General features: G+C 67.0%; 204 protein-coding genes and 7 pseudogenes (1 of these 211 cut by a window edge). 100 read left to right on the top strand and 111 right to left on the bottom strand.

Features of this window, described 5'->3' with window-relative positions:
- Positions 1–467, bottom strand: the 5' portion of a protein-coding gene (locus C7H84_RS27710) for a glycosyltransferase family 2 protein (RefSeq protein ID WP_121861763.1). Its footprint begins 457 nt before the window's first position; 467 of the gene's 924 nt are visible here — the first part of the coding sequence; it begins with the start codon at positions 465–467; its stop codon lies off the left edge, out of view.
- The gene (locus C7H84_RS27705) at positions 446–1171 is read right to left on the bottom strand and encodes a PIG-L family deacetylase (RefSeq protein WP_121861762.1); all 726 of its coding nucleotides are present in this window, start codon (positions 1169–1171) and stop codon (positions 446–448) included. The genes C7H84_RS27710 and C7H84_RS27705 overlap by 22 nt, the downstream gene beginning before the upstream one ends.
- Before the next feature lie 188 nt (positions 1172–1359).
- Here C7H84_RS27705 and C7H84_RS27700 point away from each other — a divergent pair.
- A pseudogene (locus C7H84_RS27700) lies at positions 1360–3076 on the top strand (PAS domain-containing protein).
- Positions 3077–3103: 27 nt separating this feature from the next.
- Here C7H84_RS27700 and C7H84_RS27695 read toward each other — a convergent pair.
- Together C7H84_RS27695 and C7H84_RS27690 are read right to left on the bottom strand one after the other, a co-directional pair.
- The gene (locus C7H84_RS27695) at positions 3104–4150 is read right to left on the bottom strand and encodes a UDP-glucuronic acid decarboxylase family protein (RefSeq protein ID WP_121861853.1); all 1047 of its coding nucleotides are present in this window, start codon (positions 4148–4150) and stop codon (positions 3104–3106) included.
- A complete protein-coding gene (locus tag C7H84_RS27690) occupies positions 4150–5466 on the bottom strand; it encodes a glycosyltransferase family 1 protein (RefSeq protein WP_121861761.1) in 1317 nt (438 codons plus the stop codon). Before C7H84_RS27690 ends, C7H84_RS27695 begins: the two co-directional genes overlap by 1 nt.
- 241 nt (positions 5467–5707) lie before the next feature.
- Between C7H84_RS27690 and C7H84_RS27685 the strand changes: the two genes are divergently transcribed.
- The 7 genes from C7H84_RS27685 (at position 5708) to C7H84_RS27655 (ending at position 10469) form a co-directional block, all read left to right on the top strand.
- On the top strand, positions 5708–6121 hold the full coding sequence (locus C7H84_RS27685; protein WP_121861760.1) for a BON domain-containing protein: 414 nt from the start codon (positions 5708–5710) through the stop codon (positions 6119–6121).
- A gap of 27 nt (positions 6122–6148) precedes the next feature.
- The gene (locus C7H84_RS27680; RefSeq protein WP_121861759.1) at positions 6149–7177 is read left to right on the top strand and encodes an SDR family oxidoreductase; all 1029 of its coding nucleotides are present in this window, start codon (positions 6149–6151) and stop codon (positions 7175–7177) included.
- Between the two features lie 38 nt (positions 7178–7215).
- Positions 7216–7515: a DUF2795 domain-containing protein gene (locus tag C7H84_RS27675; RefSeq protein WP_121861758.1), complete on the top strand. Its 300-nt coding sequence runs from the start codon at positions 7216–7218 to the stop codon at positions 7513–7515.
- 72 nt (positions 7516–7587) lie between these two features.
- Positions 7588–8154 (top strand): hypothetical protein, encoded by a 567-nt coding sequence (locus C7H84_RS27670; RefSeq protein ID WP_121861757.1) that lies wholly within the window; start codon positions 7588–7590, stop codon positions 8152–8154.
- Between the two features lie 149 nt (positions 8155–8303).
- Positions 8304–9161 (top strand): SDR family oxidoreductase, encoded by an 858-nt coding sequence (locus C7H84_RS27665; protein WP_121861756.1) that lies wholly within the window; start codon positions 8304–8306, stop codon positions 9159–9161.
- 25 nt (positions 9162–9186) lie between these two features.
- The gene (locus tag C7H84_RS27660) at positions 9187–9798 is read left to right on the top strand and encodes a DUF4142 domain-containing protein (protein WP_121861755.1); all 612 of its coding nucleotides are present in this window, start codon (positions 9187–9189) and stop codon (positions 9796–9798) included.
- A 59-nt stretch (positions 9799–9857) separates the two neighbouring features.
- Entirely contained in the window at positions 9858–10469 is a 612-nt protein-coding gene (locus C7H84_RS27655; RefSeq protein WP_121861754.1) for a DUF892 family protein, read from the top strand.
- A gap of 180 nt (positions 10470–10649) precedes the next feature.
- On the opposite strand, the gene C7H84_RS27650 is transcribed toward C7H84_RS27655, so the two are convergent.
- A complete protein-coding gene (locus C7H84_RS27650; protein ID WP_121861753.1) occupies positions 10650–11957 on the bottom strand; it encodes a divalent metal cation transporter in 1308 nt (435 codons plus the stop codon).
- Positions 11954–12667 carry a UdgX family uracil-DNA binding protein gene (locus tag C7H84_RS27645; RefSeq protein WP_121861752.1) on the bottom strand — a complete coding sequence of 238 codons (714 nt, stop codon included), beginning with the start codon at positions 12665–12667 and terminating at the stop codon, positions 11954–11956. Before C7H84_RS27645 ends, C7H84_RS27650 begins: the two co-directional genes overlap by 4 nt.
- A gap of 236 nt (positions 12668–12903) precedes the next feature.
- On the opposite strand from C7H84_RS27645, the gene C7H84_RS27640 reads away from it, so the two are divergent.
- The 3 genes from C7H84_RS27640 to dctA all read left to right on the top strand — a co-directional run bounded on the left by C7H84_RS27640 (position 12904) and on the right by dctA (position 16081).
- On the top strand, positions 12904–13353 hold the full coding sequence (locus C7H84_RS27640) for a response regulator (protein WP_121861852.1): 450 nt from the start codon (positions 12904–12906) through the stop codon (positions 13351–13353).
- Between the two features lie 405 nt (positions 13354–13758).
- Positions 13759–14682, top strand: coding sequence for a LysR family transcriptional regulator (locus tag C7H84_RS27635; RefSeq protein WP_121861751.1), 924 nt, complete (start codon positions 13759–13761; stop codon positions 14680–14682).
- A gap of 61 nt (positions 14683–14743) precedes the next feature.
- Positions 14744–16081, top strand: coding sequence for a C4-dicarboxylate transporter DctA (dctA, locus tag C7H84_RS27630; RefSeq protein WP_121861851.1), 1338 nt, complete (start codon positions 14744–14746; stop codon positions 16079–16081).
- 24 nt (positions 16082–16105) lie between these two features.
- Here dctA and C7H84_RS27625 read toward each other — a convergent pair whose 3' ends face one another.
- The 5 genes from C7H84_RS27625 to C7H84_RS27605 form a co-directional block, all read right to left on the bottom strand.
- Entirely contained in the window at positions 16106–16888 is a 783-nt protein-coding gene (locus C7H84_RS27625; RefSeq protein WP_121861850.1) for a substrate-binding domain-containing protein, read from the bottom strand.
- A 57-nt stretch (positions 16889–16945) separates the two neighbouring features.
- Complete coding sequence (locus tag C7H84_RS27620) at positions 16946–18241, bottom strand: MFS transporter (RefSeq protein WP_121861750.1); 1296 nt, start codon at positions 18239–18241, stop codon at positions 16946–16948.
- Positions 18242–18574: 333 nt separating this feature from the next.
- Entirely contained in the window at positions 18575–19057 is a 483-nt protein-coding gene (locus tag C7H84_RS27615) for a PRC-barrel domain-containing protein (protein WP_121861749.1), read from the bottom strand.
- 90 nt (positions 19058–19147) lie between these two features.
- Complete coding sequence (locus C7H84_RS27610; protein WP_121861748.1) at positions 19148–19579, bottom strand: CBS domain-containing protein; 432 nt, start codon at positions 19577–19579, stop codon at positions 19148–19150.
- Between the two features lie 106 nt (positions 19580–19685).
- A complete protein-coding gene (locus tag C7H84_RS27605; protein ID WP_121861747.1) occupies positions 19686–19940 on the bottom strand; it encodes a hypothetical protein in 255 nt (84 codons plus the stop codon).
- A gap of 162 nt (positions 19941–20102) precedes the next feature.
- On the opposite strand from C7H84_RS27605, the gene C7H84_RS27600 reads away from it, so the two are divergent.
- The 11 genes from C7H84_RS27600 to ligD all read left to right on the top strand — a co-directional run bounded on the left by C7H84_RS27600 (position 20103) and on the right by ligD (position 30292).
- Entirely contained in the window at positions 20103–20408 is a 306-nt protein-coding gene (locus C7H84_RS27600; RefSeq protein ID WP_121861746.1) for a hypothetical protein, read from the top strand.
- A gap of 213 nt (positions 20409–20621) precedes the next feature.
- Positions 20622–20873 (top strand): hypothetical protein, encoded by a 252-nt coding sequence (locus C7H84_RS27595; RefSeq protein ID WP_240462112.1) that lies wholly within the window; start codon positions 20622–20624, stop codon positions 20871–20873.
- A complete protein-coding gene (locus tag C7H84_RS27590) occupies positions 20870–21181 on the top strand; it encodes a hypothetical protein (protein ID WP_121861744.1) in 312 nt (103 codons plus the stop codon). The genes C7H84_RS27595 and C7H84_RS27590 overlap by 4 nt, the downstream gene beginning before the upstream one ends.
- 50 nt (positions 21182–21231) lie before the next feature.
- Entirely contained in the window at positions 21232–21543 is a 312-nt protein-coding gene (locus C7H84_RS27585) for a hypothetical protein (protein ID WP_121861743.1), read from the top strand.
- Between the two features lie 247 nt (positions 21544–21790).
- A complete protein-coding gene (locus tag C7H84_RS27580; protein WP_121861742.1) occupies positions 21791–23227 on the top strand; it encodes an RNA polymerase factor sigma-54 in 1437 nt (478 codons plus the stop codon).
- Positions 23228–23297: 70 nt separating this feature from the next.
- On the top strand, positions 23298–23486 hold the full coding sequence (locus tag C7H84_RS27575) for a DUF3008 family protein (RefSeq protein ID WP_121861741.1): 189 nt from the start codon (positions 23298–23300) through the stop codon (positions 23484–23486).
- Between the two features lie 46 nt (positions 23487–23532).
- Positions 23533–23694: a DUF1328 domain-containing protein gene (locus tag C7H84_RS27570; protein ID WP_006398937.1), complete on the top strand. Its 162-nt coding sequence runs from the start codon at positions 23533–23535 to the stop codon at positions 23692–23694.
- A complete protein-coding gene (locus C7H84_RS27565; protein WP_121861740.1) occupies positions 23691–24077 on the top strand; it encodes a DUF3022 domain-containing protein in 387 nt (128 codons plus the stop codon). The genes C7H84_RS27570 and C7H84_RS27565 overlap by 4 nt, the downstream gene beginning before the upstream one ends.
- Before the next feature lie 149 nt (positions 24078–24226).
- Positions 24227–26335 carry a catalase HPII gene (gene katE / locus C7H84_RS27560; RefSeq protein ID WP_121861739.1) on the top strand — a complete coding sequence of 703 codons (2109 nt, stop codon included), beginning with the start codon at positions 24227–24229 and terminating at the stop codon, positions 26333–26335.
- 58 nt (positions 26336–26393) lie between these two features.
- On the top strand, positions 26394–27428 hold the full coding sequence (locus C7H84_RS27555) for a Ku protein (protein ID WP_121861738.1): 1035 nt from the start codon (positions 26394–26396) through the stop codon (positions 27426–27428).
- 29 nt (positions 27429–27457) lie between these two features.
- Positions 27458–30292, top strand: coding sequence for a DNA ligase D (ligD, locus tag C7H84_RS27550; protein ID WP_121861737.1), 2835 nt, complete (start codon positions 27458–27460; stop codon positions 30290–30292).
- 95 nt (positions 30293–30387) lie between these two features.
- Here ligD and C7H84_RS27545 read toward each other — a convergent pair whose 3' ends face one another.
- Positions 30388–31707 carry a cation:proton antiporter gene (locus tag C7H84_RS27545; RefSeq protein ID WP_121861736.1) on the bottom strand — a complete coding sequence of 440 codons (1320 nt, stop codon included), beginning with the start codon at positions 31705–31707 and terminating at the stop codon, positions 30388–30390.
- A 42-nt stretch (positions 31708–31749) separates the two neighbouring features.
- Entirely contained in the window at positions 31750–32106 is a 357-nt protein-coding gene (locus C7H84_RS27540) for a DUF3175 domain-containing protein (RefSeq protein ID WP_121861735.1), read from the bottom strand.
- A gap of 142 nt (positions 32107–32248) precedes the next feature.
- On the opposite strand from C7H84_RS27540, the gene C7H84_RS27535 reads away from it, so the two are divergent.
- The 5 genes from C7H84_RS27535 (at position 32249) to C7H84_RS27515 (ending at position 34963) form a co-directional block, all read left to right on the top strand.
- Positions 32249–32782 (top strand): hypothetical protein, encoded by a 534-nt coding sequence (locus tag C7H84_RS27535; protein ID WP_121861734.1) that lies wholly within the window; start codon positions 32249–32251, stop codon positions 32780–32782.
- Positions 32783–32872: 90 nt separating this feature from the next.
- The gene (locus tag C7H84_RS27530; RefSeq protein WP_121861733.1) at positions 32873–33238 is read left to right on the top strand and encodes a hypothetical protein; all 366 of its coding nucleotides are present in this window, start codon (positions 32873–32875) and stop codon (positions 33236–33238) included.
- A 319-nt stretch (positions 33239–33557) separates the two neighbouring features.
- Positions 33558–34106 (top strand): type 1 glutamine amidotransferase domain-containing protein, encoded by a 549-nt coding sequence (locus C7H84_RS27525; protein ID WP_121861732.1) that lies wholly within the window; start codon positions 33558–33560, stop codon positions 34104–34106.
- Between the two features lie 3 nt (positions 34107–34109).
- The gene (locus C7H84_RS27520) at positions 34110–34451 is read left to right on the top strand and encodes a DUF1488 domain-containing protein (RefSeq protein ID WP_121861731.1); all 342 of its coding nucleotides are present in this window, start codon (positions 34110–34112) and stop codon (positions 34449–34451) included.
- A gap of 287 nt (positions 34452–34738) precedes the next feature.
- Entirely contained in the window at positions 34739–34963 is a 225-nt protein-coding gene (locus C7H84_RS27515; RefSeq protein WP_121861730.1) for a hypothetical protein, read from the top strand.
- A gap of 16 nt (positions 34964–34979) precedes the next feature.
- Here C7H84_RS27515 and C7H84_RS27510 read toward each other — a convergent pair whose 3' ends face one another.
- Positions 34980–36230, bottom strand: coding sequence for a phosphatidylserine decarboxylase family protein (locus C7H84_RS27510; protein WP_121861729.1), 1251 nt, complete (start codon positions 36228–36230; stop codon positions 34980–34982).
- A gap of 124 nt (positions 36231–36354) precedes the next feature.
- On the opposite strand from C7H84_RS27510, the gene C7H84_RS27505 reads away from it, so the two are divergent.
- Positions 36355–36606 (top strand): hypothetical protein, encoded by a 252-nt coding sequence (locus C7H84_RS27505; RefSeq protein WP_121861728.1) that lies wholly within the window; start codon positions 36355–36357, stop codon positions 36604–36606.
- A gap of 218 nt (positions 36607–36824) precedes the next feature.
- Here C7H84_RS27505 and C7H84_RS27500 read toward each other — a convergent pair whose 3' ends face one another.
- Positions 36825–37946 (bottom strand): sensor histidine kinase, encoded by a 1122-nt coding sequence (locus C7H84_RS27500; protein WP_121861727.1) that lies wholly within the window; start codon positions 37944–37946, stop codon positions 36825–36827.
- 292 nt (positions 37947–38238) lie between these two features.
- On the opposite strand from C7H84_RS27500, the gene C7H84_RS27495 reads away from it, so the two are divergent.
- The gene (locus C7H84_RS27495) at positions 38239–39237 is read left to right on the top strand and encodes a LacI family DNA-binding transcriptional regulator (RefSeq protein ID WP_121861726.1); all 999 of its coding nucleotides are present in this window, start codon (positions 38239–38241) and stop codon (positions 39235–39237) included.
- A gap of 607 nt (positions 39238–39844) precedes the next feature.
- On the top strand, positions 39845–42271 hold the full coding sequence (locus C7H84_RS27490) for a glycoside hydrolase family 3 C-terminal domain-containing protein (RefSeq protein ID WP_121861725.1): 2427 nt from the start codon (positions 39845–39847) through the stop codon (positions 42269–42271).
- Positions 42272–42560: 289 nt separating this feature from the next.
- On the opposite strand, the gene C7H84_RS27485 is transcribed toward C7H84_RS27490, so the two are convergent.
- The 13 genes from C7H84_RS27485 to C7H84_RS27425 form a co-directional block, all read right to left on the bottom strand.
- A complete protein-coding gene (locus C7H84_RS27485) occupies positions 42561–42863 on the bottom strand; it encodes an H-NS histone family protein (protein WP_121861724.1) in 303 nt (100 codons plus the stop codon).
- A gap of 375 nt (positions 42864–43238) precedes the next feature.
- The gene (gene treY / locus C7H84_RS27480; RefSeq protein WP_121861723.1) at positions 43239–46019 is read right to left on the bottom strand and encodes a malto-oligosyltrehalose synthase; all 2781 of its coding nucleotides are present in this window, start codon (positions 46017–46019) and stop codon (positions 43239–43241) included.
- Positions 46016–48298: a 4-alpha-glucanotransferase gene (gene malQ, locus C7H84_RS27475; RefSeq protein WP_121861722.1), complete on the bottom strand. Its 2283-nt coding sequence runs from the start codon at positions 48296–48298 to the stop codon at positions 46016–46018. Before malQ ends, treY begins: the two co-directional genes overlap by 4 nt.
- The gene (gene treZ, locus C7H84_RS27470; protein WP_121861721.1) at positions 48295–50172 is read right to left on the bottom strand and encodes a malto-oligosyltrehalose trehalohydrolase; all 1878 of its coding nucleotides are present in this window, start codon (positions 50170–50172) and stop codon (positions 48295–48297) included. The genes malQ and treZ overlap by 4 nt, the downstream gene beginning before the upstream one ends.
- Positions 50173–50181: 9 nt before the next feature.
- Positions 50182–52296, bottom strand: coding sequence for a glycogen debranching protein GlgX (gene glgX, locus C7H84_RS27465; protein ID WP_121861720.1), 2115 nt, complete (start codon positions 52294–52296; stop codon positions 50182–50184).
- A 32-nt stretch (positions 52297–52328) separates the two neighbouring features.
- Positions 52329–54530, bottom strand: coding sequence for a 1,4-alpha-glucan branching protein GlgB (gene glgB, locus C7H84_RS27460; RefSeq protein WP_121861719.1), 2202 nt, complete (start codon positions 54528–54530; stop codon positions 52329–52331).
- Positions 54527–57937: a maltose alpha-D-glucosyltransferase gene (gene treS, locus C7H84_RS27455; RefSeq protein WP_121861849.1), complete on the bottom strand. Its 3411-nt coding sequence runs from the start codon at positions 57935–57937 to the stop codon at positions 54527–54529. Before treS ends, glgB begins: the two co-directional genes overlap by 4 nt.
- A complete protein-coding gene (locus C7H84_RS27450; RefSeq protein WP_121861718.1) occupies positions 57937–61332 on the bottom strand; it encodes a maltotransferase domain-containing protein in 3396 nt (1131 codons plus the stop codon). The genes treS and C7H84_RS27450 overlap by 1 nt, the downstream gene beginning before the upstream one ends.
- A 181-nt stretch (positions 61333–61513) precedes the next feature.
- The gene (locus C7H84_RS27445; RefSeq protein WP_121861717.1) at positions 61514–62002 is read right to left on the bottom strand and encodes a phage protein NinX family protein; all 489 of its coding nucleotides are present in this window, start codon (positions 62000–62002) and stop codon (positions 61514–61516) included.
- Between the two features lie 27 nt (positions 62003–62029).
- Positions 62030–62821 (bottom strand): endonuclease/exonuclease/phosphatase family protein, encoded by a 792-nt coding sequence (locus C7H84_RS27440; RefSeq protein WP_121861716.1) that lies wholly within the window; start codon positions 62819–62821, stop codon positions 62030–62032.
- On the bottom strand, positions 62812–65031 hold the full coding sequence (locus C7H84_RS27435; protein WP_121861715.1) for a VTT domain-containing protein: 2220 nt from the start codon (positions 65029–65031) through the stop codon (positions 62812–62814). The genes C7H84_RS27440 and C7H84_RS27435 overlap by 10 nt, the downstream gene beginning before the upstream one ends.
- Entirely contained in the window at positions 65028–65366 is a 339-nt protein-coding gene (locus tag C7H84_RS27430) for a hypothetical protein (RefSeq protein ID WP_121861714.1), read from the bottom strand. The genes C7H84_RS27435 and C7H84_RS27430 overlap by 4 nt, the downstream gene beginning before the upstream one ends.
- Entirely contained in the window at positions 65363–66058 is a 696-nt protein-coding gene (locus tag C7H84_RS27425) for an MgtC/SapB family protein (protein WP_121861713.1), read from the bottom strand. The genes C7H84_RS27430 and C7H84_RS27425 overlap by 4 nt, the downstream gene beginning before the upstream one ends.
- A gap of 178 nt (positions 66059–66236) precedes the next feature.
- Between C7H84_RS27425 and C7H84_RS27420 the strand changes: the two genes are divergently transcribed.
- Both C7H84_RS27420 and sdhB read left to right on the top strand, forming a co-directional pair.
- Positions 66237–66479, top strand: a complete 243-nt coding sequence (locus C7H84_RS27420) for a DUF6566 family protein (protein WP_121861712.1) — start codon at positions 66237–66239, stop codon at positions 66477–66479.
- A 12-nt stretch (positions 66480–66491) separates the two neighbouring features.
- A pseudogene (gene sdhB, locus C7H84_RS27415) lies at positions 66492–66572 on the top strand (succinate dehydrogenase iron-sulfur subunit); the annotation flags it as partial.
- 64 nt (positions 66573–66636) lie between these two features.
- Here sdhB and C7H84_RS27410 read toward each other — a convergent pair.
- Entirely contained in the window at positions 66637–67311 is a 675-nt protein-coding gene (locus tag C7H84_RS27410) for an HAD family hydrolase (protein ID WP_121861711.1), read from the bottom strand.
- Between the two features lie 206 nt (positions 67312–67517).
- Here C7H84_RS27410 and C7H84_RS27405 point away from each other — a divergent pair, with 206 nt between their 5' ends.
- Positions 67518–68720, top strand: coding sequence for a sugar transporter (locus C7H84_RS27405; protein WP_121861710.1), 1203 nt, complete (start codon positions 67518–67520; stop codon positions 68718–68720).
- Between the two features lie 28 nt (positions 68721–68748).
- Here C7H84_RS27405 and C7H84_RS27400 read toward each other — a convergent pair whose 3' ends face one another.
- Positions 68749–69525, bottom strand: coding sequence for a glucose 1-dehydrogenase (locus C7H84_RS27400; RefSeq protein ID WP_121861709.1), 777 nt, complete (start codon positions 69523–69525; stop codon positions 68749–68751).
- 158 nt (positions 69526–69683) lie between these two features.
- On the opposite strand from C7H84_RS27400, the gene C7H84_RS27395 reads away from it, so the two are divergent.
- The gene (locus tag C7H84_RS27395; protein WP_121861708.1) at positions 69684–70586 is read left to right on the top strand and encodes a LysR family transcriptional regulator; all 903 of its coding nucleotides are present in this window, start codon (positions 69684–69686) and stop codon (positions 70584–70586) included.
- Positions 70587–70719: 133 nt separating this feature from the next.
- Here C7H84_RS27395 and C7H84_RS27390 read toward each other — a convergent pair whose 3' ends face one another.
- Together C7H84_RS27390 and C7H84_RS27385 are read right to left on the bottom strand one after the other, a co-directional pair.
- The gene (locus tag C7H84_RS27390) at positions 70720–71922 is read right to left on the bottom strand and encodes a M20 aminoacylase family protein (protein WP_121861707.1); all 1203 of its coding nucleotides are present in this window, start codon (positions 71920–71922) and stop codon (positions 70720–70722) included.
- Between the two features lie 21 nt (positions 71923–71943).
- A complete protein-coding gene (locus tag C7H84_RS27385) occupies positions 71944–73386 on the bottom strand; it encodes a YfcC family protein (protein ID WP_121861706.1) in 1443 nt (480 codons plus the stop codon).
- Positions 73387–73554: 168 nt separating this feature from the next.
- On the opposite strand from C7H84_RS27385, the gene C7H84_RS27380 reads away from it, so the two are divergent.
- Positions 73555–74472, top strand: coding sequence for a LysR family transcriptional regulator (locus C7H84_RS27380; protein ID WP_121861705.1), 918 nt, complete (start codon positions 73555–73557; stop codon positions 74470–74472).
- A 37-nt stretch (positions 74473–74509) separates the two neighbouring features.
- Here the strand turns inward: C7H84_RS27380 and C7H84_RS27375 are convergent, their stop codons facing one another.
- Positions 74510–75292, bottom strand: coding sequence for a sulfite exporter TauE/SafE family protein (locus tag C7H84_RS27375; protein WP_121861704.1), 783 nt, complete (start codon positions 75290–75292; stop codon positions 74510–74512).
- Between the two features lie 230 nt (positions 75293–75522).
- On the opposite strand from C7H84_RS27375, the gene C7H84_RS27370 reads away from it, so the two are divergent.
- Positions 75523–76866 carry a PLP-dependent aminotransferase family protein gene (locus C7H84_RS27370; RefSeq protein ID WP_121861703.1) on the top strand — a complete coding sequence of 448 codons (1344 nt, stop codon included), beginning with the start codon at positions 75523–75525 and terminating at the stop codon, positions 76864–76866.
- A gap of 210 nt (positions 76867–77076) precedes the next feature.
- Here C7H84_RS27370 and C7H84_RS27365 read toward each other — a convergent pair whose 3' ends face one another.
- The 4 genes from C7H84_RS27365 to C7H84_RS27350 all read right to left on the bottom strand — a co-directional run bounded on the left by C7H84_RS27365 (position 77077) and on the right by C7H84_RS27350 (position 81904).
- On the bottom strand, positions 77077–77901 hold the full coding sequence (locus C7H84_RS27365; protein ID WP_121861848.1) for an alpha/beta hydrolase: 825 nt from the start codon (positions 77899–77901) through the stop codon (positions 77077–77079).
- 307 nt (positions 77902–78208) lie between these two features.
- Complete coding sequence (locus C7H84_RS27360; protein WP_240462110.1) at positions 78209–78919, bottom strand: dienelactone hydrolase family protein; 711 nt, start codon at positions 78917–78919, stop codon at positions 78209–78211.
- Between the two features lie 195 nt (positions 78920–79114).
- A complete protein-coding gene (locus C7H84_RS27355; protein ID WP_162999377.1) occupies positions 79115–81088 on the bottom strand; it encodes a hypothetical protein in 1974 nt (657 codons plus the stop codon).
- A gap of 42 nt (positions 81089–81130) precedes the next feature.
- Positions 81131–81904 (bottom strand): winged helix-turn-helix domain-containing protein, encoded by a 774-nt coding sequence (locus C7H84_RS27350; protein ID WP_162999376.1) that lies wholly within the window; start codon positions 81902–81904, stop codon positions 81131–81133.
- Positions 81905–82407: 503 nt separating this feature from the next.
- On the opposite strand from C7H84_RS27350, the gene C7H84_RS27345 reads away from it, so the two are divergent.
- From C7H84_RS27345 to C7H84_RS27310, 8 genes are all read left to right on the top strand, one after another.
- Entirely contained in the window at positions 82408–83553 is a 1146-nt protein-coding gene (locus tag C7H84_RS27345) for a muconate/chloromuconate family cycloisomerase (protein ID WP_121861700.1), read from the top strand.
- A 25-nt stretch (positions 83554–83578) separates the two neighbouring features.
- Positions 83579–83869, top strand: coding sequence for a muconolactone Delta-isomerase (gene catC / locus C7H84_RS27340; protein ID WP_121861699.1), 291 nt, complete (start codon positions 83579–83581; stop codon positions 83867–83869).
- 74 nt (positions 83870–83943) lie between these two features.
- Entirely contained in the window at positions 83944–84888 is a 945-nt protein-coding gene (gene catA, locus C7H84_RS27335) for a catechol 1,2-dioxygenase (RefSeq protein ID WP_121861698.1), read from the top strand.
- A 117-nt stretch (positions 84889–85005) separates the two neighbouring features.
- Complete coding sequence (locus C7H84_RS27330) at positions 85006–86364, top strand: Rieske 2Fe-2S domain-containing protein (RefSeq protein ID WP_121861697.1); 1359 nt, start codon at positions 85006–85008, stop codon at positions 86362–86364.
- The gene (gene benB / locus C7H84_RS27325) at positions 86361–86849 is read left to right on the top strand and encodes a benzoate 1,2-dioxygenase small subunit (RefSeq protein ID WP_121861696.1); all 489 of its coding nucleotides are present in this window, start codon (positions 86361–86363) and stop codon (positions 86847–86849) included. The genes C7H84_RS27330 and benB overlap by 4 nt, the downstream gene beginning before the upstream one ends.
- A 39-nt stretch (positions 86850–86888) precedes the next feature.
- Complete coding sequence (benC, locus tag C7H84_RS27320) at positions 86889–87911, top strand: benzoate 1,2-dioxygenase electron transfer component BenC (protein WP_121861695.1); 1023 nt, start codon at positions 86889–86891, stop codon at positions 87909–87911.
- A complete protein-coding gene (gene benD, locus C7H84_RS27315; protein WP_121861694.1) occupies positions 87908–88684 on the top strand; it encodes a benzoate diol dehydrogenase BenD in 777 nt (258 codons plus the stop codon). The genes benC and benD overlap by 4 nt, the downstream gene beginning before the upstream one ends.
- 120 nt (positions 88685–88804) lie before the next feature.
- Entirely contained in the window at positions 88805–89197 is a 393-nt protein-coding gene (locus tag C7H84_RS27310) for a RidA family protein (RefSeq protein ID WP_121861693.1), read from the top strand.
- Positions 89198–89316: 119 nt separating this feature from the next.
- Here C7H84_RS27310 and C7H84_RS27305 read toward each other — a convergent pair whose 3' ends face one another.
- Complete coding sequence (locus C7H84_RS27305) at positions 89317–89931, bottom strand: Crp/Fnr family transcriptional regulator (RefSeq protein WP_121861846.1); 615 nt, start codon at positions 89929–89931, stop codon at positions 89317–89319.
- A gap of 545 nt (positions 89932–90476) precedes the next feature.
- Between C7H84_RS27305 and C7H84_RS27300 the strand changes: the two genes are divergently transcribed.
- The gene (locus C7H84_RS27300; protein WP_121861692.1) at positions 90477–91118 is read left to right on the top strand and encodes a TetR/AcrR family transcriptional regulator; all 642 of its coding nucleotides are present in this window, start codon (positions 90477–90479) and stop codon (positions 91116–91118) included.
- Positions 91119–91304: 186 nt separating this feature from the next.
- Here C7H84_RS27300 and C7H84_RS27295 read toward each other — a convergent pair whose 3' ends face one another.
- Together C7H84_RS27295 and C7H84_RS27290 are read right to left on the bottom strand one after the other, a co-directional pair.
- Positions 91305–92672: an MFS transporter gene (locus C7H84_RS27295; RefSeq protein ID WP_121861691.1), complete on the bottom strand. Its 1368-nt coding sequence runs from the start codon at positions 92670–92672 to the stop codon at positions 91305–91307.
- A gap of 64 nt (positions 92673–92736) precedes the next feature.
- Positions 92737–93459, bottom strand: a complete 723-nt coding sequence (locus C7H84_RS27290) for a nitroreductase (protein ID WP_121861690.1) — start codon at positions 93457–93459, stop codon at positions 92737–92739.
- 240 nt (positions 93460–93699) lie between these two features.
- On the opposite strand from C7H84_RS27290, the gene C7H84_RS27285 reads away from it, so the two are divergent.
- Positions 93700–95355: an acyl-CoA synthetase gene (locus C7H84_RS27285; protein WP_121861689.1), complete on the top strand. Its 1656-nt coding sequence runs from the start codon at positions 93700–93702 to the stop codon at positions 95353–95355.
- A gap of 50 nt (positions 95356–95405) precedes the next feature.
- On the opposite strand, the gene C7H84_RS27280 is transcribed toward C7H84_RS27285, so the two are convergent.
- Complete coding sequence (locus C7H84_RS27280; RefSeq protein ID WP_162999375.1) at positions 95406–96263, bottom strand: alpha/beta hydrolase; 858 nt, start codon at positions 96261–96263, stop codon at positions 95406–95408.
- A 14-nt stretch (positions 96264–96277) separates the two neighbouring features.
- Entirely contained in the window at positions 96278–96820 is a 543-nt protein-coding gene (locus C7H84_RS27275; RefSeq protein ID WP_205611466.1) for a nuclear transport factor 2 family protein, read from the bottom strand.
- A gap of 20 nt (positions 96821–96840) precedes the next feature.
- On the opposite strand from C7H84_RS27275, the gene C7H84_RS27270 reads away from it, so the two are divergent.
- Entirely contained in the window at positions 96841–97221 is a 381-nt protein-coding gene (locus C7H84_RS27270; RefSeq protein WP_121861687.1) for a helix-turn-helix domain-containing protein, read from the top strand.
- A 54-nt stretch (positions 97222–97275) separates the two neighbouring features.
- On the opposite strand, the gene C7H84_RS27265 is transcribed toward C7H84_RS27270, so the two are convergent.
- Positions 97276–97881: a TetR/AcrR family transcriptional regulator gene (locus tag C7H84_RS27265; RefSeq protein WP_121861686.1), complete on the bottom strand. Its 606-nt coding sequence runs from the start codon at positions 97879–97881 to the stop codon at positions 97276–97278.
- An 87-nt stretch (positions 97882–97968) separates the two neighbouring features.
- On the opposite strand from C7H84_RS27265, the gene C7H84_RS27260 reads away from it, so the two are divergent.
- From C7H84_RS27260 to C7H84_RS37600, 3 genes and pseudogenes are all read left to right on the top strand, one after another.
- Positions 97969–98853 carry an NAD(P)H-binding protein gene (locus C7H84_RS27260; RefSeq protein WP_121861685.1) on the top strand — a complete coding sequence of 295 codons (885 nt, stop codon included), beginning with the start codon at positions 97969–97971 and terminating at the stop codon, positions 98851–98853.
- Between the two features lie 159 nt (positions 98854–99012).
- Positions 99013–99987, top strand: a complete 975-nt coding sequence (locus tag C7H84_RS27255) for a LysR family transcriptional regulator (protein WP_121861684.1) — start codon at positions 99013–99015, stop codon at positions 99985–99987.
- 30 nt (positions 99988–100017) lie between these two features.
- A pseudogene (locus C7H84_RS37600) lies at positions 100018–100269 on the top strand (tannase/feruloyl esterase family alpha/beta hydrolase); the annotation flags it as partial.
- Positions 100270–100361: 92 nt separating this feature from the next.
- Here C7H84_RS37600 and C7H84_RS27245 read toward each other — a convergent pair.
- The 4 genes from C7H84_RS27245 to C7H84_RS27230 form a co-directional block, all read right to left on the bottom strand.
- Positions 100362–101165 carry an oxidoreductase gene (locus tag C7H84_RS27245; protein ID WP_121861683.1) on the bottom strand — a complete coding sequence of 268 codons (804 nt, stop codon included), beginning with the start codon at positions 101163–101165 and terminating at the stop codon, positions 100362–100364.
- A 35-nt stretch (positions 101166–101200) separates the two neighbouring features.
- Positions 101201–104341 (bottom strand): efflux RND transporter permease subunit, encoded by a 3141-nt coding sequence (locus tag C7H84_RS27240; protein WP_121861682.1) that lies wholly within the window; start codon positions 104339–104341, stop codon positions 101201–101203.
- Positions 104338–105456, bottom strand: coding sequence for an efflux RND transporter periplasmic adaptor subunit (locus C7H84_RS27235; protein WP_121861681.1), 1119 nt, complete (start codon positions 105454–105456; stop codon positions 104338–104340). Before C7H84_RS27235 ends, C7H84_RS27240 begins: the two co-directional genes overlap by 4 nt.
- An 80-nt stretch (positions 105457–105536) precedes the next feature.
- A complete protein-coding gene (locus C7H84_RS27230) occupies positions 105537–106154 on the bottom strand; it encodes a TetR/AcrR family transcriptional regulator (protein ID WP_121861680.1) in 618 nt (205 codons plus the stop codon).
- Between the two features lie 77 nt (positions 106155–106231).
- Here C7H84_RS27230 and C7H84_RS27225 point away from each other — a divergent pair, with 77 nt between their 5' ends.
- The 3 genes and pseudogenes from C7H84_RS27225 to C7H84_RS27215 all read left to right on the top strand — a co-directional run bounded on the left by C7H84_RS27225 (position 106232) and on the right by C7H84_RS27215 (position 108512).
- Positions 106232–107692: a TolC family protein gene (locus C7H84_RS27225; protein ID WP_121861679.1), complete on the top strand. Its 1461-nt coding sequence runs from the start codon at positions 106232–106234 to the stop codon at positions 107690–107692.
- 153 nt (positions 107693–107845) lie between these two features.
- A pseudogene (locus tag C7H84_RS27220) lies at positions 107846–108144 on the top strand (type II toxin-antitoxin system RelE/ParE family toxin).
- A 2-nt stretch (positions 108145–108146) separates the two neighbouring features.
- Entirely contained in the window at positions 108147–108512 is a 366-nt protein-coding gene (locus tag C7H84_RS27215) for an addiction module antidote protein (RefSeq protein WP_121861678.1), read from the top strand.
- Between the two features lie 102 nt (positions 108513–108614).
- Here the strand turns inward: C7H84_RS27215 and C7H84_RS27210 are convergent, their stop codons facing one another.
- Genes C7H84_RS27210 through coxB form a run of 4 tightly spaced genes read right to left on the bottom strand, consistent with a single transcriptional unit; the run spans position 108615 to position 114361 of the window.
- Positions 108615–110255 (bottom strand): cytochrome c, encoded by a 1641-nt coding sequence (locus tag C7H84_RS27210; protein WP_121861677.1) that lies wholly within the window; start codon positions 110253–110255, stop codon positions 108615–108617.
- Entirely contained in the window at positions 110246–110647 is a 402-nt protein-coding gene (locus C7H84_RS27205; RefSeq protein ID WP_121861676.1) for a cytochrome C oxidase subunit I, read from the bottom strand. Before C7H84_RS27205 ends, C7H84_RS27210 begins: the two co-directional genes overlap by 10 nt.
- Positions 110644–113292, bottom strand: a complete 2649-nt coding sequence (gene ctaD, locus C7H84_RS27200; protein ID WP_121861844.1) for a cytochrome c oxidase subunit I — start codon at positions 113290–113292, stop codon at positions 110644–110646. Before ctaD ends, C7H84_RS27205 begins: the two co-directional genes overlap by 4 nt.
- 13 nt (positions 113293–113305) lie before the next feature.
- The gene (gene coxB, locus C7H84_RS27195) at positions 113306–114361 is read right to left on the bottom strand and encodes a cytochrome c oxidase subunit II (protein ID WP_121861675.1); all 1056 of its coding nucleotides are present in this window, start codon (positions 114359–114361) and stop codon (positions 113306–113308) included.
- Positions 114362–114659: 298 nt separating this feature from the next.
- Between coxB and C7H84_RS27190 the strand changes: the two genes are divergently transcribed.
- Both C7H84_RS27190 and C7H84_RS27185 read left to right on the top strand, forming a co-directional pair.
- A complete protein-coding gene (locus C7H84_RS27190; RefSeq protein ID WP_121861674.1) occupies positions 114660–115643 on the top strand; it encodes an SDR family oxidoreductase in 984 nt (327 codons plus the stop codon).
- 5 nt (positions 115644–115648) lie between these two features.
- Complete coding sequence (locus tag C7H84_RS27185; RefSeq protein ID WP_121861843.1) at positions 115649–117427, top strand: glycoside hydrolase family 15 protein; 1779 nt, start codon at positions 115649–115651, stop codon at positions 117425–117427.
- Positions 117428–117522: 95 nt separating this feature from the next.
- Here the strand turns inward: C7H84_RS27185 and C7H84_RS27180 are convergent, their stop codons facing one another.
- Positions 117523–119331 (bottom strand): thiamine pyrophosphate-requiring protein, encoded by a 1809-nt coding sequence (locus C7H84_RS27180; protein ID WP_121861673.1) that lies wholly within the window; start codon positions 119329–119331, stop codon positions 117523–117525.
- Positions 119332–119506: 175 nt separating this feature from the next.
- Between C7H84_RS27180 and C7H84_RS27175 the strand changes: the two genes are divergently transcribed.
- The 8 genes from C7H84_RS27175 (at position 119507) to C7H84_RS27140 (ending at position 126689) form a co-directional block, all read left to right on the top strand.
- The gene (locus tag C7H84_RS27175) at positions 119507–120607 is read left to right on the top strand and encodes an enolase C-terminal domain-like protein (RefSeq protein ID WP_121861672.1); all 1101 of its coding nucleotides are present in this window, start codon (positions 119507–119509) and stop codon (positions 120605–120607) included.
- Positions 120608–120661: 54 nt separating this feature from the next.
- Positions 120662–121513, top strand: coding sequence for a hypothetical protein (locus C7H84_RS27170; RefSeq protein ID WP_121861671.1), 852 nt, complete (start codon positions 120662–120664; stop codon positions 121511–121513).
- Positions 121510–122169 carry a gluconate 2-dehydrogenase subunit 3 family protein gene (locus tag C7H84_RS27165; protein ID WP_121861670.1) on the top strand — a complete coding sequence of 220 codons (660 nt, stop codon included), beginning with the start codon at positions 121510–121512 and terminating at the stop codon, positions 122167–122169. The genes C7H84_RS27170 and C7H84_RS27165 overlap by 4 nt, the downstream gene beginning before the upstream one ends.
- Entirely contained in the window at positions 122159–123826 is a 1668-nt protein-coding gene (locus C7H84_RS27160) for a GMC family oxidoreductase (RefSeq protein ID WP_121861669.1), read from the top strand. The genes C7H84_RS27165 and C7H84_RS27160 overlap by 11 nt, the downstream gene beginning before the upstream one ends.
- A gap of 60 nt (positions 123827–123886) precedes the next feature.
- Positions 123887–124279, top strand: a complete 393-nt coding sequence (locus C7H84_RS27155) for a DUF305 domain-containing protein (RefSeq protein ID WP_121861668.1) — start codon at positions 123887–123889, stop codon at positions 124277–124279.
- A gap of 148 nt (positions 124280–124427) precedes the next feature.
- On the top strand, positions 124428–125168 hold the full coding sequence (locus C7H84_RS27150) for an FRG domain-containing protein (RefSeq protein WP_121861667.1): 741 nt from the start codon (positions 124428–124430) through the stop codon (positions 125166–125168).
- 425 nt (positions 125169–125593) lie between these two features.
- Positions 125594–126076, top strand: coding sequence for a BON domain-containing protein (locus C7H84_RS27145; RefSeq protein ID WP_121861666.1), 483 nt, complete (start codon positions 125594–125596; stop codon positions 126074–126076).
- Between the two features lie 130 nt (positions 126077–126206).
- Positions 126207–126689 (top strand): DUF1641 domain-containing protein, encoded by a 483-nt coding sequence (locus C7H84_RS27140; RefSeq protein ID WP_121861665.1) that lies wholly within the window; start codon positions 126207–126209, stop codon positions 126687–126689.
- Here C7H84_RS27140 and C7H84_RS27135 read toward each other — a convergent pair.
- Positions 126664–127140, bottom strand: coding sequence for an NUDIX hydrolase (locus C7H84_RS27135; RefSeq protein WP_121861664.1), 477 nt, complete (start codon positions 127138–127140; stop codon positions 126664–126666). The two genes, C7H84_RS27140 and C7H84_RS27135, sit on opposite strands and share 26 nt — an antisense overlap.
- Positions 127141–127367: 227 nt before the next feature.
- On the bottom strand, positions 127368–128279 hold the full coding sequence (locus C7H84_RS27130) for a manganese catalase family protein (protein WP_121861663.1): 912 nt from the start codon (positions 128277–128279) through the stop codon (positions 127368–127370).
- A 450-nt stretch (positions 128280–128729) separates the two neighbouring features.
- On the opposite strand from C7H84_RS27130, the gene C7H84_RS27125 reads away from it, so the two are divergent.
- The 4 genes and pseudogenes from C7H84_RS27125 to C7H84_RS27115 all read left to right on the top strand — a co-directional run bounded on the left by C7H84_RS27125 (position 128730) and on the right by C7H84_RS27115 (position 133644).
- Complete coding sequence (locus C7H84_RS27125; protein WP_121861662.1) at positions 128730–130133, top strand: HlyD family secretion protein; 1404 nt, start codon at positions 128730–128732, stop codon at positions 130131–130133.
- A 90-nt stretch (positions 130134–130223) separates the two neighbouring features.
- Positions 130224–131816, top strand: coding sequence for a DHA2 family efflux MFS transporter permease subunit (locus tag C7H84_RS27120; protein ID WP_121861661.1), 1593 nt, complete (start codon positions 130224–130226; stop codon positions 131814–131816).
- 2 nt (positions 131817–131818) lie between these two features.
- A pseudogene (locus C7H84_RS37595) lies at positions 131819–132319 on the top strand (RND transporter); the annotation flags it as partial.
- Positions 132202–133644, top strand: coding sequence for an efflux transporter outer membrane subunit (locus tag C7H84_RS27115; RefSeq protein ID WP_240462109.1), 1443 nt, complete (start codon positions 132202–132204; stop codon positions 133642–133644). The pseudogene C7H84_RS37595 and the gene C7H84_RS27115, both read left to right, overlap by 118 nt.
- 21 nt (positions 133645–133665) lie before the next feature.
- Here the strand turns inward: C7H84_RS27115 and C7H84_RS27110 are convergent, their stop codons facing one another.
- From C7H84_RS27110 to C7H84_RS27100, 3 genes are all read right to left on the bottom strand, one after another.
- Positions 133666–134220, bottom strand: a complete 555-nt coding sequence (locus tag C7H84_RS27110; RefSeq protein ID WP_240462108.1) for a GNAT family N-acetyltransferase — start codon at positions 134218–134220, stop codon at positions 133666–133668.
- Between the two features lie 386 nt (positions 134221–134606).
- Positions 134607–134828: a hypothetical protein gene (locus tag C7H84_RS27105; RefSeq protein ID WP_121861659.1), complete on the bottom strand. Its 222-nt coding sequence runs from the start codon at positions 134826–134828 to the stop codon at positions 134607–134609.
- Positions 134829–134893: 65 nt separating this feature from the next.
- Positions 134894–135157: an HPr family phosphocarrier protein gene (locus tag C7H84_RS27100; protein WP_121861658.1), complete on the bottom strand. Its 264-nt coding sequence runs from the start codon at positions 135155–135157 to the stop codon at positions 134894–134896.
- 14 nt (positions 135158–135171) lie between these two features.
- Here C7H84_RS27100 and C7H84_RS36565 point away from each other — a divergent pair, with 14 nt between their 5' ends.
- The 3 genes from C7H84_RS36565 (at position 135172) to C7H84_RS27090 (ending at position 136740) form a co-directional block, all read left to right on the top strand.
- Complete coding sequence (locus tag C7H84_RS36565; RefSeq protein WP_162999374.1) at positions 135172–135330, top strand: hypothetical protein; 159 nt, start codon at positions 135172–135174, stop codon at positions 135328–135330.
- A 179-nt stretch (positions 135331–135509) separates the two neighbouring features.
- Complete coding sequence (locus tag C7H84_RS27095; RefSeq protein WP_121861657.1) at positions 135510–135854, top strand: zinc ribbon domain-containing protein YjdM; 345 nt, start codon at positions 135510–135512, stop codon at positions 135852–135854.
- Positions 135855–135903: 49 nt separating this feature from the next.
- The gene (locus C7H84_RS27090) at positions 135904–136740 is read left to right on the top strand and encodes a spermidine synthase (protein ID WP_121861656.1); all 837 of its coding nucleotides are present in this window, start codon (positions 135904–135906) and stop codon (positions 136738–136740) included.
- 36 nt (positions 136741–136776) lie between these two features.
- Here the strand turns inward: C7H84_RS27090 and C7H84_RS27085 are convergent, their stop codons facing one another.
- Together C7H84_RS27085 and C7H84_RS27080 are read right to left on the bottom strand one after the other, a co-directional pair.
- A complete protein-coding gene (locus C7H84_RS27085; protein WP_121861655.1) occupies positions 136777–136962 on the bottom strand; it encodes a ribbon-helix-helix protein, CopG family in 186 nt (61 codons plus the stop codon).
- Positions 136963–137059: 97 nt separating this feature from the next.
- Complete coding sequence (locus C7H84_RS27080) at positions 137060–137818, bottom strand: YoaK family protein (protein ID WP_121861654.1); 759 nt, start codon at positions 137816–137818, stop codon at positions 137060–137062.
- A 351-nt stretch (positions 137819–138169) separates the two neighbouring features.
- On the opposite strand from C7H84_RS27080, the gene C7H84_RS27075 reads away from it, so the two are divergent.
- On the top strand, positions 138170–138520 hold the full coding sequence (locus C7H84_RS27075; RefSeq protein WP_121861653.1) for a hypothetical protein: 351 nt from the start codon (positions 138170–138172) through the stop codon (positions 138518–138520).
- Positions 138517–138729, top strand: coding sequence for a twin transmembrane helix small protein (locus C7H84_RS27070; RefSeq protein ID WP_121861652.1), 213 nt, complete (start codon positions 138517–138519; stop codon positions 138727–138729). Before C7H84_RS27075 ends, C7H84_RS27070 begins: the two co-directional genes overlap by 4 nt.
- A 111-nt stretch (positions 138730–138840) precedes the next feature.
- Here C7H84_RS27070 and C7H84_RS27065 read toward each other — a convergent pair whose 3' ends face one another.
- The 7 genes from C7H84_RS27065 to C7H84_RS27035 all read right to left on the bottom strand — a co-directional run bounded on the left by C7H84_RS27065 (position 138841) and on the right by C7H84_RS27035 (position 147316).
- Positions 138841–140175: an LLM class flavin-dependent oxidoreductase gene (locus C7H84_RS27065; protein ID WP_121861651.1), complete on the bottom strand. Its 1335-nt coding sequence runs from the start codon at positions 140173–140175 to the stop codon at positions 138841–138843.
- Positions 140176–140200: 25 nt separating this feature from the next.
- Complete coding sequence (locus C7H84_RS27060) at positions 140201–141886, bottom strand: ABC transporter ATP-binding protein (protein WP_121861650.1); 1686 nt, start codon at positions 141884–141886, stop codon at positions 140201–140203.
- Positions 141883–142752 carry an ABC transporter permease gene (locus C7H84_RS27055; RefSeq protein ID WP_121861649.1) on the bottom strand — a complete coding sequence of 290 codons (870 nt, stop codon included), beginning with the start codon at positions 142750–142752 and terminating at the stop codon, positions 141883–141885. Before C7H84_RS27055 ends, C7H84_RS27060 begins: the two co-directional genes overlap by 4 nt.
- A gap of 13 nt (positions 142753–142765) precedes the next feature.
- A complete protein-coding gene (locus tag C7H84_RS27050) occupies positions 142766–143776 on the bottom strand; it encodes an ABC transporter permease (RefSeq protein WP_121861648.1) in 1011 nt (336 codons plus the stop codon).
- 63 nt (positions 143777–143839) lie between these two features.
- Positions 143840–145480 (bottom strand): ABC transporter substrate-binding protein, encoded by a 1641-nt coding sequence (locus tag C7H84_RS27045; protein WP_121861647.1) that lies wholly within the window; start codon positions 145478–145480, stop codon positions 143840–143842.
- Between the two features lie 64 nt (positions 145481–145544).
- The gene (locus tag C7H84_RS27040; protein ID WP_121861646.1) at positions 145545–146120 is read right to left on the bottom strand and encodes a GNAT family N-acetyltransferase; all 576 of its coding nucleotides are present in this window, start codon (positions 146118–146120) and stop codon (positions 145545–145547) included.
- Positions 146117–147316, bottom strand: a complete 1200-nt coding sequence (locus tag C7H84_RS27035) for an MsnO8 family LLM class oxidoreductase (RefSeq protein ID WP_121861645.1) — start codon at positions 147314–147316, stop codon at positions 146117–146119. The genes C7H84_RS27040 and C7H84_RS27035 overlap by 4 nt, the downstream gene beginning before the upstream one ends.
- A 351-nt stretch (positions 147317–147667) precedes the next feature.
- Between C7H84_RS27035 and C7H84_RS27025 the strand changes: the two genes are divergently transcribed.
- From C7H84_RS27025 to C7H84_RS26980, 9 genes are all read left to right on the top strand, one after another.
- Positions 147668–148975, top strand: coding sequence for an NtaA/DmoA family FMN-dependent monooxygenase (locus C7H84_RS27025; protein ID WP_121861644.1), 1308 nt, complete (start codon positions 147668–147670; stop codon positions 148973–148975).
- A gap of 214 nt (positions 148976–149189) precedes the next feature.
- Positions 149190–149993: a transporter substrate-binding domain-containing protein gene (locus C7H84_RS27015; RefSeq protein ID WP_121861643.1), complete on the top strand. Its 804-nt coding sequence runs from the start codon at positions 149190–149192 to the stop codon at positions 149991–149993.
- Positions 149994–149997: 4 nt separating this feature from the next.
- Entirely contained in the window at positions 149998–150732 is a 735-nt protein-coding gene (locus C7H84_RS27010) for an ABC transporter permease subunit (protein WP_121861642.1), read from the top strand.
- Positions 150729–151496, top strand: a complete 768-nt coding sequence (locus tag C7H84_RS27005) for an ABC transporter permease subunit (protein ID WP_121861641.1) — start codon at positions 150729–150731, stop codon at positions 151494–151496. Before C7H84_RS27010 ends, C7H84_RS27005 begins: the two co-directional genes overlap by 4 nt.
- Before the next feature lie 26 nt (positions 151497–151522).
- Positions 151523–152914, top strand: coding sequence for an LLM class flavin-dependent oxidoreductase (locus C7H84_RS27000; protein ID WP_121861640.1), 1392 nt, complete (start codon positions 151523–151525; stop codon positions 152912–152914).
- 146 nt (positions 152915–153060) lie between these two features.
- Positions 153061–154593, top strand: a complete 1533-nt coding sequence (locus C7H84_RS26995; RefSeq protein ID WP_240462106.1) for a sugar ABC transporter ATP-binding protein — start codon at positions 153061–153063, stop codon at positions 154591–154593.
- Positions 154590–155645 carry an ABC transporter permease gene (locus C7H84_RS26990; RefSeq protein WP_121861638.1) on the top strand — a complete coding sequence of 352 codons (1056 nt, stop codon included), beginning with the start codon at positions 154590–154592 and terminating at the stop codon, positions 155643–155645. The genes C7H84_RS26995 and C7H84_RS26990 overlap by 4 nt, the downstream gene beginning before the upstream one ends.
- Before the next feature lie 171 nt (positions 155646–155816).
- A complete protein-coding gene (locus C7H84_RS26985; RefSeq protein WP_121861637.1) occupies positions 155817–156887 on the top strand; it encodes a substrate-binding domain-containing protein in 1071 nt (356 codons plus the stop codon).
- A gap of 60 nt (positions 156888–156947) precedes the next feature.
- Complete coding sequence (locus C7H84_RS26980; protein WP_121861636.1) at positions 156948–157478, top strand: OsmC family protein; 531 nt, start codon at positions 156948–156950, stop codon at positions 157476–157478.
- A gap of 323 nt (positions 157479–157801) precedes the next feature.
- On the opposite strand, the gene C7H84_RS26975 is transcribed toward C7H84_RS26980, so the two are convergent.
- A complete protein-coding gene (locus C7H84_RS26975; RefSeq protein WP_121861635.1) occupies positions 157802–159106 on the bottom strand; it encodes a HipA domain-containing protein in 1305 nt (434 codons plus the stop codon).
- A complete protein-coding gene (locus C7H84_RS26970) occupies positions 159096–159380 on the bottom strand; it encodes a helix-turn-helix domain-containing protein (RefSeq protein WP_121861634.1) in 285 nt (94 codons plus the stop codon). Before C7H84_RS26970 ends, C7H84_RS26975 begins: the two co-directional genes overlap by 11 nt.
- A gap of 384 nt (positions 159381–159764) precedes the next feature.
- On the opposite strand from C7H84_RS26970, the gene C7H84_RS26965 reads away from it, so the two are divergent.
- The 3 genes from C7H84_RS26965 (at position 159765) to C7H84_RS26955 (ending at position 161317) form a co-directional block, all read left to right on the top strand.
- Positions 159765–160475 carry an MgtC/SapB family protein gene (locus tag C7H84_RS26965; protein ID WP_121861633.1) on the top strand — a complete coding sequence of 237 codons (711 nt, stop codon included), beginning with the start codon at positions 159765–159767 and terminating at the stop codon, positions 160473–160475.
- A 72-nt stretch (positions 160476–160547) separates the two neighbouring features.
- On the top strand, positions 160548–160973 hold the full coding sequence (locus C7H84_RS26960) for a CBS domain-containing protein (RefSeq protein ID WP_121861632.1): 426 nt from the start codon (positions 160548–160550) through the stop codon (positions 160971–160973).
- A 26-nt stretch (positions 160974–160999) separates the two neighbouring features.
- On the top strand, positions 161000–161317 hold the full coding sequence (locus C7H84_RS26955) for a DUF2934 domain-containing protein (RefSeq protein WP_121861631.1): 318 nt from the start codon (positions 161000–161002) through the stop codon (positions 161315–161317).
- Positions 161318–161540: 223 nt separating this feature from the next.
- Here the strand turns inward: C7H84_RS26955 and C7H84_RS36560 are convergent, their stop codons facing one another.
- Both C7H84_RS36560 and C7H84_RS26950 read right to left on the bottom strand, forming a co-directional pair.
- The gene (locus tag C7H84_RS36560) at positions 161541–161687 is read right to left on the bottom strand and encodes a hypothetical protein (protein WP_162999373.1); all 147 of its coding nucleotides are present in this window, start codon (positions 161685–161687) and stop codon (positions 161541–161543) included.
- Positions 161688–161762: 75 nt separating this feature from the next.
- Complete coding sequence (locus C7H84_RS26950; protein ID WP_121861630.1) at positions 161763–163982, bottom strand: ATP-binding protein; 2220 nt, start codon at positions 163980–163982, stop codon at positions 161763–161765.
- Between the two features lie 324 nt (positions 163983–164306).
- Here C7H84_RS26950 and C7H84_RS26945 point away from each other — a divergent pair, with 324 nt between their 5' ends.
- The 8 genes from C7H84_RS26945 to C7H84_RS26910 all read left to right on the top strand — a co-directional run bounded on the left by C7H84_RS26945 (position 164307) and on the right by C7H84_RS26910 (position 172752).
- Positions 164307–164585, top strand: a complete 279-nt coding sequence (locus C7H84_RS26945) for a hypothetical protein (protein WP_121861629.1) — start codon at positions 164307–164309, stop codon at positions 164583–164585.
- A gap of 75 nt (positions 164586–164660) precedes the next feature.
- Positions 164661–165665: an SDR family oxidoreductase gene (locus C7H84_RS26940; RefSeq protein ID WP_121861628.1), complete on the top strand. Its 1005-nt coding sequence runs from the start codon at positions 164661–164663 to the stop codon at positions 165663–165665.
- A 185-nt stretch (positions 165666–165850) separates the two neighbouring features.
- Complete coding sequence (locus C7H84_RS26935) at positions 165851–166780, top strand: TauD/TfdA family dioxygenase (protein ID WP_121861627.1); 930 nt, start codon at positions 165851–165853, stop codon at positions 166778–166780.
- Between the two features lie 42 nt (positions 166781–166822).
- A complete protein-coding gene (locus tag C7H84_RS26930) occupies positions 166823–167890 on the top strand; it encodes an ABC transporter substrate-binding protein (protein WP_121861626.1) in 1068 nt (355 codons plus the stop codon).
- Between the two features lie 144 nt (positions 167891–168034).
- Positions 168035–168970, top strand: coding sequence for an ABC transporter ATP-binding protein (locus tag C7H84_RS26925; protein WP_240462105.1), 936 nt, complete (start codon positions 168035–168037; stop codon positions 168968–168970).
- A complete protein-coding gene (locus tag C7H84_RS26920) occupies positions 168967–169854 on the top strand; it encodes an ABC transporter permease (protein WP_121861625.1) in 888 nt (295 codons plus the stop codon). The genes C7H84_RS26925 and C7H84_RS26920 overlap by 4 nt, the downstream gene beginning before the upstream one ends.
- A gap of 202 nt (positions 169855–170056) precedes the next feature.
- Entirely contained in the window at positions 170057–171424 is a 1368-nt protein-coding gene (locus C7H84_RS26915) for an MmgE/PrpD family protein (protein WP_121861624.1), read from the top strand.
- The gene (locus C7H84_RS26910; protein WP_121861623.1) at positions 171421–172752 is read left to right on the top strand and encodes an LLM class flavin-dependent oxidoreductase; all 1332 of its coding nucleotides are present in this window, start codon (positions 171421–171423) and stop codon (positions 172750–172752) included. The genes C7H84_RS26915 and C7H84_RS26910 overlap by 4 nt, the downstream gene beginning before the upstream one ends.
- Position 172753: 1 nt before the next feature.
- Here the strand turns inward: C7H84_RS26910 and C7H84_RS26905 are convergent, their stop codons facing one another.
- From C7H84_RS26905 to C7H84_RS26885, 5 genes are all read right to left on the bottom strand, one after another.
- The gene (locus tag C7H84_RS26905; RefSeq protein ID WP_121861622.1) at positions 172754–173593 is read right to left on the bottom strand and encodes an amino acid ABC transporter ATP-binding protein; all 840 of its coding nucleotides are present in this window, start codon (positions 173591–173593) and stop codon (positions 172754–172756) included.
- A complete protein-coding gene (locus C7H84_RS26900) occupies positions 173580–174365 on the bottom strand; it encodes an amino acid ABC transporter permease (RefSeq protein WP_121861621.1) in 786 nt (261 codons plus the stop codon). The genes C7H84_RS26905 and C7H84_RS26900 overlap by 14 nt, the downstream gene beginning before the upstream one ends.
- Entirely contained in the window at positions 174355–175089 is a 735-nt protein-coding gene (locus C7H84_RS26895) for an amino acid ABC transporter permease (RefSeq protein ID WP_121861620.1), read from the bottom strand. The genes C7H84_RS26900 and C7H84_RS26895 overlap by 11 nt, the downstream gene beginning before the upstream one ends.
- Positions 175086–176039, bottom strand: coding sequence for a transporter substrate-binding domain-containing protein (locus C7H84_RS26890; RefSeq protein ID WP_205611465.1), 954 nt, complete (start codon positions 176037–176039; stop codon positions 175086–175088). Before C7H84_RS26890 ends, C7H84_RS26895 begins: the two co-directional genes overlap by 4 nt.
- Positions 176040–176121: 82 nt before the next feature.
- Positions 176122–176388, bottom strand: coding sequence for a hypothetical protein (locus C7H84_RS26885; RefSeq protein ID WP_162999368.1), 267 nt, complete (start codon positions 176386–176388; stop codon positions 176122–176124).
- 106 nt (positions 176389–176494) lie between these two features.
- On the opposite strand from C7H84_RS26885, the gene C7H84_RS26880 reads away from it, so the two are divergent.
- Together C7H84_RS26880 and C7H84_RS26875 are read left to right on the top strand one after the other, a co-directional pair.
- The gene (locus tag C7H84_RS26880) at positions 176495–177712 is read left to right on the top strand and encodes an acyl-CoA dehydrogenase family protein (protein ID WP_121861617.1); all 1218 of its coding nucleotides are present in this window, start codon (positions 176495–176497) and stop codon (positions 177710–177712) included.
- A gap of 40 nt (positions 177713–177752) precedes the next feature.
- Entirely contained in the window at positions 177753–179132 is a 1380-nt protein-coding gene (locus tag C7H84_RS26875; RefSeq protein ID WP_121861616.1) for an LLM class flavin-dependent oxidoreductase, read from the top strand.
- Positions 179133–179134: 2 nt separating this feature from the next.
- Here the strand turns inward: C7H84_RS26875 and C7H84_RS26870 are convergent, their stop codons facing one another.
- The 4 genes from C7H84_RS26870 to C7H84_RS26855 form a co-directional block, all read right to left on the bottom strand.
- Positions 179135–180334, bottom strand: coding sequence for an LLM class flavin-dependent oxidoreductase (locus C7H84_RS26870; RefSeq protein ID WP_121861615.1), 1200 nt, complete (start codon positions 180332–180334; stop codon positions 179135–179137).
- Between the two features lie 112 nt (positions 180335–180446).
- Positions 180447–180986 (bottom strand): cytochrome c, encoded by a 540-nt coding sequence (locus tag C7H84_RS26865; protein ID WP_240462104.1) that lies wholly within the window; start codon positions 180984–180986, stop codon positions 180447–180449.
- Positions 180979–182247: a sulfite dehydrogenase gene (soxC, locus tag C7H84_RS26860; RefSeq protein WP_121861841.1), complete on the bottom strand. Its 1269-nt coding sequence runs from the start codon at positions 182245–182247 to the stop codon at positions 180979–180981. Before soxC ends, C7H84_RS26865 begins: the two co-directional genes overlap by 8 nt.
- Positions 182248–182375: 128 nt before the next feature.
- The gene (locus tag C7H84_RS26855; protein ID WP_121861614.1) at positions 182376–183560 is read right to left on the bottom strand and encodes a porin; all 1185 of its coding nucleotides are present in this window, start codon (positions 183558–183560) and stop codon (positions 182376–182378) included.
- A 482-nt stretch (positions 183561–184042) separates the two neighbouring features.
- Here C7H84_RS26855 and C7H84_RS26850 point away from each other — a divergent pair, with 482 nt between their 5' ends.
- Positions 184043–184387, top strand: coding sequence for a DUF3088 domain-containing protein (locus C7H84_RS26850; protein ID WP_121861613.1), 345 nt, complete (start codon positions 184043–184045; stop codon positions 184385–184387).
- Positions 184388–184480: 93 nt separating this feature from the next.
- Positions 184481–185479, top strand: coding sequence for an ABC transporter substrate-binding protein (locus C7H84_RS26845; RefSeq protein WP_121861612.1), 999 nt, complete (start codon positions 184481–184483; stop codon positions 185477–185479).
- Between the two features lie 136 nt (positions 185480–185615).
- Here the strand turns inward: C7H84_RS26845 and C7H84_RS26840 are convergent, their stop codons facing one another.
- A complete protein-coding gene (locus C7H84_RS26840; protein WP_240462103.1) occupies positions 185616–186875 on the bottom strand; it encodes an ATP-grasp domain-containing protein in 1260 nt (419 codons plus the stop codon).
- A 31-nt stretch (positions 186876–186906) separates the two neighbouring features.
- Positions 186907–187851, bottom strand: coding sequence for a hypothetical protein (locus C7H84_RS26835; RefSeq protein ID WP_121861611.1), 945 nt, complete (start codon positions 187849–187851; stop codon positions 186907–186909).
- Positions 187852–188016: 165 nt separating this feature from the next.
- Between C7H84_RS26835 and C7H84_RS26830 the strand changes: the two genes are divergently transcribed.
- On the top strand, positions 188017–188892 hold the full coding sequence (locus C7H84_RS26830) for a LysR substrate-binding domain-containing protein (protein ID WP_121861610.1): 876 nt from the start codon (positions 188017–188019) through the stop codon (positions 188890–188892).
- Between the two features lie 31 nt (positions 188893–188923).
- Here C7H84_RS26830 and C7H84_RS26825 read toward each other — a convergent pair whose 3' ends face one another.
- A complete protein-coding gene (locus C7H84_RS26825) occupies positions 188924–190192 on the bottom strand; it encodes an ATP-grasp domain-containing protein (RefSeq protein ID WP_121861609.1) in 1269 nt (422 codons plus the stop codon).
- 64 nt (positions 190193–190256) lie between these two features.
- On the bottom strand, positions 190257–191690 hold the full coding sequence (locus C7H84_RS26820) for an MFS transporter (RefSeq protein ID WP_121861608.1): 1434 nt from the start codon (positions 191688–191690) through the stop codon (positions 190257–190259).
- Positions 191691–192089: 399 nt separating this feature from the next.
- Here C7H84_RS26820 and C7H84_RS26810 point away from each other — a divergent pair, with 399 nt between their 5' ends.
- Both C7H84_RS26810 and C7H84_RS26805 read left to right on the top strand, forming a co-directional pair.
- The gene (locus tag C7H84_RS26810; protein WP_121861607.1) at positions 192090–193208 is read left to right on the top strand and encodes a TauD/TfdA family dioxygenase; all 1119 of its coding nucleotides are present in this window, start codon (positions 192090–192092) and stop codon (positions 193206–193208) included.
- A gap of 110 nt (positions 193209–193318) precedes the next feature.
- On the top strand, positions 193319–194257 hold the full coding sequence (locus tag C7H84_RS26805; protein WP_121861606.1) for an ABC transporter substrate-binding protein: 939 nt from the start codon (positions 193319–193321) through the stop codon (positions 194255–194257).
- A 260-nt stretch (positions 194258–194517) separates the two neighbouring features.
- On the opposite strand, the gene C7H84_RS26800 is transcribed toward C7H84_RS26805, so the two are convergent.
- The 13 genes and pseudogenes from C7H84_RS26800 to C7H84_RS26740 form a co-directional block, all read right to left on the bottom strand.
- Positions 194518–196215 carry a M4 family metallopeptidase gene (locus C7H84_RS26800; protein WP_121861605.1) on the bottom strand — a complete coding sequence of 566 codons (1698 nt, stop codon included), beginning with the start codon at positions 196213–196215 and terminating at the stop codon, positions 194518–194520.
- A 548-nt stretch (positions 196216–196763) separates the two neighbouring features.
- Entirely contained in the window at positions 196764–198062 is a 1299-nt protein-coding gene (locus C7H84_RS26795; RefSeq protein WP_205611464.1) for a Xaa-Pro peptidase family protein, read from the bottom strand.
- Between the two features lie 245 nt (positions 198063–198307).
- Entirely contained in the window at positions 198308–199219 is a 912-nt protein-coding gene (locus C7H84_RS26790; RefSeq protein ID WP_121861603.1) for a LysR substrate-binding domain-containing protein, read from the bottom strand.
- A gap of 27 nt (positions 199220–199246) precedes the next feature.
- Positions 199247–200209 carry a helix-turn-helix domain-containing protein gene (locus tag C7H84_RS26785; protein ID WP_162999372.1) on the bottom strand — a complete coding sequence of 321 codons (963 nt, stop codon included), beginning with the start codon at positions 200207–200209 and terminating at the stop codon, positions 199247–199249.
- 146 nt (positions 200210–200355) lie between these two features.
- Entirely contained in the window at positions 200356–201774 is a 1419-nt protein-coding gene (locus C7H84_RS26780; RefSeq protein ID WP_121861601.1) for an aldehyde dehydrogenase family protein, read from the bottom strand.
- 47 nt (positions 201775–201821) lie between these two features.
- Positions 201822–202844 carry an ATP-binding cassette domain-containing protein gene (locus tag C7H84_RS26775; protein WP_205611469.1) on the bottom strand — a complete coding sequence of 341 codons (1023 nt, stop codon included), beginning with the start codon at positions 202842–202844 and terminating at the stop codon, positions 201822–201824.
- 62 nt (positions 202845–202906) lie between these two features.
- Positions 202907–203950 (bottom strand): ABC transporter permease subunit, encoded by a 1044-nt coding sequence (locus C7H84_RS26770; RefSeq protein WP_121861599.1) that lies wholly within the window; start codon positions 203948–203950, stop codon positions 202907–202909.
- Between the two features lie 120 nt (positions 203951–204070).
- Positions 204071–205042, bottom strand: a complete 972-nt coding sequence (locus tag C7H84_RS26765) for a glycine betaine ABC transporter substrate-binding protein (RefSeq protein ID WP_162999371.1) — start codon at positions 205040–205042, stop codon at positions 204071–204073.
- A 70-nt stretch (positions 205043–205112) separates the two neighbouring features.
- Positions 205113–206735 carry a GMC family oxidoreductase N-terminal domain-containing protein gene (locus C7H84_RS26760; protein WP_121861598.1) on the bottom strand — a complete coding sequence of 541 codons (1623 nt, stop codon included), beginning with the start codon at positions 206733–206735 and terminating at the stop codon, positions 205113–205115.
- A gap of 117 nt (positions 206736–206852) precedes the next feature.
- Positions 206853–207794, bottom strand: a complete 942-nt coding sequence (locus tag C7H84_RS26755) for a flavin reductase (protein WP_121861838.1) — start codon at positions 207792–207794, stop codon at positions 206853–206855.
- A gap of 128 nt (positions 207795–207922) precedes the next feature.
- Positions 207923–209251: an LLM class flavin-dependent oxidoreductase gene (locus C7H84_RS26750; RefSeq protein ID WP_121861597.1), complete on the bottom strand. Its 1329-nt coding sequence runs from the start codon at positions 209249–209251 to the stop codon at positions 207923–207925.
- Between the two features lie 550 nt (positions 209252–209801).
- A pseudogene (locus C7H84_RS26745) lies at positions 209802–211246 on the bottom strand (Tn3 family transposase).
- Between the two features lie 404 nt (positions 211247–211650).
- On the bottom strand, positions 211651–212391 hold the full coding sequence (locus tag C7H84_RS26740) for a TIM barrel protein (protein WP_205611463.1): 741 nt from the start codon (positions 212389–212391) through the stop codon (positions 211651–211653).
- Between the two features lie 296 nt (positions 212392–212687).
- Here C7H84_RS26740 and C7H84_RS26735 point away from each other — a divergent pair, with 296 nt between their 5' ends.
- Entirely contained in the window at positions 212688–213194 is a 507-nt protein-coding gene (locus C7H84_RS26735; RefSeq protein ID WP_121861595.1) for a hypothetical protein, read from the top strand.
- A 323-nt stretch (positions 213195–213517) separates the two neighbouring features.
- On the opposite strand, the pseudogene C7H84_RS36555 reads toward C7H84_RS26735, so the two are convergent.
- The 15 genes and pseudogenes from C7H84_RS36555 to C7H84_RS26665 all read right to left on the bottom strand — a co-directional run.
- Positions 213518–213832, bottom strand: a pseudogene (locus tag C7H84_RS36555) (helix-turn-helix domain-containing protein); the annotation flags it as partial.
- Positions 213826–214263 (bottom strand): hypothetical protein, encoded by a 438-nt coding sequence (locus tag C7H84_RS26730; RefSeq protein ID WP_121861594.1) that lies wholly within the window; start codon positions 214261–214263, stop codon positions 213826–213828. The gene C7H84_RS26730 and the pseudogene C7H84_RS36555, both read right to left, overlap by 7 nt.
- Before the next feature lie 98 nt (positions 214264–214361).
- Positions 214362–215252: an SMP-30/gluconolactonase/LRE family protein gene (locus C7H84_RS26725; protein ID WP_121861593.1), complete on the bottom strand. Its 891-nt coding sequence runs from the start codon at positions 215250–215252 to the stop codon at positions 214362–214364.
- 4 nt (positions 215253–215256) lie between these two features.
- The gene (locus C7H84_RS26720; protein ID WP_121861592.1) at positions 215257–216099 is read right to left on the bottom strand and encodes an NAD(P)-dependent oxidoreductase; all 843 of its coding nucleotides are present in this window, start codon (positions 216097–216099) and stop codon (positions 215257–215259) included.
- Positions 216100–216123: 24 nt separating this feature from the next.
- Complete coding sequence (locus C7H84_RS26715) at positions 216124–217131, bottom strand: LacI family DNA-binding transcriptional regulator (protein ID WP_121861591.1); 1008 nt, start codon at positions 217129–217131, stop codon at positions 216124–216126.
- A 96-nt stretch (positions 217132–217227) separates the two neighbouring features.
- A complete protein-coding gene (locus tag C7H84_RS26710; RefSeq protein WP_121861837.1) occupies positions 217228–217860 on the bottom strand; it encodes a 2-dehydro-3-deoxy-6-phosphogalactonate aldolase in 633 nt (210 codons plus the stop codon).
- 5 nt (positions 217861–217865) lie between these two features.
- Positions 217866–218852 carry a 2-dehydro-3-deoxygalactonokinase gene (locus C7H84_RS26705; protein ID WP_121861590.1) on the bottom strand — a complete coding sequence of 329 codons (987 nt, stop codon included), beginning with the start codon at positions 218850–218852 and terminating at the stop codon, positions 217866–217868.
- Positions 218819–219703 carry an SMP-30/gluconolactonase/LRE family protein gene (locus C7H84_RS26700; RefSeq protein WP_121861589.1) on the bottom strand — a complete coding sequence of 295 codons (885 nt, stop codon included), beginning with the start codon at positions 219701–219703 and terminating at the stop codon, positions 218819–218821. Before C7H84_RS26700 ends, C7H84_RS26705 begins: the two co-directional genes overlap by 34 nt.
- 57 nt (positions 219704–219760) lie before the next feature.
- Positions 219761–220861 (bottom strand): sn-glycerol-3-phosphate ABC transporter ATP-binding protein UgpC, encoded by a 1101-nt coding sequence (gene ugpC, locus C7H84_RS26695; protein ID WP_121861588.1) that lies wholly within the window; start codon positions 220859–220861, stop codon positions 219761–219763.
- Between the two features lie 30 nt (positions 220862–220891).
- Positions 220892–222040: a galactonate dehydratase gene (gene dgoD, locus C7H84_RS26690; RefSeq protein ID WP_121861587.1), complete on the bottom strand. Its 1149-nt coding sequence runs from the start codon at positions 222038–222040 to the stop codon at positions 220892–220894.
- A 2-nt stretch (positions 222041–222042) separates the two neighbouring features.
- Complete coding sequence (locus C7H84_RS26685) at positions 222043–222831, bottom strand: SDR family oxidoreductase (RefSeq protein ID WP_121861586.1); 789 nt, start codon at positions 222829–222831, stop codon at positions 222043–222045.
- Positions 222832–222833: 2 nt separating this feature from the next.
- Positions 222834–223715, bottom strand: a complete 882-nt coding sequence (locus C7H84_RS26680; RefSeq protein ID WP_121861585.1) for a carbohydrate ABC transporter permease — start codon at positions 223713–223715, stop codon at positions 222834–222836.
- On the bottom strand, positions 223712–224581 hold the full coding sequence (locus tag C7H84_RS26675; protein WP_121861584.1) for a sugar ABC transporter permease: 870 nt from the start codon (positions 224579–224581) through the stop codon (positions 223712–223714). Before C7H84_RS26675 ends, C7H84_RS26680 begins: the two co-directional genes overlap by 4 nt.
- Before the next feature lie 63 nt (positions 224582–224644).
- On the bottom strand, positions 224645–225886 hold the full coding sequence (locus tag C7H84_RS26670) for an extracellular solute-binding protein (RefSeq protein WP_121861583.1): 1242 nt from the start codon (positions 225884–225886) through the stop codon (positions 224645–224647).
- Positions 225887–226177: 291 nt separating this feature from the next.
- Positions 226178–227302: a porin gene (locus C7H84_RS26665; RefSeq protein ID WP_121861582.1), complete on the bottom strand. Its 1125-nt coding sequence runs from the start codon at positions 227300–227302 to the stop codon at positions 226178–226180.
- Positions 227303–227737 lie beyond the last annotated feature (435 nt).

Below are 227737 nucleotides of genomic sequence, written 5' to 3'. Positions count from 1 at the left end.
ACGGGCGCATCGAGCGGGCTTTCCGCCATCAGCCGGCAGGTCGGGTCTTCGCGCTCGTCCGGGCCAACCAGCACGCGCGCGGTGACGGCCGCGACATGCGGGTACGCATCGAGCAGGTTCGCGGCTTCGGCAATCGAACCGGGTGCCCACCACGTATCGTCGTCGCAGAACGCGACGTAGGGCGTGCGCGCGACGGCCACGCCGAGATTGCGGCCGGCCGCGCCGGGATTGCCGGGCGCATGCACGAGCACCGCATGCGGAAAACCTTTGCGCATGAGTTCGGCCGTTGCCTCGTCGGCGCCGTTGTCGACCACGACGATCGCCGGCCGGTCGGGCAGGTCGGTGAGCCGTGCAAGCGTGCGCGCGAGCTCGTCCGCACGCCGGTAGGTGAGCACCACGGCAGTCACGCGCGCCTCGCGCGGCGGCAGTGCAATCCGCGCGGGCGTTACGCGAACGTGCGATCGCATTCGAGCCGCCAGTACGTTTCGGGTTCACGGAGATCGGCGCGCATATGAGGGTCGAACAGCGAAATCTGGCTCGCATAGGCGTCCACGGCCGCGGCCTTCGCTGCCGCGCTGTCCGTGCGGTGGGCGCGGTCGCTGCCGTCGGCAGTCGGCGCGCCGACCGGGTGGCCGATCCAGCCGTGCTCGCGCCAGCCGATCACGCGCTTGGCCATCAGCCCGTCGATCCGCCGGTACGGCACATCCTCGTAGAAGCGCCACGTGCGCGCCGTGGCACCGGCGCGAGCGTCGTCGCGCAGCACCATGAGCGCCGCCCGCTGCACCTGCACGTGATCGCGATGGAACAGGCCGGCCGGCGCGAGCACGCCGAAGCCCGGATGCGCGTCGATCGTGTCGGCAAGGCGCGCGGCGATCGCCGTCGATGCGGCCGGCGTGCCGTACTGGTCGTCGAGGAAGTCGAGCCACACGGGCCGCGCATCGAGCAGCGCGAGCGCACGGCGATCTTCGGCGCGACGGGCGCGCACCGCTTCGTCGGCGGTGTGAAAGCCCGCGCGGCGATCCCATGGCGGCGCGGCCGTATCGCGCGCCGGGATGCCGGCGAAGACCGTGACGACGACCGAGCCGGGCGCCTGCGCGAGCAGTTGCCCGCAACTGAAGACGGCGTCGTCGAGATGCGGCGAGATGACGAGCCAGCGGGTCGAGGCGGTCATGGCGTGAAAGTCTCCGTGATTCAGGCAAGCGGTGCAGATGGTGTAAGCGGTGTAAGCGGTGCAAGCGGTGCCCGGGCGGACAGTGCCGGCCGGCGAAGTTGCGCACGAGCATGCGGCGTGCCCGCGCGCATCCGCCGTGCGTATCCCTTTGGCCGGCCATTGCCGGCCGTGCGGCAGGAGCGTCTCCGATGATTGAAACTGCACGGCCGCAGGCCGGAAATTACGCAACCGCCGTGATGCTGGTCGCGACCGCCACCGTGCTGCAGACGCTCGCGATCCGCTTCGGCGGCGTGAACCTGCCGCTCCTCCTGTATTACCCGATGCTCGCCGGTGCCGCATGGGCGACATCGTTCCTGTTCGGCATGGTGTCGACGGTGGCCAGCGGGCTGCTGGTCTGGACGCTGTTCCTGTCCGATCCGATCGCCTATACCGAGCCGCTGTCCGACCGGCTCGTGCGGCTCGGCGCCTTCATGCTGGTCGGCGCGCTGGTGTGTGCGCTCGCGGCCACGCTGCGTCACGCCCGGCTCACGAACGATGCCGCACGCAGGCGCGAGGTCGCCGCACGGCGGCAGATCGAAGCCGTGCTGCAGGCGCTGCCGCACGGCGTGGTCGCGACCGATGCGAATGGCCGGGTGACCTATGTGAATGCGGCGGCCGCGGAACTGGCAGGCTGCGGCGTGGAAGCCGCGACGGGCCTGCCGGTGCGTGACGTGCTGCACGTCTTCGATCACGACGACCGGCGCGTGCCGACCACTCCGCTCGACCGGGCGCTCGGCGGCGCCCATGCGCGATCCGACCGGCACTGGCTGCACCGTGCGCACGGCAGTGCGCCCGTGCCGATCGTCGAGGCGGCATCGCCGATCGCCGATGCGCACGGCAACATCGACGGCGCCGTGCCCCTGCTGCGGGATGCGAGTGCGGAGCGCGCGCTAGCCGAGGCGTCGCGCCTGCGGCACGCGGTGGTCGATGCATCGCCGGACGCGATCATCGGGATCGACAGCAACGGCGGTATCGTCAGCTGGAATGCGGCCGCGCAGCGGATCTTCGGGTATGACGAAACCGAGGCGCCCGGGTGCGCGCTCGAAACGCTCGTGGCCATGCGCTGGCTGCGGCGCAATCTGCTCGTCGACACATTAGACGCAATGCACGAGGCGGTCGGCCCGTTCGAATTGCCGTGCGTGCGGCGCGGTGTCCGTCACGCTGTCGCGCGACGACGCGCACGCGGTGCTCACCGTGTCCGATACCGGGCAGGGCATCGCACCCGAATTCATTCCATACGTATTCGACATGTTCCGCCGCGCGGACGATTCGCCGGCGTCGTCGCGGCGCGGGCTGGGCCTCGGCCTGTCGATCGTGCGGCACATCGCCGAGCTGCATGGCGTCAACGTGCGCGTCGAGAGTGCGGGGCGCAATCGCGGCGCCACGTTCCGCGTGACGCTGCCGGCAGGCTGGCAACCGGTCGGCGCGATGGCATGGAACCCCACGCAAGCGGATAGTCCCCGCGATCGGGTGTCGCTCGACACGCAGCGCATCCTGGTCGTCGACGACGACCCCACCACGCGCGCGAGCCTGACCGCCGCGCTGACGACCTTCGGCGCAGCCGTCGCGATCGCATCGTCGGGTCGCGAAGCCCTCGCGGTGGTGGCCGACGTGCAGCCGACCGTCGTTTTGTCCGACCTCGCGATGCCCGACGGCGACGGCTTCTGGCTGCTCGATGCATTGCGCAACGGCGACGTGCGCGCCGCGATTTCCCCCGATCTGCGCGTGCTGGCCGTGACGGCGCATGCAGGTATCGCCGACGAGCGCCGCGCGCTCGATGCGGGCTTCGACGGCTATCTGTGCAAGCCGGTCGACGTGCGCGAGCTGGTGCACAAGATCGCGCGGGTGACGCAGCGCGACACCTGATGCGTCGCGCGTGCGGTCACATGAAGCTCACGTCGCCGTCGTCGGCCGGTTCTGCGTGCTGATCTGCGCGAGCATGTGCGACGCGATCTGCGTGCTGCGCACCAGATCGCCCGGCGTGTGGTGCACCGCCTGCCGATGGATGAAATACCGCGCGGTATGCGCGAGCCCGCTCGCGAGCGGCGTCGTCGCGCGCCAGCCGAGGCGCCGTTGCGCGGCCTCGAGATCGGGCCGCCGCTGGCGCGGGTCGTCGGACGGCAGCGGACAGAACTCGATCGCGACCGTCGTGCCGACGATCCGCACGACCTCGCGCGCGATGTCGATCATCGCGATCTCGTCGTCGCTGCCGAGGTTCACCGGCTCGCATGCATCGCCGGGTTCGGCCATCAGCCGCGTCAGCGCTTCGACCATGTCGTCGACGTAGCAGAACGAGCGCGTCTGCTTGCCGTCGCCATATACCGTCAGCGGCTTGCCGTCGAGTGCCTGCGTGATGAAGTTCGAGACCACGCGGCCATCCGCCGGGTGCATGCGCGGCCCGTACGTATTGAAGATCCGCGCGATCCGCACGTCGACGCCGTATTGCCGGTGATAGTCCATGAACAGCGTTTCCGCGCAGCGCTTGCCTTCGTCGTAGCACGCGCGGATGCCGATCGGGTTCACGCGCCCGCAGTAGCGCTCGTCCTGCGGATGCACGTCGGGGTCGCCGTACACCTCGCTTGTCGACGCCTGCAGGATGCGTGCCTTCACGCGCTTCGCCAGGCCGAGCAGGTTGATCGCGCCGTGCACGCTGGTCTTGGTCGTCTGCACCGGGTCGCGCTGGTAGTGCACCGGCGACGCGGGGCACGCGAGGTTGTAGATCTCGTCGACCTCGACGTAGAGCGGAAACGTCACGTCGTGCCGCATCAGTTCGAAGTTCGGCGCATCGAGCAGGTGCGCGATGTTGTCCTTCGTCCCCGTATAGAAGTTGTCGACGCACAGCACGTCGTGACCGGCCGTCACGAGTCGTTCGCACAGATGCGAACCGAGAAAGCCGGCGCCGCCGGTGACGAGCACCCGTTTGCGATCGTAGCCCTTCATCATGCATTCTCCTTGCGGTTCGCGAGTACGCCCGGCGTGGTCGCGACGGGCGTGCGGCGGTTGCTGGCCGCGGTGCCGGCGCGCAGCGGATGCGCGACGTCGCGGTAGATGTCGACGAGGCGGTCGGTCACGCCTTGCCATGTATAGAAGCGGTGCGCGCGCAGGTAGCCGGCGCGGCCGAGCTCGGCGCAGAGATCCGGTTGCGCGCGCAACTGAATGAGCCGCTCGGCCAGTGCGGCGGGGTCGCGCGGCGGCACCAGGTAGCCGGTCGCGCCGTCTTCCACCGTCGTGCGGATGCCGCCGACGTCGCTGCCGATCACCGGCGCCGCGCATGCCATGGCCTCGACCGGCGTGATGCCGAACGGCTCGTACCACGGGGTCGTCACGAACACATCGGCCGCGCTGTAGTAGAGGTGCAGCGCATCGCGATCGCGCCGGCCGACGAAGACCACCCGCTCCGCGATGCCGGTGTCATGCGCGAGCGCGGCAAGCCGCGCGAGTTCCGGGTCGCGTGCCGGGTCGGGCGTCGCCTGGCTGCCGCCGACGATGTAGAGCCGGGTCGAGCGTTGCGGGTCGCGCGGCATCCGGGCCAGTGCGTCGATCACGTTGTCGATTCCTTTGCGCGGCACGAGACGCCCGAGCTGCAGCACGATGAACGCATCCTCGGGCCAGCCGAGCCGCGCACGCGCAGCGGCGCGCGGCACCGGCCGGAATTCGCGTGCGTCGAAGCCGCACGGCACGATCTCGATGCGCGCGGCATCGGCGCGATAGTGCGTGGTCAGGTCGAGCGCGTCCTGCGGACATTCAGCGATCAGGCGGTCCGAGCGCCGTGCGAGCGTGTCCTCGATCGTGAAGCGCGCGTCCGGGAAGCCGTCGGCCGCGCCCTGATGGAGCCGGCGTACGCGGCCGAGCGCATGGAACGTCGTGACGAGCGGAATGCCGAGACGCTTCTTTACGCGCAGGCCGGCCTCGCCCGACATGAAGAAGTTCGCATGCATCACGTCGACCGGGTCGGGTTCGCGCCGCATCCGCGCGACCATGTAGTCCGCGAACGCGCCCATGTACGGCAGCAGCCGTTCCTTCGGCACGTCGACCGGCGGGCCGGCCGGCACGTGAATCACGCGCATGTGCGGGCCGATCTGCACGACTTCGGGCAGGTGCGCGTTGTCGCAGCGCGTGTAGACGTCGACGTCGAGGCCGCGCTCGGCCAGTTGCTTCGCGACGTTCGCGACGTAGATGTTCTGGCCGCCCGCATCCACGCCGCCGATCACCCCCAGCGGCGACGCATGTTCACTGATCAACGCGATTCTTTGCATGGTGTTGCTCCCAAGGTCGGGGCCGCGCCGATGGGCCCCGTTGCGTCCCTGTTCGGCAATCGCCATGCCCGGCGCTTTGCGGGGCAAGCGCCCCCCTGATGCGCCGAAAAAATTACAACGCGTTGGATGAAAGGGCGTCTGATCGCGCTGCCGCGCGGGGGCGCGGCATCCTGCGCGCGGCACGCGGCTTGCGCCACCGCGATACCCGCCGGCGCTGCCGGCTTCATGAAAGGAGGTCACGATGAAGGTATTCCCGCTGCAAGCCCGCGCACCGCGATTCCGCCGTCACCCGGCCAAGCGTCTGGGGATGGCGATCGCCATCGCCGCGGCCGCCGGCTGCCTGGTCGTCGCGCCGAACGTGTTCGCTGCCGGCGACGACGGCGCGGCATCGTCATCGTCGTCCATGTCGTCGTCGACGCATTCGAGTACCGGCGCGAAGATCCGCGACGCCACCATCACGACCAAGGCCAAGGCCGAACTGGTCGGCACGAGCGGCCTGTCGGCCGGCGACATCCACGTGAAGACGCGCCACGGCGTCGTGATGCTGACGGGCAGCGTGCCGGACGACCAGCAGCGCGCGCAGGCGGTCGGCGTCGTCCGGAAGATCGACGGCGTGCAGGACGTGCGCGACCAGCTGACCATTCGTCCGAAATAACCGCTGCCCCGTAGAAGGAGTGCACGAATGAATTGCATGCTCAAACCGGTCGGCGAGCAGACGATCGTAATTACGGGCGCGACGAGCGGCATCGGCCTCGTTACCGCACGCAAGGCGGCACGGCGCGGTGCGAAGCTGGTGCTGTTCGCGCGCAACGAAGAGGCGCTGAACACGCTGTGCGAGGAGATTCGCCAGCACGGCGGCCTGGCGGTGGCGGTTGCAGGCGATGTCGGCAATCTCGAGGATCTGCAGCGTGCGGCCGCGAAGGCGGCCGACACCTACGGCGGCTTCGACACGTGGATCAACAACGCGGGCGTGTCGATTTTCGGCACGGCGGCCGCGGTCCCGCTCGAGGATCAGCGCCGGTTATTCGACACCAACTACTGGGGTGTCGTGCACGGCTCGCTCGTCGCGTCGGACCATTTCCGGCGCAAGAGCGATTTCCACGGCGGCGCGATCATCAACATGGGCAGCGAGGCGTCCGACGCGCCCGTGCCGCTGCAAAGCGCGTACGTGGCGTCGAAGCACGCGGTGAAGGGCTTCACCGATTCGCTGCGGCTCGAGCTCGAATCGGATCACCTGCCGGTCTCGGTCACGCTGATCAAGCCGGCCGCGATCGACACGATGTTCGTGATGCACGCGAAGAACTACATGAACGTCGAAGCGAAGCTGGCGCCCCCGATCTACGACCCGGAGCTTGTCGCCGACGCGATCCTGTACGCGGCCGCGCATCCGCGCCGCACGCTGTTCGTCGGCGGTGCCGCGAAGCTGACGTCGGCCGGCGCCTACCACGCGCCGCGCCTGTTCGATCGCATCGCGGCCACGCTGTTCTCGCGCGGCCAGCGCACGGTGCGTCCCGCACGGCCGCGCGACGACAACGCGCTGTACGAGTCGCGCCACGCGCTGCACGAGCGGGAGGGGATGGAGGGGCTCGTGCTGCGCGGCTGCGCGTACAACGCGGTGGTGCAGCGGCCGAAGGTCGCACGCGCGGTAGCGCTGGGGGCGGCGGCACTGGTGGTGGCCGCACTCGCGCGCTCGCGCCGCGCGCCGACGTAAGCGTGTTCCTTTCCGTTTTTCAATCGAAGGAGGTTTCCATGTCATCCCGACAACATACGGGCCACGAATACAGCCACTCGCGCGCGCACGAAGGCGAGCGCACCCAGCAGGACCACGACAAGGGCGGTCACCAGACGGGGCACGGCAAGGCGCCGAGCCCGGTCGACGTGCAGAAGGCGCTGAAGGGGATGGACTATCCGGCGAGCAAGGCCGACGTCGTCCAGTGCGCCGAACGCTCGCATGCGGACCAGAGCGTGCTCGACATGCTCCGGCAGATTCCCGATCGCGAATACACGACGCCGGCCTCGGTGTCGAAGGAACTCGGGCGGCTGATGTGAGTACCGCCGCGTCGCGTCGCGCCGCGCGCGCGTTCGCGTGCGCGGCATTTTCCCGTCACAAGGAGCACCAGCATGGCGATGATCGTCGCAGGCCGCTTCACGACGTTCGATGAAGCGGAAGGTGGGGCGCGCCACCTTTACGAGCGCGCGTTCGGCCCGGACGACGTGTCGATCTTTTTCCTGAACCCCGGCGGCCAGCACGCGCGCTTTCCGATCGGCGGCGACGTATATGCCGACACGGCGGCGAAGCCGGGCGGCCGCGGCGCGATGGTCGGCGCGATGCGCGGGCTGCTGATCGGGGTGGTCGTCGGGCTGATCATCTATGCAGTCGGCCTGCGCTACTGGTTCGTGCCGGCTGCCGGCGCGCTGGCAGGCGCGTATCTCGGCGCGTTCGGCGGTGCGCTCGGCAGGATGCGCGGCCAGCAGGCCGAAGGCAAGGGCACGCTCGCGCAGAGCGAATCGGGCGTGATTCTCGCCGCGCGCGTGACGCCCACCACGGCCGCCGCGGCCGAAGACGTGCTGCGCGCGACCGGTGCGCAGTCGATCGAGCGCGTCGAAGGCGACTGGCAGGACGGCGAGTGGCGCGACTTCGATCCGGTCCGTCGGCCGGACGGCACCACGCAAGGCAGCCCGCGCTGAGCGCGTCGATTCTGCATGCGCGTGCGACGAGGCGCCCCGCGTACGCACGGCGGCAGCGCATGCCGGTGCGCGTCGGCGTGCCGGCCCGGGCGCAGCAGCCGGCACGCGGCTTGCGACGCGTTCCCGACACCCGTTCAAGGAGGAACCCCATGACCACCGCAAAGACGCCGCCGCCCCAGAAGCAGACGCAGCAGCCGGGCAGCGAGCGGGAGATGAATCCGAAGCCGCGCGACGAGGCGGCCGATTACGTCGGCAGCGGGAAGCTCGCCGGCAAGGTCGCCCTCGTGACGGGCGGCGACAGCGGGATCGGCCGCGCGGTCGCGATCGGTTTCGCGAAGGAGGGCGCGGACGTCGCGATCGTGTACCTGAACGAATCCGACGATGCCGCGCACACGAAGAAGTTGATCGAGCAGGCGGGCCGACGTTGCGAGGCGATCGCATGCGACATCGGCGATCGCACCCAGGCGCGCAACGCCGTTGCGCGCACGGTCGAACGACTCGGCCGACTCGACGTACTGGTGAACAACGCGGGCGAACAGCATCCGCAGCCCGGTATCGAGGACGTGACCGAGGAGCAGCTCGAGCGCACGTTCCGCACGAACGTGTACGGGATGTTCTTCTGCACGCAGGCCGCGCTGCAGCACATGAAGGAGGGTGGACGCATCGTCAACACCGCATCGGTGACCGCGTATCACGGCAGCCCCAAACTGCCCGACTACTCGGCGACCAAGGGGGCGATCGTCGCATTCACGCGCTCGCTGTCGATCGAGCTGGCCGAGCGCGACATCCGCGTGAACGCGGTCGCGCCGGGGCCGATCTGGACGCCGCTGATTCCGTCGACCTTCACGCCCGAGCAGGTGTCGAAGTTCGGCTCGAACGTGCCGCTCAAGCGGCCGGGACAACCGGACGAACTGATCGGCTGCTACGTGCTGCTCGCATCCGAAGGCGCGAGCTACATGACGGGACAGACGTTGCATCCGAACGGCGGCTCGATCGTCGGCGGCTGAGCGCCCCCACATCAGGAGAAAGCGCATGAAACAACCCAACTGGACGATCGCGGCGCTGGCCGCGGGCGTACTCGCCGTGTCGGGGCTCGCGCATGCACAGATGCCGAGCGAGCCGCCCGCATCGAATTCGCACGTGCCGGGCGGCGTGATCAACCCGTCGTCGGGCGCAGGCACCGGCGACCCAGGGATCGCGAAGGCGCCGCAAGGCACCGACGCGGAGTTCGTCGACAAGGCCGCGCTGTCGGGCAAGGCCGAGGTGCAGGCGAGCCAGCTCGCGCTGAAGCAGGCGCAGTCGGCGGACGTGCGTGCGTTCGCGAAACGGATGGTCGCCGACCACGGCAAGGCGGGCGCGAAGCTCAACGAGATCGCGGCGCGCAAGGGCATGAAGCCGCAGGTCGAACAGATCTCCGACCCGGACGTCGCGGCGCTGCGCGGCAAGCAGGGGCACGACTTCGACGTCGCGTATGTCGCGGCGGCCGGGCCCGATGCGCATAAAAAGGCGGTCGCGTTGTTCGAGGACGAGGCGCGCGACGGCAAGGACGCGCAATTGCGCGCGTTCGCGCAATCCACGCTGCCGACGCTCAAGCATCACCTGGGCATGGCAGAGACGCTGCAACGCAAGGTGGGCGCGCAGTAACGCGCGCCCGGTTCAACCCCAGGGCCGCGCGTGCGGCCCGCTTTTTCGGAGAAGCAGTCATGGCCCAACGGCAATCGAAGCACGAAGGCATCCTCGAACTGCTCTGCCAGGCGTACGAGACCGAGCTTGGCGGCGCGAAGATCTACGAGGCCGCGATCCAGTGCGCGACCGACGAGGACCTCCACAAGGAATGGGAGAAATACCACCGCGAAACGATGCATCACCAGGAAGTGCTGCGCAAGGTATTCGAAACGCTCGGCCTCGATCCGAACGCGCAGTCGCCGGGGCGTGCCGCGGTGGCGGCGACCGGCAAGTCGCTCGTGCAGGTGATCGAGCAGGCGAAGAAGCAGGCCGACCCGGCGGTCGCACAGGTCGTCGCGGCCGAGTGCGTGGTGCTCGCCGAGACCAAGGATCACCTGAACTGGGAACTGATCGGCTATGCGGCGGATCAACTGCCGGACGGCGATGCGGCGAAGGCGCTGAAGGCCGCGCACGATGAAGTCGAGGCCGACGAGGACCACCACCTGTACCACACCCGCGGCTGGGCGCGCGAGATGTGGATCCAGTCGATGGGCTTCAAGGCCGTGCTGCCGCCGCCGGAGGAAGTGAAGAAGGTCGAGTCGGCCGCCGATGCAGCGCGGGCCGAAAAGTCGCGCGGCAAGATGATGTAACCGCGACGGGCCGGCAGCCGGGCCGTGCCGCTCGGGCGGCGCGCCCGGCTGTTTTATGTGCGGTAGTACCGGCGCGTGCTCGTACCGGGCATGCGTGTCTGCCTGTCGCGCGCGCGCCGCTTTCTTTCTACACGGTTGCGCACGCAACCAGCCGATCTATCTGCGACGCATCTCCAACGCTCACGTCAACAGATCCACGACCATCACGACCACCGACGCCGCCATCAGAACGACCGCCAGCCATCCGAAACACTTCGACACGAAACCGGTGCCCGGCTGCCCTTCGGCATCGCGGCGCTGCGACAGCAGCATCACGAGCACGAGCATCGGCACCGCGGCGATGCCGTTGAGCACCGCGCTCCAGTACAGCGCCTTGATCGGATTGATCGGGCTGAAGCAGATCGCGATGCCGACGATCACGCACAGCGCGAGGACCGCATAGAACGCCGGCGCGCGCCGTACCGGCTCGTTCAGGCCTTCGCGGAACCGCCACGCTTCGGCACAGCCATACGCGGCGCTGCCCGCGAACGCAGGAATGGCGAGCAGCCCGCAGCCGACGATGCCGAACGCGAACACGAGAAATGCCGCTTCGCCGGCGATCGGCCGCAGCGCTTCCGCGGCCTGCGCGGTCGAACCGATGTCGTGCTTGCCGTGCGTGAAGAACACCGCCGCGCCGATCACCATGATGCAGAACGACACCGCATTGGTCACGATCATCCCGGTCCACGTGTCGATCGTGATGCGCCGTTCGGTCTCGCGCCGCGCGCCCGGCGCGCACGCGGTGTCGCCGTTGCGGCGCTCGGCCTGGGTCTCCTCGACCTCGAGCGCGGCCTGCCACACGAACAGGTACGGGCTCAGCGTCGTGCCGAGCACCGCGACCGCCGTCGTCGCATAGTCGTGCGTGAACGCGATGTGCGGCAGCACGAGCGCATGCAGCAGGCTGCCCCAGTCGACGTGCACGAACGCGAGCTCGATCACGTACGCGAGCAGGCCGAGCGTCAGCCATTTGAGCCAGCGCGCGTAGCGTTCGTAGGACATCAGCACCTGCAGCGCGAGCGATGCGATCCCGTAGACCGGCGCATACCAGTAGCTGCGGCCGCCGGCGACGAGGGCGGTCGCGTCGCCCATCGCGGCGAGATCGGCGCCGACGTTCACCACGTTGACGATCACGACCATGACGACCAGCGTTTTCGCGAGCCGGACGGAGAAGTGCTCGCGGATGCCCGCGACGAGGCCTTTGCGATTGGCGCGCGCGACGAATGCCGACGCGAGCTGCACGACCACCATCATCGGCAGCGTGACGACGATCATCCACAGCATGTGGAAGCCGAACTGGCTGCCGGCCTGCGCATAGACGGCGACGTTGCTTGGATCGGCGTCGGACGCGCCGGCGAGCAGGCCGGGGCCGAGCCGCCGGTACCACGGTTTGGCCGCGGTGGACGAGGCGGCAGCGGTGTCGCGCGCGTCGTCGCTGCGCAGGTCGCTCATTCGTCGTCTCCGTGCTCGCCGCCGGTGCCGCGCGCGAGGCGCGACGCGGTGCGCAGCGCGTCGACGAGGGTCCGGTACGCGTGTTCGCGCGAATCGGCGCCGCGCGTGCGCAGCACGTACGACGGGTGATAGGTCGCCACGACGACGCTGCCGTCCGGCGTGCGCACCGGCTTGCGCGTGCGCTCCAGCGTCGCGTCGTTGTCCTGCAGCACCGCGCGCAGCGCCGTCGCGCCGAGCGCGACGATCACGCGCGGCGTCACCGTATCGAGTTCACGTTCGAGCCAGTAGCGGCACGCGGCCACCTCGCGCTGCGCGGGCGTCTTGTGCAGCCGGCGCTTGCCGCGCGGCTCCCATTTGAAGTGCTTGACCGCATTGGTCAGATAGACCGACCCGCGCTCGATGCCGGCCTCGTCGAGCGCGCGATCGAGCATGCGGCCCGCCGCGCCGACGAACGGGACGCCCGTGCGATCTTCCTGGTCGCCTGGCTGCTCGCCGACCAGCATGATCCGCGCATCGGCCGGCCCCGCGCCGGGCACCGGCTGCGTCGCGTGCTCCCACAGCGAGCAGCGGCGGCACGCGTCGAGCGTGGCCGGCGTGTCGTCGCCGGCGTGTTCGGGTGCGGCCGTCGCGGGTTTCGTGCGTCCGGAAGACGTCGAGGACGTCGACGGCCTGGGCGACGGTGAACGCGGGGAGTGCGTCGCGCGCGTCATGCGGCGCCTCCCGCGCATGCCGGTGGCCCGTACGCGGCGCAGCGCGCGGCCCGGTACGTCCGCGTGCCGGCGGCAGGCGGATCGAAGGCCCCGGCGGACCGGAACATCGGCAGTGCGCGCATCAACGGCTCCCGTATCGACGATATCGATGGCATGCAGCAACCGGCATGCCGGACGCAGTCGATATGGGCGCGCAGTTTGCGTCGGGGCCGCATCCGACCATCTGGAGAAACGTGATGCTCACCCACCCCGCCGACGATCCAGGCGCCGACGACGTGCTGTTGTGGCGCGCACCCGATAGCGTGCCGCTACGGCCGCGCCGCGTGCTGGTCGTCGACGACTATCGCGATGCCGCGGACGCACTGCAGCTGCTGCTCCAGGCGCGCGGCTTCGAATGCCGCGTCGCGGACGACCCGTTCGTCGTCTGCGATCTCGCGCGCGACTGGCAGCCGTTCGCGATCGTGCTCGACATCGCGATGCCGGGCCTCGATGGCCTGCAGCTCGCGACGCGGCTGCGTGGCGATCCGCGCACCGGCGACATGCTGCTGATCGCGTGCAGCGCGTTCGCGTCGCAGCGCGACCGTGAGCGTGCGCGGGAAGCGGGCTTCGACGCGCATTGCGCGAAGCCGCTGACACCGCACCGGCTGCTGCGTTACCTGGAATCGGCTTGCGGCGGCGGGCGATGATGCAGACGCAGGCCGCAGGCGCATTACACGACGCTTGTAAAACGGTGGCGGGCCGGCTGGCGGCGGACTCGGCCGCGCGGTGCGCGCGGCGTGCGCGCGAGCCACGTCCACCCGCCGACCCCCGCGGCCGTGCCGGTCAGGCCCCCCAGCGCGAGCAGCACCGCGGTCGCCTCAGTCGATACGCCGCACCCACGAGCGCGATGGCCTTTCCCGGTTATCACGCGTATTACCCGAGCCGCCGGCAGGCGTCGCGCGCGTTCTTGGTCGTGATCGACGCGTTGCGGCATCGCGCGTAGCGCGGGCATCGTGCGTACGCGGAGGATCGGGGCCGGTATCTTCCCGGCTGGGTCTGCCGCGGCGAATCGGGCAAAATACCGGGCATCTGAACAGGCGGAGACGCGGCCCGTGGGCATCAATTTCGATTTGACCGACTTGCAGGCGTTTCGCGCGGTGGTGGAACTGGGCAGTTTCCGCAAGGCCGCCGATGCGATCAGCATTTCGCAGCCCGCGTTGAGCCGCCGGATCGACAAGCTGGAAGACGCGCTCGGCGTGCGCCTGTTCGAGCGCACCACGCGCAGCGTCGCGCTGACCACCGTCGGCCGCGTGTTCGCGCAGAGCGCCGAGCAACTGCTGCACGATCTCGACGTCGCGCTGCTCGGGATCCGCGACGTTTCATCGAGCCGCCTCGGTCATGTGACGATCGCGTGCGTGCCGTCGGTGGCCTACTATTTTCTGCCGACCGTGATCGCGAATTATCATCGCCGCTTTCCGCGCATCCGCGTCAAGCTGCTCGATGCGAGCGCGAACGAGGTGCTGAGCGCGGTGATCAGCGGCGAAGCCGATTTCGGCGTGAGCTTCATGGGCAGCCAGGAGCCCGAGATCGAATTCAAGCTGCTGCTGCAGGAGCGCTTCGTCGCCGCGTGCCGGCGCGACCATCCGCTCGCGCGCAAGAAGCGCGTGACCTGGGACGAACTTTACGGATACGAGTACGTGTCGGTCGACAAGACGTCCGGCAACCGGCTGCTGCTCGACCAGGCGCTGACGGCGGTCGCGCCGCGCGCGCCGAGCGTGTGCGAGACACGCCATGTGACGACCATGCTCGGGCTGGTCGAAGCGGGCCTCGGTGTGGCCGCGGTGCCGTCGATGGCGATGCCCGGCCACGATCATCCGCTGCTGACGAGCGTGCCGCTCGTCGAACCGGTGGTCAAGCGCCGGGTCGGCATCGTGAAGCGGCGCGGACGCGCGCTCACGCCGGCCGCCGAGGAGTTTCACCGCGCGATCGTCGACGCGAAACGCAACGGTGCCGCACGCGGCGATGAATCGACATGACGACGCCAGCCAATACAACGACCGCAACGACTATGACCGCAACAGCGAGGAACACCGCACCGTGAGGCTCGCAATACCGCTGCGTTCGCTGTACGTGCAGGTCCTGCTGGCGATGGTGCTCGGCGTGAGCGTCGGCCACTTCTGGCCGTCCGTGGGCGCGATGCTCAAACCGCTCAGCGACGCATTCGTCGGCCTCGTGCGGATGATGATCGCGCCGATCGTGTTCTGCACGATCGTCTCCGGCATCACGTCGCTCGCGAACGGACAAGCCATCGGGCGCACGATCGTCCGGGCGCTGGTGCTGTTCTATCTGCTGACCGCCGCCGCGCTCGCGTTCGGGCTCGTCACCGCGTTCGTGCTGCGGCCGGGTGCCGGCATGCACATCGACGTGCGTCATCTCGATGCGAGCGTCCTTGCCCAGTATGCGTTGCACGCGCAACCGCACGGACTCGTCGAATTCGCGCTGAGCGTGATTCCGGACACGATGCTCGGCGCCTTCCAGAAGGGCGAAGTGCTGCCCGTGCTGCTGCTGTCGCTGCTGTTCGGTTTCGCGCTGAACGCGTATCCGCAAGCGGGCCGGCCCGTGCTCGCGCTGATCGACGGCGTCGCGCAGGTCGTCTTTCGCGTGCTCGCGATGATCATGCGGCTCGCGCCGCTCGGCGCATTCGGCGCGATGGCGTTCACTGTGGGCCGCTTCGGCATCGGCTCGGTGGGCTCGCTCGCGGGGCTGATGGTGTCGTTCTACGTGGCATGCGTGCTGTTCGTCGCGCTGGTGCTCGCGCCGCTCGCGCGAGCGCACGGTTTTGCGCTGTGGCGGTTGCTGCGCTACCTGCGCGAGGAATTGCTGATCGTGCTCGCGACGTCATCCACGGAACCCGTATTGCCGCGATTGATGGTCAAGCTGGAGGCGCTCGGTTGCGACAAGGGTGTCGTCGGGCTCGTGCTGCCGGCCGGCTATTCGTTCAACCTGGACGGCACCGCGATCTATCTGACGCTCGCGGCATTGTTCATCGCGCAAGCCTGCGACGTGCCGCTGTCCGCGCCGCAGATCGCCGCGATGCTGGCCGTGATGCTGCTGACGTCGAAGGGGGCGGCCGGCGTGTCCGGCAGCGGGCTCGTCGCGCTCGTCGCGACGCTCGCCGTGATGCCCGACCTGCCGGTGGCCGGGGTCGCGCTGCTGGTCGGCATCGATCGCTTCATGTCCGAGGCGCGCGCGCTGACGAGCGTGATCAGCAATGCGTGCGCGGTGATCTTCGTGTCGTCGTGGGAGGGGGCATGCGATCGTGCGCGGCTCGCACGGATGCTGAACGGGACCGGGCCTGCGCGCCCGAACGGCGCCGACGATGCGGGGGCCCACGATGCCGGGGCCGAAACCGGGCGCGACGGTAACGCGGTCTGACGCGCGCGTTCCCGTCGCGCGTGCTCAATGGGCGGCGACGGAATCCAGCCCGGTCGATTTCACATCCGGCTGCACGTCGGGCGACGCGAGATAGTCGAGCAGCGCCTTCGCTTCGGCCGGATGCTGCGCGCCGACGGGAATGCCGGCCGCGAAGCGCGTGACCGACTGCAGCGCTTCGGGAATCTTGCCGACGTAGGTCGCGCCCTTCACGGGCAGCAGTTCGCTTACTTGCTGGAAGCCGATTTCGTAATCGCCGTTCGCGACCACCGATGCGACCGGAATCCGCGGAATCATCTTCGCCTTCGACTTCACCTGATCCTCGATGCCGAGCTTCTTGAACAACTCGCGCTCGATGTAGACGCCGCTCGCGCTGTCCGAGTACGCGATCGACTTCGCGTGCAGCAGCACCTCCTTGAGGCCGTCAGCCGTGCTGATGTCGGGCTTGGCCGCGCCGTCGCGCACGACCATGCCGATCCGCGAATCGGCCAGCTCGACGCGCGAGCCGGGAATCACCTTGCCTTGCTTGATCAGGTCGTCGAGCGCATAGCCGACCATGATCACCGCGTCGGCCGGTTCGCCGCGCGCCAGGCGGTTCGGAATCGCCTCGGGCGACTTGCCCATCGACGGGCCGAGCGCGGTGTCGAGCGTGTTGCCCGACTGCGCTGCGTAGCGCGGGCCGAGCACCTTGTACGCAGCGGTGAAACCGCCCGAGCTCATCACGTGCAGCTCGGCGGCCTGGACGTGCGCGGCGACGGCGGAGGTGGCGACGAGCGCCGTCGCGCACAGTTTCAGCAGCAGGTTGTTCATTTTCATGGTCGTGGTCGTGCGGAATCGGGGTGGTGGGCCGGAATGGCGCGTCGTGCTTCAGTGCGCGGGCGTCAGCTTCGCCGGGTGGCGGCGATAGAGCGCGAACGTCGCGAGCAGCGCGCACACGGCGGCGAGGCTCATCCAGTAGCCCGGTGCGGCCTTGTCGCCGGTCATGTGGATCAGCGCGGTCGAGATCGCGGGCGTGAAGCCGCCGAACACGGCCGTCGCGAGGCTGTACGCGAGCGAGAAGCCCGCGACGCGCACTTCCACCGGCATCACTTCCGTCAGCGCGACGACCATCGCGCCGTTGTAGATCCCGTACATGAACGACAGCCACAGCAGCACGAGGAGCATGTTGACGAACGACGGCGCGTGCGCGAGCAGCGACAGTGCCGGATACGCGGTCGCGATCGCGAGCACCGTCATCCCGACGAGCAGCGGCCGGCGGCCGATCCGGTCGGACAGCGCGCCGCCGATCGGCAGCCAGATGAAGTTCGACACGCCGACGCACAGCGTCACGAGCAGGCTGTCGGCGGTGCTCAGGTGCAGCACGGTCTTGCCGAAGGTCGGCGCGTAGACCGTGATCAGGTAGAAGCTCGTGGTGGTCATCGCGACCAGCATCATGCCGGCGACCACGATGCCCCAGTTGCGCGCCAGCGTGCTGAACACTTCCTTCATGCTGGGGCGATGCCGGCGTGCCTGGAATTCCTGCGTTTCCTCGAGGTTGCGGCGCAGCATGAAGATGAACGGCACGATCATGCAGCCGACGAAGAACGGCACGCGCCATCCCCACGCGGCGATGGACGACGCGCTCAGCCAGTGGTTGAGCGCGAAGCCGAGGCCCGCTGCGATCACGATCGCGACCTGCTGGCTCGCGGACTGCCAGCTCGTGAAGAAGCCCTTGCGGCCGGGCGTGGCCATTTCGGCGAGATAGACCGACACGCCGCCGAGCTCCGCGCCGGCCGAGAAGCCCTGCAGCAGGCGCCCGACCAGCACGAGCGCGGGCGCGAGCAGGCCGAGCGTCGCGTAGCCGGGGACGAACGCGATCAGGATCGTGCCGCTCGCCATGATGGCGAGCGTGACGATCAGGCCCTTGCGGCGGCCGACGTCGTCGATGTACGCGCCCAGCACGATCGCGCCGAGCGGCCGCATCAGGAAGCCGGCGCCGAACACGGCGAACGTCATCATCAGCGACGCGAACTCGCTTGCGGCGGGAAAGAACACGGCCGAGATCTGCGTCGCGTAGAAGCCGAACAGGAAGAAGTCGAATTGCTCGAGGAAGTTGCCGGCCGTCACGCGGAATACCGCGGCGGCCTTCGAACGTCCGGTCGGAAGGCTGGGCGAGGGGTGCATCAGGGTGTCTCCAGGAATCTAGGAAAGGCGCGGGGAGCTGTTGTTTGTCGTTTCGGCAATGTTCGCCCGGAGACGGGGAAACGATAAGTGCGATTTTTGGATCGATTGATGTTGTTTGGTTATCAATCAATCTATCGATCGCCCGGCCCGCACGCCGGATGGCGGGCTACCACCTGGACTGCGCGAGCCGCTGTCAGCCGACCCCGGCGTTCGCGTTGCGGGTCGACGCGCTGCGCTACCCGGTAATCCTCGCTGAACCAAAAAAAGCCCCGCATTCGGCGGGGCCCGTCGGTTACAACTACACCGGCAAATCGTGAGCGACGAGTTGAACGATCAGTGAGGGCCGCGCGTGCGCGGATCGTTCAGATCCTCGGTCGGATCGGTCAGCCCGAGCTCGTCGCTCGCGCTCCAGTACGGCGTGCTGCCGTAGTACTCGTGCAGCGGCTCGGCCCATTGCGGATCGGCCATCGCCGGCCAGTGATCCTTGTCGAAGCCCGGCGCATTGCGGATGCGCTCCGACGAGACCGACAGCAAGAAACACTTGCGTTCGGTATCGAGCGTGAGCGCGCTCCACGGAATCGCGAGCAACTTGTCGCCGATGCCGAGCAGGCCGCCGCTCGACAGCACGGCATACGCGACGCGGCCCGAGCGTACGTCGAGCATGATGTCCTTGATCTTGCCGACGTCGTCGCCATCGGTCGTGTAGACCTTGTTGCCTTCCAGCGTGTCAGCTGCCATCACGTCCGGACCGGGACCGGCTGCGGTCGCGGCGCCCTTGCCTACGATGCGGGTCTGTCCTTTATCGGGAGTCTGCATGGTTGTCCTCCTGGCTGTGTGGAGCGCGACCGTGCCCGGAATGGGCCCTGCGGGTCGCGCGGGTTGGCGGACGGGCGAAAAGCCCCTCCGTCACGTCTGCTTCGGTTGCGACACGCCTTCCAGCGTGTTCGCGACGTCGTCGCGCACCGGGCCGGCGCTGCGGGTCGCGATATCCGCGAGCGACAGCATGCCGACCAGACGCTTGTCATGATCGACGACGGGCAGGCGGCGCAGTTGCGCGTCGGCCATGTAGTGCTGGATCTCCTCCAGCGAGTCGTCCTCGAAACACCATTCGATCGGGCCCGATGCGACTTCGTGAACCCGCGTTTCCGGCGGCTTGCCGGCCGAGATCGCGCGCACCGCGATGTCGCGGTCCGTCACCATGCCGACCAGCCGGTTGTTGTCGCACACGGGCAGCGCGCCGATGTCGTAGCGCTCCATCAGTTGCGCTGCATGACGGATCGAGTCGGTCGGCGCGATGCGCACGACGTCACGCGACATGATTTCGTTCACGCGATGCATGTAGTTCTCCTTGCCGGTTCAAGCGGAGCCGTCCGGTTCAGCAAGCGGCGTGCCGGAGGCGCGCCGTTCGGCCATGAGCCGGGCGTCGGAATGGGGCCGTCGCGCGTCATTCGTCGCGGCGCTTGGCCGGGTCTTCCCACGGCCCGCCGTCGTGCGTGCCCGGCGGCGTATCGGGCTCGATGCGCGTGACGCCGCCGGTCGCCGGCGGATCGCTCGCGGGGAACGTGTCCTCGAGCTGCTTGTCGATATGGCGCTCCGAGTGGCGCGTCTTCGTCTGGTCCTGATCCTTCAGCGGCGGCGACTGGTCGGATTGCTTCTCGCGCGCCGGCGCGTCGCGGCCGGATCGGGTCGATTCGTTCATGGCGTGGCTCCGTGTCGGTGACGATGATGCGGTAAAGGCGCAACCGCCGTGCCCGCAGTGCACTGACGGCACGCGACTTGCCGCCTGAGCGGTGACGACGCCAACGTGCGGTGCCTTGTGCCGCGCGCACACCAACCACACCAACATGAAGCGGGAGGCACGATGACAATTCCGAAACGACAGCCAACGGTGCGCTACGAAGTGAATGTCTGCGGCGGCGGGTTCGACTCGGTGAAGAGCCATTTCAGCGCGTGGAAACAGGAGCCGCTGATCTACCGGCCCGATCGCCGGATGTTCGAGGGCAAGGCCGATGTGCGGCCGCTCGGCGACGAGACGTTCGGCTCGACCGAGCCGGCGCGGCTCGCGCTGCAGCGTGCCTGCGAGCCGTCCGATCCGTATGCGCTGGCGGCGCCGGTGCGCGACGACGGTCGCGAGCTGTGGCTCGTGATGGCCGCGTACGAAGCGTAGCGCGATGCACTTGAAAGAATTGCAGCGCGCGGTGTAGCGAAGGCACGGCGCCCGGCGCGGCGGCGTGCATGCGCGTACGTGGGCGCGCGCAGAGGCGACGTGCAGCGCGGCACATGCATTGCGGACCTTGTATGTGCAAAGCAGCAGACGGCGAGTGCACGCCGCACCGCAGATCCGATCCCGTAAGGACGACGCAACGACGCTCGAATGCCCATGAACCCAGATCCCGCCCAATCGCTGCACCGACCGGAGCCGCCGCTGCCCGACGGCGAACCCGACCCCGACGTGCCCGTACCGGACGACCTGCCGCCCGGCGTGCCGGAACCGTATCACGATCCGGAGGGCGACCCGCCCGTGCATCCGCCGCCGGAACGCGAGCCGCCGACGCGCGAACCGCCGATTCACGTGCCGCCAACGGGCGTGCCGCCGGTCGCGTTCACTCGCTTCACGGAGGGCCCACGATGAGCATCCGAGTGAAACCCGGCATGCTGCGCGACGTGGCCGAAACGCTCGGCCGTCATTTCGAGGCGCGCGCAATGCCGTTTCATGTCGAGGAGCAGCCGGCCGGTGCGCTGCATTTCGGCTTTCGCGTCGACGGCCATCCGGCGTCGCTGACTGTGACGTTCGACGCCGACGCATTCGCCGCGCTCGAACGGGCGGACATCGACCGGCAACGCGGTGCGCTGACGCGCGTCGCCGCTGAGTTCGACACGATGATGGCGCGACGCGCGCCAACCGCTTATGCGGGCGATTTTCATTTCAACCGGCTCTGAGCTGTGCCGCGAAGGCCGGCTCGGTGTCGTCGACTCCAGGGAGGATTCAAATGAAACAGATCCATACGATACGCATGGGTGCCTGTGCATTGGCCGCCGCGTGCGCGCTGGGCGCATGCACGCAACCACAGGGCCCCTACGGCACGCGCGGTGCGCCGCCGGCCCCGCCGGACGGCCACGGCGCGTCGCCGACCACGACGATGCCGGACGCGAATACGCGCTACGACACGCGTCCGTCGCCGCACAACACCATGCCGGCAGGCGCGGCCGGCGGCGAGGCGGCCGACGTGCCGCCGCCGGGCGCGAACAGCGCGCAGAGCGACCGGCCGCTGCCCGGCACGCCGCCGCCGATGCAGTACTGACCTGACGCCACGCAACGCGCGAGCGCGCTGGCGGCGGCGCGCCGCACGGCGTTCCGTGCGCCGCCAGGCCGTGCGCGAATTTCGTGCCCCCTAACTTCCCGGCGCTTGTAAAAAAGCGGCCCCAACGACTTTGGATAATGGGGTGAAAACGCCGGAGAGCCGCTTCGGACGGGGCTTTGCCGAGCTGGCACGGATGCTGCATTGATTCCGTCACAGGAATTTTTCGCACACCGTCAGGAGGGCATCGATGTCCGTCACGCTTGCGCTGCAGATGCGTCAGCATCTGGCACTTACGCCGAGGCTTCAGCAGTCGCTTCGTCTGCTGCAGTTGTCTTCGCTCGAATTCCAGCAGGAATTGCGGCAGGCGCTCGACTCGAATCCGTTTCTCGAAGATGGCCAGGGCGACGACGAAGTCAGCGCCGATGCGCCGGAAACCACAACCGACGCTGCTGAGCCCGAGCCGTTGCCGGAGCGCGACGACGACGTGCGTCCGCCGGACGCGGACGTGTCGTACACGGCGGCCCCCGCGCCGCGCGGCGCAGGCCGCCAGGGCGACGACGGCGGTGATCTGTCGCCGGGCGAATGGATGGCGGCCGAGCCGTCGCTGCACCAGCAACTGCACGACGCGCTGCGGCTCTATCCGTTGAACCGGCGCGACCGCGAAGCTGCGCGCCTCATCATCGACGCGCTCGACGAAGACGGCTACCTGCGTCAGGAGCTGTCCGAGCTGCTGGTCGCGGCCGATCCGGCGCTGCTGTTGTCCGAACAGGATCTCGCGGTCGCGCTGCGGCTCGTGCAGATGCTGGACCGCCCGGGTATCGCCGCGCGCTCGCTGTCCGAGTGTCTCGTGCTGCAACTCGACGCGATTCCGGCCGGCACGCCGGCGCTCGCCGAAGCGAAGGTGATCGCGCGCGAACATCTCGAACGGCTGGCACGCCGCGAGACCGCCGAGATCCAGCGGCGCGTCGGCTGCAGCCAGGCGACGATGCAGGCCGCATGCGCGCTGGTGCGCGGGCTCGATCCGCGCCCGGGCAACCACTACGGCAGCACGCGCGGCGACTACGTGGTGCCCGACGTGATCGTGCGCCAGGTGCGCGACGAATGGATCGTGACGATCAACCCGGCGGTGCTGCCGCGCGCGCGGCTGCACGAACGCTATGCGACGCTGTTCGCGCAGTCGAGCGGCGAGCGCGATTCGCCGCTCGGCCAGCAGCTGCAGGAAGCGCGCTGGCTGATCCGCAACGTGCAGAAGCGCTTCGACACGATCCAGCGGGTCGGCGAATGCATCGTCGCGCGGCAGCGCGATTTCTTCCGCTACGGCGAGATCGCGATGAAGCCGCTCGTGCTGCGCGACATCGCCGAAGAGCTCGACCTGCATGAATCGACCGTGTCGCGCGCGACGGGCAACAAGTACATGGCCACGCCGCACGGCACCTTCGAGTTCAAGCACTTCTTCCCGCGCAAGCTGGAGGCCGCCGGCAAGGGCGTGTGCTCGGCATCCGCCGCGAAGGTCCTGATCCGCGACATGATCGCGGCCGAGCGCCACAACGATCCGCTGTCCGACGTCGCGCTCGCGCAGAACCTCGCGGGCCGCGGCATCCTTCTTGCGCGTCGTACCGTCACGAAGTATCGCCAGGCGATGAAAATTCCGCCGGCCGAACTGCGCCGGCGCGACGCCGCATGACGATACCGTTCGAACCGCGCGCGGCCCGCGTGCCGCGATCGTCGCGCGCGCCACCGAGAGGAGGAAAGCCATGCCAGCCAAATCCCAGGCACAGCAGCGCGCCGCGGGGGCCGCCCTGTCGGCCAAGCGCGGCGACACCAAGATGAAGGACCTGAAGCCGCCTTCGAAGTCGATGGCCAAGTCGATGAGCGAGAAGGAGCTCGAAAAAATGGCTTCGACGCCGACCCGCGGCAAACCCAAGCACAAGCACGATTCTTGATCGCCGGCGACAGGCGCCCACGGTCACCGTTCTCCAGGAGGAATTCATGCTTCGATACGCCCTCATTTTCTTCGTCATCGCGATCATCGCCGCCGTGTTCGGCTTCGGCGGCATCGCGGCCGGTGCGGCCGAGATCGCGAAGATCCTGTTCTACATCTTCGTCGTGATCTTCCTGGTCACGCTGCTGCTGGGTGTCGTGCGACGATGACGGCCCTGTCCGACCGTTCGCAGCGCATCGCTGAACTCGAAAGTGCGCTCGCGAACGGCTTTCCGTCGGAATCGACTGTCGTCACGGATGCCGACGACGTGTCCGGCCGGCTGACGATCCACGTGTCATGGGTGCGCGTGCCGGCCGACGACAGCGCACGCGCATGGCGCTGCGCGGTCGACCTGCGGCTCGATCCCGATGTGCTCGTGCGCTACGGGTCGCTCGGCGCGGCCGACCGGCTGCGTGTACGCACCCAGCTGTGCGATCGCGCGCGGCGCGCGGTGGACGAGCAGAAGCCGCGTATCGAGGACGCCGCGATCGACTGCAGCGTCGCGCTCGACGTGACCCACGCCGAGTTCGAACGCGCGTTGCAGGCACCCTGACGCAGCCGCCCGTATCGGCTACCGCATCCGGGCCCGTGCGGCGCGCCGCTGGGCCCGTTTTTTTTCGCGCCGGCGTGTCGTGCGTGCCGGGAAATCGTCGCGCACGACGCCGTCTTTCACCGAACCGAACCTAAAACGAGGACTCGCCGATGACGAATCCCCCTCAAGCCGGCAACCCGCCGTCGAATCCGCCGCAGGCCGACAGCGCGAAGTCGCGTCAGCTGGACGAGAACCGGCTGCGGCCCGACGGCGAGGCATTGCGCACCAACCAGGGCGTGCGCATTGCCGACAACCAGAACACGTTGCGCGCCGGTGCGCGCGGCCCGTCGCTGCTCGAAGACTTCATCATGCGCGAGAAGATCACGCACTTCGACCACGAACGGATTCCCGAACGGGTCGTGCATGCGCGCGGCTCGGCCGCGCACGGCGTGTTTCGCGTCTACGAATCGATGGCCGACTACACGAAGGCCGCGTTCCTGCAGGATCCCGCCGCCGAAACGCCGGTGTACGTGCGCTTTTCCACCGTGCAGGGCCCGCGCGGGTCGGCCGACACGGTCCGCGACGTGCGCGGCTTCGCGGTGAAGTTCTATACCGAAGAGGGCAACTACGATCTGGTCGGCAACAACATGCCGGTGTTCTTCATCCAGGACGCGATCAAGTTTCCCGACTTCGTGCACGCGGTGAAGCCCGAGGCGCCGAACGAGATGCCGACCGGTGCGTCCGCGCACGATACGTTCTGGGATTTCGTGTCGCTCGTGCCGGAGACGACGCATACCGTGCTGTGGCTGATGTCCGATCGCGCGCTGCCCGCGAGCTATCGTGCGATGGACGGCTTCGGCGTGCACACGTTCCGCTTCGTGAACGCGGCGGGTGCCGAGCATTTCGTGAAATTCCACTGGCGCCCGGTGAGCGGCGCATATTCGCTGCTGTGGGACGAAGCGCAGCGCATCGCCGGCCACGACCCCGACTTCAACCGGCGCGACTTGTGGATGGCGATCGAGCGCGGCGACTATCCGGAGTTCGAGCTCGGCGTGCAATTGATCGATCCGGCCGACGCGCGCAAGTTCGACTTCGACCTGCTCGACCCGACCAAGCTCGTGCCGGAAGAGCTCGTGCCCGTGAAGCCGATCGGCCGCATGACGCTGAACCGCAATCCGGACAACTTCTTCGCGGAAACCGAGCAGGTCGCGTTTCATCCGGGGCACGTCGTGCCCGGCATCGACTTCACCAACGATCCGCTGCTGCAGGGGCGTCTCTTTTCGTACACCGACACGCAGCTGAGCCGGCTCGGCGGCCCGAACTTCCACGAGCTGCCGATCAACCGGCCGCTGTGTCCGTTCGCGAACAACCAGCGCGATGCGATGCATCGGCAGACGATCGCGGTCGGGCAGGCGTCGTATGAACCGAATTCGCTGAACGGCGGCTGGCCGCGCGAGACGCCGCCCGCACCGTCCGGCGGCGGCTTCGAGACCGTGCACGAACCGCTCGAAGGCGACAAGGTGCGCGTGCGCAGCGACACGTTCGCCGACCATTTCTCGCAGCCCGCGCTGTTTTATCAGAGCATGACCGAGATCGAGCAGCGGCATATTCGCGACGCGTACTGCTTCGAGCTCGGCAAGGTGACGAAGCAGGAGATTCGCGAACGCGTGGTCAACGAGATCATCGCGCGCTTCGATGCGGGGCTCGCCGCGCAGGTCGCGGAACGGCTCGGGCTGCCTGCCCCGCAAACGGCCACGACGCCGGCCGTCGCGCAGCGCGCGCCGTCGCTGAGCCTGATCGGGCGATCGAAGCCCGGGATCCGCTCGCGCAAGATCGCGTTGATCGCGACGCCGGGCGTGAGCCAGACGCTGGTCGAGCAGGTGCGCGGCGCGCTGACGGCCGCGGGCGCGGTGCCCACGATCGTCGCGCCGACGCTCGCGCCGATCGGCAGCATCGTGCCGCAGGCGACGCTGGTCGGGATGCCTTCGGTGATGTTCGACGCGGTGTTCGTGTGCGGCGGCGACGGCGACGGTCGAGGGCTCGCGCACAGCGCGGACGCGCGGCACTTCGTGCGCGAGGCGTTCAAGCACCTGAAGCCGATCGCGGCGGTCGGCTCCGGGCGTCAGTTGTTGAGCGCCGCGCACCTGCCGGATCCGGCCGAAGGCGTGTGCGTCGGGCAGGCGGTCGATCTCGACGCGATCCTGCGCACGTTCTCGGACGAGATCGGCCGGCATCGCGTGTGGGCGCGCGAGCAGCAGGCAGCCGAGCTGCCGGCCTAGCGCCGCACGAGGCGCCCGTCGCATCGCGCGGCGGGCGCGAACGCAGCAAGGAGGCAACATGCCACCGCGGATGATATGGAAAGGCGCGATCAGCTTCGGGCTCGTTCACGTGCCGGTGCAGCTGTTCCCGGCAACGCGCACGGTGAAGCCGTCGTTCCGGATGCTCGACAAGCGTTCGATGGATCCGATCGGCTATCGGCAGATCAACAAGCGCACCGGCAAGGAAGTCACGCGCGAGGACATCGTGCGCGGCTACGAGTACGAGAAGGAGCGCTACGTCGTCCTGACCGACGACGAGATCCGGGCGGCGAATCCCGAATCGACGCAGACGGTCGACATCCTGACGTTCGTCGACGAGGATGCGGTGTCGTTCCTCTATCTCGACACGCCGTACTACCTCGTGCCGGACCGCAAGGGCGAGAAGGTCTATGCGCTGTTGCGCGACGCACTGAAGGACAGCGGCAAGATCGGCATCGCGCTCGTCGTGATGCGCGATCGCCAGCATCTCGGCGCCCTGATCCCGGTCGGGCCGGTGCTCGCGCTCGACACGCTGCGCTGGCAGGAAGAGCTGCGGCCGCTCGACGAGCTGTCGGTGCCGACCGAGGATGCGAAGCGCGCGGGCGTGACCGCGCGCGAGCTCGCGATGGCGAAGAAGCTGATCGACGACATGGCCGGCAAGTGGACGCCCGACGAGTATCACGACACGTTTCGCGACGACATCCTCGAACTCGTCGAGCGCAAGGTGAGCGCGGGCAAGATCGAGGAAATCGAGGACCGCCCCGCGCAGACGGGCCGCGCGGCGACCAACGTGGTCGACCTGACCGAGTTGCTGAAGCGCAGCCTGAAGGGCGGCGGCGGCCCGCGTGCGGCGGACCTGCGCGGTAAGGACGACGAGGACGCGGAGGCGGACACGGACGCGTCGTCGTCATCGACGGCGCGCGGCGGCACGCGACGCAAGGCGCCGTCGAAAACCGCCGCGAAGGGCGCGGCCACGAAAACCGCTGCGGCGAAACGGCCTGCGGCGAAGCGTCCGGCGGCTGGCGAGCATGCGGCGAAGAAGTCTACCGCCGCGCGTCGCAAGCACGCCGCATGACGCCGCGCGACACAACCTGAGGTGACGCGATGGCCGGCAAGCTCGATCCCTATCGCCGCAAACGCCACTTCGATGCGACGCCGGAACCCGAAGGCGCGCATGGGCGGCGGCGCACGAAGGCCGACGAGAAACCCGCCGCGCGCTCGCGGTCGGCCGCACGGGCCGGCCATCCGCTGCGCTTCGTGATCCAGGAGCACCATGCGCGGCGCCTGCATTACGACTTCCGGCTCGAGCTGGACGGCACGCTGAAGTCGTGGGCCGTGCCGAAGGGGCCGAGCTTCGATCCGACCGTGAAGCGCCTCGCCGTGCACGTCGAGGACCATCCGCTGGAATACGCGGGGTTCGAGGGCGAGATTCCGGCCGGGCATTACGGTGCGGGATCGGTCGTCGTGTGGGACGAAGGTACGTGGACGCCCGACGGCGGGCTCGCGCAGGCCCGCGAAGGCTATCGCGCGGGCAAGCTCAGCTTCCGGCTCGACGGTCACAAGCTGCACGGCGGCTGGGCGCTCGTGCGCAGCGGGCGGCAGGAGGGCCGGCAGGAGCAGTGGCTGCTGATCAAGGAGCGCGACGACGACGCGCGCAGCATGGACGAATTCGATGTCGTGGGCGAGCGGCCGGGGAGTGTGCATGACGGTGAGGGAGCGGCGGAAGCGGCGCCGCGTGCGGAGTCGAACGGCGGCGCGGCGCGCACGCGCGGCGCGCGTCGTGGCCGGGCCGACAAGGCGGACGAACGCAGCACGCGTGCCGCGCGGCATGACGGTCACGACCACGGCCGCGCCGATCATGGGAACCCGCCGACCGATCCGTCCGCGATCGAAGGCGCGGTGCGCGCGCCGCTGCCCGAGCGCGTCGCGCCGCAACTGGCGACGCTCGTCGACGGCCCGCCCACGCAGGACGACTGGCGCTACGAACTGAAGTTCGACGGCTACCGGATGCTCGCGCGCATTTCGGGCAAGGGCGCACGGCGGCACGTGAAGCTGATGACTCGCGAAGGCCGCGACTGGACCGCGAAATTGCGCACGCAACGCGATGCGCTCGCCGCGCTCGACGTCGACGAGGCGTGGCTCGACGGCGAGGCCGTCGTGCTCGGCAAGAACGGACTCCCCGATTTCCAGGCGCTGCAGAACGCGCTCGGCGCGGGCCGTTCCGATGAAGTCACGCTGTTCGTGTTCGACCTGCCTTATCTGGACGGTTACGACTTGCGCGATGCGCCGCTCACCGCGCGCCGCGCGCTGCTCGAACCGCTGCTCGCCGACAGCGATCCCGCGCGGCTGCGCTTCTCGCCGGATCTCGATGCCGACGTCGCGTCGCTGATCGCGAGCGCGTGCGAGACGGGCCTCGAAGGGCTGATCGGCAAGCGTGCGGCGTCGCGCTATCGCGCCGGCCGCTCGCCCGCGTGGATCAAGCTCAAATGCCGGCGCCGGCAGGAGTTCGTGATCGGCGGCTATACCGAGCCGTCGGGCAGCCGCAACGGATTCGGCGCGTTGCTGCTCGGCGTGCACGAGATCCCGGGCGACGGCAAGCGGCGGCGCGGGCCGGCGCCGCTCCGCTACGTCGGCCGTGTCGGCACCGGCTTCGATACGCGCATGCTCGACAAGCTCGTGGCGATCCTGCGCAAGCACGAGCGCGACACCACACCGTTCGATCCGCCGCCGCGCGAGCGCTCGCGCACGCGGGTGCACTGGATCGAACCGACGCTCGTCGCCGAATGCGAATTCGCCGAATGGACCGGCGACGGGATCGTGCGCCAGGCCGCGTTCATCGCTTTGCGCGACGACAAACCGGCGTCGCAGATCGTCCGCGAAGTGCCGAAGCACACGGCAACGGAGGTGACCATGGATCAACGTCAGACCACGCACGACGACAAGCGCAAGCGCGCATCGAGCAGCGCGCGCGAAACGAGCGATCGCCAGCCTCCCGCGCGTTCGCGCTCATCCGCCGGACCGGCCCGTCGCGCGAGCGACGACAGCGGTCCCGACCAGCTCGGCCGCGTGCGCATCACGCATCCCGAGCGCGTGATCGATCCGCAGAGCGGCACGCGCAAGATCGATCTGGCACGCTACTGGCAATGGGTCGCGCCGTGGCTGCTGCGCGATCTGAAGGGCAGGCCGGTGTCGCTCGTGCGAGCACCCGGCGACATCGCGGGCGAGCTGTTCTTCCAGAAGCACGCGGAGCGCCGCGAGATACCGTTCGTCACGCAACACGAAGGGCTCGATCCGGGCCGCGGTCCGCTGCTGTCGCTCGACAGCGTCGACGCGCTGCTCGGCGCCGCGCAGATGGGCACGATCGAGCTGCATACGTGGAACGCGCACGTATCGAACATCGAGCGGCCCGACCGGATCGTGTTTGACCTCGACCCCGACCCGACGCTGCAGTGGAGCACGATGATCGAGGCCGCGCAACTCGTGCGCGGCCTGCTCGACGAGCTCGGCCTCGTGTCGTTCTGCAAGACGAGCGGCGGCAAGGGGCTGCACGTCGTCGTACCGATTACGCGGCACATGGGCTGGGACGACGTGAAGGAATTCTCGCGCGCGGTCGCGCAGCATGTCGCGAGCGCGCTGCCCGATCGCTTCACCGCGACGATGGGCCCGCGCCACCGGCGCGGCAAGATCTTCATCGACTACCTGCGCAACGGCCGCGGCGCGAGCACGATCGCCGCGTATTCGGTGCGCGCGCGGCCCGGGATGGGCGTGTCGGTGCCGCTGCGCTGGGACGAGGTGCCCGACACGACGAGCGGCGCGCAATGGACGATCGACACGCTGCACGAACGGCTCGACCGCCTCAAGCGCGATCCGTGGGAAGGCTATGACGACACGCGGCAGCGCATCACCGCGCAGATGCGCACGCGGCTCGGCAAGTCGTGACACCGTGAGTGCGACCTGCGCGACCTGCACCGCCTGCGTCGGCCACACCGCCTGCGTCGGCCACACCGCCTGCGTCGGCCACACGGCATGCATCCTCAGCGGCGATTCTGCAGACGGTAGTACCAGTCCATCAGCGGCGTCGCCGATACGCCGTGCGCGATCACCGACGCCGACACGACGGCCAGCACCGGCGCCGCGAGCGGCCGCACCGCGCTCGACGGCCCGTGTTCGAGCGCGAACAGCAGGTAGTAGAACGAACCGATCCCGCGGATCCCGAACCACGCCATCAGCCGCCGTTGCGCAAGCGTCGCGCGCGAGCCGGTGAGCGTCAGCAGCACCGCGATCGGCCGCACGGCGACGAACAGCACGACCGCCAGCCCGAGCGCGCCCCACGTGACGAGCGGCGCCGACAACGTGCCGAGCACGCTGCCGATCATCGTCATCACGACCGCCTCCGCGATCCGCTCGAGCTCGATCGTGAAATCGAGCACCGATTCGGCCATGAACGCATGCACTTTCTCCGGGTGCTTTTCCGTTGCGACCACGTCTTCCGAATCGATCCGGCCGATCACTTCGCGCGGCGGGCGGTCGCCGCTCGCGCGATGCTCGACGCGGCGCATCGCGACGCCCGCGGCGAACGTCGCGATGAAGCCGAACGTGTGCGCGAGCTGCGCGGCGCCGAACGACAGCACGATCAGCGCGAGCGCGAAGAAGCCTTCGAAGCCGAGCGCCTGCGCGTAGCGCGTGCGTAGCCAGCCGATCGCCGTGGTGGTCGCCGCGCCGAGCGCGCCGCCGATCGCCGCTGCGCCGACGATGCCCCACGCCGCGGCCAGCGCGAACGTGCCGGAGAGTGCCGGGCGCACGTGCGGCGTGTCGGGGGTGCCGCACAGTGCGAGGCCGGCGAGCGCGAACGGCAGCGCGATCCCGTCGTTCATCCCGCCTTCGCCGGACAGGGCAAAACGCACCAGGTCGCGATCGCCCGGATCGTGCACCTGCACGTCGTGCGCGAGCACCGGGTCGGTCGGCGCGAGGATGGCCGCGATCAGCAGCGCCGGGCCCCACCCGAGCCCGAGCGTCAGCACCGCGCAGCCGGCCAGCAGCGGCACGGTGACGACCATCGCGAGCAGCCCGAGCCGGCACGGCACCAGCCACAGTCTGTCGGACAGCGGCACGCGCAGCCGCAGCCCGATCGCGAACAGCGACACCAGCAACGCGACCTCGACGATCTCGCGCAGCAGCGTCGCGTCGCGCTCGAGGTCCAGATGCACGAGCCCGGCGCCGGATGGGCCGAGCGCGACGCCGAGCGCGAGGTAGATCATCGCGCTGCTGATGGGCAGATGGCGCAGCGCCGACGTCACGACGCCCATGCCCAGCAGCACCGCGCCGATGATGAGATACCACAGTGTTTCATGCATGCGAGCAGGCGGAGGGGAGCGATTCGGAGCGGGCGGATGCCGTTACGGCTTGCGGCCGAACGCCTCGCGCAGCTTCCGCTTCGCGCGTTCGAGCGTCGCGCGGCGAGTTTTCGGCAGGTTGCGGCCTGCGCGGTTCACATAGAAGTTCAGCATCGACATCGCCGACTGGAACGGTGTCGCCTTGCGGCGGCGGCTGTGTTCGGCCGAGCGCTTGAGCGAGGCGGCGATCTGGCCCGGATCGTCCGACTTGAAGATGTCGGGTTCGAGGTCGAGCGCATCGCTCTTTTGCATCACGTCGGCGGACCAGCGCTTGCGGCGCTGCGGATGGTTGCTGCGTGCGCGGCCCGGCGCGCGCGCTGCGCGCTTGCCGTGCGAGTGGGACGCGGAAGCTGAAGGCATGGCAGCGGCTCCGTACGGGATCGTGGTGAATGACCTGTCGGCGCCGCAAGTCGCGTGCCGCGCATCACTGACGGCACGCGCCTTGCTGAACCGTAGGCGCAGGAAATTCCACGAACAGCGGTTCTATTGAGGAGAACGCTCCATGAAACCAGCATCCGAATCGAAATCTGGCGCGCGCCGGATTCTTGCGTGTACGGCCGTCGCGCTCATCGCGGCGGCACCGGCCGCGTGGGCCCAGAACTCGCAACGCTCCGACGAGGGCACCGGCGCGCCGATCCTGTCGCCGCCCGATACGTCCGCGCAAGGGATGGGCGGCACCATGTCGAACGGCAATACGGCCGCGCCGCCGCCCGCGACCCGCATGCAGGAGCCGCGCGGCACGCGTTCGCAGGCCAAGCCGCAGATGCGCCAGAAACCGGGCGGCCCGAGCGGCGCCGGGACCGGCGGCAGCGGGGGCACCGGCGGTATGAGCGGGGCGGCCGGCGGCGGCAGCGCCGGGATGGGCGGCACCGGGGAGGGAACCGGCAGTGGCAGCGGGAGCGCCGGCATGGGCGGTGTGGGTGGCGCCCAGGGCGGCACCGGCGCGGGCGCCGGCGCAGGCCGGTCGTCGGGTGCCACAGGCTCCGGCGGAGGCGGCGCGGGCGGCACGGGCAGCGCGGGTTCCAGCGGTTATTGACGATGACGGTGTCGCGCCGGCCCGGCCGGCGCGGCGCGATGGCTGATGCCGGCCGCGGGCCGGCCTGCCACCACCACGCAGGAGAAGATCATGCAATCGAACTCCCGGACCTTGCTGGACGACAGCGACATGGACACCGAAGCGGCCGATACCGACGATCTCGACACGACCGTTCATCTGGACATCGAGACGGGCAGGATCACGTTTCATGCGGCATGGGCGCTGGCGCCCGATGTGCCGCCGACCACGGCGCGGCACTCCGTCATACTCGCGCTCGACTGCGACACCATGGAACGCTATGCCGACCTCGACGAAGGCGCGCGGATGCGCGTGCACGCGATGCTGCACGACAGCGTGCAGACCACGCTGGAGGCGTTGCCGGACATCACCGAAGATCTCACCCTGACCGTCGAACTGACCGACGCGATGCTGGACGTCGCGCGTCATCTTCAGTAAGCGTGGCTCGGGTGCGGGCCCGCGGCGGGCGTGGCTTTGCCCGCAGGCCGGCCGCTGCCGCCGGGGCAGTCGCCGGGGGCGCTTCCGGAAGCAGTCGCATTACATCCCGTTGAAATCTTTGCAGACGTCGCGTGGCGCGGCGTGACTATCGTCGCGCGGCTCACGCGGCGAGAGCGACGCGGGTGCGACATCCACCCATTGCGGTCGCGACCCATTAACGGCGGGCCACCCGGCGGGGTGTGCACGGAGGCGCGGCACGCCGATTGCTCGGAGACCGGCACGGCACGACCGGTGCCGCAACGCAACAGGGAGGCGTTCCATGACGGGCAAGCTGGACCATTGCAAGGTAGCGATACTCGCGGTCGACGGCTTCGAGGAAGCCGAGCTCGTCGAACCGCAGCGCGCGCTCGAGGCCGAAGGCGCGCAGGTCGACGTGATTTCGCAGAAGGGCGGCGAGATCCAGGGGCTCAGGCACGTCGACAAGGGTGATCGCGTGAAGGTCGACCATACATTCGACGATGCGCGCGTCGGCGATTACGACGCGGTCGTGCTGCCGGGCGGCGTCGTCAACGGCGATGCGATCCGGATGCTGCCGGCCGCGCGCGAATTCGTGACGGCGGCGGTGGGCGCGGGCAAGCCGATCGCCGCGATCTGTCACGGCGGCTGGCTGCTCGTATCGTCCGGGCTGGTGGAAGGGCGCACGATGACGAGCTGGCCGAGCCTGCAGGACGACATCCGCAACGCGGGCGGCAAGTGGGTCGACCAGGAAGTCGTGCGCGACGGCGACCTGATCACGAGCCGCAAGCCCGACGACCTGCCCGCCTTCAACGGCGCGCTGGTGCAGCGCCTGGCGCAGCGGGGGGCGTAAACGATGCCGGTCGAACCCGTTCGCCACGTGACGCTGACCGACGATCCGCCGGTGTTCGACGGCGCGGCGCTGCAGATGCGCTTCGTCGTCGACGTCGACGGGAAGCCGATGACTTGCTCTATCACCGTGGAGGCGCTCGAGGATCATTTCGGTGCGCGCTCCGCGCTCGAAGCCGACCTGCGCGACGCATTCGAGCGCGGCCGTGCGCGAATCGAAACGGCTTGCGAGGAAGTGCTCGCCGATGGGAAGGGCGGCGTCGAACTGCACAGCGGCTATTTCCGCGTGCGCGACAAGGCGGCGGGTAATGCTGCGCGGGCCGGGCTGTTTCGTTCGCGGAAGCCCTGACAAACCGCACGACGGGACGCCGATGCGGCGCCTGCGCGTGTCGCAGCGATCCAGCCCCCGAGCCGGTGCGTCGCCGCCGCCCGGTTACACGCCGTTGAAAACTTTGCAGCCGCGCCCGCGCGGCCCAAAGCGACAGATCGTGCCGGGAGCCGGCCGTAGATGAAGCGGCTGCTTCCCACATACTGGCACGGTCCATGCGTATCTCCTTGTTTGAGGCGCACGATTCGCGCCCGCGACGTCGCGATGCTGCTGCCGCATCGCGTCAAGCCGCCAATGGGGGAGACAACATGCTGACCGCACATGAATTTGCCGCGCTGTTCCTGGTGTACCGCGCGCCGGAACAGATACAGCCCGACCGCGAAGATATCGTGTCGCTGGTGGAACAACACCTGATCGAGATGCGTGCCGACGAATCGGGCAAGAGCCGCCTGGCGCTGACACCGGACGGCCTCTCGATCGTGCAATGCATGCAGCGGCACGTCGGGCGCGGCTTCGGCAGCGTCGATGCGTGATGGCGCCGCGCGCGGTTCAGCGCGCGATGGCCACTGACGCGTTGACCTGCACGACCGGCGTCTCGCCGTCGAACGGGGGCGCACACAGGAAGCGGTCGATCACGCCGGGTTCGAACAGCAGGCAATAGGTCGAGCCACCGTACTGGAAATAGCCGATCTCGTCACCCTTGTCGACGCGCTGCCCCGGCACGACCTCGATCACGCACGACGACACGTCGCCCATCCCGACGAATACGGCCGCCACCGTGCCGATGCCGGGATCGTCGCTGTCGATCGCGACCACCGCGCGCGCGGCCACGGCCGTCATGTAGCCCTGCGAGTCGTTGAGCCCGGCCGGGTCGGGGCCTTCCGCTTCGGCGACCGAATAGTAGGTGCCGTCGACCCGGTACGCGTGCGTGACGGTACCGCGCACCGGCGCATGCCAGCGGTGATAGTTGTATGCGCTCAGGTACGCCTGGTACAGGTCGCCGCCGACGAAGCGCTCGGCGAGCGGCAGCCGCGCGGGCGTGAAGATGTCGCGCAGCGAATACGGCTGGCCCTTGATCCAGAATTTGTCGCGGATCTTCAGGTTCGTTTCGGTGTGATACGGCGCGGCTTCGCATGCGCTGACGATCACGTGTGAATCGTCCGGCGCCGCGACGGGCCGCGCGCCCGCGCGAAAGCGCCGCGTGAAGAAGTCGTTCCACGAAGCGAAGCCCCCGTGCGGTTCGTCCTCGCGATACTCGAACTGCGGCAGCCCGAGGCGTTGGTGCGCTTCGTCGCAGAACCAGCCGTCGGGTGGCGACGTGTCGAGATGCGTGCGCGAGTGCGGACCGCCGAGGAAGTCGCACCATACGTTCAGCACCTGCTTCAGATGCGCGTTGACCGCCGCGTCGCGAAACACCGCGTGGCCCGACGGCATGCACATCGGCCAGTCGAGGAATGCGTTCAACGGACACACGACCAGGCTCGCTTCGCTGAATGGAGGCGTGTACGTCATCAGGTGGTCGATCACGGTCATCAGTTCGCCGATCGACGCGTAGCCGAGCTTGCGGCCGGAGTCGAGCGCTTCGTCGATCGCGCGGGTGAGGCTCATGCGCAGCACGGCGTTGTCGTCGAACAGCCGCGCGAGTTCCTGCACGGCGGGCGTGCGCAATCGTTCGCCGGCATGCGCGCGCGCATCCTTGGCGATTCTCTCGCGGTAGTCGGCCATGTGCGATTCCTCGCGGGCCATCCATTCGCCGATGCGATGGCGCGTGGCGGGCGGCGGGCTGCGGTCTGCCGGCATGGTCGGCTCCGGAACGGGTTGGGATCAAACGGATATAGCAAGGCGCTTGCCCGAACCGTGGCATCCGAATTGCTGCGCTTGCACGACCGGTTTCCTTCAACTTTCAATGATCGGGAGAGCACATATGAACGCAGCTTCGAATGCGCAACAGGGCAAGGACACCGCATCGACCGACGAGCGCCGCAGCGGCGGCCAGCGGACCGTCGCGCCGACCCGCACGCGGGCCCGTGTGCGTGCGGCGACATCGCATGACGGCACGCGGAAGGCGGAGCGTGGCGGCCGGAACGGGCCGATTACGACCAGCAAGGTCGAACAGGAGGGTAAGCCGCTTTGGGAGGACGACAGCGGGGAGGTGCCGCCGGAGGAATGGTCATGATCGTGGGGCAGCCCGGGCATTGGGGCGCGTCGCCACCATCGCGCATGCGTGCGCTCGGCGCCGCCGCCGTCTGCCGCGATACACGGTGCCGCGGCAGTCCCGGCGAGCCGCCTGACGGGGCCCACCCATGCTGCGCGGTGAGCGATCCCGCTCCGAGGCGGCGCGGCGCCCGCTCGAGAAAACTCGCTTCACGTGCGTTCGCGTGCCGTCACGTACCTTCACGTACCTCTTGGCAGCTGCACCGTGAATACCGTTTCCGCCGAATTGGATCGTGCGTCGATACGACCGTGATGTGCGTTGGCGATTTCGCTGGCGATGTGCAGGCCGAGCCCCAGTCCGGCATCCTCGCCCGTTCGCTCGCGCTGGTCGGCGCCGCGCTGCAGCGGATCGAAGATGCGGTCGAGCGTGAGCCGATCCAGCGCCGGCCCGTTGTTGGTTACCTCGATGAGCACGTGGGTTTCCGCCGCCTTCGCGGCCACCCGGATCGGCGTATCGGGCGTCCCGTACTTGAGCGCGTTGCTCACGAGGTTACTCAGCAGTTGCTGCATGCGCGGCTCGTCCCAGTTGCCGTGGAGGTCGCCGCTGACGTCGACGTTGATCTCCCGATCGGGATGGGCCCCCTGCAATTCGTCCACCACGTTGGCGATGACGTTCGCGAGATCGATGTGGCGAGGAACGACGTTGATGCCTAGCCCGAGCTGGGTCCGATTGAAGTCGCAGAGATCGTCGAGGAGCGCCTGCATGCGACCGCCGCTTCTGATCAGCCTGGCGGCGGCCTCCGACACCTTCTCCCCTGCATTGAGCGCCGCAAGATAGGTCGCGGTCAGCTGAATGGTCTGCAGCGGCGTACGCATGTCGTGACCGAGCATGCCCAGCAACAGGTTGCGAGCCTGCTCGACCTGCTCCGTGAAGTAAGCCACGGATTCCGCGAGCGCCTGATCGATCGCCTCGTTGAAGCGGATCATGTCCTGCAGATAAGGCGGGTTCGGCCGGCACGCGTCGATCCACAAGCTCAGCACACTGGCACGCAGCGCTCGATACTCGGCCGCCAGCTGGTTGATGTTGAAGCCGCGGCGGGCGCGCAGGACGGCGTGCGTCTGCGCGGCGGTCTCGGGCGCGTTCGCCGGTTCGATCGCGCGTCCGAGCGATTTGTCTCGTTGCTCTTCCTTGGTTTGCGGGCTCGATATGTCCTTGGCCACGGCCTCCAGGATCTGGCGCGCGTGATCGCGCAGCGCCAGCGAACCCATGCTCCTCGCAGCCGGCAGCAGCGTGGCGGCAAACGCTTCCCATTGCACCAGGATCGGCTCCATGTTGCGAACGATGAAATCGGCTAGACGCATGTCGCCCCTCATGACGAAATGAACGGTGAGTGCTTTTGTGTCGCGCACGGCAACGACGAATACCGGCAGGGCGATTACGTCAGACGTTTGGCTCAATCCGGCCCCACGCTCGCCAGTTACGACGCTATCAGAAACATTGGCGACTCGTCACAAAACCTTGGTTCCATTGCTTCCATATTTCGGCTGTCATCGAAATATGGAAGCCATCCAGACCGTTCACGGCACGGGCCAATTTCCGGGAGTGACCCGCGATCTGCGACAATTGCCGGATTCCTGAATCCGCTCCCCTGTTATGAAGAACGCGACTCCGACGATCCGCGATGTGGCGATGGCAGCAGAGGTCTCGGTCGCGACAGTTTCGAAATACGTCAACGGAACCAAGCGCTTCTCGCCGGAAGTGGAATCCCGCCTGAAGGCGACGATCGAAAGGCTGGGCTACCAGACGAGCCCGCTCGCACGCTCGATGATCACCGGGCGCACGCGCACCATCGGGCTCGCGGTCCTGGACATCAGCAATCCGCACTTCGCCAGTGTCGTGAAGGGTGCCAATCGGGTGGCGCTGGCGCACGACTACACGTTGCTGCTCGTCGATACCGAAGAAGACCCGGCCCGCGAGCGGTCATTGATCGAGGCCCTCGCGCAACGCGTGGACGGATTGATCATCAGTTCGCGGCTGGCCGAGGACGAGGCAGGGTGGATGCTCGATTTGAAGAAGCCGGTCGTGATGTTGCGACACCTGCACGAGCTGCCGATCCCGACGGTCGGCATCGACAATCGTCTCGCCACCTATATGCTCGCTCGGCATTTGCTCGATCTCGGGCACCGGAAGATCGCCTACCTCGGATTCAGTCACGCATCGATCGATGTCGAGCGTATTCGCGGCGCGACCGAATGCCTGGCCGAAGCCGGACTCACGCTCGACGTGTACGACGCGCATGCGCCGACGTCCGTGGCGGGCGAGCAGGCGTGCTCCAGGATCCTGCTGGGACCGCGGCGTCCGCAGGCCGTGATCTGCTACAACGACCTGATCGCGCTGGGATTCATGAAAGGCGCGAAGACTCTCGGATTTCGGTTGCCCACGGACCTTGCGATCACGGGCATCGACAACGCTCCCTACGGCGAATATTCCGAGCCTGCATTGACCACCGTCGACACGCAGAGCGAACGAATGGGCGAGCTTGCGACCCGGAAGGTGTTCGAGGCGCTGTCCGGCCAGCATGATGCCGCGCATCTGATGCTCGAACCGCGTCTCGTCGTGCGAGAATCGACGTCCCGCCGCACCGGATCCTGACACCGGCGTTTCAGCGCGAGGCGCGACGGCTGGTTCGGAGGGGCGGAGGCGTTATGCCGTTACGCCGTTACGCCGTTCGAACGGTATTCGGCGGGCCGTGCGTCTTCCGTCTCCGCTTCCCGGTGATTCCTCTGACGAAATAACGGGTAACTGACATCCCGGCGGATAAACGATTACCCGTTTCGCGCCATGACGGCCTCTTTGCCAGTCCACGCGCTGGATCAGGTAGCGTTAATACCGACTAGTCAAACAAACCCACCGGACCTACTCTTGGATAAACGTTTTCCCAACTACCTGGCGCGTTTCTGATCGGGTCCGGCGCGTGCCGGCAGGTTGGTGACGCGCACGGTTGCCGGCGCGCAGGCGCAGTGGCTTCGCTGTCGCGTGAGTGCGGCGCGTCGGCGCGCGTGCTGCACGGCGGCGAGCTTCGGTGCCGAATCCTTGCATGGGTGGCGTCACGCGATCTGGGGTGGTGTCGGCCGGGAGCCGGCCCGTCCAACGGCAGCTCGTCGGCACGGGCAAGCGTTTTTCACAATGAATAAGTACTACAGAACATCAATCAAGGCGAAGCCGGAACATCGCCTACCGGGACACAGGAGGAGCGGACATGGGAAATTCGATCAGGAAGTCAGGGATCTGTGTCGCAGCGGGACTCACCGTGCTGCTGAGCGGATGCGGCGGCAGCGACGCCAACTCGACGGCATCGTCGCCAACCTCGTCCGGCAGTGCGTCGCCGTGGATGGACACGTCGTTGAAGCCCGAGCGGCGCGCGGCGTTGCTCGTCGCGGCAATGGCACTCCCCGACAAGGAAGAGCAACTCGTCGGCGCCCCCGGCGTGGTCGCCGAGCTTCCGCAGTGCTTCGGCGCGCGTCACATTCCCGGGCTGCCGAAATACCATATCCCCACGCTTCGCATCACGAACGGCCCGGTCGGCATCGGCCAGAACGACTGCGTTCCCGCCGGATCGGCGTCGAGCGGCGCGGCGGCGTTGACGAGTGCTGCGTCGGCGAAAGCCACCGCGCTGCCGTCCGCGATCGCGGTGGCAGCATCGTTCGATCACGCGGTGGCGACGCAATTCGGCGACGTGATCGGCAAGGAAGGCGCGAACCTCGCGCTGCATGTGTTCGAAGCGCCGGGCATGAACCTGGCCCGGCTGCCGGTCGGCGGCCGGAATTTCGAATACATGGGCGAGGACCCGTATCTGACCGGCACGATGGGCGTCGCTGAAATCCAGGCCGTGCAGTCGCACGGGATGATCGCGATGGCGAAGCATCTCGTCGCGAACGAGCAGGAAACGAACCGGATGACCATCTCGGAAAACGTCGACGACCGCACGCTGCACGAGCTGTACATGCTGCCGTTCGAGATGGCCGTGAAGGATGGGCAAGTCGGCGCCGTCATGTGCTCGTACAACTCCGTCAACGGCTTCTCGATGTGCGAGAACCGGCACGTCCTGACCGACGTGCTGCGCGGGCAATGGGGTTTCGGCGGCTACGTGCAGTCGGACTTCTTCGCCGCGCACAGCACCGCCGGGACGATGCTCGCGGGGCTCGACAACGAAATGCCGGGCGTGATCATCCCGGGTGTCGCGACGTGGTGGACCGCCGACAAGCTGAACGCCGCGCTTGCGGCCGGCGCGCTCAAGACGTCGGATATCGACACGGCGATCCCGCGCCGCTATACGCAGATGTTCAAGGCCGGCATCTTCGACCGCCCGCTGGTTCAAACCCCGATCGATACGGTGGCTGACGGCGCCGCGGCGAAAGCGATCGGCGAGCAATCCGCGGTGCTGCTGCAGAATGACGGCACGCTGCCGTTGAGCAAGGCCGTGCAGAACGTCGTGATCGTCGGGAAGGCATCGCAGGTGTTCGCGCAGCAAGCAGTGGCCGGCGGCAGCAGTGTCGGCAACCCGATGGGGTCCGGCGGCGGGAGTTCGGATGTAGTCGCGCTCTACACCGTTTCGCCGCTGCAAGGGATGCGGGACGTGCTCGCGAATCTCGGCAATACGACGGCAAAGGTTCATCTCGTGCTCGTCGACGACGCGAACGCGAACGCGACGATCGACGGCAGTGCAGCGACGTTTGCAGCGGCCCAGTCGTTGATCGGCAGCGCCGATGCGGTCGTGGTGATGGCCGGATCGATTTCGGAAGAGGGCGCCGATCAGACGACGTTCGTCGATGCAACCGGCCTGAGTCTCGACGCCGGCAAGTATCTCAACACGCTCGACTGGTACGGACCGAAGGCCAGCGCGCTGACGACGACCAGCACCGTCAGGAGCAGCAATACGCTCGCGATGATCCAGAGCGTGGTGGCCGCGAACCCGAAGACCGTGCTGGTGCTCAAGGACAACGCGGTCGAGGCGCTCGACGCGACGCTGCTCAAAGGCGGTGCGTCCGCGCCGGCCGCGATACTCGAAGCGTGGTTTCCGGGGCAGGAGGACGGGCATATCGTCGCCGACCTGCTGTTCGGCGTGACGAATCCGTCCGGGAAATTGCCGGTGACGTTCCCGCAGGTCGGCCAGGGCTTCATGGATTCGATCAGTGCCGCGCAGTATCCGGGCGTCTCCGTCAACGGTGTACCGACCGTCACCTACACCGAAGGGCTCAACATGGGCTATCGCTGGTACGACGCGATGAGCAAGAGCCCTGCGTTCGAATTCGGGTTCGGGCTGTCGTACACGACCTTCACGATTCAGAACGCCGCGGTTTCGTCGGGAAGCAACGGCACGTACAACGTCACTGCCACGGTCGCCAATACAGGCAAGGTTGCAGGGGCGGAAGTCGTGCAGGTGTACGTCGCGTTGCCGTCGTCGTCGGGTGAGCCGCCGAAGCGGCTGGTCGGGTTCCAGAAGGTGTTCCTGAATCCGGGTGCGTCGCAGGCCGTCACGGTCAACGTGAATCCGAACGCGAACAACCATCCGTTGAGCACCTGGGACAAGGACCTGCAGCAATGGTCGCCCGCCACCGGCGCGACGACGGTCTATGTCGGCAACTCGTCGAGAAGTCTCGCGTCGGCAGGCACCATCACACAGTAAGGCATTCGAATGCCGTGGAGCGGTCGCGCCGGCTTACCGGGCGCGGTGAAGGGCGATGACCGCTATTCGTCTGTGCACCAGGCCAAACTGTTGCCGGTCACCCCTTCACGGTCGCGAGGCGCGGCGAGTGCATTCTTGCTGACGCTGTCGAAATAAACCGGATCGTCGCGATCCGGCGCAAGGTGGCAGAGGATCGACGATTCGAGGTGCCGTCGATCCTGCTTTTCGGGCGTCGAGCGCGCTGCGGAGAGTGGGCGCTCCGCAGCCGTTCAAGTCACGCGCGCCGGGCTCAGTCCTGAATCAGGAATCGATTGCGATTCTTGGCGTCCTTGATCCATGCGGGCGCACGGCCGCGGCCCGACCAGGTCGCGCCCGTCTTCGGGTCGCGATACTTGGCTTCTGTCGGCGCCTTCGCTTGTTGCTTGGCCGGCCGGCCCCGGCGAGTGCCGAAAATATCCTTTTCCGTAATGCCGTATTCCGCAATCTTGGCGCGGATGTCGTCCACGACGGCTTGGAATTCGGCAATGCGCGCTGCTTCGGCTTTCTCGGCCAGTGCATCCATTTGTGCTTTCAATTCCTTGTAGGTCGCCATGTTTTCAGCCTTGAGGTTGGACTCGCACATGATAGCTCTTTCGACCCGACGCGTGTAGAAAGCTGAAAGACTTGAAAGCACATTCAGGTCGCCGGGCAAAACGGATGGATATCGTCGTCTAATTGCGTTCGCGGGTGAGCGATGCCGCCATTTCGCGCGGGCGGGGCGATCGCATGCGTCACGCTTTCCGGAAAATCAGCGCATGCCGGGACGATCGCCGTGCATTTTAAAGAAGTCGCGCTTCAATAAAGAAGAATGGGGCTACCGTCGCTGTGTCGTTGGCGAGATTGAAAAAAGACACGAAATCTTTTAAAACCATCATGCTGTGATCGGTGGCTCGAGCAAAAGTCGCGGCGCTGATCCGAATGGAGTCGATTACGATTGCGGCCGGCTCGGATCGACTGCCGCCAGCACCGCAACCGGCAATGCAGCCAGACATCGATCGAGCCTCAGCGTGCCGTCGGCCGCATCGACTTCGCTTCCGCCGTTCAGCCCGTCACGCCACCGCGCGCCGGCGCCGCGCGGCAGCACGACGGCGGTATCACCCCATTCGTCAGGCGCGACGCACGGCAATCCCGGCGCTTCGCCGAGCAGCCGGCACGCGAGCCGCGTCACGATGACCACGACCGTCGCCGCTTCATCGTGCCGCGCGAACGCCACCGCATGCCGCCCGAGCTTGCCGCGCACGCGCAGCGGGACATACGGGCCATCCGCGAACGTCGTCGGCCAGCGCGCCCGCAGCGCGAGCATCCGCTCGACGAGCGCGCGCTTCACACGCGCATCGGCCCAGTCCCGCAAATACGCGGCGACCGGCTCGTCGACCCGCTCGCTTGCGAGCGTCGCGAACGGCACGTCGCGCCGGTTGTCCGGATCGACGAGCGAGTGATCCCATAGCTCGGTACCTTGATACAGGTCGGGCACGCCCGGCGACGCCATCCGCAGCGCGGCCTGCGCGAGACCGTTGACGACGCCGGCCGGCGCGATCCGCGCGACGAACGCGTGCAGTCGATGCACGAAATCGCCGGCACCATGCGGCGTCAGGATCGCGCGGACGAACTGCTCGCACGCGCGCTCGTAGTCCGCGTCGGGCGCGAGCCAGTCCGTCTGCTGTTTCGCCTCGCGCAGCGCCTTGGTCTGCCAGCGCATCACGCGTTCCGCGAGCGCCGCGAGTCCGGCCGCATCGTCCGGCGCAAGCGCCGGCGGCCAGCAGCCGACGAGCGTCTGGTACAGCATCGCTTCCGCGGCCGGCCCGGGCGTCCACGCGAGATCGCGATGCGCGCCGCCGCGATGCGGCTGGTTCAGCGCCGACCAGTCGAGCGACACCGCGCGCCACAAGTCCGGCACTTCGCTGAGCACCGCGAGCCGCGCGCGGGCATCCTCGCCGCGCTTGTGATCGTGCGTCGCGGTCGCGACGAGCGTATGCGGGACGGTGCGCGCGCGGCGCCGGTTGCGCGCATGGAACGCGCCGCGCGACAGGCTGAAATCGCCCGCGTCGGCGCCCACCTCGTTGCGCGAGAGCAGCCGTCCGTAGCGATAGTTGGCCGTATCCTCGACGCCCTTCGCGGCGAGCGGTGCGCTCAGCTGCGCGAATGCGACGCGCGCCGCCAGCAGCGCGGCGGCATCGGCGCGCGGCACGCGCGTGCCGAGCCCGGGCAGCCCGAGCCAGCCCGCGACGCGATCGAGCGCGTAGCGTTCGGACGGATCGATCGCGGCGCACGCGGCGTCGTACGCATGCTGGAGCACGCGACGATCGGCGCCACCCGGCTCGTCGCCGTGTGCGGGATACATTCGATACACCGGCAAATGCACGGCGAGTTCGCCCAGCACGCGGTGGATCGCAATCCGGCTGATGTCGCGCGTCGCGGGCGCCGCGCGTGCGATGCGGTGCAGCGCCCGTGCGACGCGCTCGTGCTCGCCGGCAAGTTGCCGCTTCAGTACACGCCGCTTGCCGGCCACCGCTTCCTGCGCGAACGAGCGCGCCGATCCCGACACGGCGGCCCAGTGGGCGGCGAGCGGTTCGGCGCCGGCCGGATCGTGCAGCAGCGCGGCCACGTCGTTCATGAAGTCGTAGCCGGTCGTGCCGTCGACGCGCCAGTCCTCGCGCAGCGTCTCGCCCGGCGCGAGGATCTTCTCGACGACGATATACGGCCGCTCGTCGCGCTGCGCCGCGAGCCGCGCATGCAGGCGCCGGCAGTACGCACGCGGATCGGCGAGGCCGTCGACGTGATCGACGCGCAAGCCGTCGACGTAGCCGGCCGCATGCAGCGACAGCGGCAGCGCATGTACTGCGTCGAACACCGCATCGTCCTCGACCCGCACGGCCGCGAGCGTCGCGATGTCGAAGAAGCGGCGCCAGTTCAGTTCGTCGGCGGCCGTGCGCCACCACGCGAGCCGGTAGTGCTGGCGTTCGAGCAGGTGGTGCAGGCAGGCGCGCGAGCGCGCGCGGCGCGGATCGGCACCACGCAATACCGCGTCGAACGCATGCGGGCCCTGCGCGGCGGCATAGTCACGCAGCGCCGCGTGCGCGGCCGCGATGCGCGTGCTGCCGCGCACCGGCGCGGCGGCGAAACGCTCGGCGAGCGCGTTCAGGTCGGCCCGGTTCGCGGTGCGCAGGATCTCCGCATAGGTCGCGACGGCGACCGGCAGCCGCCTGCCCGGGCACGCGATGAAGAAGCGCCCGGTCGACGGATCGGCTTCGAGCATGATGTCGCCGGCCGCAAGTGCGTCGCCGTACGGCGCGCCGAGGCACGGCAGCAGCACCTTGCCGTCGAGCGCCGGGTCGGGCGGATGCCAGTCGATGTCGAAGTAGCGGGCGTACGGGCTGGCCTGCCCCCATTCGAGCACGTCGTTCCACCAGCCGTTCGACATGCCGCCGACGCCCATGTGGTTCGGCACGATGTCGACGATCACGCCGAGGCCGCGTGCCTGCAGCGCATCGGCGAGGCGCCGGAAGCCGGCTTCGCCGCCGAGTTCGGCGCTGATCGCGCGATGATCGACGGTGTCGTAGCCGTGCAGCGAACCGGGCTCGGCCGTCGTGATCGGCGACAGGTACAAATGGCTCACGCCGAGCCGTGCGTAATAGTCGGCGTGGGCCGCGGCGTCGTCGAACGTGAAGCCCGCGTGCAGTTGCAGGCGCAGCGTGGCGCGCGGCGTCATGCATCATCCTCCGGCTGGCGGCGCGCGGCTTCGATCGCCGCGATGCGGGTGCGCACGTCGGCGTCGAACAGCGCGTCGACCGCGCGCGGCAGCCTGCGCAGCCAGTTCGGGTGGCCGCACGGCGGGCCGGGCAGGTTCGGTTGCGCGTCCAGCGCGAGCAGATCCTCGAGCGGCACGATCGCGAGCGGCGACGGGCTGCGCGCGACGTAAGCGAGGACGGCGTCGACGGGCGGCGCATCGGCCGCGGGCATCGGTTCGCTATTCGCCGCGCAGCCTGCGTGTTGCAACGCGCGCCATAGCGCCGCACGATCGGTTTCGCGTTCGGCATCGGCGGAAGTCGATGGAGCGGGCGATGCGCTGGTCGATGCAGATGCGGCGTCGGCGAGATCGGGATCGGGCGGCGACGGGTCGGATATGTCACCCGCGTCACCTGTGTCACGTGGGGCGCCGGCATCGTCGCGCAGGCACGGCCGGTTGCGTTCGTCGCAGTCCGTGCCGTGTGCGGCCGCGGCCAACCCGACGTCGCCACAGGTATTGCGCGCGCGGCCGTGGTCGACGTCTTCGCGTCGTCGCCACTCGAGATCGACGCCGCGCCACCAGCCGGACACGGTCGGCAGATCGTGCGTCGACGTCATCGCGATCGTGTCGCGATCCCACGCCGACGGCTGCCGAAACGCGCCGTCCGCGTCACGCTCGAACCACAGCACGCGCATCCCCGCGATGCCTTGCGCGCCGAGCCGCTCGCGAAACCCGGCCGGTACCGTGCCGAGATCCTCGCCGATCGCGACCGCGCGATGCCGGGCCGCTTCGAGCGCAACGAGCCGCACGAGATCGTCGATCGGATAGCGCAGGTACGCGCCGTCGCGCGGCGACCGGCCTTCCGGCACGATCCACATTCGCGCGAAACCGAGCACGTGATCGATGCGAATCCCGCCCGCCTGCGCGAAGGACGCGCGCAGCAGGTCGACGAACGGCGTGAAGCCGTTCGCGCGCAGCGCGGCGGGTGTCCAGGTCGTCACGCCCCACGCCTGGCCTTCCGCATTGAACAGGTCGGGCGGCGCACCGACCGACACGCCGCGCAACAGCGTCGTGCCATGCGCCCATGCATCGCTGCCCGCGCGATCGGAGCCGACCGCGAGATCGGCGATCAGGCCGATCGCCATCCCCGCATCGCGGGCCGCCTGTTGTGCGCACCCGAGGGCATCGGCCGCGCACCATTGCAGGAACGTGTGGAACGCGATCGTATCGGCGTGCGCTTGCGCGAACGCATCGACCTCCGCGGAAGCCGGCATGCGCCACTGCGCGGGCCATTGCCGCCAGTCGGCCCCGATGCCATGCTCGATGCAGAACGCCTGCAGCGCGTCGAAACGCGCATGGGCATCGAGCGCCGAACCGCCTGCCGCGCGGAATTGCTCGAACGCATCGCGCGACGGCTCGCCGTTCTCACGCCATGCGTCGAAGCACGCACGCAGGCGTCGCAGTTTCAGCGGCAGGACGTGCGGCCAGTCGATCAGCGGCGTATCGGGCGCGGCTTCGCTGCCCGCCGTCGCGCCGGTCATTCGCCGCACGATATCGGCGCCCGGCACCGAATCGCTGTCGAGATACGCGACGTTGTGCCAGCGTCGCGACGACGGCGAATACGGGCTGTCGTGCTCGGGCAGTGCCGGATAGCCGGCATGCGTCGGGCTGATCGCCACCGCGTGCGCGCCGTGCCGCGCCGCTTGCGAGGCGAGGCCGGCGAGTGCGGTGTAATCGCCCGCGCCGTCGTCGCCTGCGCGGCGCAGCCCGTAGAGCTGGGCCGCGATACCCCAGCGGCGCGCCGTTTCCCGGGCGCCGTCGCCGGCATCGAACGGCCGTGCGCGCGGCGGTGCAATCGCGAGCCCGACGCGTTGCTCGCCGATGTCGAGCGCGTGATAGCCGGGCTCGGTGAGCGGCGGCACCGTGCCGTATTCGCCCGCGCCGGCCACGCGCCCGTCCACGTGGTCGCCCGATTCGAGCGCAATCCGGAAGCGCGCACCGGGCGGCGCGACGCTGCGCGGCAGCGTCAACGGTACGCCGGCGTCGCCGGTGACGACCCGTGGCGTCGCGCCGTTCGCATCGACGAGCGCGGCCAGGCTGTCGACCCGCTCGATCGGCGTGCCGCACGGCCAGCCGAGCGCATCGACGAGCGCGACGAGCGCGTCGTCGCTGACGCGCTGCGCGACGCCGCCGGAGTCGATCCAGTCGGGCTCGAGCCCGGCGGCGCGCGCGAGTTCGGCAATCGGTACGTCAGTCGTCATGGGCGTGTGTGTCCGTTCGTGCGATGACTCAGCGCATCGTGGTTGACCGCGCCGTCGCGCCACGCAATGCAGGCGCGCGCCGGCAGCCGTTGATCGGCGAGCCGGTCGCGCGCGCGCGGCGGCGTCTCGAAGACGATCTTGCCGACCGGCAACGCGGGCAGCACCGCATCGTGCGACGCGGGATTGAACGCGATCGTCAGCGTGCTGCCGTCGCCGAGCCGCCAGCGTGCGGCGAGCGCCACCGCGGCGCCGTTGCCGCTGCCGCTACCGGCCAGCAGGTCGACGCCGAGTGCGCGGGTGCCGGGCAAGTGCGGCGTCACCAGCGCCGCGCGCACGGTCAGCGCGCTGCGATAGAAGCGCCGCCACGCATCGGCGTCCGGCCATGCGTCCGCACTCGCGTGGCCCGGCGACGAGCGCATGAACGTATGGACATCGTTCGGATCGGGAATCGCGTCGCGATGGGCGGGATCGGCGAACGCGGGAAACGCGGCGAACTCGCGGCGGCGGCCTTCGCGCACCGCGTCGGCGAGCTCGCCGCGATAGTCGGTGAAGAACTGGAACGGCTGCGTGCTGCCGTCTTCCTCGCCCATGAACAGCAGCGGCACCTGCGGCGCGAGCAGCATCAGCGCGGTGGCCGCGCGCACCGCGTCGTCGTTCGCGAGCGCGCGCAGCCGTTCGCCGAACGCGCGGTTGCCGATCTGGTCGTGGTTCTGCAGGAACGTGACGAACGCGGTCGGCGGCAGGTGCGCGCTCGATTCGCCGCGCGGCGCGCCGTCGTGCAGCGGCGACGGTTCGCCCTGATACGCGAAACCTTCGCCGAGCGTGCGCGCGAGATGGCGCAACGGTGCATCGGCGTACGCGCGATAGTAGCCTTCGCGCTCGCCGGTCAGCAGCACGTGCGCGCTGTTGTGGAAATCGTCGTTCCACTGCGCGTCGAACCCATCGGGGCCGAGCAGGCTCGCCGTATTGCGCTCGTTCTCGAGCACCAGATGCACGTGCCGCGCATCGCCTGCATACGCGCGCACGCGCCGCGCCAGTTCGCGCAGCCACGCATCGTCGTCGATCGCATGCGCGGCGTCGATGCGCAGGCCGTCGAAGCGGAATTCGTCGAGCCAGTACAGCGCGTTGTCGCTGAAGAACAGGCTCGTTTGCTTGCGCGAGAAGTCGATCGCGGGCCCCCATGCGGTCTTCCGGTCCGTGCGGAAAAATTCCGGCGCATAGCGCGGCAGCAGGTTGCCGTCGGGGCCGAAGTGGTTGTACACGACGTCGAGAAACACCTGCAGACCGAGCCCGTGCGCGGCGTCGACGAGCGACTTCAGCTCCTCGGGCCGCCCGTACGACGAATCGGGCGCGAACGGCAGCACGCCGTCGTAGCCCCAGTTCCGTGCGCCGGGGAACGCGTTCACCGGCATCAGTTCGACCGCCGTCACGCCGAGCGCGGCAATCTCGGCGAGGCGCCGTTCGACGGCCGCGTAGCCGCCGCACGCGCCGACGTGCAGCTCGTACAGCACCGTCTCGTGCCATGGCCGGCCGCGCCACGCGTCGTTGCGCCAGCGGTATGCGGCGGGATCGATAACCTGGCTCGGCCCGTGCACGTCATACGGCTGGAAGCGCGAGGCCGGGTCGGGTACGGCAAGCTCGTCGTCGAGCAGGAAGCGATACAGTGCGCCGGCGCTGCACGGTGCGATCACTTCGAACCAGCCGTCGCCGGTGGCCTGCATGCCGACGCGCTGCTCGCCGTGCAGTTCGACCGCGGCCGCGCGGATCGCAGGCGCCCACAAGCGGAAGCGCGTGTGCTCGCCGTCGAGGCAGGTCGCGCCGAACGACGACGCGAACGCGTGGATGCCGAACGGATGGGCGGATCGTGACGTCATGGCGGTTCCTCACGAGGGCAGGTCGGGTGGCACGGCCGCGACGGCGATCACGGCCGTGTGCGCGGCGACGTCGAGGCCGGCTTCGGGCCACGAGCGCGGGCCGGCGTCGGGCGTCGCGGTATCGAGCAGCACGCGGTAGTCGAGCATGGGCGCGGGCGGCTTGAACGTGATCTTGCCGGCCGACGCGTTCAGCATCACGAGCAGCGCCTCGGTGCGGCCCGTGCGGCCGGTGCCGACGCGCCGCATCGTCAGCGCGCGGCGCTCGCCATCCTCCCAGGCCGGCACGCTCAGCTCGTCGCCGTGTTCGTCGAACCAGCCGATCTCCCGCATGCCGGGCGCGCCGTCGCGGTCGCCGTTCGGATAGCGCGGCACGGACATCACCGGATACATGCGCCGCATCGCCGCGAGCCGCGACACGAAACGAATCATCTGCACGCCTTCGTCGCTGTGCGCGAGCTCCCAGTCGAGCCACGACAGTTCGTTATCCTGGCAATACGCGTTGTTGTTGCCGTGCTGCGTGCGGCCGAATTCGTCGCCGGCGACGATCATCGGCGTGCCAAGCGCGGTAAACAGCGTCGCCAGCATCGAGCGCGCGACGCGCGCACGCAGTTCGCGGATCTTCGCATCGTCGGTGGGCCCTTCGGCGCCCCAGTTCGCGCTGCAGTTGTCGTCGCGGCCGTCGCGGTTGTCCTCGCCGTTCGCTTCGTTGTGCTTGCCAGCATACGACACCAGGTCGGCCAGCGTGAAGCCGTCGTGCGCGGTGACGAAGTTGACCGACGCCCACGTATGGCGACGCTGATGGTTGAACAGGTCGGCCGAGCCCGAGAGCCGCGCGGCGAGCTCCGGGCGCTGCCCGGCGTCGCCGCGCCAGAAACGCCGCACGGTGTCGCGAAAGCGGTCGTTCCATTCGGCGAAGCCGGGCGGGTGGCGGCCCAGCTGATAGCCGCCGGGGCCGAGATCCCACGGCTCGGTGATCAGCTTGCGCTGCGCGAGCACCGGGTCTTGCCGCAATGCGTCGAAGAAGCCCGCGCCCGGGTCGAAGCCGTGATCCTCGCGGCCGAGCGACACGCCGAGATCGAACCGGAAGCCGTCGATGTTGAACGCGGTGGCCCAGTAGCGCAGCGAATCCATCACCATCTGCACGACGCGCGGATGCGACATGTTCAGCGTGTTGCCGCAGCCGGTCTCGTCCACGTGATAGCGCGGGTCGTCCGGCCGCAGCCGGTAGTAGCTCGCGTTGTCGAGGCCGCGCCACGACAGCGTCGGGCCGAGCTCGTTGCCTTCGCACGTGTGGTTGTAGACCACGTCTAGCACGACTTCGATCCCCGCCGCATGCAGCTGGCGGATCGCGATGCGCATCTCGTCGAGCCGCCGCGTGGTCAGGTACGACGGCTCCGGCGCAAAGAACGCGGCGGTGTCGTAGCCCCAGTAGTTGCGCAGCCCGCGGTTCACGAGCGCCCGCTGCTGCAGGAACGCATGCACCGGCAGCAGCTCGACCGTCGTCACGCCGATCGACAGCAGGTGATCGATGAACGCCGGATGCGCGAGCGACGCGAACGTGCCGCGCTCCGGCACGCGCAACCCGGCGCGGCGCATCGACGTGCCGCGCACGTGGGTTTCGTAGATCACGGTGCTGCGCCACGGCACGTTCGGCCGCCGGTCCATGCTCCAGTCGAATGCCTCGTCGACGACCACGGCCTTCGGCATCGCCGGCGCGGAGTCGCGGCGGTCCATCGACAGGTCCGCACGGTTCGAATGCACGCGATAGCCGAACAGCGCGTCGGACCAGCGGAAGTGGCCGACCAGCTTGCGCGCGTACGGATCGAGCAGCAGCTTGGTCGGGTTGAAGCGATGGCCGTGCTGCGGCTGGTATGGGCCGTCCGCACGAAAACCGTACACGGTGCCCGGATGCGCGTTCGGCAGGTAGCCGTGCCATACCTCATCCGTACATTCGGGCAGGTCGAGGCGCGCAAGCTCCTTGCGGCCGGTCGGGTCGAACACGCACAGCTGGATACGGTGCGCGTGCGCGGAAAACACCGCGAAGTTGGTGCCGAGCCCGTCCCAGGACGCGCCGAGCGGATAGCTGCGGCCGGGTTCCAGGCGGGCAGGCAGGGCGGTCGGCATGGGGATCGTCTCCGTGTCGAGGGCGCTGGGTGTCACGCCGGGCTGAGCCACAGGGTCGCGAGCGGCGGCAGGCGCAAGCTGGCCGACCACGACTCGCCGTGCGCGGGGATGTCCTCCGCCAGGACGGCGCCGTCGTTGCCGGCGTTCGTGCCGCCGTACACGGCGGCATCGGTATTCATCAGTTCGCGCCACTGCCCGGGTGCGGGCAGCCCGACGCGATAGCCGGCGCGCGGCACCGGCGTGAAGTTGCTGACCGCGACGACGACGCGCCCCGTATCGTCGCGGCGCGCGAACGCGAACACGCTGTTGGCGCGATCGTCGCCGATCAGCCATGCGAAGCCGTTCGCGTGGCAGTCGAGCACGTGCAGCGCCGGTTCGGCCGCGTACGCACGGTTCAGGTCGCGCACGAGCCGCTGCACGCCGCGATGCGCGGGCGCATCGAGCAGATCCCAGTGCGGCGTCGCGTCGTGCGCGAACTCGGACCATTGCGCGAATTCGCTGCCCATGAACAGCAGCTTCTTGCCCGGATGCGCCCACATGAAGCCGAAGTACGCGCGCAGCGTCGCGAGCCGCTGCCACGCGTCGCCCGGCATCTTCGCGGCAAGCGAGCCCTTGCCGTGCACGACCTCGTCGTGCGACAGCGGCAGCACGAAGCGCTCGGAAAACGCGTAGACGAGCCCGAACGTCATCCGGTCGTGGTGATAGCGGCGGTGGATCGGGTCCTCGTGCAGATACGACAGCGTGTCGTGCATCCAACCCATGTTCCACTTGAAGTCGAAACCGAGCCCGCCGTCGGCGGTCGATGCGGTGACGCCCGGCCACGCGGTCGACTCCTCGGCAATGGTGACGACGCCGGCCGGTGCGAGCGCACCGTGCAGCGTGTCGTTCAGCGCGCGCAGGAACGCGACCGATTCGAGGTTCTCGCGTCCGCCATGCACGTTCGGCACCCATTCGCCTTCCTTGCGCGAATAGTCGCGGTACAGCATCGACGCGACCGCGTCGACGCGGATCCCGTCCACGTGATAGCGGCGCGCCCACGCAAGCGCCGACGCGATCAGGAACGCGCCGACTTCGTTGCGCCCGAGATTGAACACGCAGGTATTCCAGTCCGGGTGCATGCCTTCGCGCGGATCGGCGTGCTCGTACAGCGCGCTGCCGTCGAACTGCGCGAGCCCGTGCGCATCGTTCGGGAAGTGCGCGGGCACCCAGTCGACGATCACGCCGATGCCGGCCGCATGCGCACGGTCGACGAAGCGCGCGAAGCCGTCGACCGGCCCGAAGCGCGCGGACGGCGCGAACTGCGCGAGCGGCTGGTAGCCCCACGAGCCGCCGAACGGGTATTCGGAAATCGGCATGAATTCGACGTGCGTGAAGCCCATTCCCTTCGCGTACGGGATCAGCCGCTCGGCGAGCTCGTCCCAGGTCGAACTGCGGTCCATCTCCTCGGGCACGCGCTGCCAGGATTCCGGATGCACCTCGTAGATCGACCACGGCACACGAAAGCGGCGATCGGCATGCGGCCGCGCGTGGATCCAGCCGGCGTCGTGCCACGCGAAGGTGTCGAGCGCCGCCGTGTCCGCGACGACGGACGCGGTGCGTGGCGGCGCCTCGGTCGCGCGCGCGCACGGGTCCGCCTTGTGCGGCAGCACGTGTCCGTCGCTTGCGCACAGCTCGTACTTGTAGTGCTCGCCCGCGCCGATGTCCGGCACGAAGAGCTCCCACACGCCCCACGGCCGCCGCAGCCGCATCGGATGCCGGCGGCCGTCCCATGCATTGAAATCGCCGACCACCGACACGCGTTGCGCATTCGGCGCCCACACCGCGAAGCGCACGCCGTCGACGCCGTCGACGCGCATCGGCGTCGCGCCCAGGCACTCGAGCACCGCAGCCGGGTCGCCGGCGGCGAACCGCGCGAGCGCCGCGTCATCGAGCAGCGTGCCGAACGCATACGCGTCGTCGGTCACCTGCCGCGCGTCGGGCCAGTCGATCGCGAGGCGGTAATGGCCGTCGCGTGCGATCGTCCCGGCGAAACAGCCGGCCTCGTCGACGCGCGCGAGCGTGCCGAGTTCGTCGCCGTCGGGCGTCACCGCGCGCACGCGCTGCGCTCCGGGCAGCAGCGCGCGCACGACGATCCGGCCCGCGTCGTCGTGCGGGCCGAGGCACGCGAACGGGTCCGGATGGCGGCCGGCGAGCAGCGCATCGATATCGCGGCGGTCGAACAGCGTGTCGGTCATCGGGTTCCTCCGTTGTCGGGTGCGGCGTTCGCATCGACCAGGCGCTCGACGAGCGCGGCGAGCCCGCCGACCGGCACGCAGAGCCAGTCGGGGCGGTTCGCGGCTTCGTAGCACAGCTCGTACGACGCCTTGTCGATCAGGAACAGCGCGAGCAGGCGATCGGCGTAGTGCGGGTCGACGAAGCGCTCGGGCGCCTGGTCGGCGGCCGCGCGATAGCATTCGACGAAGCGGTCGGCGGCCGCTTGCCCGAAGCGGTCGAACAGCGCGCGCTTGCGGCGCTCCGCCTGCGGCGGCGCCTTCTCGATCGCGAATTGCCCGGTCGCGCTCACGTACGACAGCGACCGCAGGAATCCGGCCACGTCGCGCAGCGGATGCGACTTCGCGCGGCGTCGCTCGAGCGGCCGCGCGGGCTCGCCTTCGAAGTCGATCAGCAGCGCATCGCCCTGTACGTCGAGCACCTGGCCGAGATGGAAATCGCCGTGGATCCGGATGCATTGCGCGTCGAGCGTGCGCGGCACCAGTTCGCCGAGCGCCTGCACGGCCGCCTCGCGCGACGCGAGCAGCGTCTCGGCAGCCGCGCGCGCGGTCGGGTCGAGCGCCTCCAGCCGCGTGCCGAGTATGTCGAGCGCGTGCTCGAACGACGCGATCGCATCGACGCACCAGCCGTCGACGTGTTCGCGCGTCGCGCGCTCCGGCGCGAATGCCGGATCGTCGGACGGCTGCGCAAGCGCGACGTGCAGTTGGCCGAGCCGCGTGCCGACGATGCCCGCGAACGCCGCGTAGCCGAGCAGGGCGTCCGGCTCCTCGTCCGGTTCGGCCGCGTCGGCGTCGCCGGCTGCCGGCAGCGCGAGCTCGTCGACCGCGCGTTTCAGGAAATCGAACGAACGCGTCCACGCATCGCCCTGGTTGTCGACGTAGCGCTGCAGGATCGCGACCGTATGCGGCGTGCCGTCCGGATCGACGTGCACGACTTCGCCGGCGAGCGTCGCGGTGTTCGCATAGCCGATCCGCGTCAGGTGCCGGCTCATTTCCGCTTCCGGATGAACCCCGTGCGCGACCTTGCGGACCAGCTTCAGCACGATCGACTCGCCGATGATGAGCGAGCTGTTGCTCTGCTCGGCCGCGAGCCAGCGCACTTCCGCATCGTCGCCGGGATCGAGCGCGGCCAGCGCGTGTTCGGGCAGGAAGTCGAGGCGGCCGCCGTCGGAGGTCGGCACCGTCGCGCCGTCGCGCAGCTTGCGCAGCATGCCGCGCGCGAACGCCGGCAGTGCGAATGCGTCGGTCAGGTAGCCGACCGTATGACCGCGCCGCACGCGGGCAAGCGCCAGCTGCGTGAACAGCGGATTCGATGTCTCGCCGCCCCACGCGGCGGCCAGCGGCACCACGTAGCGCTCGACGCGGCCATCGCTCGCGGAGACCCACGCCTCCGCATACTGGAACGGCTCGTCCGGCATCGGCGTGACGACGTTCAGCCACGCATTGCCGATCTTGCGGTCCTTCGACGCGAACCAGCGCCGCCGCGTGAGCCACGACGCGAGCGCATCGTGCGCGAGCGTGTGCAGCTGGCTGACGTCCGGCCGCACGTCGCCGCGCCGCATCACGATCGTCACGTATTCGGGCAGCGGTTCCGCATGCGGCTGCCGCCACGACGGTTCGCGGCCGTGCTCGGACAGCACGAACCACAGGAAGCCGTACGGCGGGAACGTGAGCAGGTACGTGAGCTGCCCGATCGGCGGAAACGCCGAGTCCGACGTCATCTCGATCGGCACGCGGCCCGCGAATTCGGACAGGTCGAGCTCGACGGCCTGCGACGCGCGCGACAGGTTCGCGACGCACAGCACCGTCTCGTGGCCTTCGAGTTCGCGCAGATACGCGAGCACCTTGCGGTTGTCCGGCCGCAGGAAGCGGATCGTGCCCCGCCCGAACGACTGCGTCGCGCGGCGCGTGGCGAGAATGCGGCGGGTCCAGTTCAGCAGCGAATGCGGATCGCGCGTCTGCGCCTCGACATTGATCGCGTCATAGCCGTACAGCGAGCCCATCACCGGCGGCAGCACCAGCAATTCCGGGTCGGCACGCGAGAAGCCGCCGTTGCGATCCGACGACCATTGCATCGGCGTGCGCACGCCGTCGCGATCGCCGAGGTGGATGTTGTCGCCCATCCCGAGCTCGTCGCCGTAGTAGATCACCGGCGTGCCGGGCATCGACAGCAGCAGCGAGTTGATCAGCTCGATGCGGCGCCGGTCGCGCTCCATCAGCGGCGCGAGGCGGCGCCGGATACCGAGATTGATGCGCGCGCGCCGGTCCGACGCATAGGTCTGCCACAGCAGGTCGCGCTCGGAGTCGGTCACCATCTCGAGCGTCAGCTCGTCGTGATTGCGCAGGAACACGGCCCACTGGTTGCTCGGCGCGAGCGCCGGCGTCTGCCGCATGATGTCGACGATCGGGAAACGATCCTCGCTCGCGATAGACATGTAGATGCGCGGCATCAGCGGAAAGTGGAATGCCATGTGGCATTCGTCCTCGTTGCCGAAGTATTCCTGCACGTCCTCCGGCCACTGGTTCGCTTCCGCGAGCAGCATCCGGTTCGGGTACTCGGCGTCGATCGTCGCGCGGATTTTCTTCAGGATTGCGTGCGTCTCCGGCAGGTTCTCGTTGTTGGTGCCTTCGCGCTCGACCAGGTACGGCACCGCGTCGAGCCGCAGGCCGTCGATGCCGAGGTCGAGCCAGAAGCGCATCACCTGGATCACTTCGCGCACGACGGCCGGGTTGTCGAAGTTCAGGTCCGGCTGGTGCGAGTAGAAGCGGTGCCAGTAGTACTGGCCGGCGATCGGATCGTGCGTCCAGTTCGACGTTTCGGTATCGAGGAAGATGATGCGCGTGCCCGAGTACTTCGTGTCGGTATCAGACCACACGTAATAGTCGCGATGCGTGGAGCCCGGCTTCGCGCGGCGCGCGCGCTGGAACCACGGATGCTGGTCGGACGTGTGGTTGATCACCAGCTCGGTGATCACGCGGATGCCGCGCGAATGCGCTTCGCGGATGAAGCGCCGCACGTCGGCGAGCGTGCCGTAGTCGGGATGCACGTCGCGGTAGTCGGCGATGTCGTAGCCGTCGTCGCGGCGCGGCGACGGGTAGAACGGCAGCAGCCAGATCGTGTCGACGCCGAGCTCGGCGATGTAGTCGAGCTTCATGATCAGGCCGGGGAAGTCGCCGATCCCGTCGTTGTTCGAGTCGTAGAACGACTTCACGTGCACCTGGTAGATGATCGCGTCCTTGTACCACAGCGGATCGTCCGCGCAGAGCGCCGGTGCGCGGCGCCGCGAACGGCGCCGGCGCGGCGTGCCGGCCGGCGCGAGGGACGGGAACTGCGCGCGGCGCACGTCGTCGAGCGAGTCTTCGCGTTTCATCATGCGTGTGCTCCGGAAGGGCGATTGGCGTCGCCCGAGTCGGGCGCCGCGGCTCGCGCGGCGCCGGGAGACGGCGCGAGCCGCCATATCGCATACGGCCGCACATGCGGGTCGAGCGACACGTACTGGCGATGTCCGCGCCAGGTTTCGGCGTGCGTCGCGCCTTGTTCGAGCGCGTCGAGCGGTTCACCGTCGACGAGCCCCAGCCCGCGCCACAGCGACGCATCGAGCGAGAAATTCGCGGCCTGCGGATGCCACGGGTCGAGGCTAATCGCGACCGCGACGACGCTGTCGTGCGCGGGCGTCGCCTTCACGAACACGAGCACCTGGTCGTTGTCCGCGTCGACGAACGTGAGCCCGAGGTGGGTCTGCAGTGCCGGGTGATCGCGCCGCGCACGATTCAGCCGAGCGACTTCGCCGCCGATGTGCGCGGCCTTGCTCCAGTCGCGTGCGCGCAGTTCGTATTTCTCGGCATCCGCATATTCCTCGCTGTCGGGCAGCGGCGCCGATTCGCCGATCTCGAAGCCCGAGTACATCCCCCACGAGCCGGCGAGCGTCGCCGCGAGCGCCGCGCGGATCACGAATTGCGAGCGCGGCGCGTTCTGCAGGTGGCGCGGATTGATGTCGGGCGTATTGACGAAGAAGTTCGGCCGGAAGAACTCGCGCGGCGGGCCGGCCGTCAGCTCCGTCAGGTAGTCGATGAATTCGCGCTTCGACTCGCGCCACGTGAAGTACGTGTACGACTGCGAGAAGCCGACCTTCGCGAGCCGGTACATCATCCCCGGCCGCGTGAACGCTTCCGACAGGAACACGACGTCCGGATGCTTGCCGCGCACGTCGGCGATCATCCACGCCCAGAACGGCAGCGGCTTGGTGTGCGGATTGTCGACGCGGAAGATCCGCACGCCCGTTTCGACCCAGAACAGCACCGCGTCGCGCAGCGCGACCCACAGGCCGGGCATTGCGTCCGGCGCGTAGAAGTCGGGGTTCACGATGTCCTGGTAGCGCTTCGGCGGATTCTCCGCGAAGCGCAGCGAGCCGTCGGGGCGCCACGCGAACCAACCCGGATGCTCGGCGAGCCACGGATGGTCGGGCGAGCACTGGATCGCGAAGTCCAGCGCGATTTCGAGCCCCTGCGCATGGGCCGCATCGACCAGCGTGCGGAACGACGCGAGCGTGCCGAGCTGCGGATGCACGGCCGTGTGGCCGCCTTCGGGTGAGCCGATCGCGTACGGGCTGCCGACGTCGTCGGGACCGGCCTTCAACGTGTTGTTGCGGCCTTTGCGCGCCGTCGTGCCGATCGGGTGGATCGGCGGGAAGTACAGCACGTCGAAGCCCATGTCGCGGATGCGCGGCAGTTGCGCGATCACGTCGTCGAACGTGCCGTGCCGATGCGGATCGTTGCTCGCCGAGCGCGGGAACAGCTCGTACCAGCTCGAGAAGCGCGCGGCGCGGCGTTCGACCTCCACCGGATAGACCGTTGTTTCGTCGTGCGTGACGAACGGCCGGTAGCGCAGCGCGGCGTAAGCTTGCGCGACGGTCGGCGAGCCGAGCAGCGCGAGGCGATCGTCGGGCGACGCGTCCTTGAAGTCGGTGGCGAGCTGGTCCATTCGTGCGATCGCGCGTGGGTCGGCCGGCTTCGCGTGCTTCAACGCGGTGGCGAGCAGCTGCTGTGCTTCGCGCACTTCCAGCGTCACGTCCTGGCCGGCCGCGCGTTTCTTCGCGACGTCGGTGACGAGCGACGCCCATTCGTCGCGCCATGCGACCACGCGGTACGCGTGACGGCCGAGCCGGTCGAGCGCGACGCGCGCGTGCCAGCGGTCGTTCGGCTCCGCGACGAACGGCACTTCGCGCCAGTCGTCCTCGCCGTCCGCGCGCCATTGCAGCACGGCCGCGAGATGCGCGTGGCCGTCCGTGAAGATCGATGCGTGCACAACCAGCGTCTCGCCGATCACGCGCTTGATCGCGAAGCGGCCGCCGTCGACGGCCGGCTCGACGCGCTCGATCGCGATCCGGTCGGCCACGAGCGCGGCGGACAGCGCGGTGCGCTCGCCGGCCGCGTCCGTGCGCGCGATCGCGGGCGGTGCGCGCCAGGCTTCGAGCAACGCATAGCCGCCGGGTTCGAGCGTGAACGCGTCGAGCGCGACCGGTGCACGCTCGCGCGTGCCGTCCGGCGTCGCGACATGCGTGAAGCCGCCCGGCACGCCGGGCAGGATCGCCGCGGGATCGATGCGCGCTGGCGCGTCGAGATCCGGATTCAGCGCGATCAGCAGCGCCGTGTCGTCGTATTCGAGCGACGGGCCCATCCCGCGCAGCAGCGCGGTCGCGGTTGCGCCCGGTGCGCTCAACTGCGCGATTTCGCCGCGTTCGGCCGCGAGCGGGGTCGCCCGGCGCCACGCGTTCGCATCGGCGATCGCGCCGGACAGGTCGAAGCGGGCGTCATCGAACGCGGCGCGATAGCGCGCGGCATCCGCGTCGCGCGCCATCAGCGGCAGCGCGACGCCGCGCTCGAAGCCCATCGGCACCAGCCAGCCGGTGCCGGTCGCCGCTGCCGTCCACAACGCACGGTGGTAGGCACGGACGACCGTTTCGTCCGGCGCGGCGTGCCAGTCGTCGGCGATGCGCGGGCCGTCGAACGCGTCGGGAAACGCGATCGGCGAGCCGATGCGGCGCAGCAGCCGGTGTTCGTCAGCAAACCACGGCGAGTGCAGGTCCCACCAGCGTGCGGACGAGAACACCGCGTCGAAGCCGGCCCCTTCGAGCTGGGCGAGTGCGTCGCGCGCATGGCCCGGCACGCCGGCCAGCACCGCGACGTCCGGGCGCGTGCGGCGCAGCGCCGCGCGCCAGCCGGGCCACCAGGCAGCCGGCAGATGGTGCGGCGCGTCGATCAGGAAGCCGGCCGCGCCGGCATCCGCGAATGTGGACAGGTGCGCGCACCACCACGCGGCCAGTGCGTCGCGTGTCGCGTCGTCGCCGACCTGCGCATGCGCGACGTCGACTTCGTGCGCGGCGCTGCGCGGATCGATCAGCGCGTCGTCGTGGGAGCGCTCGACGTACCAGTCCGGATGTTCGTCGCGCAGCGGATTGTCGCGCGCGATGCGGTCGGGCACGACTTCGAGCATCACGCGCAGCCCGTGGCCGCGTGCGAGCTGCGCGAGGCGCGAGAACGTCTCGAGCGCGCCGGCGCGCGTCGCGAAGGTCGCGGCCGGGCGGTGGAAATCCGCGACGTGGCGCGGAAAACCCGCGACGCTGGCGGCCCAGAAACCGCCGATCAGCACATGGTCGAAGCCCATGCCCGCGATATGCGCGAACGTGAGGGGCCACGCGTCGAGCGGGCCGACGAGGCGCGCGTCGCAGAAGTAGAGGTGCGGGGCGAAGGGCGGTGTGGCGTTCATGGGATGGCGTGTGCGGGCGGTGGCGGGCGGTGACCGGAGTGCGTCGCAACCGCCGTGCCTGCTGCACGGCGCCCGCCACGGCAACGCACGTGCGGGATCCAAGGGGCGGAACGCTGTCCTTTTTACATGGACGCTGAACGGTTCCTGCATTGGCTGCCGCGGGCCTGGCCGCCCGACGCCGTCACATCCGCGGAATCGACCGTATATCCGAGCTGTCGCCGGTCGCCGGATCCTGCTCCGCTTCGGGCACCGGCACGCCGGGGTCGTAGCGCACCGGAGCGCCGGATTTGATCCGATGCGCGAACGACGGCGGGGCTTCCACTTCGTCGCCGAACCGCGCACGCACGAACGCACGCAGCAACGCGGTACGCAAATCCGGCGCACGCGCCGCACAGGTCGACGGGCCGTCGATGAAGCACGCGTCGCATTCGACACCGTCGCCGCGCCGCGCGATGCGCAGGTCGCCGACGCGTTCGAGCACCGCACCCGCGTCGGCCCACGACGCCGACGGCGCGAAATGCGCGTCGAGGCGGCGCAACGCGTCGCACGCGGCGGTCACGATCACGTGCGGCTCGACGGCCGTGAAGGTCAGCGTGTCTTCGTCGTCCGCGCACAACGCGCGCACGCACCAGTAATCGAGGGCCGCTCCGGTGAGTTCGTCGGTTCGCATGGGCAAGGCTCCGTGAGGTGGAGGCGCTCAGCGCGCAAGCGACGTGCCCGACGCCGGCACCGCGAGCATGCGGGCGACGAGGGGATAGTGATCCGACGCATGCCGGGCCAGCATGCTGCGATGCACGTTCACGTCGACCAGCAGCTCGCCCGGGTGAATCCAGATCCGGTCGAGGGAGAACACCGGGCACACCGTCGGGAACGTGCGCGGCGCCGGTGCGCGCCGGAACCGCGTGACTAGCGCCTGCAGCGCACGGCCGCGCACGAACCATTCATTGATGTCGCCCATCAGGATCACCGGCATCGCACCGGTATCGAACGCGGCGAGCAGCCGCTGCACCTGCGCGCTGCGTTCGTTCGACGACAGCCCGAGATGGGTCGCGACCACCCGGATCGGGCCGGTGCCGCAGTCGATGTCCGCATCGAGCGCGCCGCGCGGCTCGCGCTGGTGGAACGACAGGTCGAGCGTGCGCGCCGCGCGGATCGGACAGCGCGACAGCACCGCGTTGCCGTAGCGGCGCTCCGGCGTGTCGATGGTCGGGCCGGCCACTGCGTGCATTCCGGTCGCGTCGCGCAGGTGGGCGAGCACGTCGGGCACGCGCGTGCCGCCGAGCGGTACCTCCTGCAGTGCGATCACGTCGGCGTCGAGCTCGTGGATCACCGCCGCGATCCGGTCGGCCGCGCGTGCGGGCCACGCGCCGTAGCCGCCGCGGATGTTGTACGTCGCGATCCGCAGGTCGCGGCCGCCCGGCGCGGCGGCGGGCGGGCTCTCCGACGTGGCGATGTCCGGCGGCGGGGCCGGTTGTCGACTCAGCGCCATCGTCGCAGCACCCTCACGAGCAGCACCGACACGCCGACCAGCGCGGCGCCAATCGCCGCGAGCCACGCGAACGCGCCCGGCCCCGGATGGCTGAACGCGGCGGTCAGCTGGTGCGCGAAGGTGACCGTCAGCACGATGCCCGGCAGCATCCCGAGCGCGGTGCCGATCAGGTAATCGCGCAGGCCGATGTGCGACGCGCCGGCGACCAGGTTCACGATCGTAAACGGCGCGATCGGCAGCAACCGCAGCACGGCCATCGCGACCACGCCGCGCCGGCCGATGTGTTCGCTGAGCCGGTTCGCGCGCCCGCCAGCGAGCCGGCGCACCGCATCGCGGCCGAGCCAGCGGCCGATCCAGTAAGTCGCGGCGGCGGCCACCATCGTGCCGACGGCCGCGTACGCCAGCCCCGGCCACGCGCCGAATACGAGCCCCGTCACCGTGATCAGCAGCGTGATCGGCACCGACAGCGTCGCCGCGACCACGTAGCCGGCGAGCAGCAGCACGGGCGCACCAGGCAGCTGCGCGGCATGCGCGGCGGTTCGCGCGAGCGACGCGATGTTCAGCTCCTTGCCGAGCGGCGAGAAGCGCCAGGCGAGCGCGAGCGCGGCGACCAGCAGCACGGCCGCGCCGAGCACGAAGAAGCGCGCGGTCAACGAGCGATGCTGTTCCTGCGGCACGAATTCGCGCACGAAGCGGTCGGGTTCGATTGGCTGCTCGGGGTCGAGCCGCGCGCTGACGGGCACCAGCGCGTCGAGCTGCGGCGTCACGACCGGGTCGAGCGTGCGCAGCGTGCGCCCGGGTTTCGCGCGCAGCCGGTCGAGCGCGGCGTTCGGCCGTTCGGCGTCCGCGAACGCGGCAGCCACGGCGGCCGGCGTCGTGTCGAGATGTTCGGCCAGCAGCCGCTCGCGCAGGCCCGCGATCGCAGCGCGGATGCGCGGCTCGCCGGCCGCGACGAGCGCGATGCAGCATTCGGTGTCGAGCACCATCGACCGGTTGTTCAGGTTCGCGCTGCCGATCACGAGGCATTCGTCGTCGACGATCGCGAGCTTGCTGTGCACGTTGACGCATCCGTCGCCGAGACCGTCGACGTGCGGATACAGCAGCCGGTAGCGGTCGAAGCGGTCGGCGGACTTGAGCGTTTCGTGCAGCCGCGCGCGCAGCACGCCCATCGTCGCTTCCTGCAGCCACCCGCTCTGCACGCGCGGCGCGACGACTGTCACGTCCGGACCGTTCGCATCGGCAAGGCGCGCGGCCAGCGTCTCGCGCACCACCGTCGCGGTGAAGTACTGGTTCTCGATATACAGATGACGCCGCGCGGCGCGGATGGCATCCTCGATCAGCGCGCGCACCTGATGCACGGGTTCGCGATCGCGATGACGCGGCGCCGTGTACGCGATGCCGAGCCGCACGTCGCGAATATCGACGTGCGTGTCGGGCGGCCACGGATCGACGTCTTCTTCGCGATCGAGATGCCGCTGCGCGCGAATCGCGATCGGACGCCCGCACGCATTGAACCAGCGCCTGCGCGCCTGCTCGCCGATCGCGGCCGCCGCTTCGCCGTCGAACATCGCCTGCACGTCGTGGAACGGCCCGTACGGCATCCCGTTCGCGTCGCGGCGGCGCGGCTCGTCGGCCGCGTGCGCCGGTGTATCCCAGCGCGAACGCGTCAGGTCGAGCCCGCCGACGAACGCGAGCCGGTCGTCGATCACGACGAGTTTCTGATGATGCGACGCACCGCGCGGATGCGTGTCGTCGAGCCGGAAGCGGATGCCGCGATGCGCGCGCCACGCGGCGCGATAGACCGGCGGCCAGTCGCGCTCCAGCGCGTAGATCATCGCGAAGTCCCACGCGAGCACGTAGATGCGCAGGTTGTGCCGCGCGGCGGCCAGCGCATGCAGAAACGCGGCGAGCGTGTCGGGCAGGCCGTCGCGGGCGTCGGCGGGCGACAGGTGCATCCGGCTGTCGACGTCCCAGCCGACGATGAACACCGTGTGGCGCGCGCGACGCAGCGCGGCACGCAGCGTCGAGAAGTAGGCGGCGCCGTCGACCAGCATCGCGAAGCGGTCCGCGGTGCGGATCGTGTCGCAGTTGCGGCCGCGTTCGAGCAGGCCGTATTGCGCGGAATCGTCCGTGGGTGGAGGATCGGCTGCCGCGTCGTCGGCGCGCGCGGTCGCCAACGCGGCGCGCGCGGTGCGGTCCGGCACGCTCATCGGGCGTCGACGTCCCGGTCGCCGTCGATGCGTTGCAGCAGCACATCGCACCGTGCGCGCAGCGCCCGCAGATCCGGCGAATCCAGATCGATCCGGATGCGCTCGCCGCTTTCCGGATCGCCGTGCGCGCACGCAATCTCGTAGATGCCCTCCGCGATTGTCGCCGACGCGTGCGCGATCCTGATCCGGTCGAGCCACTCGCAGTCGGCGTGATGACAGGCGAGCCATGCGCGCAGCGCGCCGACGACCTGGCTGGTCGTGAGCCATGCGCCGCCGCGCATGCGCGCGGCCAGCTGGCTCGTCACGAGATACGAGAGCAGGTCGGTCTGGGTCACACGAAGCTCCTTGTCGAAGTGTCGGGGCAACAGGTGCGCACGCCGGCGATCCGTTGCAGCGTCTCGCAGATCGCCGCAAATTCCGCGCCGCTCGTGCGCGAGAACGAAACCGAGATGTCGTCGGTGTCCGGATCGTCGTCCGATTGCTGGACGATGAACCGTTTCACCCGCACGCGGCCGGTGCCGAGCGCGTCGTGCAGCGTGCCGAGCGTCAGGCCGCCGCGTTCGACCACGAGCCGCAGCGTGCGCTGCTGCCGCTGCGCGATGAAGCGGCGCTCGAGCGGCTTCACGCCGGCGAGGATCATGAGCACGATCGCCGTCGCGCCGAGCGATGCGACATACATGCCGCCGCCCGCGGCAAGCCCGACGCCGGCCACCGCCCACAGGCTCGCGGCCGTCGTCAGCCCGCGCACGACTTCGCCGCGCAGCAGGATCGAGCCGGCGCCGAGGAAGCCGATGCCGGACACGACTTGCGCGGCGACCCGCGACGGGTCGACCACGACGCCGTTCTGGCCGCGCACGTCTTCGAAGCCGAAGGTGGACACGAGCATCACGAGGGCCGAGCCGACGCACACCAGCATGTGCGTGCGCAGCCCGGCGGCCCAGTTGAGCCGCTCGCGCTCGAACCCGATCACGCTGCCGAGCAGGGCGGCGAGCAGCAGGCGTCCTAGAAGTTCGATATGGCCGATCATCGTGGCCTCCCTTTTATCTGGCGGACCGGAACGGTTCCATGCGTAAAAGGGACGCAAGGTGCGTGCCGGGCACGAGGCCACCGGGCACGGCGCGTGCGCGCCGGGCCGACGGCGCGCGCGGCGGTCATGCTGCGCGCATTTTTTGCATCGCAATCGCAGATAAGCACAGGGGGCCAGGATGCAACATCAACCGGACGCACAGGTGCGCGACCCGTATCGCGGCCACGAGATTCGCGTATGGGCGCGGCGCAACGAGCGCGGCGCGTGGGCCGATGAAGTGCAGGTGTATGTCGATGGCGCGCGCATCGAACTCTTCGTGCCGGAATCGACGAACCCCGCATGGGTGAGCGAGGAGGAAGCGCTGCGGGCGGGCGTCGAGCGTGGGCGCTATCTGATCGACAAGCGCGTGGACGACGATTGACGCGCCGCGGTCGAATGCATCCTGTGCGCGTGCTGCTCGACGTCGTGTCCGGGCTGCTGGTGGAATCCGGACAAGTTCGTCGAGCCGGCCGGGGGCGAGGGCGATTTCGGGGATCCAGGCGATGCGGGCGGTGCGGGCCAGGCGGACGGTTTAGACGTCACGGCCGCGCCGCAATCTCGTCCAGATGCCACAGCAGATCCGCCGGATCGTCATACACGCGCAGCGCACCGGCACGCTCCAGTTCGTCGCTGCCGTAACCACCCGCCAGCAATCCGACACCGAGCGCACGACAGCGGCTCGCGGCCAGCATGTCCCAGATGCTGTCGCCGACCACCACCGTATGTTCGATCGGCACGTTCAGTTTCGCGGCAGCGGTCAGGAACAGGTCGGGGTCCGGCTTCGCATACTTCACCTGATCGCGCGTGACGACCACGTTCTTCGCCGGATCGACGCCCAGCGCTTCGAGGTTGATCGATGCGGTCTCCATCCGCCCGCTGGTCGCGATCGCCCACCGAATGCCGGCATTCGACAACGCGGCCAGCAACTCGCGCGCACCGGGCAGCGGCCGGACCTGCGCGCGCAGCCGCTGGTACGCGGCCGCATGCAGCCGCGCGAGCCGCTCGACGCGCTCGGCGTCGATGTCGCCGGCCGTCTCGCGCAGCAGCTGGTTCAGGAACAATCCGCCGCTCATCCCGATCTTGCGATGGATGCGCCACACCGACAGTTCGATGCCTTCGGCATCGAGCGCTTCCTTCCATGCAAGGACGTGTTGATAGACGCTATCGACGAGCGTGCCGTCGAGATCGAACAGAAATGACGTTTCAATGCGCATGTGAATCTCCTGGTCCGATGACGTTCGGGCAAATCGTTGCGGCAAATCGTCGGTAAAACCCGATTCGTCACATTATCGGCGCGCGGCCGTGTCACCGCCATGTCCCGCGCCGCACCCCGGCGCAGCGTGTCAAACACCGCTGGTACAATCGCGCCGATGCGCCGGGCGGGCCGCCCGCGCACGCCCAACCTTCGTCGAATCCCCGTATGGCAACCCCCGACGCCGTCAGTTCCGAACAATCGTGGTGGGGCGTTCTGGCCCTGGCACTCACCGCCTTCATCTTCAATACCACCGAATTCGTGCCCGTCGCGCTGCTGAGCGCGATCGGCGACAGCCTGCAGATGCAGCCGACCGCCGTCGGCCTGATGCTGACGATCTACGCGTGGGCGGTCGCCGTCGTGTCGCTGCCGCTGACGTTCTTCACGCGCCACGTCGAGCGCCGCAAGCTGCTGAGCGTCGCGCTGCTGGTGTTCATCGGCAGCCACGTCTTGACCGGCTTCGCGTGGAATTTCACGGTGCTGATGATCGGCCGGCTCGGCATCGCGTGCGCGCATGCGGTGTTCTGGTCGATTTCGATCCCGCTCGCGGTGCGGCTCGCGCCGAGCGACCGCAAAAGCCGTGCGCTCAGCCTGATCGCGATGGGCTCGGCGATCGCGATGGTCGCCGGCATTCCGCTCGGGCGCGTGATCGGCGAGGCGCTCGGCTGGCGCACGACGTTCCTCGTGATCGGCGCCGCGGCGGCGGCTGCGTTGCTGTTGCTGCGCATGACATTGCCGACGCTGCTGAGCGAGGGCGCCGGATCGCTGGCCAGTATCGGGATGTTTCTCAGGAAGCCGGCGCTCGTCGCGCTGTACGCGATCACCGTGCTGGTCGTGTCCGCGCACTTCACGTCGTACACGTACATCGAACCGTTCGTGCAGAGCGTCAATCACGCGAGCAACAGCCGGATTACCTACGTGCTGATCCTGTTCGGCGTCGCGGGCATGCCTGCCGCGTTCTGCTTCAACCACGTTTTTCCGGAGCGGCCGGCCGACTTCCTGCTCGCGTCGATCATCGCGTTGTCGGCGTGCCTGCTGATCCTGTTCCCGAGCGCGCTGAACATCGTCACGCTGTCGGTTCATACCCTCCTGTGGGGCGGCGCGATCGTGTGCTTCGGTCTCGCGATGCAGGCGTGGGTGCTGAAGCTCGCGCCGGAGGCGACCGATCTCGCAGTGTCGATCTTCTCCGGGCTGTACAACGTCGGGATCGGCGCCGGCGCTCTGCTCGGCAACCATATCGCCGGCGACTTCGGGTTGCCGTGGATCGGCACGTTCGGCGGCGTGGTCGGGATTTTCGCGGCCGGGATCGCATGGGCCGCGTTGCGGCTGCATGCGAAACGGGAAGCGGCGGTCGCGGCCGCCGCGCGTTGAAGCCGCTGCGCGGCTCGCACCCGGGGGCTCACGCGACCGAATAGCCGCCGTCGGCCACGAGCGCGTGCCCCGACACATAGCTGGAATCGTCCGACGCGAGGAACGCGACGATCGTCGCCATTTCTTCGGCCGACGCCCAGCGGCCGGCCGGCGTCGACGCGGCAAAGGCCAGTCGTGCGTCCTCCGACGGCCAGATGCCGCGCTGATGGAACGGCGTATCGATCAGCCCGGGGCACAGCGCGTTGACGCGCACGCCGCGTTTGAACCATTCGATCGAAGCCGTCTTCGTCATCCCGATCACCGCGTGCTTGCTCGCGATATACACCGACGCATTCTCGAAGCCGATGACGCCGCCCATCGACGCATTGTTGATGATGCTGCCCGTACCCTGGCGCAGCATGATTTCGGCCGCGAACTTCATCGAGTTGAAGACCCCGCGCACGTTTGGCTCGAATACCCGGTCGAAGCTTTCCGCATCCTGCTCGAGCAATGGCGCGAATACGCCTTCGGTCCCTGCGTTGTTGAATGCGATGTCGAGGCGTCCATGGGTCGACACCGTGAAATCGAACAGCTTGCGCAGATCGTCTTCGTTCGCGACATCCGCGGCGAAGGCTTGTGCGTTGCCGCCCGCGGTCGCGATCTCGTCGACCAGCCGGTCGAGTTCGGTCTTGCGTCGTGCGCTGACGACGACCTTCGCGCCGCGGCGCGCGAGTTCGATCGCCGATGCGCGGCCGATGCCGGAACTGGCGCCCGTTACGATCGCGATGCGGCCGTCGAGCGGGGCGGATTGCGTGCTTGCGTTCATGATGCGTTTCTCCGTGGGGGTTGATCCATTGCGTCGAAGCGACGTCTGATACGCATTGTGGTGGCTCGTCGCCGATAAAAAAATGGAACAATGGCGCATTTAGAATTCCTTGATGAGGAATTAAAATCGCTTTTTCGCAGGCATCCTGAAGGCCTCCCATGCTCAACCGGCTCGACCTCCTGAAGATCTTTTCCGCGGCCGCCGCCGCGCCGACGTTTCGCGAGGCGGCCGTGCGGCTCGGCGTGTCGCCGCAAGTCGTCACGCGCGCGGTGCGCGAGCTGGAGGAGATGCTCGGCGAAACGCTGTTTCACCGAACGACCCGCAGCATCCGGATCACCGCATTCGGCCAGTCGTTCGCGCGCGACGCGCAGGGCGCGCTGGCCGCCGTCGACGGGCTGTTCGGGCCTGCCCTCGGCCAGCGCGACGAGCCGGTCGGCGTCGTCCGGATCACCGCGCCGTCGGGCATGGGGCGGCATTACGTGCAGCCGATCCTCACCGGCCTCATGCAGCGGTATCCGGGGCTCGTGCCCGATCTGCGGCTGTCCGACGTGCCGTCGCCGGTGGTCGACGAGCAGATCGACATCGGCGTGCGCGTCGGCGCGATCGGCGACAACCGCTTCGTCGCGCGCATGGTCGGGCCGCTGCCGATGTGGGTGGTCGCCGCGCCTTCGCTGATCAGGCGGCTTGGCGAGCCGAAAACCCGCAAGGCACTCGAAGCGATGCCGGTGACGTGCCTGATCGAACGTGCAAGCGGTCGGCCATGGCCGTGGACGTTTCGCGGCGAGCACCAGCTCGTTCCATCGTCGCCGGCTTACCTGACGGACGACGCCGAGGTAGAGATCGAGGCCGTTTGCGCGGGGGTGGGGCTCGGTCAGTGCTCGGAGTATCTGGTCCGGCCGTACGTCAGGAAGGGGCGCCTCGTACGGGTGTTGCCGAGCCTCGAGCCCGAGCCGTGGAAGCTGCACGTCTATCGGCCGCGGCGCGGCCCGATGCCGCGCCGCATCCGGGTGGTGTACGACGAACTGGTCGCGAAGCTCGCGGACGCGACGTGGCGGGAGTAGGGATCGCCGCTGCTATGCCGTCCGCCGACTCATTGCGGATCGTGCGGATTCAACGTGTCGATGCAACGAATTGTCCCCATTCACGCGCAGGACATGGCGCACGGCCTCTGCGCAGGAGTAGACGTACCGAGATTCAGGCGGAGAAATTCCCGGCCTGCAAATAGCGTTCGACCAGTCTGGCCCAAAACGCAGAACCGACGATCAGGTTTTCGTCATTGAAGTCGTAGGTTGCGCTATGGAGTGTCTTTCCACCTTCATGTGGACCATTTCCAATTCGCAGGAACGTCCCGGGGCACGCCTGCAACATGTATGCGAAATCCTCGCTCCCCATCAATTGCTCCATGTTTTCCGTGACATTTGCGTCCCCGACCAACTCGCGGGCAACCTGAATCGCGAGATCCGTTTCTGCCTCGGCGTTCGTCACGACCGGATAACCTTCCACATAGTCGATTTCGGCGGTGACTCCAAAGCTATTGGCCTGCGCATGTACGAGCTCAGTGATCCGTTCTCTCAAGAGGCTTCGAACCTCTTCATCGAAGGAACGAACGCTGATGCTCAACTCGACTTCGCCCGGGATGACGTTGGGCGCAGATCCACCCGCGATTTTCCCGATCGTGACCACGGCTGGCTTTGCCGGGTCGATGTTGCGCGAGACGACTGTCTGAAGGCCCATCACGATGCTGCCTGCTGCAACGATTGGATCGTTGGCCAGATGTGGGCGGGCGGCATGTCCGCCTTTTCCGACGATCTTGATGAAGACTCGGTCGCCTGCAGCCATGAACGCACCCCTGCGAAACATGAAGGTACCCGTTGCACGGCCGGGATGGTTATGCATGGCGAACACTGCGTCACATGGGAAACGCTTGAAAAGCCCTTGCTCCACCATGCGTTTGGCACCGCTGTCGAACCCCCGCTCTTCGGCGGGCTGGAAGATCAGATGCAGCGTGCCGTCAAAGCGCTGTCGCTGCGCGAGGTGGCGGGCTGCGCCAAGAAGCATTGCGGTATGTCCGTCATGACCGCACGCGTGCATTCTTCCGGGAATTTGACTCTTGTGGTCGAAGGTATTGAGTTCCTCGATCGGGAGTCCGTCCATGTCCGCGCGGATACCGATGCTGCGCGCACCGGTTCCGAGCCGTAATGTTCCGACCACACCAGTGTCGGCGATGCCCGTTTCAACGGCATATCCGTACTCTGTTAGTCGGCTTGCGACCATCGCCGCGGTCTGGGTCTCTTCGAACGCCAGTTCGGGGCAGCAGTGCAAGGCGTAGCGCAAGCGGCGAAGGTCGCTTTCCAACGGCTCAAGGTCAGCGATGGTGCTCAGGTCGGGTAGTAACATGGCAAGCGGAAAAAAGGTCCGTCAAAAAGGTCCCCAGTGGATGGCAACCGCGATCGCAAGGGCGGCGATGCAGATCACAAACCACGCAAGCAGAAGGGGCGCAACAAAGCGCACCCAGCGTGAGTAGGGAATGCCGGACGTGGCGAGAACGGCCATCAAGACGCCGGAGGTCGGGTTGAAGCAATTGACGAAGCCTTCGCCAAGCAGCACCGCTTGAACCGAAACCTGCCGTGTCAGGTGCAGCGCGTCTCCGAGCGGGGCGAAAATCGGAATCAGTACGGCAGACTCGCCGGATCCCGACGATATCCCCACGTGCATCAAGGCCGCACTCAGGAACATGCCGATCGCTGCCAACGTCGGGCTGAGCGGTGCGAGGATTCCTGCGAGCATGTTGATGATGGGGTCAAGGATCTTGCCACTGCTCAGGACAATCGAAACGGACTGCGCTGCCCCAACGATCAGCGCACCGTGAATGAGCCGCGCGCATCCGGACATGAATGTATCCGCGAGCTTGCTGGGCGCAATGCCGCCGACTATTCCGGACGCGATTGCGACGACGAGAAAAGTGGCGATCATCTCTGTCTCCGCCCAGTGCCTCGATGACGCGCCATAGACGAAGCCTGAGAGGCAAACAAGCAGGATACCGACGACTACCAGGTGGCGAGCGCTCACGCGTTCTGCCGAGAATCGATGTGTCTCGTCTGCCGCACCGATGGCGGCTCTGGCGTCGCCAGACAGGCGGTGTGCCCGGGTGCGAGCTACGAGGAAGATGGCTGTGGCAACCACGAATACCAGATACACCACAACGCGAAACGACATCCCGGAAAACATTGGCAGGCCGGCGAGGCGCTGTGACAACCCGGTGGTGACCGGATTGAGGATTGCCGTGTTGAAGCCGGAATACGTGCCCAGGTAGATCATGCCTGCGCCGATTTCCCGTGGCAGCCCCATTGACTCCGCAAGCAGCAGGCCAATGGGAACGAAGGCGACGACGGAGTTATTCACCACGCCCAGTGTGCCGAGAAACGAAAATACCGCACAGACGATGACGATCGTGGTGAGTTCGCTCGAAGCGTTGCGCCTGACGATCACGTTCAGCGTGCTACGGATGGCGCCGGTCGCTTCAAGGACCGCGAGCGCGCCACCCGTGAACAGGATAAGAAAGATGATTGGGGCAGATTTGATCATGCCCTCAGCCAGGGCAACGAACACGGAACCCGGCAGCACACCGTGCTGCGGCATCCATTTCAGGCTGTTGGGGACGACGAAACTGACGCCGTTAGTGATGGTGCGGGTGAACTCGCCCGCAGGTGCCACCCATGTCGCGGCCGCCGCCGCGATCAGCATGAAAAAGAGCAATACATAAGGGTTAATCGCGTCCCTCGTGGTGCTCGTGCCCTCCGATCGGTCCTCTCCAATCGTGCCTGGCTCGGCTGCCGCCGTTGCCAGCTTCTGGTCGCTCATACGTTCTCCTCGCTCCGTGATGACGGGTTGTCGTCCAATCTGTCTGGCTTGGGCCGTGCCCACCGGCCGTATCCAGTATGGGTCGCAGTATCGGCGAACTTCCGGATGGAAAGTTGCTCCCGGCACGAGCAAAATGTTGCATGAAAGACAACAGTGGGAGTGGCCGGAATGGAATCGATCGAACGTGAGCTTTCGGAGCGCGTACTTCAGTACCTCGTCGCAATCTCGACGTATGGGGGAATGCGTCAGGCGGCGGTTGGTCTTGGCGTCAATGTCTCTACGATCAGCCGCCAGGTCTCCCTTGCCGAGCGCGAGTTGCGGTTATCGCTCGTGTCACGGCGAGGGCGAAAAATGGAATTGACCGAAGCCGGGCAGATGGCAGTCGAGTATTTCCGGGAGCGGGATCGACAGGCACGACGATTTCGTGCTCAACTCGACGAGTACCGGAGTTTGCGCAGAGGTCAGGTGACGCTTGCTGTCGGCGAAGGCATCGTGACGAACCTGGTCGCCGTTGTCCTGAAGCAATTCCACGTCAAATACCCGAACATCGTGGTGGAATTACGCACGGGCCGGCTGCGTGAACTGCTCTCCATGGTTCGCGAGGACGAGGTCGATATCGGTGTATCCATCGGGGCCTCGACAGATCCCACGCTGAACTCACGGCTATTCCAGAGCGAGCCGTTGTGCGCCATCTTCTCTGTCGATCATCGAATGTCGACGCGCAAGTCTGTGTCCATGCAAGAGCTGAGCAATGAGCGGCTGGTGTTCATGCCAGCTGACTTCGGGCTGCAAACATATATCGACGCGATCCTTGCCGATATTGGATGCACCTATGTGCCAGCATTCCGCTGCGACCTGTTCTCGACTGCCGCGGCTATAGCGGCGCAAAACCTGGCGGTGGCATTCATGACCCGTCGTGCTGCGCAAGAGCGGATTACCGCTGGGCAAGTCAAGGCTGTACCGATTGACCACCCGATCGCCCGGACGTTCGATCGCTACGTCACGACACGAGTCGGAAGGCGACTTGGTCCGGCCGCAAACTATCTTCTTCGTGAGATCGTAAGGCTGATGTCGACGCAGCGGTGACTGCCACGTCAACGCGAAGATTCGAGCAGTACATCCCTTACGCGAGATATCCCGTTACGCCATCCCAAAGCAGTTTCACCGCGGCTACCACCAGCAGTCCGTAACATGCTCGATAGACCTGGCGTTGATCCAGTTTTGCGTGAAGCCGCCAACCGGCCACGACACCAGCAGGAATCGCACACAGGCAGACCGCCATCACGACCAAGACATTGCCCGTCGGCCTGGCCAGAAGCAGCCATGGCACTGCCTTGGTCGCGTTACCCACGGTAAAGAACATGCTTGTCGTCCCCGCATAGACTTCCTTGCTGAGGCCAAGAGGCAGCAGATACATCGCGAGCGGCGGGCCGCCCGAATGTGCCACCATCGTGGTCACGCCGGACGCAAGACCAGCCGTGATCGCTTTTGGCCTGGAACGCGGACGGACAGTCAACGCTGCGCCTCCGACCAACCATAATCCAACGAAGATCAGCGTGATCGCCGCCATGACGATCGAGATCGCGCGGTGGTCGAGGAGTCGGAAGGTCAGATAGCCGGCGCCGATGCCCGTCACGAGTCCCGGCAAAAGCAGCATCAGGTCCGGCTTCGACCATGTCGAAGGCTTCCAGTAGCGCAATGCGAACAGATCCATTGCGATGAACAGCGGTGCGAGCATTCCGCCCGCAGTAACCGGATCCATCACCAACGACAGCAGCGGAATACCGACGATCGAAAACCCGCCGCCGAACGCCCCTTTCATGAACGAGATCAGGAACACACCTGCAAAGGCGATCAGCAGCGTGATGAACGTCAGTTGCAGATCCATTCCGGTCGACGAAATCATCACGATAACCTCGCGTGGGCGAAGTAACTCGCGCCCAACAGGCGTGAAGATTCCGGCGCACTGCTCGCGTACGCGGGTTGGACGGGAATCGAAGAGGTGAAAGGCATGGTGCGTCTCCGTGCATGCAATCCCGGTACAATCCGGCAATGAAGACAGAATGCTCCGGACATTTGCTCGGTGCAATAAAAACATTGATCTCGGTGCAATATACATTGAACTCCGTACATTGAATGTCAAAGTCCGAATACCTGAAGTTGGCCGACGCGATCGCCGCAGACATTGCCGACGGAACGCTCAAGCCGGGCGACCGGCTGCCTCCCCAGCGGAATTTCGCGGACCAGCGAAAGATCGCCGTGTCGACGGCCAGCAGGGTCTATGCAGAGTTGTTGCGACGAGGGCTCGTCGTCGGCGAGGTAGGGCGGGGCACGTTCGTTTCGGGCGACGCAAGGCGCGGCGCAGCGGCACCAGGCGAACCGCGTGATGTCCGGATTGATCTGGAGTTCAATTACCCGATACTTCCCGATCAAACGTCACTCATCGCGAGGAGCCTGAGCGGGCTCGCAAGCGCAGCGGAGCTCGGGAGTGCCCTGGGTCAGGCAACAAGCAGTGGAACGCCCGCTCTCAGGAACGTCTCTGCCGCATGTCTCGCGGGGAATGGATGGGCGCCTTCTCCCGAGCAACTGGTCTTCACGGGGAACGGACGACAAAGCATTGCCGCCGCGGTTGCCGCCATTGTTCCGACGGGCGGGCGCTGCGGCGTCGAAGCCTTGACCTACCCGTTCATCAAGGGCATCGCGGCTCGGCTCGGTATCACGCTGGTTGCACTCGCGATGGACGAAGGCGGCGTGCGCCCCGACTCGGTACTCAAGGCGCACCGGGAAGCCAATCTTTCGGCGATCTACATTCAGCCCGCAATCCAGAATCCGTTGGGCATGACGATGAATGCTGCACGACGTGAAGATCTTTTGCGTGTCGTGGAAAAGCTCGGCATTCCTGTCATCGAAGACAACGTGTACGGCTTCCTCGACGACCAGCCGCCGCTTGCGGCGCTCTCACCGGACAATTGCGTTGTAATCGACAGCCTTTCGAAGAAGGTAGCGCCGGGGTTGACGCTGGGATTCGTCGTGGCGCCGCATCGGTTGCGTGAAACGGTGATGGCGTCGGTACGCTCGGGCGGATGGACGGCATCGGGATTTGCATTCGCGGCCGCGCAGCGATTGATGAGCGACGGTACGGTTGCCGAACTCGCACGACTGAAACGCGTCGACGCCGTGGCCCGTCAGAAGCTGGCCGCCGACCGTCTGTCGGATTTCGACATTCAGACGAACGGAAAATGTTTTCATCTGTGGTTGACGCTTCCAGCCCATTGGCGCTCGCAGGCGTTGGTCGCAGCCGCGGCCCGGCGCGACATCGCGTTGACGCCGTCGACCACCTTCGCAGCCTCGCCCGGCCATGCGCCGAACGCTGTCAGGCTCGCGCTGGCTGCGCCGACAATGGACCAGCTCGACGTGGGGCTGCGCACACTGAGCGGAATTCTGAATGCAAGAGAAGAGGATTTCGATTCGACCGAATAAACCTGCGGCGAGATTTTGGATTGGCGCGTGGAATCGTTGTACCACCACTCCGCATTACTCCGCGATTCGTTGTTCTGCCGCAGTTCGTCGAGCATGGCCTCGGGCCTGACAAATGATTCATCGTTGTCCGCCAGTCGTTTTAGGCCGAGCTTGAATGGCGTGTCCGATACACGCACATGGAGGCGATCTGGCCGGACTGGCGGGCGGCGACTAGGATCTGATGAATGACAGAAGGTCCGCATTGATCGTCTCTGCTTCCGTCGTAGGCATGCCATGCGGGAAGCCCTTGTAGGTCTTGAGCGTCCCGCTGCGCAGCAACTTGACGGTCAAAGGCGCGGAATCAGCGTAGGGTACGATCTGGTCGTCGTCGCCGTGCATGACCAGTGTCGGGACGGAGATTTTCTTCAGGTCCTCCGTAAAATCCGTCTGCGAAAAGGCGACGATCCCGTCATAGTGCGCTTTCGCGCCCCCTTGCATGCCCTGACGCCACCAGTTCTGGATGACGCCTTCGGAGGGCTTTGCCCCGGAGCGGTTGTAGCCATAAAAGGGACCCGCGGGAACGTCGCGATAGAATTGCGCGCGATTGTTCGCCACCTGCGCCTGGAATCCGTCGAATACTTCTTTGGGCAGGCCGCCCGGATTCGCTTCCGTCTTGACCATAAGCGGGGGTACCGCAGCAATAAGCACCGCCTTGGATACGCGGCTTTCGCCGTGACGCGCAATATAGCGCACGACCTCTCCGCCTCCGGTCGAATGTCCTACGTGGACGGCATTCTTTAAATCGAGATGAGCGGTGAGCGCGGCCAGGTCATCGGCGTAATGGTCCATATCGTGCCCGTGGGCTGTTTGGGTCGAGCGGCCGTGCCCGCGGCGATCATGAGCGATTACCCGATATCCGTGGCTCAAGAAAAACGACATCTGTGTATCCCAGTCGTCAGCGCTCAATGGCCAGCCATGGGAAAAAACGATCGGTTGACCGCTGCCCCAGTCCTTGTAAAAAATCTCGACGCCGTCTTTTGTTCTGACAAAGTTCATGGTGCGATCTCCTCGAAACGTATGTCCTGCCGGGGTTGTCGTGTCCTGCCGGGCGGCATGCGCTGCACGTGATGCCGCAAAGATGGCCGCGACCGATGCGGCGGCCTTCAAGATCTGTCGACGGGTCGCGACCGCGATTGCCGGATGGTCTTCCTTCATTTCTATTCTCCTTCTGATCGACAGTCGCAAAGCATGACTGCACGGTGGGTGCGCAGCGGCCAGGTAGCGACCCGAAGGGAGCAAAGTGAGCGGGACTTGGTAAATCCGGTCACTTCCTTCAGTTTGACCCGGCGCCTGCGGCGTTACCTTAGTCGTACCTCCACATGGTCCGCCCGAGGAAAGTGAAAGTGCGATCCCACGCTTTCTGCGCCCAGACTGGGTCGAACTGCGTGCGCGATATGCGCCGCGGACCGACCGCAGTTTCGTTTGCGAAGCCGTGATGCGCGAGGTAACGATGGAAAGACGCGCTTACACCCGCGCCATGCAGGCGATGTTCCAGTTCATTCGCGGTTTCAAGGGGAAAAAAGGCGTCCTGAACCGCCCAGTGCCCGATGATCGACGCGTGGATTTTTGTCGGATCGACGTATTCGAGGGGCGGAAAGCCGTACCAGAGAACGCCCGCGGAAAGCGCCGGGTGGCGGCACAGAGCAAGCAACGTCAGCGCTGCCCCCATGCAATAGCCCATCCCCGCAATGCGGCGCGACCTTGTTTCAAGGTATTGCAACGCCCCGCCCATGTCCTGCGAGGCGACTTCGTCGAAGTCGAGGCTGTTCATCAAATGGTGCGCCTCGTCTTCCTCGACGGTAGTCCGGCCTCTGTAGAGATCGGGAACAAGTGCGAGGTAGCCCGCGCTTGCCAGCCTGTCCGCGACCCCCCGTATCTGGTCGTTGAGTCCCCACCATTCCTGCATCACGAGAACAGCCGGCGCACTGTTCGCTTGGGAGGGTTCGGCCTGATAGCCCGTGAGTTCTCGGCCATCCGGACGCTTGAAGCTGACCATCGTCCCGTGGGTTGCCATGAGCGCTGCTCCTGTGACGCTTGCCGGTCGGTCGGCAAGTACGTCCAGACTAGCGGACAGCTCGAACGGTCGCCCCTTGTTGCGCTGAAAAGTCCTGAATTTTTCGGTTTCAGGAGGCGGCCACGTCTTAACGGGATGAACTCACATGCCCGAGTCAACCGCGCGGTCGCCGCAGCCATGTCAACACGGATTGTCTTACCCGGAAGAAGACGATGACTTTCCCGTGATTTCGAATAGCCGCTCAAGGCTACGCCTGCAACGCGCTTCCCACTCCACGAAACCGTGCCGACGCGAGAGTTGCATCACATGGTTGAGAATGGGTTCTGCGCGCCGCACGGCGTCGGCGCCCGGTTGGAGCAGCATGAGGTCTACCTTGGCGCGCAGCAGTTCCGTGCAGGAAAAGATATCGTTGATCGCTGTCGCTCTCGCAATCGCTCGATCAAGAAAAGCAGTGGCTTCGCTGACTCTTCCGAGTCGCGCCAGTGCGATGGCGGTTTCCGCGAGGAAGGCAGTGAGAACCACGCAATACCTGGCCTCCCCGATTTCATCGAGTGACGGCACAATGCTGGCTTCGTATGATTCGATCTGCCCCGCGCGCAGCGCCAGCAGGCCATGCCACATTTCCGCTCGTGCTTTCCATGTGGACACGCCATGCCTGCGAGTAGCGCCGATGAGCGCCCGCACTGCAGGCTCGAGTGTGTCGTCATCGCGCAGCAATGCCGTAGGGCACAGCGCTTCGCTCAATGCATAGCAGATCGACGCTGGATGGTCGAGCGAGTGCGCGTTGTCGAGCGCTTGCTGCGCCTTCTGCGCTGCCTCGCCGTGTCGCCCGAGAAACGCAAGTGCCTGCGCGAGCACCGCATGGGTCATGCAGTGCTCGTCGTAGAGGAAGCGAATTCTTTCCGCACGGCTGGCCCGGCCGTCAAGCACATTCGTGTGTTCGAGTTCGCCAAGGGCCTCGCGGAGCCGCCCAAGACAAAGCTGCGAAATGCCGGCCATTCTCCGCGCTACCATGCGGTCGGCCGGCCACTGCGATTGCTTGGCAAGGTTCGCAAACCGCGATGCAAATGCAAGCGCCTCGGCGTGCCTGCCATTGAGATACGCATGGCTCCAGCAACCCCATAGGCCACGGAGTTGATATTCGACGTTGTTTGCCTTCTCCGCGAGCGCCAGAGCGATCGTGAAAGCCTCACTTGTCCGGGCACCCACACTCTGAAACAGCAGACAGACGCCTTGAGCTGCATGCAACTTCATCTCCCAGTCGCTCAGTATCCACGACCGGCCATCTTCTGAGGAAAGACGGTGCAGTGCAGCCAGCGCGGTATCGACACGGCGCAGACACTCTTCAATCAATGAGAGCTGCATCGACGGAGCGACACTGGTGACCACAAGATCGATCGCTGTCGCTGTCTGCGTTTCGGTTGAGAATCCCCAGTCGATCGCCGCGCGAAGATCCTCGAGATATAGACCAAAGCTCCGATTCCAGTCGATTTCAGCTCGCGCCTCGGCAAGCTTTTCCGCAGTGCGAAAAATATCGAGAATATGCTTGGCATGCCGGGCGCGCCACTCGTCGCTCGTGCCGCTTTCGACGAGGCGTTCACGCGCAAACACACGGATCGTGTCCAGCATCCTGTAATTCATTTGTGGAAAACTCGGGACCGTGCAGAGGAGCGATTTTTCGACGAGTTCGCCAATGGCCGTCGCAATCTCGTGCGCCGACATGCCAGTGCCCTCGAGCATCCTCTGCGCTGAATCGAGCGTAAAGGCGCCAGCGAACAAGCTCAGGCGAAGCAATACCGTCTGCAAGGTTGCAGGCAAGAGTGCGTAGCTCCAGTCCACCGTGGCAAGCAAGGTCTGCTGCCGGGGGAGCGCTGTCCGGCATCCGTTCCTGAGAAGCTGAAAACGGTCATCGAGTCGCTCTGCGACGACTTGTATCCCGAACGCGGCAGCGCACGCGGCGGCAAGTTCAATCGCGAGCGGGATGCCATCCAATTGTCTGCAAATGCGAGCGATGAACGGCAAGGACAAATCGGTCAGGTGATCTGATCCGTTGCCGATCCGTTCGATAAAAAGCTCAACGGCCCCGTAGCGTCCCAAATCTTCTGATTCGTCTGGTTGTGGCATATCGAGCGAGGGCACGCGATAGATGTGCTCGCCGCCAATCCTCAATGCCTCGCGACTCGTCGCGATTACGGTCGACCGGGGCGCCACCTAGAGCAGCCTTTCGACCAGTCGAGCCGCGCTTTCGATCAGATGCTCGCAATTGTCGACGACGATAAGGAGCCGTCGATCGCGAAGGCTCGGAGCCAGCTTTTCGAGGTCGTGGGTTCCGTCTCCCGGGGGAAAGCCGAAAGCGGTTGCGACAGTGGCTGGGAGATACTCCGCGGACGAAGTCGCGGCCAGTTCGATAAGGACGCCTCCATCCGGGAAATTCACTATCAGCTGTCGGCCCACCTCAATCGCCAGACGCGTTTTGCCGACGCCGCCGGCGCCGACGAAAGTGACGCAGCGGCGAGACAGGGCCAGCCCCGCTGCCTCGGAGAGTTGGGTTTCGCGCCCGATAAGACGTGAAACATAAGCGGGAAGACTTCGTGCGTGCAACGCTGTCGCGCCGCGCTCGGGCAACGAGTCGGTGCTCGCGGAGAGGGGACCTGCGGTCGCATCGACGGTAACGTTGGCTACGAATTGATAGCCGCGGCCGGCAACCGTGTGGATAGCGTCGCGGTCGTTGTCTAGCGCGCGGCGCAGCAAGGATACTTGTGCCTCAAGCGTATTCTCGCCAATCACTCTTCGGGGCCAGACGGCCTTCATGATCTGGTCTTTGCTTACAACCGTCCCACGCTGCTCGATAAGGAGTTGAAGCAGGTCGAATGCGCGGTCGCCAACGCGGACGCCCAGACCTTCATGAATCACCTCACGACGGGCAGGATCTACCTCTGTTGCGCCGAATCGGTAGCGGACGGCAGGTTCGACCAACTTGTCCATTGCGACAGCTCCGGTAGGGCGCACCCATGTGAGTTTACTTCTTCGAATCCGCCGTAGGTAAATTTGGGCTGATGGTGCGGAAACGACTGTTTGGCGCACAGAGGCAAATAGACGACTACTAGCGACGTTCGCATGCCGACTGCGCGCGATCATTCTTCCTGGCCGAAGCAGAAAGTCGAACCGCCGCCCACCATCGTTTTTCCCTCAGGAAAACCCTGATCCCTGTCGGTAGACCACCGGTTTCAAGCCGATTTCTCGCCGCCGTAGGCAGCGGCATCGCCCCCGCACCCCGATCACACCTCAAACACGCGCGACCGCGCTCCATCAAGCCTCTCCGCCCTCATACCTAGCCAGAAAAGGTATGGCGCGCCGCAATATTTCGTATCGCGAGCCAGATTTCAATACCTGTCAGGTATCAAAAAACACGTCCAAAAGTATTGGACGCCCCATTTCCCCGCCGCGTATAAATCCGTTCCATGAACTCCCCACACGCAGCGTGCCCCATGTCCCCAGTCACCATCGAACGCATCGAAACCCGCCTCGTCGACCTGCCGACGATCCGTCCGCACAAGCTGTCGGTCGCCACGATGCACGGCCAGACGCTGATGCTGGTGAAGGTGACCTGCAGCGACGGCGTGACGGGTGTCGGCGAAGGCACGACGATCGCCGGGATGGCCTACGGCCCGGAAAGTCCCGAAGCGATGAAACTGGCGATCGACGCATACCTTGCGCCGGCGATCATCGGCAAGGATGCGACGCGCATCCAGACGCTGATGGCGTTCCTCGGCAAGCTCGCGAAGGTCAACCACTTCGCCAAGAGCGCGCTCGAAACCGCGCTGCTCGATGCGCACGGCAAGCGTCTCGGCGTGCCGGTCAGCGAACTGCTCGGCGGCCGCCGTCGCGATCGGCTGCCGGTCGCATGGACGCTCGCATCCGGCAACACGGCGACCGACATCGCCGAAGCCGAACGCATGCTCGACCTGCGCCGCCACAACGTGTTCAAGCTGAAGATCGGCGCGAAGGCGCTCGACGCGGACATCCGGCACGTGGCCGAGATCAAGCGGGCAGTGGGCGAGCGCGCATCGGTGCGCGTCGACGTGAACATGGCATGGAGCGAAACGCAGGCCGCGCGCGCGATTCCGGCGCTGGCCGATGCCGGGTGCGAACTGGTCGAGCAGCCGGTGGCATCCGCCGCCGCGCTCGCGCGGCTGATGCGCCGCTTCCCGGTCGCGCTGATGGCCGATGAAATCCTGCAGGGCCCCGACAGCGCGTTCGAGATCGCGAAGCAGCACGGCGCGGACGTGTTCGCGATCAAGATCGAGCAGAGCGGCGGTCTCTTCGCCGCGCAGCGCGTCGCGGCGATCGCGGATGCGGCCGGCATCGAGCTGTACGGCGGCACGATGCTCGAAGGCGCGTTCAGCACGGTGGCGTCCGCGCATCTGTTCGCGAGCTTCGCGAACCTGCAGTGGGGCACCGAATTGTTCGGACCGCTACTGATCACCGAGGAAATTCTGACGACCCCGCTCGACTACAGCGATTTCGAACTGACGGTGCCGAGCGGACCGGGCCTCGGCATCGAACTCGACGAAGCGAAGGTCGCGCGCTTCACCCGCGACGGGCTGACCAAAGTCTCCCGCCAACCCGCGTAACGCGACACCGTATCAGGACATCACGATGCTTTTCCACGTACGTATGGACGTCAACATCCCGGCTGACCTGCCGGCCGCGGTGGCCGACGAGATCAAGGCCCGCGAGAAAGCGTATTCACAGGACCTGCAGCGCAGCGGCAAGTGGCGCCACATCTGGCGTATCGCCGGCGAATACGCGAACTACAGCGTGTTCGACGTGTCGGGCAACGCCGAGCTGCACGAAATCCTGACCGGTCTGCCGCTGTTCCCGTACATGAAGATTTCGGTGACGCCGTTGTGTCGCCACCCGTCGTCGATACACGACGGCGACGTTTGAACCACGGCGTCGCCGCTGCACCCGCAGCGAGCACGCCGGGTCACCATTCCCCCAATACACGTGGAGACACCATCATGAGCGTCAAAGTTTTCGAAACGAAGGAAGTACAGGATCTGCTGAAGGCGGCGTCGAACGCGAGCGCGAATGACGCGAAGGGCGGCGACGCACGCACGAAGCAGATCGTGCTGCGGCTGCTCGGCGACCTGTTCAAGGCGATCGACGACCTCGACATCACGCCCGACGAAGTGTGGGCCGGCGTGAACTACCTGAACAAGCTCGGCCAGGACGGCGAAGCGGCGCTGCTCGCCGCCGGCCTCGGCCTCGAGAAGTATCTCGACATCCGGATGGATGCCGAGGACGAGGCGCTCGGCCTCGACGGCGGCACGCCGCGCACGATCGAGGGGCCGCTGTACGTCGCCGGTGCGCCGGTGCGCGACGGCGTCGCGAGGATCGACCTCGACGCGGACGAAGGCGCGGGCCCGCTCGTGATCCACGGCACGGTGAAGGACCTCGCCGGCAAGCCGGTGGCCGGCGCGCTGGTCGAGTGCTGGCACGCGAATTCGCACGGTTTCTATTCGCACTTCGACCCGACCGGCAAGCAGAGCGAATTCAACCTGCGCGGCGCGGTGAAGACGGGCGCGGACGGCAAATACGAGTTCCGCACGCTGATGCCGGTCGGCTACGGCTGCCCGCCGCAGGGCGCGACGCAGCAGCTGCTCGACCGCCTCGGCCGTCACGGCAACCGCCCGGCACACGTGCACTTCTTCGTGACGAGCGACGGCCACCGCAAGCTGACGACGCAGTTCAACATCGACGGCGACCCGCTGATCTGGGATGACTTCGCGTATGCGACGCGCGAGGAGCTGATCCCGCCCGTCACCGACAAGACCGGCGGCGCCGCGCTCGGCATGAAGGCCGACACGTACCAGGACATCGAGTTCAACTTCGTCCTGACGCCGCGCGTCGAGGGCAAGGACAACCAGATCGTCGAACGCCTGCGCGCTTCCGCCACGGCATAACCCGCCCGACGGCACGGCGGCGCGCTGGCGCCGCCGCCGCCCGAGCCCCCGCGAGATTCAATCGAAACCCATGCGAGCGTGCTTGCAGGACCCGTCACGCGCGCAGGAGGAACCAACATGTCCGCCACGATCGACCCCACCACCGAACTGGACCACCTGCTCGCGACCGCCGTGCAGGACGACAAGGAGGCCGGCATCTTCCGCTGCCGCCGCGACATCTTCACGAACGAGGCGCTGTACGAGCTCGAGATGAAGCACATCTTCGAGCGCAACTGGGTGTACCTCGCCCACGAGAGCCAGATCCCGAACAACAACGACTACTACACGACGTGGATCGGCCGCCAGCCGATCGTCATCACGCGCGACAAGACCGGCGAGCTGCACGCGGTGATCAATGCGTGTGCGCACAAGGGCGCGATGCTGTGCCGCCGCAAGCACGGCAACAAGGGCAGCTTCACGTGCCCGTTCCATGGCTGGACTTTCTCGAACACCGGCAAGCTGCTGAAAGTGAAGGACGAGAAGACCACTGAGTATCCGGTGCAGTTCAACACGCACGGCTCGCACGACCTGAAGAAGGTCGCGCGTTTCCAGAACTATCGCGGCTTCCTGTTCGGCAGCCTCAGCGACGACGTGCTGCCGCTCGAGGACTATCTCGGCGAGGCGCGCGTGATCATCGACCAGATCGTCGACCAGGCGCCGAACGGCCTCGAAGTGCTGCGCGGCAATTCTTCCTACATCTACGAAGGCAACTGGAAGATGCAGATGGAGAACGGCTGCGACGGCTATCACGTGAGCACCGTGCACTGGAACTACGCGGCGACGATGGGCCGCCGCAAGGAAGACGGCACGAAGGCCGTCGATGCGAACAGCTGGAGCAAGTCGGTCGCGGGCGTGTACGGCTTCGACAACGGCCACATCCTGCTGTGGACCAAGACGATGAACCCGGAAGTGCGGCCCGTGTACCAGCACCGCGACGAGATCAAGGCGCGCGTGGGCGACGTGCAGGCCGACTTCATCGTGAACCAGACGCGCAACCTGTGCGTGTACCCGAACGTGTTCCTGATGGACCAGTTCAGCACGCAGATTCGCGTGGTGCGCCCGCTCGCGGTCGACAAGACCGAAGTCAGCATCTTCTGCTTCGCGCCGAAGGGCGAGAGCGAAGCCGATCGCACGACGCGGATTCGCCAGTACGAGGATTTCTTCAACGTGACCGGGATGGGCACGGCCGACGATCTCGAGGAGTTTCGCGCGTGCCAGTCCGGCTACGCGGGCATCACGGCGATGTGGAACGACCTGTCGCGCGGCGCGCCGCTGTGGATCCACGGGCCGGACGAGAACGCCAAGAAGATGGGGCTGAACCCGCGCATCTCGGGCGAGCGCAGCGAGGACGAAGGGCTGTTCGTGTGCCAGCACGAACACTGGGTGCACGTGATGCGCGAGGCACTGAAGCAGGAACGCGCGGAGGTGGCAGCATGAGCATCGATTACCGGACCATTTGCGCGACGCTGTATCGCGAAGCGCGCCTGCTCGACGATCGCGAGTGGGACGCGTGGCTGACCTGCTACACCGAGGACGTCACGTACTGGATGCCCGCGTGGGACGACGACGACCGGCCGACCGATGATCCGCATAGCCAAATCTCGCTGATGTACTACGCGGACCGCGGTGGCCTCGAGGATCGTGTGTTCCGGATCAAGACCGAGCGCAGCGGCGCGTCGACGCCCGAGCCGCGCACCAGTCACAACGTGACGAACGTCGAGGTGCTGGCCGAGCGCGACGGCGAGGTGGACGTGCGCTACAACTTCCACACGCTGAACCACCGCTACCGCGTGACCGATCACTTCTTCGGCACGATGTTCGTCACGCTCCGCCAGGTGGGTGACGCGCTGCTGATTTCGAACAAGAAGATCGTGCTGAAGAACGACTACATCCGGCAGGTGCTCGACGTGTATCACGTCTGACGCCGATTGTTTCGACACGTAATACAGGGAGACGAGGTCATGTCCACCTACAAGATTGCACTGAACTTCGAGGACGGGGTCACCCGCTTCATCGACTGCAAGGCCGGCGAGAAGGTGCTCGACGCCGCGTTCCGCGCGAAGATCAACCTGCCGATGGACTGCTCCGACGGCGTGTGCGGCACCTGCAAGTGCCGCGCGGAAAGCGGCACCTACGATCTCGGCGACGACTACATCGACGACGCGCTCACCGAGGACGAGAAGGACGGCGGCCTCGTGCTGACGTGCCAGATGGTGCCGGAGAGCGACTGCGTGATCGCGGTGCCGACGTCGTCGGTCGCGTGCAAGACCGGCCACAGCGCGTTCGCCGCGACCGTGACCCGGGTCGAGCCGCACAACGACGCGGCGATCGTGCTCGAGCTCGAGGTCGATGCGGCCGCACCCGTGTTCCTGCCGGGCCAGTACGTGAACATCGGCGTGCCGGGCAGCGGCCAGCACCGGTCGTATTCGTTCTCGTCCGCGCCGGGCGACACGAAGGTCGGCTTCCTGATCAAGAAGATTCCGGGCGGCGTGATGAGCACGTGGCTCGCATCCGCGAAACCCGGCGACACGCTCGAATTGAACGGGCCGCTCGGCAGCTTCTACCTGCGCGACGTCGAGCGGCCGCTGCTGTTCCTCGCGGGCGGCACAGGCCTCGCGCCGTTCCTGTCGATGCTCGAAGTGCTCGCGCGCAACGGTTCGCAGCAGAAGGTCCACCTGATCTACGGCGTGACGCGAGATCTCGACCTCGTGCTGGTCGACGCGATCGAAGCGTATGCGGCGAAGCTGCCGAACTTCAGCTTTGCGACGGTCGTGGCCGATGCGGCATCGAGCCATGAACGCAAGGGCTGGGTCACGCAGCACATTCCGGCCGATGCGCTGAACGACGGCGACGTGGATGTGTATCTGTGCGGCCCGCCGCCGATGGTCGATGCGGTGCGCCAGTACTTCGACGACCAGGGCGTGAAGCCCAACAGCTTCCACTACGAGAAGTTCACGCCGAACGTGACGGCAAAGGCGGCATGACCATGGAACGATTCTCCGGAAAGGTCGTCGTCGTTACCGGCGCGGCGCAGGGCATCGGTCGCGGCGTCGCGCTGCGCGCGGCGGCCGAGGGCGGCAGGGTGCTGTTCGTCGATCGCGCGGACTTCGTCGCCGAGGTGGCGGCCGAAGCGCCGGGCGGCAATACGGCCGGCTTCGTCGCCGATCTCGAGACCTACGACGGCGCGCGCGCGGCGATGGCGTGCGCGGTCGCGACGTTCGGCCGGATCGACGTGCTGATCAACGGCGTCGGCGGCGCGATCCGGATGCGGCCGTTCGCCGAGTTCGAGCCCGAGCAGATCGACGCGGAAATCCGCCGCTCGCTGATGCCGACGCTCTACAGCTGCCACGCGGTGCTGCCGCACTTGCTGGCCGCGGGTGGCGGCACGATCGTCAACGTGTCGTCGAACGCGACGCGCGGGATTCGTCGCGTGCCGTACTCGGCGGCGAAGGGCGGCGTCAATGCGCTGACGTCGGCGCTCGCGATGGAATACGCGGAGCACAACATCCGCGTGGTCGCGACCGCGCCCGGCGGCACCACGGCGCCGCCGCGCCGCGTGCCGCGCAATGCGGCCGGCGACAACGCGCAGGAACAGGCGTGGATGGCCGAAGCGGTGCGGCAGGTGACGGAGTCGACGTACTTCAAGCGCTACGGCACGCTCGACGAGCAGATCGCGCCGATCCTGTTTCTTGCGTCGGATGAAGCGAGCTATATCACCGGCACGGTGCTGCCGGTCGCGGGCGGCGATACGGGTTGAGTTGCACGCGGGGCGGGCTGCGTGATTCTTCTGGCATGCGGGCGCCGCGACCGGGCGGCCGCGTAACGATCATCAAACAAACAACCGGCCGGTGCAACGAGCCCGGCCACGGAGACCCTCATGAGCAAACGCGAAGCGATCATTCCGGCGGGAATGGAAGCGGTGTACGAGAAGATCGGCTATGCGCCGGCGATCAAGGTCGGCGATACCGTGTACGTATCCGGCCAGATCGGCCGCGACGCGGAGATGGAACTGGTCGAGGATAGAGAAGCACAGATCGTGCAGGCGTTCGAGAACCTGAAGCGCGTGCTCGAAGCGGGCGGCGCGTCGCTCGACGACGTGGTCGACCTGACGACGTTCCATACCGACATGCGTGACCTGCCGCTGTTCATGCAGGTGCGCGATCGGTATTTCCATGCGCATCCGCGGCCGGCATGGACCGCGGTCGGCGCGCACATGCTCGGCGGCTCGCCGGGCTACATCGTCGAGATCAAGGCGGTGGCGGTGCGATAGAGATGGCGGCAGGGCCCGAATAGCGAAAGAACATCGCAGTCCTGCCGAAGCCGATTCTACCGACCCGAAGTTCGCCTTCATTGCCGGCCGAGCCATCCGTACCTGCCAGGTGCGCGGATTCAATCCTCCGAATGCGCGAATTCCCTCAGCCCCTCGAGATCCAGGATATGCACCGCGCCGTATTCGGCGAGGATGAGGCCTGCATCGGCCAACGTGCGCAGCGCGCGATTGGCATTCTGGCGGGAGAGCCCCGAAAGCCTGCCGATCTCTTCCTGCGAGAAGCCGAGCGTCATCGCCGTGGCAGGATGCAACTGGCGGTTGAAAAGCTCGGTCAGGCAAAACGCGACGCGGGCGGGCGCCTCCTGTATCCGCAAGTTCTGAACCAGACCGATGTAGTAGCCGCATCGGGCGTTGAGCTGGTCGATCACATAGCGGCTGAACGTATGGCTGTTCTCCAGGAGCCGGAAGAACGTCGCACGAGGCATGAAGGCCAACCGGCTGTCACGGACCGCGGTGACGGAGTACGCGCGAGGTTCGTCCTTCAGCACGCTGCCTTCCCCGAACCACGAGCCGGCCGGGATGCCCGCGAACGTGACGACACGGCCTTTTTTCGACGCGGTATCGACTTTGACGATGCCTTCGATTACGCCCAGCCAATGGTCCACGGCGTCACCCCGGTGGCAAGCGATCGCACCGGGCGCGTAGGACCGGTCGAAGCAATCGCGCTTGACCATCTCCCTTTGGCCATCGGTCAGATTGACGTACCAGGAGCAGCGCGCCAGAAACGCGTCGACGGTGAGGCCTGCCGGGTTGCCGCCACCGTCGTCATGGTTTCGGACGCCGGGATCTGCGCGGTTGCCGGGGTGTGCCATCTCCGTGGGCGGAGGCACCGCTTCCCGCGTTGCGTCGATGGTTTGCATGCCACAAAGTTGGTTCATCGGTCGGAACAGTAGCGTGCCGTTGGCGTGAGGGCTCCCGACGCAACGCATCACGTGGAGACGGGTCGGTGTGCCGTTCGGGAAAATTCGGAGGTGCCGCTCGATCTGTTAAATAGAATTAAGATTCACTTAAGAGTAGGTTCCGGTATGCCCACTGTCAAGACGCGGGCGCTAGGTGTTTGTACCGGCAGATTGCGAACCCATGCCCGATCTTTCCCGCAGGCGTATCATTCGAAACGTACAGGGAGCCAACGATCGGACGATTCGACGTTTGCGATCGTTGTGGTGCAGTCAAGCACGGCGGGATGCCTGCGCGTGCTTCGGATGTGACGGTAAATGAAATGGAAATTCCAGTTGGTCCGGCGCGTGTTCGCGTTCGCCGTAGAGGCGCCGACAAGCATCCGTTGATCGTGAAGGCCGCACGCGATCTGGTTGCGGAAGTGGGGTTTCGCGACGCGCAGATATCTGCGATCGCGGAAGTCGCTGGAATCGCGATCGGCACGCTGTACCGCTATTTCGCATCGAAGACGGATCTGATGGTCGAGGTGGTCAGGACGACGGCACAGCGTGAAGTCGATGTTGTCGCCGGCATCGCCATGCGCGACGGCACGGCGGCGGAGCGTCTCGGTGCCGCCGTCTGGACGTTCGCCAACCGCGCGTTGCGGGGGCGGCGCCTGGCCTATTCCTTGGTCGCCGAACCTGTCGAGCCCGATGTCGAGGCAATGCGCCTGACCTTTCACAGAGCGCTGGCGAGGGTATTCAAGACGATCATCGAGCAGGGGATGGCAAACGGGGAGTTCCCGGCACAGGATGCGATGGCTTCGGCGGATTGCATTGTCGGGTGCCTGTTCGAGGGACTGGTCGTCCCGCTCACCGGCAGCGCCGCGCCCGATGCCGAGCAGGCCAGCGCCCACGTGACGGCCATCATCACGTTTTGCTTGCGTGGTGTGTCCGGCGCTCCGGTATTGCCAGTAAGCCAGTAACGACTGCGTGATGGCGACATCGTCTGCACGGGCGGCGCGCGGTGCGTCGGCATCTCCTGCGGGGAGCCCGGCACGCACCCAGCCTTCGGCTGCCCGCGCGGCGCCTCCCGCGCCGGCGTTCCTGCAACGTCGGCGTGAGCGCGAGCCGCAACCAGCTTCGACCGGGCCGAGCGGGAAATGAGCCGCCTAGCTGCTGGCGGACGACGAGGCATCGACGCGCGCGGGGGCCGCGTCCATGTCGTGCCGCGATACTGCGCTGCGGCGATGGTCGATCATCGTGACCGCGAGGGTACCCAGCGCGCCGGCAATCGCGATCGCCAGGAAATTCTGTTCGAGAGGCAGGCGCATCGTGACCAGCAAGCCGATCAGCACGGGCGCGGCAATCGCGCCAAGGCGACCGACACCGGACGCGAACCCCACGCCAGTCGACCGGATCACCGCGGGGTAGAACTCTCCGGCATACGCGTACGCCAGGAGCTGGGTGCCGAGCGTCGAGCCGCCGACCACGAACACGATCAGGAACAGCAGTTCCGTGGACCTGGCGTATCCCATCAACGCCAGCGAAACGGCTCCCGCGGCGTAGAACGCCACCAGCACGTACTTGATGTTGTACTTGTCGCCCAGCCACCCTCCGCCGATCGCGCCCACGACCGCGCCGACATTGAAGACGAGTACGAACGTCAATGCCGATCCCAGGCTGTAGCCCGACATTGCCATGAGTTTCGTCAGCCAGGAGCTCAGCGCGTACACCATGAAGAGACCCATGAAGAACGCGATCCAGATCATGACCGTGCTGAATCCTCGGCCATCGCGGAACAGGCTCGCCACGGGCGTGCTGCCCATTGCCTGCTGCGGCATGACGAAACGGTCGCCGGGTTGAAGCCGCACGTGCGGGGCGATCTTCCGGATGATCGCTTCAATCTTCCCGGCACGATTTTTCCGTACCAGGAATGCGACGGAATCGGGCATCGTCATCAGGATGAACGGTATGAGCAGCACCGGTGTCCCCGCGAGAAAGAAGACCGATTGCCAGCCATAGGATTCGATCATCTGCCTGCCTGTCAGCGCGACGAGAATCCCGCCGATCGAATAGCCGGCGAACACGATCGTGACGAGGCGCGCCCGGATGGCACGCGGTGCGAACTCGCCCATCTGCGCGGTGACGATCGGAAGGACGCCGCCGATTCCAAGGCCGGCCATGAACCGCGTGATGCTGAACGACACGGGATCGTGCGTAAGACCGGCTGCAGCGGTAAATGCGCTGAACAGCCCGATGCATGCACAGATGGAAACGGGTCGACCGATCTTGTCGGCCAGCGTTCCGAGGTACATGGCGCCGAACATCATGCCGAACAGTGCCGAACTCGCCATGAAGCCGGCCTTTGCCGCGTTGACGCCCATATCTTTCATGATCGATGGCAGCGCCGCGCCAACGACGGCGAGATCGTAGCCATCGAGCACCAGGATCAGGACACACCAGAACAGGATCAAGCCGTGAAAGCGGGAGAATCTTGCACCTTGTACAACCTTCTGGACATCGATTTCGTTGCTCATTGTCTCCTCCATTTCCTTGTGGATAGCGTGGGTGCTGCAAGCGACGCCCGCTCTGTCGGCGGACTCAGGTGGTGTGGTGGACGGTGAACGAGGAACAAGGCGCTCTTTCGGAGACAAGCGCGTTTTCAATACGGCTTTCGTCCGCGTAGCCCACGCTCATTCCGATCAGGAACATTTCTTCGGACCCGAGGCCCAGTTCCTTCTCGACGATCTTGTGATACTTCATGAACGCGGCTTGCGGGCACGTGCTGATACCGTAGGTGCGCGCGACGATCATGATGTTCTGCAGGAACATGCCGTAGTCGAGCAGGCTGCCCTGCTGCATCACGCGGTCGATGGTGAAGAACAGCCCGACGGGCGCATCGAAGAATTGGTAGTTGCGCCCGTGCTGTTCGCGCATCCTCGGTTTATCTTCCTTCCGGATGCCGAGCAGCCCATATAGCGTCCATCCGAGCGCGCGCCGTCTGTCGATGTAGGGGGAAACCCACTCGTTCGGGTAGTAGTTCCACTCGTCGGCGTGCATGTCTGCCAGCGACGGATCGGCGTCGACTTTCTTGATCGCGTTGCATACGCGGTCTCGAGCCGCGCCGGTGACGACGTGGACTTTCCACGGTTGAATGTTCACGCCGGTCGCCGCATAGCGGGCCACGTCAAGAATTGCGTTGATGGTCTCCTCGGGTACTGGCGTCGGCAGATAGGCTCTTACGCTGCGTCGCGTCGCGATTGCCCATTCAACCGCCGACCGGATCGCGGAGAGTTCATCCGGTGGTGCTGCTACTCGTTCCATCTACGACCTCGCTATCGAATCGTGCGAACCGCACATCCACACGACGAGAGTAGCCATCTACGCGCAACGCCAATGTCTTGCACAAGACAATCGGCGTTTCGCTTCGGTGAAATCCGCATGGTCGGCGGGAATGTCTCGGGGGTGACAATTCGCGCACCGAACCTTCTCTAGACTGCTGTAGAAGAAAGGACGGGATGCGTCCAAGGGCGAGCATTCATGAACCGATTAGGAGACGCGAAAATGAGCGAAAGCATCTATGGAAAAGGGCTGGATCGAACGCAGGCCAATTACGTGCCCCTCACACCGCTTCGCTTTCTCGACAGATGCGCGGACCAGTATCCCGATCACACCGCCATCATTCATGGAGAATCGACGCAGTCCTGGCGGGAGACGAGGGCGCGATGTCGTCGTCTTGCCAGCGCGCTGGTCAAGCGCGGGATCACGCGTGGAGACACGGTATCCATCCTTGCACCGAACACACCGGCGATGGTCGAAGCGCATCACGGGGTGCCGTTGTCCGGGGCCGTTCTCAATGCGATCAACTGCCGGCTCGATGCGGATGGTGTCCGGTTCATCCTGCGTCATGGCGAGTGCAAGATCCTGCTGGTGGACCGCGAGTTTTCGTCGTTGGCGGCAAGCGCGCTTGAACAGCTCGAGAACAAGCCGCTGATCATTGATATCGCCGATATCGAGGCGACGTCGGGAGATCCGATCGGGGAAATCGAGTACGAGGCGTTCCTGGCCGAAGGCGATCCCGATTTTCCCGGCGTCTGGCCGTCGGACGAGTGGGATGCAATCGCGCTGAACTACACGTCCGGAACCACTGCCGATCCCAAAGGGGTGGTCCCGAGCCACCGCGGCACGTATCTGATGAGCATGCTTCAACTGACGGATTGGGGCATGCCGCGTCGCCCGGTATACCTCTGGACGCTTCCGTTGTTTCATGCGAACGGGTGGTGTTTCGCATGGGCCATCACGGCGGCGGCGGGCACGCATGTTTGCCTGCGAAAGGTGACGGCTTCGAACATCCTCGAGGCCGTTCGGCGGCACCGTGTCGACCACTTCTGCGCGGCACCCATCGTGCTCGCATCGCTGGCCAGTTCGCCCGAATCCGAGCGCTTGCCGGTGCCGCATACGGTCCGTGTGCGAACGGCGGGTTCGCCTCCACCTGCTGCCGTACTGAAGGCAGTGTCGGAAATGGGCTTTGAAGTCGAGCACGTCTACGGCATCACCGAAGCGTCGGGTACGCCCGTGAGCTGCTTCGTCGAGCCCGCCTGGCACGGCCTGTCGTCGGACGACAAGGCGCGTCTCATGGCGAGACAGGGAAGTCGCGCGGCGGGCCTGGAGGGGCTTCGGGTCGCGGATCAGGGAAGCGGTGCGCCCGTGCCCTGGGATGGCCAGACGCAAGGCGAACTGCTGATCCGCGGCAATGTCGTGATGAAGGGTTACCTCAAGAACGAGGCCGCTACGGCGGCTGCGTTCAGCGATGGGTGGTTCCATACGGGCGACGTTGCCGTAGTGCACCCGGACGGCTATATCCAGATCACCGATCGCTCGAAGGACGTCATCATCTCGGGCGGAGAGAACATTTCTTCGGTCGAGGTCGAAGACGTTCTTCATCGGCATCCGGCGGTTCTGATCGCGGCTGTAGTCGCTCAGCCCGATGCCAAATGGGGCGAATCGCCGTGCGCGTTCATCGAGTTGAAGCCCGGCGCCGCGGTGCCGGACGAAGCCGAGATCATCCGCTTTTGCCGAGAACGGCTTGCCCATTACAAATGCCCCGTGCGCGTCGTCTACGGAGTATTGCCCAAGACCGGCACGGGAAAGATCCAGAAATTCCGGCTTCGGGAACGGGTCGGAAGCCGGGAAGCCATTACGGCTTTATCGGGCGTGTAGTCCGCGACTGCTGTAGGAGACGCCATCGAGGATGACGGCGCGGCCGGATCCTATCCGGCCCGGCGCATCCGGCGGGCGCCGGCGCGCTCAACCGGTGCCGGCTCGCAGGTCGTGAAGAACTGGATGAGACCAGTGGCGACGGCGGCGGGATTCCTGCCCGGCAAGTCGTGGCCCGCACACGGTATCGACACCGTGTGGATTTGCGGAATCCACCGCTGCATTAGATCAGCGCCCTCAAAGAACACCGGCAATGTATCGCTGCCGCGCATCGACAGCACCGGGTGTCGAATGTCTTTCAGGCCTTCGGTTGTGATATCCCAGCGCAGCATGGCCCCGAGTTCGACCTGAAAGTACGTGTCGATATCGGATACCGCGCGATCGAACGCACCCGCAGGCAGGGCGCCGTCGGTGAATCGCCGGTAGTCCTGTCCATACGCGCCTGCCAAGACCATGTCCGCGGCCGCAGCTTTGTCTCCTGAGTCGTAGATCTCGCGGACAGTCGTCGTCCATTCCGCGAACTGCTCCGCGGACGGTACCAATGCCCCGAGCGGCGGCTCCAGCAATGCCAGCGTCCGCACTCTGCTCGGGGCATCGATCGCCATCTGCAATGCGATGCCTGCGCCAAAGGAATGCCCTGCCACGTGCGCCGACGCAATGCCCAGGTGATCCAATAAGGCGATGCAGTCACCAGCCCACTCTTGCATCGACATGCCGGCCACAGCACGTGAGCTGCCGGCGTAGCCACGGCGCCGGTAATGGACGATCCGGAAATTCTCCGCGATTCCGGCCTGCTCGATCACTGGCACGAACCCATCCGACAGAATCGCACCGTGGATGAATACCACCGGCGCCCCGGATCCGCGGACATCGTATTCGACGTCCGCGCCGTTCAGTTTTACTCGTTCCATTCGCGGCGCTCCAGTCATTTTCCAAGCGCTTGTGCGATGAGAAGTGTGTCGGCGGTCTGCTGCAGTCGCGCGACTTTTCCGTCTCGAATTGTCCAGAAATGGGCGAATCGGGATTGCGTCCTTCGGCCCTTCTTCGAAAGGGCGAAATAGTGTCCGAGAACGATCACGTGATCTCCCGACTCGAAGAACTCGTCCCCTTTCGCGTAGAACTCGTCGAAGTCGGCCATGAACGGAAAGAAGCCATTGACGGTGTTATCAAGACCGCGATAGACGCCACCATTGGGAAATCCTTCGGCAATATCCCACTCTGCGTCATCCGCCAGGAGCGACTTGAAAGCATTTACGTCTCCCATGGCACCATACAACTTCCGGATGAGGGCAATCTGCGATGTATCCGACATACGAACCTTCCTTAGGTTGAGGTTGATGGCCCGCTCGAGCCTTGGGTTGACCCTGGCCGATTTACGCTGGCCGGAGCCCTCCGACACAAAGAAAATGAAACCAGGCTCGATGGTATACTTCGGAAACTTAGTGTCAATTACGCACTTTTCTTCCACTAGGGATACTCGAGGTAACCATGTCCGCTGAGCCCGAGCGTTTTCCGGCCGCTTGTCCGACACGCGTTCTGTTTGATCAGATATCCGACAAGTGGTCGATGATGGTCCTGACGGTGCTGGATGGCGGGCCGTTGCGTTTCAACGCGATCAAGCGGCATCTGGAGGGCGTTAGCCAGAAAGCACTGACGCAATGTCTGCGCCGGCTCGAGCGAAACGGACTTGTTTCCCGCACGGTGATACCCGTTTCGCCGGTGGCCGTCGAATACGCGATCACGCCTTTGGGGCGTGCGCTGCAACGGCCCCTCAAGGCGCTCCATGACTGGATGCTCGAACATCTCGGCGAATTCGATACCGCCCGCGAAGTGTTCGATGCACGCATGGCGTCGCGGCCGCAAGATTGACGGCAAACACGCCCGAACCCGTGCTGCGCAGGGTATTGACAGATTTCTTGCGGTCTATGTTGACGCTGGCTGAGCGTGCGGGGAAGGTGGCCACGCCGACATGGCGATGTCAATCATGCGATCGAGCGCGTCGGCACTTGCGCCGGCCTGCGGCAAGTTCACAATTGAATGCAGGACCCCGAGGTAAAGCCACGCGAGTGCGTCAACGCACGTGTCGTTCGGCAACTCGCCATGCGTGATCCCATCGCGCAAGAGGCCTGCAAGCATCTCGTACTGAAGCTCCGCACTTGCTCGCGCAGCTGCCTTTCCGTCCGCTGTGAGATCCACCATTTCGGCGCAGCTTCGCGATATCAGGCAACCCGCTGGACGTTTCCGGTCGGGGAGCGCAGGCAAGTAGGCCCGCAGGATCCCTTCGAGACGCCCCCGCGCCGTATCTGCTTCTACACCGTTCATCCGACTGAGCACTCGCTTTGTGTACGCTGCGAGCGCCTCACGGAAGAGACCGTCCTTGTCACCAAATCTTTGGTAGAGGCTGGAGCGGGATAGGCCCGTCGCCTCGGTAAGGTGATTGATTGACGCCGCTGCATAGCCGTGGCGCCAAAAGACCTTCATGGCCGCATCGATCACGGCCGCTTCGTCGAATTGCGGCTTTCCGCTCATGGAATCCTCGGGAACAGCTTGACAAGCTGGAACGATAGTTCCAACATTCTTGTACCGTTCGTTCCATGATACATCAAGGGGCTCGTCATGACCGTCGGATCACCCGTCACGTCTCAACGACCACGTATCGCAATCGCCGGCGCCACCGGCCGCGTCGGTTCGTCGCTGATCAGCCTTCTTGTCTCAGAGTCGGTCGACGTCGTCGCTTTGACCCGCACACCCGATGCACTTGATTTGCCACCGGGAGTGAACGCAGCCGGAGTGGACTTCAGTGAACCGCGTACGCTCGTCGATGCGCTTCGAGGTACGGAGCGCCTGTTCGTCTCACATGGCACATCATTGCAGCAGGTGGCAAACGAAGTCGCGCTGATTGATGCCGCCGTTGCTTCAGGGGTCCGTCACATCGTCAAGCTTTCGTCCTTTGGGCCTCCGACCCGCTTGAACCCGATGGCGTGGCATATGCAAATTGAGGCGCATCTGGCCAGACAAGCCGTGGCCTCGACAACACTGCGACCCTCCACATTTATGGACGTTCTCAAACGGTCTGCCGCTGCTATCGCTTCGGATTCGTGGGCTGGTGCCGCCGGTAATGGACGGGTCAATTTCATCGATACGCGCGACGTTGCGAGAGTGGCATGCATTGCTTTGCTTGAGCAAGTCGAACCCGAGTCCCAGCGGGTTTATCACCTCACGGGTCCGCATGTCATGACGATGCATGAAATTGCGGATGAACTTTCACGGCTGCTGGGTCGTAATGTCATTTACGCGGAGCGGACCCTCGAGCAGCAGCGAGAGGTTCTACTGGCGGAAGGGTCGCCCGCATACGTCGCGGATTTGCTTGTCGGTCTGGATCAGTTGTTCCGTGACTCCGCAATGAGTGAAATAACCACGACTGTCCAGGAGGTGACGGGGGAAGCTCCTTTGCCCGTGACCCAGTGGCTTGCCGAAAACATCTCCATTTTCGAGAAGTAGATTTGCCTCACACGTGCTCTGTCGGAATATCAATTGGTGACGGAGACACGGCGAAACGATCGGGGGCACTCGACGCCAGAGGCTGACTTCTGCTACGGCACTTCGCGAGGTGGTCGCGGTGGACATTCGACATGGCTTCTCCATTTTGGCGAGCGATCAATGGACACGTTTCAATGCATGCGCATCTTTGCAAAGGTCGCGAACGATGGGGGTTTTTCTTCGGCGGCCAAGCGGCTCAACATGACTACGCCCTCCGTTTCACGCGCCATCAGCCAACTCGAAACACATCTGGGTAGCCGGCTGTTAAACCGGACGACGAGGCGTGTTGTCCTGACGGAGGCGGGCGAGCGTTACCTGCGCCGATGCCTGGAGATTCTCTCGAACCTTGATGACGCGGAATCCGAGGCGCGCTTGGCAACGGCACATCCCACCGGACGCCTGCGTGTTCACGCGCTTTCGAGCTTTGGCCATCAACTGGTGGTGCCCGCAATACTGAAGTATCAGCAACGGTTTTCCGAACTCGGAGTCGATGTCACGATGACCGGTGCCATTCCCGACATGATCGAGGAAGGCTATGACGTGTCGATCGTTCTGGCGCCGGAATTGCCAAGCTCCGGGTTGGTCAGTCTGAGGCTCGGGAGAATACGCGGCGTGGTGTGTGCGTCCCCGCGGTATTTGGCGAACCATGGCGCACCGGCAGCGCCGGAAGATTTGCGCGAACATCAGTGCCTGCAATTGACCACGTCCGTTTTTCCGTTTGATAAATGGGTATTCAGAGGCGCCGCCGACACGTTCCCAGTGGACATCGGTTCGTCCCGCTTGACGGTCAATGCCATGGAGGCGCTGGAACTTGCGGTAGCAGGGGACCTTGGCATCGCGATCCTGCCCGCTGGCGTTGCGCTGCCCGGTTTGCGCTCGGGTGCACTGGTATGGCTTCTTCGGGGATATGAGGCGCAGCCCGTGAACGTCTACGCGTTGTATCCGTCCCGGCGCTTTCTCGACGCCAAGATCCGGACGTTCATCGATCTCCTTCGCGAAGAGGTGCCGTCAATGCTGGAGGCGGACGAGCGTGCACTCACGATGCATGACGGATGTGCGCTGATGAACCATTCGAAATCCGGATGCCGATCATGATGCAACTTCGATTCGTGAGGTGTCGCATATCTGGATGAGCGATCGGTACGGAGAGGACCACAAAGTATTGCGCGGCAAGCGTGTCAGGCAAGTGCTCGTAGTCTCGCACAAGCCCATGGCGGGAAGCTGCTCCTTTGGCACGGCATTGCAGACATGGCTTTGAGTCACCGTGCAACGACGGCGTATTACGAGAAGCTGCAGGCTACGATGGGCGCATCGGCCGTCAGCGCGTTCGCTCGCTATTACCAGGCGCCAGGCGTGGACCACTGCTTCGGCGGCCCGGGGGCGGACTCCGCAGCGCTTGGCCGCGACGACGATCGGGCCAGCAGCAACCCGGCGGCTCATGTTCAAGGACGTTCCGCCACTCCGCCGCATCACGCGAGCCGAAATTTCTTGCGCAGGCTCGAATCGACAGGGCCCGCCGGCATGAAGCGCCGCAGGATGCGCAAAAGCGCTGCCTCGCCGGTCGGCGCGCGTCGCATGCGCCACGTGCCGAGCGCTGCATCGACGATGGTGGCGGCCACGTTGTCAGGCGCCGGTGCGGCTTTCACGTTGTCGGCGACGGCGCGCGACGCAAGCGACCGTTCACGGTCGTAATCGGCGATCTTCGCGTTCGCGTGCGGCGCATTGACGTCGAGGTTGGTGCGCGTAAACGACGGTTCGACCAGCGTCGCGCGAATGCCGAACTGACGCACCTCGTGATCGAGCGTTTCGGTCAACCCCTCGACCGCATGCTTGGACGCCGCATAGAGACCCATGTACGGCGCCGGCAGGAACCCGAGCACCGAACTGACGTTGACGATGCGGCCGCCGCGTTGAGCGCGCATGTGTGGCAGAACCGCCTGCACCGTGCGCAGGATGCTGAACACGTTGGTGTCGAACAATGCCGCCGCTTCGCTCGGCGCCGTTTCCTCCACCGCGCCGATCAGGCTCGTGCCCGCGTTGTTGACGAGCACGTCGATACGCGCGGCGCGCTCGATGATCGTACGGATTCCGGATTGAACAGACGCATCGTCGCGCACGTCCATCTCGATCAGTTCGACACCGGCGACGGGCGCCGTTGCGGCGATGCTGCGCACGGTGCCGAACACCCGGCATCCGCGTCGGGCGAACCTCTCTGCGGCGGCGCGCCCGGTTCCCGACGACACGCCGGTCACGACGACGGTGGAATTCGACATGGCGGTTTCCTTCGACAAGATGAATGGTGTACGGGTCAGTCGCGCGTGTCGAGCGCGGGCTGAAGCGCAGGCTCGTCCGGCGCTGCCGTTTCGTGCCGGCCGCGATGCGAGCCGGCGGCGTGGCCGGGCCGGATCCTGTACCAGATCGCGTACATCGCCGGCAGGAACACCAGCGTGAGAATGGTGCCGGCGAACGTGCCGCCGATCAGCGTGTACGCGAGCGTACCCCAGAACACCGAATGCGTGAGCGGAATGAACGCGAGCACGGCCGCCATCGCGGTGAGGATCACCGGGCGCGCACGCTGCACGGTCGCTTCGACGACCGCATGGAACGGATCCAGCCCCGCCTGTTCGTTCTGGTGAATCTGCCCGATCAGGATCAGCGTGTTGCGCATCAGGATCCCCGACAGCGCGATGAGCCCGACCAGCGCGTTGATGCCGAACGGCTGCCCGAACAGGATCAGCGTCGGCACCACGCCGATCAACCCGAGCGGGCTCGTCAGGAACACCATCACCATCGCGGAGATCGAGCGCACCTGGAAGATGATGATGACGAGCGTGATCGCCAGCATGATCGGGAACAGCGGCAGCATCGCCTTCGTCGCCTTGCCGGACTCCTCGATCGAGCCCGCTTCCTCGATCCTGTAGCCGCTCGGCAACCGCGCGACGATCGGCTGCAGCTGCTTCGTGATCGCGGCCGAGACGTCCGGCGGCTGCAGGCCGTCGGCGATGTCGCCGCGCACCGTGATCGTCGGCACGCGATCGCGCCAGCGCATGATCGGCTCCTCCATCCGCACGTCGACCTTGCCGACCTGCGACAGCGGAATGCGCTGCCCGTTCGCGCCGGCTAGCGTGAAGTCGTCGAGCCGCGCCGGGTCGAGCCGCGCATCGCCGCCCGAACGCGCGATCACCTGCACGGTGCGAATATCCTCGCGCACCGCGGTGACGGGCACGCCGGTGAGCAGGAACTGCAACTGCTGCGCCACTGCGCTGGACGTCAAGCCGACCGCCTGCAGGCGATCCTGCTGCAACGTGAAGTGCAGCGTCGGCGCGCGCGTGCCCCAGTCGGCATTGACCGTGCGCATCATCGGGCTGCCGGTCATCACGTGCCGAACCTCGGCCGCGATGCCGCGCAGCGTGTCGGGATCGGGGCCGGTGACGCGATACGCCACGGGGAACGGCGAATACGGGCCGAACACGAGCTGCGTGACGCGCACGCGTGCTTCGGGCGCGAGGCCGTCGGCGATGGCGCGACGCAGGCGTGCCTTCAACGCGTCGCGCTCGTCCTGGCTGTCGGTGCGCACCACGATCTTCGCGAACGACGGATCGGGCAGCTCTGGCCCCATCGCCAGATAGAAGCGCGGCGCGCCCTGGCCGACGTACGCGGTGACGATGTGCGCTTCCTTCTGCTTCGCGAGCCATGCTTCGACCTTCGACGCGGCGGCGCTGGTTTGCGAAATCGACGTGCCGTACGGCATCTGCACTTCGACGAGGACTTCGGGGCGATCGGAGATCGGGAAGAACTGCTTCTTGACGACCGCCATGCCGAGAATGGCGAGCGCAAACAGGCCGACGACGGACCCCGCAACCAGCCATTTGCGCGCAATCACGCGAGTCAGCACCTGGCGGAAACGGTTGTAGCGGGGCGTGTCGTAGATGGCGTCGTGGCCGCCTTCGATCTTCTTGAACTCGGGCAGCATCTTCACGCCGAGGTACGGCGTGAACACCACCGCGACGACCCACGATGCGATCAGTGCGATCCCGACGATCCAGAACATGTTGCTGGTGTATTCGCCGGCCGTGGAGCGCGCGAAGCCGTTCGGCATGAACCCGACCGCGGTCACCAGCGTGCCGGCCAGCATCGGCGCGGCCGTATGGCTCCACGCATAGGCCGACGCGGCCACGCGGCCGTAGCCTTCCTCCATCTTCACGACCATCATTTCGATCGCGATGATCGCGTCGTCGACCAGCAACCCGAGCGCGAGGATCAGCGAACCGAGCGTGATGCGGTCGAAATTCTTGCCGGTGGCGGCCATCACGACGAACACGACGGCCAGCGTCATCGGCACGGCCGCGGCGACGACGAGGCCCACGCGCCAGCCCATGCTGACGAAGCTCACGAGCATCACCACGAGCAGCGCGGCGAAGAACTTGACCATGAACTCGTCGACCGCCGAGCTGATGTTCACGGACTGATCGGTGACCTTGGTCACGCTCATGCCGAGCGGCAGTTCACGGTTGATCGCGCCGACTTCACCATCCAGCGCGCGGCCGAGGTCGAGCCCGTTCCAGCCGTCGCGCATCACGATGCCGAGCAGCAGCGCGGGCTCGCCGTTGTTGCGGATCAGGAACGTCGACGGATCCTCGTAGCCGCGCTCGACGGTGGCGATGTCCGACAGCTTCAGCGTGCGGCCCTGCGACACGATCGGCGTGTCGCGGATTTTCTGCAGCTTGTCGAACGCGCCGTCCACGCGGATGAAAATCTCCGGCCCGCGCGTCTCGACGGAGCCGGCCGCCGTCAGCACGTTCTGGCCGTTGAGCGCGGCGAACACGTCCTGCGGGCTGACGCCGAGCGTCGCGAGCCGCTCGTGCGACAACTGTACGTAGATGCGCTCGGGCTGCTCGCCGATGATGTCCACCTTCTTCACGCCGGGCACATGCAGCAGTCGCTGGCGCAACCCCTCGGCGTCGCGCACGAGCAGGCGCTGCGGTTCGCCCTTGGCCTTCAGCGCGAACAACGCGAAGGTGACGTCCGCGTATTCGTCGTTGACCATCGGGCCGATCACGCCGGCCGGCAGATCATTGGCCGCATCGCCGAGTTTCTTGCGCGCCTGATAGAACTGCTCCTGCACCTCCGACGGCGGCGTGCTGTCGAGGAGCGTCAGCGTCGTGATCGCGAGACCGGGGCGCGTATAGGTTTCGCTGCGGTCGTACCAGCGCAGTTCCTGCATGCGCTTCTCGAGCTTTTCCGCGATCTGGTCGTGCATTTCCTGCGCGGTGGCGCCCGGCCATGCGGTGACGATCGTCATCACCTTGATCGTGAAGGCCGGATCTTCCGCGCGGCCCAGCTTGAAGAACGACACGAGGCCCGCGAGCGAAATCAGGCAGATCAGGAACAGCGTGATCGCGCGCTCGCGCACGGCGAGCGCCGACAGGTTGAAGCGGCGTTCGCTCACGGTCGTGCTCCTGCGCTCGCCACCGTGGCGGCCTGGCCGGACACGCGAACGGCTTCGCCGTCGCGCAGCCGATCGGCGCCGAGCGCGACGACACGGTCGCCTTGCGTGAGTGTGCCGGACACGCGCGCGTTGTCGTCGTCCAGATGCTCGACCTTGACCGGACGCCACCCCACCTTGGGCGGCTCGCCGGCGACGACCCACACGCCGGGCCCTTTGCCTGTGTCCAGCAGCGCGCCGATCGGGACCTGCAGGCCGCCTTGCGATGCCGTGCGCGCATCGTCCGGTACGCGGATCGTGACGGTCGCGCCGAGCGGTGCGTCGGCCAGCGCGCCCTGGAGCACGTAGCGCGCTTCGAACGTGCGCGTTCTCGCGTCGGCGGTGTCGGAGAGCTGGCGCAGCGTCGCGGGGACGCTCACGCCCGGTTTGCCGAACAGGTCGGCCTGCGCGACCGACCCGATCGCGGGGCGCAGGGTTTCCGGCAACTGGATCGCGGCTTCCCGGCTGCCGGCGTGCGCGAGCCGCACCACCGGCTGGCCGGCGCTGACGACCTGGCCCGGTTCCGCGAGGGTTTCCATCACGATGCCGTCGCCGTCCGCGACGAGTTCCGCATAGCCGGTCGCATTGCGCGCGACGTTGGCGTCGGCCTCGGCGGCGCTCAACTGCGCTTTCGCGGCATCGGCTGCCGCCTTGATCTGGTCGTAGGCCGACGCCGATATCGCGCCGGTGCCGCGCAGGTCGCGGTAGCGGGCTTCGTCTTCGGCGGTCTGCCGCGCGCGTGCCCGCGCGGCGGCCACGGCCTCGTCGCGGGCGCGCGCCGCGAGCTTCAGGTCGACGGGATCGATCCGCATCAGCGGCTGGCCGCGCCGGACGGTTTGGCCGGTATCGACGAGCCGCTCCAGCACCTTGCCGGACACCCGGAACCCGAGGTCGCTCTGCACGCGGGCCGCGACGGTCCCGGTAAACGCGCGGGACGCCGGAGAAACCACCTGCGCGATGGCGGTACGCACCAGCGGCGCCTCCGTCCGCGGGTCGGAAGGCGCTTTTCCGCTGCAGGCGGCTAGCGCGAGGGGCAGTGCGGAAGCGACTGCGAAAAGAGCGAGACGACGCCGAACCATGAAAGACCCACTGACGAAGTGATCGGGGCTTTCATTGTGTATCTAGTGACCATAATAGTCAATGGTCACAATCAATCGGATCAGGGCGCGAGGCTGCGCAGCACGAGGTTCGACAATTGGGCGGGCGCGGCGTCGGTGGTGTCGAGGTTGTACTGCAGCAGCAGGGGATTCAGGTACGGCCGCATCACCAGGTAGATCGCGGTCGCCGTTTCGTCCAGCGGCGTCTTGCGCTCGAACTCGCCGTTTTGCCGGCCTTCCTGCAGCACGTCCTGCAGCAGTTTCTGCAGGCGCGCTTCGTAGGCCTGCACGGACTGCCAGTTGCCGGTGGCGGCCGACGCGGCGATGTCGTACAGCTTGCGATCGCGGAAAAACAACCGCAGGCTCGCTTCGGTAACGACCTTGAACATCCGCCGGAGCTTCTCCGTGGGGAGCTCCGCCTCGGCGACAGCCGCGCGCACGTCCGTTTCGATCGCGTGCAGGCAGTTCCCGCAGATCATTTCCCCGATCGCCTGCTTCGACTCGAAGAACTTGTAGATATAGGCCTTCGAGAAGCCGATCGCCTTCGCGAGGTCGGACACGGTCGTCTTTTCATAGCCGTACCGGCTGAAGTGCTCGGTGGCGGCGGCGACGATCTGGTCGCGCACGTCGTGGTCGGCGGGGCCGCGCGCGGGAACCGGGGAAGCGGAGTTTTTTTTCATGGGCTGCAGCTGACGGGAATGGACAACTAGTGACTATTTGATATTATAGTCACCATCAGGTTCTTGCTAAAACCGCCATGCTACCCAAACCCATCGTTGCCGCGGTGTTTGCCGCGATCCTGTCGGCAGGATGCGCCGTCGGTCCCGATTACGTGCGACCGGACGTGGCCATGCCGCAACGGTTCCAGGGCCAGAACGCCGTCGATCAGCGCCACGCGGCCGCCGAAGCCGAGCTTGCGACGTGGTGGACGGGCTTCGGTGATCCTCAACTGACGCGATTCATTGCGCTGGCGCTCGCGCAGAACCTCGATCTTGCTCAGGCCGCGGCGCGCGTCCAGCAGGCGCGCGCCGGGCTCGGTGCGGCGAATGCCGCGCTGCTGCCGTCGGGCAGCGTGAGCGGGCAGGCGGCGCGGGTCTACCAGTCGGTGGAAACGACGTTGGGGCGCGTGCTGAATTCGACACCCGGTTTCGACCGTCACGGCAGCGACTACGAGGCCGACTTCAATGCGAGCTGGGAACTGGACGTGTTCGGCGGCTTGCGGCGCGGCCGCGAAGCAGCGCTTGCCGACTATCAGGCGTCCGAAGCGGCGGCGGTGGCGACGCGGCTCGCCGTGGCTGCGCAAACCGCGGACATCTACATCACGATTCGCGGGCTGCAGGGCCGGTTGAAGGTTGCGCGCCACCAGGTGCAAACCGAGCAGGATCTGCTGTCGACCATCAAGCTGCTGTACGGCAAGGGGCTCGCGGCGGAGCTTCAGGTCAGGCAGACCGAAGGCGCGCTCGCGCAGGTTCGCGCCTCGGTGCCGGTGCTCGAAGCGGCGCTGGACGCGGCGATGAATGGGCTCGACGTGATGCTCGGCGCGCAGCCCGGCACGCATCGGGCGGAATTGCTCGACGGCGGCGACGTACCGGTCGCGCCGCGGATCGCGGCGACCGGCACGCCGGGCGAGCTGCTGCGGCGGCGGCCCGACCTGATCGTCGCCGAGCGGCGCGTGGCGGCGTCGAACGCGCGCATCGGCGTGGCCATCGCCGAGTATTACCCGAAGTTCTCGCTGAGCGGACTGATCGGCAGCGCGACGACGATGGGCGCGGGCAACCTGTTTGCCGGCGGCGCGAACCAGGCGGCGGGCGTGCTCGGCCTGCGCTGGCGCCTGTTCGACTTCGGTCGGATCAATGCGCAGATCGCGCAGGCCAAAGGACAGGATGCCGAAATGCTGGCCGCGTATCGGCTCGCGGCGCTGCATGCGACCGAGGACGTCGAAAACGCGTTCTCGGCGCTCGTCAAGCGTGACGAACAGGCGGCCGTTCTTGCCGACGGCGTCGATTCGCTTGGCCGCGCGCGGGCGGCGTCGTTTGCCGCTTACCAGAAAGGCGTCGTGAGCCTGATCGAAGTGTTGCAGGCCGACGAAAGCCTGCTGCGTGCGTCGGACGAGCGCGTGCAGGCGCAAACCGAATCGGCACGCGCGGCGGTCGCGGCATTCAAGGCGCTCGGCGGCGGATGGCAGGCGCCGGAAGCGCAGGCCGTTGCAAGCCGGTAGCGGTATCTTCGAAATCGGATCGGGCGGACCGGGCAGGCGCCGAATGATCGCGGTTTCTGGCGCCGTGCGCTGAGGCGCGTTCGCGGGCCCTAGCGATCTGACGAGTAACGCGGAACAGTAGCCGTGGCGTCCCCCATGGGTTACAATCGTTTCATGTTCAAGGTCCTGACTACCCCCCCCAATTTGACAAATGGCTCGACGGCCTTCGCGACCCCGTCGGCAGCGCCGCGATCAGCCTGCCGATCGAGCGGGCGAGGCTCGGCAACCTTGGCCAGTGGCGTGCGATCGGCGACGGCGTCAACGAAATGAAGATCGATGTAGGGCCGGGGTACCGGGCCTACTTCGTGCGGCGCGGAAAGATAATCGTCGTGGTGTTGTGTGGCGGCGACAAGTCGACGCAGAAGAAGGACATCAAGACGGCGAAGCAAATCGCCGCCGAACTGGAGGATTGAATATGAAAATCAGCGAACTGGCCGAATTCGATGGCTCGAAGTACCTGAAGGACGAGGAAGCGATTCGTCACTACCTGGCGCAGGCGTTCGAAGAGGGGGATCCTCGACTGATCCAGGCCGCGCTCGGGAATGTCGCCAAGGCGCGTGGCATGACGCCGCTGGCGCGCGAGTCCGGTGTGAAGCGTGAAGCGCTCTACCGTGCGCTGTCGGAAGGTGGGAACGCGGAGTTTGCAACCATCATGAAGGTTGTCGCCGCGTTGGGATTGCATCTGACGGTGGCGCCGACCATGCAGACCGCGGAAGCGGTACCCGCGCCTAAGCCGACCTCGCGCGTGCGCTCGCACGCACGTGCGTCGGCCCACGGATGATGTCATCAGGGGCGGGCCGCATACTTCGCGCCGGCCGGCACGGATCGATCCGGTCGGCATCGCGCGGGAAGCCCGGCGCGCAGCATGCCGCGTAGCACGCCGCTACCGATGTATCGCGCCTCGCAACCGCCTCACATCCTGCTCCGACACCGGCGCCGCCCGATTCCCCCACGCGCCGCGCACGTAGCTGACGACCGCCGCGATCTCGCTGCTCGTCAACGCGCCGCGCATCGCCGGCATCCGCCTCACGGGCCCGTGCGAACCCGGCGCGGGCCGCGCGCCTTCCACCACGATCCGGATCACGCTCGTCGGATCCGCGGCGGCCACCACCGAATTGCCCGCGAGCGGCGGCCCGTGGTCGGGCACACCCGCACCATCCGCGCCATGGCAGCGCGCGCAGAACCCCGCATACACGCCGGCCCCCGGCGCTTGCTGTCCGCCTTCCGGCCGCGGCCCGGCCGGCGTCAGCCGCGGAACGCCGATGCCGAGCGGATTCGTCGCGGCAGTCGGTTGCGCGGGCAACGACTTCAGGTACACGGCGATCGCATGGCGGTCCGCATCCGTCAGCAGCGCGGTGCTTTCCCCGACGACCGGCGCCATCGCACCGAACACGGAGCCGCGCACCGCATGCCCGCTGCGCAGGAATGCGGCAAGATCGTCGGCGCTCCAGCGGCCGAGGCCGTCCGCGCTCGCGCCTGTCAGGTTCGGTGCGAACCAGTGATCGTTGATGCCGCCCGTCAGGAACGCGGCGCTGTGCTCGTCGTAACCGCGCTCGTTGTACGCCGGGCCGCGCGGCGTATGGCAGGCGCCGCAGTGGCCGAGGCCCTGCACGAGGTACGCGCCGCGATTCCATTCCGGCGATTGCGACGGCTGCGGCACGAAGCGGTCGCGGTTCGCGAATACGACGCTCCACAGCCCGAGCGCCCAACGCTGATTAAATGGAAACGGCAGTTGCGTGAGTTTGGCCGCATTCGCGGACGGCGCGACGCCGCGCATGAAATACGCATACAGCGCGCGCACGTCGTTGTCCGTCATGCGCGCGAACGACGGATACGGCATCGCCGGATACAGCCGGCTGCCGTCCGCGCGCACGCCGCGCCGCATAGCGTCGTCGAATTCCCGCAGCGTGTAGTTGCCGATCCCGTGCGTCGGATCCGGCGTGATGTTCGGCGCATAGATCGGGCCGAACGGCGAATTCACCGGTTGGCCGCCCGCGTACGGCGTATGGTCGGCCGCATCGTGGCAGGCCGAGCAGTCGCCCGCGAGCGCGAGATAGCGGCCGCGCGCGATCGTCGCGGCATCGGCGCTTGCGGCCGTCGCGGCGATCGTCGGGCGACGCGCGGCCGTCGCGGACGCAGCATCGGCTCGCGCGGCGGCCGATGCCTCCGATGCCGCGGACGCGGAATATGGCGGGGCAGGCGGCGGGGTTAGCCGCGCGTCGCGTTGCACCCGGGCCGACATCGACGCGCCGGCATCGGCTGCATCTGCCGACGCGCGAATCCGCACGAAGCGCCAGCCGGACGCCGGCTCCGGCGCCTCGGCCGCCGAGGCGGCGTCCGCGGCTCCGTCGTCGGACATCGCCCGGTCGTCCTGCTGCATGTCGCACCCGCCGAGCGCGACGCACAGCGCGCATGCGGCGCTCACGCAGCACACGAAGCACACGAAGCACACCGCGCGCATGGCGAGCACGACGCCGGCACGGCACCCGGCAAAGCGGAACCAAGCGAACGAGATCAGCGCCATGGGCTGCACGGCCCCACGAAAGCGGTGACGATCCCGGTGAACACGAGACCGATCACGAACCCGAGCGCCGCGAGCATTCCGCAGCGTGCGAGGAATCGCGTGCTGTCGTCGCGCGTCGCGGCCTGCACATTGGCATCGTGCCGGCGTTGCCAGGTTCGCGCGAGCCAGGCGGCGAACGCCGCCGCCAGCGCGAACGTGCCCGCGGCGATCAGCGCCAGCCACACGCCGACGTGCGCCCAGCGCGGCGCGGCCTGCGCGACGCCGAGCGGATAGCACGCGGTCGACGCGAGCGTTTCGGACGCGAGCATCTGCGCGAACCATAGCGCGGGCGCGCCGACCAGGCCGGCCGCGATCGCGAGCAACGGGGTCCACGCACGCTGGGTGACGTTCATCCGGACCTCCTGAGCCAGTACGGCGACACGTACAGCGCGGTGAAGATGAACAGCCACACGATGTCGACGAAGTGCCAGTAGAGCCCGCCGACGGTCAGCGCGACGCGCCGCTCGGGGTCGAAGAAGCCGGCGGCCGTCCAGCCGGCGAGCAGCGCGAGGATCAGGAGGCCGGCCGCCACGTGCGCGAGGTGGAAACCGGTGATCGTGAAGTACAGGCTGCCGTACAGGTGCGCGGTCGGGCCGTACGGATGGTCGCGCCATTCGTGCAGTTGAACGAGCGCGAACGCGATGCCGAGCGCGAGCGCAACCGCGAGCGCGGCCACCGCGCGCGGCCGCTTGCCGGCCCGCACCGCGCGCTCGGCGAGCCACACGAACCCGCTGCTCGACAGCAGCACGACCGTGTTGCCGGCCGCGAGGCCGAGCTTCGGCATCCCTTCGGGCGGCCACGGCGCGGACCATTGCGACTGCAGGTAGAAGTAGCAGAACAGCAGGTAGCCGAACAACCCGGCCTCCGTCACGATCAGCGTCAGCACGCCCCACCAGCCGCCCGCACGCTCGCCGCAGCTGCCGACCGGCAGCGGCTCGACCCATGCGGGCGGCGCGCCGGCCGGCACCGTTTCAGACGGCGGTTCGTCCGGATGCGGCCCGGTCGCAGCAGTGGGTGCCTGTGTGTCGTCGCGGCCCGGCAGGCGGGCACGCTGCCCGAGCGTGCGGCGTGGCCACAGCCACACGGCGGTTCCGACCGCGCAACCGGCCACCGCCACGCAGACGAGCGTCGGCGAGCGCGCCAGCATGGCCGCGAACACGGCGGTGGCGAGCAGCGCGAGCACGAACGGCACGCAGCTGTCCTCGGGCATCTTCAGGATCGCGCTCGGCTTCGCCGCGAGCGGCGTGATCGCGAGCGCCTCGCGGCCGTCGGCGAGCCGGTAGCCGACCCGCAGGCTGCTGCGCTTGTCGTCGTCGCGGGTTTCCCACAGCGGGTGGCGCGACGCGACGAGCGGCAGCACCGCGAAGTTGTACACGGGCGTCGGCGACGCCACCGACCATTCGAGGCCGGCCGCGCCCCATGGATTGCTGCCGACGCGCGCACCGCGCCGCGCACTGACGAGCGCGTTGACGACGAACATCACGATGCCGATCCCGAACATGAACGAGCCGATCGTGGTCAGCAGGTTCGACGTGTCCCAGCCCATCCCGGACGGATAGGTATAGATGCGGCGCGGCATCCCGAGCAGCCCGGAGATGTGCATCGGGAAGAAGCCGAGGTTGAAGCCGATCAGCACGATCCAGAACGTCAGCTTGCCGAACCGCTCGTTCATCATCCGCCCGGTGAACTTCGGGAACCAGTACGTGACGCCGCCGAGCACCGGGAACACGTTGATGCCGAGCAGCACGTAATGCAGGTGCGCGACGACGAAGTACGTGTCGGTCAGCTGCCAGTCGAGCGGCACCGCGGCCGTCATCACGCCCGACACGCCGCCGATCACGAACATCAGCACGAACCCCGCGAAATACAGGAACGGCGTGCGGAACACCGGGCGGCCGGTCCAGATCGTCGCGAGCCACGCGAACACCGCGACCGCGCTCGGGATCGAGATCAGCATGCTCGCCGCGCCGAAGAACGCGAGCGCGAGCGGCGCGATGCCGGTCGCGAACATGTGGTGGACCCACACCTCGAAACCGATCAGCATCGTCGCGACGGTCGACACCGCGACGGCTTCGTACGCGACGAGCGGGCGCCGGCAGAAGGTCGGCAGCGCATCCGACACGATCCCCATCGCCGGCAGCACGACCACGTACACCCACGGGTGCGCGAACATCCAGAACAGGTGCTGCCACAGCAGCGGCCGGCCGCCGTTCGCGACGTCGAAGAAGTGCGTGCCGGCATTGCGGTCGAGCCACAGCAGCAGAAATGCGAGACTGACCGACGGGACCGCGAGCAGGTTCGCGATCGACGCGGTCAGCGTGCCCCACACGATGATCGGCAGCCGGTCGATCGACATCCCGTGCGCGCGCATCCGCAGCAGCGTGACGACGAAGTTCGCGGCGCCGCCGGTCGTCGAGATGCCGAGCAGGATCATCCCGAGCGCATAGATGTCGATGTTCGCGCCGGCGCTGTAGTCGAGCGACGTGAGCGGCACGTAGTTGAACCAGCCGCCGTCGGGCACCGCGCCGAGCGGAAAGCTCGCGTACAGGAACAGCCCGGCGAACAGGAACGCCCAGTACGAGAACGCGTTCAGGCGCGGAAACGCCATGTCGCGCGAGCCGAGCATCAGCGGCCACAGGTAGTTCGCGAAGCCGGACAGCACGGGCAGCGCGTACAGGAAGATCATCGTGACGCCGTGCATCGTAAACAGCGAGTCGTACTGCGCGGGCGTGAGCACCGTCGCGTTCGGCCGCGCGAGCTGGATGCGCATCACGAGCGCCTCGACGCCGCCGAGCAGCAGGAACACGAACGCGGTGACGATGTAGCGCAGCCCGATGCGCTTGTGGTCGACCGTGCCGAGCCAGCCGCGCCAGCCGGGTTCCGATTCCCACAGCTCGCCGAGCGCGCGCTCCTGCGCGGAGCCCGGCGCCGCTTCGCCGAGATCGGGTACGCGGCTGAGCGGGGCGGGCGGGGTGGGCGTCTTGCGGGCAACGTCCATCGTCATCCTCCGTTCAGTGCAGCGTCGCGAGATACGCGGCGAGATCGTCGGCATCGCGCGGCGCGAGCGCGAACGACGGCATCAGCGTCTGCGGCTTGATCTGCTGCGCATGCGCGATCCAGCGGCGCAGGTTGTCGGGCGTGTTGTCGAACGTGCCCGCCGCGAGCAGCCGGCGTGCGCCCAGATGCGACAGGTCGGGGCCCGCGTCGCCTGCCGCTTCGGTGCCGCGCACCGCATGGCAGCCGGCGCAGCGCGCGGCAAAGATCTTCTGACCATGCTGCTCGGCGCCGGCCGCGGGCGCGGGTGCCGGTTGCCGTTGCGCGGCGAGCCACGCACGAAACGCGTCGGGCGGTTCGGCCACGACCTCGAACGCCATGTGCGCGTGCTGCGCGCCGCAGTATTGCGAGCATTGCCCGCGATAGACGCCGGGCCGGTCTGCCTGCAGCCACTGGTGATTGGTCTCGCCGGGAATCGTCTGCGTCTTGCCGGCCAATTGCGGCACCCAGAACGCATGGATCACGTCCGCGCTCTTCAGGTCGATCGCCACGGGTTCGCCGACGGGAATGTGGAGCTCGTTCGCGCTGACGAACGCGGCGCCGCCGGCGTCGCCGGGATATTGAACGGCCCACCACCAGTCGTGCGCGGTCACGACGATCGTGAACGCGGGCGGCCGCGGTGGGGACGCGACCACGCTGAGCACGCGCAGCATGTACACGAGCGCGCCGAACAGCAGCACGATCGAGATCGCGGTGCCGACCGTCACGATCGTGAGCCCGCTCGCGTGACTGCCGCCCGCGTGCGCACGGCGGCGAAACAACGCGACCAGCAACAGCACCGCGATGGTGACGCAGACGAACGTGCACAGCGCGAGCAATGCCCAGCCGAGCACGAACACCGGCTGCGCGGCCGGGCCCGCCGCATGGGCGACGTACGCGAGCGGCAACGGGCCGGCGGATGCGGTGGAGTCCGCGGACACCGTGGCCGCGCATGCGGCCGCCGGCGCGACGATGCATGCGGCGGCGGCGACGGTGACGGCCGCCGCGACGCAAATGTGACGACGAGCTTTCATGGACGGCGGGACGAGCAACGCGACTCCTTGCCGGATCGGGCGGCATGACGACAAGCCGTTCGCGGCGGAGCAATTCGCGTGCGCGCTCGCGGCGCCGCATGGCGCGAGTGTTGCATTCGCGACGGCCGGCGCGTTACAGCCGGCTTGTAAATTGGGTGTCCGTTCACGGTGCGGGGCCGGATTGCTTGACCTGAGCGGGCCGCGGTACGTCGTTTGCTCCGCCGATCGCGTTCCGACGCAGCGCCGTGGAAGCCCGCGGCGGCGTGCCGGCCCTCTGAAAAACCCGGAGAAATCGACCGTGAAGACCGTCGCGATTACCGGCGCGAGCGCCGGGGTCGGCCGCGCGACCGCCCATGCATTCGCGCGACGCGGCGCGAACGTCGCATTGCTGGCACGCGATCCGCGCGCGCTGGACGACACCGCGTGCGAGGTGCGCGCATATGGCGTGAAAGCGCTTCCGATCGCCGTCGACGTCAGCGATGCCGCCGCGCTCGATGCCGCCGCCGAACGCATCGAGAAAGAGCTCGGCCCGCTCGACGTCTGGGTCAACAACGCGATGGTCACTGTGTTCGCGCCGTTCCACGAGATTTCGCCGGAAGACTATGCGCGCGTGACCGAGGTCACCTATCTGGGCTGCGTGTACGGCACGCGCGCGGCGCTGGCGCGCATGACCGCGCGCAATCGCGGCACGATCGTGCAGGTCGGCTCCGCGCTCGCGTATCGGTCGATCCCGCTGCAGTCGCCATACTGCGGCGCGAAGCACGCGATCCGCGGCTTCACCGATGCACTGCGCTGCGAGCTGCTGCATGCCGGCAGCCGCGTGAATGTGACGATGGTGCAGCTGCCCGCGATCGACACGCCGCAGTTCGACTGGGCGCAATCGACCTTGCCTCACCTGCCGCGTCCGGTCGCGCCGGTCTATGCGCCCGAGGTGGCGGCCGACGCGATCGTGCAGGCCGCGCTTCATCCGTGCCGCGAGCGCTGGGTCGGCTGGCCGTCGCTGGCCGCGATCGTCGGCAACGCACTGGCGCCCGGCTGCCTCGATCGCTATCTCGCGTATACGGCGATCCGCGGGCAGCAACGCAAGGCGCTGGCCGAACCGCGCGAATCGAACCTGTGGCATACGGTGCCGGGCCGCCATGCGACGCGCGGCGCATTCGGCGCCGAGGCAAGCCGCATTGGTGCCGAGGCCGGGTTCGGTACATCGCGCGCGCTCGCGTACGGCGCGTTGTTCGCGCTGCTTGCGACGGCGTTCGTCGCCGCGCGCAAGCTCGACCGGTGAGCGCGATGCGCATCGAGGACTACGCGCTGATCGGCGATGGCCGCAGCGCCGCACTCGTCGGCCTCGACGGCAGCATCGACTGGCTGTGCTGGCCCGACTTCGATTCCCCGCCGTGCTTCGCCGCGCTCGTCGGCACGGCCGACAACGGCTGCTTCCGCATCGCGCCGAGCGAGACGGCGGCGCGCGCGACGCGGCGCTATCGGCCCGCCACCGCGATTCTCGAAACGACGTTCGAAACCGCGTCGGGCTGCATCGTGATCACCGACTGGATGAGCTGGAACGCGCCCGATCCGTGCCTGATCCGCAGCGTGAGCGGCGAGCGCGGCACGGTCGACATCGACGTCGATCTCGGTGTGCGGTTCGACTACGGCAGCGCGCTGCCGTGGTGTCGTCACTTCGGGCGGCGCTGGCGGATGATGACGGGCGGCGACGCGATGTGGCTCGACACCGATGCGCGGCTCGACGTGCAGAGCGACCGGCTCGTCGGCACGCACCGGATCGCGGCGGGCGAGCGCGTGGACTTCTGCATCAGCTACGCGCGTTCGTTCGACGCGGCGCCGTCGGTGCCCGATGCGTATGCATCGCTGCGCGACACCCAGGCATTCTGGCGCGCGTGGGCGGATTGCAATGCGGCCGATGGGCCGTATCGCGACGCGATCGAGCGCGCGCTGATCACGGTGAAGCTGCTGTCGAGCGTGCGCACCGGCGGCATCGTCGCGGCGCCGACGAGTTCGCTGCCCGAGCGCTTCGGCGGCAAGCGCAACTGGGACTACCGGTTCTGCTGGCTGCGCGACGCGAGCTTCACGCTGCGCGCGCTGGTGCGCTGCGGCTACCGCGACGAGGCCGCGCGCTGGCGCGACTGGCTGGTGCGCGCGATCGCCGATCATCCGTCGCAGCTGCAGGTGCTGTATGCGGCCGACGGCGGACGGCGCGCGGCCGAGTGGCATGCCGAGCACCTGGCCGGCTACGAAGGCGCGCAGCCGGTGCGCTTCGGCAATGCTGCGGCCGATCAGTTGCAGCTCGACGTGTACGGAGAGGTGCTGGGTGCGCTGTACCAGGCGCGACGGCACGGGCTGCCGCCCGACGACGACGCATGGATGCTCGAGCGGCGCCTGCTCGAGCATCTCGCGACCATCTGGCACGAGCCGGACGAGGGCATCTGGGAAGTGCGCAGCGGCCGGCATCAGTTCACGTCGTCGAAGGTGATGGTGTGGGCCGCCGTCGAAAGCGCGCATCGTTCCGCGCGAATGTTCGGTCATCGCGCGCCGCTCGACGTGTGGCGACGCTGGGCCGACGCGGTGCGCGCCGACGTACTGGCACGCGGATATCACGCGCGACTGGGGCGTTTCGTCGACCGCTTCGACGGCGACGGGCTGGACGTGAGCCTGCTGCTGATTCCGTTGACGGGGATGCTCGATGCGACCGACCCGCGCGTCGGCGAGACGGTCGCCGCGATCGAACGCGAGTTGCTGGAGGACGGGTTGCCGTACCGCTACCGCCCGGCGCGCTTCCCGGATGGTTGCGAGGGCAACGAAGGCACGTTCGTCGCGGCCGGGTTCTGGCTCGCGCAGGTGTACCGGATGCAGGGCCGCGACGACGACGCGCACGCGCTGTTCCAGCGGCTGCTGGACCTGCGCAACGACGTCGGGCTGCTGGCCGAGGAATACGACGTGAAAGCGCGGCGCATGTGCGGGAACTTCCCGTTCACGCTCGCGCAGGTCGGGCTCGTGAACGCCGCGCTCGCGCTGCAGGGTGACGGGCGCGACGACGTCGATATCGGCTGACGCACGGCATCGTTCTGCACCGAACCGAACCGAACCGGTCGGGACGATGCGACCCGAGCGTCGACGCGTCGCGCCGTGCCGTCCCTCGTCATCCGCTACGAATCGTGCTTGCCTCCGTTGCCCGGCAGCACGGCCGACAGCACCTGCCGCGCGGTCTCGACGATCACGTTGCCTTCGCGTGTATCGCCTTTCAGCAGCGTTTCCGCGAAATGCTTCGCCTGCTGCAGCGTCACGTGCGGCGGCAGCGGCGGCACTTCCGGATCGCTCTTCACCTCGAGCACGACCGGCCGGTCGGACATCAGCGCTTCGTCCCATGCGGCGCCGAGCTGTTCCGGATCGTCGACGTAGATGCCCTTGAGCCCGAGCAGCGTCGCGTAGCGCGAGTACGGCACGTTCGGGATCTGCTGCGACGCGTCGAACTTCGGGTCGCCCTCCATCACGCGCTGCTCCCACGTGACCTGGTTCAGGTCCTCGTTGTTCAGCACCATGCAGATCCAGCGCGGATCGGGCCATTGCCGCCAGTACTTCGCGACGGTGATCAGCTCGGCCATGTTGTTCATCTGCATCGCGCCGTCGCCGACCATCGCGATCACCGGGCGCACCGGATGCGCGAACTTCGCGGCGATCGCATACGGCACCGCCGCGCCCATCGACGCGAGCCCGCCCGACAGCGACCCCATCATCCCGCGCCGCATCATCAGGTCGCGTGCATACCAGTTCGCGCACGAGCCCGAATCGCTCGTCAGGATCACGTCGTCGGGCAGCCGCGGCGACAGCTCGGTGAACGCGCGCTGCGGATTCACGCCGCGGCCCGGGCTCGCCTTCGCGGCCGCGCGTGCGGCCAGCGTGTCGCGCCAGTCCGCATTCCATTTCGCGATCTGGTCGCGCCAGCTCGTGTCCTGCCGCGCCTTCAGCAGCGGCAGCAGCGCACGCAGCGTTTCGGCGCTGTCGCCGACGAGGTTCACCTCCATCGGATAGCGCAGGCTCAGCATGTCGGCCTTCAGGTCGATCTGCACGCCGCGCGCCTGGCCTTCCTTCGGCAGGAATTCCGAATACGGGAACCCCGAGCCGACGACGAGCAGCGTGTCGCATTCGGTCATCAGGTCGTAGCTCGGCTTGGTGCCGAGCAGGCCGATCGAACCCGTCACCCACGGCAGGTCGTCCGGCAGCGCGGCCTTGCCGAGCAGCGCCTTCGCGGCGCCCGCGCCGAGCCGGTCGGCCACCGCGATCACCTCGTCGGTCGCGCGCAGCGCGCCCGCGCCGACCAGCATCGCGACCTTCTTGCCCGCGTTCAGCGCATCGGCGGCGCGCTGCAGATCCTCGGCATACGGCACGACTTTCGGCGCGGTATAGCCGATGCCGGAATGGACGGTGCCATGCACGCGCTTGGGCGGCGCGTAGTCGAGCTCCTGCAGGTCGTTCGGCAACACCAGCGCGGTGACGGTGCGCGCGCTGAGCGCGATGCGTACCGCGCGATCGACGAGATGACGCACCTGGCCGGGCACGACCGCAAGCTGCACGAAGGCCCCTGCAACGTCCTTGTAAAGCGCCGGCAGATCGACTTCCTGCTGATAGTGGCCGCCGAGCGCGGCGCGCGCCTGCTGGCCGAAGATCGCGAGCATCGGCATGTGGTCGAGTCGCGCGTCGTACATTCCGGTCACGAGGTGTGCGGCGCCGGGGCCAGAGGTCGCGACGCACACGCCGAGCTCGCCTGTAAATTTTGCATGCGCGGACGCCATGAAGGCCGCCATCTCCTCGTGCCGCGCCTGGATGAATTCGATCTTGCCCTCGGCCCGGCTCAGCGCGCCGAAAAAACCGTTGATGCCGTCGCCCGGGTAACCGTACACGCGGCGCACGCCCCAGTCGTACAGCCGTTCGACGATGAAATCCGCCACTGTCGCCATGCCGTTTCTCCTTGATTCGGGATGAGCCGAGGTGCCGCGCGGGAGGCCGTTCGCCGTGCGCGACGCTGACGGGCGGCGCGCAAGTCGCGTGCCGTCCGGCGCGGAGCGCCCGCGGCGGGCACGGGTGTTGCATGCCGGCGTTGCAAACAGATAGCAAGCAATCCGGAGCGCGACGATGGCACTTTCCGACGCACCGGCGATCGACGACGTGCGCGCCCGCGCGTACCGCGTGCCGACCGACCGGCCCGAAGCCGACGGCACGTACGCATGGCATGCGACGACGATCGTTGTCGTCGAGATCGATGCGGGGCCTGTGACGGGCCTTGGCTACACGTACACCGACGCGAGTGCCGCGTCGCTCGTCGCGTCGATGCTGGCCGACGTGCTGCGCAATCGGCCGCTCGTCGACATCCCGGCCGCCGTCGACACGCTGTGGCGCGCGGTGCGCAACGTCGGGCGCGCCGGCATCGCGGCCACCGCGATCTCCGCCCTCGACGCCGCGCTGTGGGACGCGAAGGCGAAGCTCGCGGAGGTGCCGCTCGCGCTCCTGCTCGGCCGCGTGCGCGAACGCGTGCCCGTGTACGGCAGCGGCGGCTTCACGACCTACGACGACGCGACGCTCGCCGCGCAGCTCGATGGCTGGCGCGGCGAACGGATCCGCGCGTGCAAGATCAAGATCGGCGTGCAGGATGCGCGCGATCCGTCGCGCGTGCGCGTCGCGCGCGACGCGCTCGGCCCCGACGTCGACCTGTTCGTCGACGCGAATGGCGCGTATGCGCCGCGCACCGCGCTCGCGTTGTCCGACGCGGTGCGCGACTGCGCGATCCGCTGGTTCGAGGAACCGGTCAGCAGCGACGACGTCGCCGGTTTGCGGTTCGTGCGCGAGCACGTCGGTGCGCGGGTCGATGTCGCGGCCGGCGAATACGCGTATACGCCCGACGATTTCCGGCGCCTGCTCGAAGGCGGCGCGGTCGACGTGCTGCAGGCCGACGCGACGCGCTGCGGCGGCGTCAGCGGTTTCCTCGCGGCGGCCACGCTCGCCGACGCGCATCACGTCGACCTGTCCGCGCATTGCGCGCCGGCGCTGCACCGGCACGTCGGCTGCGTCGCGCCGCGGATGCGCCACGTCGAATGGTTCCACGATCACGTGCGGATCGAACGAATGATGTTCGACGGCGCACCCACGCTCGTCGACGGTGCGCTTGAAATCGACGCAACGCGCCCGGGGCTCGGCCTCGAGCTGCGCACGGCCGATGTCGAGGAATTCGCGATCTGAACGCTGCCGGGAAATTCCGGCGCCACGGACAACCCTCGCCAGCAAGGAGAACCGATGCGACACGCCCGACACCGCGCGGACGAGCACGACAGGTTGATGACCGATGCCGCGCGGCTGCTGAACCGCAGCGCGCTGCTGCTCGCCGGGTCGGTGCTCGCCGACAGCGGCATCGAGCACTATCGCGGCACGTTCCACAATCGCGCGATGGTCGCGCCGCTGGCGGCGTCGACGCTGTCGGTGCTCGCGAGCGTGCACGGCCACGCGGACGACACGCCGGAACGCCACCGCTTGCGCGACGCGGTGCACGTGGCGTCGGCCGCGGTGGGCCTCACCGGATCCGCATTCCACTTGTACAACGTGACGAAGCGCCCGAGCGGTTTCAGCTGGCACAACCTGTTCTACGGGGCGCCGCTCGGCGCGCCGTTGGCGCTGCTGCTGTCGGGGCTGCTCGGCGCAACGGGCGAGCGGCTGCGCGCGCGTCCGGCCGACGCACCGCGCCTGGCGGGCCTGCCGGCCGGCCGCGCGCTGGCCGGGCTGGTCGCGGCAGGGCTCGTCGGCACGCTCGGCGAAGTCGGGTTGCTGCATTTTCGCGGCGCATTCCAGCATCGGGCGATGTTCGTGCCGCTCATCGTGCCGCCGATTGCCGCACTGAGTGCCGCTCAGATCGCGATGTCCCGCCCGTGCGGCGACCGGCGCTTCAGCCGCTGGTGGATGCGCGCGACGGCCGTGCTCGGCTTCGTCGGCGTCGCGTTCCATGCGCGCGGCGTTGCGCGGCAGATGGGCGGCTGGCGCAACTGGTCGCAGAACGTGCTGTCGGGGCCGCCGCTGCCGGCGCCGCCGAGCTTCACCGCACTCGCGATCGCGGGCCTCGCTGCGACCGCGCTCGCCGAACGGGAGGCACGATGAAGCCAGCGAACGACAAGCCGGTCGCGCTGCCGAGCTATTCCAGCTACGACGTGCTCGCGAAGCGCGACACGCCATCGTGGAACGACGCGACCCGCCGCGCGATCGACGCGCGGCTGCGCGTCGCCGCGACAGCTCCTCGCCATTTCAATGCCGAGCAGTACGCGACGCTCGGCGCGTTGTGCGAACGCATCGTCCCGCAGCAGAAGGGCGGCGTCGGTACGGTGCCCACCGCCGCGCTGATCGACGCACGGCTCGCGACCGACGAAGGCGACGGTTTTCGCGACGCGCGGCTGCCGCCGCTGCGTGCCGCGTGGCACACGGGCCTCGCCGCGCTCGACGCGATGGCGCGCCACGCGCACGCTCGCCCGTTCGCGTCGCTCGACGGCAAGGACGCCGATGCGCTGCTGCAGGGCGTCCAGCACGGCAGGATCGACCGCGAAGTCGAAGCCGCGTGGGCCGGCATGGATCCGCGCATGTTCTTCGCGAAGCGCGTGCTGATGGACCTTTGCGGTGCGTACTACAGCCACCCGTTCGCGTGGAACGAGATCGGCTTCGGCGGGCCGGCGAGCCCGCGCGGCTACGTGCGGATGGATTTCAACCGGCGCGACCCGTGGGAAGCGAAGTTGGACGGGGAGGGCGAGCGCGATGGCCGCTGACGCGTTGTCCGCCGACACGCCGCGCGGCCGCGACGGCCGTGCGCCCGATCCGCTGCGCGTCGGCGGCTGGTCGCCGATGCGGATGTTCCGCGACGACGAACCCGTCGACTTCGTGATCGTCGGCACCGGCGCGGGAGGCGGCACGCTCGCGTGCCGGCTTGCCGAGCATGGTTTCTCGGTCGTCGCGCTCGATGCGGGTGCGTGGTGGCGCCCGCTCGAGGAATTCGCGTCCGACGAAGCGCACCAGCGCAAGCTGTTCTGGACCGACGAACGTATCTGCGACGGCGACAACCCGCTGACGCTCGGCACCAACAACAGCGGCCGCGCGATCGGCGGCAGCACCGTGCACTTCGCGATGGTGTCGCTGCGCTTCCGGCCCGAGTGGTTCCGCTCGCGCAGCGTGCTCGGCTACGGCGTCGACTGGCCGCTCGACTGGCGCGAGATGTGGCGCTACTACCGCGAGGTCGAGCAGGCGCTGAAGATCAGCGGGCCGGTGAACTACCCGTGGGGCCCGCCGCGCCCGCGCTATCCGTATCGCGCGCATGAACTGAACGCGGCCGCGCTCGTGCTCGCCCGCGGCGCCGAGGCGATGGGCATCGACTGGACGCCGACGCCGCTCGCGACGCTGTCCGCGCCGCGCGGTCGCGCGCATCCGTGCGTGTATCGCGGCTTCTGCATCACCGGCTGTGCGACCAACGCGAAGCAGAGCGCGCTCGTCACGTGGATCCCGCGCGCGGTCGCGGCCGGCGCCGAGGTGCGCGATCTCGCGATGGCGCTGCGGATCGAGGCCGACGGCGATCGCGTGACGGGCGTGCACTACCTGCGCGACGGCCGCACGCATTTCCAGCGCGCACGCAATGTCGTGATGGCCGGCTATGCGATCGAGACGCCGCGCCTGCTGCTGCTGTCCGCGACCGGACGCCATCCGCAGGGGCTCGCGAACAACTCCGGCCTCGTCGGCCGCTACATGATGGCGCAGCTGAACCAGGCGTCGTGGGGGACGATGGACGATGAGGTGCGCTGGTACAAGGGGCCGCCGTCGCTGTCGATCACCGAGCACTGGAACTACGCGGACGAAGGCAAGGATTTCTTCGGCGGCTACTGCTGGATGAGCCAGGGGCCGCTGCCGATCGAATGGGCGCGGAAGCTGGCCGGGCGCGGGCTGTGGGGCGACGCGCTGAAGCGCGAGATGGCGCGTTACAACTTCCAGGCCGGCTTGAAGATCGTCGGTGAGACGCTGCCGCGCGCGGAGAACCGCGTGACGCTCGCCGACGAGCGCGACGCGTTCGGGCTGCCGGTCGCGCGCGTCACCTATTCGTACGACGACAACGACCGCCGGATGATGCGTCATGCGTTCGCGCAGATGGACCGCTCGCTCGCAGCCGCCGGCGCGCGCGACCTGTGGCACGAGGAAGACGACACGTGTCATCTCGCGGGCACCGCGCGGATGGGCGACGATCCGGCGACGAGCGTCGTCGATGCGGACTGTCGCAGCTGGGACATCCCGAATTTGTGGGTCTGCGACGGCTCGGTGTTTCCGACCGTCGGCGGCGTGAACCCGTCGCTGACGATCCAGGCGATTGCGTGCCGCACCGCCGATCGCATCCGCGCGCTGGTTGCGCGCGGCGAAGCGCATGCGCGCGCACGGTGGCGCTGAGCGGCGCTCGTTGCGTCGCGTGCGCCGCGCACCTGCCAATCAACCTCGAGGAGTGACGACATGCCTGTTTTCAACCGCCGCACGGCGCGCGCGGCCCGGTATTGCGCCGCATGCGCATTGCTGAGTACCGCCGCCGTCTCGTCGCCAGTGTGGGCGCAGTTGCGCCCGCCCGATCACGCAACCGTGCCCGACACGTCGACGCAAGCGTACAAGCGCGCCGATCGCCGGATGATGGATGCGATGGAAAGCGCGCCTTACACCGGCGACGCCGATCGCGATTTCGTGTCGCACATGGCGCCGCATCACCAGGGCGCGATCGACATGGCGCAGGTCGAGATGAAGTACGGCAAGGACCCGACGCTGCGGCAGCTCGCGACCCGGATCATCGCCGCGCAGCGCGACGAGATCGCGCTGATGGAGCGCTGGCAGAAGGAGCACGGCGCGACGCCCTGAGCCGGACCCGCTCATCGTGCGGCGGCGATTGCCGGTTACTGATCGATTACTGATCGGTTACCGATCGCCGCCGCGTGCCGATGCGGTATCGCAGCTTGCTGCTCGGTGTCGTTCTGGATGGGTGTCGTGTCGGGAAGGAGGAGGAACAATGAAACGTGAACGCGGCGTGACGGCCGAGTCGATCGACAGCGTCGCCGATTACATGCGCGCGATCGGCGCGGGGCAGCGCGCGGCCGCGTTGCGGCTGTTTCGCGGGCAATGCAACGTCGGCTGGCCGCTCGTGCCGAGCATCGCGCGGCAATGCGCATCGCCCGACGTGGAAGCGCGGATGCTCGACGAGTTCACGCGGCGCGCGCTGCCGCATCTCGACCCGGCGCCGAACCTCGATCCGTGCGACTGGCTCGCGCTCGCGCAGCAGCACGGGATGCACACGCGGCTGCTCGACTGGTCCGGCAATGCGCTGGCTGCGCTGTGGTTCGCGGTCAGGAACGCGAACGGCACCGGCGACGACGGCGTGGTGTGGTGCCTGTCGCACGACGCCGACGACATCGCGACCGCGGCCGAGCGGCGCGCGCCGCTGGAGGTGACGCGCACCAAGGTGTTTCGTCCGCGTCACGTGATGCCGCGGATCACCGCGCAGGACGGCTGGTTCACGATCCATCGCTACGACACCGGCGCGCGGCGTTTCACGCCGCTCGACGAGGACCCCGACCTGGCCGGGCGACTCACGCGCATCGTCGTGCCCGGCGCGCGCTTTGGCGCGATTCGCCGCGAACTGGCCGGCGTTGGCGTGAGCGTCGGCACGATCTTCCCCGACCTCGACGGCATTGCGCAACTAACGGTCAGCCGCTTTTTTCCCGACGACGAGGATACGCACGCGCCGCAGTGAGCGCGGCGGCATGGCCGGCCGGGCTGGCAGGGGCGTGGGCGGCCGGCGGATCACGGGCCGGTTGCCGGTGGCTGCGCGGGCCGACGGGCCGATCCGGCGGAACATGGCTCGCGACCGATGCGCGTGCCGTCCGCCGTCGTTCAGCCTTGAGCGCACGCTGGCCGAACCCCGAGCGATTCATTCGCGACCGGCCGCGCCCATGACGCACGTGGTGCCCCCTTTCATCCGCGCCGTGCGCCGCGCGCGAATCGCGGATTTTTCAAGCGCTTGTCATTTCGGTCGCGCCGTTGCGGACGAGGCAGTCAGCCCGCCGTCCGCAGCGCCGCGCCGCGTGCCGCGGCCGCCGGATCGCGCGGACGGGGAACGGCACATGCTGTCCATCATGACGAAGCCCGGCGGTTCCGGGTATCGACTACGGTGCTGACATGACTTCCAGAACTCGTTCGAACAACCCGCTGTTGAATCTGGCGGTGGCCATCGCGTGCGGCGCGGCGGCGATGTATTTCCTCGATCCGGCGTCGGGCAAGCGGCGCCGCGCGTATGTGCGCGACAAGGCCGTCGCCGGCCAGCATGGCGTGGTGGACTACGCGACCACGCAGGCCAAGCGTGCGGCCGACCACGCGCGCGGCAAGATCGCGGGGCTGCGTGCCGACTGGCTCGCCGGCGACGCGGACGACGAGCAGGTCACCGAACGCGTCCGGTCCGCGCTGGGCCACCTGGTCGCTCGTCCGCGCGACGTCGAAGTGAGCGTCGAGCATGGGCACGTGCGCTTGAGCGGGCAGGTCGACGAAGCGGAACGGCATGCCGTCGTCGATGGCGTGGCCGCGTTGCACGGCGTACAGACCGTCGAGGACGCGATGGGCGCCCGCAGCGAATACAAGGCGCCGCCCGGCGGCGCGATGCACTGACGAGGCGCGACGGACGCGGCCGCGCGGCGGTGCGGCCGCGCGCGGCTGCGCCACGCGACGGCGCGGCCAAATGGTCGCGGCCCGACTACGTTGCGCCGCCCGACGCGGCGCCCCATCCGGAGAAAAGCTGATGGCCGAACGCCTGCCCCATGATGTGACGCCTCCCCAGACGGAGCCCGATGCGCACGACGCGCTCGAACGCCTGCTCGGCAGCCTGCACCGGCACGGCTTCCTGCGCTTCGCGAACGATGTGGTGAGCGCGAACGCCCGCATCGCGGAGGTGCTGGTCGGTGCGCTCGACAAACCCGGCACGCAAACCGGCGTGCAGAACCTCGCGATGCTCGTGATGGCGCTGTCGAGCATCCCGCCCGAGCAGTTCGGCAAGACGATGTTCGCGGCCGCCGACGCGTTGCGTCACGTCGGCGCGTGGCAGCCGTCCGAGCACGAGCACGCCGCGCCCGGCGTGCGCGGCGTGTACCGGTTGCTGCACGACGAAGCGCTGTGGGATGCGCTGACGCCGCTGCTCGAAGGGTTGAAGGTGTTTGCCCAGGGCCTTGCACGTGAACCGGAGAAGCGGATCACGACGCTCAGCGGGAAGCCGACGGACGCGTGACGCTATCGGCCGCGGGCGTGTCCTGCGCGCGGATCAGGCTCGCGATCGTCTGCACGATGCGCTGCGTCGGCGCGCTCGCCGGCCAGCGCGGTACCGCGTCGAGATGGACCCAGCGGCACAGCGCGATCTCGCGGCCCGGGCACGCCTGCCGGCCGGGCGGCAGCATCGCGACGAACACGTGATGACGCTTCACGCTGCCGTCCACGTAGAAGAAATACGCGAGCTCGAGATCGACGAGCCCGGTTTCCTCCTGCAGTTCGCGATGCGCGGCGTCGAGCGCCGACTCGCCGCGCCGGATCACGCCGCCGGGCAGCGTCCAGCGCGCCGACGGGCGGCGTGCAACCAGCAGCACGCGATTGTTCCGATGGCAGACGATCGTCGCGCGTTCCTTGGCCAGCGGCGCCAGCGGTACTGCGCGCACGGGGAAGTCGGACGGGTCGGGGAGTGTCATGCCCGGTGAGCGGCGGAGAAGAGGGAGGTCCATGACGACATGCAGCAACCGGTGTGCCCGCGCGGGCCGTAGCCGGCCGGCCGCCCGGACACCGCGCCGCGCAGCCATGCGCGCTGCCGCATCGGCAGCTTTGTCGGGCTGCGCCGGCACCGGTGCCGGCCCTTCGGCGAGCCGCGGCGCACCCGGCGCATTCGGTGCGCGCCGCGCGGCGGCCGGTGCGGTGGCGCTCAGGGCTTCGCGGGCGGCGCGGTGCCCGGCGCGCGGGCGGTACTGTCGCGCGGCGCGCCTGCGCCCAGCTCGGCACCCGTGACCGGATCGCATTGCGGATCGGACGCGAGGCGCCGCGTCATCGCTTCGAGCGCCTGCGATTGCTGCGGCTCGACCGCGCCCTTCGCGGCGCCGTCGCCGCCGTCGACCGCCGGCTCGCCGCGCCGCAGCGACAGCGAATCGCCGCGATTCCACGGGCCGGGCATCGGTTCGCCTTCCTGCATCCGGAAATACACGCGATCGTACGGCTCGAGCGGCGGCAGCTTGCCCGGCGGGAAGTTCGCGGTGATCGCGTACAGCGCCTTCTCGAACGACATCTGGTGCGATACCTCGCGCGTCATCAGGAAGCCCAGCGCGTCGCGCACGCCCGGATCGTCGGACACGTTGATCAACCGCTCGTAGATGATTTTCGCGCGCGCTTCGGCGGCGATGTTCGAGCGCAGGTCGGCCGTCGGTTCGCCGATCGTGTCGATATACGCGGCCGACCACGGCACGCCGCCCGAATTCGTGAGCGGCGCACCGGCGCCGTACAGCACCTGCGTGACGTGGCTGTCGTTGCCCGCGCCGTGCAGCTTGCGGTACAGCTCGGCCTGTTCGTCGACCGCTTCGGCCAGTTCGCCCTTCGCGCCGCGGTTCAGCATCGCGGCCATCGAGCCGATCACTTCGAGGTGGCTCAGTTCCTCGGTCGCGATGTCGAGCAGCATGTCCTTGCGGCCGGGATCCTCTTCGGTGATCGCCTGCGTGAAATAGCGCATCGCGGCGGCGAGCTCGCCCTGCGGGCCGCCGAACTGCTCGAGCAGCAGGTTCGCGAGGCCGGGGTTCGGCGCGGCGACGCGTACCGTGTACTGAAGCCGTGTGTTGTGGTTGAACATGAAACCTCCGTTGAAGAAGTGGACGCCAACTGCGACGGCGGGTGAGCACGGGGCGCGCCCATAGTGATGGCGCCGGGGCGATACGGCTGCGCCACGCGGATCGCGCGACGCGCGGCGGGTCGTCGGCCGCGTGCATGGGCCGACGCAGCGCGGCCGCGCATCGGTCATGCCGCAGCCGACGCGTTCGCCCGCGATTTTTCAACGCGTTGTCATTTCTGCCGCGGATCGCGGGCATCCTTGCGAATCGGTGTCGAGTGAAGTCGAGCGTGTCGTCGGGCACGTGTCCATGTCGTGATGGGCGGAGCGCATCCACAACGCATCGCGCGTGCCGCCGCCATCGGCAGGCGCTTCATGCTACGACGCGCCCGCCGGGTGCGCCGTTTGCTTGCTCGAGCGGCTGAGGCCGGCGCGTGCAATCGCGCACGCGGCCCCTGCCTGGAGCGATCCTTGATGCCCGATGCGACCCTGTTCCCGTTGTCCCAGCGTGAGCGCCTGCACGTCGTGCTCCGACGCGCGCTCACGCCCGGGCAACGCGACACGCGGGCACGCCCGGCAGGCTTCGTCAGCTTCGCGCCGTACGCGGAACCTGCATGGCCTGCCGTCGGAGCGGCGAGCGGCTTTGCTCAGCCCGCGATCCGTGCGCGCGCCGGCGACGGCGGCGCCGAGCGCGGCACCGGCGGCAGCACCGGACCACGCGGCCATGACGACCGCGATACCGACGCGCCGGGCGGCGGCGGAGGCGACGGCCACCCGCGCGACGATCGCGGCGGCCGCACCGGCGGCGATGGCGACGGCGACAACGGCGAAGGCGGGCGCAAGCGGCCAGGCAAGAAACCGCTGATCATCCTCGGCGCGGTGCTGTTCGTGCTGGTGATCGCCGGGCTCGTGTGGTGGCTCATGACGCGCAACCAGGAAAGCACCGACGACGCGTATACCGACGGCAACGCGGTGGCCGTCGCGCCGCACGTGTCCGGTTACGTGACACGGCTCGCGGTCGACGACAACACGTTCGTGCACCGCGGCGACGTGCTGGTCGAGATCGATCCGCGCGACTACCGCGCGCAGGTCGACGCGGCGCGCGCGCAACTCGGCCTCGCGCAGGCGCAGCTCGATGCGTCGCGCGTGCAGCTCGACATCGCGCGCGTGCAGTATCCGGCGCAGTACCGGCAGGCGCGCGCGCAGATCGAATCGGCGGAAGCCGCGTACCGGCAGGCGCTCGCCGCGCAGGCGCGGCAGCGCGCGGTCGATGCGCGCGCGACGTCGCAGCAGGCGATCGACGCGGCCGATGCGCAGCGCGCGAGCGCCGATGCGAACGTCGCGATGGCCCAGGCGCAGGCGCGCACCGCGAGCCTCGTGCCGCAGCAGATCCGCCAGGCCGAAACGGCCGTCGAGGAGCGCCGCCAGCAGGTGCTGCAGGCGCAGGCGCAGCTCGATACCGCCGATCTCAACCTGTCGTACTGCGAATTGCTCGCCCCATCCGACGGTTGGGTCACGCGACGCAACGTGCAGCTCGGCTCCTACCTGCAGGCGGGCGCCTCGATCTTCTCGGTCGTCACGCCGCGCGTGTGGATCACCGCGAACTTCAAGGAGTCGCAACTCGAACGGATGCGGATCGGCGATCGCGTCGACGTGTCGGTCGATGCGTATCCCGATCTCGACCTGCACGGCCATGTCGACAGCATCCAGCTCGGCAGCGGCGCGCGCTTCTCCGCGTTTCCGACCGAGAACGCGACCGGCAACTTCGTGAAGATCGTGCAGCGCGTGCCCGTGAAGATCATGCTCGACGGCCCGCTGCCGAACCATCCGCCGCTCGGTCTCGGTTTGTCGGCCGTACCGACCGTGCATCTGAAATAAACCACCGGCCGCCGCGCGGCGGCCCGCTTTCACCGGAGCGATCCAGATGCCCGACATCCGCATGCCCGCTACGTCGCGCAAGGGCCGCCGATGAACCGGCCGCCCGCGCAGTCGCGCTCGTCCGGCGGCACGTGGCGGCCGGCGGCGAACCCGTGGGTCGTCGCGATCGTCGTCACGCTCGCCGCGTTCATGGAGGTGCTCGACACGACGATCGTCAACGTCGCGCTGCCGCATATCGCGGGCACGATGTCCGCGAGCTACGACGAGGCGACCTGGACGCTCACGTCGTACCTCGTCGCGAACGGCATCGTGCTGCCGATCTCCGGCTTCTTCGGGCGCCTGCTCGGCCGCAAGCGTTACTTCGTGCTGTGCATCGCCGCGTTCACCGTGTGTTCGTTCCTGTGCGGCGTCGCGACCAATCTCGGCGAGCTGATCGTGTTCCGCGTGCTGCAAGGGCTGTTCGGCGGCGGGCTGCAGCCTAACCAGCAGTCGATCATCCTCGACACCTTTCCGCCCGAGCAGCGCAACCGCGCGTTCTCGATCTCGGCGATCGCGATCGTCGTCGCGCCGGTGCTCGGGCCGACGCTCGGCGGCTGGATCACCGACCATTTCTCGTGGCGCTGGGTGTTCCTGCTCAACGTGCCGATCGGCGCGCTCACGGTGCTCGCGGTGCTGCAACTGGTCGAGGACCCGCCGTGGCGCCGCGGCGCGGAGCGCGGGATTTCGGTCGACTACATCGGCATCGGGTTGATCGCGATCGGGCTTGGTTGCCTGCAGGTGATGCTCGATCGCGGCGAGGACGAGGACTGGTTCGGCTCGAACTTCATCCGCGTCTTCGCCGTGCTGTCGGCGCTCGGGCTGGTCGGCGCGGTGATGTGGCTGCTGCGCGTGAAGAAACCGGTGGTCGACCTGTCGTGCCTGCGCGATCGCAACTTCGCGCTCGGCTGCGTGACGATCGCGACCTTCGCGGCCGTGCTGTACGGCAGTGCGGTGATCGTGCCGCAGCTCGCGCAGCAGCATCTCGGCTACACGGCGACGCTCGCCGGTCTCGTGCTGTCGCCGGGCGCGCTGCTGATCACGATGGAGATTCCGCTCGTGAGCCGGATGATGCCGCACGTGCAGACGCGCTATCTGGTCGGGCTCGGCTTCGTGCTGCTGTCGCTTGCGCTCATCTATTCGCGCACGCTGGTGCCGGACATCGACTACAAGCACCTCGTGATGATCCGCTGCGCGCAGTCGCTCGCGATCGGCTTCATGTTCGTGCCGATCACGACGCTCGCGTATCTGACGGTGCCGCAGCGGCTCAACGACGATGCGTCGGCGCTGTTCACGATGTTCCGCAACGTCGCGGGCTCGATCGGTATCTCGGTGTCGACCGCGCTGATCCGCGAGCGGACGCAGGCGCGGATGGCACACCTGTCCACGCACATGTCGCCGCTGTCGCAGAACTTCCAGGACGCGCTGCACGAGAATGCGCGCACGATCGGCGCGCTGTCGGGCGTGCCGCCGCCGGCAGCGCTGCAGACGGCCACCGGCCGGCTGTACGAGACGTTCATTTCGCAGGCGACGATCCTCGCGTATATCGACGTGTTCGCGATCCTCGCGGTGTTCTGCGCGTTCAGCATTCCGCTGACGTTCCTGTTCTCGCCGGCCAAGGCCGCACGCGGCGCGGGAGGGCATTGACGATGGCGACGAAAGGTCGACGGCACGGATTGCGCGGGCATGGGAGGCGCGCGCGCGGTATCGCTGCGATGCTCGGGGCGTGCGCGGTGCTCGCGTTGTCCGCCGGCTGTACCGTCGGGCCGGATTTCAAGCCGCCGCAGGCTGACGTGCCGGCGAACTGGCATGACATGCGGGCTGCAGGCGCAGCGTCGCCGGCATTGGCTGCATCGACTGCCTCGGCTGCGTCGGCTGTACCGACTGCCCCGGCTGTCCCGACTGCACCGAATGCACCGACTGCGTCGGCTGCACCGGATACCTCGACTGCGTCGGCGCCTGCAGCCCGCGCGCAATCGTCGCCATCGTCACCGTCGTCGCCAGTGACGAGCGCCGATCCCGACCCGCGCTGGTGGCGCGCATTCGGCGATCCGCTGCTCGACCGGCTCGTCGAGCGCGCCGCGCACGACAACCTCGACGTGCAGGCCGCCGTGCTGCGCATCGCGCAGGCGCGTGCGCAAGTGCGCGCGGCCGCCGCGCAGGGCTTGCCGAACGTGCGTGCGAGCGCAAGCTACCAGCGCGAGCAGCTCGGCCTGAAAGGCATCATCGAGGATCAGGGTCTCGACCAGCGCGTCGACCGGCTCGGCGCGCCGGGCTCGCCGCTCGATCGCTTCGGACCGGGCACGGGCGCGAGCGTGCAACAGGGCGCGCGCGGCGCGATCGACGCGCTCGAAGCGCCGGTCAACCTGTGGCAGGCGGCTTCGACGCGTCGTGGGAGCTCGACTTGTTCGGGCGCGTGCGCCGCTCGGTCGAAGCGGCCGGTGCGCAGGCGAGCGCCGCGATCGCGAGCCGCGACGATGCGCTGCTGTCGCTCGAAGCCGAAGTCGCGCAGACCTATCTGCAACTGCGCGGCGCCGAAGCGCAACGCGCGCTGGCCGACGACCTGCAACGCGCGCAGCGCGAACTGCTCGATCTCACGCGCGAACAGGCCGCGCACGGCCTTGCAAGCGACCTCGACGTGCGCAGCGCCGACGCGCGGCTCGCGCAGATCCGCGCGCAGCTACCGCAATTCGACCAGCAGATCGTGCTGCTGCGCAACGGCCTCGCGTATCTGGTCGGCGGTGCGCCGGGCGCGCTCGACGACTGGCTCGACGCGCCGCACGCGTTGCCGGGCGTGCCACCCACCGTGCCGGTCGGGCTGCCGTCGACGCTTGCACGCCGGCGGCCCGACATTCGTCGCGCGGAAGCCGAGCTGCATGCGGCGACCGCCGACGTCGGCGTCGCGGTCGCGCAGTTCTATCCGGACATCTCGCTGACCGGGCAGGTGGGGTTGCGTGCGTCGCACGTGCGTGAGCTCGCGCACTGGTCGCATCTGTTCTATGCATTCGGGCCGGCCGTGTCGCTGCCGATCTTTTCGGGCGGGCAACTGGTGTCGAACCTGCAGTTGTCGCAGGTGCGCCAGGCCGAAGCGGCGCTCGCGTACCGGCAGGCCGTGCTGGTCGCGCTGCGCGACGTCGACAATGCGCTGGCCGTGTATCGCACCGACCAGGCGCGCGCCGCCGCGCTCGACGACGCGGTGAAGGCCGAGCAGGGCGCGCTGGATCTCGCGCGCGATCGTTACCGGAAGGGGCTGTCGCCGTTCCTCGACGTGCTGGATGCGCAACGGCAATGGTCGGAGGGGCGGCAGCAGGCGGTACAGGGCGCGTTGCAGACGACGACCGATCTCGTCGCGCTGTACAAGGCGCTCGGCGGCGGATGGCAGGCCGGCGCGATGCCGGTTGCGGATGAGGGTGCGGTTAGCGCGAGGTCGTCGCCGCCATCGCCGTCACAGGCCGATGCGGCCCGAGTGCAATAACGTTGCCTCCGCAGCGCCCACCTACCGGCACGCGCGCGAGAACAGCAGCGAATCAGCGTCGTTGAAGCGAATCCGCTCCGGATCGGCATACCCGGCCTTCTCCGCGACGCGGATCGACGCGACGTTGGTCGGCGCGATCAGGCACACGCTGCGTTCGAAGCGTTGCTGCGCATCGAGCCAGTCGAGCGCATGCGCGAGCGCCTCGGTCGCGTAGCCGTTGCCGTGCGCCCAGCTCGCGAGCGCCCAGCCGGCTTCCGGTATGCCGCGAATCGACGGTTCGACCGCGCGATGGAAATCGGCGAAGCCGAGATCGCCGACGTAGCGGCCCGATGCCTTCTCGCGAATCGCCCAGTAGCCGTAGCCGAGCAGCGGCCACAGCCCGCGATACGCGAGCAGCCGCATCCACGAATCGCGCGGTGCGGACGGCTTGCCATTCAGGATGTGCGCGACGACGATCGGCTCGGACCACATCGTGGCAAGCGCGTCGAAGTCGCCGAGCGGATGGCCTTCGAGAATCAGGCGGGGTGTTTCGACGACGGGCGGGGACGTGACGGACGGCAGGGCGCTGAAGGTCATCGGGCGTTCCATGAGGAAGGAGGGCGAAGGCGGCGCCGCGCGCCGCGCTTGAGGCCTCGTACGATACCGCGGAAAGCGCTGCGCGGTCGCAAACTCCCCGCCTGCGTTGGGGAATGCAGACGGATGCAGGAAGATTGCCCCGATGAGCGTCGCCGATGCCCATCGACGCCGCCGCTGCCGGCACGGGGTAACGATCGTCTGACGATAGCGTCGCCAGAGCGTGGTGCTGATCGTTCACCGACCGCGCAACGACGCAAAGACCGCGGCAATCGCCGCGCGGCGCGTTGCGAACGTCACGCGCAGGCCGTCCGCTTCATCGCACACGTCGACATGCCGGCGCGCCCGCTTCGCGCGAAGCGGCACCGCGCCGGCGCCGGCCAGCTTTCCTACTTCCGGCTCTTCAGAAAACTGCGGCCGTGCGCGGTGATCGCCGCGCCGGAGCGGCCATGCGCGGCATGGCTGACGAAGCCCGCGCCGACGAGCTCCTGTTCGACCGACCAGCCGAGCGCCGGCGCATCGCGGCCGTAGCGCACGTCGGCGAGACGCTCGAGCGCCCAAAGCGCGGACGCCGACAGGTTGGGGGTGTTGGACATGACGTTGTCGTTCATCGCTTCCTCCGTGATTGATGATTCAGGGTGAACGGCACGAGGCCGTGGGATCGGGTGACGCGATGTCAGGCCGACTGCAACAGAGGCAGCAGCGCCTGGAGCGCCGCTTCCTCGTCGGGACCGGTGGCGAGCAACTGCGCGGACGTGCCGCCCTGCATCTGCAGTGCGGCGATCGCTGCCGCGTCCTTCGCGCTGCCGCTCTGCCCGTTGGCGAGCACCAGGATGTCGCTTTCGAAGCCGCGCGCGGCGGCGGCGATCGCGGCGCGGGACGCGCATGCGCGGTTGCGGTTCCACGCGGGGCCGATTTCAACGTAGACGACGGTGGCCACGATGCGGATCAGCCTTGGCAAACGTCGCCGGAACGGCGCGGGAAGGCCGCGGGGCGGGCGCCGCACGCGGCTTCCCGACGGGACGCCGGGCGTCGCGCCCCTCGCGCCTGCGCATCATTCATCTCGAACATGTCGACATCCTCGGCGAAACCGCCATCAAGTCCAGCGAATGATCGAAAGTTGACGATTATAATACGACGGCTCGAATATGTGTATTGTATTATAATGCGGTGTGTGTGAAGCCCGGCCCGTCGCGATTGCGACGGGGCTGGGCGACGCGCAGTCCGGGCCACGCGCTGCCGTGGCCCGCATTTTTTCGATTGACCCGAACGCCTACCGAATGGAAGCTGCAATGAACGCCGCCCCCGCCTGCCCGCAATGCGCGATGGAAAACACTTACCCGGACGGCACACTGACCGTGTGCGCGGACTGCGGCCATGAATGGTCGGCCGGCGCTGGCGCCGAAGCGGCCGACGAACCGGCGGGCGACGTCGTCAAGGACGCGAACGGCAACGTGCTGTCGGACGGCGACGCGGTCGTGCTGATCAAGGACTTGCGCGTGAAGGGTTCGTCGATCACGCTGAAGATGGGCACCAAGGTGAAGAGCATCCGCCTCGTCGGCGGCGATCACGAAGTGGATTGCAAGACCGACCTCGGCGGCTTCATGCTGAAGGCCTGCTACCTGAAGAAGGTCTGACCGCACGGTTCGACCGACCGACTCTCCGATTCCCCCGGGCCTGCCGAGCATGAGCGAGGATCGAACGTCCTATGACGCATTCCTGCAGTTTCTGTCGATGCCGTTGAACGACGGCCGCCCGTTCGTGCTCGAGACCCGCCACGCGGTGTCGCTGCACTTCGACCACCTCGGCACGCAGAGCTTCATGTCGCTGAAGGATCCGGTCCGGCTCGAACTCGGTTATACGCGCGTGATGATGGGTTTCCTGCTGCTGCAGCCGGCGCCCGCGCGCATCAGCATGATCGGGCTCGGCGGCGGCTCGCTCGCGAAATACTGCTATCGGCACCTGCCCGACACGGCGATCGACGCGGTCGAGATCAATCCGGACGTGATCGCGCTGCGCGACGTGTTCCGCATTCCGCCGGACGACGCGCGCTTCATGGTGGTGTGCGCGGATGGTGCGGACTATGTCGACCGGCCCGATGTCCGCACGGACGTGATCCTGCACGACGCGTTCGTCGCCGACGGCATGCCGGGCCGCTGCACCGGCATCGCGTTTCTCGACGCATGCCGCGCGCGGCTGAGCGAAACGGGCGTGCTCGCGATCAACTTCATGGACGACGATCCGGCGCTGCCGCTGCATCTCGAGCGGTTGCGCGCGGTGTTCGACGATTCGTATGCGCTGGTGCCGTGCGGCGACGACAACAACTTCATCGCGTTCGCATGGAAGAACGGCAATCCGCTGCCGTCGCTGCGGATTCTGCTCGAACGTGCGCTGGGCTTCGGCCGGGCTGGCGACCTCAAGCTGGCGTCGACCGCCCGGCGCCTGAAGGAAGGCGAGTGCATCGCGCCCGCGCGGCTCGTGTGGCGCGCGCGCGAACATGCGCGATGGGAAATCTGCGCGTGACGCCGCCGCGGGTGCGACCGCGGCTGGCGCCGCCGCTTACTTCATTCGCTTGCCGAGCGCGCTCTGGGTCTTGTACGTGACGCCGTGCTTGTCGAGATACTCGCGGATCAACTGACGCACGACTTGCGACGGCGTGAGGTCCTGCTCCGCGCAGAGCATTTCGAACGCCTCTTTCTTGGCGGGATCGATCAGGACGGTCAGGCGGGCGGTTTTCGTTTCCATCGTCAGGCAGCGCAGGGTGGTGATATGTTAATCAAATTATAATGCATCGGCCTTTGGCGCCATCGTCGAATACGCCATTCGCGGTGCGTGCGCCGGCTCAGCGGCGGCGCTCGAGCCACGTGAGCAGGTCGTCGATGACCGGCATGGCCGCGAGCATCACGAGCAGGCAGGCGAGCGGCACCGTCGACACGTAGCCGACATGCTTGAAACCGACCGCGCCGGCCAGCCCGCCGACGAAGAACGACGCGAGCATCGTCGCGTGAATGCGCAATTTGATGCGGTTCGCGATGACCGCGTGCGCATCCACGTCGACGGCCGACCGGTTCCAGTAGAACAGCTTGCCGAGTTCGATGCCGAGGTCGGTCACGATACCGGTCACGTGCGTCGTGCGGATTTCCGCGCCCGACAGCTTGGTGATCGTCGCGTTCTGCAGCCCCATGATGAAGCACAGCAGCGTGACCGTGACCGGCACGAAGAACGCTTCCCACAGCGCGAGATGGCTGCCGAGCAGCCCGAACAGGAGCAGCAGCACGGCCTCGAGCAGCAGCGGCAGCACGAACTGGCTCTGCAGGCCGCGGCGGCGCCCCCAGTTGACGAGGACCGCCGAGCAGGCGGCGCCCACCAGGAACGACCCGAGCGAACTGATGCCGGCCAGCGCGAGCGGGATGTCGCCGAGCGCCGTGTGGTCGGCGATCGCCGATACGATGCCGCTCATGTGCGACGTGTATTGCTGGACCGCGAGAAAGCCGCCCGCGTTGGCCGCGCCGGCGACGAAGGCCAGCGAGAAACCGAGTTGACGGTTCGCGGTCGTGCTGCGGTGTTTTCCCGTGAGGGTTCGAAAGTACTGCGCTGGCATGGCGGTTTCACATGGGCGTTACAACGACTTGGCTCGATCGCCCGGCGCGCGGGCGTGGACGGGACGGGCGGGCAGCGGGCACGCGTGCGACACGTGCCGTGCGGGCCACCCGCCGAGCACACCAGGTGGCTCCGTCATCCATGAAACATGATAACCAGATTATCATACTCTGTTAGTCGTATTCGTCCTTAAGTACAATGTCGCCCGAAGCCGCCGGCTCCGGGCCGAACCTCGGCTTGCGCGGGCGGCGCCGTCATTCGCGCGACCGGTGGTCCGGCCGCTTCCGGCTCCACGCGGCCCGCGGGCGCCGTCACTTCGCCTTTACTTCGCCGCCACTTCGGTATTCGCATCATGACCCCGATCAAGTTCGTCCTCCGTTATACGGCGATTCCGTTCGCTGCCATCGTGGCCGTCGTCGTGTGGGCGCTCGTGCCGTCGTCGAAAGAGATCGATGCGCGGCAATATGCCGCGCTGTCGCGCGGATACGCGAGCTTTCCGCTACCGTTCAGACGGGAGATCTCGGAAGCGATGGACCACGGGCGCATCAGCGACGGGCGTTACCAGACGCTGGTGCGCGATTCGCTCGGCAATGGCGTGGCACTGGACTGGCCGGCATCGGGTGTCGCCGACGTCGCGGCCGAGCGGCAAGGACTGGTCGAACTACTGAAGGCCGATGCGGGCCTGGAGGAGCATCAACGATGAAGATTGCGCTGGTTTCGGTGGCGTTCGCGCTGATTATCGGCAGCCTGATTTTCGCGCTGTATTTCATGAATCACGACCGCGGCAGGAGCAAGCGGATGGCGTGGTCGCTTGCGGCGCGGGTAGGACTGTCGATCACGCTGTTCCTGTCGCTGTTGATCGCATACAAGCTCGGGTGGATCGAACCGACCGGGCTGCCGATCGGGAGGTGATGCGCGAGCCGTTCGCGTTCCCGTTCGGGCAATGATCGCTCGCAGCGCGCCGCACTGCGTGCCGCCGCGAATTTGCGCGCACCGCGATCGATCCACCGGGACGCCCGATGCTTACGCCGCGCGTGCGTGCCGGTTCGGCGGATACGGCAGCCCGAGATGCTCGCGCAGCGTCGCGCCTTCGTAACCGCGCCGGTACGCGCCGCGCTCCTGCAGGATCGGCACGACGCTGGCCGCAAATTCCGCGAATGCGGTTGGCGTGCCGCCGCGCACGATGAAGCCGTCCGTCGCGCGCGCTTCGACCCACGCCTGCAAGCCGTCGGCCACCTGTTCGGCCGTGCCCGCGAAGCTCGGTCGCGGCGTGGCGGCTTCGAGCGCGACCTCGCGCAGCGTCAGCCCGCGTTCGGCGGCGTCGCGCTTGATCGAATCGGTGGTACTGCGGAACTGGTTGCTGCCCAGCTCGCCGAGATCCGGAAACGGCGCGTCGAGCGCGTACTGCGAAAAGTCATGGTGATCGAAGTAGCGGCCGAGATAGTCGAGCGCGTTGTCGATCGTCACGAGCCGCGCGGTGTCCTGGTATTGCGCTTCCGCATCGGCTGCCGATGCCGCGACGATCACGCTGATGCCCTGGAACACCTTCAGGCTGTCGGGCGCGCGGCCGTGCGCGGCGAGCCGCCGCTGCACGTCCGCGTAGAACGCCTGCGCGAGCGGGATCGTTTCCTGGCGCGTGTAGATCGCATCCGCATGCTCGGCCGCGACGCCCTTGCCGTCGTCCGACGCGCCGGCCTGGAACAGGATCGGGCGCCCTTGCCGCGAGCGGCCGATGTTCAGCGGCCCGGCGACCGAGAAAAACTCGCCGACGTGATTCAGCGTGTGCAGCTTGTCCGGGTCGAAGAAGACGCCGCGCGCCTTGTCGCGCACGAACGCGTCGTCCTCCCACGAATCCCATAGCCCTTTCGTCACCGTCAGGAATTCCGACGCGATCCGGTAGCGCAGCGCGTGCTCCGGGTGGGCCGCGCGCGAGAAATTCTTCGCGGAACCTTCGAGCGGCGATGTCACCACGTTCCAGCCGGCGCGGCCGTCGCTCAGGTGATCGAGGCTCGAGAACTGCCGCGCGACGGTGAACGGATCGCTGTACGACGTCGACAGCGTGCCGACCAGCCCGATCCGCTCGGTGACGAGCGCGAGCGCCGACAGCAGCGTCAGCGGCTCGAACCGGTTGAGGAAGTGCGGGATCGACTTCGCGTTGATGTGCAGCCCGTCGGCCACGAACAGCAGGTCGAATTTCGCGGCCTCGGCCTGCGCGGCGAGCGTCCGGACGAAGTCCACGTTGATGCTCGCGTCGGCGACCGCGTCCGGATGCCGCCATGCGGACATGTTGCCGGACGCGCCCTGGATGATGGCGCCGAGGTGGATCTGGCGGGGAGAAGCGGGAATCGATTGGCTCATGTCAGCGGTTCTGCAAGGGGAAAGGTCATGCAAGTGCGGGCGAGCGCAACGCCGCATGCGGTTCGGGCAAGCTCGGCAGCGCGTCGAGCAGCGACGCGGTGTACGGGTGCGACGGCGCGCCGAACACCCGCTCCACCGGGCCGCTTTCGAGCACGCGGCCGCCGCGCATCACGAGAATCCGGTCGGCGACGTGATGAACGACGCCGAGATCGTGCGAGATGAACAGCATCGCGGTACCGTGCTCGGCCTGCAGGTCGGCAAGCAGATCGAGCACCTGCGCCTGGATCGATACGTCGAGCGCGCTGACGGGCTCGTCCGCGACGAGCAGCGCCGGATTCGACGCGAACGCGCGCGCGATCGCGACGCGCTGCCGCTGGCCGCCCGACAGTTCGCGCGGGTACCGGTCGAGGCACGCGGCGCCCAGCTGAACTTCGTCGAGCAGTTGCAGCACGCGGCGGCGCCGCGCGTCGCCGCGGATCCCGAGCGCATCGAGGCTTTCGCCGATGATGTCGCCGACCGGGTAGCGCGGGTCGAACGAACTGTAAGGATCCTGCGCGATCAGCCGCAGCCGCGCCCGTCGTGCCCGCCGCGCGGTTTCCGGCACGCTGCTCCACGGCTGGCCGTCGAGCGTGACGGCGCCGCTGTCCGGCTCGACGAGCCCGAGCACGATCCGCGCGACCGTCGACTTGCCGGAGCCGGATTCACCGACGATACCGAGCGTCTCGCCGCGCGCGAGCGTGAACGACACGCCGTCGACCGCGGCCGGCGTGTCGCGGCCGCCGTAGCGCTTCGTCAGCGCGTCGACGGCCAGTACCGGCGCATCCGGATCGATGCGCTTCGGCGGCAGCGGCACCTGGGCGGTCGCCGCGAGCCGGAATCCGCGCGACCCGGCGGTGGGAATCGCCGCGAGCAATTGGCGCGTGTACGGGTGCGCCGGCGCGCTCAACACCGCACGTGCCGGCCCCTGTTCGACCACCTGGCCGCCGCGCATCACGAGTACGCGATCGGCCAGTTCCGCGACGACCGCGAGGTCGTGGCTGATCAGCAGCACCGCGTCGCCGGCATCGCGGCGCGCACGCAGCAGCGACAGGATCTGGCGCTGCACGGTCATGTCGAGCGCGGTGGTCGGCTCGTCGGCGATCAACAGCGACGCACCGCCCGCGATGGCGGTGCCGATCAGCACGCGCTGCCGCAAGCCGCCCGACAACTGGTGCGGATACTGCGGCAGACGCCGCTCGGGGTCGTCGATGCCGACGGCCCGCAGCAGCTCGGCGCTGCGCGTCGCGACGTCGCGCCGGCGCGTGTCGTGCAGCGCCTCGGCCACCAGGTCGCGCACGCGCCACAGCGGGTCGAGCGACACCAGCGCATCCTGCAGCACATAGCCGATCCGGCGGCCGCGGATCGCGCGCCAGTCGCGTTCGCGATGGCGGCGCACGTCGACGCCGGCGATCTCGAAGCGTTCGGCGTCGAGCACCGCATGCGGGCCGTTCAGGCCGACGAGGCTGCGCGCGGTCACCGACTTGCCGGAACCCGATTCACCGACGATCGCGACGCATTCGCCGGCATGCACGGCGAGGTCGAGCGGCCCGACGACGGCCTGCGTGCCGCGTGCGCCGCGGGTGCGGCGAAAGCCGATCGTCAGACCTTCGATCCGAACCAGCGGCTCGGCGGCAGCGCCCGCGGCCGGCGCGACGAGTGCGGGGGCGTTCATGCGGCCTCCCGGCGCTCGAAGCGCGCCTGCCAGTAGCCGCCGAGCGCGTTCACGGCGATCACGGCCGCGGTGATGGCAAGGCCGGGCCACACCGCGATCCACCACGCGTTGTACAGATAATGGCGGCCCTCGGCGAGCATCAGCCCCCATTCGGCGGCGGGCGGCTGCGGCCCCATGCCGAGAAAGCTCAGTCCCGACGTGCCGATGATCGCGGTGCTGAGGCCGATCGTCGCGAGCACCGGCACCTGCGCGATCGCATGCGGCAATACGTGCCGCCAGACCAGCACCGCCGGTGCGAGGCCGAGCGTGCGCGCGTGCTCGACATGGCCGGAGCCGGCGACGACGAAGGTCTGCGCGCGCACCACGCGAGCGAAACGCGGCACCGACGCGACGCCGAGCGCGAACACCAGGTTCACCGCGCCCGGGCCGGTGAACGAGATCAGCATCAGCGCGAGCAGCAGGTCGGGGAACGCGGACACGACGTCGAGCATGCGCGTGATCAGCTCGTCGAGCCAGCCGCGCGCGAGGCCCGCGAAGAGCCCCAGCGCGGTGCCGAACACGGTCGCAACGCCGATCGCGGCCGCGCTGATCGACAGCGAGTAGCGCGCGCCGTACACGACCCGCGAGAAGATGTCGCGGCCGAGCTGATCGGTGCCGAGCCAGTGCTCGGCGCTGCTGCCGAGCTGCGCCGACAGCGGATCGGCGGCCAGCGGGTCGTAGTGCGCGAGCCATCCGGGCGCCGCGACGGCGATCGCGTTCAGCAACAGGTAGGCGGCGGCCAGCGCGAGGCCGGGATGCCGGCGCAGCCAGCCGGCCACGCGAGGCTTCGGCGCTGCGCGCAACGTGAGTTCGACGGGAGTGGACATCGATGCCTCCGGTTCAGCGACGTGCGCGGCGATCGCGCAGGCGTGGGTCGATCAGCAGGTACAGCAGATCGACGGCGGTGCTGAGCGCGACGTAGATCGCCGCGGACAGGATCGCGATCGCAAGGATCACCGGCATGTCCTTCGACAGCACCGCATCGACCGTCACCTTGCCGAGGCCCGGCCGGCCGAACACCTGCTCGGTGATCACCGCGCCGCTCAGCAGCCCGCCGACCAGCCAGCCGGCCAGCGTGACGGCCGGCAGTGCCGCGTGGCGCAGCGCATGGCGCACGCGCAGCGCGAGCCCGCCGATACCCCATGAGCGCACGGTCAGCGCATACGGCTCGTCGAGCGCGCGCTCGATGCCTTGCCGCAACACGCGGCCGATCACGGCGCCCTGTGCGAGCCCGAGCGACAGCGCGGGCAGCACGAGCGATGCGAAGCCGCGATCGCCGGCCACCGGAAACAGCTTCAACGTGAAGCTGAACACGAACAGCAGCATGATCCCGAGCCAGAACGACGGCGTGGACGCGAGCAGCAGTTCGACGCCGGACGCCGCGCGCCCCGCCCAGCGACGGCCGGCCGTCAGCACCGCGAGGCCGACCGCGAACGCGATCGTCACGACGAGCGCCGCGCCCGTCAGCTTCAGCGTCGGCCACAGCTGGCCGAGCACGAGCGGCGCGACGTCGGTGTTCAGGATGTACGAGCGGCCGAAGTCGCCGTGCAGCACGCGCCACAGGTAATGCGCGTATTGCAGCGCGAGCGGTTCGTCGAGCCCCCATTCCCGGCGGATCGCGGCCTCGATCTCGGGCGTGCTCAACTGCTCGCCGATCAGGATGCTGACGATGTCGCCCGGGGCGAGATGCACGGCGGCGAACGACAGCGTCACGGCGGCCCACAGCACGAGTGCGCCGGTTGCGAGCCGCGTCGCGACCGGCGAAGCCGTCCAGCGGCGCCAGGCGGGCGGCGAGGACGCGGCCGGCAGCGCGTCCGGGACGGAGACGGGAGCGGAGGGCGAAGGGTTCATGTGCGAGTTCTCCTGTCGGGTCGGCGCAAATCAGGCGCGAAAAGCAGGCCGATACGCGCCCGCTTACTTCTTCACCCACACGTCGTACGGGTTCTCCGGCATCTGCGCGAACGAGCGGAAGCGCAGCCCCTGGACCGCCTTCGCGGCGGCGATCTGGTCTTCGGGCTCGTACAGCGGCACCGCGTACGCCTGCTCGTTGAGCGCGAAGCGCTGCAGCTCGCCGTACAGCTTCTTGCGTTCCGCGACGTTTTGCGTGTGCGCGGCCGCCTGCAGCCAGCGTGTCAGCTCGGGCGCCGCGGCGCGGCTGTAGTTCAGTGCGCCGCCGCGGTCGACGGGCAGGTAATGGCCTTCGATGTCGATCCCGTCCGGCGGTGTGTTCGAGTTCGCGATCGAGCCGAACTTGCCGCTCTTGCGCGCTTCGACATACGTGCCGTCGTCGACGTACTGGATCTTCAGGTCGACGCCGAGCCGTTGCCGCGCCTGGGCCTGCAGCGCCTGCAGCAGCACGTCGCGCTGGTCGCGCACCGTCGCCTGCGCCTGGATCACCGCGATCGTCAGCCGCTCGCCGTTCTTGGTGCGGTAGCCGCCGCTGTCGCGCGCGTTCCAGCCGGCTTCGTCCAGCAGCTGGTTCGCGAGCTTCGGATTGTTGCCGTAGGTCTTTTCGATCGCGGCGTCGTAGAACGGATCGATCGGCGACGTGACACCCCACGCACGCGTGCGCTCGCCGCGGTAGATCGACTGCACGATGCCGGTCGTGTCGAGCCCTTCGAGCAGCGCACGGCGCACCTTCACGTCCTGCGTGGGGCCGTATGCGACGTTCAGGAACAGCGAGTACGGCGTACCGGTGTTGAGCGCGCGGCGATAGGTGAAGTCGGTGTTCTTGCGGATCAGCGCGGCGTCGTTGCCCGACACGCCTTCGATCACGTCGACCTGGCCGGACAACAGCGCGCCGGTGCGCACCGACGACTCGGGCAGGAACCGGTAGACGATCCGGTCCAGGTAGGCCGGCCCCTGGTGGCCCGCCGTCGGCGGCGCCCAGCGATAGTCGGGGTTCTTCGCGAATTCGATTTCCTGCCCCTTCACATAGCGGCGCAGGATGAACGGGCCGGTGCCGGCGATGTCGGTGCCGCCCGACTTCAGGCTCGGGCGATCGAACGCGTTCGGCGACAGCAGCGGCAGCCGGCCGGCGAACGTGAGGAACGGCGCGTACGGTGCGTCGAGCGTGATGACGACCGTGCGCTCGTCCGGCGTCTTCACGTCCGCGACGTGCGAGATCAGCCGCGCGAGCTGGCTGCCGGCCGAGTACGACAGTTCGCGGGCATTCAGGAAGTTGCGGGCGACGGCCTTCGCGTCGAACGGCGCGCCGTCGGTGAACTTCACGCCGTCGCGCAGCGTGAACGTGTAGGTCTTGCCGTCGGCGGCGACCTTGTAGCCGGTCGCGAGCCACGGCACGTAGCTGCCGTCGGGCTTCTGCACGAGCAGGCTTTCGTAGGCGTTGCGCAGCAGCAGCTCGACCTTGTCCTGGCCGTTCAGTTGCGGGTTCAGCGTGCGCGGCTCCGTTTCGACGCCCCAGGTCAGCGTGCCGCCCGAGACGGGCGTGCCCTGTGCGAAGGCCGCGCACGGCAGCGCGAGCGTGAGCAGCAGTGCGGCCGATGCGGTGCGGCGCGATGCGCGCGGAGCGGAATCCGGAAATGCGAATGTCATGCGGGGAAGCCTTTCTCGAAGTGGGTAGCGGGTGATGCGATGCGGGCGGCCGGCAACCGGCGCGTCACGCGTTTGCGTGCAGGTGCACGCCGTGCGCGGCGGTATCGTGCGCCGCCGGATCCGGGTAGAGATCCGGGATCAGGATTTTTCTCAGCCACACGAGCGGCGTGCCGAGCGCATTCGTCGAGCGGTCGAACGGTACGTAGCCGCGGCGCTCGTAGTACGACTGCAGCCACGGATGGTTGGTCGCGGTCGCGAGGTACGTCGCGGGTGCCTTGACCTGCGCGGCCAGGAACTGCGTCTCGACGTGCGCGATCAGCGCGTGCCCGAAGCCTTGCCGCTTGAACGCGGGCGCGACGGCGAACCAGTGCAGGAACGGGTACGGCGTGCGCTGCCGTTCGCCGGATACCCACGGGAACCGCACGGTCAACGTGGCTGCGAGGGCCGCATGGCCTTCCGCGGTCGTGTGTTCAAGCACGAACGTCGTTTCGCGCGCGACGGTCTGCGCGACGCGTTCGATCGGCGAGCGCGTGATCGTGAAGTGCACGCCCTGCGGCACGAGCGGAGCGTACGCGTCCTGCAGCAGCGCGTAGACGGCCGGCACGTCGTCGGCGCCGGCAATGCGGATCGTCCCGGTCATCGCGCAGTGCCCTCGAAGTCCGGTTCGCGCGCGAGCGTACGGGCGCCGGCGGGGCGAGCATCCGGTTCGTGTCGTGACGGCGCATCGTCATGGTCAGCGGCGCGCGCGCCGGCCAGCAATCGCAGCGACGCAATCCGCGGTGCGGCGTCGGCTAGCGGCGTGTCGACGACGAATTCGGCAATCCCGTGACGGCGATGCAGCGCGTCCAGCTCGCGCAGCACGTCGTCGCGCGTGCCGTGCACGATCCGCGTTTCGCGCGGTTCGATACGATGCGGGCCGTTGCCCGCCTGGCGGATATACGCGTGCGCCTGCTCGAGGCTGCCGACGTTGACGGCCGGCGTATCGCCGACCTGGACGCGAAAGCCCTGATGTCCGCTCGCCAGTCGCGCGGCCGCTTCGCGGGTATCGGCGACGATCGCGGACACCGCGAGCAACGGCGTGCGGCCGCCGGACGCGTTTCGATACGCGTCGAATGCACGTTCGAGATCCGTCGCGGATGCGTTCAGGTGCGACGCATAGACGAATGCCCAGCCGAGATGTGCGGCGAGCGTGGCGCTGTCCGCGCTTGCGCCGAGCAGGAATGGTTGTGCGGGTACCGGCGGCAGCGGTGTCGCGTGCAATGCGGCGATGTCGTCGCCGGATGCGTCGGATGCGGCCGGCGCGTCGGATGTGTCCGATGCTTCAGCCCGCGTGCCGTCGTGTCGAAGATGCCGATTCAGTTCGGCGGCGAGATCGGCGAACGACGCGCGTCGCGACGGATCGTAGCCGGCCTGCAGCGCGCGCGTGGACAGCGGCAGGCCGCCCGGCGCCTTGCCGATGCCGAGATCGACGCGGCCCGGCGCGAGCGACGCGAGCAGGTTGAAGTTTTCCGCGATCTTGTACGGACTGTAGTGCTGCAGCATCACGCCGCCCGATCCGACGCGAATGCGGTGCGTATGCGCGAGCACGTGCGCGATCAGGATCTCCGGCGACGGGCACGCGAGCGTGGCGGTGTTGTGATGTTCAGCGAGCCAGTAACGGTGATAGCCGGCGGCATCGGCGAAGCGCGCGAGCGATACGGTGCGTGCGAGCGCGTCGGTGGCCGTTTCTCCCGGCGCGACGGGGCTCTTGTCGAGCACGCTCACGCGAAACGGTAACGTGGAGAGCGTCGGCAAAGCGGACGAATCGGAGTTGGAGCGGATGGCGTCGAACGTCATGGCGAGGCGATCGGCGCGGGTCGAAGCGGCCTGATCAACTGGGTTGGCATGCCGAATTATTTTTCGCCGCCGTTCGCGCGGTCAAACAATCAAGAAGAATATCGAAAGCCGAAAATATTCGTTCCGGCCGACCAGGGGGCTTGCGTTATGGTCGTTGGCTGCGCGCCTCGCGGCGCGTGCCCGGAGTCTGCCGGACGATGATTCGACGCGAGCCTGCTCGCCGTCGCGACGCCGACATGCCTCCGCCGACCGAACGCAATCACAAGGAATCCGAATGAATGATCAACGCGAACGACGCGACCCACGTGCGACGCGCCGCGCACGCTATCGCACGACAACCGGAGCCGCGTCATGAGCGGCGCACGCAGACGGCTGAAGACGCTCGTCGGCGCGGCGAGCGTGCTGTACGCGCCGGGCGATGCGGATGTCGCGCACGGCGTGCGGCGTGCAGCGTCGCTTGCACGCAAGGCGGAAGCCGAGAAGATCACGGGGCTCTTTACCGCCGACCTGCTGCAGGCCGATGCGGCCGGCCTTGCCGGCACCACCGGCAGCCAGGAGCCGATCGTCGCGCTCGCGGCGTTGAGCCAGGCGACCTCGGCCATCGGGCTCGTCGCGACGGTGTCGACCACCTATCACCATCCGTACAACCTCGCGCGGCTGATCGGCACCCTCGATCACGTGAGCGGCGGCCGCGCCGCGTGGAATGCGGTGACGTCGTCGGTCGGCGAGGAAAATTTCGGCGATGCCGCGCTACCCGATCCGGAGCGGCGTTACGCCCGTGCAGCCGAATTCGTCGAGGTCGTCAACGCGCTGTTCGATGCGAACGATCCGCGCGCGACGCGGCGCGGGCAGGGCGGCGGCATCTCGGTCGATCCGCGCAAGCTCGGTGCCATCGACTACCACGGTGCGCACTTCCAGGTGCAGGGGCCGCTGAATGTGCCGCCGTCGCCGCAGCGCAGGCCCGTGCTGTTTCAGGCCGGGCAGTCGGCCAGCGGCGTCGCGCTCGGCGCGAGGTATGCGGAAGTCGTCTACACGTCGCAGCCGACGCTCGACGATGCGCGCGCGTTCGTCGCCGAGCTGCACCGGCAGGCGGTTGCATTCGGTCGCGGCGACCGGCTGCCGCTCGTGATGAACTCGTTTCATTCGGTGATCGGCGAATCCGATGCCGACGTCGCGCGCCGGTTGCGCGACAAGCATGAGCGCATCGATTACGAACAAGGGCGGCTGAAGCTCGCCGACATGCTCGGCGGCGGCGTCGACCTGCGCGACCTGCCGCTCGACCAGCCGTTGCCGGCATCGCTGCTGCCGTCGATCGACAGCGTGCATCGCCGGCGCGGACGGGTGGCGATCTTCGTCGGCTACGCGCGCCAGCGGCTGACGCTGCGCGAGCTGATCATCCGCGCGCAGGAGACCGGGCACTGGTCCGTCGCCGGCACGCCGGAGCAGCTCGCCGATGCGATCGAAATGCGTTATCACGGGGGGCTCGTCGACGTGCTGTCGCTGCACGGGCTCGGCCAGCCGGACCAGGAAGACCTGCTGCTCAACGGCTTGCTGCCCGAATTGCGACGGCGCGATCTGCTCGATACCGACTACCTGGGCGGCGATTTCCGCGCGAACCTGGAGCTGCCGGCACTGCAACGCGAGGCCGCGACGACGTAAGCGGTGAGCGATTGAACGGATGAGCGGATGAGCGGGCTAAGGCGTGAGTGGCACATCGCGCCACCCGTTCGACGCTGCGTCGTTCCGCCATATCGCACGATCAGATATCCATCGAAAAAATAACCATTTGGTACACGCTTCGGCGCGCATTACAGTCTGGCCTCCTGCCGGCTGCAACGCCGGTCGTTCCGACGTTATTTCAGAAATGCGCCACATGAATCGTTTGATGCGTTCCAGGGTCCGCCGTGCCGCGGCCGCGCTGTTTGTGATCGGCCTCGCGCCGGCTGCCCATGCGGCCCAGCCGACATTGCGCGTCGGCATCGACGCCGAGTCGTATCCGCCGTTCTTTTCGAAGGATGCGAGCGGCAAGTGGAAGGGCTGGGAAATCGATGTGCTCGACGCCGCGTGCGGCAAGCTGAACGTGCGCTGCGAGCTGACCGACATTGCGTGGGACGGCCTGATCCCGGCGTTGCAGAACCGCAAGATCGACGTGATCTGGTCGTCGATGACGATCACCGGCGAACGGCAGAAGGCGCTCGATTTCAGTCGCGCCTATTACGAATCGCCGACGGTGTTCGTCGGCGCGAAAAGCGATCGGCGCCGCGTCGACTGCGCGGTGCCCGCGAGCTTCAAGGGACGCGTGATCGGCGTCGAGGCCGGCACGAACTTCTCGGCGTTCCTCGATGCGCGTTTCAAGCAGGATGCGCAGATCAAGTCCTTCGACAAGTTCGACAACGCGCTGGCGGACCTGGTGTCCGGTCGCGTCGACTACGTGCAGGAAGCCAAGGGGCTGTTCACGGCATTCCTGTCGTCGCGCGACGGCAAGGACTTCGAGATCAAGGCCACGTGCGCGGACAATCCGGTGCTGGGCCTCGGCATCGGCGCGGGCGTGCGGCACGGCGATGCGCTGCGCGGCAGGCTGTCGACCGCGATCGCGCAACTGCAGCAGGACGGCACGTGGGACGCGATCACCGCCCGCTATCCGAACCTGAAAGGCACGATCGAGAAGGGCCGTTGAACCGATGGCCGCGGACGATTCGCTGCTCGGGTTGCTCGCGTTCGGCGACGGCGGCTATGGCCGCGTGTTCGCGAGCGCGTTCGCGCTGACGTTCGGCGTCGCGGCAGCGTCGTTCTGCACCGGCGCGCTGCTCGGCCTCGCCGGCGCGCTCGCCAAGCTGTCGCGATACGCGCCGCTTGCATGGCTCGCGCGGCTCTACACGACGCTCGTGCGCGCGCTGCCCGAGCTGTTGTGCCTGCTGCTCGCGTTCTATGCGGTCGCGCCGGCCGTCGAGAACGCGCTGCGCGGCAGCGGCATCGTATCCGACGGCTTCGCGTTCGATCCGTTCGTCGTCGCCGCGCTGTCGCTCGGTTTCATCCAGGGCGCGTATCTCACCGACATCTTCCGCGCGGCACTCGTCAACGTCCCGGTCGGCCAGATCGAAGCCGCGCATGCGTACGGCATGACGCCGTGGCAGACGTTCACGCGCATCCGGCTCCCGGCCGCCGCGCGGCTCGCGCTGCCGGGCGTCGGCAACGTGTGGCTGAACGCGACCAAGGATGCGTCGTTCATCAGCGTGCTCGGCTCGTTCACGGACCTGCTGAAGGCGAGCCAGCTCGCGGCCGGTGCGACGCGCCACTACGTATTCTTCTATCTGGTCACGGCCGCGCTGTTCCTGTTGTCGAGCATCACGTCGACCGGCATCTTTGCGGCGCTCGAGCGGCATGCGAACCGCGGCACGAGGCGGGCGACCCCATGATCTTCTCGCTGCCGTTCCTGCTCGATACGGTGATGCCGAAGCTGCTCGCCGCGGTGCCCACCACGCTCGCGCTGACGCTGTTGTCGGGTGCGGCGAGCGTGCTGCTGGGCGTGCCGCTCGCGCTCGCCGCCGGGGCGCGCCACAGGCCGCTGCGCTGGTCCGCGCGCAGCTGGCTGATGCTGATTCGCGGCACGCCGCTGCTCGTTCAGCTCTATCTGCTGTACTACGGATTCGGCCAGATCGTGCCGCGCGAGTGGATGCGCGACAGCTGGGCGTCGCCGCTGCTGCGCGACGCGTTCTGGTACGCGATCGTCGCGTTGAGCGTGAACGAGAGCGCGTATGTCGCAACGATCCTGCGCGGCGCGATCGCCGGCGTGCCGGCCGGCGAGATCGAGGCCGGCCACGCATACGGGATGACGCGCATGCAGGTGCTGCGCCGCATCGTCGGCCCGCGCGCATGGCGGCTTGCGCTGCCCGCGCTCACCGGAGAGGCGATCCTGCTGCTGAAATCGACCGTCCTCGCGTCGACCGTGACCGTGTTCGACGTGATGGGGACGGCCAATACCTTGCGCTTCGAGACGTTGCGCGTGTACGAACCGCTGGCCGGCGCGGCGATCGTCTATGTCGTGCTGGTCGCGCTGCTGACCATTCCCGCCGCCCGTGTCGAGAAGCACATCAATCGCCATCTGACGCGCGTGCCCGACGCACGCGTGCCCGCCCGGCGCCGCCGCGCGTCGTCGGGCGCGTGGGCGGCACCCAACTGATTCCTCCCTGGTAACCGAATTCGACGATGTCCGATCCTCGCCCGTTGCTGTTTTCCCTGTACGAACAAGCCAGTGTCGGCTGCGGCGGTGCGCCGAGCCTCTGGACCCATCCCGCCGACGAGCGGCTGCGCGCGAATACGCTCGCGTTCTGGTCGAACCTCGCGCGCACGGCCGAGCAGGCCGATCTCGACATGCTGTTCTTCGCTGACGTGCTCGGCCTGTACGACGTCTATGGCGGGTCGGCCGACGCGGCGGTGCAGTGGGCTGTCGAGGCGCCCGCGAACGATCCGATGATGCTGATTCCGGCGCTCGTCGCGCAGACCGAGCGGCTCGCGTTCGGCGTGACCGCGAGCACGACCTACGAGCATCCGTTCGCGCTCGCGCGCCGCTTCAGTACGCTCGATCACCTGAGCAACGGCCGGATCGGCTGGAACATCGTGACGTCGTATCTGACGAGCGCGGCGCGCAACTTCGGGCTCGACCGGATGATCGGCCACGACGAACGCTACGCGCGTGCGGAGGAGTTTCTCGACGTCGTCTACAAGCTGTGGGAAGGGAGCTGGGCGGACGACGCGGTCGTTGCCGACAAGCACGCGCCGCGCTATGCGCGCGGCGATCGCGTGCGGCCGATCGCGCACGAAGGCACGCACTATCGCGTGCAGGGGCCGCACGTTTGCGCGCCGTCGCCGCAACGTTCGCCGGTGCTGATCCAGGCCGGGTGGTCCGGACGCGGGCGCGAGTTCGCGGCGAAGCATGCGGAGGTGGTGTTCGTCGCGAAGTCGAATCCGCACGAGATTCGCGCGGGCCTCGACGAGATCCGGCGGCTCGCGGCGGAACGCGGGCGGGCGGCGGACGACGTGAAGTCGCTGACGGTGCTGCGGATCGTGACGGCGCGCTCGTCGGCCGACGCGAAGGAGAAATATCACACGCTGCAGCAGCACTATCACCAGCACGCGCAACTCGTCAGCTATGCGGGCGATACCGGCATCGACATCGACCGCTATGCGGACGACGAGCCGCTGACGACGCAAACCGAGGGGCTGACGTCGTACGTGGTGCGGCCGGACGGCAGCGGCAAGCCGCTCACCGCCGGCGACGTGCGGCGCAAGTTCGCGAGCGTCACGCGCGGCACCGACCTGATCCTCGTCGGCTCACCCGACGAAGTCACCGATCAGCTCGCCGAGCATGCGCGACAGTCGACGACGAGCGGCTACATGATCAATCCGTTGATCTGCCCCGGCACGCTCGACGACTTCGCCGAACTGATCGTGCCGGAACTGAAAAAGCGCGGCCTGTACCGGACGACGCCTCCGGCCGGCACGTTCCGCTCGCGGCTGAGCGGCCGCGACCGCCTGCCGGACACAGCACATGGGGCGTCGTTCCGGCAGCCCGCAACCGAGGAAACTGCCGGGCGCTGACGCACCGATCATGCGGAACGGCCATCAACGGAGGGGCGTGACATGAATCATGACGTGCTGTTGCTGTTGCTGTTCGCGTTGCGACCGCATCGTGCGGACCAAGGCCTGCCGGCATGACTGACGCGGCGAATTTAAGCAGTCGTGCGATGCGCGAAGAGCGATCGGGCCGATCGGCGCCGCCGCCCATCCTGAGCGCCGTCGGCATCGCGAAGCGTTTCGACGCGACTGTCGCGCTGTCGGCGCTGCACCTGTCGATCGGGGCGGGCGAAGTCGTCGCGTTGATGGGCGCGAACGGCGCGGGCAAGTCGACGTTCGTCAAGATCCTGAGCGGCGTGCTGCGACCTGACGACGGCACGCTGACGCTGCGCGGCGCGCCATATCGACCGGCGTCGCCGCATGCCGCCAAGCGGCTCGGCATCGCGACCGTGCACCAGTCGGTCGCCGATGCCGTCGTGTCGACGCTATCGATCGCCGACAACCTGCTGCTCGACCGGCTGTGCGACCCGGCCTCGCCGTGGCGCGCGCCGCCGGCCGCGCGGCGCGCCGCGGCCCGGCCGCTCGCCGAGCGGGTCGGGCTCGACGTCGACCTGGCGGCGCCGCTGGCCTCGCTGTCGCTGGCGGACCAGCAGCGCGTGACGTTGGCGCGCGCGCTCGCCGGGCAGCCGTCGCTGCTGATTCTCGACGAGCCGACCGCCAGCTTGTCCGCACCGGAAGCCGAGCGGCTGTTCGTGCTCGTGGATGCATTGCGCCGCGACGGCGTTGCCATCCTGCTGGTGTCGCATCGGCTCGGCGACTTGCGCCGCATCGCCGATCGCGTGGCGATCGTCCGTGACGGAAGGATCGTCGCCGATCTGGCCGCGCCGGTCGACTTCGATGCGGCGGTGGAGACGATGATCGGGCGGCCGTTACCGGGTGCGCGGGCATCGGCGCCGGGTTCCGCTGGGCGCGCGGGCGCCGACGCCGGCGACGGTCAGGGCTTCAGCATGCGGCAGCTCCGGCTGACGCCGGCCAGCGCGCCGTTCGACCTCGACGTGCGGCGCGGCGAGATCGTCGCGATCGCGGGCCCGGTCGGCGGCGGCAAGTCGCGCCTCGCGAATACGATCTTCGGCGCGGCGCGTGCGTGCGCCGGCGAAATGACGCTCGATGGCCGGCCGTGGCGGCCGCGCTCGCCGGCCGACGCGATTCGTGCGGGCGTGTTCCTCGCCGGCGAGGACCGCTGGCGCACGTCGCTCTTTCCCGACAGCGTGCCGTTCTCATCGATCGCGGGCACGATCGGCTTTCCGTTCCTGTCGCGCTGGTTCGCCGGCGGTGCGGTGCGCCGGCATCGCGAACGCGCGGCCGCTGAAGCGGCGATCGAGCGGTTCGGCATTCGCTGCACGGGCCCGGACGCTCGCGTGGCGCACCTGTCGGGCGGCAACCAGCAGAAAGTCGTGCTCGCGCGCTGGCATGCCGAAGCCGCGCGCCTGCTGCTGCTCGACGAGCCGTTTCAAGGCATCGATGCGGGCGCGCGGGCCGATATCGTCGATACGCTGCGCCGTCATGCGCACGAGCGCGCGACGATCGTGTTCGTCAGCGATCTCGAAGAGGCGGCCGAGATTGCCGACCGTATCGTGCGGTTCGATCGCGCGACGGTTGACGACCCGCCTCCGATTTCTTCCCTCGTGCGTGCCTGCCCATGAAACCCGTGACTTCTTCCGCCGTGACGCATGCCGCACCCGTCGAACGGTCGCGCCCCGCGCCGGTCCGCATCCGCGACGCCCTCGAGCGAACCGGCATCCTGCTCGTGCTGGTGCTTCTCGTGGTCGTGTTCGCGATCAAGGAGCCGGCATTCCTGAACGTCGACAATCTGTTCAGCATCCTCCAGGCGGTGTCGATCGTCGCGTTGCTCGGTATCGGCGTCACGATCACGCTCGCGGCCGGCGGCTTCGACCTGTCGGTCGGCAGCATCGCCGCGACCGCGCAGATGGCCGCCAGCTACGTGCTGGTCGTCTGGCACGGCAGCACGCTGGCCGCGCTGATCGCATGCGTGACGCTCGGCGTGGCCGCCGGCCTGTTCAACGGCTTGCTGATTACGCGGCTGCGCGTGCCCGACCAGCTCGCGACGCTCGGCACGCTGTTCCTGATGGCCGGCTTGCAGCTGATCCCGACCGGCGGCCGTTCGCTCGCGACCGGCTCGGTGCTGCCCGACGGCACGGACGCGACGGGCGTGTTTCCCGACGCATTCCTCGCGCTCGGTCGACTGCGCGTGTTCGACGTGGTGCCGTTGCCGGTGCTGATGCTCGCCGCGGTGACGGTGCTCGCCTGTGTCGCGATGGAGGCGACCCGGTGGGGGCGCGTGATCTATGCGATCGGCGGCAACGAAACGGCCGCGCGGTTGGCCGGCGCGCCCGCCGCGCGCTATCGGGTCGCCGCGTATGTCGTGTCGGGGGCGATCGCGTCGCTGGGCGGGGTGCTGATCGCTGCGCGGGTCGGCCGTGGCGACGTGAGCGCCGGCCACTCGCTGCTGCTCGACGCGGTGGCCGCCGCGCTGATCGGTTATGCGGTGTGGGGCGCGAAACGACCCAACGTGTTCGGCGCGGTCGTGGGTGCGGTATTCGTCGGCGTGCTGCTCAACGGGCTGACGATGCTGAACGCGCCGTACTACATGCAGGATTTCATCAAGGGGGCGCTGCTCGTGCTCGCGCTGGCGTTCACGTTCGGCATCGGCCGCAGGACGGATGCGCGAGCGTGAGCTCATGGGATGATGCGCCGTGCGGGTTGGCGCGCATCGATTCTCCGGCTCGCGCGCACTCGTAATGGTTTGTGATCCTAAGTCATAACCATTGCCGAATCGCTCGGTTTGAGTTCGCGTGTCGCGCTGATAGATTGGGCGGATACCGTCCTATCTGGAGACAGGCCCGCCATGCGCTCGTTGCTTCGCCGGAAATCGCGCGTCGATCTGAAGATCGGCGCACTCATGCTGTGTGTCGCAGCCGCGCTGGGCGTGCCTGCCGCACATGCCGGTCCGCTCAAGGGCGCGCCCGCGCCGTTCGACAAGGGCGGCGTCAAGATCGCGCTGGTCAATTATCTGTCGACCGGCGACTTCTTCCAGGCGTACGAAGCCGGCGCGCAGAAGCAGGCACGCGCACTCGGCGTCGATCTGCGCATCTACGAGGGGCGGCAGGATGCGGCCGAACAGCGCGAGCAGATTCAGCAGGCGATCAGCATCGGCGTGTCCGCGATCATCGTGAACCACGGCTTGCCGGAGTCGCTGAAGGACGTCGTTCAGCGTGCGCTGGACAAGGGCATCAAGGTCGTCGCGTTCGACGTCGATCTCGGCAATCCGAAGGTGCCGCAGATCGAACAGAACGACCGCGACCTGGCGAACCTCCTGCTCGGGCAGGCCGTCAAGGACAACGGCGACGCGTTCGCGGCAGGTTACGTCTATGTGGCCGGCTTTGCGCCGCTCGATCGGCGCGACGCCGCGTGGCGGGACTTCAAGCGCGCGCATCCGAAGGTGCAGGAAAAAGCGCGCTGGGGCACCGTCGACAATCCGATCGCGCAATCCGTCGCGAACCAGGCGGCGGCCGCCTATCGGGCGAACCCCGACATTCGCGTGGTGTTCGCGCCGTACGACGAGTTCGCGCGCGGCGCGAAGCTCGCGGCGGACGAGGCAAAGCTGTCGTCGAAGATCCGCATCTACAGCGCGGACATCTCGACGGCCGACATCGAGGCCATCCGCGCGCCGAACAGCGCGTGGGTCGCGACGGCCGCGACCAATCCCGCCGTAGTCGGCGCCGTGTCGGTGCGGGCGGCGGCATTGCTGGTCGCCGGCCAGAACCCGGGCGCGCGCATCGCGATCCGGCCGACGCTGATCACGCGCGATGATCTCGTGAAAAACGACATTCGCACCGTGGCCGAACTCGGTGCGAAGTTCCCTGCATTTCGCGCGAGCGATGCGGCGACTGCCGCATGGATTCCTGCAATCGACTGACCGCCTTCGCGCGCGGCGAATTGTTTCGCCGCGCGCGCACAACCTGCCTGTGATTCGACCATGACGACCCTGAACGACTATCTCCTGCAAAAACGCGATGCGTGGCATGCGAAGCAGCAGGCCGCACGCAGCGATCCCGATTTCAAGGCGACACGGCTGAAGGCGACCGTGCGCGCGCTCGGCCGCAGCGGCGTGCGCGAGATTCGGATTCGCGATTTCCAGGTGATCAGCGACAGTCCGCCCGACTTCGCTGGTTATAACCTCGGGCCTGCGTCGCCGGAACTGCAACTCGGCGTGCTCGGCAGCTGCCTCACGCACATCACGTTGATCCAGGCCGCGGAGCGCGGCTTGAAGATCGACGCGATCGAAGTCGAAGTCACCGGCGACCAGCATCCGCTCGCGCAACAGCCGGGATTCGAGCACGTGCCGGTATTTCCGCACAACATCCGCTATACGCTCGACATCGTGTCGCCCGAGTCGCCCGAGGCCATCCACGCGTTGCATCAGGCGGTCGAAGCGGCGTGCCCGATCTTCAACCTGCTGAGGCTGCCGCAGAACATCGACGGTGAGTTGCGGCATAGCCGGGCGTGACAGTGAGCGGTGGTTTGCCGTGTGTGCGCGTTTCATCGCGTCGCATGCGGCAAGTACGGTGCGGCCGGAGTAGGGCTGCGATTGCACGCCGGTGTTTGCATTCGTCCGAGTTTTGTAACGAAACAGATGCATTGTGATAAGAATACTTATCTCGATACCAGCGATGCGAATGAATATCGCCGATGAAATTGCCACCTGAAACGTTCATTCGGGGCGGGCGATGCTGCGGTGTCGACACATGACGGATGGGCGCCGAGGGCCCTGACGAGATCGCGGCAGGGCACCAGCACGGAGCGCCCACGCGGTCGCCCGCTCGTTACTCGTCAATCCCGCGTCGGCCGCAGCGCGCGCCCCATCTCCGCGATCGGCATCGCGACGATCGAATTCAGCAACCGCATTTCGCCGGCATCGGGCCGCGCGATCTCCCGCACTTCATCGAGCGTCTGCGCGACATGACGATCGAGCGGCTCGAGAAAGCGCTGCAATTCACTGGCGGCGGCCTTGTCCCTCAGCCCCAGCGCCTGACCGAACGCGACCAGCGCATTCACGTCGATATCGGCAAACCGCGTCGCGTTGCCGAGCGGCATCGTCAGCTCGCAGTTTGGCCAATGATCGCCGCGATGGTCGGGCCGGTGCGTCGGCGTGTGATACGCGACCGTGCTGACGATGTCGTAGAACGGCGCAAGCCGGTAACCGCGTGCGTCGACGAAGAACGACAGGTTCTTCAGGTGCGCGTCGGCATTGCCCACCACGACATTGAACACGGTCCAGCGGAACACCGACAGGCGCGCCAGCGCGCGCGTGCTGGTGCGGTCGATCGCGCGGGCGAGTTCCTGCGCGTTCGCACGCTGGTACTTGAAGCCGCGGTCGTAGTTGAGCAGCTGCATCGCGTCGATCGTATGCACGCGTCCGGCCGGTGCCGAAGTGACGTCGCGATCGAACCGGTCGATCACGTAGCACGCGGACGGCGCGCGCAGGAAATGCACGGCCGGTACGTCGAGCCCCATCTTCCTCGCGAGCGTCATGCAGAAGAATTCGTTGATCGCCGAATGCGGATAGCCGGCCGCGCGCATGTCCGGCTTCAGCAGGTGCATCGACGGCTCGCTGCCGAGCGGCTCGTACAGCGCGTAGTCGGGCGCGTCGCCGCGCAGCACGAGCAGCAGCTTCTGCTGCGCGCCGGCCGCCGACATGCGCTTGGGCGCGGTGGCCGTCAGCGCGCGCTCGGGCATCGCCCGGATCCGCCGTTCGAGCTCGTCGAGCGGCAGCGGCTGCAGGCCGCCGGGTGCTTCCTGCTCGCCGTCGGCCAGCAGCGTCAGCGCACCGGCCGATTCGCGGCCGAAGTACGCGAGCAGGCCCCACGCGTCGGCGGCGTCGACCTTCGCCTCGCGCGCGAGCGACATGCGCATGCCTTCCTCGGGCAGCAGGTTGTCGAAGAACCACTGGACCGGGCGATCGGTCGACGTGTCGGTGAAGGTCTCCGCGCGCAGCGGGAACGCCGGCGACAGCGGATACGCGGCCGGCGACGCGCGCCATTGCGGGTCGTATGCGAACGACCAGATGCCTTTGTCGTCGGTCAGCGTGCCCATGCGCACGCCGTTGGCGGAGGCGATCAGCGTTCTAGCCGCCATGGCTGCTCCGGCGGCGTTGCGCGGCCTTCAGCGCTGTGGCTTCCGAAATCTCGACCGACGATTCGGCGTACAGGCGCACGCCGAGTTCGCCGAGCAGCAGCATGACCTTGCCGATTTGCGCGGTCGGCTTCCCGCCTTCCACCTGGCTGATGAATTTCGGCGACAGCCCGGTCGCGTTCGCGAGTTCGTCGCGCGTGAACCCCTGCTGGATCCGCGCGGCGCGAATGAGGTGGGCGAGCGCGCCGATCGTGTCGACGGACTGGGGCTCCGGCATGACGTTCTCCGTGCTTCGTATCTGATCGGGAACAGTATTGCACAACTTGCCGGGCCGGACATGATTTCGTATCCGTACAGGAACGGACAGGCGATCGACGCCGCTTGCCGCGCCGTTCCGTACCCGATCGGAAGCCGAGCGTCAGGAAATCGCCGGCGAGAATGCGATTCGTATTCGATTGGATACGGACAAGCGCCGGCGCGAGGGTTCGCAATCGTACGGACCTTTCTACAATCCGCGTTGCCGCACTACACGGTGGCGCGCGTCCATGCAGCGGCGCCACACACCAAAGGGGTGAAGCAGGTCCGAAGCTTGCGTCGCGCAAACGTCGTTCGCGGTCGTACCGCGACGCATCGTGCATGACGATTTGCATGGGAGGCGCATATGGAGCCGATGCCGCTCGTCCTTCAGTGGAACGAGGTCCTCGCCAGGATCGCGCTGGCGCTGGTCGCGGGCGCGCTGGTCGGGCTGAACCGCAGCGAGTCCGGCAAGACGGCCGGGCTGCGCACGACGATCCTCGTGTGTCTCGCCGCGTGCCTGTCGATGCTGCTGGTCAACGCGCTGCTGCTGCAGGCCGGCAAGCCGGAGGGCGGATTCTCCCAGCTCGACCTGATGCGGCTGCCGCTCGGCATCCTGACCGGGATGGGCTTCATCGGCGGCGGCGCCATCCTGCATCGCGACGGCCTCGTGTCGGGCGTGACCACGGCCGCGACGCTGTGGTTCGTGACGGTCATCGGCCTGTGCATCGGCGGCGGCCAACTGTCGCTCGGTACGCTCGGGCTGGTGCTCGCGCTGCTGGTGGTCTGGCCGCTGCGGTTCGTCGAGCAGCGCTTGCGGCACACGAGGAAGGCGCTGATCACGGTCGAGTATCAGCGCGGATCGTCGGCGCGCGATCAGCTGGACGCGAAACTGCGCGATGCGGGTTTCACGTGCCGGACGAAGGGTTTTCGCGAAACGGCCGCGCTTGCGGTGCGCGAGGAGGAGCTGTTCGTGCAATGGCGCGAAGCGCCGGCCGGCGACGCGATGCTGAAGCAGTTGATGCGGATCGTCGAAACGGCCGGGCTGACGTCGGTGCGCTGCTCGACGGAGAACTGACCCGCGCGCCGCGCGGAACGCGCGATGCTCGTGCAGCAGGCCGCCTTGGGGCGGCTTACCCAGGAGCGAAACATGACATGTGTATCTGAAGTGATGACGCGCGATGCCGCGACCATCGCGCCGACGCAGACCTTGCGCGAGGCGGCGAAGCTGATGGACGACCTGAACGTCGGCTCGCTGCCGGTGTGCGACGGCACGCGGCTCATCGGCATGCTGACCGATCGCGACATCGTCGTGCGCGCGGTGTCGATGGGCGTGCGGCCGGACGAGCCGATCGAGGGCGTGGTCAGCGGACCGGCGAACTGGTGTTACGAAGACGACGACATCTCCGCCGTGCAACAGAAGATGGAAGAAGCGCAGATTCGCCGCGTGCCGGTGGTCGACCGCGAGAAACGCCTGGTCGGCATCGTCGCGCTGGGCGATCTGGCCACGTCGGCCGACGGCGGGATTTCGTCGACGCTCGGCGCGGTGTCGGCGCCGTCGCGCCCGGACCGGTGAGCCGCGCGACAGAAACGGAGAACGAAATGAACCAGGACAGGGAAACGCAGATCAGGGAGCGTGCATACCGGCTGTGGCAGGCCGACGGCGAGCCGGATGGCCGGGCCGACGAATACTGGCAGCGGGCCGAGCAGGAGTTCGACGCGCAAGAAAGCGGCACGGCCGCGGAAGGCAGTGCGGACGAGAGGGCCAGTGCGCAAGGCCGTGTTGACGACGACGCCGAACCTGCGACGGACTGGCCGATCACGCAGTCCGCGAAACGTCGCATCCCTGGCGACCCGCTGCAGGAGGCCAATGCCGTGCCGCCCGCCGAGGTCGCGCACGAAAAACGCCGCAAGCGGTGAGCCGCGCTGGGCGGCCATGACGTGGCACGCGGTGCGCTGCGCCGCGCGCCGGCGTTCCGTGGCCCGACGCATCCCCGGTCGAGAGCGCGGAGCACGCGGGCACTCGTCGAATTCAACGTGAACGCGGTCGTTGCGGGTGCGATGTATTGCGGCGAATTCGAGGAGCGCACCAAGCAGCTCGTCGATGAAATCACCGCCCGCCGCGGGCGGCGGGGCAACGCGCTCAGCCGTCCTCGCCCACCTCCGTCGGGTCCGGCAAGTCGGGCAGGTGTTCACGCTCCGGCGACGCCGGAATGTCCGGCGTGTCGGGCTGGTCGGCCGCGTCGCCGTCCGGGTCCGGTGTCGGGTTGCTCGTGTTGGTCGGGCTCATGAGCGCTCTCCTCGGTATCGAAAGGGCGCCGGCACGTGGCCGGCATGCCGCTTCGGAGCATGGCGCGTGCCGCGTTCAGCGGCCGGCTTCCACGCCCGTACCGGCGCCGTCCGGCGTATCGCCGAGCGGCCACGGCCGGCTCATCACGAGATTCAGTGCGGCCGGATCGACCGGCTTCACGAAATGCTGCAGGAACCCGGTCGCGAGACAGCGCTCGCGGTCCGCATGGCGGCCGTAGCCGGTCAGCGCGAGGAACATGCATGGTGTGACTTCGTTGATCGCCTTCAGTCGGCGCAGCAACTCGTAGCCGTCCATCACCGGCAACCCGATATCGAGGATCGCGACGTCCGGCCGATACGCGCGATACGCTGCCAGCGCGGTCACCGGGTCGTGCACGACGGCCACTTCGTGGCCGGCGTCGCGCAGCCATTGCGCGAGCGTCGACGCGGCATCCTCGTTGTCATCGACCAGCATCACGCGCCGGCCGCTGCCCGGCGTCATGTCGCGGATGCTCGGCGGCGCCTGCGGCGCGACCGCGGCCGCCGGTTTCGGCCGGTATTCAGGCAGCGCGATCGTAAACGTGCTGCCGCAGCCGGGCCCGGCGCTGTCCGCGCGTACCGTGCCGCCGTGCAGGTTCACGAGGCTGCGCACGAGCGCGAGGCCGATGCCCAGGCCGCCGAGCGCCTGCTTGGTTTCGCCGTCGATCCGATAGAACGGCTCGAAGATGCTGTCGAGGCGATCGGGCGGAATCCCGGCGCCGTTGTCGCAGACTTCGACGAGCACGGTACCGTCCGCGCAGCGCGTCGCGCGCACCGTGATGTCGCCGCCCGGCAGCGTGTATTTCGCCGCGTTGGTCAGCAGGTTCGCAACGACTTGCGACAGCCGGACCGGATCGCCATGGCAGTGCGCGTCCGGGTCGGTATCGACGTGCAGGCGATGGCGGCGCTGCTCGAGCAGCGGGCTCGCGACCTCGACCGCGCGGTCGACGATGTCGGCCAACCGCACGGCTTCCTTCTTCAGCGTGATCTTGCCGCGCGTGATGCGCGATACGTCGAGCAGGTCGTCGATCAGCCGCACCATGTGATCGAGCTGCCGCTGGATGATCGCGATTTCGTTCGGCGTCGCGTGGCCGTCGCGATTGCGGATCAGTTCGAGTGCGAGCGAGATCGGCGTCAGCGGATTGCGCAGTTCATGACCGAGCACCGCGAGAAACTGGTCCTTCGCCTGGTTCGCGTCGCGCAATTCGCCGAGCAGCCGGTCGCGCTCGGTGCTCGCCGCAACCAGCTTCTCGCGTGCGGCGACGTGGTCGGTCACCTCGACCGCGCTGACGATCACGCCGAGCCCGTCGGCGAGCGGCTGCGGATTGAAATGCAGCCGGTATACGCGGGTACCTTCGTCGTCGGGCCGGTCGTGGTGTTCGCCGATCGTCGTCGAGCGGCCGTGCACGCGGGCCGCTTCGAGCGCGCGCCCGATCGCGGGCGTATCGCCGCCGGGCAGCACCGAGGTCAGCGGCTGATCGACGATGTCGGCCCGGCCGCACAGCGCGGAGAAGCGGTGATTCGCGAGCACGATCCGGTGCTCGGGGCCCGACAGCAGCGCGATCGGCAGCGGCGCGTGCATCAGCACGCCGTTGCGTTGCTGCTCGGCGTCCTCGCGGCGGCGAATTTCATCGCTCAGCGCGCGAGCGCGCTGCTGCGACAGCGCGAGCGTCAGGTGCAACTCGTTTTCATCCTCGCGCAGCGACGCGGCGGGCAGGATGCGGCGGTGCAGCGCGCACACATTGCGGAACATCTCCGACTGCTCGGCGCTCGGAAACGCATCGTGCGGATAGCCGCAGTAGAGCGAAAAACGGTAGCGCTCGATCAGCTCGTTCCACAGGGCTTCCAGCCGCAGCGCGCCGGCGTACCGATGTTGCGCGCACAACAGCGCGACCATTTCGCCGAACGCGTGCACGGGCCGGCCGGCGCGCACCGCCGTCTCGACGATCGTGCCGACCGAGCGGCGAAAGCGCGCCGGATCGGGCAGGTCGCCCACCATGAAGCTGTCGAGCAGCGTCTGCGCGCTCGACATGAAGATGCGGCCGCGCGCCGCCTCGTCGATCGACGTTCCCAGCTGCTCGTGCACCGCCGCAAGCCGGTCGGGCCGCGCGATCACGATCGCGCTGCCGCCGTCGCGCAGCGCATCGCCCGCGAACGACGCGACTTCCGACACGAGTTGCTCGCCGGATTCGTAGAACTGGACGAAGTGATCGGCCCGAAGCGGCACCGATTCCAGCAGGGGAGAGGCAGGTTTCATAGGCTCACGACCATACGGTGCCGCCGGCGGCCGTCGATCGGAGGCCACCGCCATATCCGGCGGGCAGCAGCAAGTCCCGTGCCGCGACCCGGTCCCAGCGCAGCGACCGGCGTGGCGGCTTGTGGCGCGGGCCCCGACGGGCGGGCGCCATGCCGAAATGTGTCGAACTTGTAAATTCTGCAGCGAATTGGTGGATCGATGCATGTTCGCCGCGCGCGACCGACGGCATGTCGCTTGCTGGAAGCGGGGTTCGCCGGGGCTGTTTCGACGCGCGTCGCGGCGGCCTTCAGCCCCGCAGCCCAACCGCACGACAGGGAGTGCACCATGACCGAAATCCGTCAGCCGAAGGACACAGCCGCGCACGTCGAGCCGCGCGAATCGGCCGCTGCGCCGGAGCGGCGCGGCCCGGTACCCGACGAGCCGCCCGGGCGCCCCGGACACGCGCCGGGCGGTGGAGAACTCGACTCGATCCCGGACGATCAGGCACGCAAGGTCGTGCCCGACGACCCGCGCCAGACCGAAGCGCGCGATCCGGCCGGCAAGCGGTGGCCGGACACGCACGACAAGCCCGACGACTCGGGAGACCGCCCGCGGCCGCTTTAGCCGCGACGCCGTCTGTCGCCATTTCCCGTTGCGTGATGCACGCAACCGCATACGAACCTGCACCGGAGTCCCGCCATGTCATCAGATGAAGTATCCGAGTCGCGCCGCAAATGGATGCAGGGCACGACGGCGAGCCTCGTCGCCGGCGTCGCGATTCCCGCCGTCGCGCAGGCCGCCGGTACGCAGGATGCGGGCGATACGGCCCCGCACGATCCGCGTCCGCTGTATCCGCACGCGCCGTTTCCCGAGCAGCACCAGCCGTGGCCGGGCCTCGCCGGCCGCATGACGCCGCGCCCCGACCACGGCGAGCGCAGCTACCAGGGCAGCGGCCGGCTCGAGGGCCGCAAGGCGCTCGTGACCGGTGGCGATTCCGGCATCGGCCGCGCGGCCGCGATCGCGTTCGCGAGAGAGGGCGCGGACGTCGCGATCGCCTATCTGCCGGACGAGGAGCCCGACGCGCGCGAAGTCGTCCAATACATCCGCAGCGCGGGCCGCAAGGCCGTGCCGCTGCCGGTGGACATCCGCACCGAAGGCGCGTGCAACGGGCTCGTCGAGAAGGCGGTCGCCGGCCTCGGCGGCCTCGACATCCTCGTGAACAACGCGGCCCGCCAGCACAGCCACGATTCGATTCTCGACATCAGCACCGAGGACTTCGACTGGACGCTGCGCACCAACCTGTATGCACTGTTCTGGATCACGCGCGCCGCGATTCCGCACATGCCGCCCGGCTCGGCGATCGTCAACACGACGTCGGTGAATGCGTACGAGCCGTCGGTGAACCTGCTCGACTACGCGATGACGAAGGCCGCGATCGCGAATTTCACGAAGGGGCTCGCGAAGCAGATGATCCAGCGCGGGATCCGCGTGAACGGCGTCGCGCCCGGGCCGTTCTGGACCCCGTTGCAGGTAAGCGGCGGCCAAACGGAGAAGAACGTCGAGACGTTCGGCCAGCAGGTGCCGATGGGACGCCCCGGACAGCCGGCCGAACTCGCGTGGATCTATGTCGAGCTCGCGTCGTCGCGGGCCAGTTACGTGACGGGACAGATCTACGGCGCGTCCGGCGGCGGCGGGCAGCCTTAGCGCGACGCGACGCGGCGGGGCGACGGGCATGACGAGCGCGGGGTGGCGAACGGCCTGTCCGGCCCGCCCGCCGCCCGAGCAGCGATCTTTATCGCTGCAGCAGATAAACGTATCGGAATCGCTTCGTTGACGCCGTCCGGCACGCACTCGTAGATTCGCATTTTTACCGAATCAAGGGCTGTACCGTGACGACTCCCGCCATTCACGCCACCGCGTCGACATCCGCCGGCCATCGACCCGCGTCGCTGTCCGAAGCCGGCGCGCAGCGCTTCGACATCGTCCCGTTCGATGCGCCGCTCGGCGCCGAAGTCGTCGGGCTCGACCTGTCGCGGCCGCTCGATGCCGGCGATTTCGCGCGCATTCATCGTGCGCATCTCGATCATCACGTGCTGGTGTTTCGCGACCAGCGCATCACGCCGGACGAGCACATCGCGTTCAGCCGCCGCTTCGGCCCGCTGCAGATCCACGTGCTGCACCAGTTCGCGCTGCCCGCGCATCCGGAAGTGCTGATCGTGTCGAACATCGTCGAGGACGGCAAGCCGATCGGCCTCGGCGACGCCGGCCACTTCTGGCATTCCGACCTGTCGTACAAGGAAAAGCCGAGCCTCGGCTCGCTGCTGCACGCGCAGGAACTGCCTGCCGAAGGCGGCGACACGCTGTTCGCGAACATGCATCTTGCGTGGGACACGCTGCCCGCGCACCTGCGCCGCGCGGTCGAGGGACGGCGCGCCGAGCACACCTATCTCGCGCGCTATGCGGAGCTGCAGGCCCGCAGCCCGTGGCGGCCGAACCTGTCGGCCGAGCAGATCGCGCAGGTCGAGGCGGTCGTGCATCCGGTCGTGCGCACGCACCCGGAAACGGGCCGCAAGGCGCTGTTCGTCAGCGAGCATTTCACGACACGCATCGTCGACTTGCCCGACGACGAAAGCCGTGCGCTGCTCGACGAACTGTTCGCGCACAGCGTGCGTGTCGAACATCTGTATCGCCATCACTGGCGCGACCACGATCTCGTGTTCTGGGACAACCGCTCGCTGATGCATCTCGCCGCCGGCACACCCGACCATCTGCGCCGCAAGCTGTACCGCACGACGATCGAAGGCGACGCGCCGTTCTGAGCGTCACGTCCTTTCCGCCGCCTCATCCTCACTGGAGTTCCGATGTCGTTTCCGCTGTCGTTTTCGCTGTCGCCGGCCCTGCGCCGCACGACCCTGTCCGCGCGCCGCGCACTGGCCGCCACGCTCACCGTCGCGCTGGCGTTCACCGCCGCCGGCACGCCGCAAGCCGCGCACGCGGAAGGCCGCATCCGCATCGCCGAGCAGTTCGGCGTCGTCTACCTGATGCTGAACGTCGCGCGCGACCAGCAACTGATCGAGAAGGAAGGGCGCAAGGCCGGCGTCGACATCAAGGTCGACTGGGTGCGGCTGTCGGGCGGTGCGGCCGTGAACGACGCGCTGCTGTCGGGCGCGGTCGATATCGCCGGCGCGGGCGTCGGGCCGTTGCTGACCGTGTGGGACCGCACGCGCGGCCGGCAGAACGTGAAGGGTGTCGCGTCGCTCGGCAATTTTCCGTACTACCTCGTGAGCAGCAACCCGAACGTGAAGACGATCGCCGACCTGAGCGCGAAGGACCGCATCGCGGTGCCGGCCGTCGGCGTGTCCGTGCAGTCTCGCGTGCTGCAGTACGCGGCTGCCAAGCAGTGGGGCGACAAGCAGTTCGACAAGCTCGATTCGCTCACGCAGGCGATTCCGCATCCTGACGCAACGGCCGCGATCCTCGCGAACAGCAACGTGATTACCGGTCACTTCGGCAATCCGCCGTTCCAGGATCAGGAACTCGCGGGCAATCCGAACGCGCACATCGTGCTGAATTCCTACGACGTGCTCGGCGGCCCGAGCTCCGCGACCGTGCTGTACGCGACCGAGAAATTCCGCGAGGACAACCCGAAGACGTATCGCGCGTTCGTCGCCGCGCTCGCCGAGGCCGCGCGCCAGATCGCGGCCGATCCCGAGCGGGCGGCCGACACGTACCTTCGCGTGAACGGATCGAAGATCGATCGCGCGTTGCTGTTGAAGATCCTGCGCAATCCGCAGGTGCAGTTCAAGACGGCGCCGGAGAACACGCTGAAGCTCGCGCAGTTCATGTATCGCACCGGTTCGATCCGCAACGAGCCGAAGTCGTGGCGCGACTATTTCTTCGACGATCCGGCGACGGCCGGCGGTAGTTGAGCGGCAGTTGAATCACGGCAGCGCCGGCGTTCCCGCGTCGTGATCGACGCTTATGCGTCGGCGCGGTTTCGATATGCGCAATCGTTGGTTGGGTCGTGCGCCGCGTCGCCGTATGTTGATGCTTTACCTGCAAGAGTTTCGATCGTGAACGCCACTTCTCCCCGAATCGCATTGCCGCCGTATGCGGCGCGCGGTGCCGCTGCGCCGGCCGCCCCTCCCGCCACCGACGCACGCACCGCGTCGGCGCCGCAGGCCACCGCGGCCGGCGCGCCCAGCGAGCGCCTGCTGGCAATCGATCGCGTGAGCCTCGAATACCGGAGCGGCGCGCGGATCGTCCGCGCAACGCATCAAGTCAGCTTCGACGTGTACGGCAGCGACCGCTTCGTGCTGCTCGGGCCGTCCGGGTGCGGCAAGTCCACGTTGCTGAAGGCGATCGCGGGCTTCATCGAGCCCGTGTCGGGGTCGATCGCACTCGATGGCCGCCCCGTGCACGGTCCGGGCCCCGACCGCATCGTCGTGTTCCAGGAGTTCGACCAGTTGCCGCCGTGGAAGACGGTGGTCGAGAACGTCGCGTTTCCGTTGCGTGCGGCCGCGAAGCTATCACGTGCCGACGCACGCGAGCGCGCGCTGCACTATCTCGACAAGGTCGGGCTCGCCGCGTTCGCCGATGCGTATCCGCATACGCTGTCCGGCGGGATGAAACAGCGCGTCGCGATCGCGCGTGCGCTGGCGATGCAGCCGCGCGTGCTGCTGATGGACGAACCGTTCGCCGCGCTCGACGCGCTCACGCGCCGCAAGATGCAGGAAGAACTGCTGCGCCTGTGGGACGAGTTCCGCTTCACGCTGCTGTTCGTCACGCATTCGATCGAGGAGGCGCTCGTGGTCGGCAACCGGATCCTGCTGCTGTCGCCGCATCCGGGCCGCGTGCGCGCGGAGCTCAACAGCCACGACTATTCACTCGACAGCGTCGGCAGCGGCGACTTCCGCGACAGCGTCGCGCGCATTCATCATCTGCTGTTCGATACCGACGACGCGAGCGCAATCCACGCAGCACCGGCCACGGAGGCAACCGCATCATGAGCACGATCGATCCGGCTCTGCCGCCGCTGCCGCCTGTTCGCGCGGAATACGTGCACGCGCTCGACACGCCGCCCGACGTCGAGCGCGCGGCACCGGCGCCGCTGTTGCGCCGCATCGTCGGCGCGAGCGGGTTTCGCCGCGCCGTCATCGCACTCGTGCTGATCGCCGCATGGGAAATCATCGCGCGCATCGTCGCGAACGACCTGCTCGTGCCAACCTTCGGCGCAACATTGGCCGCATTCGTGCAGGGCATCGCATCGGGTGAACTGCTCGTGAAGACCGGCATCTCGATGTCGGTGCTGCTGCGCGGCTATGCGCTCGGCGTGCTGTTCGCATTCGTGCTGACCTCGCTCGCGGTGTCGACGCGCATCGGCCGCGACGTCCTGTCGATGCTCACGTCGATGTTCAACCCGCTGCCGTCGATCGCATTGCTGCCGATCGCGCTGCTGTGGTTCGGGCTCGGCACCGGCAGCCTGCTGTTCGTGCTCGTGCACGCGGTGCTGTGGCCGCTCGCGCTCAGCATGTATACGGGTTTCGCCGGCGTGCCGACCACGCTGAAGATGGCCGGGCGCAACTACGGCCTCACCGGTCTGCGCCAGATCACGCTGATCCTCGTGCCGGCCGCGCTGCCGTCGATCCTGTCGGGGCTGCGCGTCGGCTGGGCCTTCGCGTGGCGCACGCTGATCGCCGCGGAGCTCGTGTTCGGCGCGAGCGCCGGGCAGGGCGGGCTCGGCTGGTACATCTTCCAGAACCGCAACGAGCTGTATACCGACCGCGTGTTCGCGGGCCTCGCGGCCGTCATCGTGATCGGGCTGCTGGTCGAGCACCTCGTGTTCGATACGCTCGAGCGCGTGACGGTGCGGCGCTGGGGCATCCCGCACTGACGCGCGTCGATCCGGCGGACATCGGAGCGAAGTCTCTCGGCTCCGTTCAGGCAACGCCAAATACGCGATATCGAAAGCTCGAATAGTTGGTTGGGCACGCATGGATGCTTCGCTAGTATCCAACGCGCTAATCCGAGCGGGAACCGGAAGGTTGCCGGTTGCACCGCCCGTTGCGGCATTTCGCGACTTTCCAACTGCCCACATGTCTTCCCACTTGATTCCCGACGGCGCGGCCGACGGCGTCACGCGCCGGCTGGCCGCTGCGATCGCGTGCGCCGAGCCCGCGCGTGATCCGTTCGCCATCGCTGCCGCACGGCGCGGCCTGCTCGATTTCCTTGCCGCCGCGTTCGCCGGCGCTCGCGACAACGGTTACCGCAAGCTGCTGACGGTGTGCGCTCGCGATTCGGCAGGCACGGCAGCGGTGATCGGCAGTGCGATACCGGCGTCGCCGCAACATGCCGCGCTGCTCAACGGCTATGCAGGCCACGCGCTCGACTACGACGACGTGCACAGCAGCGTGCGCGGCCATCCAGGCACCGTGCTGCTGCCGGCGCTGCTCGCGCTCGCGCAGGTGCGCGCACGCAGCGCGCTCGAACTGCTCGACGCATACGTCGTCGGCGTCGAGACGATGGCGCGGCTCGGTCTTGCGCTCGGCAGCCGCCACTACGAACTTGGCTTCCACAACACCGCGACGCTCGGCACGCTCGGCGCGGCCGCCGCCGCGGCACGTCTGCTCGGGCTCGATGCGACGGCCACCGAAAACGCGCTCGGCATTGCCGCGACGCAATCGGCCGGGCTGCGGCTGCAGTTCGGCAGCGAGGTCAAGCCGTTGCACGCGGGGCTTGCGGCGCGCGCGGGGCTGTTCGCCGTCGAACTCGCCGAGGCCGGACTGGCCGGCGCGCCGGGCGCACTCGACGGCCCGGAAGGATTCTTCGCCGTATTCGGCGGCGACGCGGCGCAGCCGGCGCGCGTGCTGGCCGACTGGGGCGCGCCGTGGCAGATCGTGTCGCCCGGCCTGTACTTCAAGCCATGGCCGTGCTGCACGGCAACCCATTACGCGGTGCAGGCCGCGCTCGATCTGCGTGCTCGCCACCGCATCGCGCCGGCCGACATCGTTGGCATCGCGGTCACCTTCCCGCCTTGCGGCGACACGCCGCTGTCGAACCGACTGCCGGCAACCGGCCTCGAAGCGCGCTTCAGCGTGGAATACGCGGTGGCCGCCGCACTGACGGACGGGCCGCCCGGCGTCGCGACGTTCGCCGACGTGCCCGTGCGCGATGACCTGATCGCGCTCGCCGCACGCGTGACGCGGCGCCACGATGCCGCGGCGCCGCGCGCGTCGACCGATCCCGCGACGCGCTTCTCGGTCGTCGAGATCGTGCTGCGCGACGGCGTCACGCTGCGGCAGCGCACCGAACGCCTCGTCGGTGCCGACGACCTTGCCGCGAAGTTCGCGGACGCGACCGCCCACGATCCCGCGCTCGCGTTCGTGCCGGAACTGATCGATACGATGCGCAGCGCGGCCGACCTCGCACGCCTTTTCCACACCTTTACGTCGCTTCAATCATGAGCACCGATCGCAGCACACCTTCCCGCCGCCAGATGCGCCTCGGGCTGTTCCTCCAGGGCGCCGGGCACCACGTCGCCGGCTGGCGCCACCCCGATGCCGAATCCGGCAGCGAGAACTTCGACCTGCTGCGCCGCGTCGTGCAGACCGCCGAGCGCGCGAAGTTCGACATGGTCTTCCTCGCCGATGGCCTGACGAGCGGCCCCGACGCGCACCCGTCGATGGCGATGCGCTTCGAGCCGCTGAGCCTGTTGTCCGCGCTCGCGATGCATACGCGGCACATCGGCCTCGCGGCGACCGCGTCGACGACGTACAGCGAGCCTTACCACATCGCACGCGTGTTCGCGTCGCTCGACCACCTGAGCGGCGGGCGCGCCGCATGGAATGTCGTGACGACCTCGTACGACCGCACCGCCGCGAACTTCACGCGCGGCAACCATCCCGATCACGCGCAGCGCTACGAGATGGCCGGCGAATTCGTCGACGTCGTGAAGGGGCTGTGGGACAGCTGGGACGACGACGCGGTCGTCAGGGACAAGGCGCGCGGCGTGTATTTCGACCCGGCGAAGGTGCACGCGCTCGATCACACAGGACGCTTCTTCAACGTGAGGGGGCCGCTCAATGCGTCGCGCCCGCCACAGGGCCATCCGGTCGTGATTCAGGCTGGCTCGTCGGGCCCCGGCCAGGATCTTGCCGCGCGCACCGCGGAAGTCGTGTTCACCGCGCAGCAGACGCTCGAAGAAGCACAGGCCTTCTATCGCGACCTGAAGGGGCGGCTCGCGGCGTACGACCGCGCCGGGGACGCGCTTGCCGTGATGCCGGGCGTATTTCCGGTGATCGGGCGCACCGAGCAGGAGGCCAAGGACAAGTATGCGCAGCTCCAGCAATGGACCGATACGTCGGGCGCGCTGACGCTGCTGTCCGACCGTCTCGGCCACGACGTGTCGCAGTATCCGCTCGACGGCCCGCTGCCCGACCTGCCCGAATCCGATCAGTTGAAGAGCCGCGCGAAGCTGCTGACCGATCTCGCGCGCCGCGAGAATCTCACGCTGCGCGAACTCTACTATCTCGTCGCCGGCGCGCGCGGGCACCGGATCGTGTGGGGCACGCCGACGCAGGTCGCCGACGCGCTGCAGGAATGGTTCGACGGTGGCGCCGCGGACGGCTTCAACATCATGCCGCCTTATTTCCCGGGCGGACTCGACGATTTCGTCGAGCATGTCGTGCCGGAACTGCAACGGCGCGGCCTGTTCCGCACCGAATACGAGGGCACGACGCTGCGCGACCATCTCGGGCTCGTGCGCCCGCCGAGCCGCTACGCAGCGCGTTGAGTCAGACCGCGAAGCGCGTCAGGTCGAGTGCGATCGGCGCGCTGTCGCGGCTTGCGTGCGGGCTGCCGGCCGGGCCGAGCGCATGCGCGAGGAACGCCCGCGTGCGCGGGCTTTGCGGCGCGCGGAACAGTTGCGCGGCCGGCCCGTGCTCGACGATCACGCCCGCCTCGGTGAAGTAGACGACGTCGCTGATTTCCTCGGCGAACCGCATCTCGTGCGTGACGAGCACGCAGGTCATGCCGTCGCGCACGAGGTCGCGGATCACCGCCAGCACGTCGCCGACGGTTTCCGGATCGAGCGCGGACGTCACCTCGTCGAACAGGATCAGGTCGGGCTGCATCGCGAGCGCGCGGGCGATCGCGACGCGCTGCTGCTGGCCGCCCGACAGCTCGCCGGGGTACGCGTGCGCCTTGTCGCCGAGGCGCACGCGTTCGAGCAGCGCGTGCGCGGTGCGCACCGCTTCGGTGCGATCGCGGCCGAGAATCCTGACCGGAGCGACGACGAGGTTGTCGAGTACGCTCAGGTGCGGAAACAGGTTGTATTGCTGGAACACGAAGCCGACGCGCTTGCGCAGCGCGATTTCGTCGCGCTCCGATGCGAGCCGGTCGACGCGCGTGCCGTCGACGTCGATCAGGCCGCGCTGCGGCCGCAACAGCCCCGTGATGCAGCGCAGGATCGTCGATTTGCCGGAGCCGGACGGCCCGATGATCGACACGGCCTGGCCGCGGTGCACGTCGAGATCGATACCGCGCAGCACGGGCGTCGTGCCGTAGGACAGATGCACGTCGCGCAGCCGGACGAGCGGCTCGTCCGCGCCGCGCGCAGTTTCAGTGGAATGCATGACGTCGTTCGAGAAGGCGGGTGAAACGGGCGATCGGGTAGCAGTACGCGAAAAACAGGCCGAGTACCGTGAAATAGACGACGACGGTGAAGTCGGCGCGCGAGACGGTGTTGCTCGCGACCTGCGCGGTGTCCAGCAGGTCGTGCACCCCGACGAGCGACGCGAGCGCGGTGGCCATCGTGATGCTCGCGTACAGGTTCATCCATGGCGGCAGCATGCGGCGCACGCATTGCGGCAGGATGATCCAGCGGAACACCTGCACGCGGTTGAACGCGAGCGAGCGCGCGGCATCCCACTGCGCGTGCGGAATCGACTGGATCGCGCCGCGGAAGATTTCCGCGAAGTTCGCGCTCGCCGGCAGCGCGAGGCCGAGCGTCACCTTGAACCAGTCCGGAAACGGCAGCGACGCGTGGCCGAGCCTGATTTCGAACGGGAATACGTAGGTCGAGAAATAGATCAGCACGAGAAGCGGCGCGTTGCGGAACAACTGCACGTACGCGCGCGCCGCAACGCGCGAGATGCCGAGCCGCGACAGCGTCAACGGACCGAGCACGAGGCCGGCGAGCGTGCCGAGCGCGATCGCGAGCGCGCTGATGCCGATGTTGACGAGCATCGCCTTGCCGAGCGCGGGCAGCCACGTAGCGAGCGCGACAAGTGTCGGATGACGGCGACCGGCAACGGCCAGCGCGACGACGGCCAGCGCGGCCAGTATTGCCGCGACGGCGGGCCAGCGCACGACGCGCGCGGGCGGCGCCAGCGAGTCAATGGCCATAGCCAGGTATCCTCAGACGGTTTTCGAGCCAGCGCCCCGCGAGGTTGACCGTGAACGTGAGCGCGCCGAAGAAGAGCAGGATCAGGATCATCAGCTCGAGCACATTGTCGCGCTGCGTCCAGATCATGATCGACGCATAGGTGACGTCGCCGACGGCGATCGCCGACGCGACCGTCGTCATCTTCACGAGGTCGACCAGGTTGTTGACGAGCGCGGGCAGCGCGAAGCGCATCGCGAGCGGCAACTGCACGTACCACAGCCGCTGGCGCCGGCTGTAGCCGAGCGACTGCGCGGCTTCGAGCGTTGCGCGCGGCACCGCTTCGAGGCCGGCGCGCAGCGCTTCCGCATGGAACGCGCCCTTGTGCAGCGAGATTACGATCACGCTCCAGATGAACGGCGTCAGCGGATTGCCGCCCAAATCGCGCAGTGCGGCGCTGATCAACATGTTGACGACGAGAAACGCGCAGAACAGCTGCACGAGCGTCGGCGTGTTGCGGGTGACCTCGACGAATGCGCGCGCGGGGCGCGCGAGCGCGGCGCGCGGCGACACCAGCAATGCTGCGAGCACGACGCCGCAGGCGAGGCTGCCGAGCGCGGTCGCAATCGACAGCTCGAGCGTCACGCCCATCCCGTGCACGAACGATGCGCGCTCGTCGGGGGCGAGCACGAAGCCGTAGTCGAGGCCGAGCTTGCGGAGCGCGTCGACGGCGGCGGCCACCGTCATGTGCGCTGTGCCTTGAGCTTTGCGTGCAGGTCAAGCACGGCTTGCGACGGCGTCATCCCGTTCTTGCGCTCGACGTCGAGCAGCCAGCCGCTGCGATGCCAGTCCTGGACGATCCGGTCGAGCGCGCTCTGCGTATCGGTCTCGCCCTTGCGGACCCAGATTACCGCCGGCGACGGAATCAGGTCGGTCGGCAGCGGCGTCGCATAGTCCTTCCAGTCCGGATTGCGCGCGACGAGCATGCGCAGCGTCGGCGCGACGTGCACGGCGGCCACGCAGTTGTTGCCGCGAAGCGCGAGCAGCGATTCGGGCTGGCCGCGGAACGCCTTCACCTGCGCGCCGTATTCCGTCGCGAGCGGCTTCGTGTAGTTGCTGCCTTGCGACACGCAGACCGGCTTGCCGCGCAAGTCGGCCCACGACTTGATGCCGCTGTCCTTGCGCGCGATCAGCGCGCCGCCGATGGATTCGAACGGCGTCGGCGCATACGACAGTATCTCCGCGCGCTCCGTCGTCAGCTCCATGTTGGCGATCAGCGCGTCGACCTTGCCCTGCTGCAGGAACTGCACGCGGTTCGACGGCTGCACAGGTGTCAGCTCGACGTCGACACCGAGCCGTTTCGCGACGTCGTTCGCCAGATCGACGTTGAAGCCGACCGGTTTTTGCGTCGCGGGATCGAGCGAGCCGAACGGCGGGCCCGACAGGATCACGCCGATCGTGACCTTGTGACGTTCGTGGATGCGATCGAGCGTGCTGTCCGCGCGAGCGAAACCGGAAAAAGCGGAAAGGAGGGCGGCGAGGCACAGCGCGTGGCCCGACGTAGTGCGAAACGATCTGCTGAACATGGGAAAGAGGGACGTTGTTTGGGCGAAGCGGGGCGGCGCATCGCGCGCCCGGTTGTCGGGAGCGTGTATTTTCGGGATGCGGAACGCATCCAAGAACCAAGAAATTCTCATACCGTTATCTGGTCCGCAGATTTGCGCAGAGGAACACGGCGCTCGTGCGGACGGACTGGCGATGTGGCGGAGGATTCCGCCGTCACGATGCCTGTGGTGCTGTACCGGTTCCACCGTTGAACCGGTGCGTGCCCGCGTCGGCGCGGCGCAATGAGAAAGGCGGTTCGCCGCTCGGGCTTTCGATCACGTCGCCTGGATGACCGTAGCGGACGTTCGGCAGCCGCACGATCTGCTCGGGACCGGTCACGATGCGCCGCTGACGCATCCAGCACTGACACGCATCAAGCCGGGCGAACACGCGAGCGCATTCCCGGCGCGCGCATAACCAAAGCTGAAATCGGTTTTTCACGCGCGCCGGATGCGTCCCTATACTTTTCGGTGCCGCCCGCGGGCTGCGGCGACGGCTCGCGCAATCGTGCGGCGGCCGTCGTTTTTCCTGGAAGAGGGACTGCTGAATGAATGCCCGTCATGGCGCCGAACCGCACGACGCGCTGCGCGCCGCGCTCGCCGCACTGCCTGAACTTGCGACGGAGATCGGGCGCGATGCCGCGCAACGTGAAGCGCGTCGCGAACTGCCGTTCGAGGGCTTCGCGCTCTTTCGCCGCTCCGCGCTCGGCGTGCTGCGGATTCCGGTCGAACGCGGCGGCCTCGGCGGCACGCTGGTCGACCTGTTCGATACGATCGCGACGTTGGCCGCCGCCGATTCGAACCTTGCGCACGCGCTGCGCATCCACTACGACCTGACCGAGACGCTGCGACTGTCGCCGCGCACGCCGTTCAACGACGTGCAGCTCGAGCGCGCGCTGGCCGGCGCGATCTTCGGTGGCGCGTCGACCGAGCGCGGCACGTCGCGGCCCGGAGAGAACACGACCGTGCTGCGTCGCGACGGCGAACATCATCGCGTGACGGGCCGCAAATACTATTCGACGGGCACCGCGTTCGCCGATTTCGCGCGCATCAACGTTGAGAACGAGCAGGGCGATGCGCTCGCCGCGATCATCCCGGTCGCGCGCGACGGCGTGCAGGTGCTCGACGACTGGGACGGGATGGGCCAGCGCATGACCGCGAGCGGCAGCCTGCTGCTGCACGACGTACAGGTGTTCGCGGACGAGGTCGCGGCCCGCGACGGCTCGACGCTCGTCGGCCGCCATTGCGGCGCGCTGCGGCAGCTTCATCTCGTCGCGACGGGCGCGGGCATCGTGCGCAACGTGGCGGCCGACGCGCGCCGCTACGTGCTCGCGCACGGCCGGCCGGTGCTGCACAGCCCGGCGGCGAGCGCACGCGACGATCATTTCATCCAGCAGATCGTCGGCGAGCTCTCGGCACATAGCCACGCGATCGATGCGCTCGTGCGCGACAACGCGGCCGCGCTCGATCGTTCCGCGGACGCGATCGAGGCCGGCGCCGCGGACGCACACGAACGGGTGCTCGACAGCGCGCTCGCGACCGCGCGCACGCAGCTGATCGTCGGCAAGCTCGCGCTGTATGCGGCCGAACGCCTGTTCGAAGTGGGCGGCGCATCGGCAACCGCGCGCGTGCACAACCTCGATCGGCACTGGCGCAACCTGCGCACGATCTTCAGCCACAACCCGCTGCTGCACAAGGCGCGGGTGATCGGCGACTACGACCTGAACGGCGTGACCACGCACCTGACCGAAGGCCGCGTGTTCTGATCCCGCTGCGAGCGCAGCCCACTTCCCGGGAATTCTCCTGATGACGACCCGCACCGGCCACCTGCACCTCGGCGCGTTCCTGTACCCGACCGGCCATCACATCGCCGCATGGCGCCATCCCGCTTCGCAGCCGGACGCCGGCGTCGACTTTCGTCACTACGTGCGGCTCGCGCAGGCGGCCGAGGCCGCGAAGTTCGATCTCGTGTTCCTCGCGGACGGCGTCGGCACGCGCGGCGACGACGTCGAATTCCTGAGCCGCACCGCGCACAGCTACGTCGCGCAGTTCGAACCGCTGACGCTGCTGTCCGCGCTCGCGGCCGTCACCGAACGGATCGGGCTCGTCGGCACCGCGTCGACCAGCTTCAACGAGCCGTTCCATATCGCACGCAAGTTCGCGTCGCTCGATCACATCAGCGGCGGGCGCGCGGGATGGAATCTCGTCACGTCGTCGAGCGCGCACGAGGCGCGCAACTTCAACCGCGATGCGCATTTCGATCACGGCGAACGCTATGCGCGCGCGGAGGAATTCGCCGACGTCGTGCGCGGGCTGTGGGATAGCTGGGACGACGATGCGTTCGTGCGCGATCGCGCGGGCGGCCGCTTCTTCGACCCGGACAAGCGCCAGGTGCTTGATCATCACGGCCGCTTCTTCCAGGTGCGCGGGCCGCTGAACGTCGCGCGCGCGCCGCAGGGGCATCCGGTGGTCGTGCAAGCCGGATCGTCGCCGGCCGGCACGCGGCTCGCCGCGCGCACGGCCGAGGTGATCTTCACCGCGCAGCAGACGCTCGACGACGCGATCGCGTTCTACGCGGACGTGAAGGGCCAGCTCGCCGCGTTCGGCCGCGACCCCGACACGCTGAAGATCATGCCGGGTGTGTTCCCGGTCGTCGGTCGCACGGAAAGCGAAGCGCGGGAGAAATTCGACGCGTTGCAGGCGCTGATCGACCCGAAGGTCGGGCTCGCGCTGGTATCGGGGTTGACCGGCGGTGTCGATCTGTCCGCGTATCCGCTCGACGGGCCGATCCCGCCGCTGCCGGAAACCAATGCGAGCAAGAGCCGCCAGACCCTGACGCTCGATCTCGCGCGCCGCGAGAACCTGACGATACGCGAGCTGTATCTGCGCATTGCGGGCGCGCGCGGCCACTGGCAGCTCGTCGGCACGCCGGCGCAGATCGTCGATGCGCTCGAGGAGCGGTTCGTGAAGTACGGTGCGGACGGCTACAACGTGATGGCGCCGACCTTGCCCGGCGGCCTCGACGATTTCATCGAGCTCGTGCTGCCAGAACTGCGCCGGCGCGGGCTGTTTCGCAGCGAGTACGCCGGCCGCACGCTGCGCGATCATCTCGGGTTGCAGCGGCCGGCGTGGCGCGCGTTTGCCGCGCGCGGCGAGTCTGCCGCCCCGGCCGCGTCCGCTGCCTGAACTCAGCGCCGCAGGCCGGCGTCGCGCAGCAGCGGCAGCACGCGCTCCCCGAAGAAGTCGAGATCCGGCTTGAAATCGTAGAAGCTCAACTGGATGCCGTCGATCCCGGCCCGATGCAGCCGCACGATGTAGTCCGCGACTTCGTCGGGCGAACCCGTGATCGAGATGTTGCCGCCGATCGCGCGCGCGGCCGCCTGCGAGCGCTGCTCGAACCCGCCGCGCCACGCGTGCGCGTCGCTGTCGAAGCGATGGAAGCTGCCTTCGTCCGCATGCGCGACGATCGCGTCGCGGTACGCGCGCGCTTCGGCCGCGGTCTCGCGGCAGATCACGAGCGGATTGAGCAGCGTGCGGATCGTTCGACCGTGCGCGGCGGCCGCCGCCTTCACGCGCGCCGTGTGGGCGGGCAGCGCGTCCAGCGCGAGATCGACGTCCGGGCCGGCCGGGCTCGTGACGAACACGATGTCAGAATGGCGGGCCGCGAACTCGATGCCCGCGTCGGAGCCCGTCGCGTTGATCAGCAGCGGGCGCCCGTAGCGCGGCTTCGGCGTGACGAACGCGCCGGAGAGCCGCCAGCTCGACAGCGCGGGCGCATAGCTGAAGTTGTCCGGTTGCGCCCACAACTGACTGACCGCGTCGACGAATTCCGCGGCCATCTCGTAACGCCGGTCGTGTTCGATCCGGTTCCAGCCGAACATCTCGTGCTCGATCGCGCGGTGGCCGGTCACGACGTTGACGCCCCAGCGTCCGCGCGAGATGTGATCGAGCGTCGCCGTGAACTTCGCGAAATGCAGCGGGTGCCACGGTCCGTACAGCACATGGCTCGTCGCGACGAGGATGATCCGCTCGGTGCGCGCGGTGAGCGCCGCCAGCGTCATGAACGAGTCGAGCGCCTGGCCGTCGAACACGCCGCCGTAGCCGCCTTTCGGCAGCCACTGCGACAGCGCGAACACGAGATCGAATCCGAGCGCCTCCGCGCGGGCGACGAGGTCCGCGTTGTAGTCGAAGCTCCAGTCGGTCGAACGCGGCAGCGTCGATGCGCTCCAGCCGCCGGCCTGGATCGGCAGGAACAGCCCGAGCATCAGCGGCTGCGCGAATACGCGCGACACGGGGCTGTCCGGGAATTCGGCCGGCGAACGGACGTCGACGAACGGCGTGGGAGAGGGCAACGTGTCGGCCCGGGCTGCTGCTGCGGTTTCGGTCAAGATGGGCTCCCTACACGGCGCGCGGGCGCCGAACGAAAGAATCCGGCATGCGATGACGCCGGCGTTCGCGCGACGGCGATTGCCGATTCGACGGCCGGCGGATCGCGATGCGTCACAGCTGTCCCGGCCGCGGGTCGGCCACGAAGCCGTCGCGGTTCGGCATCTTCACGCGCGGCAGCGAGCGTGCGTCGAGCGTCGCGTTCTCCGGCACGATGCCGTTCAGATGGAGCACGTACGCGGTGACCGCATAGACTTCGTCCGCGCTCAGCGATTGCGGCGCGTTGTACGGCATCGCGCGGCGGATGTAGTCGAACAGCGTCGTGGCATACGGCCAGTAGCTGCCGACCGTCTTCTTCGGTTTCGCGCCGGCGAGCGAGCCGATGCCGCCGACGAGCGGATCGCCGATGCCGCCCTGGCCGGCCGCGCCGTGACACATCGCGCATTTGCCCGCGAACACGTGCGCGCCGCGCGCGACCGTGCCTGCGCCGCGCGGCAGGCCGCTGCCGTCGGGCGCGACGTCGATGTCCCAGGCGGCAAGCGCCGCGCGGTCGACCGGCTGGCCGAGACCGAAGCCCGCACCGTATGCGGGCAACGCGATCGCAGCTGACACGGCGATCAACGATGCAAGCGACCGCGCAATCGTCTTATGCATTGCGCACCTCGCCGTCCGCGCCGACGCGCCAGTTCTGGATGCCGTTGTAGTGGTACTGCGAGTTGACGCCGCGCGCGGCGACGAGCGCGTCGCGGGTCGGCTGCACGTAGCCGGTTTCGTCGGTCGCGCGGCTTTGCAGGTCGGCCGGTTCGCCGCGCCACACCCAGTCGGCTTCGAAACGCGTCAGCGCGCGATCGCGCACGTCGCCGGCGAGCCGTGCGGCGCGCCACGTGCGTCCGCCGTCGGTCGACACGTCGACCGAGCGAATCCGGCCGCGCCCCGACCATGCATAGCCGCCGATCGGGTAATAGCCGTGCGATGCGAGCCGGTGGCCGGCCGACGGGCGCGTGATCACCGATTTCGCGTCCATCTCGAACACGAACTGGCGCGCGCAGCCGTTCGGCAGCAGGCTCGTGTATTTCGACGTTTCCTCGCGCGTCATCTCCGGCGCGCGCACCAGCTTCAGCCGCCGCAGCCACTTGATGTTCGTGTTGCCTTCGAAACCCGGCACGATGAGCCGCACCGGGTAGCCGTTCTCCGGCCGCAGCCGCTCGCCGTTCTGCGCATAGACGACGAGCGCGCGCTCGAGAATGCGCTCGAGCGGCAGGCTGCGCGTCATCGCCGCGCCGTCCGCGCCTTCGGCGAGCACCCATTGCGCGGCCGGATCGATGCCCGTTTCATCGAGCAGCGTCGACAGCCGCACGCCCGTCCATTCGCAGCACGACAGCAGCCCGTGCGTGAACTGGACCGGCAGCCCGCTCGGGCCGCTCCACTCGCTGCCGGTATTGCCCGAGCATTCGAGGAAGTGGATGCGCGATTCGGACGGAAAACGCAGCAGGTCGTCGAGCGTGAAGCTGCGCGGTTCGCGCACGAGGCCGTGCACGACGACGCGATGGCGTTGCGCGTCGATGTCGGGCACGCCCGCATGATGACGCTCGTAGACGAGGCCGTTCGGCGTGATGTCGCCGAACAGGTCGGCGAGCGGCGTCATCGACGAGCCGGCGCCGGGCAATGCCGGCGTACGCGCGCTGCGGCGAATCACGTCGCGTTCGTGCTCACCGGGCAGGCCATACGGCGGCGACAGCAGCGGCGCGCCCGGCGTGCGCGTCCACGGTGGAACGTCCAACGGGGAGAGTGGGGCAAGCGGCTGACTCGCGAGTGCGCTGCCGGCCGGCAGCAGCGCCGCGGCCCAGCCGCCGGCGAGCTGGCGCAGCGCCGTACGCCGGCCGGTGCGGGGTCGACGGGAAGGGGGATCGGTCATGATCGAGGCCGTGCCGCGCACGGGCGCGGCAGCATCCGGAAAAACGAACATTCTCGGCAACCGCGCGCGACGCGACAAACAACGATTCCCGCTTTGCTTATCGCGCCGCGAAACGGTTGCGCGTGCGCTTAGAACTTCACGCGCAGCCCACTGACGAACGCAACCTGGCGATTGGTCGACGACGCGGTGCCGATGTTCGAGATCGCCGCGATCTTGCGATAGCCGCCCGACGTCGCGGTGCTCGCATCGCCGGCCGCGAGCTGGTAGATGCCGGACAGATAGAGATCGGTGCGCTTCGACAACGCATAGTCGAATCCGAGCGTGAACTGGTGCCAGCGCGGCTTCAGCGTCTGGCCGCCGGTGCCCGGCAGGCCGCTCGCGCGTCCGTCGGTGAACGTATAGACGCCGATCAGCGTCGCCGCCGGCGTGATCTGGAAGCGTCCGTTCACGTCGTAGTTGTTGAACTTGCGCGACGAGCCGTCGACGTAGTCGAGCTGCGTGTGGCTCCATGCGAAGCCGAGCGTCGTGCGGCCGAGCGCATAGTTCGCGCCCGCGACGCCGATCTGCTGCTTGCGCACGCCGCCGTTCAGGCCGTAGAAGAACCCGCCGCTGTAGTCGTTGCCGGTCGTCGAGGTCGCGCCGCCCACCGCGCCGCTCGTGTTCGACGCCGTGCTCGGATTGTTGAGCCGCACGTAGCCGGCGCCGGCAGACAGCGGGCCGTTCACGTAGTTGGCCGACACGCCCCATGCGTTGTTGTTCGAGAAGCCCGTGCCGGCGCTGCCGTTCGCCTGGTTGCTGAACGCGTACAGCGCGTCGGCCGTGAAGCCGGCGATCGTCGCGCTGCGGAACTTCACCGCGTTGTTGATCCGGAAGCTCTGGTTCAGGTTGTCGTTATCGCCGACATGGGTCGCCGGCGACCAGAAGCCCGACCCGGAGTACTGCGCGACGAGGTCGGTGATCGGCTCGTACTGGCGGCCGAACGTCAGCGTGCCCAGGTCGGTCTTGCTCAGGCCGACGTACGCGGAGCGGCCGAACAGGCGGCCGCCCTGGCCGAGCCCGCCGTCGCTCGGCCGGAACCCGCTTTCGAGCGTGAACACCGCCTGCAGCCCGCCGCCGAGATCCTCGGCGCCTTTCAGGCCCCAGCGGCTGCCGCTCAGCTTGCCGCTCGTCTGCTGGATGTTGCTCTTGCCGCCCTGGTTGTTCGTATACGCGAAGCCGGCGTCGACGACGCCATACAACGTGACGGAACTCTGCGCATGCGCGCCGATGGAACCGATCGAAACCAAACCCAGGACTACCGATTTCTTGATCATGAATAACCTCTGTTTTTATGGGAACGTCTGCGAGGATCACGATGCTATTGACTTCGGTTTGGGCGGCGAACACACGATCCGTGGTTTGCAATTCGCCGCGCGACCGATTTGCAATGCGTGACGATGCGCGCCCGGCGTATGCGCTGCGATCGCGTCCGGCACGCATGCTGCGGCGAACGGATTGACATCGATGGCAAACGGCGCGCTCAGGCAATGTGCGATCGGGGACATATCGATCGATCAAATCGTTAGATATCGCAACGAACCGCATTCGACCGACGATGCGTTTTTGCAACACCGCCCTGGGAGATGCATGATGGGTGCGGTAGGCACGCGGGCATAACGATTTCGCAAAACGTTGGTAGGGCCGCGCGATGCCAGGCGGTAGAGTCGGGCATCCGGCGCGATGCCGGCCGCCGCCGGGCGCGGTGCATGCAGCGTGCATGCGTCCCGGTGCAACCATCAACAGGGAGCCGAGTGAAATGAGTCGTGATGTGCTGTTTCTGCTGGAACCGGGCTTTACCGATCCGAAGCATCCGGGCCAGCACTTCGTCTGTCCGCACGGGCTCGCGATCGAAGAGCTGCTCGCGAGCGCGCCCGATCGGGCCGATCGCCTCGACGTGCGCCGCGTCGGCTTCGAACGGCCGCGTCCCGCGGTGATCGACGCGCTCGATGACGCGCATCAAGGTCTGCCCGTGCTCGTGCTCGGGAGCGCGCAACCGGCGCCGGACGATGCGCAAACGCTCGGCGCGGTGCGCTTCGTTACCGACCCGCGCCGGATCCTGGCGCTACTGGCCGAGCGCCACGGCTTCCCGACGCTGCATTGACGCACGTCGACCGCCGCGCGCGGCGGCTTGCGGTTTTCCGCTTCGCTCAATCCATTCAATCCCTTCAATCCCTTCAATCGACAGGAGCATCCGATGGCGTCAACTTCGGCGGTACGCCGCCGCCTGCTGCTCGCCGGCGCCGCGCTCGCGGCGACCCCGGTGGTCGCTCGGGTCGCGCTCGCCGCCCCGACCGTCACCACCGATCTTGCCGGCACCACGCTGCGCGTCGCAACCTACAAGGGCGGCTGGCGCGCGTTGCTGCAAGCGGCCGGCCTCAACGACACGCCGTACCGGATCGAGTGGCGCGAGCTCAACAACGGCGTGCTGCATATCGAGGCGCTGAACGCGGATGCGCTCGACATCGGCTCGGGAAGCGAGATTCCGGCCGTGTTCGCCGCACGCCAGAAGGCGAGCGTGCGGTTCATCTCGCGTACACGGGAAGACCTGAACAACCAGGTGACGCTCGCGCGCAAGGACACGCCGATCCGGAGCATCGCGGACCTCAAGGGCAAGCGGGTCGGGTATGTGCGCGCGACGACGTCGCACTATTTCCTGTACCGGCAGCTCGCGCAGGCCGGCCTCGGCTTCGACGACATTCAGGCGATCAACCTGTCGCCGTCCGACGGGCTGTCCGCGTACGACCGCGGCGACCTCGACGCGTGGGCGATCTACGGCTACAACGGCCAGCTCGCGCGCAACCGCTACGGCGCGCGCGTGCTGAAGACGGGCAAGGGCTATCTGTCCGGCAACTTCCCGATCTATGCGAACCCGCGCACGCTCGACGACCCGCGCCGGCGCGCCGCGACCGGTGATCTGCTGCTGCGATTCCAGCGCGCGTACGCGTGGGCGAACGGTCATTTCGACGCGTATGCGCGTGTGCAGAACGGCGAGACGCGCGTGCCGGTCGCCGACCTCGCGGCGATGTTCGCGCAGCGTAGCGACGATTACGCGCTGCTGCCCGTCACGCCCGACGTGGTCGCGCAGCATCAACAGGTCGCGGACGTGTTCGCGCGCATCGGCGTGCTGGATGGCCCGGCCAACGTCGCGCCGTTCTGGGATACGTCGTTCAATGCGCTGGTGACGTCGGCGTAGCGCCGGTCGGCGGGACGATGCGCGCGGGAGCGCAACGGCCGGGCTACGTCGCAGCACGACCGTCTGACAGGCAGATGCCCTGAAGCGTGCGCGCAGGGTGTGTCGTGTCGTCTGTCGGCTGCGATGCCGCGCCGCGTTAGCCCGAAACCGTGGGCTGCGTGACGGGACCGAGAGCGGGACCGAGACCTGGACCAGGCCCGCCCGCGACCGACGCGGCGGCAGGCCCGGCCGCCGCATGCGCGGGATCGGCGACGGGCAGCGCGACACGCACATAGAGAAACGCGCGCCGTTCGCGATCGGGCAGCACCTGCGGCCCGTAGCTGATCGTGACGGCGCCGTCGTGCAATTCACCGGCCTGCGCGAACCGCCACGCACGGGGATCGCTGTCGAGCAGGAATTCGGCGCGCGCGTAGGCGTGCGGCTCGAACAGCTCGGGGATCGCGACCGGGCGTCCATCGAGCTTGTCGAGCAACGCTTCGACCACGTTGAACCCGTAGCCGTCGCGCACGATGTCGCAGATGAAGCTGCCCGCGATGCGCGGGTTCAGTTCGATCACGTGCGGGACGCCGTCGTGCACGATGCAGTCGAGATGCACCGGGCCCCAGGTGAGGCCGGCCGCCGCGGTCGCGCGTGCGCCGACATCGATCAGCGCGCGCAGCGTGTCGGCGTCGAGGTCGAGCTCGGACGTATAGCCGCGTTCGAGAAAACCCGCGCCGTGCCGCTTCAGCTTGCGCAGCGCGCCGACATAGCGGCCGTCGAAATACTCGACGCAGTATTCGCTGCCGCTCAGGAATTCCTCGATGACGACGCGCTCCGTCGCGTGCGCGACTGCATCCGGTTGCGCATCGGCGTGCGCGTCGGCAAGCGCGGCGAGCTGCGCGCGCACTTCGGCGATGTCCTCGCAGCGCCGCACGCCGTCGCTTGCCGATCCCTCCGACGGCTTGACCACGACCGGAAAGCGCAGCGGTTCCGCCGCGACGGCGAGCGCCGCGGGCGCGGCCAGCGTGCCCGCGACGAACTGCGCGGCCGGAATCCCGTGCTCGGCGAGCAACGCCTTCTGGTTCGACTTCGATACCGCGTGCGCAACGTGCCGTGCATCGGGGCCTGGCAGGCCCAGCGCGTCGGCGACCCACGCGGCGGTGCGCGCATAGGTGTCGTGCGCGGTGGTCACGCGCAGCGTGTCGAGGTCGTCCGGAAAGCGGGCGCGCAGCCACGCGGCGAGCTGCGCGGCGTCGGGGGGGAGATTGACCGTTTCGACGCCGTCGGGAAACGCGCCGTCGAGACGATGGCCGGGCGCGGTGATGACGGTCACGGCCACCTGGCGCGCGAGCGCAGCGCGCACGAGTGCGATGCTGCTGCCGGTGGCGCGTGCGCCGATCACGATGAGTCGCTTCATGCTGGATCCTTGTCGAGGACGGAAGAGGGGGCTAGCGCGTGCGCCTGCGCAGGCGCTGCGCTTCGAGGCGCGGCAGCAGGTGCTGCACCACGCGCGGCAACGTGTAGATCGGCAACTGCGCGCACGTGAACACGAGCGCCATGGTCGGGGTGGCGGCGAGCCCGAGCGATGCCCACATCAGCCCGACGTTGCGGTTGGCGACGATCAGCGCGACGTTCATGCGCGTGCGGACGTCGCCGGGCGTGATCCCGTACGCGACGATCTGGAAGCCGACGTTGACGGCGAACGCCAGTGCGATCGCCGTCAACGCGCGGTGCGGCGCGTCGACGATCGATTGCTGCATGCCGGCCATCGTGCCGAGCGCGAACACCAGCAGTGCGATCACGATGATCGCGTCGATGGGCGTCGCATAACGGTCGAGCCGTGCGTCCGCGAAGCGCCGCACGAGCAGCGCGACGCCTTCGGCGCTACCGATCAGCAGCACGAGCCGCAACGCGAGACTGACGGGCGAGATCGACACGGCCGCGTCATGACTGAACCAGGCCGTCAGCAGCGGTGCGGTGAGCGGGACGAACGCCATCGACGCGAGGGTCGCGACCAGCGCGACGCTCGCATCGAGCGATAGCATCCGCGCGATCGTCGACGTGCCGCTCGACGGTGGCGCGCAGTAGGCGATCACGAGTGCGACGACCCAGTCGTACGGCAGGCCGGCGAGCCGGGCGGCGATGCCGAGCGCGACCGGGCACGCGATCATCGTCGCAGCCGGCAGCAGCAGCGACACCGCCGGACGTCGCGCGACCGCGCGCACGGCGCTGGGCTCGACCCGCAGCAGCGTGCCGAGCACGAACAGGAACACCGTGACGGGCATCAGCGGCCGCGCGAGATCGGCGAGCGGCGGCACCAGCAGCCCGAGGCCGACGCCGCACGCGAGCACGGTCGGCCCCCGCCGCACCAGCGCGGCGATCAGCGCGCGCATCGGCGAACCGCGGGCCCGCGGCGAACCAACGTGAAACCGGAGCAGACAGCGGATGGCATGCTAAATCCTCGGAAGGGCCGGCCGGTACCGAATGTCAGCTAGGCTATTCCCGATTTTTGGCGAAGTAAAATGATATAAACTGAATCGGTAACAAGAGATAGCGATATGAACATCCCTTTGCTCGAAACCTTCCGGGCCGTCGTTCAGGAAGGCAGCGCGCTGCGCGCGGCCGAGCGGCTGGGCTGCACGCAGTCGAACGTGACCGCACGGCTTCGCCAGCTCGAGGAATCGCTCGACGCGCCGCTGTTCGATCGGCATGGCAAGCGGCTGGTGCTCAATGACGCCGGCCGCCGGCTGATTCCGTATTGCGACCGCATCCTGCGTCTCGTCGACGAAGCGACGCAGGTCGTGCGCGAAACACCGGTCGCGCGCAGCTTCCGGCTCGGTTCGATGGAAAGCACGGCGGCCACGCGCTTGCCGGCGCTCGCCGCCGCGTTGAAAGAGCGCGATCCGGCGCTCGGCCTCGTGGTGCAGATCGGCAGCGAGCCGGAACTCGCCGACGCACTGTTGCGCGGCCGGATCGACGCCGCACTGACCGCGCGCGCGCTCGTGCGGCCCGGGCTGCGCTACGAGCCCGCGTTCGCGGAGGACATGGTGCTGGTGAGCGCCGCCACGCTGACGCGCCGGCAATTGCTGGCCGACAACACGGTGCGGCTGCTCGCATTTCATGAAGGCTGCCCGTATCGCGCGATCGCCGAGCACTGGCTGAAGGCGCGCGGCTTCGCGATCGAGTCGGTGTCGTCGTTCGGCACGTTCGGCGCGATCCTCGGCTGCGTGGCGGCCGGCATGGGCGTCGCGATCCTGCCGAAGCGGATCACGACCGAGCATGTCGCGCGCAAGGAACTGCGTGCGCACGCGTTCGACGATCTCGACAGCGTGACGACCTATCTCGTCACGCCCGACGAAGCGCCCGCGCTGCCCGAACTCGACGTGTTGCGCGCGGTGCTGGGCCGCCAGGCCGGCGCGTTGCTCTCACGCTGACCGGGCGCCGAAACGCGCGACTGCCTCAGCGTCAGGCCGGCGCGACCGCGCGTTCGTCCGCGAAGAAATCGGCCTCGATTTCGCGGATGCGGCGGCAATCCTCGAGCAGCCGCTCGAACGTCGGGCTGTAGAGGCCGACCGTCCCGAGCGCCGTCTGCAGGTCGGTAGTCACGCGCAGCGTGTCGCCGATCTTGATCCATTGCTTGAGCCCGACGAACGACGGCAGCGCCTGGATCGCCTGCCAAGTGAAATCCTGCTGCAGCACGCCGTTGCGCGACGACAGCAGCAGTACGTGGCCGCAGTAGCCGCGGAACTCCGCCGGTGCGGTGACGTCGCCGAACAGCCGCTCCGGATGCAACACGGCTTCCACGGCGGCCGACACGTGATTCTCGCCGCTCACCGCGCTCGTCAGCCGCGGGTCGAGGCTGCCGTGCAGCCGTGCGTTCAGTTCGACGATCGTCGGGCCGTCGGCGGTATCGAACAGTTCGAGATGGGTCGGCCCGAAGCGCACGTCGAGCGCGTCGAGCACGTCGGCCGCGTAATCGAGCAGCGGTGCGTAGCGCGGATCGGCATGGTTCAGCACCAGCATCTTGTCGAGCCGCGGCGCATGTGTGCGGTCGCGGTGCACTTCCCACAGGCTGACCACGCGATGGCGGCCTTCGAACGACACCGAATCGACGATGTATTCCTGCCCCTCCGAATAGCTCTGGATCACGATGTCGTCGTTCGGCTGGTTGTACAGCGAACGCGTGGCCAGCACGTCACCCGCGGCCGCCTCGACCTGCGCGAGCGTCCGGCAGATCTTCACGCCCGCCACGCCCGCGCTGCGCGCCGGCTTCACCACGAGCGGCAGCGTGACCTGCGCGCGCGCCCATTCGAGCGCTTCATCGACCGACGTGCTGTGGAAGTGCGCCGGTGCGCGCAGGCCAGCCTGGCGAATGCGTTCGTTCATCGCGAACTTGTCGCGCCGCGCGGCCGATGTCGCGAGCGGGTTGCGATAGGGCACGTCGAGCCGCTCGGCCAGCGTGTCGGCAAGCTCCAGCGCCGCGTCGAGCCCGTGCAGCACCGCGCCGATCCGCAGGTCGCTCAGCTGCGCGAGCGTTGCGTCGATGTCGCCGCGATGCTGGACCTGGCGGACGTAGTCGGACGGGTTGAACTGGTTCCGGTAGACGGCCGGCAGATCGGGGTCGCTGATCACGTGCACGCAACGGATGCCGTAGGCGCGAAACGCGGGCGCCAGATAGGCGGCCGTCGACGCGCCGTCGACGATCAGGACGGTATCGATGAAGCGATGCTGCATGGAGTCCTCGCTCGGCAGGGGAAGCGGTTGAAGGATGGGTTGAAGGATGACGGGTGCTACGCAGTCAGCGGCGCGTGCCGCCAGGCGCGGCATCGCTGCGCCAGCGCGCGGCCACCAGCAGGCAGATGGCCACGAGCGCGGCGGCGATCGCGAATGCGTGCGCCGCGCCGGCCACGAGCGCCGCGCCCTGGCCAGCCACCAGTGCGCCGAGCGCCGCGACACCGATTGCGGCACCCACCTGGCGCGCGGTATTGAGGATCGCGGAAGCCGTCGCCGAGCGGCTGGCTTCGACACTGCCGAGCAGCGTCGACGTCAGCGCCGGAATCGCGATGCCGCCGCCGACCGCCATCGCCGCGAGCCCGGGCGCGAGCAGCAGGTACGGCGTATCGGCGGCAAGCGTCCGCCACAGCCACAGATAGCCCGCGAGCGATACGGCGAGGCCGATCACGACGGTCGCGCGGAATCCGTACCGGACGGCGAGGCGCGCGCTCGCGATGTTGGCGAGCATGATGATCGTGAGCGGCGCGAGCGCAAGCCCTGATTCGGTCGCGGTGAAGCCGCGCGCATTCTGGAAGTACAGGCTCAACGAAAAGATCAGCCCGTAGAACGCGGCGTTCGTGACCGCGCCGATCGCGAGCACGCCCGGCACGCGCGCGATCCGGAAGAACGCCGGTTGCAGCATCGGCGCAGCCACGCGCCGCTCGATCGCGACGAACAGCACGCCGAGCACGACCGACGCTGCCAGCGCGCCGGCCGCATACGGATCGCCGAGCCCGTGCGCGCCGGCGCGGATGATCCCGCCGGTCAATAGCCCGAGCACGAGCACCGCGACGATCTGCCCGGCCGGATCGAACAGCCGCGTGCGCGCGGCGGCCGAATCCCGCACGTGGCGCAGCGTGAGCCACAGTCCGATCGCGCAGATCGGCAGGTTGATGAAGAAGATCGCCCGCCAGCCGAACGAATCGATCAACAAGCCGCCGAGCGTCGGTCCGGCCGCGCTGATCGCGCCACCCGTCGCGCTCCACCACGCGACCGCCTTCACGCGCGCGGCGGCGTCGTTCGCGCACGCATGCGTGATGAGCGCGAGCGACGTCGGCAGGATCATTGCGGCGCCGACGCCCTGTGCGACCCGCGCCGCGATCAGCGTGAGCAGCGACGGCGCGAGCGCGCAACCGAGCGACGCGAGCAGGAACAGCACGAGGCCGTGCGCGAACAACTTCCGGCTGCCGAAACGATCGGCCAGCGTGCCGGACGTCAGTAGCAGCGCGGCGAACGACAGCGTATACGCGTCGACGATCCATTGCAGCCCGTGAACGCTCGATCCGAACGAATGGCCGAGGCTCGGAATCGCGACGTTGACCACGGTCACGTCGAGCTGGACGATCGCGAAGCCGAGGCTCGCGGCCGCGACGGTCGGGAAGATCGCACGCAGCGACGTGCGCGGCTGCGGCGCGGCGGCCGCCAGCGTGCGGTCGAGCGCGGGAACACGCTCGCTCATCGCGGCTCCCGGGCGGCAAGGCGGGTGATGCCGTACGACAGGCGGTATCGGTTCATCTGCGGGTTCTCCGGTGGCGGATGAAGGGCGCCGACCGTCGATCGAAGGTCGGCCGCGTCATGGCGTCCGACGGAAAACTAGCATCGACCCACTAACGAATACAAATAATAACCAGCGATTTTTTAACAACCATTTGTGTTAAGTGGCGAATTGGCACGCGCGGCCTGACGCCGCCCGCGTTGCTGAACATATATCGATATTTTTTGTTAGCAATCGAATTTATATCATTTCGCAATGGAATGACGGTCTCCTAGTCTTGTCGAGCGCTGCGCCCCGAGGACGGCAACGCGCGGCGGTGGCGGCATACCGCTCTTCGAACCAGGATCTTTATATGAGAGACCTATGACCTATTTCGCAGATGAACGTATCGTGTTGACCGCAGCGGAGTCCGGCCACATCCGAAGCACGCTCGGCGCGCTGGATTACGACCCGGCCGGCGGCGCCGGCTACATCAGCGCTGTCCGCAAGCTTGCCTACAACGCATTTCCCGACCGCATCGTCGACGCGTTCGATCGCGCGAAGGCGCCGACCGCCGATGCGCACGGTTCGATCGAGATCGACAACCTGCCGATCGACGACGCCGTGAGCGGCAGCCCGCGCTTCGAGGAAACCGGCCGCTCGTTCAAGGCCGGCGTGCTGAGCGAAAACGTGCTCGTCGCGTTGAGCACGCTGGCCGGCGAACCGTATTCGATCGCGCACGAAGGCCGCGAGCTGGTGAACAACCTGACGCCGCACAAGACCACCGCGCGCGAATATACCGGTCTCGGCTCCGAGGTCGAACTCGATTTCCATATCGAGAACGCCGCGCAGGCCCACATGCCCGAGGGCGACACGTCGCCGTTCGCATTGCTGCTGCTCGGCATCCGCAGCGAGGCCGGCGGCGGGCCGTACACGCGGCTCGCCGACGCGCGACGCGCGCTGCAGCTGTTGTCACCGGACGATATCGCGCAGCTGTACGGCGAGCACTACATCATCCGCGTGCCGTACCGCTGGCGCGGCGCGACGCCGACGCCGCGCGACAACACCGACCTGAGCGCCGTGCTGTCGGGGCCGCTCGACGCGCCGCGCGTGACGGTCGCGTTCTATCCAGACATGGTGCTGCCGGTCAACACGCGCGCACAGGAAGCGCTCGCGAACCTGTATCGCGCGGTACGCGAGGTCTCGTTCGGCGTCCAGGTGTCACCCGGCAAGCTGGTGCTGATCAATAACCACTTCACGCTGCATTCGCGCGATCGCTTCGATCCGCAATACGACGAGAACGACCGCGCGTTTCGCTGGGTGCAGCGCGTGTTCGTCGCACGCAGCCTGTGGAATTTCCGCGCATTTACGCCGTTGCAGGCGCGCGTATTCGATCCGAAGGCGCTGTATGCGGGCGACTCGCCGGTACAGCGCCCGGCACCGGTCGCGCAACCGGCGGTCCATCGCGAGACCGCGACCGAACTCGAGGCGACGCCGGCGTGAGCTTGACCCGAGCGCGGCGCGGGGGGCGCGACGTCCTTTGAAAGTCGTGCGGCTCCCGTGCGCGTTCGCTTCCTTCATTCATCAGAAAAACAGCAAGGATTCCGGAAGACATGAGAAAACTCGATTTTCCCGTCGCGCGCATCGTTCGCGTACTGGCCGTTGCACTGATCGGCGCCGGCATGGCCGCCCAGGCCGCGACGTTCGACCTGAGCCCCGAGCAGCCGGGCCGGCAGCGCGGCACCGTGAACCCGGCGGTCGAGCAGGCCGTGCCGGGCAGCTTCAGGTTTGCCGAAGCGAACACGCTGACGATCGGCATCGCGCCGAACCTGGCGCCGCTCAGCACGTATGCGACCGACGCGCGCACGGTGGTCGGCTTCGATCCCGATCTCGCGCAACTCGTCGCGGACAGCATCGGTCGCAAGCTGAAGCTCGTACCGCTCTCATGGGCCGACTGGCCGCTCGCACTGCAGTCGGGCAAGGTCGACGCGGTGATCTCGAACGTGACGGTGACCGAGCAGCGCAAGGAGAAGTTCGACTTCTCGACGTACCGCAAGGATCAGCTCGGCTTCTACGTGAAGACCAACAGCCGGATCGCGGCGATCCGCGAACCGAAGGACGTCGCCGGGCTGCGCGTCGTGACCGACTCGGGCACCAACCAGGAGAAGATCCTGCTCGAATGGAACCGGCAGAATGTCGAACGCGGGCTTGCGCCCGTCGCGATCCAGTATTACGCCGATGCGGCAGAGCGCTGGGTCGCGTTGCAGTCCGGCCGCGTCGATACGATCTTCAGCGTGAACTCGATGCTCGCGTACCAGGCATCGCTGCGCGGCGATGCGAAGCTGATCGGCACCGTGAGCGGCGGCTGGCCGCGCACCGCGGACATCGCGATCACGACGCGCAAGGGTAGCGGCCTCGCCGATCCGCTGACGCTCTCGATCAATGCGTTGATCGCGAACGGCAGCTACCGGAAGGTGCTCAACCGCTGGAGTCTCGATGCGGAAGCGATCGACCGATCGCAGACCAATCCGCCGGGATTGCCGAAGACGTGAGCGCGTGTCATGTTGCGTCCAAACACGCGCGGGCCGGGCCGCACGTGGCTTTTGATCGGGTAGTGGCGCCGGCGTGACTATCGAAGTTCTTCGAGGCGGCAGGGCCGCACTGTCGGCCGATCAACCGCCAGCCATCGCAGGCGATTGATCGGCACCTGCCTGTCACCCGTGCGACCTTGATCGATTCGCTTCCCTCCGAAGCGACGTCGGGCCACGCGACCGCCAGGCGATCAACGCGCACGCCGGTGCGCCGTCAACCGTCAATTCACGCCGACTGCACTCCACGCGCGCGCAACCGTGGCGCTCTCGGCAGAGTTCGCGCCATACAGGTCGGTTGCAGCCTGGATCGACGCGCGCCGTGCGTTCGGATAGCTCGAGTTTGCGTTCAGATACACCGTGAGCGTGCGGTACCAGATCTTGCCGGCCTTCTCGCGGCCGAGGCCGCTGAAGGTCGTGTCGCCGTTGCAGACCAGTTGCGTCCGCGACAGGCCGGTATCGGTCGACGGCACCGCAGGACCTTCCGCGAGCAGGTAGAAGAAGCGGTTGCCGACACCCGACGTGAAATGCGGATCGTGACGCGGATTCGACCACGAGAAGCCGCCGGACGGGTAACAGCTGAACGACCGGCCGTCGAGATCCTGCTTGTACATCTTGCGCAGGCCGCCGCTCACCACGCGCGCACCGATCACGTAGTTGCCGGGATCGTTCGGGTTATTCGCGTAGTACTTCACGAGCGTGCCGAAAATGTCGGACGTCGACTCGTTCAGCCCGCCCGCGTCGCCCGAATAGTTCAGGTTGGACGTGGCCTCGGTCACGCCGTGGCTCATCTCGTGTCCGGCGACGTCGACCGACACGACGGGTTTGGGCAGGCTGGTGCCCGGCTCGCCGTCGCCGTATGCCATCACGTGCGACGCCAGCCATGCCGCGTTCGCGCCGGTCGTGCCGCTGCCGGTGTTGAATACGACGTGAGCGTAACTCTTCACGCCGCGACCGTCGTTGAAGATGCCGCTGCGGTTGTGTGCCGTCTTGTAGTAGTCCCAAGTCAATGCGAGCCCGTAGTCGATGTCCGCGGCGACGGTCTGTCGGTCGGTCGTCGTGTTGTTGCCCCACACGTTCGTGCTGCTCGTGAAGATCGGCAGATCGGTTGCCTGCTCGACGTCGTCCGAGCTCAGGCCGCGGCCATCGTAGACCGACCCGCCGCCGCGGCTCGGGTCGAGCATCCGGTACGCGTTCGTGCCCGTCTGGTCCGTGGTGAGCGTCAGGTTGCCGTAGTACAGCGACCGGCCGGTGCCGGTTGCCGAGGCGGTCTTGATCAGGTCCTGGGCGTCGAGCACGGCGCCCGTGCGCGCGTCGACGTAGTACAGCACGGCGTCGCCGTGTACGTCGGTCGCCTTGCCGTATACGCGCACTGCGTAGGCCAGCGTCGGCGTGACGTCGCGTGCGAACACGACGAGTTCAGCGTCATCCACGCGGCGCACGTCCGAATTGAAACGCGCGGCCGCGACGTGCCGGGCCTTGGTCGCGCCTACATCGGGTGCGTTGCGGACCACCGAGCGGGCGCCGACCTTGCCGATCATGCCGGCGAGATTGATCGGCGCGAGCTGGGTCAGGCTCGCCTGTTTCAATTGCCCCTTGCTCGAATGGACGACGACGTCACCGCCTATCACGGGCAGGCCCGCGTAGAAGCGGTCGAAGCGCACGTGTTCGGTGCCGTCGGGGTCGACGATCACGTCGCGCACCTGGAACTGATCGCCGTCCGTCGTCGTGCTTGCTTGCGGTCCCGCGAACTTCAACGCGCGTGCCGTGCCGCCGGCAGCGAGACTGAAGGCGGACGGGTTCTGCTGAATCAGTTGCAGCGCCTTGTCGACCGCGGCCGGCTGGTCGCCGGCCTGGGCAAAAGCGCTGAGACTCGCGACGGTAATCGCGGTGATGGGCAGCAGACGAGACAATTTCTTCATGTAATTCCCCAGGTTATGAGTGGGTTTGTTCGAGGAATGCATCAAGTAATGACTTTTGGATAAGTCCGTATTGCGAACAGCAAAGGCATGCTAGAAGGCCGCTTTTATAATTACAAGATATTTTAGAGTTTCTTGTTTTTTAATGGCGGCGACGTCAATCAAGTCATTATTTGGTTAGCAATGTGAAATGGTCTTGTCGGATGCATTTGGTGTATCGGCAACCGCGCATTGACTGTGTTGGGCAGGGGCTCGTGGTGTGCGGGACGAGGTTGCGCGTGGCGCCGGTCGAGTGTGCGGAGGAGAGAAGTCGATGTGAAGCGGGGGCAATTAAATGATCGAGATCCGATTTATTGAATATTGCACTCGACTGTTGTCATTCGGAATACACTAATATCGATAGATAATTCTTCAGATATTTTCGTTTTGCGATGGAATGGCATTCAATCCGCATTGAATATCTTGCGAATGACGCGACATTGCGGACGACTTCGCGCGTCGCGCCCGCGAGTATGCGACCCGCCGGCGTCCCCGCTCAAATATCCCGCAGATCACACAAGCGGCACCGACGACAAGGGCACCGCGCCATCGGCCGTGATCAGCACCTGCTCCTCGAGCTTGACGCCCTCGATCCCGTCCTTTTCGCCGATGAAACTCTCGACCGACACCACCATGTTCTCCTCGAACACCCCGTCGTAACCCCATTCGTCGAAGTCGACCGCATAGGCCACGCTCGGGAACTCGTCCACCAACCCGCAACCGTGAACCATCATCATGTAGCGGTTGTGGACGTACTGCACCGGCACCGCCCAGCTTTTCTCGGCGAACTCGCGGAAGGTCACGCCGGGACGTAGCAGCGCGCAATTGTGTGCGATCTGATCGCGGGCACGGCCGAACAGCGTACGTTGCGCGGCGGAAGGGGCCTTGCCGGGGCACACGAAGCTGCGTGAAATATCGGAGAGGTAACCGCCGGGCCCGACCATGTCGGTGTCGAAGCCGACGATATCGCCGGCGAGGATCTCGCGATTGGTGGCATCACGGAACCACGGGTTGGTGCGCGGCCCGGAGCTGAGCAGGCGCGCTTCGCTCCATTCGCCGCCGTGGGCCGTATTGGTGTCCTGCAGCACGCTCCACAACTGGTTCTCGGTGATGCCGGGGCGCAATGCTTCGCGCATCCTCGATACGCCGAGGTCACACACGCCCATCGAGATGCGATGTTGCTCGATTTCCTGAGGGCCCTTGATCATGCGTGCCATTTCAGTCAGCGGTTGCGCATCGTGCAAGGACAGGCCCTCCGTGCGCAGCCATTCCGCACCCCAGGGATCGCACTTGTCGAGTGCGAGCCGGCGGTTGCCGCCGCCGTGCTGCCGCACCACGTCCGCGATGCTGCGTGCCCATTCGCGTGCCTTCTCGCCCACACGCGGGCCGGCCAGAAAGAAGTTCCACGGAATGGTCGGCCGGATCTCGTCGATCGTCTCGATGCCTTCACTGTTGTGCCGGCTGGTGGCGAAGTCGAACAGGATCACGGGGCCATCCGTGGCCACGAACACGTAACGACTCGGCGAGTGCATCACCCATACGCCGAGGCTGTTGGTGTCGGTCGCGTAACGGATGTTGATCGGGTCGGCCAACAGCATCCCGGCGTAGTCGTGCTGTTTCAGTTGCGCACGCAATCGCTCGAGTCGATACGCACGCAGCGCCGGGCGGTCGAGCACCTCGAATGCCTCGATCAGCGCGGCGTCGACGGAACTTGCCCGATGTCCTTGCGAGAGCGGGTCCTGCCGGAACTGGCGGCGCTCGGCCGTGGCGGCCATCGATGCATCCGTGTCATCAGTGAAGCGGCGGTTCATGCGATTACCTGTCAGTAAGGGGAGGTGGACCGACGATGCGTAGCCGGGAATCGGCGGCGTCACATCGATCCAGATTGATTAGTGATGCAGATAAACGAGCGCGCGGTGCAGTTACACCCTGCGCCGGGGAGGGGCCGACGACGTCCGGCCCCGTGCCATCAGTATCGTGCGCGGCCCGTCCCCGCGTAAACGCAAGGAAAAAATATCCGCCTGTTAATGAAAAGTGAACGTATCCGGCCGGCGCCTCAGGCGGCCATCTGCTGAACGAAGGAGCCCTTGACCCAGGCCACCACGGCCTCGGTGGCCGGTGTGCCGGACGAGTTGCGCGCAACCGTCAGATGGAAGCCGTGGCAACGCACCGGATCGGTCCGGATGGGCTGCACGAGCAGCCGGCTGGCGAGAAAGCGGCTCATCAGCGGCGGGCCGATCAGCGCGAAGCCTTGCCCGTCCAGCGCGGCCTGGGCCAGGTTGGTGTAAGTGTTGACCGTGATGTTCGGCTTGGTTCCGTCCATGCTGACGCCATGGTTGGTAAACCAGGTCGACCAGCGTGTGAGGCGATCGTAGGGCCCTTCGAGGTGGATCAGCGGATGTCCGAGCAGGTCGGCGGGATCAAGGGGCGTGTCGTGGTCGACCAGATAGGTGGCAGAGCAGGTGGGCGCGATGGTCTGCGACGTCAGCAGGATCGAATCCTCGGCGGGGGGCGCGGAACTGTAGGTCACCGCGAGATCCACATCCTTCTCGCCCAGATACGGCAGGTCCGACACGATGAAGCGCAGCTCGATGTCGGGGTGCTGCGCGCGGAAACTGCCGAAATTCGGCAGCAGCCAGTAGGTCACGAAGCCGGCGGTCGCGCTGATGGTAACGATGTTGTTCGCCGGCCGCGAACTGATCTCGATGGTGGCCTGCCCGACCTGCCGCAGCGCGGACGAGACGGCCGTGTGATACCGCACGCCGCTGTCGGTCAGCCGGATGGTGCGGTCGGCGCGGTCGAACAACTGCACGCCGAGGAAAGTCTCGAGCGCCTGGATCTGCTGGCTGACGGCCACGCGCGACACGTTCAGTTCGACGGCCGCCCGCGAGAAACTCAGATGACGGCCGGCTGCCTCGAACACGATCAACGTGTTCGGTGGCGGCAGCGTCGCTTTCAATGAACTCATGTATCCGGTCTCCTGTCCGCGCGCGCGTCAGCGACGCATTGCCACGACTGTATCGTGCCGCTCGGCAGCGTGCTCGCGCGCGTCGCTGCCGAAGGTGCGGCTTTGCGCCTGTCGGCGCTCCTGGCCGGGTGTCAGGCCGAAGGTTTTGCGGTAGGCGGAAGTGAACACCGACAGCGACTGGAAGCCACAGGCTACCGCGATATCGGTCAGCAGCATGCTGCTTTGCTGCAGGAGCTGGCGAGCCCGGCGCAGGCGCAACAATCGATAGTGCTGCATCACCGGCTGCCCCACCGCCGACCTGAACAGGCGCAGCAGCCTGCGCTCGCGCACGCCGGCGCGCTGCGCCAACGCCACCAGCGACAGCGGTGTCTCGATATGCGCTTCCATCAATTGCAGCACGTCGGCCAGCAACCGGCTGGCGGAGCCGTAGCCGGCGGGCGGTTGCAGCGCGCCGGGATGCCGGACCCGGTCCACCGCCAGATAGCTCGAGATGCGTTGCACGAACGCATCGCCCATCGACAGCCCGACGAGGTACAGCATCATCTCGAGCGGTGCCACGCCGCCCGCGCAGGTGATGCGCTCGCGGTCGATGCGGAAGATACTGCGCTCGAACGTGACGTCGATGAAGCTTTCCGCTTGCGCGTGCAGGTATTCCCAGTGGATCACGCAGGTGTGGCCGGCCAGCAGGCCGGCCTTGGCCAGCACGTAGGCGCCGGTGCAGATGCTGCCGAGCAGCGTACCGGCATGCGCGAACTGGCGGGCCCGCTGCAGATGTGCCGGCGTGGTGGCGCGCTGCACCTCGTTGCCGGCGCAGACGAACACGATATCGGCCGGGCCCGGCGTTTCCGGCACGTCGACCGACAGCTTCAGGCCGTTGCTGGCCTCCACGGGCTGTCCGTCCACGCTGATCACGGACCAGCGGTACAGCGGCTTGCCGCTCAACTGGTTCGCGATCCGTAATACTTCGAGCGCGTTGACGAACGCGATCATGCTGAAGTTCGGCACCAGCAGGAATACGAAATGCGAAGCGCTGGCGAACTTCGCCAGCGTTCTGTCGGCCGGCACCGGCGCTTGCGGTGCGAGCGGGAGCAGGGGCGGCATGATCGTGCGGCAGCCGGTGGGAACGGGGCGCGTGACTACGGGCGGATCACGGCCTTCACTTCAAGATAGGCCTCGAAGCCGGCTTCACCGCATTCCCGGCCGTTACCGGACTGCTTGAAGCCGCCGAACGGGGCGTACGAATCCCAGTCCGGGGTGTTGATCTCCACCTGGCCCACGCGCAGCCGCGCGGCCGCCTGCGAGGCGGCCGCCGCGTCACCCTGCACATACGCGGCCAGCCCGTAGGGGGTATCGTTGGCGATCTCGATCGCCTCGTCGACGGTGTCGTAGGCGATCAGCGATACGATCGGCGCGAAGATTTCCTCTCTGGCGATGCGCATGTCCGGCGTGACCTGCGCCACGACCGTCGGCGCGATGAAATAGCCCGTCTCGACGCCGGCCGGCTGGCCGAGGCCGCCCGTCACGACGGTGGCGCCTTCCTGCTCGGCCGACGCGAGCAGCGCGCGTGCTCGCTCGAACTGGATCTGGTTGACCACCGGTCCGAGCGTGGTGTGCTCGTCGAACACGTCGCCGCAACGCACCGTTTCGGCGGTGGCCTTGGCTCGTGCCACCGCTTGTTCGTACTGCGGCCGGTGTACCAGCATGCGCCCCGGCGCGGTACACGACTGCCCCGCGTTGCGATAGGCGGCATGCACGCCGGCGGCCACTGCCGTGTCGATGTCGGCACCGGGCAGGATCAGGTTGGCCGAGTTCCCGCCCAGCTCCTGGTGGACGCGCTTCACGGTGTCGGCCGCTGCCTTGGCCACCTGGACGCCGGCACGGGTCGAGCCAGTGAAGGACACCATCTCCAGGTCCGGATGCTCGGCGATCGCGGCGCCGACGGTGGCGCCGTCGCCGTTGACGAGGTTGAACGCGCCGGCCGGCAGGTCGGCGTCGTGCAGCAGCTCGGCCAGGTAGAGCGCGCTCAGCGGCGAATATTCGCTGGGCTTGAGCACGACGGTGCAGCCTACCGCGAGTGCCGGGATCAGCTTCGTGATGATCTGCAACACCGGGAAATTCCACGGCGTGATCAGGCCGCACACGCCCACCGGTTCCATCACGAGGGTGGTCTTGCCGCGCGTCTTTTCGAACTCGAAACGCTCGAGGATCTCGATGCCGTTCCGGATATGCGCCAGCGAGCCCGCCACCTGCGCCTGCCGCGAAAAGCTGATCGGCGTGCCCATTTCGAGCGTCATGCGCCGCGCGAATTCCTCGCTGCGCTCGATGAACAGCGTCTCGATACGGCGCAGCATGGCAAGCCGCGCACTGACCGACGAGGTGGAGAACGACGGGAACCGGCGTCTGGCCGCGGCGACGGCGGCGTTCACGTCCTCGCGCGTGCCCATTGCGATCTCGCCGACCGGCGCCAGGCTCGCCGGATTGATCACGGCGCGGCGCGCCCGGTGGGTGGCGGGAACGAATTGGCCGTCGATGTAGAAATGGTCGAGATATCGCACGATAGTCCTTGAATTGAGTGGCAACTGGAAGCGGGGCACTGGCGGATTCAGGCCGCCGTGGTCGGAAGGCCGGCGGTATCGGGCAGGCTCGGTTGCTGCTGTCCGCGAACCTGCCGCGGCACGATTGCACGCACCACGTCGCGCATCGCGCACTCACCGACTACCGCGCCGCCGCGGGTCACCGCGAAACTCCGGTCGAGATCGCCTTGCGACTTCGCCAGGGCGGCCTCGAGCGTGTCGCCTTCGTCGAGCGTGTCGCCGGGCACGTACGACGCGGATGCGGACGGGCTCATCACCGAGCCCACCTTCAGCACGCGTGCGCGGTTGATGTCGTTGACGAACCGCTGGATGTAGTCGTCCTTCGGCTGCAGCACGATGCTTTCCGGGCTGCCTTGCTGCACGACCTTGCCGTCCTTCAGGATCACGATGTGATCGGCTATCTTGAGCGCCTCCTCGAGATCGTGCGTGATGAACACGATGGTCTTGTTCAGTTCCCGCTGCAACTCGATCAGCAGGTCCTGCATGTCGGCACGGGTCAGCGGATCGAGCGCCGAGAACGCCTCGTCCATCAGCAGCACCTCGGCGTCCGAGGTCAGCGCCCGCGCGATCCCGACCCGCTGCTGCATGCCGCCCGACAGTTGGTGCGGGTAGCGGCCCTCGAAGCCCGACAGGCCGAGGCGAGCGATCCAGCGCCGTGCCTCCTGCTGCACGGTCGGCTTGTCCTGACCGCACACCTTTTTCGCCAGGCCGACGTTGTCGAGCACGGTCAGATGCGGCATCAGCGCGAAGTTCTGGAACACCATCGACACGTTCGAGCGGCGGAACTCCAGCAACGCGCGCCCCGACAGCCGGGTGATGTCGCGCCCGTCCACCAGGATCTCGCCGGCGGTCGGCACGATCAGGCCGTTGAGATGGCGGATCAGCGTCGACTTGCCCGAGCCCGACAGGCCCATCACGACCGTGATCGCACCGGCGCGCATGTCGACGTTGATGTCGTGAAGCCCGATCACGTGGCCATGCTTGGCGAGCAGTTCGGCCTTGCTGATCCCGCTCATCACGAGCGGCATCATCGACTTGGCCTCCGGGCCGAACACCTTGTAGCACTGGCGCACGGCGATCTTGATGTCCTGGCTCACTGCTGGCCTCCTTGTTTGTGGACGGCGAGACGCGACATCGATACCTTGGTGACGCGATCGAACAGGATCGCAAGAAACACGATCGACAGCCCGGCCAGCAGCCCCACGCCGAGCTCGAGATTGTTGATGCCGCGCAGCACCAGCACGCCGAGCCCGGGCGCCGACACCAGCGACGCGATCACGACCATCGACAGCGACATCATGATGGTCTGGTTCACGCCGGCCATGATGCTGGGCAGCGCCAGCGGCAGCTCCACGCCCACCAGCTTCTGAAACCAGCTCATGCCGAACGCGGAGGCCGCCTCGCCGACAGTGCCGTCCACCTGACGGATGCCGAGATCGGTGAGCCGGATCATCGGCACGATCGCGTAGAGGATGATGGCGATTCCGTAAAGCTTCGGGTCGGTCACGCTGAACAGGAAGATCAGCGGGATCAGGTAGACGAACGAAGGCAGCGTCTGCAGCATGTCGAGCACCGGCAGCATGCTGCTCTTGAGGCGGTCGCTCTTCGACATGGCGATACCGGCCGGGATGCCCAGCACGATGCAGATCAGCGTGCAGGTCAGCACGATCGCCGTGGTTTGCAGCGCGTAGTGCAGATAGTCGACCAGCCCGAGGCAGAAGAGCAGGGCGGCCGTCATCGCGGTCACCTTCTTCGAACGCGACAGGCCGTAGGTGATGGCCAGCAGCGCCAGCGTGGCCAGCCACCACGGCACGATCTCCACCATGTGCAGCGAGAGTTGCAGCATCCACGACAGCGGCTGGGTGATCGGGTCCAGTACCAGCTTCAGTCCGTGGCGGATGTGCAGGAAGCCCTGCTCGATGCCGGTGGTCAGGTCGCGGGTACGCGGGATGGCCGCGCAGTCCGCGTTCAGCGCATCGAGCGACGGAAACGGGAAGTTCCATCCGCCGCCCTGGTCCGATGACGCAGCGGCGGCCTTCGACAGCAACTGCGCGAGGGAGACCGGCCCCGACTGGGCATGGGCATCGCACCATGGCCGCAGGCCGACCGAATCAAAAAATGCGTTATCGATGTTCATGGATATCAATCCTCGCGTCCGGGGCCGCTCGATTCATGGATGCATTGCGCCATGGCAGGGCGCGGAAGCGACGCATCGGTCTCCGGGTGCGCCTGCCTGCCCGGAGACCGTGCGGATGCCTCACTTGATGACGGAGCTGACCTTGGCCAGCGCGGCGGGCGACACCCAGCTCTTCCACTGGTCCTTATAGTGCGTCAAAAAATAGGCGGCGGTTTCATCGGCCGTGGCCTTGTTCGTCTCCTGCCAGGACAGCAGCTGGCTCATCAGCGAGTTCGAGAACGACACGCGGCTCATCAGGGCCGCGATGTCCGGATGCGCATCGCGGAACGGCTTCGCCATGGTGGTCAGCACGGGTGCACGAGGCCAGCCCGTCTTGCCCGGTGTGGCGCAATCCAGGCGCGCGTTGCACTTGGCGATGGCCGGTACCACGGGGCCCATGTCCACGCTGACCATCGGATACTTGCCGAGCAGCGCGGTCGGCGCCCAGTAGTAGCCGAACCACGGCTTCTTGTCCTTGTACGCCGCCGCGAGCGAGGCCGCGAGCGTTTCGCCGGAGCCGAAGCTGACCACCTTGATGCCGTGTTTCTCCAGCTCGAAGGCCTTGATCAGGTTGTTGTTCGATACCGTCGAGCCCCAGCCGGGCGGGCCGTTGTCGAACTGGCCGCCGACCAGCTCCGGATGCGCGAGGATGCCGTCGAGGGTCTTCAGTTCAGGATGCTGGTCCACCAGATACTTGGGCACCCACCAGCCGTCCTGACCGCCGTCGGCGATCACGTTGGCGAGCTGCACGATCTTTCCCTGCTTTTCCAGCGTGTAGTACACGTCGGCCACCGCCGGCCAGACTTCGGTGAGGATGTCGGGCTTGCCGGTTTCGGACAGCGAGGTCAGCGCGGGCACCGTCGAGGTCGGCACCTTCTGCACCTTGCAGCCGTAGCCCTGTTCCATCAGGAAGCTCGACACCGCCGTGACGATTGCGGCGGATGACCAGTTCATCTCCGTGATGGTCACCGAGCCGCACTCCGCCGCCATGGCGGGGGCGGAGAGCGGGCCGATCAGGAGGGCGGCAGCGAGAATTGCGAGTCGTGATTTCATCAGTTGCTCCGAGAAACTCCAACAAAGGCTGAGTGGACAGGAACGGTTAAACGACGAGGCTCGAGCCTCCTTACGTATGCTGCGCGGCCTCGCCGGCCGTTGCGGCTCGACGTGCGGCGAGGATCATGTCGGCGCCTTTCTCGCCGATCACGAGGCTGATGGCATTGAGATTGCCGCTCGGAATCTGCGGGATGATCGAGGAATCCACCACGCGCAGGCGCTCCACGCCGATCACTTTCAGATCGGGCGTGACCACCGCATCGGCATCGACGCCCATCTTGCAGGTGCCGCATGGGTGGAAGCTGCCGCCGGCGTTCTCGCGCAGGTAGGCGAGCCATTCGTCGTCCGTCTGCACGTCGTCGCCTGGCTTGCACTCGCCGGTCACATAGGGCGCGAAGGCGTGCGAGCGCAGCGCCGCGCGTGCGATGCGAGCGCCGGCGATCAGCGTCTCGCGATCGTAGGCGTCGGCCAGCATGTTGAACTGGATGCTCGGCGGTGCGAACGGGTCCGACGATTTCAGTTTCACCTCGCCGCGGCTGCGCGAATTGTTCACGTTGGGCTGCAGGTTGATCGCGGCCTCGGGCTCCATGCGGATGCCCTGGTCGGTGTAGCTCGAGGAAAACGCGCCGAAGTGATACTGGATGTCGGGATAGGCCAGCTCGGGCCGCGTGCGTATCAGACCGACGCCGCTGTATGAGAAGGTGGCCTGGCCGGAGCGCGACAGCAGGAAGCGCGTGCCGTACTTGAGCATGCCGAGCGCGTTGAATTCCTGGTTGGCCGTGCGCACGTTCACATAGGCCTTGACCTGGCAGGCCGGGTGCTCCTGCAGATTGCGGCCCACCGCGCGGTTCTCGACGATCACCGGAATGCCGGCGAGGTTCAACTGGTCGGCCGGGCCGATGCCCGAATGCATCAGGATCTTCGGCGAATTGATGGCGCTCGCGCTGACGATCACCTCGCCGTGGCAGCGCTCCACGCGGCGCTGTCCGTCGAGATCGAATTCGACGCCGACCGCCGCGCGGTTCTCGATCAGGACACGGCGCACCAGCGCGCCGGTCAGCACGCACAGGTTGGGGCGGCTCCTGGCCGGATCGAGATAGCCTCGCGCCGCGCTCCAGCGCAGGCCGCGATGCTGGGTCGAGTGCAGGATGGCCACGCCCTCGGTCGGCTCGGCATTGAAGTCGACGTTCTTCGGATAGCCGAGTTCCTCCATCGCGTCGAGGAATACCCGCGTGAGCGGCGGCACGCCGCGGATCTCGCTGATCACGATCGCGCCGGCCTTTCCGTAGGTCGCGCTGATGCCGTCCCGGTTGCATTCCACCTTGCGGAAGTACGGCAGCAGTTCGTCGTACGACCAGCCGGCATTGCCGAGCGCGGCCCAATGATCGTAGTCGCCACGATTGCCGCGCACGTACCACGTGGCATTGATCGAGCTCGACCCGCCGAGCACCTTGCCGCGCGGCACGATCTCGGTGCGACCGTTGCGCGTCGGGTCCGGCTCGGTCGGAAACATCCAGTCGGTCTCCGGATCGTTCATGGCCTTCATCGCCAGGGCCGGAATCTTGATGGCAAAGCGGTTGTCGCTGCCGCCAGCCTCCAGCAGCAGCACCCTGTGGCGCGGATCGGCGCTGAGGCGATTCGCCAGCACGCACCCCGCCGACCCTGCACCGATGATGATGAAATCCCAGCTCATTGTTTCGTGCCCTTTCGAACCTGTACGGGTGCCTGGCAATCGCGCGGCGGACCGAAAACCGAAAACTCGTGCCTGGCTACGTGCGCGGGCGTGGGAGATCCGTCCGCGCGGGGCGCGTCACGCCTGGCGCGCGGCGGCGGGCGGGGCGGCCGGCTGGCCGCGCGTGCGTTCCACCAGCCGCGTCAGCGTGCGCATCAGCACGGCGATATCGGCGGACGACACGCCGTCGAGCTGCGCATCCTCGAAGGCGATCCAGCGCGCGCGGATCGACTGGCGCAAGGCCAGCCCCGCATCGGTCAGCCGTACGCCGCCGTCCGCGGTGCGGACCAACAGCGCCTTCTGGGCCAGCCAGGTGACGGCGTCCTCGACATCGCGCTGACCGAGATAGGTCTGGCAGGCGACGTCGCCCACCTTGATGCCGGGGCTCGCGTGGACACTGGCCAGCACGCGTGCCACCGCGATGCTCACGCCTTCGGCGCGGCGATGTTCATCGAAGGCTTCGGACAGCGCATGGTGCGTGTCGAAGATCAGTTGCAGCAGGTTGTTGCCGGCTGGCCCGGTGCCCGCGTTGGCGATCTCGGCCGAATCGCCCGGCACTTCGGGCGGCTCGCTGGCAATGCAGTACTGGCCCTGGCTGAAGATGAGCGGCACGCCTTCGAAGCGCGTGAGCCGCGTGACCCGGCCGATCAGCAGCAGGTGGTCGCCGCCGTCGTGGCGGGCGTGCACGTCGCATTCGAAATGCGCGAGGCAGCCATCCAGCAGCGGCGAGCCGAACGGGTCCGGTTGCCAGGCCACGTCCGCGAACTTGTCCTCGATCTTGCTGGAGAAGTGGCGCGACAGCTCGATCTGCTCGGACGACAGAATGTTCACCGCGAAATGCTCGCAGCTCGAGAAGGCCGGGAAGCTGCGCGATTTCCGGTCGATCGACCACAGCAGCAGAGGCGGATCCAGCGACAGCGAGGAAAACGAGTTGACGGTGACCGCCGAACGGCGCTCGCCGTCCGCGGTCGTGACGATGGCGATGCCGGTGCCGTACTGGCTCAGGCCGCGGCGGAACATGCGCGGATCGTCGGCGGGGTTGCCCTGTTCGATCGGCACGAACGCGCGCTGCATGGAAGATTCGGAGATGCGCATGATCGGTTTGACAGTCTCAAGAGAGTTTCACGAAAACAGGCGTTCCCTGCGCGTCAGGCGTAGAGGCTCCGCGGTTCCGGCAGCCCGAGGTTCTGGCGCAGCGTGGTTCCTTCGTATTCGGTACGGAATCGTCCGCGTCGGCGCAGTTCCGGCAGCACCAGATCGGCGAAGTCGTGCAGTGCGTGCGGCAGGTGGGTCGGCGCGATATTGAAACCGTCGGCGGCCTTGCCGTCGATCCAGGCTTCCATCGCGTCGGCCACGTCGTTCGCGGTGCCGATCACGGTCAGATGCTCCTGCGACATCGCGATCCGCTTGTACAGTTGCCGGATCGTCAGGCCTTCGCGCTGCGCCGTCTCGTAGTACATGCTCGCGCTGCTGCGCAGCCCGACGTCTTCGAGCGGCGGGGGCGGCACAGGGCCGTCCAGATCCATGTGCGACAGGTCGCCGAACGAGCGTTTCAGGATCGACAGCCCGACCAGCGGATCGATCAGCTCCTGGAGCATCGCGTATTTCTCCTGCGCCTCGTCGCGCGTGCGGCCGACGATCGGTGTCAGGCCGACCATCATCAGCAGTTCGTCCTCGCTGCGGTCGAGGGCCGGCAGGCGATCCTTGACCGACGCGTAGTATTTCTGCGCTGCCGCCATGCTCTGCTGGGCTGCGAACACGATGTCGCAATGTTTCGCGGCGATCTGCTGGCCGACCTCGGAGGTTCCCGCCTGCACCAGGATCGGCCGCCCCTGCGGCGAGCGCCGCACGCTGAGCGGGCCGCGCACCGAGAAGTGCTTGCCCGCATGACCGAGCACGTGCAGCTTCGCCTCGTCGTAGAACACGCTCGATTCCTTGTCGTGCACGAACGCGTCGGCGTCCCAGCTGTCCCACAGCCCCGTCACCACGTCGACGAACTCGGCCGCTCGCTCGTAGCGGGTGTCGTAGTCGAGATGCTTGGCGCGGTTGAAATTCCACGCTTCCTGCTCGGACCAGGAGGTCACCACGTTCCAGCCGGCGCGCCCGCCGCTGATCTGGTCCAGGGAGCCGTACTTGCGTGCGATGTGGTACGGCTCGTTGTAGGTGGTGGACGCCGTCGCGACCAGGCCGATCTGCCGGGTCTGGCTGGCGAGCGCGGAGAGCAGGGTGAGCGGCTCGAGTTCGACGTTGTGGCTCGAGCGGCACAGCGAACCCTTCGGCACGTCGTCGTAGCGCACGCCGATGCCATCCGCGAGGAACAGCAGGTCGAACTTGTTGCGCTCGGCGAGCCTCGCGACGTCCAGATACAAGCCGAACTGCGACGCCGCATCGGCCTGCAGCTCCGGGTGGCGCCACGCGCCGAGGTGGTATCCCATGTACCTGATCGACAGGCCGAGTTTCATCTGCTTCTTGCTCATCGGATCCTCTGCGTTTCCGTATCCATCGCGACAGGCGCGAGGGGCTCCCCGGCTGTCAGATCGGTTGGCCGGACTGCTCGGCCACCAGTGTGCTCCGTGCCGTTCTTGTCGCGTTTCGGCGGTAAGCGGAACTGATCATATCGACGCGGTCACACCCGGTAAACGCAGGAAAATAATAGTCGAACGTAAAGTTTTTCTTAACTTAGGGTTTGCGAGATCGGGGTAACGGAAACGCGCTGCGCCGCCTTCGGCGGGAAAAGGCGCCGGATCGCGCGGTGCTTCCAGCGATGCCGGAACCGCGGCGCTCGGGACTACGGTACGTCGCGTGGGAAAAAGTCAGGGGCTGCAGGGGGCGCCTTTGATTTCCATGCGTTTTTCCGGTTAGGCGCCATTAGGCCTGGCAAGGCCTTGCCTTGCGGCCCTAAATATTTATTCCGACAAAACAATGGGTTAGCGTCTACCCTTCGCTAACGAAGCAGAGGGCATGTCCAGACGTGACTGCATTGAAGGTGAGCGGTCCCTCGACCGGCGGTACCAGTACACCCCGTCGTTAGGCGCTCCGACTGGTTGACGGAATGGAGTTGCCGGCCGCGATGCTCGGCAAGATCCGCTTTGCGTACAGCGACACGGGAAAATTGAAGGTGCCGCGCAAGTTGATGCCCTCGATATGAGTTGGGCGATTCGCCGGAGTTGCTCGGTCGTGATCGGCTGCCCCCGGCTAGCTTCGATGTCCTCCAGGGCTCGTTGCATGTGGGTGGTGTTCCAGGCCATCAAGATGTTCGAGAGCAGGGTCAACGCCGATGACACTGCCGCGAGCGATTCCTGGCGCCGAGCTAGCTCCACCGGAATGCGACCGATGTGAATTGCGCGTTGCACGGTATGCACCGCTTCTCCCCGATTCAGGGCATGTTGCAACTCCGACCGGAAAGAGGCATTGGTGAAGTAGTCGATCAGAAAAATACTTCTGAATAAGCGGCCGATGTGAACGCCGCCATCGTACACAGCCTGCCCTCGAGCAGCTGATCCGAATCTGGCAATCGCTTCGACCGCCGTGCATTGGCCAGACGTGTCGTTGACAACCTTCAGTACCCATCGCCGGAGCATCTCGAGTACCTGACCAGTCGCAATACAGAGGGAATACCGCATGAAGCAGGCGGCTTCGATTCGTCGGCTTTGGGGTTCGATTCGCTTGCTGATCGATGGCGGGCGGCTTGCACAACGGCGGGCGTAGTGGCGCACCATGGCATCGTTGCATTCAACCGGCCAACGCGTTGCCACCTCGTGCATCGTGAGCAAATTGACTTTGTCGAGGATCTCGCTTATCTGATGGGTCGAGTTGCGCAGTGGGACGGCCCACAGCCATCGCTGGAGACTTGAATGTTCTCCATGGGGCTGAGCCAGTACTCGCGCCCAACTCTCGAGTTTTTCCATACCGACGGCATGCTCGAGCGCGCCATGCAGTTGCCCCTCAATGTCGCGTACGGCCTGGACGACGAACTGCCTGAGCATGCGCTCCGGTGGTATCACGATGCGATGGTCGTAGAACCAACGTTTGACATCGTTCGTCAACTGGCCGCGTTCGGGGCGGCCGGTGAGTTGTTCTTTGAGCCAACGGATGACATACCGACGTTGATGTTCCGCGACGGCTCGAAAATTGATGGCATCCCGAGCAAAGCGCTGGTGGTCGGATAAGGTCTTGAGGTTGCCATCGTAAAGTGAACGTAACGTGCCAAGGTCTGGCGGCTTCACATTCAGCTGTCGTCCAAGATGTCACCAGAGAACCGTGGGAATCTGCTTGTACGAGCCGAGTGGCCGGCCGGTCATGCGAAGAAAACCAATGTGCAATGCGACCGCGAGTCGAAAGAGATCGGTGCGTCGTGAATCAATGGCAACACGCTCCCGCTTGGAGAACGTGAAGAATGTAGCGAGCTCGAACTCGCTCAACTCGCGCGGCACCTGCCGGATCCCGAGATAAGCCAATCGCCAGTGGTCCATCAGCGACTCCGCATCGATGACGAGAGCGGCCAAGCGTAGCGAGGCAAAAAATGAGGTGCTACGGGGAAAGTCGGATGGCAGCTGTAGCTGTCGATCGCCTAAGAAAGGTGTCGGAACGAAAGCGAGCCGAGGCGCTCAAGCTGCGCGAGCTGTCGTCGTTGAGATCAGATGGCGTGCGTCAACAAGGAGCTGCTCGAAGCCTTATTTTCTTGCGACCCTAAAAGATCGCTAATTCACCTTATGTCAAATCATTAGAATGCCGAATGTTGGCTGTCTGATGATCCGCTGGCGCTGGGCGGAATCTCACCTGCGTTCGCCGCGGCGTCGCCGGTGCTGATCAGTGTGAGCTTCGCGTTATCCGTCCCGCCCGGCCCGCCATTGCTCGTCCGTGTTATCCGTTCCACCTACCACCAATTCCTCTGTCTTGCGGCCGTTAGCGCGTACTCCAAAGGCGGCAAATCGGGATACCAATGGCGCTCCCATTCCAGACTGATCGCGCCGCGATAATCGTCGTCCCGCAGCGCGGCAAGCAGTGCGGACATCGGAAATTCGCCGTCGCCGGGCAACACATACGAATAGCCCGACAGCGCGTTCGCGTCGGTACGGCTATCCTTGACGTGAATGTGCTGTACGCGATCACCGATCAACCGCCACGTTCGTATCGGATCACATCCGCCTTTTCGCCAGGTGTGGTGGGTATCCCAGATCAGTCGACAATCGGGCAAGGCCTCGCTCAGGTGGCGCAGGTTGTCTTCGATCGCGAAGGCGTCGTGTGTCTCCACAGCGATGTCAACATTCCAGCCGCGATCCGCGCGCAACGACCTCCACCACATCCATGTCGACAACGCCTGCTCGATTTCCTGATCGCTGCCGCTCCGCCCCCCGTCGAATGCACGGAGCGTCGAGGCGCCGCATGCCTCGGCCCAAGGCACGTAGCGGAGAAATGCGTTGCGGCTTTCGGCCGTGTTCCCCACCAGTTGGAGAGACGTCCCAAGGCTCACGATCCGAGCAGGTGCGCCGAGCAATGTGCCGGCAAACATCTCCGGGCAGCCGTATTGCGATGCGAGATAATCGGGAAGGTCGACCGTACCGCCGAGCGTACGCAGCTCCAGGCATGGAATGGCATGACGCTGCGCAATGTCCATTACTGTCGTCAGGTCGGCATGCCCACATCCAAGTGATGAAAATGCGCGGGTGAAATTTGAATCGCTATATTCCATTATGTTTATATCGCACGTAAATGCGCCTGGCCGCTAGTGTCTCGCGGATCGTTCATCGCCAAACGGGATATGATTCCATGGCCGCTTTCTTTCAATCCGGACAATTGATTCAGAATTGCCTATGCTTGAATCGACGGAAACGACGCCGATTTGACTTCGGATGCATGGACTTGCGGACTCGTGGTTGCGCACGTCGTTTCGTCCTGGAATGGAGACTTGCCATGAACATTCGTTTCGCGCCTCAAGTAGCAATTGCAGCGATCGTGCTTACAAGCGGCTGCTCCCCACTCACTCCCGTTTCGACGGGACAAGCGCTTATCGGTCAACCGGCCCCTGCCGTGGAGGCCCGTTTGGGCCAACCGCGGGAGCAGTACCCGCGCGCTGACGGCGGAGTGCGCTGGCTTTATCCGACTTGGCCGTTGGGCCAATCCACCTATGCCGCCGACTTCGACGATAGCGGACGTCTGATCTCCTTTCGACAAATACTGACATCAACCGACTTCGCACAAATTCGCATCGGCGAGTCCACGCAGCACGACATCCTGCAAACCTTCGGCAAACCAGAGCAAATCGCCGATTTCCCCGCGGTCGACCGACGCGTCTGGTCCTATCGCTTCCGGCGCGACGGTGTCTGGCCGGCATTGATGAATGTCTACTTCGATCGCGACAACGTAGTGCGGTTAACTCAGCTCGGCCGCGATCCTCTCTATGACGAGGGACAGGAGTAAATATTGCAAGTGCCCCTGATGAATCGCGCTTCGTCTGCAGGCACAAGACCTTTCATCAGGGGATCGACAAATCACTTCGATAATTATCAGCAGATCATCGTATATCAGTTGAGTAACGGAAATAATCAATATGGCTAACACCTGCATTGCATGGCGAAGTAAGATCGCCGATTTAAATTTGCTCCGTCATTTCAATGCACTCTCCCCCGCCACCCGACCGAACTAAAAATACCCCATAACATCGTTGGTAATTCGGCTGCGGCAGCTCCGTGGGCAGATAGATTCTTCGTTACATTATCCGGCTAATATCAGCTGCGGCGCGCACGCTTGTGTTGCAGGAGAAACGCCCTGAGCTGGCTTACCCCACCTTCATAGCCTCGATCGCGGATCTCCATAAGCAACCTGGTCGCCGGAATCCGCTTTGGATGTGCCGCTTCGATTCGCTCGAGCAAAAATGCGTGATATGGCTGCAGCTTGGTCGGACGTGCCGGGCGGGGCCCGTAGCGGCAAGCCCGCTCGTTTCGCAAATAGCGTCGCACCGTGTTGCGCGACACACCGGTCTTCCGCTCGATATCCCGCACACCTACCCCTTGGCTGGCGAGTTCTCGAATTTCCAGCACCTTCTCATGGGTCAACATCGTCGTACACCCGCCTTTCCACACGTTGATTCTGGCTGTAAGACAGTTTCGCGCGCGTATTCGAGGCTGCGCGGAAGCTCGAACAGCCTTGCCGTGCTCGCAAGGTTGCGTGTCCGCTTGTTCAGCATGGAAGACATTTCCGCGAGCGCTTCGACGAGCGCCGAATTCTGCTGCGTCGCCCTATCCATGTCCGATACGCATCGATCGACCTGATCGATGCCGAGACTATGCAACGCCTGATCCGTCATGAGGATTGAACTCCCGACGGTGTCAGCATGAACCGGCGCAGCGGCGAACATCAGAATCGTCAGACAGTGCGCCGAAAAAATCGCTGCTCGACGAATCCCCGAGATGAGATATTCGACCGATGTCGACACCTCCGTCCACGGTTCGGCTCGCAAATTTCCCGTCACCTTCATTTCTTTCTGCATTCCTATTCAAATGGAATGAAATTCATTCGCGATTTGCCCGACCTACCCGGGTTCAATTCGGCTCGTCGCCCGTCTGGACGAGCATTGCGCCGATACCGTCAATACTCGAATACGGGCTCCCGAAGCCCACGTGTACGGACCTGCACTGCAAACACTGCGCCGTCGAGCGGGTTTTGGGAGGTCGGCGGACGTATTGTGGTCACGTACAAGGTATCGAGTTGCGATCCTCCGAAAGCACACATTGCGGGCTTGTTGACCGGTAGTTCGATCGTCTGCTCGAGATCGCCCGAGGGCGTGAAGCGCAGTACCCGTGCGCCGTCGTTCGCGCAAATCCAGTAACATCCGTCGGCATCAACCGCCGCACCGTCGGGCCTGCCCGGATACGGATTCATGTCGATGAACACGCGGCGGTCATGCGCCACCCCTTCGTCTTCATCGTAGTCGAACGCCCAGATTGTCTGTCGCGACGGGTGCGAATCGGACAAGTACATCGTCGTTCCATCAGGACTGAATGCCAGACCGTTCGGAACGATGAGATCGTCCGCCACGACGCCGAGGCCTTCGTTCTGTGCCCCGAACCGATAGAGAACGCCGCTCGCCGCGCCCTGGGCCATGTCGTGCACCATCGTGCCTGCAAGAAATCGCCCTTGCCGGTCGCATCGGCCGTCGTTGAAACGCATGTCCGGAAGAGCGTGATCGACGCCCGTGACACGCACGAGTTCGGGCAACAGCTTGTTCGGATCGAGGCGATCGATACGGAACAGGCCCGACTCCATGGCAAGAAGCCAGCCGCCAGCATGGGTCCTCGCGATGCAGCCTGCCATCTCTGGCAGCGTCCAGCTCGCCTGCTTCGCCGTGATCGAATCCCATCGCCACAGCGTCCTTCCGATAATGTCGGTCCAGTAAAGTGCACCCTCGGCAGGGCACCAGACTGGGCTCTCGCCAACGGTGCAGATCATGTCCCCGACGCGTTCGACGCGATTCCACATTGCCTCAATCTCCGAAAGGACCGACGGCGAGGAACGAGCCTCCCTGGAACCTTACGGCCGGGTCGCCTTCGGCCAACGGCGGCAGCGATTCGACCCGCGCGCGAAACTGCTCCGACGACTCGACTGGCGAATAACCGAGATGCTGTGCCGCGCGGTTGTCCCACCAGCGATCGCGATTGTTCGATACGCCATATACAATCGTATGGTTCACATCTGCTACAAACATCGCGCGGCAAAGCAGTTGTTCAAGGTCGTCATACCCGAGCCACGTGACCAACATGCGCCGGTCCTTTGCCTCCGGAAACGAGGAGCCGATTCGAAGCGACACCGTTTCGATCCCGTAGCGATCGAAATAGAGCTGCGCAAGATTCTCACCGAATGCCTTGCTTACGCCGTAATAGCCATCAGGTCGTGGGCGAACGGTCGCGTCGATCCCTTCGCTCTGCTCGTAACAGCCGGTCACGTGATTCGAACTCGCGAATACGATGCGACGGATGCCGCGCCGACGCGCTGCTTCATAGATATTGAACGTACCCAGGATGTTCGCAGGCAGAATTTGTTCGAACGGGCGCTCCACCGAGACGCCACCGAAATGCACGATCACGTCGACGCCGTCGACGAGTGCGTCGACGGCTCGCCCATCGGCCAGATCGCACTGAACGATCTCCTCGCCCTCACGCTCCGCTCCAAGATTCGCGATATCGGAAACGCGAACGATATCGGCATAGCGCGTTAATCTTTCCCGCATGACCGTTCCGAGATTGCCGGCCGCGCCGGTCAACAAGATCCTGTGGCAATGTGCGACGACACCGCGGAGCGGATCGTCGAATTTCGTTTGATCGTTCATATACCGAGAAATACCCATGGCTTTTCAATCGCCGCGCGACCTTCTTCCTGCGGTCGATTTCCGGAGAACCAGCTCCGGCTCAGGCAGGACGGCCCGCGACTCCTTTCCGTTGATGATGTCGATGAGATGTTGTGTGGCGATCGCCCCGATGCTTTCGCCACCCATGTCGACGGAAGTCAAGGCTGGCGTTACGTATTCGCCGAATGGAATGTTGTCGAATCCGACAACCGAACAGTCGTCCGGCACTGAAAAACCAAGCTCCGACGCATGTTTCAGAAAACCGATCGCGATCATGTCGTTGAAACAAATCACCGCGTCTACGGGTTCGCTCCCAAGCAGTATCTTTGAACACAATCTGGCGCCTTCCTGCGGAGAAGACGCATCGGTTTCAAAACGTGGCAGCGACATGCCGTGTTCCTTCAGACATGCGACCGCACCGGCGTATCGCTCTTCGTCGGCCCGCGCCTTGTTGAAGCCCACATAGACAATGCGACGATGCCCGGATCTGACGAGATAGTTCGTGACCATGTAACCAGCATCGCGGTTGTACGAATCGATCTGGCTCTTTCCCCACCCTTCTCGGCGATCGAAAAATATGTGCGGTTTCGACAGTTCAACCGCCCATTCCATCTCGTCCTCACGAAGCTTTGAATGGATCATCAGTCCGTCGACACGCATGCAAAGGTCTTCGAGAAGCTGCCGTTCGCGGCTGGCATTCTCTTCGCTGTCGACAAGGAGCAGGCTATAGCCATGTTTCATCGCGACCCGATTAGCACCTTGCACCAAGGCGGCAAAGTACTGGTTGTGCATATCGGGAATCGATAGCCCAAGCGTCCTGGACCGCCCCGTTGCCATGGATCTCGCCATCGGATTCTGGTGATAGCCGAGCGTCTTGATTGCTTCTGCCAGGCGCGACTCCACGTCAGGCGAAAATCGCTGGAGTCGATTGATGAATTTTGACACCGTCGCGGTCGACACATTCGCCGCGGCCGCCACGTCCTTGATGGTTGGCGCACTCTTTCTTTCTGTCATGGGACTCGATCGCAAGCTTGAAAATTCTTTTGGAAATACATTCATGCAGGCATTGATCCGTCGACACCGTGCGCCCCATTCCGGACATTCGCAGTATCACGCTGTCATGCAAGCACCCTTGAGCATTTTCGCACGGAGACCAACATCGGCGGCAGTGAACCCCGGCTTGTATAACGTCCCCCCGACGCCGAAGGCACCAATTCCCGCTGCGCGGTACTTCGGGATCGAGTGCTCGTCGATACCGCCGACCGCAAATACCCGTGTCGAAGGCGGGAGCACCGTCAGCCACGCCTGCAGCCCCTTGCAACCAATCTGATCGGCCGGAAACGCCTTCACCCCATGTGCCCCGGCATCCAGCGCGGAAAACGCCTCGCTGGGCGTAGCGACACCCGGTAGCGTCACCAAGCCGGCGGCGACGGACACGCGCACGATCATGGGAGCGATATTCGGAGAGACCACCAACGCACCGCCTGCGTCGGCCACGCGTTCGACGTCGTGAATCGAAGTCACGGTTCCGGCGCCGATCAACGCACTGGCGCCAAAGGCATCGGCAAGACGGCGAATGCTCGTGAACGGATCGGGAGAATTGAGCGGCACCTCCAGCATCCGGATGCCGTTGTCGATCAATGCGCCGGCGATTTCCACGACTTCATCGGGACGGACGCCGCGCAGAATGGCGACGAGCGGGCATTGGGACACGAGCGCCTCAAAACGTGCAACGTTGGGCATATGGGTCACTGGATTTCTCCGTTGAATTTCGCCAGCTCGAAGCATCCGCGGATGCTGGCGTTCAAATCGGCCACCTGCGTGTCGACACCAAGATACTCGGCCGCACGCTCGTAACATGCCGTCAACGTATGCGAACCGATCAGCGTCAAACCGTGGCGCCACGCATCCGGATAACGCTCCCGACCGGCCGCATATTCGTTGCCGATCAGCAGGCCGGACAAATAACTCTCCGCGTGAAATGCACCGTCGTCGAAAAGACTGCGCGCGCGAACCGCGAATGCGTCGGCCGCGATGCCGGTCGAACGAAAGCCTCGCCGGACACCTTCTTCGAAACTCGGCGTATCGGACGACGAGCGCGATTCGTTCGCGTCCATCGAGTGCTTGAGAATCGTATGTCCCTTCAGTGCCGCGAACATGTCACCGGTCATGAACGTGCGGAAATCGGCAACCGAACGATCGCGTGCGAGAATCCATTTCGAGTGCGTGCCGGGTGTCACCACGATCCGCTCGCACCCGAGCGCCTGCGCGCCGATCACCTGCGTTTCCTCCCCTCGCATCACGTCGTGCCCCGTCGTGGCGTCGAAGCGATGCAGTCCGGGGATGAACCTCAGGTTCATTCCCCCGGCCGTCAGACGGACCACCGCGTCCGCAATATCGCCGAACTCTGCCGGACAGTCGACGTAACGCGCCTCGACCCAGCCCTGACGACTACCTGCCATACCGCAGAGATAGATCGGCAGCGTATCGAGCTCGCGTTCCCAGTTGGACAGCACCAAGCGAAACGTGCCTTCGAAGGCTCCCGCCTGCACCGTCGAGATGCCTCGTGCGGCAGCAAGGATGTCCAGCACGGTGCCGTCGGCGGAAACCTTCGCCGCACGAAACGATGTTGTCCCCCAATCTACCGCGATCATGCACGCGCGCTGATCTAGCGCGCGCGACGCTTGCTGATATTTACCGTTCATGCCGACATCTCCGAGCAACCATCCAAGCATGCGCGAGCAACCGGCAACCCGGGCACCGGCATGTCAATCGCGAACAACCCGCCGGCAAGCGGCCCTGCACGCAAACCAGCTTGCCCGACATTGACCGTAGCCGACGTGACGTACAGCGTCTGCAGCGAATCGCCGCCGAACGCGACGCTCGTCGGCCGCTGCACTGGCATGCTGATCGTTGCGATACGCTCGCCGTCCGGGCTCAATCGAACCACGCTCCACCCGTCCCACAGAGCGCACCATACGCAGCCTTCCGCGTCGACGGCGAGGCCGTCGGGTACGCCATCGTCGAATCGGGCGAACACGGATCGTTCACCGACGGTTCCGGTGGCGAGCGAATAGGTGTAGCGCCAAATGGTCTTCTTGCCGGAATCCGTTGCATACATCACGGTTCCGTCCGGGTTCCATCCGATTCCGTTCGGGCAGATCCATTCGCCGTCGACCATCTCGGCCGCAGTTGTACTGTCGAATCGATACAACCGCCCCGGCAAGCCAGCTTGCTCGCTCATCGAGCCCACCCAGAATCGCCCGCGCGGGTCAGCTGCACCGTCATTGAACCGGTGATGCGGCGAATCATGCTCGGCATGCGTAATGCGTGTGAGCGTGCCGTCCTGTGTCGACAACTGAAAAAGGCCGCTGCGCAAGGCAAGCAGCAATTCGCCGCCACCGAGCGACGCGACGCAACCGACACTTTCCGGCAGCGTCCACGCACCCGTCTGTCCGAGTCCGGGTGTGAACCGATAGACGGATGGGCGGATGATGTCCACCCAATAAAGCGACCACTCATCGGGACACCACAGTGGCCCTTCTCCCAGGATCGCGTTCGCCGCTTGTACCAGTCGAACCTGCATGCTTCAATCCAAAAAATTTGAACAACTCGTAGAACAACTAACGTGTTTTGTGCTGCGTCAGTAGAGCGCCTTTCCGCCCGCATCGAACACGAACACATGCTGCTCCGGAAAGCGAAGGTTGACAGTCTGACCGATCTGAAAAGCCGTCGAATCCGCGCTGAGCTTGACGGCTATCGGATCGGCGTGACCGGAGATTTCGACGTAGGCAATAGCGACTTCGCCGAGATGTTCGATCAATCTGATACGTGCCGACACGCCGCCGCCTGCGCCTTCGCTTGCACTGCCATCGACCACTACGTGCTCGGGTCGAATGCCGATAGCGCCGCCTGACGTCGGCAGGCCGTGGCTATTTTCGGCAATTGCTACCGACGTCTTGCCGCCGATAACGGCCTTGTATCGCCGGCCTGCGTCCGACACGAAATCGCAAGGAAGGATATTCATGCTCGGCGAGCCAAGGAAGGTCGCGACGAACTTGTTCGCAGGGCGGTTGTACAACTCGAGCGGCGCACCTACCTGCTCGATTACCCCTCCGTTGAACACCGCGATCCGGTCCCCGAGTGTCATCGCTTCGACCTGATCGTGGGTCACATAGACCATCGTCGCCTTCAGTTGACTGTGCAGGCGCGCAAGCTCGATACGCATCTGCACCCGCAGCGCAGCATCGAGATTCGATAGCGGTTCGTCGAAAAGAAACACGCCCGGCTTGCGTACGATCGCACGTCCGATCGCAACACGCTGGCGCTGACCGCCAGACAGTGCTTTCGGTCGGCGGTCGAGCAACGGGGTCAGCTTCAGGATGTCGGCAGCCTGCCGAACAGCCTTGTCGGCCTCCTGCCGACTCGTGCCGGCCAGCTTGAGACCGAAAGCCATGTTCTCGTAGACGGACATGTGCGGATAGAGCGCGTAACTCTGGAACACCATCGAAACGCCCCGCTTCGATGGCGAAACATCGTTGACGCGCCGGTCTCCGATCACGAGATCGCCACGCGAAATATCTTCGAGTCCCGCCAGCATTCGAAGCATCGTCGACTTGCCGCATCCGGACGGTCCGACGAACACCATGAATTCCCCGTCTTCGATGTCGAGGCTGACATTGCGAATGACTTCCGTACCGTCGTCATAGCGCTTGCCGATTTCTTGCAGTCTTACGTTTGCCATTTTGAGTCCCTGCGAGTTTCTTGCCCGTGCTTACCATTCGGCCAACGAGCCATCCTCGAGCCGGAAGATTGGATTGCGCCAGCGATGTCCGGTCACGGCAGCTTCACGCACCGCTTCCTCGTCGATTTCGATGCCCAGGCCAGGGGCGTCGGAGCGAGCGACGAAGCCCGCCTCGAATGCGAAAGGATTCCCCTTCAGATACCGGAACATCGCGTTGTCGTCGCCGTGATAGGCCACGTTGGTCGACTGCTCCTGAATGAACGCATTCGGCGTGCAGAAATCAATCTGCAGCGACGCCGCGAGCGTAATCGGTCCAAGCGGGCAATGCGGCGCGACCGCCACATCGTATGCTTCTGCCATTGCCGCTATCTTCCGCAGTTCCCAGATCCCCCCGGCATGGCTGACATCCGGCTGGATGATGTCGACAACACCGGCTTCCAGCACCGCCTTGAAGTCCCAGCGCGTGAACATGCGTTCGCCGGTCGCGAGCGGCACGGCGCAACTGTTCGCGACCTCCTTGAGCGCGTCGGTATTCCCCGGCAACAACAGTTCTTCGTAGAACATCGGATCGAGAGGCTCGATCGCCTTCGCCAGAACCTTCGCCACCGGACGGCGCACGCGACCGTGAAAATCGATGCCGACGCCGACATCCCTGCCGACCGCTTCACGAACAGCAGCGAACTTGCCGACTGCCGCGTCGATCGATGACGGCCGTTCGACCCAATCCGCCTCAGTCGTCACGCTCATCTTCAGGACCGTGTAGCCAGAGGCGACCGCCTTACGTGCATCGGCTGCACATGCTTCGGGCGTATCGCCGCGTACATGTGCGTAAAGCCGAACCTTGTCGCGAACGGAGCCACCCATGAGTTCGTGCACCGACACGCCCAATGCCTTGCCCTTGATATCCCAAAGCGCCTGTTCGATGCCCGAGATTGCGCTCGAAAGTACGGGGCCACCGCGATAGAAACCGCCTCGATACATCACCTGAAACAGATCCTCGATCTGTCGAGGATCACGCCCAATCAGGTAGTCGGAAAGTTCCCGTACGGCAGTCGCGGTCGTCTCCGCCCGACCTTCGACGATGGGCTCGCCCCATCCAGCTAGGCCAGCGTCCGTCTCAATCTTCAGAAATTGCCATCGCGGCGCGACGCGGAACAGCTCGAGTTTCGTAATCTTCATCTTCAGTTTCCGTGGCGATTGAACAGGTGTGCGGACAAACCGTTGTCTGCCAGCAAATCCGCACCGGTCATTGCGATCGACGCATCCGACATCAGAAATGCCACGAGTTCTCCGATGTCCTCTGACGCGTTGATACGGTGTGTGGCATGCAACGAGTGATAGAGACGCCCGAGTTCCGCGTTCTCCCGAATCAGTTGCCGGATATGGTCCGTAGACGTCAAACCGGGGCTGATCGAGTTCACCCGAATGTTGTAACGGCCAAGGCTCCAGGCCATTGCACGGGTCATCGACGTAATACCGCCCTTCGTCGCCGCATAGCACTCGAACCCCTCCATGCTGGCGCCCGCGTGATTCGACGAGATGTTGATAATCGAGCCACGCTGCACCGGACGCATCATCCGTGCCGCGTGTTGCGAGCACAGGAACGTCGACCTGAGGTTCGTATCGATCTGCCGTTGCCAGTGCTCGAGCGGCACCTCGAGAAAGTCTTCATGTATCGTGATGCCCGCGTTGTTCACGAGCCCATCGATTGCACCGTACTGCTGCTCGACGTACGCGAACAGTTTCTCGATGCTCTGCACATCGCTGACGTCGCACGGCACGAACCGGACGTCGAGGCGATCCGCACGCAACGTCTCTGCTACACCCTCTCCGCTCGCATTGCGCTCTGCCATTACGACACGCGCACCACGCTCCGCCAGCACCCTGACGATGCCGAGACCGATGCCCGCGCCACCGCCCGTCACGACCGCGATACGTCCGCCAATGTCGTGTTGATTTTGGCTCCTCATGTTCACCCCTTCACCGCGCCGGCAGAAATACCGGCAACGATCTGACGTTGCAGCACCAGAAACATCACCAGTAGCGGCAGCGTGCCGAGCACCGCGGCCGGAAACAGCTTCGTCGGATCGACGTCCTGCGTGCCGATGAAGCGGAACACGGAAACGGTGATCGGGAACTTGCTCTCGTCGGACAAAAACAGCAACGGATACACCAGATCGTTCCACACGTGCAGCGTCACGAACATCGCGAGCGTGCCGGTGATCGGCCTCAACAGCGGCAGGATCACATACCAGTAAACCTGCCACGCGGAGCAACCATCGAGGACCGCCGCTTCTTCAAGTTCAGGCGGAATCGATTTCAGGAAACTGCAGTAGAAGAAGACCCCCAGCGGCAGGTTCAGTACCGTATAGGCAAGGATGATGCCGGCGTAGGTGTTCAACAGCCCAAAATCGCGAAGCAGCAGATAGATCGGCGTAAGGCTGACAAACATCGGAATCGTCAAACCGAGCGTCAGCAAAATGTACAGTGCACTCGACATCCGGGTACGCAAGCGGGCCAGCGGATACGCGGCCATGGACCCGATGACCGACACGAGCAGCGTCACCACGACGGTGATGCCGATCGTGTTGGCGACGCTTCGCCAGTAGTTCATTTCCGCGAACGTACGCGTGTAGTTGCTCCAATGAATCGTCGACGGCAATCCGAGCGGATTCAACGCGATCTCGGACCCCGATCGCACCGACATGGCCAGCATGTAGAGGATCGGTAGCAGGACAACTCCCGTTATCGCGACTGCCAGAATGGAGCGCAGAAACACCGGGGCATTGCGAAGGAACGACACCGTGCGCCTCACGGAATATCCTGTTACGCCAGGCATGGTTGCGATATTCATACGGACTGCTCCCGTCTCCTCAGAAACCAATTTTGCAGGCAGGCAATTACCGCGATCATCAACAGCATCACGATCGACAGTGCGCTGGAGAAACCGAAACGATATTCGCTGAAAAGGCTGTTGAAGATTTGCAGGCCCAGCGTCGTCGTCGCGCCATCAGGCCCACCCTGCGTCAACACGAGCGGCAATTCGAAGCTCTTCAACGTACCGATCGTGCTCAACGTGATATTGACCGTAAAAGACGGTGCAAGCAGCGGAACGTCGATCTTCAGGAATCGCTGCCACGCGTTCGCACCATCGATGCGTGCAGCATCATGAAGTTCTGCCGGAATGCTCATGTAACCGGCCAGGAAGATCGCCGTCGAATAGCCAACGTACATCCAGATCTGTACCGCTGCCACGGACAGCAATGCGACCCCCGGATCGCCGAGCCACACTTTTTGGAAATCACCGAGGCTCAACGCCTTCAGCAATTCGTTCAAGCCACCGCCGAGCGGCGAATAGATGAACTGCCAGACGTAGGCGGCTACCACGGCCGAATACATGCTCGGCACAAGCAATGCGACTCGCGACGCATTGCGGATCTTGGGTAGCGAAAAAAGAAGTGCCGCGATTACCAGGCCGAGCGCATTTTGCACAATGACCACGACGGCCGAATACATCAGCGTAACCTTCAGAACGCCAAAGTATTCTGGATTCCTCATAATTTCGATGTAGTTTCGCAGCCCGACCCAGGTCTGGTCGCCGACTCCGGTAAAACTCGTAAGACTGAGCCTCACCGCACTGATCAGGGGGTAGATCCCGAACACTGCGTACAACGCCAGCGCCGGCACCGCGAACCACAATAATTGATTTCGTCTGTTCATTTCACTCTTCCGGTGGGCGCCGCCATTGGCGGCGCCTGCCCTATACCAAAGTGGTCACCGACTTCACTGCTTCTGCAGCGCGCCATCCCAACGCGCCAGTACCGCATCCTCGTCCTGGTTGATGTTCAGCATGTACGCGGCCATGCTCTTCTGCATTTCAAGAATGAACGCCGCGGAGAGATCGCCCTTCGGATGCGCCACCGTGTTGCCCGCCTTGCGAGCGTCTGCGTAGAGCTGCTCGGATTTCGGTGTCTGCGAAACGTCGTTCACAAACGGGCTGAACGCAGCATCCGCCTTGAGGAATTGCCCGAGGTTTTCCTGCTTGGTCCAGAACTGCAGCCAGCGCTTGGCGGCCGCCGGCTGCTTGGTTGCAGCGTTGATCGCCCATGCCGTGCCAAGCAGGTCGATACCGGCCGCCTTACCGCCATCCAGGCCGGGGAACGGTGCAAAAGCGAAATTCAGCCCAGGGGCATTGGCCGTGATCTTCTGGATGCTCCAGGCACCCTGCGGCATCATCGCGACCCGGCCAGCCTGGAATTCGGTCAGGCCAAGGCCCCACGGATCAATGCCCACGCTCAGCTTCGGGTCGTAGCACTTCGCGTCGGCGAGTTCCTTAAGGGCTCCGATTGCCCGCTTGAAATTCGGATTGTTTTCGAACTTCCTCTTGCCCGAAGCGAGTTCGCCGACGAAGCCCGCATCCGCTTTCACGCTGGGCGCCAGGCCCATCGACAGCGCGAACATGGCCGGCGCCCAGCCATCCTTTGCGGGCAGGAGCAGCGGCGTAATGCCCGCGGCACGCAGCTTCCCGCAACTGGCCTTCAGCTCGCTTACCGTAGTGGGCACGCGGTCAACGCCGGCCTTCTTCAGCAGGTCCTGGTTGGCGAACATGCCGATACCGACGACTTCCATCGGCATCATGTAGTACTTGCCGTTGATTTGTGCGAGCGGCTTGACGTCCGGCGACAGCTGGACAACGGCCGGATCGTTGCTCAGGTCCATGAGCTGCCCAGCGGGCGCCCATTGCCGGATCAGCGGACGATCGACCATCATGACGTCCGGGGCGGCCCCGCCCTGCAACCGGGACGACATGATCGTCGTCGTATCGTTCCGTGCGACGAAATCAAACTTGATCTTGATGTCCGGGTTTTCCTTCTCGAACTTCGCGATCAGTTCCGGCATGGCGGCAGGTTCCGCCGCACCGCCTTTCCATGCACTGACGTTCAGTACCACTGGCGCCGACTGGGCGGCCGCCGCAAAGGCGGTCAGCAAACCGCCGGCGAGAAAATGTGTCAGACGACGCTTCATGTCTCTCTCCACTATCCCGAGGATAGATCGTGATTTACGACTGGTCGCGGCAACCCGGGCGCCAGTCAAGTTAAACGCTTACCTTCCCGAGAAGTATCGCACCCGTCCGGTCTTCCGGCAACGTCGACATACTCCGGATTTACCCCAATCAACACTGCGCGCCGCGGTGCCATTTCGAGCGGGCGGACACGATACGACCTGATTGGGTAGCGGGATCAATACTTCCCGGACACCTACTCTAGACGCTCTCGCGCACCGACAACACTCGCGCGCTTCGAACGGACAATGAGCTTAGAAGTTGTGCATCACGCCGACGAACGCACCGGTCTGCGAATGGCCGGCCGCGGGAGATACGCCGTTGCCCGTCACCGGATCGCCGTAGCCAGGCGCAACCGGCCTGATCGAGAAGTTAGCGTTGGCGCTGTTGGTGACGTGTGCGACCGTCGCGTAGAGGAACGTCGATTTCGACAGGTCGTACATCGCGCCGAGGTTGAACATCAGCCCGGTGCCTTCGCCATCGTGATCCTTCGTCCAGGTACCGCTGCCGACCTTCATCAGGTACGCGGCCCCCATTGCGTGGAAGCGGGGCGTTACGTCGTAGGTCAAGCCGGTCCAGAAATGGTTGGCTTTGCTGGACAGACCCGGACCCGTGTTGGGTGCCGAGTAATGCGACCAACCGGCTTGCACCGTTGCCGGGCCAAATACCGCCTTGCCGCCGACGAACAGTTCTTCCGACGCGACGAACAGGTTGTCCATCTTGCCATTCTGGTTGTTGACCTGGTCGTAAATGGCACGGACTTCCCACGTCGGTGCAACGTAGGCAGCGCTCAAACCCCACGCCAGCCCGTTTTGCACGACCGTGTCCGCCGGTCCGAGCCGGAAACCGTTGGCGCTGTTCCCGAGGTTGACCTGCGCGGCGAATTCGAACCCGCCGAACGACGGCGACTCATAGCGGATGCCATTGGCGAGTTTCGAGCCGTTGCGATAGTTCGTGAACGTTGACGCTGAGTAGTCCTCAAGGAGGAACGGATCGAAACGCCAGATGTAGTTGTTGATGAAGTTGCCTTGACCGAGGCGCAGCAAGCCGTACTGATTGTTCTGCAATGCCACCCAAGCGGCGCGCTGGAAAAGCTTGCCGCCGCCCTGGTTGCCGTTAGCAGACGAGAAAGCGCCTTCGAGAGAGAACAGCGCCTTGTTGCCTGCGCCGAGATCCTCCGTGCCCCGGATCCCCCAAATACTCGTGCCCCACTGGCTGCCTTCCGCGAACCGCGAGCCGGTCGTGTTGGCGCCCGTCTTGATGTTGCCCAGATACTCGACGCCACCACCAACACGCCCCCAGAGTTGCACACTGGACTGCGCATGCGCGCCCAACGCCATCGTGCCCGCAATCAACGCGGTCAAACATTTACTTTTCATTGCAATGATCTCCTGGAACCTTTGTCGACGCTCGCCAGGTACGGACACCCGACGACGACGGTCGCTCCGATGGCCATTCTTGGTAAGCGTTTACCAACTTTAGCGCCGGACATGTTCCTGGAGAAGGTGGTGGTTTCCCTTAAGGAAACCTGTCGACACACAAACATCCTTTAAATACAATGCATTGGAATAATTTTTCTATCCTATGCAAGCAATAAATTGCCGATTTTGTATGAGTAATCGATTACCATTTTCCTGCGGAACATGGCGCACGCACGCTGCACCCAGCCTTATCAGCCAACTCGAGACGTCGATCGATGACGCAACCTCCCCTCATTGACTATGGCGGTCGTCGCCTGGTGTGTATCGGCACCGAATCGAACATGCTCTATCTGGCTCCGGAATCGGGCGGCCGGCTGAATGAAATGAACGCGT

Source organism: Burkholderia sp. Nafp2/4-1b (assembly GCF_003635165.1).
GTDB lineage: Bacteria > Pseudomonadota > Gammaproteobacteria > Burkholderiales > Burkholderiaceae > Burkholderia.
Note: the sequence above shows the minus strand (reverse complement) of the source record. Positions and strands in the feature narration are given on the sequence as shown.

What these genes read in the sequence shown, in the direction of transcription:
- C7H84_RS27705 (WP_121861762.1), bottom strand. Translation starts at nt 1,171, where the DNA reads ATGACCGCCTCGACCCGCTGGCTCGTCATCTCGCCGCATCTCGACGAC.
- C7H84_RS27695 (WP_121861853.1), bottom strand. Translation starts at nt 4,150, where the DNA reads ATGAAGGGCTACGATCGCAAACGGGTGCTCGTCACCGGCGGCGCCGGC.
- C7H84_RS27690 (WP_121861761.1), bottom strand. Translation starts at nt 5,466, where the DNA reads ATGCAAAGAATCGCGTTGATCAGTGAACATGCGTCGCCGCTGGGGGTG.
- C7H84_RS27685 (WP_121861760.1), top strand. Translation starts at nt 5,708, where the DNA reads ATGAAGGTATTCCCGCTGCAAGCCCGCGCACCGCGATTCCGCCGTCAC.
- C7H84_RS27680 (WP_121861759.1), top strand. Translation starts at nt 6,149, where the DNA reads ATGAATTGCATGCTCAAACCGGTCGGCGAGCAGACGATCGTAATTACG.
- C7H84_RS27675 (WP_121861758.1), top strand. Translation starts at nt 7,216, where the DNA reads ATGTCATCCCGACAACATACGGGCCACGAATACAGCCACTCGCGCGCG.
- C7H84_RS27670 (WP_121861757.1), top strand. Translation starts at nt 7,588, where the DNA reads ATGGCGATGATCGTCGCAGGCCGCTTCACGACGTTCGATGAAGCGGAA.
- C7H84_RS27665 (WP_121861756.1), top strand. Translation starts at nt 8,304, where the DNA reads ATGACCACCGCAAAGACGCCGCCGCCCCAGAAGCAGACGCAGCAGCCG.
- C7H84_RS27660 (WP_121861755.1), top strand. Translation starts at nt 9,187, where the DNA reads ATGAAACAACCCAACTGGACGATCGCGGCGCTGGCCGCGGGCGTACTC.
- C7H84_RS27655 (WP_121861754.1), top strand. Translation starts at nt 9,858, where the DNA reads ATGGCCCAACGGCAATCGAAGCACGAAGGCATCCTCGAACTGCTCTGC.
- C7H84_RS27650 (WP_121861753.1), bottom strand. Translation starts at nt 11,957, where the DNA reads ATGAGCGACCTGCGCAGCGACGACGCGCGCGACACCGCTGCCGCCTCG.
- C7H84_RS27645 (WP_121861752.1), bottom strand. Translation starts at nt 12,667, where the DNA reads ATGACGCGCGCGACGCACTCCCCGCGTTCACCGTCGCCCAGGCCGTCG.
- C7H84_RS27640 (WP_121861852.1), top strand. Translation starts at nt 12,904, where the DNA reads ATGCTCACCCACCCCGCCGACGATCCAGGCGCCGACGACGTGCTGTTG.
- C7H84_RS27625 (WP_121861850.1), bottom strand. Translation starts at nt 16,888, where the DNA reads ATGAACAACCTGCTGCTGAAACTGTGCGCGACGGCGCTCGTCGCCACC.
- C7H84_RS27620 (WP_121861750.1), bottom strand. Translation starts at nt 18,241, where the DNA reads ATGCACCCCTCGCCCAGCCTTCCGACCGGACGTTCGAAGGCCGCCGCG.
- C7H84_RS27615 (WP_121861749.1), bottom strand. Translation starts at nt 19,057, where the DNA reads ATGCAGACTCCCGATAAAGGACAGACCCGCATCGTAGGCAAGGGCGCC.
- C7H84_RS27610 (WP_121861748.1), bottom strand. Translation starts at nt 19,579, where the DNA reads ATGCATCGCGTGAACGAAATCATGTCGCGTGACGTCGTGCGCATCGCG.
- C7H84_RS27605 (WP_121861747.1), bottom strand. Translation starts at nt 19,940, where the DNA reads ATGAACGAATCGACCCGATCCGGCCGCGACGCGCCGGCGCGCGAGAAG.
- C7H84_RS27600 (WP_121861746.1), top strand. Translation starts at nt 20,103, where the DNA reads ATGACAATTCCGAAACGACAGCCAACGGTGCGCTACGAAGTGAATGTC.
- C7H84_RS27595 (WP_240462112.1), top strand. Translation starts at nt 20,622, where the DNA reads ATGAACCCAGATCCCGCCCAATCGCTGCACCGACCGGAGCCGCCGCTG.
- C7H84_RS27590 (WP_121861744.1), top strand. Translation starts at nt 20,870, where the DNA reads ATGAGCATCCGAGTGAAACCCGGCATGCTGCGCGACGTGGCCGAAACG.
- C7H84_RS27585 (WP_121861743.1), top strand. Translation starts at nt 21,232, where the DNA reads ATGAAACAGATCCATACGATACGCATGGGTGCCTGTGCATTGGCCGCC.
- C7H84_RS27580 (WP_121861742.1), top strand. Translation starts at nt 21,791, where the DNA reads ATGTCCGTCACGCTTGCGCTGCAGATGCGTCAGCATCTGGCACTTACG.
- C7H84_RS27575 (WP_121861741.1), top strand. Translation starts at nt 23,298, where the DNA reads ATGCCAGCCAAATCCCAGGCACAGCAGCGCGCCGCGGGGGCCGCCCTG.
- C7H84_RS27570 (WP_006398937.1), top strand. Translation starts at nt 23,533, where the DNA reads ATGCTTCGATACGCCCTCATTTTCTTCGTCATCGCGATCATCGCCGCC.
- C7H84_RS27565 (WP_121861740.1), top strand. Translation starts at nt 23,691, where the DNA reads ATGACGGCCCTGTCCGACCGTTCGCAGCGCATCGCTGAACTCGAAAGT.
- katE (WP_121861739.1), top strand. Translation starts at nt 24,227, where the DNA reads ATGACGAATCCCCCTCAAGCCGGCAACCCGCCGTCGAATCCGCCGCAG.
- C7H84_RS27555 (WP_121861738.1), top strand. Translation starts at nt 26,394, where the DNA reads ATGCCACCGCGGATGATATGGAAAGGCGCGATCAGCTTCGGGCTCGTT.
- ligD (WP_121861737.1), top strand. Translation starts at nt 27,458, where the DNA reads ATGGCCGGCAAGCTCGATCCCTATCGCCGCAAACGCCACTTCGATGCG.
- C7H84_RS27545 (WP_121861736.1), bottom strand. Translation starts at nt 31,707, where the DNA reads ATGCATGAAACACTGTGGTATCTCATCATCGGCGCGGTGCTGCTGGGC.
- C7H84_RS27540 (WP_121861735.1), bottom strand. Translation starts at nt 32,106, where the DNA reads ATGCCTTCAGCTTCCGCGTCCCACTCGCACGGCAAGCGCGCAGCGCGC.
- C7H84_RS27535 (WP_121861734.1), top strand. Translation starts at nt 32,249, where the DNA reads ATGAAACCAGCATCCGAATCGAAATCTGGCGCGCGCCGGATTCTTGCG.
- C7H84_RS27530 (WP_121861733.1), top strand. Translation starts at nt 32,873, where the DNA reads ATGCAATCGAACTCCCGGACCTTGCTGGACGACAGCGACATGGACACC.
- C7H84_RS27525 (WP_121861732.1), top strand. Translation starts at nt 33,558, where the DNA reads ATGACGGGCAAGCTGGACCATTGCAAGGTAGCGATACTCGCGGTCGAC.
- C7H84_RS27520 (WP_121861731.1), top strand. Translation starts at nt 34,110, where the DNA reads ATGCCGGTCGAACCCGTTCGCCACGTGACGCTGACCGACGATCCGCCG.
- C7H84_RS27515 (WP_121861730.1), top strand. Translation starts at nt 34,739, where the DNA reads ATGCTGACCGCACATGAATTTGCCGCGCTGTTCCTGGTGTACCGCGCG.
- C7H84_RS27510 (WP_121861729.1), bottom strand. Translation starts at nt 36,230, where the DNA reads ATGCCGGCAGACCGCAGCCCGCCGCCCGCCACGCGCCATCGCATCGGC.
- C7H84_RS27505 (WP_121861728.1), top strand. Translation starts at nt 36,355, where the DNA reads ATGAACGCAGCTTCGAATGCGCAACAGGGCAAGGACACCGCATCGACC.
- C7H84_RS27500 (WP_121861727.1), bottom strand. Translation starts at nt 37,946, where the DNA reads ATGCGTCTAGCCGATTTCATCGTTCGCAACATGGAGCCGATCCTGGTG.
- C7H84_RS27495 (WP_121861726.1), top strand. Translation starts at nt 38,239, where the DNA reads ATGAAGAACGCGACTCCGACGATCCGCGATGTGGCGATGGCAGCAGAG.
- C7H84_RS27490 (WP_121861725.1), top strand. Translation starts at nt 39,845, where the DNA reads ATGGGAAATTCGATCAGGAAGTCAGGGATCTGTGTCGCAGCGGGACTC.
- C7H84_RS27485 (WP_121861724.1), bottom strand. Translation starts at nt 42,863, where the DNA reads ATGGCGACCTACAAGGAATTGAAAGCACAAATGGATGCACTGGCCGAG.
- treY (WP_121861723.1), bottom strand. Translation starts at nt 46,019, where the DNA reads ATGACGCCGCGCGCCACGCTGCGCCTGCAACTGCACGCGGGCTTCACG.
- malQ (WP_121861722.1), bottom strand. Translation starts at nt 48,298, where the DNA reads ATGACGACTGACGTACCGATTGCCGAACTCGCGCGCGCCGCCGGGCTC.
- treZ (WP_121861721.1), bottom strand. Translation starts at nt 50,172, where the DNA reads ATGACGTCACGATCCGCCCATCCGTTCGGCATCCACGCGTTCGCGTCG.
- glgX (WP_121861720.1), bottom strand. Translation starts at nt 52,296, where the DNA reads ATGCCGACCGCCCTGCCTGCCCGCCTGGAACCCGGCCGCAGCTATCCG.
- glgB (WP_121861719.1), bottom strand. Translation starts at nt 54,530, where the DNA reads ATGACCGACACGCTGTTCGACCGCCGCGATATCGATGCGCTGCTCGCC.
- treS (WP_121861849.1), bottom strand. Translation starts at nt 57,937, where the DNA reads ATGAAACGCGAAGACTCGCTCGACGACGTGCGCCGCGCGCAGTTCCCG.
- C7H84_RS27450 (WP_121861718.1), bottom strand. Translation starts at nt 61,332, where the DNA reads ATGAACGCCACACCGCCCTTCGCCCCGCACCTCTACTTCTGCGACGCG.
- C7H84_RS27445 (WP_121861717.1), bottom strand. Translation starts at nt 62,002, where the DNA reads ATGCGAACCGACGAACTCACCGGAGCGGCCCTCGATTACTGGTGCGTG.
- C7H84_RS27440 (WP_121861716.1), bottom strand. Translation starts at nt 62,821, where the DNA reads ATGGCGCTGAGTCGACAACCGGCCCCGCCGCCGGACATCGCCACGTCG.
- C7H84_RS27435 (WP_121861715.1), bottom strand. Translation starts at nt 65,031, where the DNA reads ATGAGCGTGCCGGACCGCACCGCGCGCGCCGCGTTGGCGACCGCGCGC.
- C7H84_RS27425 (WP_121861713.1), bottom strand. Translation starts at nt 66,058, where the DNA reads ATGATCGGCCATATCGAACTTCTAGGACGCCTGCTGCTCGCCGCCCTG.
- C7H84_RS27420 (WP_121861712.1), top strand. Translation starts at nt 66,237, where the DNA reads ATGCAACATCAACCGGACGCACAGGTGCGCGACCCGTATCGCGGCCAC.
- C7H84_RS27410 (WP_121861711.1), bottom strand. Translation starts at nt 67,311, where the DNA reads ATGCGCATTGAAACGTCATTTCTGTTCGATCTCGACGGCACGCTCGTC.
- C7H84_RS27405 (WP_121861710.1), top strand. Translation starts at nt 67,518, where the DNA reads ATGGCAACCCCCGACGCCGTCAGTTCCGAACAATCGTGGTGGGGCGTT.
- C7H84_RS27400 (WP_121861709.1), bottom strand. Translation starts at nt 69,525, where the DNA reads ATGAACGCAAGCACGCAATCCGCCCCGCTCGACGGCCGCATCGCGATC.
- C7H84_RS27395 (WP_121861708.1), top strand. Translation starts at nt 69,684, where the DNA reads ATGCTCAACCGGCTCGACCTCCTGAAGATCTTTTCCGCGGCCGCCGCC.
- C7H84_RS27390 (WP_121861707.1), bottom strand. Translation starts at nt 71,922, where the DNA reads ATGTTACTACCCGACCTGAGCACCATCGCTGACCTTGAGCCGTTGGAA.
- C7H84_RS27385 (WP_121861706.1), bottom strand. Translation starts at nt 73,386, where the DNA reads ATGAGCGACCAGAAGCTGGCAACGGCGGCAGCCGAGCCAGGCACGATT.
- C7H84_RS27380 (WP_121861705.1), top strand. Translation starts at nt 73,555, where the DNA reads ATGGAATCGATCGAACGTGAGCTTTCGGAGCGCGTACTTCAGTACCTC.
- C7H84_RS27375 (WP_121861704.1), bottom strand. Translation starts at nt 75,292, where the DNA reads ATGATTTCGTCGACCGGAATGGATCTGCAACTGACGTTCATCACGCTG.
- C7H84_RS27370 (WP_121861703.1), top strand. Translation starts at nt 75,523, where the DNA reads ATGTCAAAGTCCGAATACCTGAAGTTGGCCGACGCGATCGCCGCAGAC.
- C7H84_RS27365 (WP_121861848.1), bottom strand. Translation starts at nt 77,901, where the DNA reads ATGAACTTTGTCAGAACAAAAGACGGCGTCGAGATTTTTTACAAGGAC.
- C7H84_RS27360 (WP_240462110.1), bottom strand. Translation starts at nt 78,919, where the DNA reads ATGGCAACCCACGGGACGATGGTCAGCTTCAAGCGTCCGGATGGCCGA.
- C7H84_RS27350 (WP_162999376.1), bottom strand. Translation starts at nt 81,904, where the DNA reads ATGGACAAGTTGGTCGAACCTGCCGTCCGCTACCGATTCGGCGCAACA.
- C7H84_RS27345 (WP_121861700.1), top strand. Translation starts at nt 82,408, where the DNA reads ATGTCCCCAGTCACCATCGAACGCATCGAAACCCGCCTCGTCGACCTG.
- catC (WP_121861699.1), top strand. Translation starts at nt 83,579, where the DNA reads ATGCTTTTCCACGTACGTATGGACGTCAACATCCCGGCTGACCTGCCG.
- catA (WP_121861698.1), top strand. Translation starts at nt 83,944, where the DNA reads ATGAGCGTCAAAGTTTTCGAAACGAAGGAAGTACAGGATCTGCTGAAG.
- C7H84_RS27330 (WP_121861697.1), top strand. Translation starts at nt 85,006, where the DNA reads ATGTCCGCCACGATCGACCCCACCACCGAACTGGACCACCTGCTCGCG.
- benB (WP_121861696.1), top strand. Translation starts at nt 86,361, where the DNA reads ATGAGCATCGATTACCGGACCATTTGCGCGACGCTGTATCGCGAAGCG.
- benC (WP_121861695.1), top strand. Translation starts at nt 86,889, where the DNA reads ATGTCCACCTACAAGATTGCACTGAACTTCGAGGACGGGGTCACCCGC.
- benD (WP_121861694.1), top strand. Translation starts at nt 87,908, where the DNA reads ATGACCATGGAACGATTCTCCGGAAAGGTCGTCGTCGTTACCGGCGCG.
- C7H84_RS27310 (WP_121861693.1), top strand. Translation starts at nt 88,805, where the DNA reads ATGAGCAAACGCGAAGCGATCATTCCGGCGGGAATGGAAGCGGTGTAC.
- C7H84_RS27305 (WP_121861846.1), bottom strand. Translation starts at nt 89,931, where the DNA reads ATGGTCAAGCGCGATTGCTTCGACCGGTCCTACGCGCCCGGTGCGATC.
- C7H84_RS27300 (WP_121861692.1), top strand. Translation starts at nt 90,477, where the DNA reads ATGGAAATTCCAGTTGGTCCGGCGCGTGTTCGCGTTCGCCGTAGAGGC.
- C7H84_RS27295 (WP_121861691.1), bottom strand. Translation starts at nt 92,672, where the DNA reads ATGAGCAACGAAATCGATGTCCAGAAGGTTGTACAAGGTGCAAGATTC.
- C7H84_RS27290 (WP_121861690.1), bottom strand. Translation starts at nt 93,459, where the DNA reads ATGGAACGAGTAGCAGCACCACCGGATGAACTCTCCGCGATCCGGTCG.
- C7H84_RS27285 (WP_121861689.1), top strand. Translation starts at nt 93,700, where the DNA reads ATGAGCGAAAGCATCTATGGAAAAGGGCTGGATCGAACGCAGGCCAAT.
- C7H84_RS27280 (WP_162999375.1), bottom strand. Translation starts at nt 96,263, where the DNA reads ATGGAACGAGTAAAACTGAACGGCGCGGACGTCGAATACGATGTCCGC.
- C7H84_RS27270 (WP_121861687.1), top strand. Translation starts at nt 96,841, where the DNA reads ATGTCCGCTGAGCCCGAGCGTTTTCCGGCCGCTTGTCCGACACGCGTT.
- C7H84_RS27265 (WP_121861686.1), bottom strand. Translation starts at nt 97,881, where the DNA reads ATGAGCGGAAAGCCGCAATTCGACGAAGCGGCCGTGATCGATGCGGCC.
- C7H84_RS27260 (WP_121861685.1), top strand. Translation starts at nt 97,969, where the DNA reads ATGACCGTCGGATCACCCGTCACGTCTCAACGACCACGTATCGCAATC.
- C7H84_RS27255 (WP_121861684.1), top strand. Translation starts at nt 99,013, where the DNA reads ATGGACACGTTTCAATGCATGCGCATCTTTGCAAAGGTCGCGAACGAT.
- C7H84_RS27245 (WP_121861683.1), bottom strand. Translation starts at nt 101,165, where the DNA reads ATGTCGAATTCCACCGTCGTCGTGACCGGCGTGTCGTCGGGAACCGGG.
- C7H84_RS27235 (WP_121861681.1), bottom strand. Translation starts at nt 105,456, where the DNA reads ATGGTTCGGCGTCGTCTCGCTCTTTTCGCAGTCGCTTCCGCACTGCCC.
- C7H84_RS27230 (WP_121861680.1), bottom strand. Translation starts at nt 106,154, where the DNA reads ATGAAAAAAAACTCCGCTTCCCCGGTTCCCGCGCGCGGCCCCGCCGAC.
- C7H84_RS27225 (WP_121861679.1), top strand. Translation starts at nt 106,232, where the DNA reads ATGCTACCCAAACCCATCGTTGCCGCGGTGTTTGCCGCGATCCTGTCG.
- C7H84_RS27215 (WP_121861678.1), top strand. Translation starts at nt 108,147, where the DNA reads ATGAAAATCAGCGAACTGGCCGAATTCGATGGCTCGAAGTACCTGAAG.
- C7H84_RS27210 (WP_121861677.1), bottom strand. Translation starts at nt 110,255, where the DNA reads ATGGCGCTGATCTCGTTCGCTTGGTTCCGCTTTGCCGGGTGCCGTGCC.
- C7H84_RS27205 (WP_121861676.1), bottom strand. Translation starts at nt 110,647, where the DNA reads ATGAACGTCACCCAGCGTGCGTGGACCCCGTTGCTCGCGATCGCGGCC.
- ctaD (WP_121861844.1), bottom strand. Translation starts at nt 113,292, where the DNA reads ATGGACGTTGCCCGCAAGACGCCCACCCCGCCCGCCCCGCTCAGCCGC.
- coxB (WP_121861675.1), bottom strand. Translation starts at nt 114,361, where the DNA reads ATGAAAGCTCGTCGTCACATTTGCGTCGCGGCGGCCGTCACCGTCGCC.
- C7H84_RS27185 (WP_121861843.1), top strand. Translation starts at nt 115,649, where the DNA reads ATGCGCATCGAGGACTACGCGCTGATCGGCGATGGCCGCAGCGCCGCA.
- C7H84_RS27180 (WP_121861673.1), bottom strand. Translation starts at nt 119,331, where the DNA reads ATGGCGACAGTGGCGGATTTCATCGTCGAACGGCTGTACGACTGGGGC.
- C7H84_RS27175 (WP_121861672.1), top strand. Translation starts at nt 119,507, where the DNA reads ATGGCACTTTCCGACGCACCGGCGATCGACGACGTGCGCGCCCGCGCG.
- C7H84_RS27170 (WP_121861671.1), top strand. Translation starts at nt 120,662, where the DNA reads ATGCGACACGCCCGACACCGCGCGGACGAGCACGACAGGTTGATGACC.
- C7H84_RS27165 (WP_121861670.1), top strand. Translation starts at nt 121,510, where the DNA reads ATGAAGCCAGCGAACGACAAGCCGGTCGCGCTGCCGAGCTATTCCAGC.
- C7H84_RS27160 (WP_121861669.1), top strand. Translation starts at nt 122,159, where the DNA reads ATGGCCGCTGACGCGTTGTCCGCCGACACGCCGCGCGGCCGCGACGGC.
- C7H84_RS27155 (WP_121861668.1), top strand. Translation starts at nt 123,887, where the DNA reads ATGCCTGTTTTCAACCGCCGCACGGCGCGCGCGGCCCGGTATTGCGCC.
- C7H84_RS27150 (WP_121861667.1), top strand. Translation starts at nt 124,428, where the DNA reads ATGAAACGTGAACGCGGCGTGACGGCCGAGTCGATCGACAGCGTCGCC.
- C7H84_RS27145 (WP_121861666.1), top strand. Translation starts at nt 125,594, where the DNA reads ATGACTTCCAGAACTCGTTCGAACAACCCGCTGTTGAATCTGGCGGTG.
- C7H84_RS27140 (WP_121861665.1), top strand. Translation starts at nt 126,207, where the DNA reads ATGGCCGAACGCCTGCCCCATGATGTGACGCCTCCCCAGACGGAGCCC.
- C7H84_RS27135 (WP_121861664.1), bottom strand. Translation starts at nt 127,140, where the DNA reads ATGACACTCCCCGACCCGTCCGACTTCCCCGTGCGCGCAGTACCGCTG.
- C7H84_RS27130 (WP_121861663.1), bottom strand. Translation starts at nt 128,279, where the DNA reads ATGTTCAACCACAACACACGGCTTCAGTACACGGTACGCGTCGCCGCG.
- C7H84_RS27125 (WP_121861662.1), top strand. Translation starts at nt 128,730, where the DNA reads ATGCCCGATGCGACCCTGTTCCCGTTGTCCCAGCGTGAGCGCCTGCAC.
- C7H84_RS27120 (WP_121861661.1), top strand. Translation starts at nt 130,224, where the DNA reads ATGAACCGGCCGCCCGCGCAGTCGCGCTCGTCCGGCGGCACGTGGCGG.
- C7H84_RS27110 (WP_240462108.1), bottom strand. Translation starts at nt 134,220, where the DNA reads ATGACCTTCAGCGCCCTGCCGTCCGTCACGTCCCCGCCCGTCGTCGAA.
- C7H84_RS27105 (WP_121861659.1), bottom strand. Translation starts at nt 134,828, where the DNA reads ATGAACGACAACGTCATGTCCAACACCCCCAACCTGTCGGCGTCCGCG.
- C7H84_RS27095 (WP_121861657.1), top strand. Translation starts at nt 135,510, where the DNA reads ATGAACGCCGCCCCCGCCTGCCCGCAATGCGCGATGGAAAACACTTAC.
- C7H84_RS27090 (WP_121861656.1), top strand. Translation starts at nt 135,904, where the DNA reads ATGAGCGAGGATCGAACGTCCTATGACGCATTCCTGCAGTTTCTGTCG.
- C7H84_RS27085 (WP_121861655.1), bottom strand. Translation starts at nt 136,962, where the DNA reads ATGGAAACGAAAACCGCCCGCCTGACCGTCCTGATCGATCCCGCCAAG.
- C7H84_RS27080 (WP_121861654.1), bottom strand. Translation starts at nt 137,818, where the DNA reads ATGCCAGCGCAGTACTTTCGAACCCTCACGGGAAAACACCGCAGCACG.
- C7H84_RS27075 (WP_121861653.1), top strand. Translation starts at nt 138,170, where the DNA reads ATGACCCCGATCAAGTTCGTCCTCCGTTATACGGCGATTCCGTTCGCT.
- C7H84_RS27070 (WP_121861652.1), top strand. Translation starts at nt 138,517, where the DNA reads ATGAAGATTGCGCTGGTTTCGGTGGCGTTCGCGCTGATTATCGGCAGC.
- C7H84_RS27065 (WP_121861651.1), bottom strand. Translation starts at nt 140,175, where the DNA reads ATGAGCCAATCGATTCCCGCTTCTCCCCGCCAGATCCACCTCGGCGCC.
- C7H84_RS27060 (WP_121861650.1), bottom strand. Translation starts at nt 141,886, where the DNA reads ATGAACGCCCCCGCACTCGTCGCGCCGGCCGCGGGCGCTGCCGCCGAG.
- C7H84_RS27055 (WP_121861649.1), bottom strand. Translation starts at nt 142,752, where the DNA reads ATGTCCACTCCCGTCGAACTCACGTTGCGCGCAGCGCCGAAGCCTCGC.
- C7H84_RS27050 (WP_121861648.1), bottom strand. Translation starts at nt 143,776, where the DNA reads ATGAACCCTTCGCCCTCCGCTCCCGTCTCCGTCCCGGACGCGCTGCCG.
- C7H84_RS27045 (WP_121861647.1), bottom strand. Translation starts at nt 145,480, where the DNA reads ATGACATTCGCATTTCCGGATTCCGCTCCGCGCGCATCGCGCCGCACC.
- C7H84_RS27040 (WP_121861646.1), bottom strand. Translation starts at nt 146,120, where the DNA reads ATGACCGGGACGATCCGCATTGCCGGCGCCGACGACGTGCCGGCCGTC.
- C7H84_RS27035 (WP_121861645.1), bottom strand. Translation starts at nt 147,316, where the DNA reads ATGACGTTCGACGCCATCCGCTCCAACTCCGATTCGTCCGCTTTGCCG.
- C7H84_RS27025 (WP_121861644.1), top strand. Translation starts at nt 147,668, where the DNA reads ATGAGCGGCGCACGCAGACGGCTGAAGACGCTCGTCGGCGCGGCGAGC.
- C7H84_RS27015 (WP_121861643.1), top strand. Translation starts at nt 149,190, where the DNA reads ATGAATCGTTTGATGCGTTCCAGGGTCCGCCGTGCCGCGGCCGCGCTG.
- C7H84_RS27010 (WP_121861642.1), top strand. Translation starts at nt 149,998, where the DNA reads ATGGCCGCGGACGATTCGCTGCTCGGGTTGCTCGCGTTCGGCGACGGC.
- C7H84_RS27005 (WP_121861641.1), top strand. Translation starts at nt 150,729, where the DNA reads ATGATCTTCTCGCTGCCGTTCCTGCTCGATACGGTGATGCCGAAGCTG.
- C7H84_RS27000 (WP_121861640.1), top strand. Translation starts at nt 151,523, where the DNA reads ATGTCCGATCCTCGCCCGTTGCTGTTTTCCCTGTACGAACAAGCCAGT.
- C7H84_RS26995 (WP_240462106.1), top strand. Translation starts at nt 153,061, where the DNA reads ATGCGCGAAGAGCGATCGGGCCGATCGGCGCCGCCGCCCATCCTGAGC.
- C7H84_RS26990 (WP_121861638.1), top strand. Translation starts at nt 154,590, where the DNA reads ATGAAACCCGTGACTTCTTCCGCCGTGACGCATGCCGCACCCGTCGAA.
- C7H84_RS26985 (WP_121861637.1), top strand. Translation starts at nt 155,817, where the DNA reads ATGCGCTCGTTGCTTCGCCGGAAATCGCGCGTCGATCTGAAGATCGGC.
- C7H84_RS26980 (WP_121861636.1), top strand. Translation starts at nt 156,948, where the DNA reads ATGACGACCCTGAACGACTATCTCCTGCAAAAACGCGATGCGTGGCAT.
- C7H84_RS26975 (WP_121861635.1), bottom strand. Translation starts at nt 159,106, where the DNA reads ATGGCGGCTAGAACGCTGATCGCCTCCGCCAACGGCGTGCGCATGGGC.
- C7H84_RS26970 (WP_121861634.1), bottom strand. Translation starts at nt 159,380, where the DNA reads ATGCCGGAGCCCCAGTCCGTCGACACGATCGGCGCGCTCGCCCACCTC.
- C7H84_RS26965 (WP_121861633.1), top strand. Translation starts at nt 159,765, where the DNA reads ATGGAGCCGATGCCGCTCGTCCTTCAGTGGAACGAGGTCCTCGCCAGG.
- C7H84_RS26960 (WP_121861632.1), top strand. Translation starts at nt 160,548, where the DNA reads ATGACATGTGTATCTGAAGTGATGACGCGCGATGCCGCGACCATCGCG.
- C7H84_RS26955 (WP_121861631.1), top strand. Translation starts at nt 161,000, where the DNA reads ATGAACCAGGACAGGGAAACGCAGATCAGGGAGCGTGCATACCGGCTG.
- C7H84_RS36560 (WP_162999373.1), bottom strand. Translation starts at nt 161,687, where the DNA reads ATGAGCCCGACCAACACGAGCAACCCGACACCGGACCCGGACGGCGAC.
- C7H84_RS26950 (WP_121861630.1), bottom strand. Translation starts at nt 163,982, where the DNA reads ATGAAACCTGCCTCTCCCCTGCTGGAATCGGTGCCGCTTCGGGCCGAT.
- C7H84_RS26945 (WP_121861629.1), top strand. Translation starts at nt 164,307, where the DNA reads ATGACCGAAATCCGTCAGCCGAAGGACACAGCCGCGCACGTCGAGCCG.
- C7H84_RS26940 (WP_121861628.1), top strand. Translation starts at nt 164,661, where the DNA reads ATGTCATCAGATGAAGTATCCGAGTCGCGCCGCAAATGGATGCAGGGC.
- C7H84_RS26930 (WP_121861626.1), top strand. Translation starts at nt 166,823, where the DNA reads ATGTCGTTTCCGCTGTCGTTTTCGCTGTCGCCGGCCCTGCGCCGCACG.
- C7H84_RS26920 (WP_121861625.1), top strand. Translation starts at nt 168,967, where the DNA reads ATGAGCACGATCGATCCGGCTCTGCCGCCGCTGCCGCCTGTTCGCGCG.
- C7H84_RS26915 (WP_121861624.1), top strand. Translation starts at nt 170,057, where the DNA reads ATGTCTTCCCACTTGATTCCCGACGGCGCGGCCGACGGCGTCACGCGC.
- C7H84_RS26910 (WP_121861623.1), top strand. Translation starts at nt 171,421, where the DNA reads ATGAGCACCGATCGCAGCACACCTTCCCGCCGCCAGATGCGCCTCGGG.
- C7H84_RS26905 (WP_121861622.1), bottom strand. Translation starts at nt 173,593, where the DNA reads ATGCATTCCACTGAAACTGCGCGCGGCGCGGACGAGCCGCTCGTCCGG.
- C7H84_RS26900 (WP_121861621.1), bottom strand. Translation starts at nt 174,365, where the DNA reads ATGGCCATTGACTCGCTGGCGCCGCCCGCGCGCGTCGTGCGCTGGCCC.
- C7H84_RS26895 (WP_121861620.1), bottom strand. Translation starts at nt 175,089, where the DNA reads ATGACGGTGGCCGCCGCCGTCGACGCGCTCCGCAAGCTCGGCCTCGAC.
- C7H84_RS26890 (WP_205611465.1), bottom strand. Translation starts at nt 176,039, where the DNA reads ATGAGAATTTCTTGGTTCTTGGATGCGTTCCGCATCCCGAAAATACAC.
- C7H84_RS26880 (WP_121861617.1), top strand. Translation starts at nt 176,495, where the DNA reads ATGAATGCCCGTCATGGCGCCGAACCGCACGACGCGCTGCGCGCCGCG.
- C7H84_RS26875 (WP_121861616.1), top strand. Translation starts at nt 177,753, where the DNA reads ATGACGACCCGCACCGGCCACCTGCACCTCGGCGCGTTCCTGTACCCG.
- C7H84_RS26865 (WP_240462104.1), bottom strand. Translation starts at nt 180,986, where the DNA reads ATGCATAAGACGATTGCGCGGTCGCTTGCATCGTTGATCGCCGTGTCA.
- soxC (WP_121861841.1), bottom strand. Translation starts at nt 182,247, where the DNA reads ATGACCGATCCCCCTTCCCGTCGACCCCGCACCGGCCGGCGTACGGCG.
- C7H84_RS26855 (WP_121861614.1), bottom strand. Translation starts at nt 183,560, where the DNA reads ATGATCAAGAAATCGGTAGTCCTGGGTTTGGTTTCGATCGGTTCCATC.
- C7H84_RS26850 (WP_121861613.1), top strand. Translation starts at nt 184,043, where the DNA reads ATGAGTCGTGATGTGCTGTTTCTGCTGGAACCGGGCTTTACCGATCCG.
- C7H84_RS26845 (WP_121861612.1), top strand. Translation starts at nt 184,481, where the DNA reads ATGGCGTCAACTTCGGCGGTACGCCGCCGCCTGCTGCTCGCCGGCGCC.
- C7H84_RS26840 (WP_240462103.1), bottom strand. Translation starts at nt 186,875, where the DNA reads ATGAAGCGACTCATCGTGATCGGCGCACGCGCCACCGGCAGCAGCATC.
- C7H84_RS26835 (WP_121861611.1), bottom strand. Translation starts at nt 187,851, where the DNA reads ATGCGCGCGCTGATCGCCGCGCTGGTGCGGCGGGGGCCGACCGTGCTC.
- C7H84_RS26830 (WP_121861610.1), top strand. Translation starts at nt 188,017, where the DNA reads ATGAACATCCCTTTGCTCGAAACCTTCCGGGCCGTCGTTCAGGAAGGC.
- C7H84_RS26825 (WP_121861609.1), bottom strand. Translation starts at nt 190,192, where the DNA reads ATGCAGCATCGCTTCATCGATACCGTCCTGATCGTCGACGGCGCGTCG.
- C7H84_RS26820 (WP_121861608.1), bottom strand. Translation starts at nt 191,690, where the DNA reads ATGAGCGAGCGTGTTCCCGCGCTCGACCGCACGCTGGCGGCCGCCGCG.
- C7H84_RS26810 (WP_121861607.1), top strand. Translation starts at nt 192,090, where the DNA reads ATGACCTATTTCGCAGATGAACGTATCGTGTTGACCGCAGCGGAGTCC.
- C7H84_RS26805 (WP_121861606.1), top strand. Translation starts at nt 193,319, where the DNA reads ATGAGAAAACTCGATTTTCCCGTCGCGCGCATCGTTCGCGTACTGGCC.
- C7H84_RS26800 (WP_121861605.1), bottom strand. Translation starts at nt 196,215, where the DNA reads ATGAAGAAATTGTCTCGTCTGCTGCCCATCACCGCGATTACCGTCGCG.
- C7H84_RS26795 (WP_205611464.1), bottom strand. Translation starts at nt 198,062, where the DNA reads ATGAACCGCCGCTTCACTGATGACACGGATGCATCGATGGCCGCCACG.
- C7H84_RS26790 (WP_121861603.1), bottom strand. Translation starts at nt 199,219, where the DNA reads ATGAGTTCATTGAAAGCGACGCTGCCGCCACCGAACACGTTGATCGTG.
- C7H84_RS26785 (WP_162999372.1), bottom strand. Translation starts at nt 200,209, where the DNA reads ATGATCGCGTTCGTCAACGCGCTCGAAGTATTACGGATCGCGAACCAG.
- C7H84_RS26775 (WP_205611469.1), bottom strand. Translation starts at nt 202,844, where the DNA reads ATGATGCCGCTCGTGATGAGCGGGATCAGCAAGGCCGAACTGCTCGCC.
- C7H84_RS26770 (WP_121861599.1), bottom strand. Translation starts at nt 203,950, where the DNA reads ATGAACATCGATAACGCATTTTTTGATTCGGTCGGCCTGCGGCCATGG.
- C7H84_RS26765 (WP_162999371.1), bottom strand. Translation starts at nt 205,042, where the DNA reads ATGAAATCACGACTCGCAATTCTCGCTGCCGCCCTCCTGATCGGCCCG.
- C7H84_RS26760 (WP_121861598.1), bottom strand. Translation starts at nt 206,735, where the DNA reads ATGAGCTGGGATTTCATCATCATCGGTGCAGGGTCGGCGGGGTGCGTG.
- C7H84_RS26755 (WP_121861838.1), bottom strand. Translation starts at nt 207,794, where the DNA reads ATGTTCCGCCGCGGCCTGAGCCAGTACGGCACCGGCATCGCCATCGTC.
- C7H84_RS26750 (WP_121861597.1), bottom strand. Translation starts at nt 209,251, where the DNA reads ATGAGCAAGAAGCAGATGAAACTCGGCCTGTCGATCAGGTACATGGGA.
- C7H84_RS26740 (WP_205611463.1), bottom strand. Translation starts at nt 212,391, where the DNA reads ATGGACATTGCGCAGCGTCATGCCATTCCATGCCTGGAGCTGCGTACG.
- C7H84_RS26735 (WP_121861595.1), top strand. Translation starts at nt 212,688, where the DNA reads ATGAACATTCGTTTCGCGCCTCAAGTAGCAATTGCAGCGATCGTGCTT.
- C7H84_RS26730 (WP_121861594.1), bottom strand. Translation starts at nt 214,263, where the DNA reads ATGCAGAAAGAAATGAAGGTGACGGGAAATTTGCGAGCCGAACCGTGG.
- C7H84_RS26725 (WP_121861593.1), bottom strand. Translation starts at nt 215,252, where the DNA reads ATGTGGAATCGCGTCGAACGCGTCGGGGACATGATCTGCACCGTTGGC.
- C7H84_RS26720 (WP_121861592.1), bottom strand. Translation starts at nt 216,099, where the DNA reads ATGAACGATCAAACGAAATTCGACGATCCGCTCCGCGGTGTCGTCGCA.
- C7H84_RS26715 (WP_121861591.1), bottom strand. Translation starts at nt 217,131, where the DNA reads ATGACAGAAAGAAAGAGTGCGCCAACCATCAAGGACGTGGCGGCCGCG.
- C7H84_RS26710 (WP_121861837.1), bottom strand. Translation starts at nt 217,860, where the DNA reads ATGCCCAACGTTGCACGTTTTGAGGCGCTCGTGTCCCAATGCCCGCTC.
- C7H84_RS26705 (WP_121861590.1), bottom strand. Translation starts at nt 218,852, where the DNA reads ATGCTTGGATGGTTGCTCGGAGATGTCGGCATGAACGGTAAATATCAG.
- C7H84_RS26700 (WP_121861589.1), bottom strand. Translation starts at nt 219,703, where the DNA reads ATGCAGGTTCGACTGGTACAAGCGGCGAACGCGATCCTGGGAGAAGGG.
- ugpC (WP_121861588.1), bottom strand. Translation starts at nt 220,861, where the DNA reads ATGGCAAACGTAAGACTGCAAGAAATCGGCAAGCGCTATGACGACGGT.
- dgoD (WP_121861587.1), bottom strand. Translation starts at nt 222,040, where the DNA reads ATGAAGATTACGAAACTCGAGCTGTTCCGCGTCGCGCCGCGATGGCAA.
- C7H84_RS26685 (WP_121861586.1), bottom strand. Translation starts at nt 222,831, where the DNA reads ATGAGGAGCCAAAATCAACACGACATTGGCGGACGTATCGCGGTCGTG.
- C7H84_RS26680 (WP_121861585.1), bottom strand. Translation starts at nt 223,715, where the DNA reads ATGAATATCGCAACCATGCCTGGCGTAACAGGATATTCCGTGAGGCGC.
- C7H84_RS26675 (WP_121861584.1), bottom strand. Translation starts at nt 224,581, where the DNA reads ATGAACAGACGAAATCAATTATTGTGGTTCGCGGTGCCGGCGCTGGCG.
- C7H84_RS26670 (WP_121861583.1), bottom strand. Translation starts at nt 225,886, where the DNA reads ATGAAGCGTCGTCTGACACATTTTCTCGCCGGCGGTTTGCTGACCGCC.
- C7H84_RS26665 (WP_121861582.1), bottom strand. Translation starts at nt 227,302, where the DNA reads ATGAAAAGTAAATGTTTGACCGCGTTGATTGCGGGCACGATGGCGTTG.